The sequence below is a fragment of the Arthrobacter sp. R4 genome, assembly GCF_051365025.1.
Classification (GTDB): domain Bacteria; phylum Actinomycetota; class Actinomycetes; order Actinomycetales; family Micrococcaceae; genus Arthrobacter.
This window is the reverse complement of the sequence record NZ_JBLWIJ010000013.1, coordinates 1-223,899: the sequence shown is the minus strand read 5'-3', so window position 1 is coordinate 223,899 and position 223,899 is coordinate 1. Positions and strand designations below refer to the sequence as shown.

The window sequence follows — 223,899 nt, the reverse complement described above, 5'->3', positions numbered from 1 at the left end:
CTGGCCCCAGCAGCATCGCAAGATCCGTGCCGTCGCTGAGCCGGAAGAGCCCGACGGCGGTGGCGGCCGCCGTCGCGCCGGCCGCCACATAGCCCACGGCACCCGTGAAGGCCGTCCGGCACAGGAAGAAGATCGCGAATGAGCACCACGCAAAGCTCGGTGCGGCGATGACCAGGACTGCCCACACGCCCACCAGTACCAACATCCATACCGCCCACGGGCGTCTCTGCCGGGCCAGCACGGCTATGACGGCGTAGAGGGCGCAGACCGCGCCCGCGAGTCCGAGGACCAGGAGGTTGTCCTGCATGCTGTGCCGCATGGCATAGCGGACGGCGGACGCCACCAGGAGTACCGCGAAGCCGAGGTGGACGGCGGTGTCGATCCGTCCGAGCCGGCCAGGCTCCGCCCCAGGTCCGGCAGGCAGGCCGGGGCCGGTGGTCAAGGTTTCACGGGGAGCATCTGGGGAAGGCATGGGGTCCGGTTCAGGTCAGGAGGGAGTTCCGATCCCATGCTATTGCCCGCGCCGTTGCTGGTCTCTCAACCTTTTGGCTGATGCTGCTGGCCTTCCGGGGGACCGGGGACCAGCCAAAGGCCCGATGCTTGTTCCGGCGTGGCTGGACAGGATGGATATGAGGCAACGTGCCCGCGGCCCAAGCCAAGGTCCGGATCGAGCCACGCCAGCCGAGATTTCATCTAACCCAAGGAGAACACCGTGAAGAAGTCCACCACGTTTGCCGCCGCTGCGGCCGCAGGGGCCCTGCTGTTGACCGGAGGCCTGACTGCGGCAGCCAATGCCGGGACCAGCCAGGCGGCTGCGCCGGCTGCGGTGCCTGCCGTCGACATCCCGCAGGCACCGGAAACCGTGGTGGCGCAGAACCGCATCACGGTGGGAGCTTCTTCGAATGCCGTCAGCGCAGCCCTGGCCAAGTGCCAGGCGGACAAGCTGCCGTTCGTCACGGTGGCCCTGGTGGACAGGTTCGGAACCGTCCAGGCGCTCCTGCGCGGGGACAACGCAGCTGAGCACACCATCGAAGCGGCCAAGCAGAAGGCTTACACCGCCGCCGCCTTCGGTGCACCCACCAGTGAGTTGGCCAAGCGCATCAACGGCACCGGACCCAGCATCGCGGACCTCCCGGGCACGCTGTTCCTCCCCGGCGGTGTCCCCCTCAAGGTCAACGGTGTCTCAGTGGCAGGCATCGGTGTGGGCGGAGCTCCTGATGGCAACCTGGACGAAGCCTGCGCCACCGCCGGCGCCGAGGCCATCGCCGCAGCGGCGGCCGCCCCGGCCAAGTAGGCTCGGCTTCATGAGGCGGTTCAGGATGTTCATTCTGGCTGGTGCTGTGGCCGGATGCCTGACTGCGTGCCAGGCCGGCCCGGGTGAGCCGCAGCGAGTGGAGGCGCCGTCGTCGTCCGTCCTGGAAAGTCCTGCGCCACCGGTTGCGGCCACCTCCACGCCAGCCGCAGCCCCGTCCGTTCCCAGCACGCAGGCCACCCCGCCAGCCCTATCTGTCGAGGCCCAGGCCCGGCTTGATCAAGAACTGATTGCCGCCGCGAAGGCCAACAACGCGGCACTGGTGCGGGAGCTGATCGGCCGCGGCGGAAACGTGAACGCCAAGGACGCCATCCAGGATTCCGCCTTCCTCTACGCGGGGGCTGAGGGATTCAACGAGGTGCTCCAGCTGACCCTGGCAGCAGGCGCGGATGTTGGGAGCACCAACCGGTTTGGCGGGACTGCGCTGATCCCCGCCAGCGAACACGGCCATGTGGAAACGGTCCGAATCCTCTTGGCCGCCGGCGTGCCGGTGAACCACGTGAACAACCTGGGCTGGACCGCCATGCAGGAAGCCATCCTGCTCAATGACGGCGGACCCAGGCAACAGGAGGTGGTCCGCCTGCTGCTGGAGGCCGGCGGGGATCCGAGCATCCGGGATCCGGAGGGCCGGACCGCCCTGGACAACGCCGAACGGCTGGGTTTTGTGGAGATCGCCAACTTGATCCGCGGCGGCGGTTGAAACAGCCCAGTTTTGGCTGGGTCGCCCGCAATTTAGGGTGTCTTGGCGTGCACCAGGGCCTCAAAACTGGGCTGTTTCGACGTCTGGCCTTTCTTAGACGGCCTCGAGCACGCTCACGTAGTTGGCAATGCCCACTCCGCCCATGTTCTGTACGGCCGCCCGGCGCGGATTCGCCAGCTGCATGTCGCCGGCCGTGCCGGTGAGCTGCATAGCGGCGATCACATGCTGGGACACGCCCGTGGCGCCCACGGGGTGGCCCTTGGCCTTGAGTCCGCCTGAGACGTTGACCGGCAGCTTGCCGTCTTTGAACACCCAGCCTTCTTCAAGGGCACGGGCGCCCTGGCCGGTTTCGGTGAGCCCCATGGCCTCGTACATGAGCAGTTCGGCGATGGTGAAACAGTCGTGGACCTCTGCGAAATCCAGGTCCTCAAGCCCGACGCCGGCCATCGTCAGGGCGCGCTGCCAGGACACACGCGTGGCCTCGAAGGCCGTAGGATCCCGCCGTTCGGCCGGGAAGAAGCCGTTGGCGTGGCCGAACCCCGCAAGCCGCACCGGCACAGTAGCCCCGCCGGTTGGTGACGTTGAGAGCACGACGGCGGCGGCGCCGTCGGACACGGGGGAACAGTCGGTGCGGCGCAGGGGATCGGCCACCATGGGGTTCTTGTCCGAGACGGTCCGGCAGAAGTCCTCGCCAAGGTCCTTCCGGAGCTGGGCGTAGGGGTTGTCCACGCCGTTGCGGTGGTTCTTGGCGGCAATGCTGCCCAGGACGTCGCCCAGTTTTCCGTTTCCGCGTCCAAAGCGCTTGTCGTAGTGTTTCGCGACGTCGGCGAACAGGCCGGTGAAGCCGGTGGTGGAGGTCTGGCCGGCCATGTCGTAGTCCGCGCCAAGCAGCGCCGCACCCACCACGTCGGCGCCAGCATGGGTCATCTTCTCCGCGCCGATCACGAGGACCGTCTTTGCCGTGCCGGCGAGGAGGGCCTTGGTGCCCTGCTGGAACGCGGCCGAGCCGGACGCGCAGGCGTTCTCGACACGGGTGGCCGGGACGTTGGCCAGGTCCGGGGAGACCTGGAGCGCCAGGGATGACGGGAAGGCCAGCGGCATCATCCCGGAGTTGAACTGGCCGAGGTAGATCTCGTCTATCTGGCCCGCTTCAATGCCGGCGTTGGCGATGGCTTCGGTGGCCACCTGGACGATCAGGGACTCAAGGGTTTCGTCGGTGAGTTTGCCGAACCGGCTGTGGCCCCAGCCGGTGAGCAGGACATCCTTGCCGAACTGTTCCTTCAGGCTCATGCTGTGGCTCCTTCGTTTTCGAGCTGGACGTCGAATGCGGCCTCGGTCTTCTCACGGAGTTCCTCCACGCTGACCCCCGGCGCAAGGCGCGTGAGCGTGAGTTGCCGCCCGCCGTCGCCCGTTTCTCCTTCATTCTTCAGAAGGTCAAAGACGGCCAGGTCGCTGATGATCCGGTCCACGCAGCTGAGGCCCGTGAGCGGCAGCGTGCACTCCGTGACGATTTTGGCCGTACCGTCCTTGGCGTTGTGTTCGGTCAGGACCACTACCCGCGGGGTCCCGGCGACGAGATCCATGGCCCCGCCCATTCCTTTGACCATCTTGCCGGGGATGGTCCAGTTGGCGAGGTCGCCGTTGCCGGAGACCTGCATGGCCCCGAGGATGGCGACTTTCACGTGGCCGCCACGGATCATGCCGAAGGACGTGGCGGAATCGAAGATGCTGCCGCCCGGCAACACGGTGACGGTCTGCTTGCCGGCGTTGATGAGGTCCGCGTCCTCTTCGCCGTCGTAGGGGAATGGCCCCATGCCCAGCAGGCCGTTTTCACTCTGAAGGATCACGCGGACGCCGTGGGGCAGGTTGTTGGCCACCAGTGTGGGAATGCCGATCCCCAGGTTGACGTAGTCGCCGTCGTTCAGTTCCTCGGCCGCGATGGCAGCCATTTCATCCCTGGTCCAGGCCATGGGTTTCTCCTCGGGTTCAAAGTTTGGGGGCTTGAGTGTTCGTACGCGCCGGACTGCGCGGAGGGCTAACTAGGCGGGGACGGGCTCGGAGGTCCGGGAGCGGACGGTGCGCTGTTCGATGTCCTTGACGCGCACCGAAGCCTGGACCAGCCGCTGGACGTAGACGCCGGGAGTGACTACGTGGTTGGGATCCAGCGCCCCCGGCTCCACGATCACTTCCGCCTCCGCGATGGTGACCGCACCGGCTGTAGCCACAACCGGGTTGAAGTTCCGGGCGGTGAAGCGGTAAATCAGGTTCCCGTCCGTGTCCGCGGTGTGGGCATGGACCAGCGCGACGTCGGCGCGGATGGCGCGCTCCTGAACGTACGTTTCGCCGTCGAACTCTGCCAGCGGCTTGCCCTCGGCCACGAGGGTTCCCACTCCTGTCTTGGTGTAGAAAGCGGGGATGCCGGCGCCGCCGGCGCGGAGCCGTTCGGCCAGCGTGCCCTGCGGCGTGAACTCCACCTCAAGCAAGCCAGCGAGGTACTGCTCGGCGAACAGTTTGTTTTCGCCTACATAGGAGGCGATGACCTTGCGGACCTGGCCGGCTTCGATCAGGACCCCAAGGCCCTTGCCGTCCACCCCCATGTTGTTGGACACCACGGTCAGGTCCCGGACGCCCGAGTCGCGGACAGCCTCGATCAGGTCGGCCGGGATGCCACTGAGGCCGAAGCCACCCACGGCGAGGGTGATCCCGTCACGCAGGGCACCGTGCAGGGCGTCAGCGGCGCTTGAATTGAGTTTGGACATCTTTCTCCTCATTGAGAGTGAACCTGCCAGGAATCCACTTTATGGACAACGGCTTTGGCTTCGAAGCGTACGGGTGCGGATCTTCTACTGTCAAGGTACTTATTTGGCTGGTTTTGTAGCGGTTTTACAGTGTGGACGGTAGGCTAATTGGAGTCCACAATATGGATACATTGACGATAGCGAGGCCGAATTGAACCAAAATCCCGTGCAGGGCGCGCAGGTTGTCAGCCGTATCGCCGGGCTGCTGCGCATCGCCGGCCGCAAGCCCGAGGGCAGCACGCTGGTGGAGCTGGTGAAGGAGTCGGGCCTCACTCGGCCCACGGTCCACCGACTGCTGACCTCGCTTGCGGCTGAGGGACTGCTTGACCACGATGCCCGAACCGGAAACTGGATCCTCGGGCCGGAAATCCTGCTGATGGGGTCGGTGGCCAGCGCGCGCTTTCCGCTCGAGGAGATTGCCCGGCCAAGCCTGAGAAGGCTGGCGGAGGAAACCGGGGAGAGTGCCTTCTTTTCCGTCCGCCGGGCTGCGGAGACGGTTTGCCTGCTCCGGGAGGAGGGCAGCTTTCCCGTGCGCTCCTTTGTGCTGCACGAAGGAGTCCGGTTCCCGCTGGGCGTCGCCTCGGCCGGGACCGCGATCATGGCATTCCTGCCGGAGGCGGAGCAGGAACAGCTGTTGGAGAACTGGCCCGGCCATGCCGGCACGTTCGCCCAAGCCCACACAGCAGAGGTGGTCCGGGCCAGCCTGGCCAGGACCCGGCAGGCGGGCTATTCGGTGAATCCCGGACTGGTGCTGGAAGGCAGCTGGGGGATGGGCGCCGCCGTCTTCGACCAGGCCGGACGGCCGGCATGGGCTCTTTCCCTGACCGGCATCGAACCGCGATTCCGCGAAGACCGGCAGGAAGTACTGGGCCGGCTCCTGCTGGAGGAAGCACACCGGATCACCAGCAAGCTGGGGGCGCCGGGCAGGGAATTGTTGTGACAGCCGACAAGCGTGCCTACGCTAGCTATGGAGGCCGGACACCCTAGAGGAGCCAGGGATATGAGCACTAATGTCTACTTCGAACAGTACGGCGATCCACAGGTCCTGAAGGTAGGGCCGGAGGACCTGCGGGAACCCGCCGACGGGGAAGTGCGCGTCGAATTCCGCGCCATTGGCGTCAACCCGATGGACTGGCAGCTGGTGGCCGGACAGCTCAGCAACGCGGCCCCGCTGGAGCTCCCCGAAGTGCCCGGCAGTGAGGCCGCCGGAATTGTCACGGCGGTGGGGCCAGCCTTGGGACCGGCATCCGAAGGCTTTACCGTGGGCGACGAGGTCATCTGGAACGGCTTCACAGGCGGTTACCGGTTGGAAGCCGTCGTGCCCGCCGAACAGCTCACGCCCCTGCCCGCCGGCGTCGATTTTGAACAGGCTGCCTGCATCCCGGTGGCCGGCGGCACCGCGTATTCGGCCTTGAAGCAGCTGGGTGTGGGCGAGGGCGACACGGTGCTGATCCACGCGGCGGCCGGGGGAGTGGGTTCCGCGGCCGTCCAGATTGCACAGGCCTTTGGCGCGCGGGTGATAGGCACGGCGTCGGAAGCCCACCAGGACTACCTGCGGGAGCTGGGCGCGGAAGCGGTTCCTTACGGGCCCGGCCTGGCGGACCGCGTGAGGGCCGCAGCTGAAGAGGCCGGTGCAGTAACAGCCGTGCTGGATGCTGCGGGGACGGAAGAGTCCGTGGCGGCAACGGTCGAACTGCTGCAGGACCGGAGCCGTGCAGTAGTGACCGTGCCGAGCAAGTCTTCACAGGAGGCCGGGATCGCGGCGGTTCAGCAGGAGGAGGGCCGAATCATGGATGTGGCGACGCTCGCCGCGGAAGGCCTGATCACGTTCACCATTGCGCACCGGTTGCCGCTCGTTGAGGCGGCTGATGCGCTGGAACTCAGCCGCAGCGGGCACGGCCACGGCAAGATTGTCCTGCTGCCGTAAGGCTCGTGAGCGGGAAGCTCCTGCCGTAGGACACCGGGTGCCGCATCCCGGGGCGTTCAACGCGTTCCCGGTCCAACGTCATCGTGGGCTTCGACCAGCCACGCCTCGATGTCGGCGTCGAGTTGGTCAGCCGCCGTGAAAGTGAACCGGTGCGTACAGACCTTCCTGGTGGTGGGAAAGCTTTGCAGCAAGGCTGGATGCTCCACTTGCCGCAGGAGATCGATGGCTACTTCCAGTCGCCCGGAGGCGATGAATGCCGAGGCGAAGACGCGCCGGTCCGCCCACGCCACCTCCGTGCGGTGGACCCGCTCCTCGCACTCGCCGGCGGCAAGGACCATAGCCCGGAACCGGCGGAAAAGTTCGACGGCGCCCGGCGGCTTTCCCGCGAGGTAACGGTCGACGTCGTGGGTCATCGACGTCGTGCGCCAGGCCCGCCTAGAGGCCTACCCGGGGTTCCTCGGGGCCCTCGTGCTTCCACCAGGTGTCGAAGATCGTGACGGGGACGGTGCGCTTGTGGCGGGTGCGCAAGTACTTTTCTTCGATCTTTTCGGCTACCTCGTCCGTCACGTCCCGGCCCTCAAGGTAGTCGTCGATCTGGTCGTAGCTGAGGCCCAGTTCGTCCTCGTCGGTGCGCCCGGGCTTGCCGTCCAGCAGGTCCGCGGTGGGCACTTTCTCCCAGACGCGGGCGGGGGCTCCGAGCTCGGCCAGAAGTTCACGGTTCTGGCGCTTGTTCAGGCCGAAAAGGGGCAGGATGTCCGCGCCGCCGTCGCCATACTTGGTGAAGAAGCCGGTGACTGATTCGGCGCCGTGGTCGGTGCCGATGACCAGGTAATTGTGCTCGCCGGCCAGCGCGTACTGGGCAATCATGCGGGTGCGGGCCTTGGTGTTGCCCTTGTGGAAATCGGAAATCCCGTTGCCAACGGACTTCTCGAACTCGTCCTCGAAGCCGTCCACGGCAGCTGAGATGTTGAAGGTCCACTCGGTCTTGGCCTGGATGAAGTCCAGTGCCGCCTGGGCGTCGTCCTCATCGTGCTGCACGCCGTATGGAAGGCGGACCGCCACGAAGTTTGCCTCGACGCCCTCGGCTTCCAACTCCTCGACGGCCAGTTGGGCCAGGCGTCCGGCCAGCGACGAGTCCAGGCCCCCGGAGATACCCAGGACAAAGCCCTTGGTGTGGGTTGCCTTGAGGTAGTCCTTGAGGAAAGTCACGCGTTTGCGCACCTCCCCCACGGGATCGATCCGGGGCTGCACGCCCATTTCTTCAACGATTCTGGCCTGGAGTTCGCGCATGTGTCCCAGCCTAGCCAGCGGTGTCAATATGGCTCAACTGTGTCCGGCCGGAGCCGGCGCGCTTAGCATGACACCCATCCGCCACCAGCCGCGGCAACCGCTGGCCAAAAACTGCCCGGTTGGGCTGATTCCTCGTTAGGATGGGGCGGTGACTGAACCCAGGACGCCGGACGTTGCCGCAACACCAGGCCCGGTAAAGAAGCCCGCACGCAACGGCAAATCCAATGCCACCATCTACGACATTGCCAAAGTTACTGGCGTGAATCCGTCCACCGTTTCCCGTGCCCTCAGCAAGCCGGGAAGGGTCAGTGCCAAGACGCTGAAGCTCATTGAGGATGCGGCCGCCGAGCTGAACTACCAGGTCAACCCGTTCGCCCGGGCACTTCCCACGGGCCGGACCAGCACCTTCGGCCTGATTGTCGCCGACATTACGAACCCCACTTTCTTCGACATCATCCGGGGGGCCGAAGCCACCGGCAGTGTGCGTGACTACACCCTGGTGCTCGCCGAGTCGGCCGAATCTGCAAGCACGGAAGTGACGGCAGCGCGCCGGATGATGGCTACCGTGGATGGCCTGATCCTGGCCAGCCCGCGCATGGACGATGACGACATCCGCACGCTTGCCCGCGACAAGCCCGTGGTTGTTATCAACCGCGAGGTCGACGGCGTCCCCTGCGTGGTCCCGGACGTCAGCAAGGGCATTAGCGAGGCAGTCCGCAGCCTGGCCGCTAACGGCCACCGGAAGGTTGCCTTTGTTGCCGGGCCGCCGCAGTCCTGGATGACCGGCCGCCGCTGGAACGGCGTGCAGGCCGCCTGTGAGTGGTCCCGGATCGAGGCTGTGCGCCTGGAATCCACCAAGCCCACAGTCGACGGCGGCAGGCAAGTTGCGCGCGACGTCCTGGCCAGTGGCGCCACTGCCGTATTGACTTACAACGATCTCCTGGCCATCGGGTTGATGCAGGAACTGCAGGCCGCGGGCGTGGTGGTTCCGGACCAGATTAGCATCGTGGGGTTCGACGACATCTTCGGGGCGGACTTCACCACGCCGCCGCTCACTACAGTGCGCTCACCGCTCGGTGAGTGCGGTTCCAGCGCTGCCAGGCTGCTGCTTGATCTTCTGCAGGGCACCGGTGATTCCGCCGGCACCCTCCATGTGGAAACGGAGTTGGTGGTGCGGGGCTCAAGCGGGCGGCTGTTGAAATGATGCTGTTACCGGCGGTGGTGGAGCGTGGGGCCCGCCCAGACGTCACACTCCACCACGCTGCCTACTGAAGAACAGGATTCTCCACTACGGCGGGGACCTCAGCGCCAGAGTCGCCGGGCTTCGTAGGCTTGCGGTTGCCAATGGCGCTCCAGCGCGTGCGGAGGGCATGTGCTGCTGCCTTCGGCTGACGGGTCCGCGTGAAGACACCCTTTTTGTTCCCGTCCACACGGTGAATACCGTTGCTGGTCTGGAAGTCAGCGAAGTTCCATATCTGTTCACCGACAAACTGTGGGATTTCATCGAATACGCGGTGGTGCATCTCTAAAAGGGCCGCTTGGTATTCTTCCGTCCATGGCTGGTCCCACACCGAATGGACTCCCGGCTGAGTGTCAGCTCCATATTCGGTCATCATGATGGGTTTGTCGACGCGGTCAATCCATCCCTGGATGTCCATCCGCAGATAGGTTTCGGCTGACTCCAGGTCGCCGCTCATGACGTACCAGCCGTAGTACCTGTTCAGACCTACGACGTCGAACAGGTCAACAATCAGATCGTTGCGGAACGTAGCGAACATGACGACGGCGTAAGTCAGCGGACGGGTCGGATCGAGCTCCCGAACCAAGTTCACAAGAGGCTCGAAGTACTCGCGGGCACCCTCTTCGTTCGACGCGGGTTCGTTGGCTATACACCACATAACAACGCTGGGGTGATTTTTATCGCGGGCAATCAATTCACGAATGTGCTGGGCGTGCGCTTTCCTTGTCTGATCATTGAAGGTCTCGCTCGAGAACGACGGCGTGGTGGGCTTCCCCGAGAGGCCTCCCTGGACGCCGAGATTCAGGCCCACGGCGGCAGTTTCGTCGATCACGACAATGCCATGACGGTCTGCGAACTCCAGCACTTCTTCGGCATATGGGTAATGAGAAGTGCGGAACGAGTTCGCGCCGATCCAATCCAACAGCTGGAAGTCGTGGACGAGATAAGCGTTGTCGTGTCCCTTGCCGCGAATGGCTGTGTCCTCGTGTTTTCCGAAGCCAGTGAAATAGAAGGGTTCGCCGTTGATGAGAAACTCGGTGCCCTTTACTTCTACGGTCCGGACACCGAAAACCTCAGTATAGGAGTCGATAACTTTCCCGTCGTCAACGAGTTCCACGAGAAGTTCGTAAAGGTATGCCGCGCCCGGCTGCCAAAGATTGACCGATTCGATTTCCATCGTTCCGCTTTCCCCGGACCCGGATGCAACTTTTGTCTTCTCCTGATCCAGGATGGTCACCCTTACATCAGCGGTCCCCGTCTGCTGGGCGGTGTAAGAAACGATGCCCGCCATCCCCCGGACCTGCGTCGTGACGGTCACGTCCTGGAGATGAAGTCGAGGTGTGCTGTACAGCCAGACAGATCGGGCCAGTCCTGCGTAATTGTAGAAGTCGTGGAGATAGGTCTGGGTGCGTCGGCCACTTTGTGACATTGTGATCGTGCCAGGAGGGATTGTCGTGTTGGTTAGCTCATTGCTTACCGCGACAGTCAGCCGGAATTCCTCACCTGGCTGCACGAAGTCGGTGATGTCTGCGTCAAAGGGTGTGTACCCTCCAATGTGTTCGGCAACCTGGGTGTCGCCTACATACACGCGGCTTGCATGCGTTGCAGCATCGAAACGCAGCACGATGCGTTCCTCGGACCAGCCTCGCGGAACGCGCACCGTTCGCTGGTAATACACCCAGCCCACGTGGTTCCGGATCTCGGGGGAGACGAACTGGTCGTTGTAACTCGCCGGTACCGCTGCTTCAAGTTTTGTATCCAGGACCCGGGTCCATGGGCTTTCTCCTGCTTGGGTATCAAGCGCAAACAGCCAGAGACCGTCGAGGTTGTGAAGTTCGCGGGTAGGTGTAGAACGTGGCTTCAGCACGCGGTTCTCCTTCAGTATTGGGTGCGATGTGTCGACGCGGAACAGAACCGCGGAAGTACTGTCGGGTTGGAGTCGTCAGGCCTCTGATGCATCCCTTGCAAGGGCGTCCAGGACGACAAGACCGATCTCGGAATCCTGGTCAGGCGTACCTCCAGCGATACCGAGGCCGCCAAGATGGTTCTCCCCATGAACCAAGGGGAATCCACCTCGGATGTTCGTCAGCAGATTATCTGTGCCCATCGGGAGGGCAATTGCGAAGTCACCTTGCATCCACCCTGTCGGACGTCTCGATGAGGCGGCGGTGTTGGCCTTCCGACGGCTGGTCTCGACACTGTGGGGCATCGAACCGTCTGCGCGGCCGAAGGCGATAAGGCCCATTGCTGGGTCCACGACACTGACCGAAACCAGGACGCCGCGTTGTGCTCCGATCTCAATGGCCAGGGAAACAGCCCGGGCGGCAGTGGCATAGTTCACCGATAGTGTTTCAACGAAGTGCTGCATGGTGGCTCCTGGCAAGGTCATGAAGTGGGGCTTTCCGCGTAGATGGAGTTGAGTGTCTTTGCTTTCACTTCGCGCCGGCGCTGGTGCAGAAGGGGTTCTGTGTAGCCGTTCGGCTGCCTGTTTCCCTTAAGCACCAGATCGAGGGCGCACTGGTAGGCGATGCTCTCGGAGATGTTGGGTGCCATCGCACGATAGAGGGGATCGGCTGAATTTTGGGCGTCGACGACGGCCGCCATTTTCTGCATGCTCCCATGCACCTGTTGCTCCGTGATCACGCCATGGCGGAGCCAGTTCGCAATGTGTTGACTTGAGATGCGGAGGGTGGCCCTGTCCTCCATGAGTGCAACGTCGTGAATGTCCGGAACCTTGGAGCATCCAATTCCCTGGTCCACCCAGCGGACGACATATCCCAGCAAGGACTGCATATTGTTATCGAGCTCTTCCTGACGCTCTTCGGGCGACCAGTCCGGGTCAGTCTCAATAGGCACGGTAAGAATGCCTTCAAGCGTGCCCCGCCGTCCCTGGAGAGCTATCTCCCGCTGTCTCGCCGCGACGTCGACCCGATGATAATGAATGGCATGCAGTGTAGCCGCAGTGGGGGACGGTACCCAGGCAGTACTGGCACCTGCCATCGGGTGCCCAATCTTTTGCTCGAGCATTGCCGCCATGAGGTCAGGCATCGCCCACATGCCCTTGCCGATTTGGCCTCGGCCCGGCAAACCCATTTCAATTCCGATGTCGACGTTCTGATCCTCATACGACGAAATCCACTGCCGATTACGCAATTCGGCCTTGCGGGCGAAAGGTCCTGCCTCCATGGAGGTGTGGATCTCATCGCCGGAACGGTCAAGGAAGCCTGTATTGATGAAAACAAGGCGGTCCTCGGCCTCTGCTATGCAAGCCTTCAAGTTGACTGTAGTGCGGCGCTCCTCGTCCATCAGCCCGAGCTTAAGAGTGTTCGCTGGTAAGCCCAGCAACTCCTCTACACGGCCAAAAAGTTCCACCGTAAAAGCCACCTCGGCCGGGCCGTGCATCTTCGGCTTGACGATATAGATTGAGCCGGTTCGACTGTTGCGTCTTGAGTTCTGTGGGTCTATTCCGCCCAGGGCGGTCAGCGATGTGAGGACAGCATCCAGGATGCCTTCGCCTATCTCATTTCCGTCAGAATCAAGCACGGCGTCCGTGGTCATCAGATGGCCGACATTACGGACGAAAAGCACCGCCCGCCCGGCCAGAACTACCTCGCCTCCAGTGGGGGATGTGTAGCGCCGGTCATCCGCCAAACTGCGTACGACCTTGTCGCCGCCCTTTTCAAAGACGTCCTTCAGATCACCCCTGTTGAGGCCCAACCAGTTGCGGTAGCCAACGATCTTGTCCTCGGCATCGACGGCGGCAACCGAATCCTCAAAATCGACAATTGTGGTGATGGCGGCCTCTGCCAACACGTCAGCCACACCAGCGGAATCTGATGCTCCGACAACCGTGCTGCGATCGAAGACGACCTCGATGTGAAGGCCGTGGTGGCGGAAAACGATGGTTGACGGGGAATCGGCATGTCCTGTGTAGCCCACGAACTGCTCAGGACGTTGCAGACCGTTGCTTGAACCGTCGGAAAGGGTGACCGACAACATGCCGTTGTGTACCGCGTAACCGGTCGAGCCGGCATGGCTGCCTGCTGCCAGCGGGATGAATTCATTGAGTAGTCCACGAACATATGCGACGACCTCCTGGCCGCGTTGCGGATCATATCCAGGTGTAGCGCTCACCTCGCCCAGTGCATCTGTTCCGTATAGCGCGTCGTAAAGCGATCCCCACCGGGCATTAGCGGCATTGAGTGCGTAGCGAGCGTTGGTGACCGGCACAACCAGCTGGGGACCGGCAAGTTTCGCGATCTCATCATCCACGTTTGTGGTACGGACATGGGTGCCTTCCGGCGCCGGCATAAGGTATCCGATGTCCTCCAGAAACGTTTTGTACTGGATGGGGTCAAGCGGGAGCGCGTGCAGCTTATGCCACTCATCAATACGGTCCTGCAGCTCCTCACGTACTGCGAGCAGTTCCCTGTTTCGCGGTGTCAGATCCTTGACGATTCTTCCGAAGCCCTCCCAGAACTTTGCCGCGTCGATTCCGGTTCCAGGCAGTGCCTCGGATTCGACAAAGGCGTGGAGGGCTGGATCCAGCGCCAGGCCGCCGGCGTTGATGCGGTCATTGTGATGGCTCATGAGCGTGCCCCGTTGGTCATGCCGGGCGATGGTGTCGAGGCAAAAATAGTTCCGGGGTTCAGGATCCCGTCAGGATCCAGGGCCAGCTTCACACTGTGCGACATTTGGAGTAAGTCCTCACCAATCTGATTAACCAGCCACGGCCGCTTCAGACGCCCGACCCCATGCTCGCCCGTGATCGTCCCGTCCAATTCGATGGCAAGGTCCATGATTTCGCCATAGGCAAGGTAGGCGCGACTGCGCATATCTGCATCTTCCGGGTCAAATACAACGAGCGGATGGGTATTGCCGTCGCCGGCGTGGGCGATGAAGGCGATAACGACGTCGCGGTTCTTTGCTATTCGCTCAATACCGAGGACGAGTTCTCCCAGGCGGGGGATTGAAACTCCCACGTCCTCCAACAGCAGGGTGCCCAATCCTTCCACAGCGGGAATGGCAATACGCCGCGCGTGGGCGAAACGCTCGCCCTCCTCCTGGTCCGCAACCTCGAACGACTCAAAAGCGCCGTGGTTTTGAAAGGCGGCCAGCATCATTGCAGTCTCTGCCCCGCTGGGGCTCTGATCGTCTGAACGCGCAACAACCAGTGCTGCAGCGTGGCGGTGCAGCCCCATGGCCAGCACGTCCTCGACGGCGTTTATGGAAGTCCCGTCCATGTACTCAAGCATGGAGGGGCGGATGCTCGACGCGATGTCGAGGACTGCTTTTGCGGCCTGTTCGCTGCTGTAAAACCAGCCCACTACCGTACGTGCGGGTGGGGCGGCGGGCAAAAGCCGCAACGTGAGTTCAGTGATAATGCCAAGTGTCCCCTCGCTGCCCACGAAAAGCTTGAGCATGGATAGCCCCGCCACGTCCTTCAATCGTGGGCCCCCCAGCTTGACGGCCCTGCCGTCGGCGGTGACGACTTCCATGCCAAGGATGTAATCCGAGGTGACGCCGTACTTGACGCAGCAAAGGCCTCCGGCATTCGTGGCGGCATTGCCGCCGATCGTGCAAATCTCGTAGGAAGCAGGATCAGGCGGGTACCACAGCCCCTCTCGTGCAACTGCCGCTTTGACCTCCGCGTTGAAAAGGCCGGGTTGAACCACGGCGGTACGGGTAACGGCGTCGATATTAATGGACCGCATCCGTTCAGTGCTGAGCACAATGCCGTCCTCCACTGCGGTAGCTCCTCCAGACAGCCCCGTACCGGCACCTCGAGGTACTACCGGGATCCGATGCTTGGCCGCCCATCGCATAACTGACTGCACATGCGCAGTCGTCAAAGGAAGCACCACAGCCATGGGCACGGCAGCGTCGGGATCGAGTGCCCGGTCACGCCGGTAGGGCTCCATGGCTGCGCGATCAGTGATCAGTGCATCCGCCGGCAGTATCAGCGCCAGTTCGTCAAGGAGTGGACTGGGGGAAATCCGTTCTTTGTCGGCTGCTGCGGATACGTCACCAGCCACGGCCCTTACCGAAATTTTCGCTATGTCTGACATGTGGTGCCACTCCTGTGAGGTCAAAGTTTGGTCTACGGAGAACATCTCCGCCAGAAAGGCTCGGACTATGGCGTTTCCTGTACCGTCGTAGCTTTCAGTAAAACATGCATTGCTGTCACGGACAACCGGTTGCCGCACCTGACTGCCGCAAACCCTTCTTCCTAGCCAAGCCCCGCGCCGGCCCTTTCGGGAGCAGTGCTGACTCATAGCAGCGGTTGACGTCAGCCCTGGCAACCGGTTGACACTGCCGACGCTGCGCACCTACGCTAGCCCATAGAACCTTCCTAGCCAGGGCTCGGATGTCATCAGAGCGGGCACACAGAGTAGACCCCGAGCATAAGGAGCTCCCATGCCGAAATCTGCATTCCCCACCTCCAGGATTGGCGCCAAAGGCGCCGTATCTTCCCTGGCCTTGACTGGGTCAGGTGGCCAGGCATGACCGGAGCTTTCAACGTAGTCGTTGAGCGAAGGGCGGAGTCTGAACCATCGTTGGACACCATCGTCTTTGTGAATTCCCTCGCCACCGGAACGCAGATGTGGGATGCGGTGGTTGCCGAGCTGCCGCCGTCTTTCGACGTAGTCCGCTTCGATCAAAGGGACCGGGGTGGTCCACTCGGGCACCGGCCGTTCGATCTTGACGATCTGGTCGAGGATCTGTTTGATGTTTTGGACGGCGCGGGCATCAGCAAGGCTCATGTGGCCGGGGTGTCCCTTGGTGGAATGGTCGCCCTTGGTGCTGCTGCTTATAGGCCGGAGCGGATTCAGTCTGTTACCGCGATGTGCTGTGCAGCGCGCTTTCGACGCGATGTATGGATAGAGCGGGGCCGGTTGGTGCGGGCCCAAGGAGTCGTACCATTGGTGCCCCAAATCATCGACCGATGGTTCACCGCCGATTTCCAGCAAAAAAACCCAGACGTCGTCCGGCAGTACAGGCAGATGCTCGAGTCTACGGATCCTGTCGGGTATGCCAACGCATGCGATCTCCTGGCTGAAGCGGACGTGCGTGAGGATTTACCGACAATACAGGCTCCGGTCCTGGTCATAAGCGGGGAGAGCGACAGCGCCAATCCCATTGAAGATCAGAAACTGATCGCGCAAAGCGCGCCCAAAGCACGGCATGAAATCCTCAGCAGAACCGCGCATCTTGCACCTGTGGCGGAGCCGGCACACATTGCCCGGCTCGTCGCGGATCACGCCCAATACAGTAGCCAACGACGAAAACGATGACATCAATGCCCGAATCGGGACCACTGCAACAAAGCGAGGGCTCCCGGCCTCAAGGCGGAGCAGCCCCCTCGGGGACTGCAGCCAGATCGCCAAGGGGGACTACGTAGAAGTCAAAGTGGGCCCTGTTGTCCACCTGACGGGACATGTTGTAGACGTTCAACCGTCAATGGATCTCTTCTGGGTTATAACGTCCGATGGAACTCGGAAAATAGTGGAGCTCGCGGAGTTTGACGTCTATCTTACGGCCTGAAGTGACGCTGTGCTCTGCCTTGCGGAAGGAAGACATCGTGGCCTTCTTGACAGCCAGCACCTCTATTGGCGAATGGCTTACTCATCCCCTTGGGGGAGAGGTGGTCAGGAGTTTGCTGGCCCAAACAGGCACTTCAGAGTGTTCCCTGGAGCCACTCCAGGCATTGCCCCTACAGCAGCTGGTTGTTCTCAGCCGGGGCAAGATTCCCCCGTCTGTCATTGAGGACATCGTTGTAAACGTAAATGGCGGGCAGGCGCCGGAGCCTGGGCCGCATCCTGGCTGACAGGAACAGGTTCCGGCACAACGTTTCTTCGGAAATTTCGCCGTCGTCTCACATGGTGAGATCAGGGGGAGCCCGCCGCTGCCGCTAGAGAAGCCGGCCGCTGGACCCACGCACCACCAGCTCAGTATCGATGTAGCGAGTCGAAGGAGTCTCTCCGGGCTCTTTGAGTGTGCGCAGCAACACGGTGGCCGCTTCGATTCCACAGTTTTCCATCGGCGCGCGGACAGTGGTAAGCCCGGGTGTCGTGAAGTCCGCTCCGAAGATATCGTCGAATCCTATGATGCTGATTTGATCCGGGACTGCATAGGCCGCGGCCTGCAGTTCTTGCATGAGACCTATTGCCAGAAGGTCGTTATACGCAATCACGGCCGAGGCGCCGCTGCCGACAATGAGGCGGGCCGTGACCCGGCCTCCCTTGACAGTCGGACTGTCGGACTCGATTTTTACCGCTTCAATGCGTGACCACTCGCAAGCCTGTTGAATGCCGCTCCAGCGCTGGCTCGACATCCAGGAGGCCGTGGGGCCTGAAATGAAGACTATTTTTTTATGCCCATGGCCGGCGAGGTGACGGATGGCTTCACCAATGCCCTTGTTGACATCAGGGACGACGCAGGCGATGCCTTGTACGTCGCGGTTTACGACCACAACTGGTTTCTCCTTCGCAAGATCGCGGATGTGGTCATCGTCCATTCGCGGACTGGCCAGGATTAGACCGTCGACGCTTGCAAGCATCCGTTGGGCCGCAGCAAGTTCCTGTTCCGGCGATTCGGCTGATTCGGCAAGAATAAGGGAATAGTCACGGAATGCCGCTGTAGATTCTGCACCCCGTATGGTTCCGAAAAATGTTGGATTCGTAATGTCGGCAACAATCAAGCCCAACGTGTTTGTTCGTCCTGTCGGAAGGGCCCGGGCGAACGGGTTAACTTGATAGTTGAGTTCGGCGGCGGCTTCCTCAATAAGCTGCCTCGTCCCCGCACTGACCCGACCGGGCTTGCTGAGCGCCCTGGAAACGGTGGATGGGTTCACTCCTGCCAGCTTCGCAATATCGTAAATCGTGGCGTTGGTCCTGCCGGTCGCACGGGCCTCAACTTTGTACGGCGCAGCGCCGGCCACAACCTCAGCGTCGGAGGCTGGAAGATTAGTCATAGACCTCATGGTAACTGCCGGGTCGCAAAAAAACATCCATCCGGTTGCCAGAATCACACAAGATAGCCGCTCGTTGTCTGAGCGGGCGTTTCAAGGCCTTGGAGACATCCCGGACCGTGGTATCTCCAAAAACGGAAGGATGAATGTATCTAAATTGGCAACCGGTTGACATGGAGTGCCGAACACCGGACTATTGACCTATGTCATCGTCGCTTGCCGCCAACCCAGACAGGCTCCTGCCCGCGGATCCAGGAACGCGCAGCATCGCGCGGGACCTCCTCCAGCGCGTCCAGGACCTCCCCATCATTTCTCCGCACGGGCACGTTGATGCCGCGGTGATCGAGCAGAACACGCCCTTCCCTGACCCGGCCGCGCTGCTGGTCAGCCCGGACCACTACGTCACCCGGCTGATCCACGCCAGTGGCGTCCCGCTGGACCGGCTCATGGAATCCGATACTCACCGGCCGGAAAGCCGGTCGGTGTGGCGCGAATTCTGTAAGGCGTGGCCCTTGTTCGATGGCACAGCCTCCGGATATTGGCTCCGGACCCAGTTCCGCAGCGTCTTTGGCCTCGCGGGGGAGCTGAGCGCGGAAACATCCGATGCCAGCTATGATGCAATCTCGGCAAAGCTGCAGGAGCCAGGCTTCCGGCCCCGGGAGATGTTCAAGGACTTCAACATCGAGGTCCTGGCCACCACGGACGATCCCCTGGACGCTCTTGGGAGCCACAAGGCAATTGCCGAGGACCCGTCCTTCCATGGACGCGTCCTGCCTTCATTCCGGCCGGACGCCTATCTCAACATTGCCGACCCCGCGTGGTCGGAGAACGTGGACCGGCTCATTGCGGCAGCGGGCGACGGCGGCACGGGCTATGGTGCCTACCTCACCGCTTTGGAGAACCGGCGTCGTTATTTTGTAGAACATGGCGCAGTTTCCGCCGACCACGGAGTCATCACCCCGGCCACCCTGAAGCTCGATGCAGCAGACGCCGCGAGGCTGTTTGACCGCGCCCGCTCAGGCACGGCCACTGCCCAGGACCGCGACAACTTCGAAGCGCACATGATGTACCAGATGGCGCGGATGTCGGTGGAGGACGGCCTGGTGATGACCATCCACCCAGGCTCGTACCGCAACCACCACGAGCCCACGTTCAACAGCTTCGGCGCGGACACCGGGCACGACATTCCGTTCGCGATTAACTACACGGAGGCCATCCGCCCGGTCCTGCAGGACTTCGGCACCGCCAAGGACTTCCACCTGGTGCTGTTCACTCTGGACGAGACCGTCTTCTCCCGCGAACTCGCGCCCCTGGCCGGCTTCTACCCGTCCGTCTACCTGGGCGCGCCCTGGTGGTTCCTTGACGCACCGGATGCCATGCTGCGGTTCCGCTCTGCCGTCACGGAGACTGCCGGCTTCTCCCGTTCCTCCGGTTTTATCGACGACACCCGGGCCTTCTGCTCCATCCCGGCCCGGCACGACGCCTCCCGCCGGATCGAGGCCTCCTTCCTTGCCCGGCTGGTGGCTGAACACCGGGTCAGCGAGGACCGCGCACACGAACTGATTGTGGACATTGTGGATGGCGCACCCCGACGGGTCTTCAAGCTGTGAACACCGGTCTACACAAGCAAACACAGACCGCCGTCGAGCTTCCGCGGCTCAATCGGACGTTCTGGGCCGCCCCCAAGGCACCGGTGCGGATAATCCACCTGGGCCTGGGCGCCTTCCACCGTTCCCATCAGGCCTGGTACACCCAGCAGGCCAGCGACGCCGCGGGTTGGGGCATCGCCGCCTTCACCGGCCGCCGCCCGGATGCCGCACTTGCACTGGCAGAGCAGGACGGCCTGTTTACCTTGGTGGAACGCGCCGATTCCACTGACTCCTTCGCTGTCATCGGAAGCATCGTAGAAGCGGTGGACGGCGCGGACGTGGCCAGGCTCGCCGCGCTGCTGGCATCACCTGACATCGCCGTGGTCACCTTGACCATTACCGAAGCGGCCTATTTGGCTGACTCCCACCGCGGCTTCAACAGTAACGCTCCAGAAGTGGCCGCGGATCTGGCCATCCTTCGACGCGACGGCGATCCCACGACCCCGCTGGGCAGGCTGGTACTGGGCCTCTCCGCCCGACGGGCAGCCGGAGGCGGTCCGCTGGCCGTTGTCTGCTGTGACAACCTCTCCAACAACGGTGCCGTGGCCCGCAATGCCGTAGTGGGCATGGCCGAAGCCTGGGATCCGGGCCTGGCCGCGTGGATCAGCACCAACACGAGTTTTGTCAGTACATCAGTGGACCGCATTACGCCACGCACCACGGCTGCGGACGTCGCTGCGGTGGAAGCTTCCTGCGGTTACCGGGATACGTCCCCGGTGGTGGCCGAACCCTTCGCCAGCTGGGTCCTCAGCGGGGACTTTCCCGCGGGCCGGCCTCGGTGGGAGGACGCCGGAGCCTTGTTCGTGGCGGATATCGAACCGTTCGAAAATCGAAAGCTGTGGCTGTTGAACGGCGCCCATTCGCTCCTGGCCTATGCCGGCCAGCTGCGGGGGAATCGAACGGTGGCGCAGGCCCTGGCGGACCCTGCATGCCGCCACGCAGTGGAGGCCTTCTGGGACGAAGCCGAGGCCAACCTGCCCGCCAAGGACCTCGCGATTGGCGCTTATCGGGAGGCGCTGTTGGCCCGTTTCGGCAACGCACGCATTGCCCACAAGCTGTCGCAGATAGCAATGGATGGCACCACGAAGCTACGGATGCGGGCCGTTCCTTTGTTGCGTGCGGAGCGGGCCGCAGGCAGGCCCGGCAGTGGGGCCGCGGTCATGATCGCGGCATGGATGGACTGCACGTCCCGGTTGCCTCCCGCCCAGGACCCGCTGGCCGCGGAAGTGGCCGCAGCAAACACCTTGGCTGGGCCTTCGCGCATCCGTGCCCTGCTGGAACTGCTGGATGTCGGACTGGCCGCAGATGCCGCCGTCGTGGAGCTAATAGAAAGCCACACCGGCACCTTTGCAGAAGCACTCACAACTACTGAAACCCCTTAACTGCCCAACCCCGCCTGGAAGGACCCAGCTGTGAAAATCATTGCCGCGGAAGTGTTCGTGACAAGTCCCTCGCGAAACTTTGTGACCCTGCGCATCACCACCGAGGACGGTGTCACCGGTATCGGCGATGCCACCCTGAACGGCCGCGAGCTGGCCGTGGCCGCTTACCTGAAGGAACACGTCGCGCAGCTGCTGATCGGCAAGGACCCGCACCGGATCGAGGACACCTGGCAGTTCCTGTACCGCTCCTCGTACTGGCGCCGCGGCCCCGTGACCATGGCGGCGATCGCCGCCGTGGACATGGCACTTTGGGACATCAAAGGCAAAATGGCGGGCATGCCCGTCTACCAGCTGCTGGGCGGGGCGTCACGGAACGGGCTGCGCGCCTATGGCCACGCCTCGGGCGCGGACATCCCCTCCCTCTTCGACTCCGTCAGGGAGCACCTGGAACTCGGTTATAAGTCCATTCGGATCCAGACGGCCGTTCCGGGGATCAAAGCCGTGTACGGCGTGGCTGCCCAGGCCCAGGCTTCGGGGGAGCGGTACGACTACGAGCCCGCCGGCCGCGGCGCGTTCCCATTGGAGGAGGACTGGGACACCCGGGCATATCTCCGGCACTTGCCTTCTGTATTCGAGGCGGTCAGGAACGAGTTCGGCCCGGAGATCCCGCTGCTGCACGATGGCCACCACCGGATGACTCCGATCCAGGCGGCCAAGCTGGGCAAGGCGCTGGAACCGTATGACCTGTTCTGGCTCGAGGACTGCACTCCGGCCGAGAACCAGGAAGGCCTGCGCCTGGTCCGCCAGCACACCACCACGCCCTTGGCCATCGGTGAAATCTTCAACACCGTGTGGGACTACCAGACCCTCATCAAAGAACAGCTGATCGACTACGTCCGCGCCGCCTCCACACACTTCGGCGGCATCTCACCGCTGAAGAAGGTCATGGACTTCGCCGCCCAATACCAGATCAAGTCCGGCTTCCACGGCCCCACCGACATCTCCCCCGTGGGCTTCGCCGCGCAGCTGCACGTGGGCCTGGCCATCCACAACTACGGCATCCAGGAATACATGCAGCACTCGGACCGGACCAACGAGGTCTTCGAGCAGTCCATGACCTTCGTGGACGGTTACCTGCACCCCGGGGACAATCCCGGCATCGGCGTCGAATTCAACGAAGAAGCCGCAGCCGCCTACCCCTACCAGCAGGCCTACCTGCCCTACAACCGCCTCGTCGACGGCACCGTCCATGACTGGTAACCACGAATCCGCGGTGCCCGCCCATATCGTAGTGATGGGCGTGACCAGCTGCGGCAAAAGCACAGTGGGTGCCGCCATCGCTGCCCGCCTGGGAGCAGAGTTCGTCGACGGGGACTCGCTGCACCCCCAGTCCAACATTGACAAGATGGCCTCCGGAACTCCATTGGATGACGGCGATCGTGCGCCCTGGCTCGCCGAAATCGGCAGGCGCTTCTCGTCGTCGGAGACCGGGTTGGTGATCGCATGCAGCGCACTCAAACGCAGCTACCGCAATATCATCCGCAACGGCGACTCCACAGTGAGGTTCCTCCATCTGAACGGCTCACGGGACCTGCTCGCCAGCCGGATGGCTGCGCGGCCGGACCACTTTATGCCCCTGTCGCTTCTGGACTCGCAGCTGGAGACGCTGGAGGACCTCGAGGCCGATGAGGCGGGGGTGGTGGTGGACATCGACACGCCCGTCGAGCAGATCGTGGAATTCACTCTAGCCTCGCTCGTGGACGCCCGCGCACAACCGACGGCCATGCGCCGGACTTCATTGGACGACCCACATACTTCCATCAGCATTGGAGAACCATCATGAGCAACGTTGCAGTTATCGGACTCGGAATCATGGGCCTGCCCATGGCCATCAACCTGGCCAAGGCCGGGCACGCGGTCACGGGCTTCAACCGCAGCCAGGACAAGATCGACAAGCTTGTCTCGGAAGGCGGCAAGGGCGCCACGAGCATCGCGGACGCCGTGAAGGATGCCGACGTCGTCATCACCATGGTGCCGGACTCCCCGGATGTCGAGGGTGTGGTCAGCGGCCCGGACGGCGTCTTCGCCAACGCGAAGCAGGGCACGTTGTGGATTGACGCGTCCAGCATCCGCCCCGACGTCGCCAAGCGCCTCTCCGACGAAGCCCGCGAAGCCGGCCTCCGTCCCTTGGACGCCCCGGTGTCCGGCGGCGAACAGGGCGCCATCGACGCCGTCCTGTCCATCATGGTCGGCGGCGACAAAGACGACTTCGAGGCAGCCCAGGACGTCCTCAATGCCGTGGGCAAAACCATCGTCCACGTCGGCCCCTCCGGCTCAGGCCAGACCGTCAAGGCAGCCAACCAGCTGATCGTCGCCGTCAACATCCAGGTCCTCGGCGAGGCGATCGCCTTCCTCGAGGCCTACGGCGTGGACACCGACGCCGCCCTCAAGGTCCTCGGCGGCGGCCTGGCCGGCTCCAAGGTCCTGGACCAGAAGGGCCAGAAGATGCTGGACCGCAACTTCGACCCCGGCTTCCGCCTCGCCCTCCACCACAAGGACCTCGGCATCGTCACCTCGGCCGCCCGCGAAGCCAACGTCGCCGTCCCCCTCGGCGCCGTCGTCGCACAACTCGTCGCCGCCACCGTCAACCAGGGCGACGGCGGACTGGACCACTCAGGACTCTTCAAGCAGGTCCTCAAACTCAGCGGCCGCGAGTAACCAGCAAATGCTCACGTTAGATTGCCGTCGAGGTTGGGGATAAAGGGCTGGTCATGACAGCCAATGTGACAGCAGCTCTTGTGTACGAACTACTAGGCGTCCAACGTGCACTGCGCCGCATTGATACGGCCAGCTTGCGTGGAGAAGGACTTGGAGTAGCCCTGCATTTCGTGCTTCGGTCCATCAGTGACGGGGAATGCAGGGCTACGCAGCTTGCCGGCCGGCTCGGCGTCGGAGCGCCAGTCCTCAGCCGGCAGATCGCCGAGTTGGAGGTTCAAGGTTTTGTGGTCCGAAGGAAGGACCCAAATGACGGCCGTGCTCATCTTCTCGCACTGACGCCGGCGGGCAAGGACAAACTCCGGTATGAGCAAACACAGCGATCGGCGCTCTTCCAGGAGTGCCTCGGAGAATGGAGCGACAGCGACGCCGCCGATGCAGCGAAGGCACTCCGCCAGCTCACAGAATCCCTAATGAAATCGGCCTGATGAAACACCATGACTGAAAAAGCCCCTGTGGGCGTGCAGGCCGTCAGACGCGTCTTTGAACTGTTGGAACTGATTGAAGACGCCGGGGGAGCCGCCACGCTCAGCGAACTCTCCTCGGCCACAAGTGTCCCCCCACCAACGATCCACCGCCACCTGCGCACCTTGGTCACCCTTGGCTGTATCCGACAGCTCCCTGACCGTCGCTACGTATTGGGTCCCAGGCTGATCACATTCGGGGAGGGAGCAAGCAAACAACTGGGTGCGCTGGCCCTACCGCAACTCCATACCCTGGTGGATCAGCTGGGGGAGACGGCCAAGATGGCGGTGCTTGAGTCGGACATGGTGGTTTACGTGGCCCAGGTACCCTCTCTGCATTCCATGCGCACGTCTACGGAAGTGGGCCATCGCGCCCACACTCACACGACCGGAATAGGCAAAGCCATCCTGGCCCAACTGAGTGAAGATTCAGTCCGGCAAATACTGATGCGAACAGGCATGCCTGCCCAGACAACAAGAAGCATCAGCGAAGCCCGTGCACTCTTGGCGGACCTCAAGCTCATCCGGGAACGAGGGTTTTCGGTGGACGAGCAAGAGCAAGAGATCGGTGTCCGGTGCTTTGCGGTTGCGGTCCCTGACGCACCTACACCCACAGCCATTTCAGTCTCTGGGCCTGTTTCCCGGCTGGACGAGCACTTCGCCAGCAGAGCGGTGCCCATCCTTAACAGAGCTGCCCAAACCATCTCGGAGGAGCTTCAGGGGTAACCGTACGGGCTCCCGTCCACACCGCGCTGAGTACCTTCCACGTGCACCGATAGCACGTGGCACTTGTGACGTGTCGAATTTTCATCTAGGAGTTTCATTGAGTATCAAGAGCGTCGACGTTGAACAAGCAGGCGGAAAAGTTCGGAGACATGCGTCTTTGGTCGCAGTCCTTGCCTTCGCTGGCTTGGGCGGGTCGTTCATGCAGACCATCCTCATTCCGATCCAGTCGAAGTTGCCCGAAATGCTGGAGGCAGGCAGAGATGACACCGCTTGGGTCATCACCGTGACGCTCTTGGTGTCAGCCATTTGCACCCCTGTCTCGGGAAAGCTGGGGGATATGTATGGCAAGCGGCGCGTTTCCATCATTTTGCTCTCGCTCCTGGTGGTTGGGTCAGTCGTCTGTGCGTTCTCGCCGTCGGTTCTGCCCCTGATTGTTGGGCGGGCGCTGCAGGGGATGGGAACGGGTGTCATACCCCTGGGCATTGCCATTTTGAGAGATGAGCTTCCTCCAGAAAAACTTGGGGGAGCAATCGCCCTTGTAAGCGCCACCTTGGGCGTTGGCGGTGCCCTGGGTCTTCCAGTCAGTGCGCTGGTGACGGAGTACTTTGACTGGCATACGCTCTTCTGGGTCTCTGCTGGAATTGGCGCAGTCGCTGTGGCGTTGTATTTCCTCGTTGTTCCAGCCGGGGAATCCCGCAATCAGGGGCGGTTCGACTATTGGGGTGCCGTCGGACTCGCCATCGGGTTGGTGGGCTTGCTGCTTGCCCTTTCGCGGGGGAACACCTGGGGCTGGCTGAGCGCCCCAACTCTGGTGTCATCGTTGATCGGAATTCTCTCGCTGCTGGTTTGGGGATGGTACGAGCTCCGGAGACAGAACCCATTGCTTGACCTTCGTGTGAGCCGCAAAGGGCCTGTCCTGATGACAAACCTGGCGTCGGTCGCCATGGGATTTGCTCTGTTTTCATCCAGTATCGTGTTTCCGCAATTGCTGCAGTTGCCGGAATCTTCCGGCGGGCTCGGATTGAACATTGTGGATGCAAGCTTGATCCTCGTCCCGTCAGGCTTGGCGATGCTGGCCATGGCACCAATTGCGGGGCGCTTAGTCCGGCGCGTAGGCCCGAAGCTGCTCCTTGTCGCCGGGGCAACCATCATTGCACTCGCTTATCTCTCCGCTGTGCTCGTGCAGCCAAACATTTGGCTTGTGCTGGTCGTCAACATGATGATCGGAATTGGCATCGGTCTGGGCTACGCGGCAATGCCGACCCTGATCATGCTCGCTGTTCCAGTGGGAGAGACCGGGGCAGCAAATGGATTGAATACCCTGATGCGTGCATTGGGAACAAGCATTGCTGCTGCTGTGGTGGCAGCGGTTCTTGCTGGCTCCGCCGGGGCTGCAGGAGGCACTGGCGCACCGACTGGATCCGGCTTTTTTCTGGCACTTGTCCTCGGGCTGGCTGCAGCTGTGGTTTGCGGAGTCCTGGCCTCGTTCATTCCGAAACCGCGGGTAGTGTGACAGGAGGGGAAACAGACCCGCTCTTGGCCACGTTCCCAAGCCATGCTCGTCCATCGCCGCGGACAGGTGCGGCAGTGCCGTGCCTGTGTACCCGATGCGCCGTTCGTCGTCCGCCGTGGCGATGCCGTTTTCGGTGACAAGGATCGGCACCCCGCCGGCAACTTCCCAAGTATGGCGCACGGCAATGCGAAGCGCGTCGGGCCGGTAAGCAGTTCCAACAAACGTGTTGTCAGGATGAGGCGGGTGGGGCACGATGCCGTCGGCGGTGACGTTCTGGCTGCTGTGGGACTGGACGCCGATGAAATCGTCGCCGCGGGCGGCTTCAAGGTACAGGTCTTCCCGGACAAACTGCTGCCTGCCCAACGTGTCCTCGCAGCCCGGCAAAGCTACCGGCGCTGGTTCGCCACAGTCCATTCCAATGCGGCGCCGGTCCGCTCCCTCAAGAGACCGCGGACGGCGTGATGCGCCTCGACAAGCCGGTAACCGACCTCAGGGTCAGGGGCGGGCAGGACTGGGCGGGCATCATCGTCGACGGTGGGGCTGAGCCACTTCTTGTCGGTCTGCTGTTCAGCTGCACGGCTCATCGTCGTCATTAACGTTCCATGCGTCGGTAGTGGGCCAGTGCGGCGCTGGAGAAGGTGGCGGGGAGAGGGCTCGATGCGCGTCCACTCGGCCCCGAACCGGTAGGCGTTGAGGCCGGCGTCGAACAGCAGTTGCATGCCCTCCGCGTAGCGGTGATAGCCTCACCGGTCATCGACGACCTTGACGTGCCATGTGGCGTGCGCCGCGGAGGCCGAACACGACTGCGGGCCCAATAGTCGAGCCCGGGCCTGGATACGTCCGTCCCATGACGGAGGCGGAGTTGTTGCCGGCCGAGTAGAGGCCCGGGATGACCGTGCCGTCCTCGCGCAACGCCCGGGCCTCTGTGTCGGTGACGACGCCGCCCTTCGTCCCAAGGTCTCCGATCACCACTTTGAACGCGGTGAACGGACCCTTTTCCAGCGGACCGAGGCAGGCGTTGGGGTGGACCGTCGGGTCGCCGTAGTAACGGTCATAGGCCGAGTTGCCGCGGCCAAAGTCGCCGTCGACCCCTGCCCTTGCGAAGCCGTTGAACCGGTGGATGGACGCCTCCAGGCGGGCAGGATCCATCTCGAGCTTTGCGGCGAGCCCGGTGATTGTGTCCGACTTGACCATGATCCCCGCCTCCCTCATGGCCTTGCTGTTCTTCGGGTCGATCGCGAAGGTGCGCAGGTAGCGGCGGGCGTGCCGGGCGTCGCCCACCAGCCAATAGGGGCCGTCCTTGTCGTGTTCGAGCATGTGGTGGCCGAGGTCGACGTAGGACTCGGACTCGTTGGCGAACCGGTCACCCTTGGCATCGAGGATGACCGAGTAGGGCAGGGAACGCTCACCCACGATAAACGCGGGGCCGTGGCCAGGCGCTGCGGCGACCGATCCGCCCCACCAGGCGTCGTCCATGAGCTCAAGTGCGGCGCCGTTGTCCTGCGCAATTTCGATGGGGCGCCCCAGGTTGCCCGGAGCACCAGACGGGGCGCCATCGATTCCGTGGTGCTTCTGGCGGAGGTCCTTGTTATGGTCGAAGCCGCCGCCGGCCAGCATTACGCCACGCGCCGCGCCAATGGTCATTGGTTCGCCGTCGCGGATTATCCGCACCCCTGCGACACGGCTGTCCTCGACGATGAGTTCCTGCAGCGGGGCGTTCAGCCACAGGTCAGCACCCTGCTTCTGGACCACGACGTCGAGGAACGCAGCGGCGAATCCGGCGCCGATGCCGGCAAGCTTCTTGCCGGTGACTGCCCCGCCGAGGGCGCGGAAGACGAGCTGCGCCCCGCGAATGAACCCGGAGGGTGTTGACCAGGCCCGACCCAGAAGCCAAATGTCGTCGGTCTTTACCGGCAACGCGACGGGCGCCTGGCACGTCTTCCACCAACCGCCGATCTTCTTGATATCGAACGGCTTCACCTCCAGGCCGCGGCCGATCTTGCCGCCTGGGAGCTCGGGGTAGTAGTCGGGGTAGTCCGCCGCGCGCACGAATGTCACGCCGTACTTCTCGGCGGTGGTGACGAAGTCGCCGACGCCGTCAACGAAAGCCTCTTTCCGGGCCCGCGTTGTGGCCCGGCCCTCCTCGCCGACTGTCGCCTCGAGGTAGGTCAACGCCTCGCCGCGTGAGTCGCCGGCGCGGTCACGCTGCATCAGCGGGTTATTGGGCATCCACATGCCGCCCCCGGACATGGCGGTGTTGCCGCCCCACTTTTCGGTGCTCTCCAGCAGGAGGACCCGAAGGCCCTCATCGGCGGCGCCCATGGCTGTGGCGAGTCCCGCGGCACCTGTGCCGACGACGACGACGTCATAGCTATGGTCAAAAGGCTTTGACTCTGACATGGTTTGCTCCTTCAGTTCATGGGCGCCGGTTCCGCTTGTGGCCCGGGACAAGCTTTGGACACGGACGACGACGGAACCTCCCGCCGTCGTCCGCTTCGGTTCATTACAGGGCTGACCAGCCGCCGTCGGAGGCGAGGATGGCGCCGTTGACGTTGGTGCCGTCGTCGCTGAGCAGGAAGGTGATGGATGCAGCGAGCTGCGCGGCTGTTGCCGGGGTGGGGATGTTGGCCTGCATCAGCGGGCCAAGGCGTTCTGCGGCCATCTGGGATCCGAAGTTCGCAACGATGCCTGTGATGGTGGGGCCGGGAGCCACTGCGTTGAAGCGAAGCCCCTTGGGTCCGTAAATCACTGCTGAGTTCTTGGTGAGGCCGACGACGGCGTGCTTGGAGGCCGTGTAGGCGGCGCCGGCGGCCGAGCCGCGGATCCCGGCCTCGGAGGATACGTTGACCACCGAGCCTGTGCCGGCGTCGAGCATGAGGGGAACAACGGCGCGGGTGAGGCGCATGAGTGCGGTGACGTTGATCCGGAAGACACGGTCCCAGAGTTCGTCGTCCACCTCGTGGATGGGGGCGAAATTATCCATGATCCCGGCGACGTTGGCCAGGGCGTCGACGCGCCCTCCGGCGGCAGCAATGATTGCGGCGACGGTTTCTTCGGTGGAGATGTCGCCGGCCACAGGCACCAGGTCCAGGCCCGTGTTATCTTCCACCACGGCGTCGAGGCGTTCCTTGCTGATGTCAGCGGCGATGACCTTGCCACCCTCCTTCGCGATGCGCAGGGCAGTTGCCTGCCCAATACCGGACGCTGCTCCGGTGACGATGACGGTTTTCCCTGCAAAGCGGTTGTTCGTAATGGCTTCTTGCCATGTGACTTCGTTGCCCATGATGTCCTTCCAGACGGTGATATGGATTCGGCGATGGCCTGTGCCACTCACTTTATGACACTCTGTGTCATTATGAAAGGGTGAATACTAATGGGATGCCTTCGGATAACTTGGTCACCCCCACCCGCGCCCCGGGGCGGCCTGTGAGTATCGACCCTGAAGCCGTGGCGGCCATCGCGCTTAGCATTTTTGCTGAGCACGGGTATGAGCGAACCTCCATGGAAGACATCGCCCGCGAGGCGGGGGTCGGGCGCAAAACCCTATACCGCCATTTCGCCAACAAGGCGGACTTGGTCTGGGGCGGGATGGGACCGGCGATCCAGGCCTCCGTGCCTCTATTGGACGCGCCTCCAGCGCCTAATGCGAAACCCCAGGAGATCCTGGATGGACTTCGTGATGCGCTGATTGCCGGTGTTGACGCACTCCCGGACCTCGCGGTTACCCGCGGACGACTGCGGCTGATCGCGGAACATCCGGAACTCATGAGCCGAAGTTACGAATTCCTGGGGGCGCAGCGTGATCGGACGCGTTCCTATCTGACTGCACGCGGTGTCTCCGAGACAACAGCGCGATATTTTTGCGCTGCCCTTATTGGCGCATCCTTTGAAGCCTGGCTGCAGTGGGCCGTCGGCCAGGATCCGGCACCCACCGCCCATCTCCAGGCAGCACTGGCGGTCCTGCATCTGGATCGGGCCTGAGTTATCTTCTTTGACCTGACCTCATGAGGCAGGAGATTCTCGGGTGGCCCAAAAGGAACCCGAGAATACTCCGGCCCCATGTGGGCTAGATGGTCATACGGGTGTAATCGTCACGACTTGAAAGAGATTGAGCGTTGGAAGGTCGAACACCAAGTCATTTCCTTCGTTGCGCTGTGAAAGGGAAGCACCTCCAACCAGCGCATGGGCTGCGACCTTTGCCCCAGCTTGTCCGATCAGTCGCAGGTGGCCTCCGGAAATGGGAATGTGAGGACGATACGACCGGCGGCGAGCTCCGCTGTGGTTGATCAAGTGAACGACCGTGCTCTTCCCGCTTTGCCCCAATATCATCTCCACTGACTCGTGAATGTCTGTAGTAACGCTTGGCTGCCACATGGAGCGCACCAGGTTGATGATGTGGTCCCGTGATTCTGATTTAACGAATTCACGGTAGGACCGGCCAACTGTCCACGGAACATGCAGGACACTACCGCGGCCATAGGTGGCGCGAACGGCGCCAGGGTCACCGCTCATCACATGGCCATAACACAGTTCTGGAGGCCCAAATGGGGCCCGGGGAAGGACAGCCCCGACTTTGAGCGCCCCTGGTTTCCAGGCAAACCGCTGATAGCGCCCGAAAACAGGAATTAGTGGCCCGGCGTAGTGGTACTCATCGATCCGGGGCTGTGGGGACTCGGTGACAAACGTTGAGCGCAGATCGTTCCCCTCAAGTACCGGCACCAACGCCTGGAGGGCAGGGGCACTGGCCAACTCCACGGAGCCGGCGTGGCTTAGCCCTGAGGACCCGGTCATGAGGAGAGCGCCCCCTCCCTTCACGTACTCGTCGACAGCGCCGGAACCGTCTCGGAGTGTCCCAATGTCAGGCAAAACCACGAGGCGATACCTGGCGAGAGAACCATTTTCAGCAAGGGTGCTCACCCGATCGACCGGTACTATATCGAACGGAATATGCCCTTCCTGAAGTGCGAGATAAAAGCCCCGGAACTCTTCCAGTGCGCTCCAGTAGTACCCTCGGGGGGCGGAACCATGGTCCGGTCTTACCAGTGCTACATCGGCTGCTGGGCGGAGCCCAGCGTAGAGCTGCCGGTTTCGCGCCCGAAACTGCATCACATCGCGCCCGACGGAGATGGCTGGTTCCATGGGCAAACGCCCGGGAGCCCCGAAGAAGTAGGCTGAGGGATTCCCGCCTCGAGCGGTCGCCTGAACGAGATACTGTGCAAAATGCTCTGGCTCCTCATTGGCTAGCCGATAGGGGTTGTCGACAAAGGCGACGCAGTTCACCATCAATGCAGAACCAGGGCGCGATGAAACGTGGGCACTGACCGCCTCTGCAACGGCGTGGGGCCACAGTTCGTTGCCAGGCATTGCCTTGTAGTGATTGTTACCCTCGACGTATTCGATAGGGGCGCCTCGGCGGAGTATTACGCCCACGTCCTCGTTTCGATCAGCGACATAGTCGACGATCCTCGTCGTCAGCTGTGTCAGCGTGGCGGCGGTGTACTGCCGATACATGCCGAAGGTGGGGGACGACATGTCGCGGGGGTGTTCGCTGCCGTTGCTGAACTTGGCGAAGCCTTCCATGCATCCTTCGCAGTGGCATGGTCCGTACATGACCTCGTCATAGTCACGTTCGTTGAAATTGAACTGGTTAAAAAAGACGGCGTCCACGTCATAACGTCCCAGCACTTCGTCCAGGACATCAAAGGAACGGGACTGATAGTACTCACCGGAGGGGCAGGTACTGTACAGGTTGTTGTAGATCTGTGGCTCCCCGTCGGCTGACCGGTAAAGCCATTCCGGGTGTGCAGCTGCAATGCGTGGAGCGACCTTTGACATGTCGAACCGGGCGATGATCTTGATGCCGCGTTGTTTGGCTGCCGCCACCGCATCGCCGAGCAGGTCGCCCGACTCTCTTTGATCGAGCAGCGGGTTGCGTGTCTGAAACGATAGCTCGGTTGGGTAGAAGGAGGATATTCCGCCGGCATTGAGCAGCCATGTGTCGGCACCGTATTCAACGACCGCATCAATCGCTGCCTCAACATCCATTCCTGCATCTATCTCCTGGAGATTTGTTTGCAGGACGCCGAACGGCTCATGCCACCGGCTGTCGGGAGGTAGATCGCGCTCCGATGTGGTGGGATTTGTGGGCATGGGAAACCTAACTAGTCATGATCTGGTCGACGAAAGATGGGAGATGCTAACCGGCGACTGAGGGGGCGGCACCGCGCTCCAACAGTTCCTGTTGAGCGAGCAGGCGGCGTTCCTCACGGCGGCGGCGCTGTTCAATGGGGTCTGCCACGGGTGCTGCGAGGAGAAGGCGCTTTGTGTAGGGGTGCTCAGGATTGGAGGTGACGGTAGCCGCCGCCCCCGTCTCAACGAGGTCACCCTTATATATGACCGTCACCCGGTGACTGATGTGTCGGACGACCGCGAGATCGTGCGAGATGAACAGGAACGCTACTCCTGTCTCAGCCTGTATATCCATCAGCATTTTCAAAACAACTGCTTGTGTCGACAGGTCCAGTGCTGAGACGGGTTCGTCGCACACGATGAGTTGGGGCTCAGGCGCGAGCGCGCGAGCGATTGCGACTCGCTGCCGCTGGCCCCCACTAAATTCCCGTGGTAGACGATCCACAGCATCATGCGGTAGTTGTACGTGGTCAAGGAGCCCCTTGACGCGCTTGCGGGCGTCCTGCGGTGTCGCGCCTTGAACAATCAGCGGCTCACTGAGAATGTCTCCGACCGTGAGCGCCGGATTAAGGGATGAGTACGGATCCTGGAACACCACCTGGATGTTGCGCGCAAGTTCCCGGCGCCGGGCCTGGTGGGCGTGGGTGATATCCTCGCCCCTAAACCGGATCGCTCCACCACTTGGTTTGGCGAGTCCGAGAACGGCCCGGCCGATGGTGGTCTTGCCCGAGCCTGATTCCCCGACCAGACCCAGTACCTCGCCGTCGGCGATGGAGAGGGAGACGCCGTGGAGCACTTCATGGGTCTTCGCCCGGAACCCCTGCCCCTTGAACTCAACACGGAGGTCCTCAATTTCAAGCAATGTCTTGGGCATCAGTTCGATCCCTTCAATAGGTCGCCGGCGAGACCGGAGTGGTCCTCGCGAACAGTTGTCTCGTCGAGAATTGAAGCGAGGAGCTTGCGAGTGTACGGGTGCTGAGGATTGCGGAATACTTCCACCACATCGCCAGACTCCACTACAACACCGTCTTGCATAACGGCCATCCGGTCGCAGAGGTCCGCTACGACGCCAAAGTTGTGCGTGACCAATAGTATGGCCATTCCCATTTCCTTCTGCAGGTCCCTGAGAAGGTCCAGAATCTCGGCCTGAATGGTAACGTCCAGTGCAGTTGTCGGCTCGTCCGCAATCAGGACCCGGGGCCGACATGCCACGGCGGTGGCGATGAGCACCCTCTGAGCCATTCCTCCCGAGATTTGATGAGGATAGGAGCGCATCGTCCGCTCAGGGTCGGTGATTCCAACATGTCGAAGTAGTTCCAGAGCACGTTGCTTTGCCGCCGAATGGGAGAGCGAGGACGCCGCTCGGATGCTTTCGATCATCTGCGCACCAATAGTGAACGACGGGTCCAGATTCGACATCGGTTCCTGCGGAACATAAGCGATTTCCTTACCGCGCAATGAACGTAGTTGTCGCTCGGAAAGTCCTATGAGCTCGCGGCCGTCGAGTTTGATGGAACCCTTCGGAATGGTTGCTTCCACGGGCAGGACGCCTAAGGCTGCGAATGCGGTTTGCGTCTTGCCGGAGCCGGACTCGCCCACAAGTCCCATCGTTTCCCCCGCGCGCACGGACAGCGAAACGCCCTTCAGAACCGGCTTTGCGTTGCCGCCTGGATCCGGGTAATTAAGGTGCAGATTCCGAATGCTCAGCAGCGCGCCAGTGGCTGTGTCCGAAGGTCCGGTGTCCTCGGCGACGCTTGCGGAGAGAGCGGACGTGGTCACCTTTGAAGGCTTGGGACGCGCACCCTCGAGAGCATCCCGAAGCGAGTTCCCAAGTAGAACCAGGGAAGCGGTGGACAGGCCAAGCAGAAGGCCCGGCCAAACAAACTGCATGGGATCTACATACAGGTTAGTGAACCCATCGGAGATCATGGCGCCAAAGCTTGGGATTTCGGTGGAGCCTACGCCCAGGAATGCCAGGCCGGCCTGCACGCCGATCGCCGAACCCATGAGGAAAGCCAGCGAAATGATGACGGGACCTCGCACGACGGGCATCACATGGCGCCCGAGGATTCGAGGTGTTGAGAGACCTGCGACGCGCGCGGCGTCGACATACAGCTCATTCCTCACCCCCACCGTGATGTTGCGGACGAGCCTATAAATTCCGGGTGCCAGCAGTACACCGAAAATAAGCATGGTTATCCGGAAGTCACCCTTCGTCACGGGCATCAGGACGATCAGAAGCAGGAGACCTGGAAAGGTCATGATGAGGTTGAAGAGCCATTCCAGGGAGCCCCTGACGCGGCCGCCGAAGTAGCCGCCAATCAGCCCGAAGATCAAGCCGATCACTACACCAATGCCAGCGCCGATAAGGGCGGAAACAGCACTCGTATTGATGGAAAAGAGTAGACGGGCAAAGATGTCCCGCCCGTTCTGGTCTCCGCCCAGCGGATAACCCGGGGTGCCGACCGGCGCGTTCACTGCCGATAGCGAGGCGTCATTCGGTCCGTGGCTTGTGATCCATGGTGCAAGAATACCCAGAAGGACGACGAGCAGTAGGAGCGCCGTAGTTATGACGGCCTGGGGATCTTTTAGCAACTTCCGGACGACGGAGCGGCGGGGTGAGGCCGCTACGGAGTCGATGAGTGCAGATGGTTCTTGGATGCTCAATGGATTCTCGCCTTCGGGTTTAGCCATCCGTTGATGAGGTCGGTCAGAAGGTTCACACCTACAACGAGCAGTACGCTGAAAACCGTAATGCCCAAAATGCTCGGGATGTCACCTTGAATGGCGGAGTTGAATGCAAACACACCGAAACCTGGCAGGGCGAACACGTTCTCAATAATCAGTGTGCCCCCGAGCATGGAGAGGAACTCCAGCGACATGACCACGAGCGCAGGGGCTGAGGCGTTACGCAGAGCGTGCTTGTAGACGATGGACCAGGTGGGGACTCCCCGGGTACGGAGAGTGCGAACATAGTCCTTACGCAATTCGCCGATCATCGTCCCTCGAATTTGTGATGCCATGTTGGAGATGCCGTTAATGACAAGCACAATGACGGGAATGGTGATTGAGGCGGCCCAGCCTGAAGGACTCTCACTGAACGGGACAAAACCAGTTGCCGGCAATAGGCGCAGATTGATGGCAAGCACCACCACGAGAAAGATGGCAATGAGGAGGTTCGGCAAAAGGAGGCCGAGCAACGAAACCCCCTGCGCGAGCCGGTCGACAGCTCCGGCGCGGGAGGCGGCCAGGACACCGAGTGCAACACTGACGACGATGGTGAGCGCTAAGGCCACAAACACGATGGACAGGGTGACTCCCAGCCGGGCCATCACCGCTTCGGCGACAGGCTCGCTCGTGAAGTACGAGACTCCGAAGTCTCCCCGGAACATACCGAAGAACCAATCGAAATATTGAACGAGGAACGGCCTGTCCAGTCCCATCTGCCCCTTCAGGGCCACAACTGCTTCCGTTGACGCCGCAGGGCCGAGGATGTTTGACACTACGCCGTCGAAGGAAAAGCTCAGGAGCCAGAAGGTAATGAAGGTTACCAGCACGGCCAGAATGACGCCCGTCGCTACACGACGGAGGATATATGGAAACATCAGCAGCCTCCGCTCAGGCAGGTGCCTGCTCCGGTTTCCCGGAACGGCGTTCCCATCGGCTTGCATAAGAAGCGATAGAGCATCGCTAGACCCCTTTGTCAGGAATTCGCGGGATCTCGTCCGACGTGTTCGAACTACGGGGTTTCCCGTACCGCAATAGGACAAGTAAAACATGGTGCAGCTCACATGACAACCGGTTGCCTGAATGAAAGGCGAAATTTCGGATGGCGCGCCTGCACCTCGCGAGGACGAGGCCTAGGCTTGGCGCGGCACGTCAGTTCCGCGTCTCACCTTGAGCGCGGAGTATTGCGGGATGAGGGGTCCTCTACGCACAGGGAATGCTACTCCCCGTCAATCGGGCAACCGATTGGCACTCTGGGCGCATAGCCCCCGCCAGGAGGACCCTGGGGCATGCGATTGGTGCAGCCCGGCCCCTACTGGAGGGCGCGATGCTCATTAAATCCGACCGGAGCAACTTCTGGTCGGTATTGATTGCGAACGGTTGGGGGAGGGGGTGCTCATGGGTGGATGGTATGGCTTCCGCTCCGCAGGTGCTCTTGTTGTGCCGGGTCAAGGAGGCGAGCGATGATCGCCAACATAGCCAGCGCCCGCCTAGGGGGTTGACGCTGACAGCTTGCCGGTTGAAGCGGCACGAGGGTTCTGGCAACCGATTGGTAGGGGTCAACTGCGGGACACAGGAGAGGACGAAAGGTTCTGTGTGATTTTTATGGCAACCGGTTGACATGGCTTCCTTCCAGCCCTACGCTGGCTCAGAAGGGCCAAAGATTCTTCAGGTTCGGTCCATACAAAGGAGTTCATACCGATGCAAGACGAGCTTCAGCCACGCGAAATCCATATTGTTCTTTCAACTGTGCTGTACCAGCCGGATGAGGTTCAGCAGCTCCGGGAAGCTTTCGCTCCCGCTGAGTTCATCCATCTGCACCCCCGCGACGCCGCTGGCATCGAGGAGGCCTTGCAGCGAGCCGATGTTGCCATCCTGCCCATCGATATTGACGACCGCTTCCTGGCTGCACCTCATCTCCGCTGGGTCCATTGCGACCACTCTGGGCTCGCCCGATCGGCCCGCCCGGAAGTATTTGAGCGCGGACTCATCATTACGGGCTCGGCAGGCCGGTCAGCAGAGGCACTGGCTCAGCACGGCTTTTACTTCGCCCTGGGCCTGACCTTCGACGCTCATCGGCTTTTCCAGATGCAGGAAGCGCATATTTGGCGGGGAATTCCGGATTACCATCACCGTCTGGCGCTGTGGGGAAAGACTCTCGGCGTCGTCGGATTTGGCAACACCGGCGAGGCCATGGCCAAGCTCGGCAAGGCCTTCGGCATGCGCGTCATCGCCTCTCGCCGGCGCGCAGGCCAGTCACACCCTGCAGTTGACCTCATGCTTTCCACCGACGCGGGGGACTCTATGGATCAGCTCATCCAGGAGTCAGATGTAATTATGATTGCAGCACCTTTGACAGACGAAACGTACCGTCTCTTCTCATCCCAGCAGTTCGCTGCCATGAAAAGCGACGCATACATCGTGAACATGGCGCGCGGCCAGCTCATAGATCAAGACGCGTTGATCGATGCCCTCACGGAGGGCCAAATCGCCGGGGCTGGGCTCGACGTCACTGATCCCGAGCCGCTGCCAGAGGATTCACCCCTTTGGGACATGCCCAACGTCATGATCACCCCCCACATGACACCCGCGCTGCCGGACCGGACGCAACGGTCAATCAGCATGATCCTGGAGAACCGGGACCGGTACCTACGAGGCGAACCGCTTTTGAATGCAATTACCCCACGCGACGTTTTCAGTAAATCCCCAACCCAAGTACACCCCTAGGCACTTGACACACCTGAGTAAAGGAGCTCCCAATGTCAAATAAAACACCCCGCAGGCTCACATACGGCGCCGCAGTCGCCATATTAGGACTCGCCTTGACCGGATGCGGCGGCGCATCCGAAACCAAGACCAACAACGCCGAAGGCGCAAAAGCGACTGACGCCACGTTGACATTCGGCGTACAGGCACCGCCGAACTCGTTCGACCCGGCCCAGATTCACGACGGAACGCAACGCTACGTGTGGGGGTCGATCTACGACACCCTGATCTACAACGACAACGAAGGCAAACTCCAGCCAAGTGCGGCAGAGAGCTGGGAGTATTCGGATGATGCACGTACGCTGACACTGAAGCTGCGCGATGACATGAAGTTCAGCGACGGGGACCCCGTTACTTCCAAAGCCGTCAAGGTGACACTTGAACGCACCAAGAACACTGCAGGCCCGCAGCAGAGCAACCTCGGCGCCGTCGAATCCATCGACACGCCGGATGACCATACGGCAGTGCTTAACCTGAACCGCCCCGACCCGAATCTGCTGGTGGCGCTCTCCTTCGGTTCCGGTGTGATCGCCGACCCCGACACGATCAATGATGAGAAGTCAGCATTGGATCCCGTGGGATCGGGCCCCTACGTGCTGAACAAAACTCAGACCGTCAATGGGAACAAGTACGTACTTGACCGGCGAGACGATCACTGGAACGCCGAGGCCTACCCATTCAAAACCATAACGGTCCGCGCAATCCAGGACCGTACTGCGCTGTTCAACGCCCTCAAAACCGGTGAGCTCGACGCGGGCACCGTTGATGCGAACCAGGCAAAGCAGCTCGGCGGAGGGGCGCTCAAGACCACCGAGGTCAAAGGAAATACCGTTGGCCAGATAGTCCTCGCCGACCGAAACGGCGAGGTTGCACCACCACTGGCTGACGTAAGGGTGCGCCAGGCAATCAACCACGCCTTCGACCGGCAGAAAATCATTGACGCCCTTTACCAGGGCCAGGGATCGCCTACCACCCAGATCTTCAACCCTATGCAACCCGCTTACGACGAAGAGCTCAACAAAAAGTACGAGTTCAACGTCCAAGAGGCGAAGCGTCTGCTGAAAGAGGCGGGCTATCCGGACGGATTCTCGCTCACCATGCCGGCAAACCTGGCCGTCCAGCAGATCCAGCCGACCCTCACGCAGACACTCGCCGATATCGGTATCAAGGTGGAATGGGAGCCAGTGCCCGCGCAATCATCCGGCCAGACCACTCGATGGGGAATGTACTTCAACCAGGGCGCTGTGGCACCCCAGTCACGCACCACCGTCCTCTACTTCAGGGAGAACGGTTCCCACAACCCATTCAAGGTCAAGGACCCCGAACTGGACTCTCTCATGGAAAAGCTCGCCACGGAAACCGATCCTGAAGCCGCGAATAAGATTTACAGGGATATCAACAAATTCGCCATTGACAAGGCCTGGTTCGCTCCGATCTACTTGCAGACATCAGTTTGGGCAACCAAGAAGGAAGTGGACTTTGTTGGTACAGCCAGTTCACTGTTTGACGTCCGTACCTTCGCAGTAAGCGGCAACTAAAGAAGTCGCCGGCTGCGGAGTCAGGGCCCGGCGAAAGACCAGTGACACGCTGCTGACCACCTATCCGGACCTCAACCAGGGCATCGCAAAGGGGTCCAAGACCTTGAAGTAGAAAGTGTGTGATCCCACGCTGCTCCCCAGGAGCAGGACTGAGAATTTCAGTTCTGACTCACTGGGGAGCAGCTCCGTTTAACGGAAAAGTTCGCATCCCATCACCTCGTAACCTGCCACGCTGGCGAAATGCAGGTTCACCGTGCCCGATTGAGTAGCGATCGTATCCAGCGCGAAGTCCCCGGCGTAGCGTTGGGGCATGGAACAGACGGGGTGCGCTGTTGTAGGCGGAGGGCCTGCGGGCATGATGCTGGGTCTGCTGCTGGCTCGGGCCGGGGTGGAGGTCACCGTACTCGAAAAGCACGGCGACTTCCTGCGGGATTTCCGCGGCGACACCGTGCATGCGTCCACTATCAGGCTGATTGACGAACTCGGGCTGGGCGAGGCATTCCGCAGGCTCCCGCAAAGCCGGCTGAACAGCGTGGCTTTCCCCATCCCCGGCGCCGGCATGGTCACCATTGGCGATTTCGCATCACTGAAGCCCCCTTACAACTACATCGCCATGATGCCTCAGTGGGACTTCCTGAATTTCCTGGCCACCGAGGCGGCGCGCGAACCTTCGTTCACGCTCCTGATGGAGCATGAAGCAACGTCGCTAATGTTCGACGGCGGGCGCGTCGCCGGTGTCCGCTACCGGACACGGGCAGGGACAGAAGGGGAACTGCACGCGGACCTCGTTGTGGCTACGGACGGACGCCATTCGGTGCTGCGCCGGGCCGCCGGCCTGCAGCCCAAGGAATATCCGGTTCCTTTCGACACCTGGTGGTTTAAGCTCCCGCGCCACGCTTCGGAGAAAGGCGCAGTGGCGGGCATCGTTCCGGCCTTCCGGGACCGCGAAGCCATGATCGCGCTGTTCCGCGACGACTACTACCAAATGGGGTACCTCGCCCCCAAGGAAGACAGTGCCAGGATCCGCTCCGAGGGAGTGGACCGTTTCAGGGAACGCGTTGCCGCGTTGCGCCCGGACCTGGCGGATCGGGTCGACGCCATCCGTTCGCTCGATGACCTTCACTGGTTGGATGTGCGGCTGGACCGGCTGCGGCGCTGGTACGTGGACGGGCTGTTGTGCATTGGCGACGCCGCCCATGCGATGTCTCCGGTAGGTGGCGTGGGCATTAATCTGGCCATCCAGGATGCGGTGGCGGTGGCGGACCGGCTGGCTCCGGCACTCCTGGGCGGGCGCGTCACGACGGAGGATCTCGCTGGCGTTCAATGGCGGCGCCGGATGCCCACCGTGATTGTCCAGACAGTCCAGCGCATCATGCACCGGGTAGTGTTCGTCCCGTTGTTCGCCGGAAGAACGCCCGGGCCGCCGCCGGCGCTGCTGTTCGTTCTCCGGCACGTCCCGAGGATGCGGGGGCTCCTTCCGCGGCTCATAGCGTTCGGACCACGGCCTGAACACGCGCCCGGCTTTGCCCGCCGGCACCAGCCACGGGGCACGCGCGGAAGCCACTAAACTGGAGACCATGACTCCCCCTCTTGACGCCACTGCTGCACGCGCCCGCCTCCTTGAACTCATTAAGGAGCTCGCCGTCGTCCGCGGCAAGGTGATCCTTTCCAGCGGAGCGGAGGCCGACTACTACATCGACCTGCGCCGCATCACTTTGCACCACGAAGCCTCCAAGCTGGTGGGCCAGGTCATGCTGGCACTGGCGGACGACGCCGGCATCGACTTCGAGTGCGCCGGCGGACTGACCATGGGTGCTGACCCCGTGGGCACCGCCGTGATGCACGCCGCGGTTGACGCCGGCCGGACGGTTGACGCCTTTGTGGTCCGTAAGGCGCAGAAGTCCTACGGGATGGGCCGCCAGGTCGAGGGCCCGTCCGTCGACGGGCGGAAAGTGCTGGTACTGGAGGACACGTCCACCACCGGCGGCTCGGCGCTCACCGCAGTTGAGGGCGTCCGCAAGGCCGGCGGCAACGTTGTGGCTGTGGCTGTCATCGTGGACCGCGACACCGGGGCCAAGGAAAAAATCGAAGCCGAGACCGGCGTTCCGTACCTCTTTGCGTTCGGCAAGGACGAACTGGGTCTTTCCTAGTTCTAACCCGGCCGGCACCCGCGTAAACTGGTGCCGGCTGGACTGGCGCTGGGGGTCGTCCTAGTATTTGCTCAACCCTCTTCTGCAGCTATTGGAGAACGCGCCATGCTCCCACCGGAACTCCCTTTGAACACCACCGAGCAGGTCCAGAACCTCATCCTGGACAGCGCGGATTTTGAGCAGTTCCTCAACGAGCTGGCAAGGTTCTCAGCCCACCAGGTGGCAGGGGACGGCGACGACGCCCTGTGCGGCATCACCCTGCTGCGCGACCGCAAAGCCGCAACCATCGGCTGGAGCAGCGATTCCGCCCGTGAAGTGGATGAAATCCAGTACTCACTGTCGCAGGGCCCGTGCCTGACTGCCGCCGAAGAGGAACGCGAAGTGAACGTCCCTGACCTGTTCGAGGAGGACCGCTGGGGCCCGGACTACGCCAATGCCGTGGCATCCCACGGGCTGCGTTCCGTCCTCTCCCTGCCGTTCAACCTCCAGGGCGAAGCAAAGGCAGCACTGAACCTCTATTCGGACGTACCGCACAAGTTCGACGAACGCGCGGCGGCCAAAGCAAGGGGTTATACGAGGGAAATTTCGCAGGCCTTGCGCCTCGCCGTCAGGTTTTCACTGCACACCGACAGCGCCGCCAATCTGCGCGCAACCCTGGAATCCCGCACCATCATCGACATCGCCGTAGGGATCGTGATGGCCCAGAACCGCTGCAGCCAGGACGCGGCCGTCCACATCCTCACTGAGGCGTCCAGCAACAGCAACACCAAGCTGCGCGATATTGCCAAGTCCCTGGTGGATTCCGTCGGCGGGTCCGGCACGCGCACGCATTACCAGGAACCGGGACAAGCCCAGGCGGGCTAGGCCCGCATGGCTTGTGCCGGGGTGGCTGGAAGGATACGCTTGCCAAGGTTGAGCCGTCGGCCATAGACACCCTTATTTGGAGTACCTATGGACCGCAAATTACACGCCCTCGCTACGCGTGACGTTCTCACCGACACCGTCCGGATCGATATCCGGGGCAGCCTCAATGAGGAATCCCGCCCGGCACTTGTGCACATGATCCGACGCGTTCGGGATATGGGTATCCCTTCACATGTCCACGTTGACCTCTCCAGGGCCGCCTTCGTGGAATCATCAGCATTAGCTGGCCTCCGGAGCGACCTCAACGCCATCGACGGGGCCACGCTTCCGGGCCTGGCCAGTGGCGGTGTTTCGCTGGTTCTCACTCAGTCCGCCGACGAGGCCCCGTTGGAAGATGGCGTCAACGAGCTGTCGCTGGCCGTTACCGACGAGCTCACTGAGGGCTTCCCTGACGGCGGCCAAGGGGAGGCTCCCGCGCCCATCGACGCACTGTTCGGCCGCCCTTTAGCCGAGTATTCCGACGACGAACTCCTCGCCGCCAGTGATTCGATCTTTGCGCTTCTTGATGAGCCGGAAGCATTCGCCGGTTCGGACCTGCTGGCCCGCTACAACGAAATCGGTTGCGAGTTGTCGCGGCGGAACCCGTTTGGAGGCCTGTACGACCCAGCCAGGGAGGGTCAGGCCGCCAGCTGACACCGGAGGCCTTGCCGCGGGAGTTGCAGCAGCGGCTTCCGCTGTGCGTACGGTAGTGATGTGCCGTACAGGGGGGAAGCAGATCCGCAAGGACAGCTTGAACAGCCGGGAACTGACCATGCCCGGCTGCTGGCCGACGCCGCCAGGCTTAGGGAGTTCTCCCGGCGGGGATTCCTTTGGGGCGCAGGAGCGTCCGCCCTGCTGGCCGGGGATATGCTGCTCACCCGCCGGGTCCAGTTGGAGCGGCGGGTCAACCGGATCCTGGAGGTGCCGGACGACTTCGCCGACGCCTACTATCCGGATGCCAGCTGGTTCCTGTTCCCGGGCTATAAGACCAGCTGGGAAGAGGCACAGTGGATCCTCAACGCCCTCCGCGGAGCGCTGAACAAGCGCGGCAGGCTGGCCGCCGTCGGGTATTCAAACCAAGGGCTGGACATCGACGAACTGGTCATTGCAGTCATTGAGCACGTCCGGGCGAAAAAGCTCACCAAGCTGTTTTTTTACGGCCACAGCTTCGGCGGCATGGTGGCTACGCAGGTCGCTGCAAGGCTCCGTGAACTCCACGGTGTGGAAGTGGCGTTCATCCTGCTCGACTCCAGCCCGTACAGCAAGCACGACGTCCTGGACCAGAGCTGGTTCGACGGCGTGGTGTTCCTCTATGAGCGGGGTTTCCGCGTGCCCTCCGTGCTGCGCGGCGGTTACGAGCTGGGGGAGCGGGTGATCCACAAGGACGAACGGAGCTGGCGCCAGATCCTGGACCAGACGTGGGAACAGCTGTCCCCGATCGCCCCGTCCAGTGTGCTCATCCAGTCGGAGTCCGCCTATATCTACCACTTCGACGGACTCCGGTTCGTGGAGAAGCTGGGCGGGACGAAGATGGCCTATATTGGCAACCCCCGGGACCAGACTGTGCGTTACCAGACGGCACTGGAAGCCTGGCAAGCGGCCTTCCGTTCCAACATGGTCTCAACCAACCTCCAAACGGAGGGCGCCCGGCCGGCTCACGCCAGTCCGGGCTGGAACCCCGCCGTATACAGGGCCGTTGTGGAACAACTCATGAACGAGTTCTTCCCCCTGCCCGGCGGGGGATCCCGCGTGTCGGTCTTCTAGATCTGGTTCTTCAGCTCCGCCACGGAGGTCAGGACCTGGTTCGGCCTGAACGGGTAGGAGGCGATGTCTTCCCGCTGGGTGATTCCGGTCAGCACCAGGACCGTGTGCAGGCCCGCCTCCATGCCCGCGATGATGTCGGTGTCCATCCGGTCACCGATCATGGCAGTGGTCTCGGAATGGGCGTCGATCTGGTTCATCGCCGACCGGAACATCATGGGATTCGGCTTGCCCACGACGTACGGTTCCCGGCCGGTGGCCTTGGTAATGAGGGCGGCGATGGCACCTGTCGCGGGCATGGGGCCGTCCTTGGACGGGCCGGTGGCGTCAGGGTTGGTGGCGATAAAGCGTGCGCCGGCCAGGATCAGGCGGATGGCCATGGTGATGGCTTCGAATGAGTACGTCCGGGTTTCGCCGAGCACCACAAAGTCCGGGTCCTGGTCGGTGAGGATGAAGCCGGCCTCGTGCAGCGCCGTCGTCAGTCCAGCCTCGCCGATGGTGTAGGCCCGGTTTCCGGACCCGGAGCCGCGTACCTGGTCCTTCAGGAACTGCGCGGTGGCCAGCGCAGACGTCCAGATGTTCTCCTCCGGAACCTCCAGCCCGGACGCGCGGAGCCGTGCGGCAAGGTCGCGGGGAGTGAAGATGGAGTTGTTGGTGAGCACCAGGAACCGCCTGGAGGTGTCCACCCAGCGCTGGATCAGTTCAGCCGCGCCGGGCACAGCCTGGTTTTCATGGACCAGGACGCCGTCCATGTCCGTCAGCCAGCACTCGATCTCCTGCCCGCTTCGGTAAACCGCGGGTGATCCCTTGACCTCGTCTGTTTTAGCCATGCTTTTCCTCCAACGCCGATGTGCCTTGTCCGGGCTACAGTCTGTCATTCTTCAGGCCACGGAACACGTGAGGCCTGGGAAATGACGACGGCGCGCGAACGCTTTGGCCGTCCGGCCCATCGGCTAGGCTCGTAGAGGCGCCACGGTGCCCAACAGCTGCGGATCGGGGGATGTCCGCGGCAGTTGTTGTGCCGGCCTGCGCTGGCAGGTCCCCGACGTCGGAAATCACCGGGCACCGCGGGAACCGCAGGATGCCTGCCAGCACCTGAAAGGGACCGCCATGAGCAACAACTACAGCGCGCCACCACCACCGCCCAGGGACGCCGAGGACAACCCCCAGGCTCCGCAGCCCGGCCAGCAGCATTCGCACGGTCCGTACCCGGGCCAGCAGTACCCGGGCAACGAAGACACCCAGGCACGGTACCCGGGCCTGCAGTACCCGGGCCACTACGCGCAGCCGTCGGCTCCGCAGCCGCCCCACAGCAACAAAAAGGCGCTGTTCATCATTCTGGGAGCCGTTGCCGCGGTCCTGATCCTGGCCCTCGTGGCGGTGTTCGCCTGGGTGATCCCTACTTTCGCAAAGCCCCAGTCCCAGGACACCCCGCCTCCCGTGGCGACGTCCCAGGCCGCGGAGGAAAGCGCCGCGCCGGAGGAGTCCGCCACGCCGTCGGATGCCACCGCTGACGATGTTCCGGCCGGAGCCATTCCGCTGCCGCCAGGCTGGGCCGACCTGAAGGGGCCGGCGACTGTTCCGGCCGAGGGCGACGCGCTCTTCCGCCGCTTTGTCACGGGGGAATCATCCTTCCAGTACCCCACGTCGTGGACCCTCGATGACACTTTCGGGATCACTACGGACCCGACCACCGGCACGCCCATGCAGCAAAAAGCGCAGGGCACGGAGGAACGGGACGGGGACGGCATCGCCCTGGCCTACGCCTTCTTTGCGGAGGCCGAAGAGGGCAAGTACGGCAAGGAGCCCGAAAAGGTCCAGGGCGCCATCAAGGAGATCGAGGCGAAGTTCAAGGCCATGCCCGCGGCCGAATTGCCGCAGCACCTGGTGGGCCACCGTTGCACCAGCAATTTTGAAACCACAACGCCCGAAATCCGGGAGTTCCGCCGGACTGCCGCCGTCGTGATCGGCTTTACCTGCCTGAACGCCCGCGGAGAAACCATCGAGGCCGTCAACCTGTTTAGTGTCACCCCATGGGGCACGCCGCAGATGGTGGGCGTCAGCGGCCACTCGACGTACTGGGAAGCGAACCCTGACCAGCTGGAGCTGATCGCCAACTCCTACCGCGCCAACCGCTGGAAACTCGAGGGCTGACCCCCGCTAGAGTTGAAGAGTGACTGACCATCCCCAGAACCCGCCGCTGCCCGTTCCACCGCCTGAGGAGGAATCCGGGCAAAAGGCGGAGGTCGGCGTCGGGCCCTGGGAGGGCGAGGCGCCGGCGGGGGACCATTGGGATCCCGAACTGCTGGCTGACGGCGACCGGCGGAACGTCGTGGACCAGTACCGCTACTGGAAGCACGACGCCATCGTGGCGGACCTCGATTCCAAGCGGCACAACTTCCACATCGCGATCGAAAACTGGCAACACGACCTCAACATCGGCACCGTGGTGCGGACCGCAAACGCGTTCCTCGCCAAGGAAGTGCACATCATCGGACGACGCCGGTGGAACAGGCGTGGCGCCATGGTCACCGATCGCTACCAGCACGTCCGCCACCATCCCACCGTGGAGGACTTCGTGACGTGGGCGCAGGGGGAGGGGCTGGCCATCATCGGCATCGATATCTTCCCTGATTCCGTGCCGCTGGAGACCTACGAGCTTCCCAAGGACTGCGTGCTGGTCTTTGGACAGGAGGGCCCGGGGCTCACCCCGGAAGTCCACGATGCCGCGCTGGCAACCCTGTCCATCGAGCAGTTCGGCTCCACCCGCTCCATCAACGCGGCGTCCGCCGCAGCCATTGCGATGCACGCGTGGGTGCGCCGCCACGTGTTCAACCAGCACGTGTCCTAGCCCTCTGCCCCCCGGGGGAGTGTTACCGGTCCGCGAGACGAAACACGGCGCCACGGCAGAAATGGCTAGGATGGTTCCTAGCCGACGAGGTTCACTCCAGGGCCAACCAGCCCGTAGACGAAATTCACTTTAGGAGTCAGCATGCCCATTGCAACCCCAGAGATCTACTCCGAGATGATCGACCGCGCAAAGACGGGCGGCTTCGCATTCCCTGCCGTCAACGTCACCTCTTCGCAGACGCTGAACGCGGCCCTGCGCGGCTTCGCCGAGGCAGAGTCCGATGGCATTGTCCAGGTGTCCACCGGTGGCGCTGCCTACTGGTCCGGCGCCTCCACGAAGGACATGGTGGCCGGTTCGCTGGGCTTCGCCGCGTTCGCACGCGAAGTGGCCAAGAACTACAACGTCAACATCGCCCTGCACACGGACCACTGCCCCAAGGACAAGCTGGACGGCTTTGTCCTTCCGCTGCTGGCAGCTTCCGAGGCTGAGGTCAAGGCCGGCCGGAACCCGATCTTCAACTCCCACATGTGGGACGGTTCGCACGAGCCGCTCAACGAGAACCTGAGCACTGCCCGCGAACTGCTGGCGCGCACCGCTGCCGCGAAGATGATCCTGGAAGTTGAAATCGGCATCGTCGGCGGCGAGGAAGACGGCGTCGAAAACGCCATCAACGACAAGCTGTACACCACGGTCGAGGACGCCCTGGCCACCATCGAAGCCCTCGGCGCCGGGGAGAACGGCCGCTACATCACCGCCCTGACCTTCGGCAACGTCCACGGCGTGTACAAGCCGGGTGGCGTGAAGCTGCGCCCGGAGATCCTCAAAGACATCCAGGCCCAGGTCGGTGCCAAGATTGGCAAGGACAGCCCGTTCGACCTCGTGTTCCACGGTGGCTCCGGCTCCTCTGACCAGGAGATCGCCGACGCCGTTTCCTATGGCGTGATCAAGATGAACATCGACACCGACACGCAGTACGCCTACACGCGTCCGGTGGTGGACCACATGTTCAAGAACTACGACGGCGTGCTGAAGGTCGACGGCGAAGTTGGCAACAAGAAGCTCTACGATCCCCGCGTATGGGGCGCCTCCGCCGAAGCCGGCCTGGCTGCCCGCGTGGTCGAAGCAACCAAGCAGCTCGGCTCGGCCGGAAAGACGTTCTAGGAATGTCCGATGAGTTCCGCAAGAACCTGATGGGTCCTGAGCCCACGCTCCTGCCTGCCGAGACAGAGGTCTACGCACAGCTGGACGCGGGACAGGAAGCGCTGGACCTCGTGGCCAAGTACCCTACGTCGTCGCTGTTGTGGGCTGTACTGGCGGAGGAGGCGTGGGCCGAAGGGCGCACCATCGATTCGTACGCCTACTCACGCGTGGGCTACCACCGCGGGCTGGATTCGTTGCGCCGCAACGGCTGGCGCGGCGTGGGTCCGATCCCGTGGGAGCACGAGCCCAACCAGGGCTTCCTGCGTGCGCTCTACTCGCTGGGACGGGCGTCTTCGGCCATCGGCGAGGCGGACGAGCCGGACCGCATCGAGAAGTTCCTGAACGACTCGGATCCGGCGGCGAAGGCTGCCATCGAAGGCAAATAACAAGCAGTTAATGTTCGACGGCGGGCGGTCACCTTTCAGAAGAAGGTGGCCGCCCGCCGTCGTACAGCCGGTTGGGAGCAGGGTGTACCTAGGCTTTTGCCAGCCCCGTGCGTGCCATGGCGTCCGTGTAGGCCACGCGCATTTCCTCGAGGTACTGTTCCTGCCGTGCCGGCGTGCCGGCGAAGGCGCGGCCACTCAGGGAGCGGACCTTGTAGGTCTTGAGTCCACGGCGCCAGATCATGGGCACCTCGGTCTTGAGCAGCAGGTTGGCCAGGCGGTTGGCTTCGGTTCCGTGTGCCACGATGACCGAGGCGCGGGGGACCAGGGCAAGGAATTTGAGCAGCGGCTTGAGCCCGGCGGAAATCTGGTCAGGCGTGAACTTGCCGTTGACCTCGCCGGGAGTGTGCCACGGGTGGACGTTCCACGGCATCACGAACTCCGGACGCAGGCCCAGCTTCCACTGGATCCCCAGCATGCGGGTGGCGGCGTCGTCGTCGCCGGCGGTGATAAAGCCGGACTTGTCCGCTTCCCCGATGTTCGAGTACAGGCTGATGATGCGGCACTCGTCCACATCGTGCATCGGATCAACGTAAGGGACTTCGGTGTGGGGCTTAACGCTCTGCAGGGAATCGCACAGCTCGTTGACGGCGGCAACGTTGGGTTCGTAACGGCGGCTCAGAAGCTGCTCACGGAAAGATTCAGGTGCCAGGGCTGTCATGTAGTGCTATGTCTCCTGCGGGGCTCGGTGCTGCTGCCAATCCGGAAAATGGGCGCACTGGAGCACGCCGCAGATCCGGGATGGTTAGAAATGTGTGTGGACCGATTCCTGGTCGGTCTCTATCAGTCTAGCAAGCCCTGCGAAACGAAACGCCGGTGGGTCCTCCGGCAAATAGTGCTGGCGGACCCACCGGCGGGGTATAAGCGATCTGGTGGTGTGTCCCTTCATGCCGGCGGCGCGCGCTGACAGGGGATAATCGGGCCCCATCGGCTAAACTTGGGTGGTAAGAGCCCCGGAACTCTTGCATTGCCAGGCCGCACGTCGGAATGGCAAGGCTGGTCCATTCGGGGCATTCTCATGAACGGCGCCGCACCAGCCTGCCACTTCGGTGGACGGACCGGGCGGCCCGAACGAATGGGGGAGGATCCCATGCCAGCAATCGTGATCGTAGGAGCCCAATGGGGCGACGAAGGAAAAGGCAAGGCCACTGACCTTTTGGGCGGCCGGGTCGACTACGTCGTTAAGCCGAACGGCGGCAACAACGCCGGGCACACCGTCGTCGTAGGCGGTGAGAAGTATGAGCTCAAGCTCCTTCCTGCCGGCATCCTTAGCCCCAACGCGGTCCCGATCATCGGCAACGGCTGCGTGGTGAACCTTGAGGCCCTGTTCCAGGAAATCGACGGTCTCCAGGCCCGGGGCGCGGACACCTCCAAGCTCCGCGTTTCGGCCAACGCACACCTCGTCGCTCCCTACCACCAGGTGCTGGACAAGGTGACCGAGCGTTTCCTTGGCAGCCGCGCTATTGGCACCACCGGCCGCGGCATCGGCCCCGCCTACATGGACAAGGTGGCCCGCCTGGGCATCCGTGTCCAGGACGTTTTTGATGAATCGATCCTCCGCCAGAAGGTGGAAGGGTCCCTGCGCCAGAAGAACGATCTCCTGGTCAAGATCTACAACCGCCGCTCCGTTGTAGTGGAGGAGATCGTGGAGTATTTCCTGTCCTTCGCCGAGCGCCTCCGCCCGCTGGTGATCGACAGCACGCTGGTCCTTAACAACGCCCTGGATGAGGGCAAGGTGGTCCTGATGGAGGGCGGCCAGGCAACCTTCCTGGACGTTGACCACGGCACCTACCCGTTCGTCACCTCCTCGAACCCCACGGCTGGTGGTGCTTCGGTGGGCTCCGGTATCGGACCCACCCGCATCTCCCGCTCCATCGGCATCATCAAGGCCTACACCACCCGCGTCGGTGCCGGCCCGTTCCCCACCGAACTGTTCGATGAGATGGGTATGTACCTGCAGAAGACCGGTGGTGAGTTCGGCGTCAACACTGGCCGCCCCCGCCGCTGCGGCTGGTACGACGCCGTCCTGGCGCGCCACGCCTCGCGCGTCAACGGCTTCACGGACTACTTCGTCACCAAACTGGACGTCCTGACCGGCATCGAACAGATCCCGGTGTGCGTGGCTTATGACGTCGACGGCGTCCGCCACGACGAAATGCCCATGACGCAGACGGAATTCCACCACGCCGTGCCCATCTTCGAGTACTTCGAGGGCTGGACCGAGGACATCACCGGCGCACGTACCCTGGCGGACCTGCCGGAGAACGCCCGCAACTACGTACTGGCCCTGGAGAAGCTGTCCGGAACGCGGTTCTCGGCGATCGGTGTCGGCCCGGACCGGGACCAGACCATCGTGGTCAACGACCTCATCAACGACTAGCTTTTACTGAATTACGACGACGGCGGGTCACCCTTGGTTCCACATGGAACCTGGAGGGTGGCCCGCCGCTTTGTCTTGCGCAGCGGTCAGCCGCCTGCCGGGCTGTAAACCTCAGCGCTCTTCGGGGCGCCCACGGAACCGCGGCGAATCAGGCTCGCGGTCAGGGGCGGGCTCCCAGGGGAGGGTTTCCTGCCCTCAATTTGCCGGATCAACGCGGTTGCCGCAGCTTTCCCCATGTCGTACACAGGCTGGGCAATGACTGTGAGCGGGGGAGTGGTCAGACGGGTCCACGCAAAATCGTCATACATCAGCAGGGAAACATCCCCGGGGATGGAGAGGCCTGATTCCTGGATAGCCTCCACAACGCTCAAAGCGATGAGGCCGTCCGAGGCGATGATGGCCGTGGCTGCGTCGGGACCCGCAAGCAGGTCCTTGGTAATACTCCTGATGGATTCCGCATCACCTGCGTTGAGCCGGACCAGGTCCACGGGCTGGGTCAGGCCCTCTTCTTCGAATGCACGGCGGATGCCCTCCAGCCGGTCCGAGATTTGCGAGGAGTCCAACACCATTCCGGGCACGTAGGGCCCATCGGTCCTGACTGTCGAGACGAATGCGATGCGGCGGTGCCCTGCCTCGATGAGGTACTTCGTGGACTCGAAGGAGATAGCGGCCATGTCCACGGCAAAGGTTTCAGCGTCCAATCCCTCAGCAGCGCGATCCAGCAGAACCAGCGGGCGGCCGGAGTCCCGCACGCGCTGCAAATGCTGGCTCTCCACTGACGAGGCCGGCGCCACGATCAGGCCGTCCACGCGCTTGTCCAACAGTACTTGGACGGCCTCGACCTCCGCAGCCCTCTCCTCGTCGGTGTTGATCAGGATGACGTTGTAGCCGCCCTTCTTTGCGGCGTCGGTGATGCCCCTCGTAGCCAGGCCGAAGTGGGGGTTTTCGATATCACCCACCACCACCCCTATGGTGTTCGATTTCCCCGTATTCATGCTCCGGGCAAGCTCGTTGGGGCGATAGGACAATTCCTCCGCGGCGGCCAGGACCCGCTCGCGGACATCATCGCTGACTGCCCCGTAGTTACCGAGTGCGCGTGCGGCCTGGGCTTTGGATACGTTGGCCGCTTTGGCGACGTCGGCGACGGTGATGTCCCGACGCCTTGAACCAGTGGTGCTCATTGAGGCCTTTCGGAAGAGGGCTTGACGGCCCGTGTGGCTTGGGTTACATTTTTTACAACCCACTGTGAGTCCGGTCTCAATCGTAGCCGGTGAGACCGGACTCAGCAAGGGAATTACCCAAAGGCCTTAAGCCTCCTTCTGATTGGACAACTGCTGTGACTAAAGGACTGAACTACCGCCGCGGGGGGATCGTTGCCGCCGCCGTTGCGGCCCTCTTTGCATTCTCGGGCTGCGCCGGATCAACCCCGGCCTCCACAGGCCCGAGCGAAGAAAACCCCTACGGGCTGATTCAGCCCGGCACTATCCGGGTCGCCAGCCTGGGCGACTCGAAGCCGTACACCTTCGCCGACGCAAGCGGAAACTTCACCGGCTTCGACGTTGAACTCTTCAAGGATGTGGCTCACCGGGCAGGCGTTGACAATGTGGTCTTCACCGGTCAGGACTTCTCCGGCCTGCTTGCCGCGGTCGCCAACGGCCAGTTCGACGTTGGTGTGGCTGCTATTGGCATCACTGACAAGCGCAAGGAAACTGTCGATTTCTCTGACGGCTACCTCGCCGGTTACCTGACCGTCATCACCACCAAGGACTCCGGCATCAAAGATGCAGATGGCCTCGCTGGAAAGCGGCTCGGGGTAGTGCAGGGAACACTCCAGGAAGCCTACGCAGTGAAGAACTTCACCTCCGCCAGCCTGGTTCGCTTCCCGGACAACAACACCGCCATCGCCGCCGTGAACAGCGGAACGGTGGACGCCCACTTCCTGGACTACGAGGCCGCAAAGGCTTACCAGGAGCAGCACGGCCTGGTCAGCGCCGCGGACATCCCCTCCTTCGACGCTCCGGCCGGTTTTGCGATCGCGAAGGACAAGCCGGCCTTCAAGGAGGCACTGAACGAGGGACTCGCGGAAGCTATGGAGGACGGCACCTGGAAGAAGCTTTACCAGAAGTGGTTCCCGGGATCCCCGATGCCCGAGCAGTACCTGCCCAAAGCAGAACAGACTGCTACTCCTGCCCCGAGCAAGTAGCCACAACACGCTGGCCGGACTGCCGGACTCATGGTCCGGCCGCCACCCACCGGGCGGACCGTAGTTCGCGGTCCGCCCGGGACTCACAAGCTAACTACGTCTGAGAGCAACCATGGACTGGCTTAACACCATCATCCGCACGTTTTTCGACTTCGGCGCAATGGCCGAAGTCCTGCCCCAACTCCTCGGAGTGGGGCTACTCAACACGCTCATCATCTCCGTCGCTGCCACCGTCATCGGACTGGTCCTCGGAATGATCGTCGCAGTCATGGGCATCTCACCGTCCAAGTGGCTGCGGATCCCAGCCCGGATATATACGGATCTCTTCCGGGGCCTTCCAGCAATCCTCACAATCCTGCTGATCGGCCAGGGCTTCGCACGCTTCAGCCAGTCAATCTTTGGTCCTTCGCCGTACCCGCTGGGAATCATTGCCCTGAGCCTGATTGCCAGCGCGTACATCGGCGAAATCTTCCGCGCCGGGATCCAAAGCGTGGACAAGGGCCAAGGTGAGGCCTGCCGCGCGCTGGGCATGAGTTACGCAAAGTCCATGGCGTTGGTAGTAGTTCCGCAGGGCATCCGACGTGTCCTGCCCGCCCTCGTCAACCAGTTCATCGCCATCGTCAAGGATTCGTCCCTCGTCTACTTCCTGGGCCTACTTGTCAGCGAACGTGAGCTCTTCCGCGTGGGCCAGGACGCCGCCGTGCTGTCCGGAAACCTCTCCCCGCTGGTCCTGGCCGGCATCTTCTACCTTGTGATTACGGTCCCGCTGACACACCTGGTCAATTACTTCGACAACAGGTTCAGGACCGGCCGCCGCCGCCCGGCTGCCCCCAGCAGCGGCTTGAAAGAAGTCAAAGAACTCGACGCGGCCTCGCCGCTGATCACCGGGAGCAACACATGAGCCTCGCATCCAACACCGCGAACCCTGCCGCGTCTTCGAGCCACACCTTTCATGGCTCCAGCCTTGAACTGAAGAACCTCACAATGGCGTACGGGGACATCGAGGTGCTCCGCAACGTCAGCCTCACCGTGGCCCCCGGTACCACAACGTGCATCATCGGGCCGTCCGGCTCGGGCAAGTCGACACTGCTCCGCGGCGTCAACCGGCTCCACGAACCCAAGAGTGGCGACGTGCTTCTGGCCGGCGAAAGCGCCCTTAAGGTCAAACCGGACCTACTGCGAGCCCGCATTGGCATGGTGTTCCAGCATTTCAACCTCTTCCCGGACCACACTGCCCTCGAAAACGTGGCCTTGGCCCTTTGGAGTGTCAAGGGAATGTCCAAGGCCGAAGCGAGGGAGCGGGCCCGCCGCAGCCTCGCCGAAGTGGGTCTTGCTGAGCGGGCCGATCACCGCCCACGGGATCTCTCCGGCGGCCAGCAGCAGCGCGTCGCCATCGCGCGGGCGCTTGCCATGGAACCTGAAGTGATGCTGTTCGACGAAGCCACCAGTGCACTGGATCCTGAGCTGGTCAAGGGCGTGCTGAATCTCATGGCCGGGCTCGGAAAACGGGGCATGACCATGCTGGTGGTCACCCACGAGATGGGATTCGCGCGAAAGGTGGCCGACCAAGTGGTCTTCATGGACGAAGGTGAAGTGGTGGAGGTTGGCACGCCGGCCGAACTTTTCGACAACCCACGCAGCGAACGCCTGCAGCGATTCCTTTCGGAAGTCCTGTGATGGGCAAAGTAACCGCGGCCCCACTCCGGACCGCCGTCGTTGGTTTCGGCGTCTCAGGCAAGGTCTTCCACGCGCCGTTGATCGCCGCGGACCCGAACTACTCGCTGGACGTCATCGTGACGGCAGACCCGGTGCGTGCCGCCGAGGCCGCACGGCTCTACCCGCAGGCACGGATTGTGCCCTCCCCGGAGGCACTGTTCTCCCAGGCTTGGGACCTGGATCTGGTGGTGCTCGGCACGCCGCCGCTCACGCACCTGGAGCTGGGCGCCACGGCCATCGCCTGTGGACTCAACGTTGTTGTGGACAAGCCTTTCGTCATCACAGTCGCCCACGGTGAGGAGCTAATTGCCAGGGCGTCCGACGCCGGTGTGCAGCTGACGGTTTTCCAGAACCGCCGGTGGGACGCTGACTTCTTGACGCTCCGGAAGTTGCTGCAGGAAGGAGCACTCGGGGAGGTGCGCACCTTCGAGTCACGCTTTGAATGGTGGCGGCCGGAAGGCTTCGGTAACTGGCGTGATTCATCCACGCTGGCCCAGGGCGGCGGAATCCTCCATGACCTCGGTGCCCACCTGATCGACCAGGCCATCCAACTCTTCGGGCCGGTGGAGGTGAGCTACGGGGAGACGGCGAACAACGGCCGTTGTCCGCAAGCTGCCGATACCGAGGCCTTCGTGTCGCTACTGCATGAATCGGGCGTCAGGTCCCGTCTGTGGATGAACGGCCTCGCCGCCCAGTCAGGACCCCGGTTTCATCTCCTCGGTTCGAAGGCCGGTTACACGAAGTGGGGCCTGGACAGCCAGGAACCGGCGCTCGCAGCCGGCATGACGCCGTCGGATCCTGCCTATGGCGTGGATCCCCAGGAGTCTTGGGGGCTTCTGGGAGTGGATGGCACAGCCGTCCCCGTTCCGGCGGAAAAGGGTGATTATCCGCGCTTCTATACAGAACTCGCAGCTTCCCTTCGGGGCGAAGGGCAACCTCCCGTGAACCCCGCCGAAGTGCTGGAAACCCTCAAAATCATCGAAAGTATTCACGCCTTCGCGTAAGCAAAGTGCGTCGCAAGCATCAGGAAACTAAAGAAAGGGAGAACTATGTCCTCCACCGCTGCCAAGCAGGTCGCCATCATCGGAGGCGGCATCATGGGCGTCTCCACCGCCGTCCACCTTCTCCGCCAAGGCGCCTCCGTGACGCTGTTGACTGAGCAAGGTCTGGCCAGTGAAGCCACGGGCCGGTCACTTTCATGGCTCAACTCAGCCGGCGAACGGTCCACCCCCTATCATCAGCTGCGCGTTGCCGGCGTGGACAGGTACCGGACACTCTTCGCCGCCGACCCCCGCCGAGCCTGGCTCCAGTTCGGCGGAGGACTTATGTGGAACGCCGCCGGGCAGGTCGAGGTCACGGAAGCCCGCCACGCCTACGAGCAGTCAATTGGCTACGATTCCAAGCTGCTCGCGCCTGGGGAGATCGAGGCGGTCACGCCTGGCATCGACGCCAGCGCTGTTCCGGAGAAGGCAATCTTCAACCCCGGTGAGGGCTGGGTGAGCCTGCCGGACCTGGTGAACTTCCTGATGGAGGAATTCCACGCCCTTGGCGGCCAGCTAGTGCTCAATGCGGGCAAAGCCTCGGTGATGGTCGACGGCGGCCGGGCCACCGGCGTCCAGACTGCTGCCGGTGAGACGTACGGGGCAGACGCGGTCCTGGTTGCCTGCGGTGCCGCGACACCCGCCGTCGTGAAACCCCTCGGCGTAGAGATTCCCAACGGCTCCCCGGTCTCCATGCTCGTAATCACCAAGCCGGTGGAACACCAGGTAACAACGGTGATGAACACGCCGCGGGCGGCCGTGCGTCCCAACCCGGGCAACACCTTCGCCCTGGATCATGACTGGTACGAAGACCGCATCACCGAGCATGCCGACGGCTCCTTCAGCATCCCGGACGAAGTGGTCCAGGAGCTTGCTGACGAATCATCCAAACTGATCGCCGGCAATCCCGAGCTCAAGCCCGCGTCCTGGAAGATCGGTTACAAGCCCATCCCGGGCGACGGCGAACCCGTCTTCGGCGAGCTTGGCCAGGTGCCTGGCTGCTTCGTCGCCTTCACACACTCAGGTGCCACGCTGGGGCTGATCGCAGGCGAACTGCTCGCCTGGGAAATCATGACGGGAAACAAGCACCCGATGCTGGCCACGTTCCGTCCCGGCAGGTTCTCCCAGAACTGACGCATTCAGGGGTACGACGACGGCGGGTCACCCTTGGTTCCAATGGAACCTGGAGGCTGGCCCGCCGCTTTGTCCCGGAGTTGAACGCAATTTACAAAGGGTTAACCCGGCCGGTCTTGTGAGGTTGCCGACGCTGCCAAGAGACTTGATGTACAAGCTGAACAGATCAACAGATCGTTCGACCATACCCGTGGGAGCCCCTCGCAGCGATGCGTCCGGACGTTCGGTGGCGAAGACGTTGCCGGGCCGAACCCCACAAACCGGAAGGATTCACCATGGCCGGGAAGTTCGAAGTTTTCTTGGATTCAGAGTCACGATTCAGGTTCCGCCTCAAGGCCCCGGACGGTGCTGTGATGGCTGTGTCCGAAGCTTTTGAGGATAAGGCCGCAGTCGCCGCCGGGATTGCCGCCGTGCGCGAGTGCGCCGGAACCGGGTTGGTGACCGATCTCTGTTCGGCCACCAACGTTGTCCAGGCGGCCCCCGGGGTGGTCCCTGCCAAGGTCCAGCCGATCTGTGATGACCAGCGCGTGCCCGCAAACCGGGTGCACTCCTTCGTCAATGCCAAGGGATCGTACCGGCCGGCAACTTCGCCGCATTGGACCGGAGCAGCCTAGGGAACCGATGGCACGAAAGACACAAAAAAGTTTTGTGCCAGCGCGTAACCTTTGCAGGGCCTGCAGCGATTACCTTTATGAAGCGCCGGGCTGGAACCTGTCCCCCATCATGTTCCAGCCCGGCTCTTTTCTGCTTCGGCAGGTCGAACGGGTGGCAAGCTGGCGATACCGAGGATGGACACACAGTCTCGGCGGCCTGGGTTACTGCGGGGTAAAGTTAGTCGGGCAAGGGCATTCTGCGAAAGCGTCACACGCCCTAGACTGAGCAAGCAAAGTCCCTCCACCGAAAGCCTACGTCCGTGACCGATGCGCTGACTGACGACGTGTTGCGGGCTAATGCCGGCGATTCGGAATTCTTCAGCCTCGTGTACCGAACTTATGCGTCACAGGTCCTGGGCTATCTCACAGCCCGCGGTGTTGAAGATCCGGAGGCTGTTATGCAAGACGTCTTCCTCGCGGTCCTTCCCCGGCTGGAGACCGTCAGCGGCGGTGTGCAAGGCCTGCGCACGTTTATCTTCTCCGTAGCCCACGCCCGGATGGTGGACGACCACCGTCGGCAAAGCCGCGCCCCCGCCAAGCTGCCGTTCGATGCCGAACTGGACCTGCGCGAGGAATCATCTGCTGAGGCCGAAGCCCTCGAAAGGGTCTCGCCGTCGGAAGTTCTGGGCCTCCTTCAGGGCCTGCTTGATGAGCAGAAAGAGGTGCTTACGCTGCGCATCATTGGCGGCCTGACAGTCGACCAGGTCGCTGCTGTCATGGGGAAGAGCCCGGGGGCCGTTAAACAGCTCCAGCGAAGGGCCTTGAACAGGCTCCGCGAGGAAACCTCAGTGAAAGAATACGTGGCGCCATGACTTCTCAAGCCAGTCGTCTGCTGGACACCGTGGATGAAATGCTCCTCGACGCCGGCCAGGCGCAGGACACCAACCTGCGTGCCGCGCTGTTGTCCTTGGGAAGCCTCGCGTCCGTGCCGGCTCCTCCTCCCAACGCACAGCTTGCCGCCCTGTTGGGCTCCCGCCCGGATGAGCTGTCCTGGCGTCGCAGGCTGCGCCGGCACCGGACAACGATCGTCAGCCTGGCCGTTGTTGCCGGGATGGGACTCGGCGTCACGGGGGTGGCCGCCAGCGCGTCCGGCCCCGCGGAGAAGTCCAGCGTGTCCGTCCAGCACCTCCTGGAGAATTGGGCGCCCTCGTGGAGCCTGTCTGAACTGCCCTTGGCTGCCCCCGGCGCTGGGCTCCTCCCGAACGCGGAACCGGAACAGGCGGCGCCGGCAGGTCAGGACGCCGCGGCGGATTCCGGTGGGCCCGGCGGACACCAGGAGTCCCCGGCGAGCAAAGCTCCGGACCAGGCAACCCCTCCAGGCAAGTCTCCAGGGGTGCCCGGAAACACCGGCTCAGCCGACGGCGGCGCTGACGCCCACCATAGGCCTGCTACCGCAGCGGCAGGCACGGAGTCGGAAGGCACGGAGTCGGCAGGCACGGAGCCGGCAGCCACCGAGCCAAAGGTTCCGGGGCAACCCGGGACCCTGCCGGACACCACCGAAGCCGTGGCCACCAAGGAGGAAGCTGCCCGGCAGGCGCTGGAGAAATCAGCGAAGCTTATGTCCGGCGTCGTGCCCGAAAAGGCCGCGGCCGCAGAGCCGGGCGAGGAATCGGCGAAGAAGTCGGGGATCGCCACGAAAGCGGACCCCGGCGCTAAGTGGCTGAAGAAGTTCAGCCGCTAGCCCCCACGCCGCTTGGCCGAGTCCGTCATTCATTTCTTCGGAACAAGGCCTTTGCGTCTGCGGCGTAGGCTTGCCTCATGGGCCACACCAACGATCCTGCAGTTATTGAACGCCTAATGCGAAACAAAGGGCGGTGGGCCATTGTGGGCCTGACCACCAATGAGTGGCGGGCTGCCTACGATACGTCGCTGTTTATCCGGGACGGGCTCGGCATGGAGATCATCCCCGTGAACCTGCCCGGAGACGCTGTGCATGGCGAACCCGGCTACCGCACCCTGCGCGACATTCCGCCGGAAAAGCAACCTATCGACGTCGTTGATTGCTTTGTGAATTCACAGAAGGTCGGTGCCGTGGTGGACGAGGCGATTGCCGTTGGCGCCAAGGCGGTGTGGCTGCAGCTGGGTGTCATTGACGAAGCCGCGGCGGAACGCGCCAAGGCGGCCGGCCTGGACGTGGTCATGAACGTTTGCCCTGCCCAACAAGCATGGAAGTACAACCTCTGACCCTGCCCGGGGCGGTCAGTTCTTGATCAGGTCCGGATAGTGCCGCTTGGTAACGTCCGGATGGGCGCGCATCCTGCCTTTGAGCATGTTCATGCCGAACGATGCGAGCATCGGGTTGGACGGGTCATCCGAAATTCCGCGCGCCTGAGCCTTCAGCTCCGGCGGCAGGGGAACGGGATCGATCACGGCATCCAACCGAGGCGACCAGAAGAACGGCACTGAATAACGGTCGACGCCGGGCGGCGGGGCCTGCACCCGGTGGATCGTTGCTGCGAGATAGCCCTCCGTGGCTACTTCCAGCATTTCGCCGAGGTTCACCACAAGTGCGCCCGGGAGGGGGTGCACGGGTACCCACTCGGTTGCGCCGGGCGGCAGGACTTCCAGACCGCCCACGCTGTCCTGCAGGAGGAGGGTGACGAACCCGTAGTCAGCGTGCGAGCCCACTCCCTGGTCACCGGCCGCTTCCACCACACCGCCCACATAGTGCACCAGCTTCCCCATCCACGCTGGTGTGCCTGCGAACGGTTCGTCGAAGTAGTCTTCCGGCAAGCTGAGCGAAACGGCGATGGCGCGCAGCAGTTCCATGCCAACCTCGGACATCAGGGCGGCCCACGCCATCGCGGCCGGTTCCAGCTCCGGCAAGGCCTCTGTAGGCCACATGTTGTGTCCCTGGAGCAGCCAGTAGGGCTGGTCCGCCGGATAGTCCGGGACGGGTTCGCGGTCCGGGGAGTAGTCGATCTGTTCTCGGGCGTCGGCACGGCCCTGGGTGACCTCTGTGCCCATCCGGGTATAGCCACGGAAATGCGGTGAGAGCCGGTTATCCAGCTTCATCCGTTCCTCCAGGGGGAGAGCGAAAAAGCGTTGGATCAGCTGAAGCAACTCCTCCGCCTGGCCCGGCGAGGCGCCATAGCCGGTGAGCTGGAAGAAGCCGACGTTGTGAGTGGCGTTCCGCAGCTCTTCGATAAATTCCGGACTAAAGGGACCGTAGGGTTGGCGTGCGGCGCTCAGGTCCAGAACCGGGATGGTCGCCTGGTCATGTGACATGCTCGCAGACTAGCACCGGGGGCGGACGCTTTGTAGGCTCACTGGATGGACCAAGCTGAACTCCGTGAAATCTGCCTGTCATTCCCGGGTTCGTACGAGGACTTCCCGTTCGGACCCGAAACCTCGGTGTTTAAGGTCCGGGCGCACGTTTCCGGCGGTGCCAGGCACGAGGCCAAGATGTTTGCGGCGTCCGCGATGGACCCGGACGACTGGTCCGTAAGCCTCAAATGCGAGCCCGCCCTGGCACAGCAGCTGCGCGCCGCCCATCCGGAAATCACGGGCGCGTGGCACATGAACAAGAACCATTGGAACGGGGTGCGCCTGGACGGGGCCCTCCCGGACTCCATGGTCAGGGACATGGTGGAGGATTCCTACGATCTGGTGGTGGCGTCACTGAGCCGCAAGCAACAGGAGCAGCTGGGATGGGCGCGGTTGACCGGGTCCCAGGGTTCGTCCGTTGACTAAGAAGCGGCTGGCCGCAGGCAGGCTTGATTACCCCGGTGTCGGCGCCACAGAGAATGGCCGTCCACCGGCGGGGTACCACTGCTTGGTCTCCCAGGCCTACCTTGGCGACGGTCTGGAAGTCTACCGCCGGGTGGCGCAGGGAATCCTGACTTGGGAGCTCCAGCGCCGGTCAGGGCTGCGCGTCCGGGCCGAATCCGACGTCGTCAAGCCCGGCACACGCGTGGTGAGCGGGTTCGGCGTCGGGCCTCTCCGCATCAACGCCCCCTGCGAAGTGGTATGGGTCAGGCGGCCGGTGCCGGGCGACGGCCCGCAGTCTGCGGGCTTCGGTTACGGAACGCTGCCCGGACATCCGGCGCGCGGCGAAGAGGCCTTTGAGGTGGAGATTGACGACACAGGGCGGGTGTTCCTGAAGATCACCGCTTTTAGTACGCCTTCCAACTGGTTCTACCGCGCCGGTGGCCTGGTGACCCGGGCGGCGCAGAGGCACGTCACTTCCCGATACATTGAAGGGGCACGCCAACTCGCCGCAGGTGAAAGCTGATCAGGAGAAGGTACATGCTGGACCAAGAGACCCTTGACCGACTATGGAAAATTCAGGATCCCGGGCTGTCCGAGCAGCGCTTCAGGGACGCCCTTGCCGATCCCGCCTACGACGCCGACGAAAAGGCCGAACTCGCCACGCAGTTGGGGCGGGCCATCGGCCTGCAAGGACGCTACGAGGAGGCGGATGCGCTGCTGGACTCGGTGGACGGAGACGAGCCCACGGTGGGAGTGCGGATCCTGCTGGAGCGCGGACGCATCCTCAACGCCAGCGGTCACGCCGCCATGGCTGTGCCCCTGTTCGAGCAGGCAGCCGAGCTGGGCGACCACCTGGGCGAGGAGTACCTCGCTGTGGATGCCTTGCATATGCTCGCGATCGCAGACGCAGCGCATGCCGAGCTCTGGACCAAGAGCGCCCTCGAATACGCCTCCACTGCCCACGACCCCCGCACCCGACGCTGGATGGTGGCGCTGCACAACAACCTGGGCTGGGCCCTGCACGGCGCCGGCCGGTTCACTGAGGCGCTCGTGCAGTTCCAGCTGGCCGAACAATGGGCCGAACGGACCGGAACACCGGCACAGCAGCAGTCTGCGCGCCAAGGGATTGAAACCTGCGAGCTCGCACTGGCTGCAGGCTGAGCAGGCCCTTTTGACGCCTCAAAACGGCTAGTGGGGAGCAATCGATACGATTGGTTCATGTGGATCGGCTGGATTGAATTCGACATCCTCCTGGGCGACGTCCAGAGCCTGAAGGAAAAACGCTCCCTCATCAGGCCGCTGCTGGCCGAGCTCAAGCGGCGCTTCGAAGTGTCAGTTGCCGAGGTGGGGGACCACGAGCAGTACCGGCGCTCGCAGGTAGGTGTGGGCCTGGTGGCAGCAGACCGGGCGCACCTCGTGGAGGTGCTCACCGCCGTCGAACGCTTTGTGGCCTATCGTCCGGAACTTGAACTCCTCAGCGCCCGGCAGCGGGAACTCCACAGCGAGGACTAACCTGCCATCGATTGCTCCATAAGCGCCCTTTTAACCCCTCAAAACGGCGCCTACGGAGCAATCGATGGAGGTTGTGGATAACTTCTGCGGCGGACCGCAGCATTCTGGTCTGATGAATCCATGAAGACCCCGCGCCTGCTACCCGACGAACTCCAGGGACGTCCGTTCACAGTCGCCGACGCGGCGCGCGCCGGGGTCTCGGACAAGCGGCTGCGGCACCGAACTCTGCATCGTCTGGGCAAGGGGATCCTGTCGGAAAGCCCGACGGCGGACCTCCCCTTGAGCATCAGGGTGCGGCCTTTCATCGAGGTCAACGTCCGATGCGCCGCATCGCACCTCACTGCGGCGGAACTGCTCGTGCTGCCGCGCCGCCAGCAGAAGGGAAAGCCGGATATGTTTCATGTCATCAGGCCCGAGGGAGAGGCCCACCTGAATCGGCCGCACGTCATTGTGCACCGAATGAAGCTTTTTAGCGACGAGGTCACCACAGTCGACGGGATCCCGGTTACCACTCCGGAGCGGACCTGGCTGGACATGGCGGAAATGCTGACCGTCGACGAGCTTGTGGCCATGGGGGACAGCTGCGTCCGGATGCCACGGCCGGAGTTCGAGGACAGGGACATGCCGCTGTGCAGTCTGGCTGACCTGCAACGGATGATCGATCGGCATAAGGGAAAGCGCGGCCTCCGCAAGGCGAAGGAAGCGATCAAACTGATCCGTGTGGGTTCCGATTCGCCGCAGGAGACACTCCTTCGGCTGGCCATGGTCAGGGCCGGGCTGCCGGAACCGGAATTGAATGTGCCAATCATCGGCGACGACGGTCTGAGGCACCATGACCCGGACCTTTCGTACCGGAAGTACCGGATCGGAATCGAGTACGACGGTGAGCACCACGGCGAGGCGGGGCAGGTCGTCCGGGACATCGCGCGTTCTGAAAGCTACGGGGCGTTGGGCTGGACGGAGGTCCGCATTTCGAAACGGCACATGTTGAACGACGCCAAGCCTGCGGTCGCCAAGATCCGCACGGCGTTGGTCCAGGCCGGGTGGCGCAAGGGCCGTTAAGCAACGATTGCCCCGCAACCGCCGTTTTGAGGGTTCAAAAGGGCGGCTACGGAGCAATCGATGGAGGGGCCCCACACCGTGAGGGTGGCGGTGGGGACTAGCCGAAGTACTTCGGCAGGGTGGCCTCGTGCGCTTCGCGGAGGGCGTCAAGCGACATGGTGTCCACGCCGTTGATCTCCAGTGCGTTGCTGTCCGCGTCCACTACGCCGATCCGCACGTGGGCGAAACCGCGGGCGGTGCACATGTCGGTGAACCGGACTTCCTCGGAGCGGGGCACGCCAACGACCGCGCGGCCCTGGGTTTCTGAGAACAGTGCCGTGAAGAGGTCCACGCCGTCGCGGTCCAGGACGTCCTGCAGGGCGATCCGGGCGCCTACGCCGTAGCGCAGTGAGGACTCAACGAGGGCTGCCGCGAGGCCGCCTTCGGAGAGGTCGTGCGCGGAGTCCACCATGCCGTCGCGGGATGCGTTGATCAGGATCTCACCCAGCGCGCGCTCGGCGGCGAGGTCAACCTTGGGCGGCAGCCCGCCGAGGTGGCCACGCAGGTTTGCCCACTCGGAGCCATCCAGCTCCGCTGCAGTCGTACCCAGCAGGTAGATGGCCTGGCCGTCCTCGCGCCAGCCCGACGGCGTGCGGCGGGCGACGTCGTCGAGCTTGCCCAGCACTGCCACCACGGGGGAGGGGTGGATCGGGGTGGTCCCGGTCTGGTTGTACAGCGAGACGTTGCCGCCAGTGACTGGGATGCCCAGCACCATGCAGGCGTCGGACAGGCCGCGGATGGACTCCGCGAGCTGCCACATGACATCCGGGTCCTCGGGGGAGCCGAAGTTCAGGCAGTCGCTGACGGCCATGGGCACGGCGCCGGAGGTGGCCACGTTGCGGTAGGCCTCGGCCAGGGCAAGCTGTGCACCGTGGTACGGGTCCAGGAAGGTGTAGCGGCCGTTGGCGTCGGTAGCCAGGGCAACGCCAAGGCCGGTTTCCTCGTCCACCCGGACCACGCCTGCATCATCCGGGAACGCCATGGCGGTGTTGCCGCCGACGTAGCGGTCGTACTGGTTGGTGATCCAGTCCTTGCTGCACATGTTCGGCGATGCCACGAGCTCAGTGACTGCGGCGGCCAGTTCTGTTGGAGTGGTGGGGCGGCCAGCATCCTGGACCGACCCGGTGAAGGTGTCGGACTGGAGGGCATCCTGCCACTCGGGGCGGGCGAACGGGCGGTCGTAGACCGGACCGTCGTGGGCCACGGTGCGCGGGTCGACGTCGACGATGACCTCGCCGTCCCAGGTGATGATCAGGCGGCCGGTGTCAGTCACCTCGCCCAGCCAGGAGTACTCCACGGCCCACTTGTCCATGACCGCTTCGAAGGCGGCGATGTTCTCGGGGGTGACTACGGCCATCATGCGTTCCTGCGACTCGGACATCAGGATCTCGCCCGGAGTCAGCGTGGGGTCGCGCAACAGGACGGAGGTCAGTTCAACTTCCATGCCGCCGTCGCCGTTGGAGGCGAGTTCCGACGTGGCGCAGGAAATGCCCGCGGCGCCGAGGTCCTGGATGCCCTCAACGAGGGAACCCTTGAACAGCTCCAGGCAGCACTCGATCAGCACCTTCTCGGCGAACGGGTCACCCACCTGGACAGCGGGGCGCTTGGAGGGCTTGGTGTCGTCGAAAGACTCGGAGGCCAGCACGGAGGCACCGCCGATGCCGTCGCCGCCGGTGCGTGCACCGAACAGGACCACTTTGTTGCCCTTGCCGGAGGCGTTGGCGAGGCGGATGTCCTCATGGCGCATGACGCCGACTGCAAGTGCGTTGACCAGTGGGTTGCCCTGGTACACGGAGTCGAACACCATTTCGCCGCCGATGTTGGGCAGGCCCAGGGAGTTGCCGTAGCCGCCGATACCGGCGACTGCGCCATGCATGACGCGCGCGGTGTCCGGGTGGTCGATGGCGCCGAACCGCAGCGGGTCCATGACAGCCACCGGGCGGGCGCCCATGGAGATGATGTCGCGGACGATGCCGCCAATGCCGGTTGCGGCACCCTGGTAGGGCTCCACGAACGACGGCGAGTTGTGGGACTCGATCTTGAACGTCACGGCCCAGCCGTCGCCCAGGTTGGTGACGCCGGCGTTTTCGCCGATGCCCACCAGCATGTCCTTCTTCATTTCCTCGGTCACCTTGTCGCCGAACTGGCGCAGGTGGTTCTTGGAGGATTTGTAGGAGCAGTGCTCGCTCCACATGACGGAGTACATGGCCAGTTCGGCGCCGGTCGGGCGGCGGCCGAGGACCTTCACGACTTCGTCGAACTCGTTCTGCTTCAGGCCCAATTCCGCCCAGGGAAGCTCGGTGTCCGGCGTCTTGGCGGCGTTCTCGACGGTGTCGATATTGAACTTCTTGGTGGTTTCCGTGGTCACTTGGCGCCTCCCACAATCTTGTTCAGGACGGAGGTGAAGAAACCGAGGCCGTCGGTGTCCGAGCCGCCGATGCCATCCAGGGACTCGGGGCCGAAACCGATCTCGACGGCGTGCTCGGGGTGCGGCATGAGGCCCACCACGTTGCCGGCGGCGTTGGAAATGCCGGCGATGTCGCGGCGCGAGCCGTTCGGGTTGAAGCCCACGTAGCGGAACACCACGCGGCCTTCGGCTTCGAGGGCGTCCAGGACTTTCTCGTCCGCGATGTACTGGCCGTCCTGGTTCTTCAGGGGCACGGTGATTTCCTGACCGGCCTCGTAGTCCAGGGTCCAGGCGGTGTTGCTGTTTTCAACCCGCAGGACCTGGTCCCGGCACATGAACTTCAGGTGGTCGTTCTTGATCATGGAGCCGGGCAGCAGGTGCGACTCGGTCAGGATCTGGAAGCCGTTGCAGATGCCCAGTACGGGCAGTTTGGCATCGGAGTTGGCGGCGTCGATGATCTTGGACATCAGCGGCGCGAAGCGGGCAATGGCACCGGCCCGCAGGTAGTCTCCGTAGGAGAATCCGCCGGGAATCACGACGGCGTCAACGTCGGCCAGGGCGGTGTCGGCGTGCCACAGCGGCACTGCAGTGCCGCCTGCCAGCCGGACTGCACGGGCGGCGTCGCGGTCATCGAGGGTGCCGGGGAAGGTGACGACGCCGATCCGGGCACCCGCGAGCCGGGGCTCAGCGGCGACGGCGACTGCCTCGCCGATCAGGGGAAGTTCAGTCATCTCAGGCCTCGACGACCTCGACGTTGACGACGTCTTCGATCACGGGGTTGGACAGCAGGGTCTCGGCTGCTTCGCGGGCCTGGGCCAGGATTGCGTCGGTCACCTCGCCGTCGACGGTCAGTTCAAAGCGCTTGCCCTGGCGGACAGAGCTAAAGCTGGTGAAGCCCAGCCGGGGAAGTGCACCCACGATGGCCTTCCCCTGCGGGTCCAGAATCTCGGGCTTGGGCATGACGTCAACAACGATCCGGGGCATCCGGCAACTCCTGTGCGTGAGCATTGGGTAAGGGCGCAGCGGAGTGGTGCCGTCTCACGCCGTTCCGCTGTGTTGAGGGGACCGTGCTTTTGGGCATGGCCTTTGAACGGTGTGGACGGGCGCTCCGCGAGCTTGCTAGCCCATTCTACCGGGCAGAGGGCCGCACTCTGTATTCGGCGGAACGACGGCGGCTCTGGCACTGCGCGCGGACCGTCACTAGGATTGCGGAATGGCTGAGAAATCGAAATCCGTGCTGTTGCCCGTGGTTGCCGTTGCCGTTTTCGCCGGGCTGGGCCGCATGGTCCTGCAGAAGATCAAAGCGGACAGGGCCGCCAGGGAATCCCGGGTGGCGGGCCCCGTCGACGAAAAGACCCGGCAGTGGATCAGCGAGGTCGTCCGGACACCGCGCCAGTAGGCGGTTCCTTGTGTGACACCAGTTTGCCAGTGGGCGGCTCCTCAGGGGGCCGCCTTTCTTGTGCCCGCCCGAGGACACCGGCCATTGCCATGACAGCAAAATTGACAAGTCTAAAAAATGCATCTGTGGCTTATGTCATATTCGTCTCTCAGTCTGTACTGTTTGAATCGGCTGGTCTCCCCGGGTTACAAGATCTGTAATTACGGTTGTCGTCTTCCAGCTGCCTCGGGCCGGACGCGTGCCGGGCCGTGCCTCGTGAAAGGTGTAGTCGAAACGTGAAATTAACTGGAAAGAGCCCCATCCGGGGCGGGGGGTTCCGGAAAGCGACGGCGTTGGCTGTGGGTTTGCCGCTTCTCCTCTCTTCGATGGCGTTGAGCCCCGCTACCGCGGCGCCCGCCGAACCAAACACCGTAGTTAATCCGAAGACCATCAACCCCAACGACTACCCTGCGGGCCGCTACATCGTGGTGCTCGCCGGGAAACCTGCGGCCACCTACGACGGCGGGACTCCTGGGCTTGCGGCCACGAAACCGCAGAACGGCCGCAAGCTGGACGCTGAACGTCCCGAAGTCCAGCGCTACCAGGCCCATCTCGAAAACCAGCAAGAGTCCGTAGCCGGCGCGGAAAACATCCAGATCAAGCACAAGTACACGGCGGCCATCAATGGATTCTCGGCCGATCTCACCGCAGAGCAGGCCGTGAAGCTCGCCAAGGACCCCGCCGTGCTGATGGTTGCTCCGGACACAGAGAACGCCCCGGACTACTCCACCACGGACTTCCTCAAACTCAGCGGAGCGAGCGGCCTCTGGAACACCACCTTCGGCGGCCAGGAGAATGCCGGCAAGGGTGTTGTAGTGGGCGTCATCGACTCCGGATATACGCCATCCAACCCGTTCTTCGCCGGCGATGACGTCCAGCCGCTCAACGGCGAGCCCCAGGTAGGCGTCCCTTACCGCACTGCGGACGGGAAAATCGCCATGCTCAAGTCCGACGGCGACACGTTCGTTGGCGAGTGCCAGAAGGGCCAGGGATCGGGGGCAACTTTTGACGGCAGGGACTGCAACTCCAAGGTCCTGAGCGCCCGCTACTTTGCCGACGACTTCCTGAAGTACGTCGCGCCCCAGAACCGCGCGCCCGAAGAGCTGATTTCTCCAGTGGACGTCGGGAGCCACGGCACCCATACGGCAAGCACGGCGGCAGGCAACGCAAACGTCCACGCCAACCTGGGTGCCACCGACATGGGGATCACCAGCGGCGTGGCACCGGCGGCAAAGGTTTCCGTCTACAAAGTCTGCTGGGAGGATGACAACCCGGACACCGGAGGCTGCTACAGCTCGGCCTCCGTGGCTGCAATCAACCAGGCCATCCTCGATGGCGTGGACGTCCTGAACTACTCCATCTCCGGCAGCACCTCCACCACTACGGATCCGGTTGCGCTGGCCTTCCTCTCCGCAGCCTCGGCCGGAATCTTCGTGGCGGCATCTGCCGGGAACTCCGGACCCACCGCAAGCACCGTGAACCACGGCGCACCCTGGCTGACCACGGTGGCTGCAAGTTCCTTCTCCACGGAACTGCAGGGAACGGTCGAATTCGAGGACGGAAGCAAGTTCCGCGGCGCCAGCCTGATGGCAGCCCCCGTTCCCGCGAGCAATGTGGTCCTGGCCGCAAATGCTGCGGCCGCCGGGACATCCAGCCCTGAACTGTGTGCCCCAAACGCGCTGGACCCTGCCAAAGTGGCCGGCAAGATCGTGGTCTGCGACCGCGGAGTTGTTGACCGCGTTGCCAAAAGCGCCGAGGTGAAGCGTGCCGGCGGCATCGGGATGATCCTCGTGAACCTGTCCACGTCCTCGGAGGACCTGGACCGCCACTCAGTACCCACAGTGCATGTGAACCCGCCTGCCACACAGCAGATCAAGGACAAGATCACCGCCAATCCAGCCATCAAGGTGGCCCTCGTGAACAAGGACACCACGGGCCTGCCGGTGGCTCCACAGCCACAAATTGCAGGGTTCTCCTCGCGCGGCCCGCTGCTTGCCACCGGCTCGGACCTGCTCAAACCTGATGTGGCAGCGCCCGGTGTTGCCGTCCTGGCGGGTGTGTCACCGATCGGCTCGGGCGGCGACCAGTTCGGCATGATGTCCGGAACTTCCATGGCCGCGCCGCACGTCGCCGGCTTTGGAGCGCTGATCCTTGCCAGGAACCCCAACTGGTCTCCGGCCACCGTCAAGTCGGCCATGATGACCACGGCAGGCGAGGTCAAGAACGCCGACGGCAGCCGCAACGGCGACGTTTTCGCCACCGGCGCCGGCCAGGTGGACGTGGCCCGGGTCCTCGATCCCGGCCTGGTCTACGACAACGCCGAGGAGGACTACCTGAAGTTCATCCAGGGAACGGGACTTGACCTGGGCATTCCTGACCTCGGCAGCACTGCGCCCAGGGACATGAACGTCGCCTCGTTCGCGCTGGGCGCCCTCACGGGCAAGACGGAGGTCACCCGGACGGTTACGGCTTTGACGCCGGGTGTCTACCGCGCCAGGGCAGATGTTCCGGGTATTAAGGTGACCGTTACGCCGTCGATCCTTAGTTTCAGCGCCGCCGGCGAGAAGCGCACGTTCAAGGTGAAGTTTGAGAACACCAATGCGGCCCTGGGGCAGTTCGCCATGGGCAGCCTCGTCTGGCAGGGTGCGGGCAAGAATGTGGCATCCCCCATCGCGGTACGCCCCCAGGCCGTGGTGGCCCCGGCAAACCTCGCGTTCACCTCAGAGGGGGGTACGGGGCAGGGCGGAATCCCCGTTGTTTCCGGCACCAACGCACCCGTGAAGATCACGCTGGACGGCCTGTCCAAGGCTGACTCGTCCGCCATCGAACTGGTTCCCGGACCGCTGGCACTGGAAACCGACGAGTCGAACTTCGCCAAGGAGGTCACCGTCCCGGCCGGGTCGCCATTGGCCAAGTTCTCTGTTTACTCATCGGATGAATCGGCCGACTTCGACATGGTGGTCTTCAACCCGGCGGGACAGGTACTCCTGGCCCAGACGGCCTCCGCCAGCGAATCCATTTCCGTACCCAATCCGGCAGCCGGCGTGTACACGGTCTTCGTGAACCTCTATGCAAGCCCGAACGGGCAGCCCACCAAGGCTTCGGTGGATGCCGCTGTGCTGGGGGCCAACGTCGGAAACGCAACCGTGACGCCCAACCCGCTGCGGCTGGGCAACGGCCAATCCGGGATGGTGAACCTCCAGTGGAAGGACCTCGCTGAAGGCTCCTACATTGGCCGTGTTACCTTCGCTGGCTCCAGCATGCCCACCTTCGTTTCGGTGGCGGTCACCCCGGGTGGCACCGTGGTGGTCCCGGACGACGAATCATCCGACGAGCCCGCCGGCGCGGACAAGAAGGACAAAGTCAAGAAGGAAAAGAAGAAGCAGGAGGTGCCGGAGTTCTCCGGCAACCGCAACATGGATCTCTGATCCCCCTGTATCTGATCCACCTGTAAATAACACCAGGGCGCCGCCGGTTCCAATGGAGCCGGCGGCGCCCTGCTGCTAAGCGCGTTGCAGGCAGGCGTTATGTCTCACCGCGGGAACCCGGGGTCCCGCCGAGCAGCGGCGCCATGGCACGCCAGCGGGAAATTTCGCAGCCGTCGGTGCGCCGAAAGGTGACGTTGACCGGCCGGCCGTTGATGGAGCCGGTCACCACGGCAACCTGCGGCCCGCCGTATTGCTGTGTACACAGTTTGGGGGGACCCGGCCGGGGAAAGAAGATGTCCTCGCCGAAGGATTCAACGGCAGCCAGGGCGCCCGCCGGATCAGGCAGGGTACTGCCGCCTGCAACCCTGCCGTCCTGGGCAATCAGCCGGAACTCGTGCTCGGGGGCATTGGTGTCTTCCCGGAGCCTGATGGTGAGGTCAAGCCGGTTCATGCCGGACTCGCCAGGCTGAGCGGAGCAAGTTCCCGCGCAAGGCGTTCACGCAGCTCAGCGGCCTCTGCCGCGAAGGCCCGCTGGTGTTCAACGTACGCGGCCTTCCCATCCGGGGTTTCGATCGGGATCGCAGGGTAGCCCCACTCCGCGAGGTCGTAGGGTGAGGCCTGCATGTCCATGGCCCTGATCCGCCAGGACAGCTCGAAGCAGTCCATCACCAGTTCACTGGGCAGTGCGGGCAGCAGTTTGTAGGCCCACTTGTAGAGATCCATGTTGGCATGCAGGCAGCCAGGCTGTTCCATGTCCCGCTGGTTCTCCCGGCTGGGTACAAGCTCGTTGCGCGGGATGGCGTCCGGTGTGTAGAAACGGAACGCATCAAAATGCGAACAGCGGATCCGGTTCTCCTCCACCACCTTGTCCGTCCCCTCCGGTCCGAGCCTCAGCTGAAGGTACTCGTGGCGCAGGTCGAATTTGTCCTGGCGGTAGACCATGGCCCACTCGTGCAGCCCGAAACAGCCAAACTGGGCCGGACGGGCTGCTGTTCCTCGAAGAATGATCTCCGCGAAGGAGACGGCTTCACGGCGGTCGGCCAGGAAGGTGCTGCGGTCAAAGGTGACCGCAACGGTTCCCGCCGGCAGTCCGACGGCGGCGAGCTCGCCGTCGTCGAGCGTTCTGTAGTGCTTCCAGCCGCTGCGGTGGGCGGCCGCCTCACCGGCCAGCACGACGCCGGCTCCCGGATGCCAGCGCAGCAGCTGGCCTGGCTTCTGGGTGTAGTAGGTGAACAGGAAGTCCTCAACCGGGTGCTTCCGGCCAGCCGACCGGCGGGCAAGGTAGGGGTCGGAATAACGGCGGACGCGCTGGACGTGCGCGGCTTCGCGGGCCTCGCAGTCCCCGGCCGCCAGGAGGCTAAGCTGCTCCACCGCTGGAGCCCAGGACGGGCTGTGCTGCATTCCAGGCGCTGATTTCGCAGCCGTTGGTCCGGGTAAACGTGGCATCCACGGGGGTATCATCCACAATTCCGGTGACGGTTGCCGTTTGCGGTCCGCCGTACTGTTCAGTGCATGCCTGTGCTGTGTTCTTGGTACTTGGACTCAGGATCGACGGGTTCTCCTTGAGCGCACTGCAGGCCGCCTCAGCCCCGGGGTGCTTGCTCTCGGCCGACGGCACGCCGCCCTGGCACACCAGTGTGTAATTGAGGGCCGCTTCGGTATCCGAAGGCTTGACCATGATGGCCAGCTCCGCGTTTCCTGCCCCGGGTCCGGCCGGGGGCCCGGTCGGCGCCGGCGGTGCAGGCGCGGGAACGGACGTCTCGGTATCCGGGGCGGTTGTGTCCGACGGCGTGGCCGTGCCAGTTGACGTGGCGGACGGGGCTGACGACGTTGCGGACGGGGCTGACGACGTGGGCTGGCCCCCGCCTGCTCCCGCAGAACAGGCCGTCATCAGGCCTGCTGACACTGCCACGGTCACCATTTGGATCAGCAATTTACGCACGCGCCCGGCCTCCTCGGATTGCTCCCATTCTACTGCCGTGCCTTCTACTGCCGGGTCGCTGGCTTACCGCCGGTCGTCCCGGCGGTGGCTGCGATCAACCCCATCATGGCCGCGTGCAGCTTGGCGACCTGGTCCCGCGTCAGTCCCAGGCGCTCCATCATGGTGCCGGGGACCGCCAAAGCCTGCTGACGAAGCGCTGCACCGGCCGGAGTCAGTTCCACGGCAAGGGCCCGTTCGTTTCCGTCTACGCGTCGGCGGGTGAGCAGTCCCGCGACTTCGAGGCGCCGCAGTAGCGGGGATATGGTCGCGGGTTCTTGGGCGAGGGCCTCGCTGATGTTGCGCACGGTCCGGGGGCTCTCCTCCCAGAGGCACAGCATGACCAGGTATTGGGGGTGGGTCAGCCCCAGTTTCTCCAATACCGGTTTATAGGCGCCCACTACGCTTCTGGACGCCACTGTCAGGGCGAAACAGAGCTGGTGTTCCAGAAGCAGGTCGTCCTGCTCGGGTGAGCCCGTGGCCAAGGTGGTGGTCATTACTGCCTCCAATAGTTAGTGCACTAATTATTAGCGTACACTGGAACGACGAATACGGTTCTGTCGAAGGAGTCACGTCAGTGGTCAAGGACAATGCATCACAGCGGTTCATGCGGGCAACCGGCAAGCTTCGGGCCATCTTCGGGCCGGCCAACCGCAGCTCCCTGGTGCACGACATGACGGAGGAGAACCGGAAACTGCTGGCCCAGCGTGAAGCGGAGAGCCAGCAGTGGGAGACGCTGCACCGCCCCGACGGCAGCACCTACGTGGTTCCCAAGAACCCGGAGGATAAGTCTTTGCGCTGAGCGCAGGCTCCCGCCGTTCCGGGGCCTTTTTGGCCTGTCGGGCGTAAAATAAGGGCACTGGCCCCCTTGCGGGACCAGGGGACTTTCGCCCGGGACGTGGGAAGGGGGTGGAAAATATGGCGCATGCACTCACCCGCTTTATGAACGTGACCGACCGGTTACGGTTTGTCTTTGGACCTGCGACCCGCCTGGATCCGGACGCGCCGGTAGTTCACAAGCATGATGAGTTCGAGCAGGCCTCCGACGAGGATCTCTCCCACTTCGAAGTGGAAACCGATTCCGAAGGCCACCACTATGCGGTCCGGCGTGAAGACCTGAATAAGTGACCAACTCGGGCCCTTAACCTCAAGAGCCGCCCCGCACATGCTGCGCGGGGCGGCTCCTTTTTGAGCGTATGAGGCCTCTGAGGGCGCGCGCCTAGCGGCCCGTTCCGCCGTACACGGTGGCTTCGCTCTCACTGTCGAGGTCGAAGGCCTTGTGGATGGCGCGCACGGCATCGTCGAGCAGGTCAGCGTGCGTGACTACCGAGATACGGATCTCGGAGGTGGAGATCATATTGATGTTGATTCCGGCAGCGGACAGCGCTTTGAAGAAGGTGGCGGAAACACCCGGGTGTGAACGCATGCCCGCGCCGATCAGCGACAGCTTGCCGATCTGTTCGTTGTATTCGATGTTTTCGAAGCCGATTTCGGGCTGCGCCGCCTTCAGCGCCGCCAGCGCATCGGCGCCTTCAACGATGGGCAGCGTGAAGGAGATGTCAGTCCGGCCGGTGCCGTGCGTCGAGACGTTCTGGACGATCATGTCGATGTTGGAGTGGGCGTCGGCGATGACCTGGAAGATCGCGGCGGCCTTGCCGGGGATGTCCGGAACACCCACCACGGTGACTTTGGCTTCGGAACGGTCGTGCGCAACGCCGGAGATGATTGGCTGCTCCAAGGCAACTCCCTCTTGAGTGGTGATCTTGTCTTCGGCGCTGGGGATGACCCAGGTGCCTTCGTGCTGGCTGAATGAGGACCTGACGTGCAGGGGCACGCCGAACCTGCGGGCGTACTCGACGCAGCGCAGGTGCAGGATCTTGGCGCCCGAGGCGGCAAGCTCCAACATTTCCTCGCTGGAAATGGTGTCGATCTTCTGGGCGGCGGGAACCACACGGGGGTCTGCGGTGTAGATCCCGTCGACGTCGGTGTAGATCTCGCAGACGTCGGCTTCCAGTGCTGCGGCCAAGGCCACCGCAGTGGTGTCCGAGCCGCCGCGGCCCAAGGTGGTGATCTCGTTGGTGGTCCTGCTCATGCCCTGGAACCCGGCCACAATGGCGATGTGTCCCTTGTCCAGCGATGTGCGGATGCGGTGCGGGTCGACGTCGATGATCCGGGCCTTGCCATGGATGCCGTCGGTGATCATGCCAGCCTGGGATCCGGTGAAGGACTGGGCCGAAGCACCAAACTTGTTGATGGCCATCGCCAGCAGGGCCATGGAGATACGCTCGCCAGCGGACAGCAGCATGTCCATTTCGCGGGCGGGGGCGGAATCGGTGACCTGGCCGGCGAGGTCCAGCAGCTCGTCGGTGGTGTCGCCCATGGCGGACACAACGACCACCACTTCGTTGCCGGCCTGCTGGGCATCAACCACGCGCCGGGCTACCCGCTTGATGCCCTCGGCGTCCGCAACGGAGGAGCCGCCGAACTTCTGGACAATCAGCTGCTTGGTGACGGCACCGCCGTCGGACCGCTCCTGCGGCTGGGCTGCGGTGTGCACTTCGGTAGTGGGCGTACTCATGCGCGTACCTTCACTGAATCAATCGGAGTTCTGGCGGCCAGGCGCCCTGTCGGCGCAACGGCGTGACTTGTTCAGCCCAGTTTATCGCCGCCGCCGCCCGGCGTTGAATTGTGACCGAATCTCCGCCTTGGGGTGGACACCGGAAGCAACACTGCGGGCGTACGCTCAGATAGTCAGTATGCATGCAGAGACTTGGGGGACAGGTGCGCAGGAAATGGCAATAGACGAAGATTCGACCGGAGGCCCGGCGCTGCCGGAAGAGTTGCCCGCGGGCGGCATAACAGCCACCGCCGTCAGCCGGAAGTTCGGGCAGGTGCACGCCGTCGAGCACATGGACTTCCATGCTCCGGCGGGCAAGGTGACCGCGCTGATCGGTCCCAATGGGGCCGGCAAAACCACGCTGCTGCTGATGTTGGCATCCCTGCTGGCGCCGGACTCCGGCACCGTCAGCGTGGGCGGCCTCGACCCGCAGCGTGACCGGGCCGCGGTCCGCAGCAGGATCGGCTGGATGCCTGACACGCTTGGCGTGTGGGAGTCCCTGACGGCGCGCGAGATCCTGACCCAGATTGCCCGTTTCTACCGGCTTCCCGCCGCAGGAATTGGCGGGCGGGTCGGGGAGATGCTGGACCGTGTGCGGCTGGCCGACCTCGCCGACCAGCCGGCCCGCGTGCTCTCACGCGGCCAGCAGCAGCGGCTCAGCCTGGCACGCGCCCTGATCCACGACCCGTCGGTTCTTCTCCTCGACGAGCCGGCGTCCGGCCTTGATCCGGGGTCCCGCGTTGAACTGCGGATCATGCTGCGCCAGCTGGCGCAGGAAGGGAAGGCCGTGGTGGTCTCCTCCCACGTCCTGAGCGAACTGGACGAAATTGCCGACGGCGCCGTCTTTGTTAATAAGGGCCGCACCGTCAGGCAGCAAACCACGGAAGAGGCCCATGCCGCCGGGCGCAGGTACGCGATCTCAGCCACTGACGGCGGGGCGCTGGCAGCGAAACTCACAGAATTGGGGCTTGCCTTCCGGGTAGGGGATGGCCGCCGTCCGGCGGTGAGCCTGCTGCTCCTGAACGACGACGACGCCGCGCGGCTCCTGCGCGAGCTCGTGCTCGCCGGCGTCCCGGTCAGCTCTTTCGCGCCCGCTTCGGGTGCCCTGGAAGAGACCTACATGAATCTCGAGGGGGAGCGGCGATGAGCCAGGTGACCGACACACAACAGCAAACCGCCGTAACCGGCCGTGCAGCTGGCTACGCCGCCGGCATCAAGGACGTAGTAGTCCTGGAACTGAAACAGCGCCTCCGCTCCCGCGGTTGGTACATCATGCTGGCCATCTGGTTCCTCCTGACCGGCCTGGTGACGTGGCTGACGTGGGCCAGCTGGAACGCCACCCAGGCTGCGCAACGCTCGTATTCGGACTACGTGCCGGAGCAAACCGGCCCGGGGTCCATGATCTTTGAAGTGGTGCTGGCGTTTGTGCTGCTCTTCGCGCTTTTGGTGGCTCCGGCGCTGTCCGCGAATGCCGTCAACGGTGACCGCGCGGGAGGCACGCTGGCCATCCTGCAGGTGACGCTGCTGCGGCCCGGACAGATACTTTGGGGCAAGTTCTTCGCGGCGTGGTTCGCGGCGCTTGCCTTCCTCGTTGCCAGCACGCCGTTCCTGGTGATCGGGGTGGCGCTCGGCGGCATGACGCCCGGACACGTCGTTGTGGCGTTGCTGATGCTGGCTGTTGAGGTGGGAGTCGTCTGCGCCGTCGGCGTGGGGATTTCGGCGCTGGCAGGGCGGCCGTTGTTCTCCATCGTGGTGACGTACCTGGCGGTGGCTGGACTTGTGATCGGCACGCTGATCGCCTTCGGGCTGGGAATGGGCCTCACGCAGGGAACCATCATGGCCAACCAGCCGGAGTACCGCCAGTACCAGCCGCTCAGCAACGGGCCCGTGGAGCCGGAATACACCTGTGCCGGGCCGCTGCGCGAGCAGCCGGCCCCGCGTACCGAGCGTGTGGCCTGGTTCCTGGCAATGAACCCGTACGTGGTGGTGGCTGACGCCATTCCTTATCCCGTGCGGACGGGAGAGCAAGGCTTTACCTCCGTCGGAGCCATCGAGAACGTCAGCCAAGGAGCGCGGTACGCCATGGCGGGCCCGGAGGGAACCTACCCGTGCGCCAATGGCGAGGTGAAGTCACGCTATCTTGCCCAGCAAACGCCGCTGTGGCCGCTGGGGCTCGGCTTGCAACTGGTGCTGGCCGGCCTGCTGCTGTGGCTGGGCTGGCGTTCGCTGCGGACACCGGCCCACAGACTGGCGCGGGGAACCCGCATAGCCTGACTTCTCCTCTGGACAGGCCCTGCCCGGCGGATCAGGATGGGATCAGCCGGCGAACCCGCCGGCGTCCGCCGGGGCTGGGGCTGTCCATCGGATGTGGGGCTTCGAACTGTGGCTGAGGACGAACGGCAGCATGCGGAGCGAACCAGCGAGGAGCCTGTCTACGAGGCCATTGGTCCCGGCTGGAACTCCGGAACGCCCGGGAGCGAGGACGACGCCGACTGGGCACCTCAGCCCGCCGGCCTCGCACGGGTGGCGCTCAGCCTGGCAGTAGGGGACTTGCTGGCATCGTTCCGGGCCGTGCGGTTCTGGCTGGTGGCTGTGGCAGTGCCGCTTGCCACTTCCCTTTTCGCGCTGGCGCTCCATGGCGTGGCCGCCGCCCCTGCCGAAATGCAGCCGGAAGAGGCCCGGTGGTTTAGCCATTTGCTCGCTGCTGCCCTGATGCCGGCCTCCTCGGCCCTCCTTGCGGTGCATTGGGGACTACTGGGACGCCAGCGGCTGTCCGGGCCAAGGCAGCCAGGGGACCTGGATCCAGGGCCGCTGGCCCCTTTTCTTTCCGTCGCCGTGCGGGGGCTCGTTGTAGCAGCGATCGCACTGATCGTGCTGGTGCTGCATGCCGGCATTACAGGAGTCTCAGCTGCCGGCACGGCTGGCGCCTCCGCCGGCGTGGTCGCCTTGGAGTTCGCAGTCTTTGGAGCTATCGGTGCCGGCGTTTCGGCGTTGCTCCGCCGCCGACTGTTGGCGGCGCTAGCCGGCTGGACTGTGGCTGGAGCCCTTGTGGCGGGGAACGCTGTGGCTGTTTGGGCCTTGATGCCCGCCGTCCGCGCCGACGAACCCGTCACGGTTGCCATAAATGTGGTTTGGGGGTCCGACGGTACGCGGGATGCATATGAGTGCTCGACCGAACTCCTGGGCCTCGCCGAGGTTTTTCACACGGAACGGATTGTGTGGCTGGTGGCGGCCAACCCCGTGGTGATGTTTGCGATGCTGGCTTCTGGCGGCGAGACCGGAGAGGAAGGTCTGGGCTGGATGCCCGGTGCCCTCCAGGAAGCTGCGGACGGTACGACAGTCCCCTGTGTCAACGCCGAGCCGCGTACCAAGGACACTGCCCGGATGCCTTTGGAAGTGATCGGGCTGGGCACCCAGGGTGTCGTGGCCGGGGCCATCATGGCTGGCGGCCAGTTGGCTGCCCGGCGCAGGGGCGGTTCAGGCGATTGATTGCTGTAGATTGTCCAGACGAAAATTCAGCAGTGGGTAGCCCTTGCCGGCCGTTTCCCGGTCTGCCGGGGCTGCCGTGTCCTGCTGGAAGCCCAGGCTCTGGAGGAGCTTGATGGATGGAGTGTTTGGTTCATAGGCCCCCGCGACGATGGTGCTCATCCTCCGCTCCGAGAAGAGCCAGCCGACCAATGCCCCGGCAGCCTCGCGGCCGTACCCCTGACGGTGATAGTCGGGATGCAGGACGTAACCCAAAGCCGAGTGCCGGGCGGGAAGTTTTCCCTGGGAAAGCATCCCGGCGGAGGTCAGTTCGATGCTGTTCCAGGTCCGGGCGTCGCCAATAACGTCGCCGGACTCCCGCAGCGTGACGGCCCAGCCGTAGTTGAACCACTCGGCGGCGGATGCCTTGCGCAGCGCGAGCAGCTCCGCCAGCCTCTCGCCGTTTGCCGCCACGGTGAGGGGACCGTGGGACAGGTAGCGGGTGACGGACGGGTCGCTGCGGAAGCGGTGAATGGCAGCGGCATCCGATTCCTCAACCAAGCGCAGAATGAGCCGCTCGGTGACCAGCGGCACGATGTCTTCCGGGATCACGGCATCTGTCCAGTCATTAGCTGAGCGCGTTGCGTCGGCCCTCGAAGGCGCGGCCCAGGGTGACCTCGTCCGCGTACTCCAGGTCGCCGCCCACGGGCAGCCCGGATGCGAGGCGGGTGACCACAATGCCGATGGACTTCAGCATCCGGGCCAGGTAGGTGGCCGTTGCCTCACCTTCCAGGTTGGGGTCGGTGGCGATGATGACCTCCTGGATGGCGCCGTCGTTCAACCTGGTCAGCAGTTCCCGGATCCGGAGCTGTTCCGGGCCAACACCGGCAATCGGATTGATGGCTCCGCCCAGCACATGGTAGCGGCCGCGGAATGACCGGGTGCGCTCCACTGCCAGGACGTCCTTGGACTCCTCGACCACGCAAATCACCGAAGGATCGCGCCGGACGTCCCGGCAGATGTTGCAGAGCTCCTGCTCGGTCACGTTGCCGCAGACGGTGCAGAATTTCACGCGTTCCTTCACCGTGGTGATGGCGTCCACCAGGCGTTTCATGTCTTGAGGATCGGCTTCGAGGATGTGGAACGCCAGCCGCTGCGCGGACTTGGGCCCCACTCCGGGAAGGCGTCCAAGCTCATCAATCAGCTCCTGGACCGCACCTTCGTACACGTTTTCCTCTTTAGCTTGTCTTGGATGATGGGCGAATCAGTGGTGCACGCTACGTGGCGAGCCGTTGTGGGGCCGTCAGTAACGGGGAGGCAGCGGGCTGCCATCCAGGGAGCGCTCCTCGATGAGCTTCCCGCCCAGAATACGCTCGATGGCGGCGCGCCCGAAGACACCCGATTCCTCGATGGTTTCGTCATCCGCACTGGGGATATCCTGCACGTCCGGAACAGCGGCCGCGACGGCCCGCGACGGCGCCTTGGCCCGCCCGGCCTCCGCTTCGGGACTGTTGGACAGCCGCTGGTAGAGGCTCTGCCGGGCGGCGGCCGCAGCCGGGGTGGTTGCAGGAGAGGGTTGCGGAGGCGCGGCCTGCGGGGCCGAAGTGGCCATGGCGTATTCGCGCACCGGTTCCGCGGCGGGGATTCCGGGGGTGGAAGGCCCAAAACCACCTGGCCCGGGAGAGGAAGGGGCGGCTACGGATGCGGCCACTGGAAGTCCCCAGTCGTCCACTGTTTCGGGCGCTTGCGGGGCCGCTGCAGGCTCTGGGGCCACAGGCGGGGCAGCTGGAGCCGTCTGGGGAATCTGTGCCGCGGCGGGTTCGTAGTCAGGTGGAGGGCTGGTGGTGACAGCCGTGGTGTCCGCTCCGGCAGGAGCCTGGCTCTTGCCGAGGTTGGTTTCAGTGCCAACAACCCAGACACCCGGCGCCTGTTCCACGGCGCGGGTCCACGGATCAGGCGCGGCGGCTGCGGGAGCCGGACCTGAAGAGGCCTGGACGCCTGACGCCGTCGAACCGGCCTTTTTGGCGGTTTTGGGGGCGCGCTTGCCGCCGGGCAGGTCACTGCTGTCAGAAGCAGGGCCAGCTGGGGTACGCCGCGGTTCCATCGGCGCGGAGGGATCCCAGTCCATGGGAGGTTCCTCGTCCAAGGGCGGGGCATCTTCGTCGCGGGGCGGGCCCCAGTCGTCGTCGGAGTAGGCGTACGTGCCGGCGGCCTCGTCCTCCTGCACCGACGGCGGCGCGGGCACCGGGCCAGGCGCCGGCACCGATGCGTTCGCTGGCATGGCAGCCGCGGCGTGGATAGGTGCTCCCTGAGCTTCCGCCGGAGCAGCAAACTGTTCGGCGGATGAAGGGACCGGTTCCGTTGGGACCTTGGCGGCAGGAACCGTTGCTGCGGTAACCGCCGGCGGCTGAACCGTGGCCGGAGGAGCAGGAACCGCAGAGGCCGGAACGGTGGGCGCAGCGGCCGCGCTCGGCGGGGCATTGTCCGGTGCGGGCGCGGTGTTGTCCGGGGCGGCGGGAGCGCCTGCGGGGGCGAGCCCCCAGGCGACATCTGCGGACGTTGCCGGGGCTACCCGGCTAGCGGGCGCTTTTGGGTTTGGCTCAGAGCTCGCTGGGCTGTTGTTGCCGCCCGCGACGGCCGTGATCTGGCAGTCAATGCCCACGGTTTTGTGGATCGCCTGGCGCAGGTTTTCCGAATGGTCGGCACGGCCGAATGCTCCCGCCAGCCCGGACGTGGTGAAGGCGAGGGTGAGTCCCTGGCCGTCGAAGGCTGCCACCTGGGCGTTGGGTTCCACCAGCGCCCAGGTGCTGCGCTTGATTTTCGACAACGTCTGGAGGATTTCGGGCCACGCGCGGCGAAGCACTTCGACGTCGGCGCCGGGCCGTCCGGTGGCAGCGGGGGCTTCCGCTGGCCGGGCTTCCGCCACAGGGGCGGCGGCGGGGGATTGCTGCATGGGAGCCTGCTGCGCCCGCGGCTGCTGCGCTGGCGTTTCCTGGACGGGCGGTTGCTGCGCCGGCATTTCCTGGACGGGCGGTTGCTGCGCCGGTATTTCCTGCACCGGTGTGCGGGGGGCTTCTGCTGCGGGGCCTGTAGAGGTCCGGCCGCTGGAGGGCTCATCCACGGGCCAGTCGCCAGTGCTGACCCGGGGTGCCGTCAGGGGCTGGCGGGCTTCGGCTGCTTGCGGCCGCTGCACCTGCTGAGGGGGCATTTCCTGGGAAGCAGCGGCGGCCGGCATGCCCTCCCCTGAACGGGCGGACGCTGGTGCAGCGGGAGCAGTGGCTGTAGAAGCAGCTCCGGCCACCGGTTGGGCGGATCCTGCGGGGGCGGGAGCACCGACGTCGTTCCCGGCGTAGCTGAGGCGCCGCTCCACGCGGTCGATCCGGGCGGCAATGCCGCGTTCGGTCTGTTCTGAGCTGGGCAGCAGAATGCGCGCGCACAGCAGTTCGAGGTGGAGCCGCGGGGACGTGGCACCTGTCATCTCGGTCAGTGCGGTGTTGGTGACATCCGCGGCGCGTGAGAGTTCAGCTGCTCCCAGGTTGTGCGCCTGGTTCTGCAGCCGTGCGATCTGGTCCGCCGGCATGCCTCGCAGGATGGTCTGGGCGCTTTCGGGCATGGCCTGGACAATGATGAGGTCGCGGAAGCGTTCGAGCAGGTCCTCGACGAAGCGGCGGGGATCGTGGCCGGTCTGGATCACGCGGTCCACGGCGCGGAAGACCGTTGCGGCGTCGGCGGCAGCCACTGCCTCGACGACGTCATCCAGCAGCGAGGCATGGGTGTAGCCCAGGAGCGCGACGGCGAGCTCGTAGTCAAGGCCGTTCTGCCCGGCTCCGGCCATCAGCTGGTCCAGCACGGAGAGCGAGTCCCGGACCGAGCCTGCGCCGGCCCGGATCACCAAGGACAGGACCCCCGGAGCCACCGGGACGTTTTCCTGCCGGCACAGCAGTTCCAGGTAGGCCATGAGCGGCTCAGGGGGAACCAGCCGGAAAGGATAGTGGTGGGTGCGGGACCGGATAGTGCCGATGACTTTGTCAGGCTCGGTGGTGGCGAAGATGAACTTGATGTGCTCCGGAGGCTCTTCCACGATCTTGAGCAGGGCGTTGAACCCCGCCGAGGTGACCATGTGGGCCTCATCGATGATGAAGATTTTGTAGCGGTCCCGGACCGGGGCGTAGGTGGCCCGTTCGCGGAGGTCGCGGGCGTCATCGACGCCACCGTGGCTGGCGGCGTCGATCTCGATGACGTCAAGGGAGCCGGAGCCGCCGCGGGCCAGTTCAATACAGCTGGGGCAGACGCCGCACGGGGTGTCAGTGGGGCCCTGGGCACAGTTGAGGCAGCGGGCGAGGATGCGGGCGGACGTGGTTTTTCCGCAACCGCGGGGACCTGAGAAGAGGTAGGCGTGATTGACCCGGTTCTTCCGCAGGGCCGTCATCAGCGGCTCCGTGACGTGTTCCTGCCCGATAACGTCAGCAAAGGAATCCGGACGGTATCTGCGGTATAGGGCGGTTGTAACAGTCACAGAGAAAACCCTACCAATCCGGGCTGACAATCATGATCCTGGGCGGGCGGCCACCCAGCGGGGGAATAGTAAAGACCCCCCATGCACCCGCCAGAGCCCGTCTACCCTTGCTACCTTCCGGTCCTGGGGGAGTTCAACAGGATGACGCCACATGAGGGGCCGCAGATCAGTTTACCCGAACTTTTCGCGTGCCTCGAACCGGCCTTATTCCCTGGGCCACCCGTCCACCGGCCAGCTCATGAGGGCGGGCTCCTCATAGGGGTGGGCGGCGCGCAGGGCCAACACCACCGCGTCCAGCACGGCGGCCTCGACCACGCATTCGATCCTGTCCTCAGCGACCTCGGTGGGCCGGTCCAGGTCTCCAAGAAAGGGTGTGGCCCCTGCCCGCGGCGTGAAGCGCCCGGTCCCGGCCGTGACGAAAGAGCAGTGGGAGTAGTTTCCGATCCGGCCTGCCCCGGCGTCGCCGATCGCGGCCAGGACTGCGTGCGTATGGGTCCGGGGAACGTAGGCAACCAGGGTGTGGAGCTGTGTCATGGCTCCATCGTGCCAAAGGCGCCGAAGGTAATGGGAGGCATAATTCATTGCTTATCCGGCGGGCAGGCCCGAGTATGGGTATGTACACCGATTGGGGCAATCTCAAGATTGTGAGCTGCGGGGCCTGGCTGGAGGGCCGGACCCGGCAGCTCAACGGTGTTCCGGAGGAATGGGCGCATTGGGGGCGTCCATTTTGACGTTAACGGGCACCCACCTGAGGCCAATTGGGCGTTGCTGAAAAGTTCAGGTAGTCTAGTGTCTGCTTTTGATTCAGAAGCAGCTGGAGAATTCGCCTAGCGGCCTATGGCGCACGCCTGGAACGCGTGTTGGGTTAACGCCCTCGGGGGTTCAAATCCCCCATTCTCCGCCAGCCAAAAACCCGGTCCTGACCATGTCAGGGCCGGGTTTTTGCATTCCCGAGAACTGCAGTCACTTCGCCCCATGGTGTCGGGACTACCAGCCTTGCCCCGTCAGCCGGGGGTGTGGCCCAGCCTTCGGAGCCGCTGCCGGGCCGCCTGCTCGCTTGGTCCCGGCCCGCGCCCCAGGGCCAGATGCACGACGCCGAGAGTCGCCCCGGTTGCCAGCTTTACTGGGAGGGGGAACGGGCCCAGCCGCGCCTTCCGGAGCCCCAGCATCTGCCGGTACCTGGGGTCGAGGCTGTAGACGGCGCCGGCAAACACCACTTGATAGCCCGGGCGCAGGAGCGGGTGCAGGGGCGGGTGGCGAATGAATTCGACAGTCTCGGCGACCCTGCTGTCAGACAGCAACTCCCCGCTTGCATACCAACGGTCCAGCTGCCGGTGCATGTCGGCTTCCGTGAGCGGTGGATCCTCAACCCCCATCAGCCGCCCGGCCTGGGCCCACTCGCGGACGTAGGCATCAGGGCCGCCCGGGATTTCGCCGCCCCAGATCTTGTGGGCCGTGAGGAACGCATCGACGAAGGCCAGGTGGACCCAGCGGGCAGCCTCCGGATCATTCGCTGAGTAATGTCGCTCCGTACCGCGCCCGTCCATGTAGTCTCCGTGGACGGGCTCGTGCAGTTGGCGGACACGGGCGGTGGCTTCGTCTGCGGCGGCCCTTGAGCCGTAGGTGACGGTGAAAATCCACCGGATGGTGCGGGCCAGCCGGCGCAACGGATCTTCGCGGAAGTCGGAGTGCTCGAGGATTCCCGCCAACGCGGCCGGGTGCAGAGCCTGCATCAGGAGCGCGCGGATGCCGGCCACGATGGGTGTCATGGAGCCGTGCACCGCCCAGACAGCCGAGCCGGGCAGGTGATAGCCGGCGTCGTTTCCCTCCGCCAACCGCGGAACCCAGGCGGGCAGCACGTCAGGGCTGCCGGTGAACACGCGTTTGAGTTCCCCCTGCCATTCCCTGAGGAGATTGCGCATATCACCATTCTTACTCACAGCCCGTCGGGCAGCGGATGCACGCGCATATCCACAAAAAATCCGCAGTCTGCCGTGCCGGGGTTCACAGGCTCCGGGCTTTGTGGTCCCATGATGGGGTAAGCCCGTTCGGAGATCTGGGGTCTGACGGGCCAACCCGGGAGTCAACGAGTGGGCAATCATTGGGGATCCGGCCGCGACAAGGAGTCTGCGGGCCCCTGCGCTGTGGCGGTTCGCGCAATGGCCGCGAGTGTTGTTGTTGCCGTGTCCTTTTTTGCCTTGGGATTTCCTGGCGCCCCTCTCCAAGCGGGGAAGCCGGCGTCACCGGCCGGCAGTGTCAGCCTTCCCGGACTCGGAGGTGGTTTCCTCACGGACAGCAGGGCCCTGGTCCCGTTCAGCCGGACGATTATCACTACTGTCGCCAAGGATGGACGCGCCGAGCTGAACGTTGCCTCCGCCGGGCTCAAACGACCTCCGGAGGGGTCCCTGATGGCGCCCCTTGAAGTCCTCAGGCAGAGTTCGCCCTTTGGCTACCGGATCAGCCCCCTCTCTGGAGCGGCAGGGGACTTCCACCTCGGCCAGGACTATGCGGCAGGCTGCGGCACCAGGGTCTATGCGGCCGACGCCGGTGTTGTCCGCGCCGCCGGCTGGCATCCGTGGGGCGGCGGCAACCGGGTGGAGATCGACCACGGCAACGGGCTGATCACCACGTACAACCATTTGGAGGCGATCGCGGTCCGGGCAGGGGACTCCGTCCAGGTGGGCCAGGTCATTGCGCGGGTGGGTACTACCGGATGGTCCACGGGCTGCCACCTGCATTTCGAAACAATCCTTCGCGGCAAGCACACCAGCCCCCTGAACTGGACGCTGCTGCCCACCCGCCAAGTGGACGCGCTGGAGGACATCGCGATGGTCAGTTACGACGGCAAGGCATCGAGTGCTTCGGAGGGTCAGCGCTGGGCCATCCCGGTCGCCGCGGACCACTCCCACACCGTACTCAACGGTGAACAGGAACTGGCTGAGGCGCCGGAACCGGAACCCGCGGCAGGGTCCACTCCGGGAACTGCAAACACAGCCACTGCGGCGCCAACATCGACGCCGGCACCGTCGGGGTCGCCCACGGCGACACCGGCAAACACAACCACGGCTACGCCAACCACGACGGCGGCTCCCTCACCGTCCGTGCCAACCTCGCCGACGTCGTCCTCCCCGTCCGTGCCAACCTCGCCGACGTCGTCCTCCCCGTCCGGCACCGGCAGCGCCTCGCCCACGCCAACGACGACGGGCACCTCGTCGCCCGCTCCCACGGGGACATCACCGACGCCGGTGCCCACAGGGACCACCCCTGCGGCGACCGTTCCTTCGTCCCCGACGCCCACCTCCTCGATCCCGAGTCCGTCCTGGCCGACGCTGAAAGCCACGGCAACCCCGGCCGAGCCAACGGCGATCGAATCCTCGGCTGAGGCACCCGCCCCACCTGAGCCAACGTCGCCGAAGATAACGCCAACTGCGTCTACGGCCACGGCTCCAACGCCCACGGTGACGGAGCCTGCGCCGTAGAGACCCAGAGAACTCCCAGATTCCACCCGTACCCTTGATGGTTGGCAACGAATCACCCGCATGACCAACCCTTCAAGGACGGCGCTGTGACTTCCCTCCACACCATTCCCCTCACGCTCAACGACGGTACCGAGACCCGCTTCGGCCGGTTCAAGGGAAACGTAGTCCTGGTGGTGAACGTGGCGTCACATTGCGGTTTCACGCCCCAATACGCCGGACTTGAGACGGTTTACGAGAAGTTTCGGGACCGCGGCTTCGAGATCCTCGGAGTCCCGTGCAACCAGTTCGCCGGCCAGGAACCCGGCACCGACGGCGAGATCGCCGAGTTCTGCGAGCGGAACTTCGGTGTGACCTTCCCGCTCACGGCCAAGGCCAACGTCCGGGGCAAGGACCAGCATCCGCTGTACGCGGAACTGACAAAATTCAAGACCAGCGTGCTGCCCGGACTGGTGAAATGGAACTTCGAGAAGTTCCTGGTGAACCGCGACGGCGAGGTAGTGGCACGCTTCGCACCGACCGTCGAGCCGGACTCCGCAGAAATCATTGATGCCATTGAATCGGCATTGGTGGCCTCTAATGTTCAAGAAGACCCGAGCGGGCATTACGGAACGTAATTCTTTGATCTTTTTCCAAGATGGCCTCGGCAATTTACCCAAAATTTGCCGAATGTCTGGTTGGATAAAGATTACTGATGGGTAGAAGGGAAACGCCGTTTCCCACCGACCACAAAGGCAGCAATGGAGCACATCGAGGCCGAGCACCCCCGGCCACGCCACTTCCTACTCCACCTGAGCGACCCCCACCTGATGGGAGGTCCAGACCCCCTATATGGCGCTGTAGACAGCGAAGCCAAGCTCATCCAGCTTTTCGACGAGGTCCGGGCATCCGGGGCACGGCCGGAGGCCGTCATCTTCACAGGTGACCTCGCGGACAAGGGCGACCCTGACGCCTACGCAAAATTGCGTGCAATCGTTGATCCTGCGTGCGAAGACATGGGCGCCAAGGTCATTTGGGCCATGGGAAACCACGACAACCGTGCCAACTTCCGGGCGGGGCTGCTGGACCAGCCAGCGAACGACGCCCCCGTGGACCACAGCTACTTCATCAACGGCCTGCGCGTGATCACCATGGATACGTCCGTGCCGGGATACCACCACGGGGAGCTGAGCGAATCCCAGCTGGACTGGCTGGCCAGCCAGTTGGACACCCCCGCGCCGGACGGCACGATCCTGGCGCTCCACCACCCGCCGGTCCCGTCCGTCCTGGATCTCTCAGTGCTGGTGGAACTGCGCGACCAAGCGAGCCTGGAGGCAGTGGTCCGAAACTCCGACGTCCGCACCATCCTCGCCGGGCATTTGCATTACTCAACCACTGCAAGCTTCGCCGGAATTCCCGTCTCGGTGGCTTCGGCGACCTGCTATACCCAGGACCTTAACGTGGCGGCCGGCGGAACACGGGGCCGGGACGGCGGCCAGGCGTTCAACCTGGTCCACGTCTACGAGCACACCATTGTCCACTCGGTGGTCCCGCTGGGCAGCACGCCCACTGTGGGCGAGTACGTTGCGCCTGAAATGACCGCAGCGCGCCTGGCCGCCGCGGGAATCCGCATCCCCGAGAAAGCAAAGACCGCCGGAACCCTCAAGGTCGGACTCGGATCCAGGAGCTAGCAGGAGCCGCAGGCCCGGGCCACGGGCGGCCTCAGATCTCCCAGGGCGCCTTGATGGGGTAGTACTTCTCCAGGAAATCGGTCACCAGTTCCGCCCGCTCGTCGGCTGGGACTTCCGGGAAACTGCCGTCATTCAGGCAGAAGAAGTCCATATTGCGCTTGGCCAGCAGCTTGGGCAGGTAGTTCAACCCGGCCCGCATGGTGGTGTCCACGTAGCGCACCCTGGCTGCCGTCTGGGTGACCGCCCGGCCCGTGAGCAAGGCGTAGTAGTGGTAGAAGGAATTGGTCACCGAAATGTTGTCCGCGGCGCGGAACCTGCTGGCCGCCGTCTTGCGGAACTCCTCCGGGAACTCCCGCTCCATACGGGCCACCACGCTGCGACGCAGCGGGGCAGCCGTGTGCTCAAGGTGGCGAGTGGTGATCCGTCCGAAGCGGTTCCATAGCAGCTTCCGGTTTACGCGTGCGGCGTTTTCGAACCCGCTGCGTTCGGCGGCGTTCTCGCCGAGTCCGATCCGCGTTTCGGCTTCAATGAATTTGGTGATGCCGCCGGGAGTGAAGAACATGTCCGGACCGACCGGGCGGCCGAAGAACATGTCGTCATTGGAGTACAGGAAGTGCTCTGAGAGCCCGTCGATGTTGTGGAGTTGGCATTCCACGGCCTGTGAGTTGTGCGTAGGCAGGACCGAGGGATCGGAGAAGAACTCTTCGCTCCGGACAATGGTCACCGACGGGTGCTCGGCGAGCCACTCAGGCGCGGGGGAGTCGGTGGCGATGAAGATGCGGCGGATCCAAGGCGCGAACATGTAGACCGAGCGCAGGGCGTACTTGAGTTCGTTGATTTGCCGGAAGCGGGCCTCATGGTCATCGCCTTCGCCGAGAACAACGCCTTGCTGCTGGGCACGGCGTGCAGCGATGTATTCGGGGGAGCTGCCGTCCACCCAGGAGAACACCAGGTCAATGTCGAAGCTGATGTCGCTGGCGTGGTCAGCGAACATGTTCTCGATCGTCGGCCAGGTGTGCCCGTACCGTTCCACCGTTCCACGGACGGCGTCCTGGGTCAGCATGGTACGGCGTGTCAGGGAATTCTCGATGGGCAGGATCAGCTGGTCGCCCCCGAAGCTCCACAGCTCAATCTGGACCCCCGCGGAGGAACCGAACTCGAAGCCGCCATCCGGTTCGACACGGGGACGGTACAGGCGGAAGATCCGGGCCTGGCGGTTGGGGGAGAGCTCGCCGTCGGCCACCAGCACCGAGGATTTCTTTTTCGCGTCCACGGTCATGGAATAGACCGGTTCATTGCGGCAGGCCTCCACCAGGGCGGCCCGCAGCTTTTTCCTGTCCTTCCAATCCAGCGCAATGACTGGGCGGTCGCTGTTGCCACGGACCAGGAGGTAGTCCAGCCCGGCTCCGGCCAGTACATTGCGCAGGAACAGCAGGTCCTCCACCATCGCCTGGTATGGCGTCCGGTTGTGGTTGATGAGGGCATACCTGCCCTTGTGGCGGACGACGTCGGGACGGTGCTTGAGGCGCGCTTCAGCGGCAGGCGATGTCACCTCCGGATGGGCACCTGTTTCTACGGACGCCTGGCCGCCGTAGTAGATTTCATCCTGAACCGGTGTTTCTGTAATGGTTTTCTCCGCAGCTAAGTGGTAAGCGTTCTTACTTGCATAATAGCCCTGCCATTGAAACGGCAGGTTTCGGGCCGGACAAGTCCCGGCACCGGAAGCCCTATCAGTCCCGGCGCCTCAGTCCGCGAGCGCCTCGCGCCAACTGCGCAGGAAAGCTCCGCCGGCGTCGTCGTGGATGACGTCGTCCGTAAGGCCCAGGTCCGCTGCCGTCAGGACGGTGTAAGGCTTCTGGGGAACGCCGTCCGCGGGGCGGACGTCCACGTGCATGACCGCGTGATCGTTGTGGTGCAGCCAATCTGCCATGGCGTAATCGGTGCGGGAATCCCCCACCGTCCGCCAGGCCTGCGGCGTAATCCCTTGGGCTGCGAGGAGTTCCACCGCACGGCTGGCCCCCAGGTCCTTGCCCAGCCGCACCGATTCAATGTCCGTGGAGATGATGGTGGGGTCCACGCGGTAGTCCACCTCGTCGTCGGAATTCGGTGCGTGGTGGTCCAGCCGGACCACGCCCAGGCCGTGGCGGGACATCAGGCCCATGGCGTCGGCGTCAAAGAGCTTTTGTTCGGCGAGGTAATCAGCGCTGTCCACCTCGATGTGCTGCTCCACGGAGACCATGGCACGCTTGGTCTCGTCGAAGAACATATGCGCGGAATAGTCCTCGGCCACCAGCCGGCGGACGTCGTCGCCGTAGGCCCCGGGAACCGCCAGCTCATGGTCAACATGGATAGGGCCCGGGCCGGCGGCGGTGTAGCTGAACCAGACGGCGCCCTTCTCGCAAACGGCGTGGATGATGGTCCCGGAGGGTATTCCGGCGGCGATCATGGGTTCCATGACCTGCTCCCGGATGAAGGCGTCGGAGCGGCCGGTGTTGAAGATGACTGGAATTCCTGCGGCGGCCAGCGCAACGAGGTCGGCAATGATCCCGGGCTGCACGTTCCGGGTCACGGGGCTGGCTACCGGACCGTCGACGTCGAGCAGGAGGGCCAGGGGCGGCGCGGACGGCAGGCGTACGCCGGGCGTGGAGCCGGCAGGGAATTCTGTCGCAGTCATGCCTCCATTGTGTCAGGCGGGCCGGCCGGGCCCGCGACGGCCGCTGAAGTGTTCCGCATGTGACACATGGTTACTGTTTGGCTACAACCTTGGAATGGCGCGGGCAAGGCACTTCTCTTGGGCTGCCAAGGTGCCTAGGGTGGCATGGTGATATTCAAAGCTGTGGGCGAGGGACGCCCTTACCCCGACCATGGTTTCAACACGCCCAAGGAATGGGCCTCGCTCCCGCCACGCCCGGTGCGCCTCGACGAGCTGGTGACCACCAAGCGGACGCTGGACCTGGAGGCTCTCCTGGCCGAGGACTCCACGTTCTTCGGCGACCTTTTCCCCCACGTGGTGCAGTACAAGGGGACGTTGTACCTGGAGGATGGACTGCACCGCGCGGTCCGCACTGCCCTGCACCAGCGCACCGCAATCCACGCCCGCGTGCTGGTCATCGATGGCTAGGAAACCCAAGGACGCCAGCGTCCTGCACGGCCACCACGTAGTTACCGGCCCCGAGCTGCGGGCCACGTTCGAAGCGGCGGGCGAACCCGAGGACCCCGTCCGGTTGCGCCGCCGCGTAGTGCATGGGGTGGTGCTGGTCCTGCTGTTGGGGATGATCGTCGCCGCGATCATCATCGCCCTGGCCATCGTCAATGGGCAGATCAGGTTTCCGACGACGGAGGCCAGCGACGAACCGGCAACAGTCTGTCCCGCGGCTACCTTCGACTACACCCCCAACGACCAGATCAACCTCAACGTCTACAACTCCACCAGCCGGCCGGGCCTGGCCAGAACCGTCGCGGACGAATTCCTTGCCCGGAAGTTCGTCGTGGGCGCAGTGGCCAATACGGACGCCGGTTACCGCGGAGTGGCCGCAGTGGTGTCAGGGGCGGCCGGGCAGTCCGCTGCCTTCAGTGTCCAGCGCAACCTGCCGGGCTCGGACTACTTCCAGGACGGGCGGACGGACGCCAGCGTGGACGTGATCCTGGCCGGGGACTATGAGGCCCTCGCAGCGCCCGAGCTCGTAGACCAGACTCCTGGCCGGCTGAGCTGCCCGCGGGAAAGCAGGCGGATCGCGGACGACGACAAATGGCCAGTCATCCCGACGGCCGGCGCCACGCCCTGAGCGGTGCAGCGGCATTTTGTGGGGTCAGGCTCAGCTGGCCACCGCAGGAAGGGGCCTGACGCGCACCGGCCTGCCGCCGTCGTCGAACCTTGCCCCGGCGCCGAGCTGGATGAACCGCACCGTGCGGGCAATGCGCGCCTCAAGTTCCGCGGGCTCGTCACTTCCCCGTGCCGCGCTGGACGAGAGCGTTCCGTGGATCAGTTGCGCCTGCTGTGCGATGTCTGCGACCGGCAGGTAACCCTGCTCCATACCGTCACGCAGGATGCCCTGGAGCAGGACGCTGAGCTCGCCCACGTGGTCCGCCAGTTTGGCAAAGGACGACGGCGACAACACCGCAGCCATCGCCGGTCCCGGGGGGAGATGGCGGCGGCTGAGGTCCTCCACCTGTGCACGCACGTACAGTGCCAGCCGCTCCACCGGGTTGTCCAGCCTGTTTAGTGACTCCCTGAGTTCGGTAAGGAACCGTTCGGTCTCGTCCAGGGCGTAGGAGATGAGGAGTTCTTCGATGTCGGCGTAGTAGTTATAGACAGCCGTCCGGCCCACGCCGGCGTGCCGGGCAACGTCCGTCATGGTCAGGCCGGGGAGGCCGTGGGTAAACAGCAGCTCGCCGAATGCCGTGAGGACACGGCGCTGGGTCTCTGCGCGTTGCGCGGCATTGCTGGCCGCCGAAATCCTGGGCATGCAGACACTTTACCGCGATGTGTCAGTAAAACGCGCGTACGCCGTACTGACCCGCAGCTAGATCAGACCGCGCATATCAGACCGCGCAGCCGTCCGGTCCGCAGGCTTCGCCGTCGGCAGCATTGACGAGCACCAACGGGTGGGTCTCCTGCCAGGCCTGGTTCAATGCCGCGGTGAACGTTTCGGACGGCTGGGCGCCCGAGAGCCCGAACTTGCGGTCAATGACGAAGAACGGGACACCGGTGATGCCGAGGGCACGCGCTTCCTCGAAGTCGAAGCGGACATCGTCGGCGTACTTGTCGGTGGAAAACAGTTCAGCCACCTCGGTGGAGTCCAGTCCCAGGTCTTGGCCCAAGGCCATGAGGTATTCCTGGCTGCCAATGTCCTTGCCATGCTCGAAGTGGTCGCTGAGGAGCCGCTCCTTGGCCGCATCCTGTTTTCCGTGCGCAGCCGCAAGGTGGATCAGGCGGTGGGCCGTGAAGCTGTTGGCCACCACCACCTTGTCGAAGCGATAGTCCAGGCCTTCGCCTTTGGCCTGGGTGGCAACGTGTTCGAACATCTGGGAGACCTGCTGCGGGGCCAGGCCCTTGCGCGTGCTCAGGTAGTCCAGTTCCGTGCCGTCATAGTGTTCCGGAAGCGTGGGATCCAGCTGGTAGCTGCGCCACTTCACCTCCACGGCATCGCGGTGTGGGAAGTCGGCCAGGGCGGCCTCGAATCGGCGTTTGCCGATGTAACACCACGGGCACGCAACGTCTGACCAGATCTCAATCTTCATGCTTGCCACAACCCTGCCCGTCCCGCGGCCATTCCCCGCAGGCGCTGTCGGATTTATCACACCGAGGTCTTGAAATGTGCAGCCCTGCGGGGCGATAGTCGGAACAACAGGTTAAGCAGAAGCCTTTCGGAACATACCCAGTTGCCGGTGCGGGGGGACCTGGCCTGCCATCCTCGCGGAGGCCACAGCATGCGAATAGGACTTATTGCAGCACCTTGGATTCCCATTCCCCCCGTTGGCTACGGGGGCATAGAACGGGTTGTCGACTCCTTGGCCCGGGGATTCATCGCGGCGGGGCACGACGTCCTGCTGGCCGCGGCGGCAGACAGTACTTGTCCGGCGCCTTTGGTACCAGGCATGAGGCCTTCTGAGCGGGGTGGACTCGGCTCTACACTCTCCGAACTCAGCCATGTCATCCGGGCCTATGACGGCATGGACGGCGTGGACATCATCCATGACCACACCTTGGCAGGGCCGCTCGTAGGCCGTAGGCCCTCCGGGGTCCCCGTGGTGACCACCATTCACGGCCCGCTGATCCCGGCGTCGGCTGATTTGTACCGGGCCATGGCTCTGGATACGGCCATCATTGGAATCTCACGGGACCAGACCTCCCATGTCCCTGATGTACCGGTGACCCGGGTCATTCATCATGGAATGGACGTCGCTGGAGTCCCGGCCGGGTCGGGGAAAGGCGGCTACGTCTGCTTTGTCGGCAGGGTATGCCCGGACAAGGGCTTGCTTGAAGCAATCCACATCGCACGCAAGGCAGGCATCCCCCTTCGCATCGCAGCCAAGATGCATGAGCCTGACGAGATCGGGTATTTCCGTTCAGTCATCGAGCCGCTTTTGGACTCGAACGAAGAGTTCCTTGGCGAGCTCGGGGACGCTGAGAAGTATCGGCTTATGGGTGAAGCGATGGCATTCCTGAATCCCATCCAATGGTCCGAGCCCTTCGGGCTGGTGATGATCGAGTCCCTTTCGACCGGAACCCCCGTGGTGGGAACACAGATCGGATCCGCGCCTGAGATCGTGGACCACGGAAAGACCGGCTACCTGGGGCGGACCGAGGAATTGCACCGCTTCATTCCCCTCGCCGCATCGCTGGACAGGTCGCATTGCAGGGAGCGGGCGCTGCAGCTCTTTAGCACTGAAAGGATGGTGGCCAACCATCTGGACCTCTACGCAAAACTGCTCGAAGAGCCTCAGGCCGCGGGGGTTCCCGAAGGCACCCAAATGCACCAGAATCGAATACGGTCATCCATGATTCGGGCGCAGGAAACGAGCCCATTACCAACGCTGAGGCCTTGAGGGAGGAGTGCGTCCATGACTGCATGGAATGCGGACACGGAGGCAGACGTAGGTGGTGCCGACACCGTAACGGTGGTGGAGGGATCGTCCTTTTGCATTTCTTCCCATAGCGGCGATATCAGCCCCGACGGCGGAACAAACGGTGCGTTCTACCAGGACACCCGCGTGGTGTCCCGGTGGATCCTCCGCATCAACGGTGCGCTGCGGGAGCCTTTGGTGGCGCAGCGGCCCGATGCTTACGAAGCTACGTTCGTGGGCCGTGCCAAGTGGCCCGATGGCCGGTACGACAGTCCGCTCGTGGTGCGGCAGGAGCGGCACATCGGGCCCGGCCTCCAGGACGACATCACCCTTGAGAACTATTCCGCGGAACCGGTCGACTGCGACATCGAACTCCTGGTGGACGCAGACCAAGCGGATCTTTTCGACGTCAAAGGCGGACGGTCCACCAAGGACGCCACCATGACCCGGAACGTGAAGGGCAGTGAGCTGGTGATCGAGGCGGTCCGCAACGGACAGCGCCGCGGCACAGCGATCCGCGCCGCCGGGGCTGAGATCTCAGACGGCATGCTGCGGTTCCGGGCCACCATTCCCGCGCGCGGCAAGTGGTCCACGAGCGTCATCGTGGTACCGCTGATCAACGGTGTGGCTCCCAGCGAGCCCTTCACTGAAGGCGGCTTGCCCCGCCACCGCACGGGTGTCCAGCGGCACCTGGCGTGGGAGGAGAACGTACCGCGCATCGACGTGGCGGATGGCAACGTTGAGGAAACCCTGCGCCGCAGCCAAAGCGATCTGGGGTCGTTGCGCATTTTCGACGCCGAACACCCGGAACGTGCAGCAGTAGCGGCAGGTGCGCCGTGGTTCATGGCCCTGTTCGGGCGGGATTCGCTGCTGTCTTCATATATGTCCCTTCTGGTGGACCCCACTCTCGCGGCCGGAACCCTGCAGACCCTGGCAACCATCCAGGGAACCAAAGTGGATACCGATTCGGAGGAGCAGCCGGGCCGCATTCCGCACGAAGTGAGGTTGGGCGTCACTGCCGGCCTGTCACTGGGTGGAACCGCCTACTACGGCACCGCGGATGCCACACCTCTCTTTGTCAGCCTGCTGGGGGAGCTGAGCCGCTGGGGACTGTCGGATGACATCATCGATTCGCTGATTCCCCACGCCGACCGCGCACTCGAATGGATTGAACAGTACGGGGACCTCGACGGCGACGGCTTTGTGGAGTACTTGAGACCCAACACCCATGGCCTCGTCAACCAGGGCTGGAAGGACTCCTGGGACGGGATCAACTTCGCCGACGGACAAATGGCGGAGCCTCCGATTGCCTTGTGCGAGGTCCAGGCCTACGTCTATTCCGCGTATGTTGCCCGGTCCCTGCTGGCGCGTTCTGACGGGGACAGCGCCCTGGAGCAGCACTGGGCAGAGCGTGCAGCCGCTTTGAAGGAAGCGTTCAACGAGAAGTTCTGGCTGCCGGACAGGGGATATTTCGCCGTTGCGCTGGACAAGGACAAGAACCCGGTCGACGCCTGCACGTCGAACATGGGCCACTGCTTATGGGTGGGCATAGTGGATGAGGATAAAGCGCCATCGGTGGTGGACCATCTGATGTCGCCCCAAATGTTTACGGGTTGGGGGATTCGGACACTGGCTACCGACATGGGTGCCTACAACCCGGTGAGCTATCACAACGGCTCAGTCTGGCCCCATGACACGGCCCTCGTGGCCACTGGCCTGATGCGGTACGGCTTCGTTGACGAAGCCAAACGGATCGCCAGCGGGATCCTGGACGCGGCAGAACATTTCGACGGGCAACTGCCCGAACTGTTCTGCGGCTTCGACCGGTCCGAGTTCCACGGCCCGGTGCCGTATCCCACAGCCTGCTCCCCGCAGGCCTGGGCGGCGGCCACACCCATCCAACTGGCCCGGATACTGCTGCGCTTCGACCCGGACTTCACGCGCAACGTGGTCCATCTGGCACCGATCCTCCCGGAGGACATCGGAAACTTCCGGGCCGGGAACGTCCTGCTGGGACATTCCCGGGTGACCATCAGCGCGCACGGACGCGAGGGCAGCATAGAAGGCCTTCCAACAGGGCTGAAGCTGCTCAAGGAACCCCGTCCACCCCTCGATGATCGACTGGGCGGCCGGCCAGGGGACTAGGGGACGGCGCGTTCCAGCACAAAGTCGTGTTCCACCGTGGTCCCCAGCCGGAATGACTTGGAGCCGACCTTCCGGAAGCCCGACTTCTCGTAGAAACGGATTGCGCGTGCGTTCTGGCTGTTGACGCCAAGCCATACCCCTGCCCCGCCTGCCGCCGCAGCAGCCTGAAGGCTGGCATGCATCAGTTCCGCCGCGGCGCCGAGTCCGTGGTGCTCCGGATGGACGTAGCACTTGCTCAACTCCACCGACGGTGCCAGCGTCAAGGCTGCCACCACATCCGGATCCTGGGCCTGTCCGTTCACCAGCAGGCTGTAGCCGCGGAGGGACCCGTCGTCGTCGATCACCAGCACGGTGACGTCAGGGTCGGTGAGGTACGCCTGGAAGTGGCTTTCGCTCAGTGTGTTGGCCACGTGTGTGGCAATGTCCTCCGGGGACGACGACGGCGGGCACGCCAGCGGGAAGGTGACGGCCGCCAGCGCGGCGAGCCTGCCGGCGTCGTCCACTGTTGCTTTTCGAATGGTGGGGCTCATGCAGGGATTCTATTTGCCTACTGCTTGAAGGCCGCATCGAAGGAGGTGCTCGACGCCGGGAAGTCGAATTTCTTCAGCGCGGCGAGGGCTTCGGGGGCGCCGTGGAGGCGGTCCATGCCGGCGTCTTCCCATTCGACGGAGATCGGGCCGTCGTAGCCGATCGCGGTGAGGGCGCGGAAGGACGATTCCCAGGGGACGTCGCCGCGGCCGGCAGAGACGAAGTCCCAGCCCCGGCGCGGGTCGCCCCAGGCCAGGTGGGAGCCCATGACGGTGTTACGGCCCGTGGGGCGGAGCTTAGTGTCCTTGCAGTCCACGTGGTAGATCCGGTCCTTGAAGTCCCAGATGAACGAGACGGGGTCGATGCCCTGCCACATCATGTGGGAGGGGTCCCAGTTCAGGCCGAACGCGGGCCGGTGGCCGATCGCTTCGAGGGTGCGGACGGTGGTCCAGTAGTCGTAAGCGATTTCGGAAGGGTGGACTTCGTGCGCGAAACGGACGCCGCATTCGTCAAAGACGTCCAGGATGGGGTTCCAACGGTCCGCGAAGTCCTGGTAGCCGGCGTCGATGACCTTTTCCGGGACGGGCGGGAACATGGCCACGTACTGCCAGATGGATGAGCCGGTAAAGCCGACGACGGTGTCCACGCCCAGTGCCTTCGCGAGCCGGGCGGTGTGTTTCATTTCCTCGGCGGCGCGTTGGCGGACACCTTCGGGGTCGCCGTCGCCCCAGACCTTGGATCCCACGATGGCTTCGTGACGGAAGTCGATGGGGTCATCGCAGACGGCCTGGCCCTTGAGGTGGTTGGAGATGGCCCAGACCTTGAGGTTGTACTTTTCCAGGACGGCGAGTTTGGACTCGACGTAGCCGGGTTCGTCCCAGCGCCAGGCATCCAGGTGGTCCCCGGACACGGCGATCTCCAGGCCGTCGTAGCCCCAGCCGGAAGCCAGCTTGGCGACTTCCTCGAAGGGGAGGTCGGCCCACTGGCCGGTGAACAGGGTGTAGGGGCGGGGCATGTCAGGCTCCTTCAGGGACGGCGACGGGGGTGCTGGTGTCGAGGTAAATCGTGGTGCTTTTTGCGGCGGCGGATTCCTCGATGGCGTTCAGGATCCGCTGGACCTCCAAGCCGTCCTCGAACGACGGCGTGGGTGGGGTCCCGCCGTCCACCGCGAGGAGGAAGTCGCGGATCTCGTGCGTGAACGTGTGCTCCCAGCCGATGATGTGGCCCTGCGGCCACCACGCGTCCAGGTACGGGTGTTCGGGTTCGCTGACCAGGATCCGGCGGTAGCCCTGTTCCCGGGCGGGCGCGGTGGCGTCCAGGAAGCGGAGTTCGTTCAGGTTTTCCAGGTCGAAGAGGATGGAGCCCTGATCGCCGTAGATTTCCAGTTGCAGGGAGTTCTTCCGGCCGGTGGCCACCCGGGAGGCTTCCACTGAGGCGATCGCGCCGGAGGCGAGGGACAGGGTGGCCCAGGCGGCATCGTCGACCGTCACGTCCTCCAGTCCTGCCGCGCCGGGGCGGCGGGTGGTGAAGGTGTGGGTGCGGCCGGAGACCTCGGTGACCTTGTCCCCGAGGAGGAACAGGACCTGGTCGATCGCGTGTGAGGCGATGTCGCCCAGTGCCCCGGACCCGGCGGTTTCCTTGGTCAGGCGCCAGGTCATGGGCGCTGTTTCGTCCGCGAGCCAGTCCTGCAGATAGGCTGCGCGGACGTGCCGGACGGCCCCGACGCGGCCTTCGGCGATGAGTTCCCGGGCCAGGGCCAGGGCCGGGACACGGCGGTAGTTGAACCCCACCATCGACTGCACGCCCTTCGCCCTTGCCGCCTGGGCGGCCTGGGTCATGGCTTCGGCCTCGGCCAGGGTGTTGGCCAGCGGCTTTTCCAGGAGCACATGCTTGCCCGCTGCGAGGGCGGCGGTAGCGATTTCGGCGTGCATCCACCCCGGCGCGCAGATATCCACGATGTGGATGTCGTCGCGGTCCAGGACGGTTCGCCAGTCCGTGGCAGTCTCCGCCCAGCCGTACTTTGCGGCGGCTTCGCGGACGCCGGCGGCGTCCCGGCCCACCAGGAGCTTCTGCTCAAAGGCCGGCACATCGAAGAAGCTGGCCACATTCCGCCACGCATTTGAGTGGGCCTTGCCCATAAAGGCATAGCCAATCATGGCAACCCCGAGCGGGCGCTGGTTGTTCGTTGCTGGGGTCATGATCATGCGTCCTGGAGAGTGGCGGTTTCGGGGGCCCAGTCCTCGGGGAGGGCCGGGGAAGCGGGCGCGGAACTGGCGACGTCCACGAACGTGCCGGTTTCCATGGATTCGGAGATCGAGACCATGCTGTCCAGGACGTGGTAGGCCAGGTTTCCCGTGGCGCGGTGCGGCACGCCGGCCCGGATGGACCTGGCCATGTCCAGGACGCCCATGCCGCGGCCGTTGGCAGGCCCGGTGGCCGGAATGGTGGTCCAATCCTCGTCGCCGGCCCGCCAGAGCTTGAGGTCGCCGTCGAAATTGTTGGGGTCCGGCAGGCTCAGGGTGGCCTCGGTTCCGGTGATCTCCACGAAGCCCATCCGGGCGCGCGGCGATTCGAACGAGAAGACGCTGTGGGATGAGGCGCCTGACTCGAACTGGGCCATCGCGGACACGTGCGTAGGTACCTCGACGGTAAATTCCTCACCGGCCTTGGGTCCGGAGCCGATGACGCGGACGTCCTTGGCCTTGGACCCGACGGCGGCCACCTTCCGGATGGAGCCGAAGGTCTGGACCAGGGCGGTGAGGTAGTAGGGGCCCATGTCGAAGAGCGGGCCGGCGCCGTGCTGGAAGAGGAACGCCGGATTGGGGTGCCACGACTCCGGGCCAGGGGTCTGGAACGTGGTCATGGCGGTAAGCGGGACGCCGATGTCGCCCCGTTCGATGATCCGGCGGGCCGTCTGCAGGCCAGCGCCCAGGAACGTGTCCGGCGCGCAGCCCAGACGAATGCCGGCGGCGTCGGCGGTCTTAAGCAGGCCCAGCCCGGATTCGCGGTCCAGGGAGAAGGGCTTCTCGGTCCAGACGTGCTTGCCGGCGTTGACAGCCGCCGTGGCCACCTCCACGTGGGCCGCGGGGATGGTCAGGTTCACGATAATCTCGACGTCGGGATGGTTCAGGGCCGCGTCCACGCCGCCCCACTGGGCGATGCCGTATTCCTTGGCGCGGGCTTCGGCGGCCTCCTCGAAGAGGTCGGCGATGACGTGGACCTTGAGGTCCGGGAAGATCGTGAGGTTGTCCAGGTAGGCCTTGGAGATGTTGCCCGCGCCGATGACGGCAACGCCCACCGGACCCCGGCCCGTGGCTTCTGCGTCCGTGCCTGCTGCGCCGCTCATGCCTTGGCGCCTTCGGCGCTGTTGGATTCTGCTGCCTTAAGGTACGCGAGGCTTTCGGCGATACCTTCGAAGATGTCCCCGGAGTAGTCGTCGAACTCCACCACGCCGACTTCGAGGGACTTGGCGGCCGCGACGACGTCGAGGACAGCCACCTTGCCCTTTCCCGCAGGCAACTGGGCTTTGGTGTCGGTGTTCAGCGGGCCGTCCTTGATGTGGATGAGCTTTACCCGGTCACCGAGTTTGGTGAGGATGTCCACGGGGTCCTGTCCGCCAACGGCCACCCAGTAGGTGTCCACCTCGAGGACAACCTCGGGGTCCAGAAGATCTGCGAAGTACTCCAGGGCAGTGCGTCCCTCGATGGTGGACTCCAATTCCCAGGCATGATTGTGGTAGCCCACCCGGATCCCGTATTCGGCGCCCTTCTTGGCGGCGGCGTTGAGCCCGGCGGCCGTGGCCTGGATGTCCTCCGTGGATTGCCAGCGGTCGGCCGCGATGAACGGGTCGATCACGGTGGTGATGCCCAGTTCCCTGGCGGCGGCGAAGATCTGGTCCTGGTCCTGGCTGAGCAGCGGTGCGTGTCCGGACGGTGCGGTCAGGCCGTTTTCCGTCAGCGCAGCCCCGAGTTCCTTGGCGGTGGCAACAAAGTTGTAGGGTTCCACCTGGGTGAAGCCGATCTCCGCTACCTTGCGGATAGTGCCGGGCAGATCATCCTGCATCGCATTGCGCAGGGTGTAGAGCTGGATCGAATAGTTCATGGGTTCTCCTGACCTCAAGACGCTTTCCCCTAAAGCTAGAACTACTTTTGACGAGGGTCAAGCAAAAGTTGGATGTTAGGTGTCAATCTTTTCTCAGCGTGACACGCAGAAGAGGGTGTGTTATTCATGAACCATGAGTCTCATGCCCGGAACTGCGCCCGCCAGCCCTGATGGCGGCGGCAATCTGGCGCGCGCTGGTGACCTCTTTCAGCTCTTGCGGGACGGCAAGGCACGGACCCGGGCCGAGCTTGCCCTGACAACGGGCCTTGCCCGTTCCACCGTGGCTGCACGCATCGACGCCCTGATCGCGTCCGGCCTGGTGGGGGCAGCGGGGGAGGCGAACTCCAGTGGCGGCAGGCCGCCGTCGCGCTTTGCCTTCAACCCCGCAGCACGCGCCGTCCTGGCCGTCGACGTCGGGGCCACCCACGTGATTGTTGCCGTCACGGACCTCAGCGGACGAATCCTGGCGGAGCGGCGCCTCGCGCAGGACGTTGCCGAAGGGCCCGAAACCGTGCTCGGCAGGGTAGTACAGGAAGGACTGGCCCTGCTGCAGCAGGCCGGCCGGGACGTGGGCGATGTTGCCGGCGTGGGCATCGGACTCCCGGGTCCGGTGGAACATGCCACCGGAAGGCCCGTCAAGCCGCCCATCATGCCTGGCTGGGACGGGTTCGACGTCGTCCGTTACGTTCAGCGGTCGCTGCCCGTGCCGGTACTGGTGGACAACGACGTCAACATCATGGCCTTGGGCGAGCGGGCGGCGCACTGGCCCGATCACGAAAATTTTCTGTTCATCAAGGTAGCCACCGGCATCGGCTCCGGGATCATCAGCAGCGGCGAGCTGCAGCGTGGCGCGAACGGCACAGCGGGCGACCTGGGCCACGTCCGCGTCCCGCGCGGCGACGACGTTCTCTGCCGGTGCGGGAACTACGGTTGCCTGGAAGCGCTCGCCTCCGGGCCGGCCATCGCGGGGGAACTCACGCGCCAAGGAGTGCCTGCATCGAAAGGCAGCGACGTCCTGCGGCTCGTGGCCGGCGGAAATGTGCAGGCCGTCCAGGCCCTCCGCCAGGCCGGACGGGACGTGGGCGACGTGCTGGCCACCGTGGTGAACCTGCTCAACCCCTCCGTCATTGTGATCGGCGGCAGCCTGGGCCAGGCGGGCGAACACCTGATGGCAGGCGTCCGTGAAGTGGTGTACAGGCGGTCCCTGCCGCTGGCGACCTCGCACCTGCGGATCGCGCTCACGGTGGCCGGAGACCAGGCCGCCATCCTCGGTGCCAGCCAGCTGGTCACGCAGTTTGTGCTGTCCCCTGCAGCAATCGAAGCGACACTCCAGGCAACTGGCTAGCGAATTACTACGGGGTGAGCACCCGCACTGGTGAGCCGGCAAGCCACGCCCTTACGTCCTCGAAGGCGCCGCCATAGAACTGCCGGTAGCTTTCCGCTGTCACGTAGCCCAGGTGCGGGGAGAGCACCGTGTTGGGGGCCGACAGGAGGGGGTGGCCCGCGGGCAGGGGTTCTTCGTCGAAGACATCCAGGGCGGCGCCGCGGATCCAGCCCCCGGCCAGCGCGCGTACCAGCGCGTCCTGGTCCACTAGTGGCCCCCGGGCGGTGTTCACCAGGATGCCTTCAGGGCCGAGGAGCCGCAGTTCGGGTTCACCCACTATTCCCTCGGAACGGGGAGACAGCCGCAGGTGAAGCGTGGCGACGTCGGAATTTCGGAACAGGTCCTCCTTGCTGACGAGCTGGACACCAGCCTCGGAGGCACTTTCGGCGGTGAGGTTTTGGCTCCAGGCGAGCACTTCCATCTCAAAAGCCTGGCCATAGGTGGCGATCCTGCGGCCAATCTTGCCCAGCCCCACGATGCCGAGCGTCTTGCCGGCCAGCTCGAACCCCACAGTGGTTTGCCACGTGCCGGCGCGCAGCGAGTTTTCTTCGGCGGGGATGTGCCGGGCGGCCGCCAGCAGCAGGGCCCAGGTCATTTCCGGTGCAGCGGCGGGGGAGCCGGCGGTCCCGCACACGGTGATGCCCAATTCCGCCGCGGCACCGACGTCGATGGACGCGTTCGCCATGCCCGTGGTGACCAGTAGCTTGAGCGCGGGCAGCCTTTCAAGGACCGAACGGGGAAAGGGCGTCCGCTCCCGCATGGCGATGACGATCCCGACGTCCGCGAGGGCCGCCACCAGGGCATCTTCACTGGTGAAGGGTTCCCGAAAGACGGTGACGGACACCCCGTCCTGCTCAAGGGCAGCCCAGTCGGCGAAGCCGTGGGCAACACCCTGGTAGTCGTCGAGGATGGCAAGCCGGTGCTGCATGTCTGTTTCCTTCGTCACGTAGTCAGAGCTTGGTGCTCGAGGGCATGGGCTTATCGTAGCTTTGGCGCTTCCCGCCGCGGACGTCCGGGGGCCGCGCGGCGTGATAGCAATGGAAGTGATGAAATCATTTTTAATGCCAGTAGCTGCCCAGTGAACGGCCGGCTCCTGGCCCGTGTTCCGAACGGCTGGATCCTGCTTGCCTGCATCGGCCTCCTGGCGCTCAATCTGCGGGGTCCGTTTGTGGCGGTCGCCCCGGTTGTGGACGTCATGCAGGCAGAGCTGGGCTTTTCACCGGTGGTGCTGGGGCTCCTGACCAGCATCCCCGTACTCTGCTTCTCCCTGTTCGCGCCGGTGGCATCGCTGGCTGCGCGCAGGTTCGGGGCTGAGTTCGCTGTGACGCTCACCATCCTCGGCGTGCTTGCCGGCGTGGTGGTCCGCTCTGCAGGCGGCCCTGCCCTTGTTGTTGCCGGCACTGTGCTGATCGGTCTTGCCATCACGGTGGGAAATATTGCGGTTCCGCTGATTATCAGGCGGGACTTTTCGCCGCTGCGGCAAGGGACGGCAATGGGCGTGTACACGGCGGCGCTGAACATTGGCTCGTTCCTGACCTCCGTGGTCACGGCGCCGCTGGCCGAGCTGGCCGGGTGGCGGGCGGCGCTCGCTGCGGTAGGTATCCTGGCAGTGGCGGCGATCGCCTTCTGGACTGCCGCCGTCGGCGCCCGCAGCGCCTTTGTCCCCACAGGTGTTGAAGCGCCGGGCGGTCAGGCGCGGCCCGCCGTCAAGGGCTCCGGCTGGATCACCGCAGGACTGACCGCCGGGTTCGCGGGGCAGGCCTTCTCGTATTACGCCGTGACCGCCTGGCTCCCGAGCTACCTCAGCGATGAACTCGGCATGTCAGCCTCCGCGGCCGGCGCCGGATCGTCCATCTTCCAGATCCTCGCCATTGTGGGCGCCCTGGGCATACCGTTCGCGGCAAAATACTCCAGCACGACGACGGCGGCCCTCACCTTGGGCGTTCTGTGGACGGCCGTGCCGGCCGGGCTGCTGCTCGCGCCGGGGCTGTGGTGGCTCTGGTCCGTGTGCGGCGGGATTGCCCAAGGCGGCGGTATCACGCTGATTTTTATCGCCATCATCAAGCTGGCCCGCGATCAGGCGTCCGCGGGCCGGATGTCTGCCATCGTCCAGGGCGTGGGCTACTGCTTCGCGGCGGTGGCTCCGCCGCTCGTGGGGTTCGTGCACGACGCCGCGGATTCGTGGACCCCGGCACTGCTGGTGGTCCTGGCGTCCGTGCTGACGTTCTTCCTCTGCACCACCCTCGCCGTGCGGCTGGTGCCCAAGGGCCGCTGACGGGTCCCGCCGTCGTCGTTCTTCCCCTGCCCGGACTTTCGAAACGCTCTCAGATCCTGCAACAAATGCAGCAACGCTCTCTCACTTTCTTGAAAAAAGTGAGAGAGCGTCCGGGGGCACACGGTGTGGGCTGGCCGTGCGCGCTTACATATGGGGTGTTCCGTCGCCGGGCCGGCCCCCGGATCTCGGGGTGCCTGTTGCGAAGGGCATGCCAGCCCGGCGAACGGAAATCGGTCAGGCCGCGGCCAGCTCCTCAACCGTGGCCTTTTCACGGGCCTCCGTCAGGTACCTCGCGTAGGCGGGGAGCGTCAGGAAGGTCGGGAAGTCCTGGGCCAGGGTGACTTCTTCGAAGATGTCGCGGGCGTCTTCGAAGCGGTCGCCATCGAAACGCTCCAGGCGTGCGAACTCTTCGTCGAGGAGTTCCTCGATCCAGCGGTGGGTGATGATTTCGCCGTGATCGGTGATGGCGGACGCGTACATCCACTGCCACAGCTGGGAGCGGGAGATCTCGGCGGTGGCGGCGTCTTCCATCAGGTTGTGGATGGCGACGGCACCGTTCCCGCGCAGCCAGGATTCGATGTACCGGATCCCCACTTCGATGTTGTTCCGGATGCCCTGCTCGGTGATGGTGCCCTCAGTGGCGGCTACGTTGATCAGGGCGCGGTCATCGGGGATCACGTCCTCGCGGAGCTTCCCGAGCTGGTTGGGGCGCTCGCCGAGGATGCTGTCGAACACTTCGCGGCACACCGGCACCAGGTCCGGGTGGGCTACCCAGGAGCCGTCGAAGCCGTCGTTGGCCTCGCGGGTCTTGTCGGCCCGGACCTTTTCGAAGGCGTTGGTGTTGGCGGCTTCGTCCTTGCGGTTGGGAACGGCTGCCGCCATCCCGCCGATGGCCATGGCGCCGCGCTTGTGGCAGGCGCGGACCAGCTGTTCGGTGTAGGCGCGCATAAAGGGCTGGGTCATGGTCACCTGGGCGCGGTCCGGGAGGACGAACCGGGGTCCGCGGGTGCGGAAGTTCTTGATCAGGGAGAAGATGTAGTCCCACCGGCCTGCGTTCAGGCCGGCGGCGTGGTCCCGGAGTTCGTAGAGGATTTCCTCCATTTCGAAGGCTGCGGTGATGGTTTCGATCAGCACGGTGGCCCGGATGGTGCCCTGCGGGATGCCGAGGAGGTCCTGGGCGAGGATGAAGATGTCGTTCCAGAGCCGGGCTTCGAGGTGGTTCTCGATCTTGGGCAGGTAGAAGTATGGGCCTTTGCCCTGGGCCAGCAGGCGGCGGGCGTTGTGGAAGAAGAACAGGCCGAAGTCAACGATCCCGCCGGCCACCGGGGTGCCGTCGATGAGCATGTGCTTCTCCGGCAGGTGCCAGCCGCGGGGGCGGACCACGATGGTGGGCAGTTCCCCGGCCGGGCGCAGCTTGTATTCCTTGCCCTCTTCGGTGGTGAAGTCGATCCGGCGTTCCAGCGCATCGGTGAGGTTCAGCTGGCCTTTGATCACGTTCCGCCACGTGGGGGTGGAGGAGTCCTCCATGTCCGCGAGCCAGACCTTAGCGCCGGAGTTCAGGGCGTTGATGGTCATTTTCTTGTCCACGGGCCCGGTAATCTCCACGCGGCGGTCTTCCAGGCCAGGCGCCGGGGGAGCGACCCGCCACGACGGGTCATTGCGGATGTCCTCGGTCTCCCGCAGGAACCGCGGGTCCTGGCCGCCGGCGATGTCAGCCCGCCGGGTCCGGCGTGCCTGCAGAAGTTCCTGGCGCCGCGCCGCCGTCGCCCGGTGCAACTTGGCCACAAACTCCAGGGCGTCAGGAGTCAGAACCTCGTTCTGCCGGCAAATAGGCTGCGCGGTCAACGTAATGCCGTTGATGGTGAAGTTGTCAGTGAAGCTGTTCATGGGAGTGACTCCTTAAAAGTCCGCCGTTGCCCTATCACTTGTGGTCCCCAAAAGCGGCGAATGAGGACTCTAAGTGATAGGGCAACGAGGAAGGGGGGGGGAAGAATTTAGTGGAACTGGCCCTCTTCGGTCGATCCGACCAGTGCGAGGGTGGATGCGTTCGGGTTGAGCGCGGTAGCGATGTCGTCGAAGTAGCCGGTGCCGACTTCGCGCTGGTGCTTGGTCGCGGTGTAGCCGCGGGATTCGGAGGCGAATTCCTTCTCCTGGAGCTCGACGTAGGCGCTCATGCCTTCACGGGCGTAGCCGTGGGCGAGGTCGAACATCGAGTAGTTCAGGGCGTGGAAGCCGGCCAGGGTGATGAACTGGAAGGTGAAGCCCATGGCGCCGAGTTCACGCTGGAACTTCGCGATGGTGGCGTCGTCCAGGTGCTTGCGCCAGTTGAACGACGGCGAGCAGTTGTACGAGAGCATCTGGTCCGGGAAATCGGCCTTGACCGCTTCGGCGAACTTGCGGGCCAGCTCAAGGTCCGGGGTGCCCGTTTCCATCCAGATGAGGTCGGAGTAGGGGGCGTAGGCCTTGGCGCGGGCGATGCAGGGTTCGATGCCGTTGCGGACCTTGTAGAAGCCTTCCGGGGTGCGTTCGCCGGTGACGAATTCTTGGTCGCGGGGGTCGACGTCGGAGGTGATCAGGGTTGCTGCCTCGGCGTCGGTGCGGGCGATGACCACCGACGGGGTGCCGGCGACGTCGGCGGCCAGGCGGGCGGCATTCAGGGTGCGGACGTGCTGCTGGGTGGGGATAAGGACCTTGCCGCCGAGGTGGCCGCACTTCTTCTCGGAGGCGAGCTGGTCCTCCCAGTGAACGCCTGACGCGCCGGCCTGGATCATGGATTTCATGAGCTCGTAGGCGTTCAGCGGGCCACCGAAGCCGGCCTCGGCGTCGGCCACGATCGGAACCATCCAGTCCTCGACGGTCTGGATGCCCTCGGAGAATTCGATCTGGTCTGCCCGGAGGAGCGCGTTGTTGATGCGGCGCACCACCGTGGGGACCGAGTTGGCCGGGTAGAGCGACTGGTCCGGGTAGGTGTGGCCGGAGTTGTTGGCGTCCGCGGCAACCTGCCAGCCTGAAAGGTAGATGGCGCGCAGGCCGGCCTTGACCTGCTGCACGGCCTGGTTGCCGGTCAGGGCGCCCAGGGCGTTGGTGTAGCCGCCGGTCTTGTGCTCTTCGGTGAGCTGCTTCCACAGCTTTTCCGAACCGCGGCGGGCCAGTGTGTGTTCCTCGGAGACGCGGCCGCGGAGGCGGACGACGTCGGAAGCTGAGTAGTCACGGGTCACACCTTCCCAGCGGGGGTTGGCGGCCCACTCAAGCTCCAGGGCGGCGGCCTGCTGTTCGGGCGTCTGCTGGGTGGGCTCAAATGCTGCAGTCATCGTTGTCTCCTTGATTGAGCTCCGGGGTGGTGATCCGCCGGCCAGGGCTGCGTCCTTGCAGTCCCGGCCGGCTATCCCGGTGCGGTGTTTCTTTCCGTGATCACTACTTTTCAGCACTTCCCAACACTTCTCTAGGGGAAAATCATGGAAAGAAATGCACTTCTTCGCGTATCCTCAAGAAATGCCCCCTTCAAGCTGGAACCGCAAAGCCGCTGCACCGCCGTCGTCCACTGCCGCACCGGAACTGGACGTCATCAGCCTCGGCCGCCGCGTCCGCCACCTGCGCAAGGCGGCCGGCATGACGCTCGATGACCTGAGTGCCGCCGTCGGTACCGCCCCAAGCCAGCTGAGCCTGATTGAGAACGGCAAGCGGGAGCCCAAGCTGGGGCTGCTACAGCAGCTCGCAGCGGCGCTGAATGTGGGCATCGATCAACTGTTGGGAGCCGAGCCGCCCAACCGCAGGGCAGCCTTGGAAATCGAGCTGGAACGGTACCAGCGCAGCCCCATCTACGAGTCACTGAACCTGCCCAAAATCCGCATCAGCTCGCGGCTTCCGATGGACGTGCTCGAGTCGATGGTGGGCTTGCAGCACGAGCTGGAGCGCAAGCTCAATGAGCAGATCGCCACGCCGGAGGAGGCCCGGCGCGCCAACGGTGAGCTGCGTGCCATGATGCGTGAGCGGAACAACTACTTTCCCGAGTATGAGGCCGAAGCCCAGAAGGTGCTGGCGAGCGTCGGGCACACCACCGGTCCGCTGTCCCAGCACGTGATCGCGGACATTGCCGCGCACCTTGGATTCAGCCTCCATCATGTGGGTGACCTGCCGCATTCAACCCGATCCGTCACTGATCTCAAGAACCACAGAATTTATCTCACGCAGAACCAGCGCACGGACCACGATCCCCGCTCGGTGTTGCTGCAGGCTCTGGGCCACTACGTCCTGGGCCACCAAACGCCCAAAAACTATGGTGATTTCCTGATGCAGCGCGTGGCCACCAACTATTTCGCCGCGGCACTCATGCTGCCGGAGAAGGCCACCGTGGAGTTCCTGCAGCAAGCCAAACAGGCGAAGGAAATCGCCGTGGAGGACATCCGCGACGCCTTCGCAGTCTCCTACGAAACAGCCGCGCACCGCTTCACCAACCTCGCCACGGAGCACCTGGACATCCGCACGCACTTCCAGAAAACGCACCAGAGCGGGATCATCTACAAGGCCTACGAGAACGACGGCGTGACGTTCCCGCAGGACCACACCGGCGCCATTGAGGGCCAGCCGTCGTGCAAACAATGGACGTCCCGGGTGGTGTTCGACGTCGCCGACAAGTTCCGTGCCTACAACCAGTACACGGACACTCCCGCAGGGACGTACTGGTGCACCGCGCGGACCGAGCGCTCCGCAAACGGTGAGTTTTCGCTCTCCGTCGGCGTGCCGTATGCGCACGTGAAGTGGTTCCGCGGACGGGACACCACCGAACGGTCAAAGTCCACGTGCCCGGACGAAAGCTGTTGCAAACGCCCGCCGGCGGAACTGGCCTCGGAGTGGGCGGGCAACGCCTGGCCGTCCGCACGGGCCCATTCGCACCTGCTGGCGGCCATGCCGCCCGGGGCGTTTCCCGGCGTCGACGAGACCGAGGTGTACAGCTTCCTCCAGGCACACTCCGGTACCTGACCAGGACGTTCTCTCACTTTCTTGGCGAACGTGAACTGCTCCTGTTTGGGCGGTGGAGGATTCATGGGCAAGGAATGCGCCGACGCGTTCGGCAACGAGCTATCGGACCGGTCCCATCCCGCGAGCACCAGAATCGGGCCAATTGCTTGCAGCCTAGGTCCAAACGAGCCATCTATTCAGGCGCGAGCTGCTGTCCCTGTTGATCAGCGACTGTAAGGCCGGCAAGGATCGTTGTTGGCAGTCCTAAGGCAGTCAGCGAGGCACGGATTTGGTAACGGCCGGGCACCAGCCCATCAAGTTCGGGGTTGTTTAGCAGGGCAGGGAGGACGAGTTGCTGGCCCGGGGCTAAGGGGGGCAGTTGAGCTGCCTTGCCGTGGGCGTACCAGCCGCTTCCGATTCTGTTTCCTTTGTAGTCGAGGACGATTCCCTGGACATGGCTGTGGTCTTCTTCGCTCGGATTCCACGTGCTTGCGGCGTCGTTGATTAGGACGACGGCAATTTCCGGTGGTGATCCCTTTGTCATCATGAAGTTTGGTTGTGACCATTCCAGGCGCAACCCTTGCCTGCGGAGTTCCTGCACTGGAATGGGGAGATAGCTCGCGGGACCAGCAAATTGCCATCCGTTCTTGTCGTGATGCAACTGCACGAGAACCCATCGACCGGGGCTTGCTTGGTCGGGTGCGCCAAGCACAAGCACTTCTAGTGCCCAGGAAGGGTAGGAAGTCTGCAGGCGTCTCCAGCCAATAAGAGGGAAATCATCCGATGCCCGGGGCGGGAGCACGTTCTCCTCCGAGAACCAGCGCGAGACGATCTCATCCCAGCCCATTCCAACTTCGTGGAGGGTGGAGCGCTCAACCTCCCATGGTCCGAGCTGGGTTAGCTGCAATTCTGAAATCTTGTTCCCCATGGCTCTCATTCTGCCCCAGCCCACGTAGCTGCAGCTTCGGATCTACGAGTCCAACTTTCGGGGACCAGTTCAATGCGAGGAGCGTTCGGGTCAGCCGTGGAGTTCCCGGTACGCATCAGCAGCTGCCGGGTGCAGCGGCAGGCCGGCAGTGTTGATCAGCGACTCCGGACTCAGGAACTGGACCCCCAGGCTGGAGCGCGGGATGAGTTCTTCGGCGTTCCCCACCAGCAGTTCAACGGTCCTCCTGACGGTCCGGTCATCGAGGTCGTTGCGGCAGAGGAGCAAGTTCGCCACGCCAATGGTCCACACCGCCGGAATCCCGTCGTAGCTCCCGCCAGGGATCAGCACGCGGTCGTAGTACGGGCCGTACCGGGTCCGTATGGACGGCAGCAATGACGACAGGTCCAGGAGTTCCAGGGCGGCCTCCCGGTTGCTTCCAGCGATGGCTGCCGTAGGCACGCCACCGGACCAGAACAGCGCATCCACTGCTCCGGCCTGCAGCGCCGCGAGGCCATCGTTGAGCCCGAGGTTCTGCACGGTGACTAAGTTTTCGACGGCGGACGTTGGGCCCGTGCCGACCGTTGCGGTGGCCAGTCCCGCCGCTTCAATGAGACGGGGTGTGGTCAGCGATGTCCCCGAACCGGGCTCGCCGACGGCAACCGTCCTGCCGGCCAGGGCGGCGAGATCGTGGATGCCGCTGTCCTTGCGCACCACGCAGTGGACGTAATTTTCATAGACCCGACCGAGCGCCCTGATTCCGGCGGCCGACTTGCCATCTGCTCCAAACTGCTCGGCCGCGGCATCCGCCAGCGCGATCGCGAACGTGGCCTGCCCCGCCAGCAGTTTCCCCAGGTTGTCCAGGCTGCCGCCGGTTATCAGAGCCGAAGCTGTATCCGCCACCCCATGCTGCTGGAGGGACGCAGCCAGCAGCGTGGCGAACTCGAGGTAGAAGCCCCCCGGCTCACCCCCAGCGACCGTGACACTGCCCGGACGGTCTTGGCGCGTACAGCCGCTGAGGGCCGGGCCCAACAACCCAGCCAAGCCGGCAGCCAGTCCTGCTTTGAGGGCAGTGCGCCTCCGCGGCAGGCCGCAGTGGCCAGTGGCGGCGTAAGCCAGATCTGTCACGACGGGCCATCCTCACTCGGCCCGGCCACGGCACGCGGAAATTCAAGGCGCGCGATCAGGCCGTGCGGGGAAGCCCCGGCCAGCAGCAGCCGGCCACCGTTGGCACGCGCCAGCCTGTCCACAATGGTCATGCCCAAACCGTTGCCACGGATATTGCGGTGCTTTGGGGAGCGCCAGAAGCGGCTTGTGGCAGCAGCCCGGTCTTCGGCGGAAAGCCCGGGACCGTCGTCGGAAATTTCGACGGCGACTGCGTCCGGGAGGCTGCGGACGGCCACCGTAATGCGGGCACCGGCCGCGTACTTGATGGCGTTGTTGATCAGCTCGCCTACCATCTGGGCCAGTTCTGCGGCGTTGCAGGCTATGTGCACCGCGGGCTTGGGCGGACCGTCCAGCAGGATCGAGGCCCCGCTTTGCCGTGCCGCCGGGCCAGCACGTTCGGTTTCTTCCTGCAGGACCGCGTAAGGGTCCACAACGGCCGGGAGCACGTGCGAGGAGGCTCTTGGCGGGACTCCGGCCGAGTCTTCTGATGCCCGGTGTTCCGCTGCAGCGAGGCGCAGTACGCCGTCGAGGATGTCCTCCACACGCTCAAGCTCGGCGAGGACCCCGTCCGACGCCTTCTTTTCCCGGGCGGTCTGCAGTTCAAGCTGTAGCAAGTCGATCCTCAACCGCAGTGCACCCACCGGGTTTCGTAGCTGGTGGGACGTGTCGGCAATCAGTTGGCGCTGGGAGTCGATGCTCTCGCTGACCGTCCGCGCCATTCTGGTGAAGGAACGGCTCAATTCCCGCAGTTCCGGCGGTCCGGCCTCAGGTAGATTTCCGGTCCGGCCTGTTGCCTCAAGCTCCGTCACGGCCGCATTCAGGCGGTGCACAGGGCGCAGCACCCAGCCGGTTACGCGGGCGGCGCCGAGGAGGAGCACCGCAGCGAGGGCGGCTGCGGCCACTCCGACGAGGAGCCACCGCTCGCGCAGTTTCAGCCGCGCGGCATCCAGGTTGACCTTTAGTACGGCCTCGCCCAGAACCTGGCTGGCACTGCCGAACGAACGGGAGATCACCTCGGAGCCTGTTCCAAAGGGCTGAAGCGGCGACAGGGCGGTGTCGTTGAGGTTGAGGCTGGCCCGGGCCAGTGCATCGCGGACATCTGGGCTCTCCTCGCTCAGTCCGCCCGAGCGCAGGGTGCCTGCCTGGAGGCGGATCAGGACCCCCTCTCCGTACAGTTCCGAGTACCTGTCCATCTCGGTCTGCAGCTGTGTGGGGTCCCCTCCCTCGGTCGCGGCGTCGAAGGCCACCTGCGCGAGGCGGTTCAGGGCGGCTGCCCGGTTGATCTGTACTTCCTGGGTCAGCTCCCGGCTGGCCGACGTCAGGATCGCCGTTGAGGCGAAAATGACGATGAGGACGGACAGGATACTCAGGACTCCGAGGACGCGCAGCCTCACGCCGGATCCGCCTCGACCCGGTAGCCCACGCCCCGGACGTTGATGATGAAGCCGGGCAGTTGGAGCTTGGCGCGCAAGCCTGTCAGGTGCACGTCGAGGGATCGTGAGGAGGCAAGGAATGCGTCGCCCCATAGAGCATCCAGGATCTGCTCCCGGGTGACCACTGAACCGGCGTGGCCCGCCAGGAGCGCAAGCAGGTCGAATTCGGTGGCGGTCAGGGGCAGGACCCTGGGACCGATCGCCGCCACACGACGTTCGAGGTCCACCTCGAGTCCGCCCAGCACGATGGTCCGCTGCCTGCTGTCCCTCGCGCGGCCCGCCCGCCGGGTGACCGCTTCGATGCGGGCAAGGAGCTCAACGAGTTTCACCGGCTTGACAAGGTAGTCATCCGCTCCGGACCGCAGGCCAAGTACCACACTGCGTTCGTCGTCGCGGGCTGTCAAAATCAGGATCGGGACGGGTGTTACCTGGCGAAGCTTGCGCAGGACGTCGAGTCCGTCCATGTCCGGCAGGCCCAAATCGAGCAAGATGACTCCAAAGCGCCGGTGCTCCAGGAGCGCGTCAGCTCCGCGGGCAACCCGGGAGGCCGTGTGTCCGGCGGAAACCACGGCTGCGTCGAGCGCGGACGCCATGGCGTCGTCGTCCTCGACGATGAGCACATCCATTGCCTGATCCTGTTCCGTTTGAGCGGCCGTTTCTTCCCCAGTCCGCCTTTGGAGATTACCCCGTTCGCCGATATTCCGCCCTGCGCTGGGCGGGACCAGTTTTCAGCGCGAGGCATTGGGGCAAAACCTAAGGAAGTGTTAGGACTTCGGCTCCAGCGTTGGTTGTGCGGTGGATCACCCATAGCTTGGATGGGGTCCCTGGCCTTCGCCGGGACCATCAATGTCGAGGAGGAACCATGGGCAACGTTGCCGTGGACAGCAAGAAAGTAAAACGGGGACCTGTGGCGAAGCCGGCCAGGAAGGTCCAGCGATGAGCACCCAGCAAACCGGGATCCAGAGTGAGTCAGCCCAGACCCGGCGGGCAGTCAGCAACATCCTCAAAGGCTCAGCGGGCAACCTCGTGGAGTGGTACGACCTCTACGTCTACACAGTCTTCGCCGCCTACTTCCAGTCCCACTTCTTCAACTCCAAGGACGAGCTGCAAGCTGGCCTGGAGGCCATGGCCGTGTTCTCGACGTCGTTCCTGATGCGTCCCCTCGGCGCCTGGTTCTTCGGCCGCTATGCCGACCGCAAGGGCCGCAAGGCCGCGCTGACGTTGAGTGTCACGCTGATGTCCGCCGGCTCCTTCGCCATCGCGCTTTTGCCCACAACCGAACAGGTGGGAGTCTGGGCCTTGGTGCTGCTGATCCTCATCCGCCTGGTCCAGGGCTTCTCAGTGGGAGGCGAATACGGCACCAGCGCCACCTACATGTCCGAGGCTGCCACGTCCAAGCGCCGCGGTTTCTTCTCCAGCTTCCAGTACGTGACCCTGATCGGCGGCCAGATGATGGCCCTGCTGGTTCTGGTCATCCTCCAGAACGTCATGCCCAAGGACGACCTGACCGAGTGGGGCTGGCGTATCCCGTTCGCTATCGGCGGCGTGGCCGCGCTGGTTGTCCTCTGGCTGCGGCGCTCCATGGAGGAAACAGTCTCCGCGGAGCAGGTTGAAGCCGCGAAGGTACCCGCGGTGGCCGGCGTTGCGCAGCCCGGCACCATGAAGTTGCTGTTCACGCAGTACTGGAAGCCGCTGCTGATCTGCATCGGTGTCACCCTCGGCGGCACGGTGGCGTTCTACACCTATACCAACTTCATCCTGAAGTTCATGAACGATACGTCCGGCATCGCCAAGACCGATACCTCGGTTATCAACTTCTGGGCGCTGTTCATCTTCATGCTGCTCCAGCCCGTGTACGGCCTGATCTCGGACAAGGTGGGCCGCAAGCCGCTGCTGCTGTGGTTCGGCATCACCGGCGTCCTGTTCACCTGGCCGCTGCTCTCCACACTGTCCAACACCAAGGACCCGTTCACTGCGTTCCTGCTGATGATGGGCGGCCTGTTGATCGTTGGCGGCTACACCTCCATCAACGCCCTGGTGAAGGCTGAGCTGTTCCCCGCCTCCATCCGAGCCCTCGGCGTGGGCCTGGGTTACGCGATCGCCAACTCGCTGTTCGGCGGCACGGTCCCGCTGCTCGGTGCCGCGTTCCAGAAGGCCGAACGCGTGGATCTGTTCTTCACCTACGTCACCGTTGCCATCGCCATCTCCCTGGTGGTCTACATCTTCGCGCTGCGGAACAAGAAGGCCACGCACCTGGACCGGGAACAGGGCGATGCCTGGTCCGAAGCCCGCAAGGACGATGACAAGGACAAGGACCTCGTGGACGCCTAGCGCCTCAGCTTCAACACGCAGGAGGTTCGACGGCGGGTGGGCGGCACAGCGGTTCCTTCCGGGACTGTGCCGGCACCCGGCGTCGTCCCCCACCACCCAGGACGCTCTCTCGGTTCCTGCGTTAAGTGGGTGAGCGTCCCGGGAGAGGAGGGGCACGGTCCGGGCGGGGCTTGCGCTGCCGCCGTTTTCGCCCAGGCGGCCGGACTATATTGGGCCTTGTCGGCTGCTCAACCTGACAGCTGATCCAGCCGTTCGCGGGAGTGTGCACTCATGGCCAAGGAACTTGCAACCCAGCTCATCGAACAGCTCCAGGCTGCCGGTGTGCAGAGAATCTACGGAATTGTGGGGGATAGCCTCAACCCGATTGTTGATGCCGTCCGTCAAACGGGCGGCTCGCGGCAAGGCGGGATCGACTGGATCCACGTCAGGCATGAGGAGGCTGCTGCCTTCGCCGCGGCTGCCGAAGCCCAACTGACGGGGAAGCTCGCGGTCTGCGCCGGATCGTGCGGGCCTGGCAACCTTCACCTGATCAACGGACTCTACGACGCGAACCGGTCCGGCGCCCCCGTGCTGGCCATCGCTTCCCACATCCCCAGCAAGCAGATCGGTAGCGGGTTCTTCCAGGAAACCCACCCGGACAGGCTCTTCAACGAGTGCTCGGTTTACTCGGAGCTTGTCAGCACCACGGACCAGGCGCCGCGCGTGCTGCACAGCGCCATCCAGCATGCCGTGGGCCTCGGGGGAGTCGCCGTCGTCACCCTTCCCGGCGACATCGCGGGCCTGGAAGCTACCGCCACGACGCCGCTGCCCGCAACGTTCCGGCGCGCCACGCTAACCCCCGATCCTGCGAGTGTCCGGGACCTGGCGGACGCGATCAATGCGGCCGGGAAAGTGGCCATCTTCGCCGGCGCCGGCGTTGAAGGGGCACACAACGAAGTGGTGGCCCTGGCCGAACTGATCAAGGCACCGATTGGACACACCCTCCGCGGCAAGGACTTCGTGCACTACAACAACCCGTACGACATCGGCATGACCGGCCTGCTGGGGTACGGCGCCGCTGCGGAGGGGATCGAGGACGCCGACCTGTTGATCCTGTTGGGCACCGACTTCCCCTATGACCAGTTCCTGCCCGAAACGCGCACCGCACAGGTGGACCGTGCCGCCCACAAACTGGGCCGCCGGACAGACGTGGATATAGCGGTCCATGGCGACGTCCTGCCCACGTTGGCTGCCCTGATGCCGCTGCTGGCGCCGAAAAAGAACCGCCGCTTCCTTGAGAAGATGCTCAAGAAGCATGACCGGCTGATGAACAAGTCCGTGGGCGCCTACACGCGCAAGGTGGAGAAGAAACAGCCGATCCATCCGGAATATGCTGCCTCTCTGCTTGACCAGGTGGCTGCCGAGGATGCGGTTTTCACTGCGGACACGGGGATGTGCAACGTGTGGACAGCGCGGTACATCAACCCCTTGGGGACGAGGCGGCTGATCGGCTCGTTCCTGCACGGCTCCATGGCCAATGCCCTGCCCCACGCCATCGGCGCGCAACTCGCCTTCCCCGGCCGCCAAGTGGTGTCAGTCTCCGGCGACGGCGGACTGTCCATGCTGCTGGGCGAGCTCATCACCGTGGCGGCCCACAAACTGCCCGTCAACGTGGTGGTCTTCAATAATTCAACGCTGGGCATGGTCAAGCTGGAGATGCTCGTGGACGGCCTGCCCGATTTCGGCGTTGACGTACCCGATGCGAACTATGCCGCCGTCGCCCGGGCCCTGGGTTTCCACGCAGTCCGCGTCACCGACCCCGCCAGGATCGAGGCGGCGTACCGCGAGGCGTTCGCGCACCCGGGCCCTTCGCTGGTGGAACTGATCACCGATCCCCACGCGCTGTCCCTGCCGCCGAAGATCTCCGGATCCCAGGTCGTCGGCTTCGCCACGGCCATGTCCAAGGTGGTCCTGAACCGGGGCGCCGGCGAAGCCGTCAGCATGGCACGGAGCAACCTGCGGAACATTCCGCGCAGCTAGCGTTCACGGGCTGGCGCACCGTCCCGGGCTCGGCGAGACCATAATGAATGCAAAGCGTGACCCTACAGGCATCGCCTGCCGCCGCCGTCGCTGGTTCACTGGGAGCAGGCGGATTCCCGCCATGGTGTGCCGGGGGAGGCTACAGGGATGTTTCGATTTCAGCGGGCAATCGCGTTGGGTGCCGTGATGGGACTGGCGGCGTGTGCAGCACCGGCGCCGCCGGAGTTGCTTACGGCCGACGGCGTAGAACGGGCCTCGGTGGACCGTGAGGCCTTCCCGGAGGAATTGGCCACGTTCCGGGATTCCGCCTTGAGGCTGGGGGACGCCCTCCTGGCCAGCGGCGAAGGGAACGTCATCGCATCGCCGGGCAGCCTGCTGATTGCCCTTGCCATGTTGCGGGCCGGCGCGTCCGGGGAGGCAGCCGCAGAAATGGACGCCGTGCTGGGACTTCCGGTGGCGGACCGGGACCAGGCCATGAACGCGCTGCTCGCCTCCCTGGAAGAGTACGACGGCGACCCCGGCTCAGTGGACGAGGAGAACCCGCCTGCCAAACCACTGGTCCATACTGCCAACGGCCTGTTTGTGGATAAGAACGTTCCCACCGGCCGGGGTTATCTTGATGCCCTTGCGGAGCACTACGGGGCCGGCGTGCATCCCGTGGACTTCCGCGACGAGGCGGTCACCAAGCCGGCGATCGACGCGTGGGTGAACAAAAACACCGGCGGCCGGATCGAGAAAGCACCCGCTCCCTACGACCCCAACAACACCTTCAGCCTGCTCAACGCCGTCTACTTCGCGGCCGCCTGGGACATCCCGTTCGACGCTGAAGCTACTTCAGACCAACCGTTCACCACCGCAGCCGGGGGAACCATTGATGTCCCCATGATGCACAACATGCAGGAAATGGCCTATGCCGAGGGCCCCGGCTGGCAAGCAGTGGACTTGCCCTACGGTGAGGGTTTCGTGATGCGGCTGGTGCTTCCGGCCGAGGATTCCGACGGCGGTGCTGGCGCCCTCAAGGCGGACCGGCTGGCGGAAGTGGCACGTGCCCTCGATGCTGCGAACCCTGAGGACGTTGACCTTGCGCTTCCTGCCTGGGACCACAAGAGCCACTTTGACGTGCGGGCCATTCTGGAACAGTTGGGGCTGGAGAAGACCTTGAACACCACCCGCGACTTTGACGCGATCCAGCAGGGGTTGATGATCACCCAGGCCGCACAGGACGCCAACATCACCGTGGCAGAAAAGGGGACGGTGGCTGCGGCTGTGACGCAGATCAACGGCATGGCCACCAGTGTCCCGCCCGAGCCGGCACGGTCCATCAGCTTCGACAGGCCGTTCCACTACCAGATTGTGCATGTCGGGACCGGCCTGCCGCTGTTTATGGGAAAGGTGGCGGACCCACGGTAGCCGAGGTCCGGCCGAGCCTACTGACCGGCCTTGCGGTTATTGCGTCGGCGCATCACGGCGCCGTAGCCCGCGAAAAGCCGCGGCAGGACGAGGTACACGGCCGCTGGAACAACCACGAGCGTCAGGACCAGCGCGCGGAGCACCGGGTGCCAGCCCTCCGTCAGGGGTGCCACCGCCATCATGCCTAGGGCGACCAGCGGGAAGATGGCCAGCCAGGTGATGACGGCGCGGACGTGGATGGACGGGGCGGGCGGAACCAGAAGCGGAGCCGAGACGTGGGCTGGCTCAGTGGAGGGTTCAGCAGTTGCGGGCGTGAGATTGGCATTCATGGCTAACTCCAACTAGTTAGTTGCTTTTGATAAAAAAGAGACTAACCCCGTGTGGCCAGAAAGTGCAACTACTTAGTTGGAAACGGGTAGGATTGTGGCATGGCCTGGAACACTGACCGCACCAAAGCCCTGCTGCTGACTGCCGCCACCGAGGAGTTCAGCGAGAAGGGCCTCGCCGGCGCGCGGGTAGACAGCATCGCCGCAGCGGCTGGTGTGAACAAGGAGCGTATCTACCAGTATTTCGGCAAGAAGGACGAGCTGTTTGATGCCGTGCTGGCCGCTGAGCTGGTCCGGGTGATGACGGACGTGCCGATTCAGGGGCACGGCGCAGCGGCCGTCGGAGAATACGCTGGGAAACTTTTTGACCGTCACACGAAGGACGGCGCCCTGGCCCGTCTCCTGTTCTGGGAAGGCCTGGAACGCGGAAAAAACACCGTGGACCGGGCCACGCGCGCGGACCATTGCGCCGTAAAAGTGGGCCAGATGCTGGCAGTCCTGCCCGGGATCGACCGCACGGATGCAGCCGACCTCATCATCACCATCGTGACCCTGTGCGATGGCTGGACGGTCCTGCCCCAGATCGATGCACTGTTGGCTGGCTCCGCTCCGGACCGCCTGGACCGTCGTCGGGCTTTCATCGTGCGAACGGCCACGCTGTTAGCTGAGGCGCTGCTGGAAGAGGCTCGGGTGGACGAAGCTGCCAGCGGAATCCGGTAGCTAGCGCGGCCCGCCCTGCCAGAGGGCGTCGAACGGAGCCCCCGAGGCCACCCTGTTGCGGATCCCCGCGGTGACGAAGTCTTTGGCTGCCCGGGCAGCCTCAAGCGGCGTAGCGCCCTTGGCCAACTCCGCGGTTACGGCCGCGGCGAGCGAGCAGCCGGCGCCCGACACCGCCACCTCGCCCACTTTGGGAGCGCTCAGGACTTCGAGGGTCCCGCCGTCGTAGTAAACGTCGACGGCGTCCGGGCCTTCCAGCCGCACCCCGCCTTTGGCAAGGACCGCTGCGCCGCTGAGCTCATGGATGCGGATTGCGGCAGCCTTGAGCGATTCGACATCGGTGATCTCCAGGCCGGACAAGGACTCCGCCTCGAAGTGGTTGGGCGTGACGAAAGTGGCCAGCGGCAGGATCTGCGACTTCAGGGCCTGGTCGGTGTCCAGGGCGTGGCCCGGCTCCTGGCCCTTGCAGATGAGGACAGGGTCCAGCACGACGTTGCGGAAGTTGCCGTTTTTCAGGGCTGCGGCCACCGTGCCGATGGTTGCCGGGCTCCCCAGCATGCCGATCTTCACGGTGTCCAGGACGGGCCGGCCCGAGGGAGCCGTGACCTCATCCGCCGCGCCCAATACGGAACCATACGCCGCCGTCGTGGCTTCGAGCTGGTCCGCGATCACCTGCTGGTCAACCGGCACAAAGCGGTGGTTCCAGCTGTCGTTCGGGTCGAACGAGACGATGCACGTGAGGTTGGCGATGCCAAAGACGCCGAGTTCCTGGAACGTTTTCAGGTCGGCCTGGGCGCCGGCTCCGCCCGTGGCCTCGGAGCCCGCGATTGTCAGGACAACGGCGGGAGCGGCTGCTGGGGACTGGACATCGGCTGCAACGGGAGTCATGGCACTATCCTGCCATCCGGCGTCGTCCGTCCGCTTTGTGTGCCTGGACAGTGGAAGCAGCCGCGCAGAGGTCAGGCCCACAACCCGTGGGAGAATTTGCGGTGACAGTGCTAATACAGCCGGTCCCATGAACCTGTCCTTGAGGCAGCGGAGGCCGAGCGAACCACTACGAACGGACACCCCATGCCTTCCCCCTCAGGCCCTGACGCCCTGCCCCTGACCAATTCCGGCGCAGCGCCGAAATTCGCTTCCATCGGTTCGCCGTATTTCGGCATCATGCTGGCTTTTATGGCCGTGGTGCTGATCCTGTCCAACATCGGTGCCTCCAAGGGCGTGGCGATCGGCCCGATCATCACCGACGGCGGCTTCTTCCTGTTCCCGCTGGCGTACATCCTGGGCGACGTCATCAGCGAGGTATACGGCTTCAAAGTAGCGCGCAAGGCCATCTTCACGACCTTTGCGTTGTCCGTGTTCGCCTCGCTCTGCTACTGGGTGATCATTGCGCTGCCCGGCTTCGATGACGAGTTCGGCACGTCCAAGCAGGCAGCCCTGGAAGGCGCCCTTGGCCCCGTCCCGCAGATTGTCCTGGCCTCGCTGCTGGCGTTCCTGGCCGGACAGACCATCAACTCCTGGATCCTGGTCAAAATGAAGGCCCGGACGGGGGAGAAGTCCCTGTGGGCGCGAATCATGGGTTCCTCGGTAGCCGGCGAATTCGTGGACACGCTGATCTTCTGCAGTATCGCGGCGTCCGTCATTGGCATCACCGACTTCGGCACGTTCGTGAACTACGTGGTGGTGGGCTTTGTGTACAAGACCCTGGTGGAGTTCCTGTTCGTGCCCGTGACCACCCTGGTGATCGGCTGGATCAAGAAGCGGGAACCGAGTTACGGGGCGGCGTAGGCGGCCTGCTCCCGAGATAGCGGGAACGGTGCCGGTTCGCTGTAACGCAACAGCGATCCCGGGACTGGTCCCGCGAACTCAGCGGCGGTCAGTCGCCCAGGGCCTGCAGCAGGCGGTTCCTGAACTCCTGTTCCCGAAACAGGTCTTTCCATTCGATCCGGATGACAGTCCAACCGTCCTCCGTGAGGGCCTTCTCCCGTTGCCTTTCCTCGAAGAGCACCTGGTCCGTTGGCCGGTAGTCGAAGTACTTGTTCTTCCCGTCGAACTCGAGGGCCACCTTCCTTTGCTTCCAGGCAAAGTCCATCCGATAACGGCCGCGGCGCGTCATCACTTCAACCTGGGGCTCCGGAGCAGGGATTCTCAGCCGGGCGATGAGGTCCCTGGTTAGGGTTTCGCCGGGTGACTCAGAGCTCGGATCGGCGGCTGCGAGCACTCGCCGGAGGTTTCTGATGCCCCGGCGACCGTCCAACCCGGCTGCCGCAGCACCCAGAGTGGTCTTGTCCGCACCCAGCCGAAGCGCGTGGTCCACGAGGATCAGTGCCTGCCGGTATGGGAGGAGCAGACCGCAATCGACGGCGGTCCGTTCCAGGGTGGTGGTCGGCAGGCCGCTGACAATGGCCCGGTCAGCCTCGGCCACATCCGCCGTGTGGCAGACGACGTCCCGACCGTGGCAGTCCCCGGAGGGCCGCGTACGCTGCGTCAAGTGGATCCGGTTGTCAACGTTCCAGAGATAGAGTCCGCGGAGCCGTGCACCCGAGGTGTGGGTGTAGCGGGCGCCGCCACTCGACGTCGTGCGCGTTCCGTGCGCGTGGGCGTGGATTAACTGGAGGTTCCGGACGCGGGGCGACTGCTTCATCCAGACGCTGCCCCTGATGTAGCAGCCCTGGCGGAGCCGGATCAGGGTGCCAGCCGCCACCAGCGCGGCGATTGAGCGTTTCCCCACTCCGAGGTCCAGGAGTTCCTGCGTTCGCCAGAGACTGCCTTGAGCCGGCAGGGAGTGGGTGCGTATGGCTGCCATGCGAACAAGCATCGCTGCCGGTCGCGATCGGCTGAAGCGCCCGCCGTCGTTATGTGGAAAACCGTGGGTTCGCGGGAGGAAGACCCGGTTCGCTGGAGCGATACAGCGAATTGGGGCGGCTCCCTCGAACTCGGCGGGCGTCAGGAGTAGTACTGCGCCAAAGTCTCGGCCTTGAACTCGAAGAACCGGCCCGATTCGATGGCAAGCCTGGCGTCGTCCACCATCTTCACCACAAAGCGTTCGTTGTGGATGGAGATCAGTGTGGCGGACAGCATCTCCTTCGCCTTGAACAGGTGGTGGATGTAGGCGCGGGAGTAGTTGGCACAGGCGTAGCAGTCGCAACCGTCCTGCAGGGGCCCGAAATCGCGCTTGTACTTGGCGCCGGAGAGGTTGTACCGGCCGGTTGGCGTGTAGAACGCGGAGTTCCGGGCCACGCGGGTGGGAGAGACGCAGTCGAAGGTGTCCGCACCGTTCTCAATGGCGGTGAAGATGTCGTCCGGCTCGGAGATGCCCAGAAGATGCCGCGGCTTGTCCTCGGGCAACTCCTCGTTGCACCAGCGCACGATCGTGCCGAGGTTTTCCTTTTCGAGTGCCCCGCCGATTCCGTAACCGTCGAAGTCCATGGCGCCAAGGTCCCGGCAGGCCTTCCGGCGCAGGTCCTCGTATTGGGCTCCCTGGATCACGCCAAACAGTGCCTGGTACGGCTTTCCCACCCGCGCAGAGGTCAGCCGGACGTGCTCATCGATGCAGCGCAGCGCCCACAGCCGGGTCCGCTCCAGCGACTCCTCCTGGTAGCCGCGGGAGTTCTGCAGCGTGGTCAGCTCATCGAAGGCGAACATGATGTCCGCGCCGATCTGGTGCTGGACCTGCATGGAGATTTCCGGCGAGAAGCGGTGCCGGTCCCCGTTGAGATGCGATTTGAACCAGACGCCGTCGTCGTCAATGTGTGCCAGGCGCTCCTTGCCGGGAGCGACGGCATCATCGGGACCTGAGGTGTCCACCGACTTCATGTCGATGACCTTCTTGAACCCCGAGCCCAGGCTCATCACCTGGAACCCGCCTGAGTCCGTGAACGTCGGCCCGGACCAGTTCATGAACGCACCCAGCCCGCCGGCCTCGTCAAGGATGTCGGCGCCGGGCTGGAGGTACAGGTGGTAGGCGTTGGCCAGGAGGGCTTGGGCGCCGAGCTCCGCCATGGACTCGGGCAGCACCGACTTCACGGTGGCCTTGGTCCCGACGGCGATGAACGCCGGTGTCTGGATCTCACCGTGCGGGGTGGTGATGGTACCGGTCCGGCCGAGGAATTCGCCTCCGTTGGCGAGGATCTGGGCGGCAGCCGGCGGGCAGCTGTCGGCAAGGCGGGTGCCCACCGAGAAGGAGAACTGCGACTGGTCAGCGGGCATGGCTGAGGCGTGCGCCGCGGAAGCGGGCAGGACTGTTGGGGGAGTGGCGGAGGCGGGGTTGGCTGGCACGGTTCCAGTGTGCCAGCTGTCCGCCCCGTTGCCTTAGCGCAGGGCTTCTGATGTGGGGTAGTTCTCAGCCCGCCAGCCGTCCCATAGGGCCCGGATGGACTCCAGCTTGGACGCGCCGAGGTCGTACGTGGAGATGATCACCAGGGAACCGCCCTTGGGCCGGACGTCCTCGATAACCGGCTGGTCAGCCACAATCAGGAGCCCGTCACCGTGCTCCGCGTAGCCATGGACCGTGAGCCCCACCTGATGGTTGCTCCGGTACCAGACCTTGCCGGCGATCTCCTCACCCGTGCCGAGGGTCAGCTCGTAGTTCTCTCCGGGTTTGGGCACGTTGGACAGGCCCAGCTTCTCGATGGCGGAACCGGACTCACCGGGGACCTGGAAGAACGTCGTATGCCGTTTCCCATGGGGATGCCGTTCCAGCGCGAAGCGGAGCTGCTGCAGGAAGGTCAGCCAGCCCTGGGTGATGTCCTCGTCCCACGCTGCCCATTCGGAGTTGTGGTCCATCGCGGCCCGGGTGACGCTGACCAGGGTCCCCGTGGGCACGGGTTTGAGTTCAAAGACGTCCCCGCCGTCGGTGGTCAGGCTGGTGTGGTCCGGGGCCTCGGCCACGTTGTCGCCAAAGTAGATTTCGTTGATCTCCTTGGCCAGGTCATCGGCGTCCCAGCCGTGCCACTGGGCTACCTTGGACGGTTCGCGCAGCATGGTCCAGACCTGCGGCGCGTCGGCATTTATTACCACGCTCAGATTGTTCGTCATAGCCCGAATGTACAACTGACAGGCAGTGCCGGGTAGGGGGAATTTTCCCCTGTCCGCGGAGTGGCCGGCGTCAGGCGCGGACGGCCTCGAGCTCGTTGCTGATCCGGCGCTGCAGCTCGCTTGCGCCGATGGTTTCCGAGCCTCCATGGGCCCGCAGGAACAACAGCGATTCGAGCCGCAGCAGCCGCCATTCGCGTTCGGCCTCGTGGTTGGAGTTGTCGATCGAGCGGAAGATCTCTTTGTCGTAGAGGTTGGGCTCATTCAGGGACCGCTGCCGGACTTTGGCGTTCATCCGGGCCTTGAACGGGTCCGTCTCCTGCGCCTCCGGCGTACGGAGCAGCTTTTCGTACACTTTGGCGCGGTCCACCTGGCCGTCCTCGCGGCAGATGTAGCTGGACAGCGCCAGCGACGCCTCCACGGATCCCCACCGGCCAGGGTTGCCGTCATAGGGCAGGACGTTCAGCAGGTCCGCCACGGCCAGGGCGCCTTCAGGGTCCTTGAGCGTGATGAACAGTTCGTGGGCGAGGTCGCTGAGGTCCTTCAGGCAGCTTCCCGATTTGACGTTGATTCCCTTGGCCAGCCTGTCGGCCAGCAACATCACGCCCTCGGCGTCCGAGTGGGATTCGGCCGCGGCCTCCACCACGGCTTCCGGCGTTCCCTGCGGAGCGGGAATCAGCGCCAACTCCTCCTCTGAGGGGCCGGTCGCCGCTGGCGGGACGGCGGGCAGGGGAGGAACGACGACGGCGGGAGCCTCCACGGCTGCCTCCGCCTCCGCTGCGGGGTTCCCGGCTACGGGAAGCTGTGCGACGGCGTCGGGCACTGCGTCCAGCACCTGGACCGACGAACCGGCGGCGATGCGCACTGTTCCACCGCCGGATAGGTTGGCGAGGACGATTGCCGGGGTGCCGAAGTCGTCGGACTCGACCTCCACATGCTGGATCTCGGCGGTGCGTTCGCCGTCGGGCAGCAGGAGCTCATCACCGGTGGTCAGGGATCCAGCCTGCTGTTCGCTGTAGTGCCGGGCGGCTGGGGTTTCGGTCATGGGAGTCCTTAAGTTCTCTTGCGGTCCGCCCTACAGTCTACAAAGGCGGGCGCCGGAAGTCGGGGACGCCGGGTTATCCGCGAGGGTCAGAAGCCCACGCCGGCGAACGCGAGAGCCTGGCGGATCAGGGCGCCGCGGCCACCGCTGAATTCCAGCTGCACACCGGGGCTCAGCACTTCCTCGGGGGTCATCCAAGTCAGTTCCAGGGCGTCCTGCCGGGGCTCGCATTCGCCGGTCACAGGGATGACGTAGGCCAGCGACACGGCGTGTTGGCGGTCGTCGGTGAACCCGGTCTGGGACGGTGCCGGGAAGTATTCGGCCACGGTGAAAGGGACCGGGCTGATGGGCAGCTGCGGGAAGGCGAGCGGGCCGAGGTCCTTTTCCATGTGGCGCAGGAGTGCTGCGCGGATGGTTTCTCGGTAGATCACGCGGCCGGAGACAAGGGACCGGATCATGGTGCCGTCCTCGTCAGCCTGCAGCAGCGTGCCCACTTCGTTCACGAATCCGAGCGGATCCAGCCTGACCGGAACAGCCTCCACGTAAACCATGGGGAGCCTCCCGCGCGCTTCAAAGAGGTCCTCTTCGGAGAGCCAGCCGGGATTTGGGTCAGGTGTGCGAACGTTCATGGTTAAGTTCTACCCCATAGGACGGCTGCGGACCGTCGAGGAGTGAGCTGTCGGCGTAAAGCGTCGTCCATGGCGGCGAAACCCCACCCCTCGATTCAGCGCTTCGAGACCCAGAGCGTGGCTGGAACGTGCGGCGCCCCGACGGGACTGCCGGCTCCCGCTGACGCATCGGGCCCGGCGTCGGGGTTGGCCACGTGCAGCGTGCGCCCGAACGCCTCCTCCGTCAGGTGGACCTCGTGCCCGGCGTCGGCGAGGCGGCTGTGCAAGGCGGCAAGGTCGCCGTCGTATTCGAAGCCCAGGCCTGCCCGCGGCGCTCCCTCGGCGGGCCGCACCATCAGCACGCCGCCATTTTTGGCCGCGAAGTCAGCGGTTTCGTCGTCATCGGGGAAGGGGCGGAAGCGGGCGCCGATATCGCGCAGGGTCTGTGCCGCGGACCCCGGATCCTCCGTGAACCAGACCTCGACGACGGCGAGGCCCGGATCCGCCTCGGCAGAGGTCGTCCAGGTGCCATCGGCGGCCTTGGCGGCGGGATCGGCCAGGAAGCTGAACCCATCCGGACCGGTGATGCGGCAGGATTCGCCGTGGTCTGCCTGGACGAGCTCGGCGGGGGTGGTGCCGGCTTCTTCTCCAGCCAGGTTGGTGCGCCGGGCAAATTCGGCGAGGTTGCCTACCTCCACGCCGAAGGTGGTGGTCCCGTCCTCCGCAGAACCTGGCTCGGCCGCGTGGAGCGCCAGCCGTCCGGAACCGGCGTCAAACTCGCGCCAGGAGCCCTCATCCACGGTTTTGACAAGCCCCAATCCGGTGAGGAGCCGCTCCCATTCGTCAAGGCGGGACGTGAAGTGGACAGGGCGCGAACGCAGCATTTGATTCTCCTCGACGGCGGGGAACGGCGCAGATACGGCCATCATGCCATGACTTGCTTCAGGTGGCACCGGGGGCAGAATGGGTCCATGGCCATTGAACTGGAGGAACTGTTGGTGCCGGACGCTGCCGCTTGGCGGTCCTGGCTGGAAGCCAACCATGCGGACAGTCCAGGCGTCTGGCTGGTGCTGCACAAGAAGGGCGGCGGCGTTACCGAACTGGACTACGAGGCGGCCCTGCTCGAGGCGCTCTGCTTCGGCTGGATCGATGGCCAGGCAAGGAAGCGCGACGACGAAAGCTCCTTCCAGCGCATGACGCGCCGGGGCCCCAAGAGCCCCTGGTCGGAACGGAACGTTGCACGGATCGAGCGGCTCGAAGCCGCCGGGAAGATGACCGACGCCGGCCGGGCCGCCGTCGACAGTGCCAAAGCGGACGGCCGCTGGGAAGCCGCGTACGCCGGGCAGGCAACGGCTGAAATGCCGGCGGACCTTGCCACCGCAATCGCCGCCGTTCCGGAGGCCCAGGCCATGTTTGATGTCCTCACCTCGGTGAATCGCTACGCCCTGATCTACCGGACAAACTCGGCGAAACGGCCGGAAACCCGGACCAGGCGGATTGCCGGGTTCGTGGACATGCTGGCCCGCGGCGAAACGCCGTACCCGCAGAAAAAGCGCCCCGCAAACACTCCGTGAACGCGGCAGCCTGATGGTTCGTAGCACGCCTTGGATTTAGGGTGCCCCGTGCAACCCTGTAGAATTGATGGTTCCGTAGCGCTGGTGCCGTCTCCCGACATGGGGGACGGCACCTGTGCGTTTACCGACCGATTGGCTCAACATGGTCCGCATGTTCCCCAAGATCAGCCCCCGCCTCAACCTTCGCCATCCGCTTCCCTGGCTGGTCGCTGCCGCCGTGGCCGCCCTGGCCCTGGTGGTTTCGCTGGTGGTTGCCGGCAACACCAGGACAGGTTCCGCAGCCGCGGCTGACCGCGTCCTCGACGAGGTTTCGGCAGCCCAGGAGACAGCACACAAGGAACACGGCACGTACGCGTCCCTGTGGCTGAAGGGCAACGACCGGACGCTCGAACAGCAGGTTGGGGCCCTCCGGACTGGAGGCGCCGAGGACGTCCGGATCATCGAGTGCGGTGCCGGCTGGCTGGCCGGTGCCCGCGTGGACGGGAAGGTCTTCCTCCGCAGCAGCGAGGCAACCGACGCCGTCGAACAGGACCACGGAAAGGTGCGGCTGCCGGAGTGCATCAGCACTGAGGCCCGTGCTGGACTGCTCGCGGACCTGGGCGTGCCGCGGGCATGGGCACAACCGGACGACGCGCGGCTGGCGGCGCCCGCGGAGGATCCCGGGTACCGTCCCGCCTACCATCTGACCCCCGAGCAGCGCTGGATGAACGATCCCCAGCGGCCGTTTTTCCTCGACGGCGTCTGGCATTACTACTACCTCTACAACGCCGACTACCCGGAGGGGAACGGCACCGAGTGGTTCCACGCCACCAGCATCGACCTGGTGCACTGGAAAAACGAGGGCGTGGCTATTGAGAAGTTCCGCAACGGCCTCGGCGACATCGAAACCGGCACCGCCGTAGTGGACACCGAAGGCACGGCCGGTTTTGGCAAAGGGGCGGTCATCGCTGTCCTCACCCAACAGGACGACGGCGTCCAGCGGCAGTCCATGTTCTACTCCACGGACAAGGGACACACGTTCACCAGCTACAGCCAGAACCCGGTCATGGACAACCCGGGCCAGGAGCACTGGCGCGATCCCCGCATCCTGCGGGACGAGGCCCACAATCAGTGGGTCATGCTGCTCGCGGAGGGCCACAAGATCGGGTTCTACACCTCCACTGACCTCAAGGACTGGGCCTACGCCTCCAGCTTCGAACGGGACGGGCTGGGGGTCCTCGAATGCCCGGACTTCTTCCAGCTGGATGTCGACGGCGACCCCGACCAACGCACGTGGGTGCTGGCCGCGGGGGCCAACGGTTCCGCGGAGGGGCGGACCACCGGAACGGCCTACTGGACCGGGTCCTGGGACGGCAAAGCTTTCACCGCCTCGGATGACCAGCATCAGTGGCTCGACGGCGGCGCGGACTTCTACGCGGCAGTGACCTGGGACGATCCGAGGCTGACGGACGGGCAGCGCAAGGCCTCCCGGCAGGCCATCGGCTGGATGAACAACTGGGCCTACGCCCGCCAACTGCCCACCGAAGGCTGGCACGGCGCCGATTCGGTGGTGCGGGACATCCGCCTGCAGTCCGACGGCGGCCGGCCCACCCTGGTATCAACCCCGACGCCGGCCCTGGAATCCTTGGAAGGACCCCCTCAGCAGGTGCCCGCCCAAGAGTTGCGCGAGGGCGCCGGCACGCCGCTGCCGGTTCCCGGGAGCGGGGCCTTCAAAATCGACGTCGAGCTTGAGAACGGCGGAGCCGACGCCGAGGCACGGGTCCTGCTGCACAGCGGCCAGGAGACCTACGCCACCGTGGGCTACGATTTCCGGAATGGAACGGCCTTTGTGGTCCGGGACGGGGATGCTGCGTCCAAGGGGGAGCGTGCGAAACGGCCGGCGCGTCCGAATGCAGCCGCAGGCGTAAACGCCCAGGAACGGGTGGACGAAGCCTACCGGCAGGCCCGATCGGTGGCGAGTCCCGCCGTCGACGGGAAAGTCAGGCTGACCATCTACGTTGACCGGTCCTCGGTGGAGGTCTTCACCGGCGGCGGGCAGAGCCTGACCTCGCTCGTCTTTCCGCAAGAGGGTGCCTTTGGCGCCTCGGTTGCCGGCGACGGCGGAGCTGTTTCCCTGAACTCAGCGACCGTCACGCCGCTTGCCGCAACCCAATAGAAGCTGGCACACCCACGGCCTGGGCAGCGCCAGCTACCGCAGCCAGCTACCGCAGCCCGCCCAACGCCTGGGCCAGCACAACGGCTGACGCCGAGGACCACGCCTGTGGATGGCAGGACGCCGGGTAGGGCACAGCCAGGCTTGATTCGGCGGCGGTGACGCCCGCAAAAAGCTGCGGCAGCCTGTACCCGAAAGCGGCAGACGCATCGAGCAGGCCTTCGGCGAGGGCTTTGGCTTCAGAAGTGAAGCCTTCGGACAGCAGGCCGCGGACGGCAATGGCGGTGTCGTGGCTCCACACTGAACCGCAGTGGTAACTGAAGGGCCAGAAGCCCGGTGCCCGGTGCGAGAGGGTGTGGAGGCCGAATCCGGAAAACAATTCGGGGCTCAGCAGCCGGGCTGCAACGTGGCGGGCCTCGGCGGGGTCAAGGATGCCGGTGCCCAGCAGGTGGCCCATATTCGAGCCGGGCACATCCAAGGGCGCGCCGGTGCCATCCACTGCCATCGCCGGGAAGGGGCCTTGGGCGTCCTCCACCCAGAAGCGCTCGCGGAACCGTTGCGCCAAGGCAGAGGCGAAGTCCCTCAGCTCAGCGGCCCCCGGTTCGCCAAGCGCGTCCAGCAGTTCCGCCGTCGCAGTGGCCGCCTGGTGGGCGTAGCCTTGGGCTTCCGCGACCGCGACGGGACCCTCCGCCGGCCGCCCATCCCTGAATTGCAGGGCATCGGCGGAGTCCTTCCAGCCTTGGTGGCCCACCCCGTGCCCGCTGACATTCCCGTACCTCAGCAGGCCGTCACCGTCCGCCCGGCCGGTGGACGCCAGTAGCCACTGCGCTGCCCGCCGAGCTGCGGGCAGGAGGGCACGGACGGCATCGTCCGCCTTCCCGGATTGCCACAGCTCGCCCAGGAGGCACAGCCAGAGCGAGGTGGAGTCAGCGGCACCGAAATAGACCGGTGGCAGGTGCAGCCCGTCGTTTTCGAGGACCAGTTCCTTGGCCCGGAGCTCATGAAGCATCCGGCCAGGTTCTTCGTCCGAGTCCGGATCGGTATCGGAGCCCTGGAGCGTCGCCAGGGCGCGCAGGGTCCCGGTGGCGAGGCCAGGGTCCAGGGGCAACAGGAACCGCGCCGCCCACAGGGAGTCCCGGCCGAACAACGTGAAATACCAGGGAGCGCCGGCGGCCATAAACGGGGCATCCGGCAGTTGGCGGGTTGCCATACGGAGGCCATCGAGCTCGTCGAGCGAATTCTCCAGCAGCGTCCGCAGCGGCCCCGCCGGCAGGGCCATCGCAGGCACGGCAAGGGACGACGGGGCGGCCGCAACCACTGCGCTCTCTGTCTCGTCCAGCACGGCCTGCCATTCGGCGTCGAACGTCCGCCCGCGCCCGGCCGTGCCGTGCCACAGGAGCCGTGGGAGGTTGCTGCCCTCATGACCCGCGGAAGCATCTGCGGTCAAGCCCCCGGCAGCCACACCGCCACCGTTGGTGCCCGGCGCGGAAATGGAGAGCGTGCGGCCATCATTGTGCCAGCGCAGGGAGTGGTCATCGGCGGACTCCGGGGGCTGAGGCGTCGCAAACTGGCTCAGGCGGATCGCTGCCATGTCGGTGAAGTCGGCCGCCAGGGTCACTGCCAACTCGACGTCCAGGGAGGGCAGCGACGTGCCCACCTTCAGCGAGTGGCGGACCACCCCTGGCGTCACTGTCCAGGTCTGGAAGACCTCGACGGCGGGATCAAAGCTGTGCCCTTCGATGCCGCGGATAAGTCCCCGGACGCGGAGGACGCCGCCGGGAGCCGACTCCACGGTCACCTCCTCGGGAGCGAATCCGTTGACAGTCACCGTGGCCTGGCACAGCATCCGTGTGTCGCCATGGAGGAGGCCGCTGAAGCCATCCTGTGCCAGCCGGCCGTTGGCATCGAGCCAGAGCTGCGTGGGTGCGGCCACGGTGCAGTGCTGGCGATGGAGCCCGGGCTGAACACTCATGCGCCCCACCTTACGCCCGGGGCCCTCCCGCCTCGCGGAATCCTGCGGCCAGTCGCCCACGCCTGTTCGGGATCACGGCGTGCATGATTTACGTTGTGGATGCCCGCTCAACGGCTGCGGCGGCTTCGAGCACCATCCACGCCTGCAACTGGGTGGAGAGTTCGACGGCGGCACCTGGCGGATACGTGCTGGCCGCCGGTTTTTCCGGGAGGGCTGAAAAGAGCAGTTTGCCCCTGTGCCGGGCCAACGGCTCCGCGGGGGTGATCGGACGGCGGCCGTCCCAGAATGCATCCGCGGTGTCCAGGACCAGCCGGGCGGCAGTGTTCCGGACGGTCCAGGGGAGGCGGGCGTCGGCTGCCGCGAGCGCCAGGTAGCGGGACAGGATCCCGGTGAAGAGTCCGCCGTCGCCCGTTCCGTCACAGCGGAGGACCCGGGTGCCGGGCGTGTCCCCGCGCTCGCGGGTCAGGCTGCGGCCCACCGCCTCCACCACGGTGGCGGCCCTGGCCAGGTTTGCCGCGCCGCCAAGCTCCAGCAACGCGCCCAGGACCGGACCCTGGTTATAGGTGTAGATGGCGCTCTCCACCACGGCCTCTCCGGCGGCGTTGATCCGGATGCCGTCCAGATAAAGTCCCTGGTCCGGATCAAACAGCCGGGCGTCCAGCCAGTCCAGCAGGGCCTGGGCCTTGGCAAGGTTCCCGGTCCGGGCGTAGTACAGGGCCACGGGGGCGGTGGCGGGGGTGTTCTTGAAGTCCCGTTTCTTGCTCCAGAACGTGCCGCCGCCGAGGTCGTCCGTGGAAGCGGAATCGAACTGCAGCGTAAGGGTTTTCCGGATCCGGGCGTTTCGACGCCGGCCGGGCCTGCGCGACTCCTCGGCGAGTTTCTCCAGCCGCAGTGTGGACAGCGCCAGCCAGGCCATGTCGTCGTAGTAGTTGTTGACGAACGTCAGCAGGTTCCGCAGCCGGATGCCTGTCACGAGCCGTGAGGCCAGCCTGCCGGCGCTGGGGCGGTCCGGCCCGTTAAAGCGTGCAGCCGGCGTGGCACCGCTGCCCAGTTCGCGGAGTCCGGTGTCCACCAGGCAGTCAACATAGTGCGCCTGCCACCAGTAATGCCAGGGTCGGAAAAGGTTCTCCACGCGCTTTGAGGGCCGCTGGACGGCCGCGATGTGCGTGCCCGGGAGGAAAAACAGGCGTTGGCCAAAGACGGCGGTGACCGAGCGGGCAGCCTCAGTGGCCCGGGCGGCCCGGGCGATGGGCCCGTCTGCGGGCGGCGGTTCGGCTTCCTGCGGCGTCATGCGCTCCAGCCTAGCGGTGCGCCCTTCGCATCCCGGAAAGTCGCGGGCATGGTGCGCCAGGTCACAATTTCAGTTAACATTCACTAACTAATGTTCCGCGCTTGTGCGTCCAACGCCGGGCTCACATCAAGGAGGATGGATGGACATCAACGGTTCTGTCGCACTGGTCACGGGTGGGGCGTCCGGGTTGGGTGCGGCCACGGCGAGGCGGTTGTTCGGCGCCGGCGCTTCTGTGGTGCTGATCGACCTGCCGTCCTCCGCCGGCGAAGCGTTCGCCGCAGAGCTGAACAGCTCTACCCGGTCCGAGGCGACCGGGAACGGGCCCGCTGCTGCTGCGGGACCTGCTGGCCAAACCGCCGTCTTTGCGCCCGCAGACGTGACCAACGAAGCGGAGGTCCAGGCCGCCGTCGATACCGCCATCGCCCTGGGTCCCCTGCGGATCGTGGTGAACTGTGCCGGCATAGCCACGCCCGGCAAGGTGCTGGGGCGGGAGGGTGTCCTCCCGTTGGACGCGTTCAGCCGGGTCATCCAGGTGAACCTGATCGGGACGTTCAACGTGCTGCGGCTGGCTGCCGAAGCCATGGCCGCCACGGAACCCGCCAGCACCGAACTTGGCGGACCCGAGCGCGGCGTCATTATCAACACGGCGTCGGTTGCGGCCTTCGACGGGCAGATCGGCCAGCCCGCGTATGCCGCGTCCAAGGGAGCCGTCGCCGCCATGACCCTGCCCATCGCGCGGGAACTGGCGCGCTCGCTGGTGCGTGTGGTCACTATCGCCCCGGGCATCTTCGAAACCCCCATGATGGCCGGTCTGCCGCAGGATGCCCAGGATTCACTGGGCCGGCAGGTGCCGCATCCCTCCCGGCTGGGCAAACCGGCCGAATACGCGGCCCTCGTGGCCCACATCGTGGAAAATGCGATGCTCAACGGTGAAACGATCCGCCTGGACGGCGCCATCAGGATGGGCCCAAAATGAGTCCCGCTCCTGCCGCCGCGCAGCTGCCCGGGCCCGAATCCCTGCCCACGGCCGACTTTTTCCTGTTCGAATCCCTGCTGGTCCCGCACGAGCGGCGCAAACTGGCGGAGCTGCGGGAGTTCCTGGCCGCGGAAATCGCACCCCACGCAACCGACTGGTGGAACAACGCCGAATTCCCGGACCACATCCTCCCCAAACTGGCGGCCCTGGAACTGAGTACGCCGGCCCAGCGCGGCTACAGCCACCTGTTCGCAGGGCTGGTCATTGCCGAAATGACCCGGGTGGACACGTCAATCGCCACATTTTTCCTGGTCCACCACGACCTCTTTGTGGAGTCGCTGTATGCATTCGGTTCGCAGGCGCAGCGGGACAGGCTGCTCGCGGACGCGGCAAGCCTCCGCACCACGGGGGCGTTTGCACTCACCGAGCCCGCCCACGGCTCCGACGTCGCGGGCGGCATGGAAACCCGGGCGAGGCGCATTTCCGGTGCCACCGGAATGCCCGACGACGGCGGCGACACTTGGGTGCTCAACGGCGCCAAGCGCTGGATCGGCAACGGGACGTTCTGCGACTACATGCTGGTGTGGGCCCGCGACGAGGCCGACGGCAGCGTGCGGGGCTTCGTCGTGGACGCCTCACTGCCGGGCGTGAGCCGGAGCCGGATTGAGCACAAGATTGCCCTGCGGACCGTCCAGAATGCCGACATTGTCTTCGAGGATGTCCGCGTTTCCGAGGCTGACCGCTTTGCCGGAATCAAAAGCTTCGAGGACACCAACCAGCTCCTGAAAGGCTCACGGATCATGGTGGCCTGGCAAGCCGTGGGGCAGCAGTTGGCAGCCTTCGACGTTGCCCGGCAGTACGCCGTCGAACGCCAGCAGTTCGGCCGGCCACTGGCGAAGTTCCAGCTCATCCAGCAGCAGTTGGTCACCATGTTGGGCAACGCCGTGGCCAGCATGGGCATGATGGCACGGCTCGCCCAGCTCCAGGAGGACGGCGGCGCGGACATGGCCCAGGTGGCACTGGCGAAGTCTTACTGCAGTGCCCGGATGCGGGAGACCGTTGCGCTGGGCAGGTCCATCCTGGGCGGAAACGGCATTGTCACCGATTACCGGATGGCCAAGATCTTCGCGGACGCCGAAGCCATTTACACGTATGAGGGCTCGTTCGAAATCAACACCCTCATCGTGGGCCGGGTCATTACCGGGGTCTCCGCCATCGTCTGACGCCGCGCTCAGTCGGCGAGCATAGGATCCTTCTCGCCGGCCTCGATCCGGTAGTCCAGGCTGTTGTTCTTCACCGGCATGGGGCAGGTCCCGTAGGGGGTGAAGGCGCTGGGGTAGTTGATGGCCCGGTTGAAGTCCAGGACCACGGTGGGGTTTCCGGAGGGGTCGACGCGGGGCCGGGTGGTGGACACCTTCCGCCATTCGTCCGTGGAGTCTCCATTGGTTTCGTCATGGAACGTGACCGTGAGGGCGCCGAGCTTCTCTTCTTCGGCCTGCAGGTGGAACTCGTGATCCTTGCCGGGCAGGCGGAACACCAGTTCGCCCACCGACCGGTGCACGCCATCCACCAGCGGATTCGCGGTTCCGATGGGGACGTCCACCGGCTCCGGGTATGGCCGGAAGCTGGCCTCCACCACAAGGTCGGGCCGGTAATCAAAGGTGGGCACGCCGTCGAACTCCGTAAAGACCGGCGAGCCTGCATCCCGGGTGCGGATGGCATACTTCCCGGCACGCATGGCGAGCTCCACCACCACCTGCCTGCCGTCGTCACCCCCGAACTGCACCCACATCAGCGACTCTTCATCGACCAGCGCCGCCGTCACCGTTCCTTCAACAGGCTGCCCGGTCTCCACGAGCGTCAGTCCGTCTTCCGCGGAGGCGGTGAGTGCCGCCGTCGTACCGTCTGTTGACCACAGCCCGGGGACGAGGTCGACGGCGGCGGGCTGGTTATCGAGCCACTGGAACGAGGTGAGAGTCAGCCAGCCGTGGGGTGCCGCGAGTGCCTTGTTGCGGTTGGTGCGGAAACGCTGCCAGCGTTCCAGCTGGGCCGCAGGTGTGGTGTTCATGGTTCCTCCTGGACGTGGTGGCCCCGGCTACAACCCCGGCGGCGTACGGTTCATTCCACCACTGTTCGGTTGCCCTTGCCTTGAAGTTCCTGGGGAGTAACGTCGGAACCGGACTGTGGCACTGCACCTACGCTAAACGGAGGAACCATGAAGATTGCGGTCCTTGGGACGGGTACTGTTGGCCGGACCCTGGCCGGTGGACTGGCCGGGCTGGGGCATAGCGTGGTGCTCGGCACGCGCGATCCCCAGGAAACGTTCGCCCGCTCCGGCCCGGATGCCATGGGCGCCCCGCCGTTCAGCGAGTGGCACGCCGCCAACCAGGAGATTCCGCTGGAAACGTTCGCCGAGGCGGCCGCTGCCAGCGAGCTGGTGGTCAACGCCACCAACGGGGCGGGTGCCCTGAGCGCCTTGGGCTTTGCCGGCTCCGCCAACCTCTACCGCAAAGTGCTGGTGGACGTATCCAACGCGCTTGATTTTTCCCAGGGCATGCCGCCGGTCTTGAATCCGGTCAACACCGACAGCCTCGGCGAGAGGATCCAGCGCTCCTTCCCGGATGCCCGCGTGGTCAAGACCCTGAATACGATGAACGCGGGCCTGATGGTGGACCCCGGCCGGTTGGCCGGCGGGGACCATTCCGTGTTTGTCTCCGGCGACGACGCAGAAGCGAAGGAGACGGTCACAGGGCTGCTGCAGGAGCTGGGGCACCGGGACATCGTCGACCTCGGTGACATCACCACAGCCCGCGGAGCTGAAATGATGATGCCTGTGTGGCTGCGCCTCTACAGTGTGCTCGGCACCCTCGATTTCAATTTCAAGATCGTGCGCTGAAACATCGGAAAAGGCAGCGACACTATCTGAGACGGATTCCCCGGTGGCGGCCACCTGCGGGTAGCATCTTTAGCTAGTAACGTGGCTCACAGGTATCCAGCGCAGTGTACGAGCCAAGTCCGAACCCTCGAAAGATAGTTTCCATGGCTGACACTGCAATAAATTCCGAAACTGACCTTGCCGCAGAGCTGAGGGCTGATGTCCGGCGTGTTTCCACGCTGCTGGGTGAATCGCTGGTTCGCCAGCACGGACCCGAACTCCTGGACCTGGTGGAACAGGTACGCCTCCTGACCAAGGAATCCAAGGAAGCTGCCCGCGGCGGCGCGGATGCCACCGGCCCGTGGAGCGCCCACGACGTCGTCGCGCAGGTCCGTGAACTGCTCGGCTCCCTGCCCATCGAGCAGGCCACTGACCTGGTGCGCGCCTTCGCCTTCTACTTCCACCTCGCCAACGCCGCCGAACAGGTCCACCGCGTCCGTGGCCTGCGGACACGGGCGGAAAAGGACGGCTGGCTGGCCAAGGCCGTGTCCGACATCGCCGACCAAGCCGGCCCGGCCGTGCTCCAGGAAGTGGTCAATGGGCTGGATGTCCGGCCCATCTTCACAGCCCACCCCACCGAGGCCTCGCGCCGCTCGGTGCTGGACAAAATCCGCAAGCTCTCCGACGTGCTGGCCCAGCCCACCCACGAGGGCACCACGGCCCGGCGCCGGCAGGACCGCCAGCTGGCCGAAATCATTGACCAGATGTGGCAGACGGACGAACTCCGCCAGGTCCGGCCCACTCCGGTGGATGAGGCCCGCAATGCTATTTACTACCTCGGCGGCATCCTGACCGACGCCATGCCCGAGATGCTCACCGAACTCTCGGAACTGCTCGGCGAACACGGCGTCACCCTCGCCAACCAGAACGCGCCCATCCGCTTCGGGTCCTGGATCGGCGGCGACAGGGACGGCAACCCCAACGTCACGGCGTCCGTCACCCGCGAAATCCTCCAGATCCAGAACCAGCACGCAGTGCGCATCAGCATCGGCATGATCGATGAACTGATCTCCATCCTCTCCAACTCCACCGCCCTTGCCGGCGCGGACAAGGAGCTGCTGGAATCCATCGACGCAGACCTGAAAAAACTTCCGGGCCTGGACCGACGCGTGCTGGAGCTCAATGCCCAGGAGCCCTACCGGCTCAAGCTCACCTGCATCAAGGCCAAGCTGATCAACACGGGCAAGCGCGTGGCTACCGGCGCGGTGCACGAGCACGGCCGTGACTACAGCGCCACGGACGAGCTCCTGGCCGACCTCGAACTGCTGGAACTCTCGCTCCGGAACCACTCGGCGTCGCTCGCTGCCGACGGTGCGCTGGCACGCGTCCGCCGGGCCGTGGCGTCCTTCGGCCTGCACCTTGCCACCCTGGACATCCGTGAGCACGCCGACCACCACCATGACGCCGTCGGCCAGCTGATGGACCGGCTCGGTGGCCCGGGCCTGCGCTATGCGGAGCTCAGCCGGGAGGAGCGCTTCGAAGTGCTGGGATCGGAGCTGGCCTCGCGCCGCCCGCTCTCCGGGCACCCCATTAAGCTCGACGGCGTGGCCGATGGCACGTACGACGTCTTCCGTGAGATCCGCCGCGCCCTGCGCATCTACGGCCCGGACGTCATTGAGACGTACATCATTTCCATGACCCGCGGCGCTGACGATGTCCTTGCTGCAGCGGTCCTGGCCCGCGAAGCCGGCCTGGTGAACCTCTTCGGCGAAAACCCGCACGCCAAGATCGGGTTCGCACCGCTCCTGGAAACGGTGGAGGAACTCCGGGCCTCTGCGGAGATCGTGGACCAGTTGCTGTCCGATCCGTCCTACCGCGAACTGGTACGGCTCCGCGGCGACGTCCAGGAAATCATGCTCGGCTACTCGGACTCCAACAAGGAATCCGGTGTGATGACCAGCCAGTGGGAGATCCACAAGACGCAGCGGAAACTCCGCGACGTCGCCGCGAAGCACGGTGTCCGGGTGCGCCTGTTCCACGGCCGCGGAGGTTCCGTGGGCCGTGGCGGCGGGCCCACCTACGACGCCATCATGGCCCAGCCCAACGGAGTACTTGAAGGCGAGATCAAATTCACCGAACAAGGTGAGGTCATCTCGGACAAGTACTCGTTGCCTGAACTGGCCCGCGAAAACCTCGAACTTTCCTTGGCGGCGGTGCTCCAAGGCTCGGCGCTGCACCGCGATCCGCGGACGTCCGATGACCAGCGCGAGCGGTACGGGCACGTCATGGAAACCATCTCCGACGCCGCCTTCGACCGGTACCGGAAGCTGATCGACCATCCGGACCTCCCCGCGTACTTCATGGCTTCGACACCCGTGGAGCAGCTCGGCTCCCTGAACATCGGTTCGCGCCCGTCCAAGCGCCCGGACTCCGGCGCCGGCCTCGGCGGCCTGCGAGCCATCCCCTGGGTCTTCGGCTGGACCCAGTCCCGGCAGATCGTGCCGGGCTGGTTCGGCGTGGGCTCGGGCCTGAAGGCTGCCCGTGAGGCCGGGAGCTCCGCCCAGCTGGTGGAGATGATGGAGAACTGGCACTTCTTCCGCTCGGTTCTTTCGAACGTGGAAATGACGCTGGCCAAGACGGACCTGGACATCGCCGGTTACTACGTGGCCACCCTGGTCCCGGAAGACCTGCACCACCTCTTCCGGGCCATCCGCGAGGAGTACGACCTCACGGTCACCGAGATCCAGAACCTGACCGGCGAAAACGTGCTCCTGGATGCCCAGCCCACGCTCAAACGCTCACTCGAGATCCGCGACCAGTACCTTGACCCCATCAGCTACCTGCAGGTGGAACTGCTTCGCCGCGTGCGGGCCGGCCAGGGCGCCGAGGGTGAAAGCATCAGTGGGGCTGAGATCGACGAACGCCTCCAGCGGGCCATGCTGATCACGGTCAACGGTGTGGCAGCGGGCCTGCGCAACACCGGCTAACCACCACTTGCGCTATCACTTGTGGTCCTCATTCGGCCCCGATAAGGACCATAAGTGATAGGGCAACACGGGGTCTAGGTAAGGTTGACGGCATGCCTTCGTTCCAGACGCGCCTGAAAATCACCGGCTTGAAGCCCGGCAACCCGCCGGAAGCCGTGATGGCGGCCGCCGTAGAAGCGCTGGAGACCCGCCACCATGTGGAGTCCAACCAACTCGACATTGCCGGCGGCGTCCCGCAGTTGAACCTCCGCTTCTTGGTCGAAGCCACGGAATACAACGGTGAGAACCAGCAGGCGCGGGAGTCGGCTGCCATGATGCGCGACGCCGTCGAACGCGTTGCGCTGACAGGCTCGCTGATGGTGCTCCGCCGTAACCGCGGCCGCTGGGCGCCGATCTAGCTCAGCTGCCGAGGGGCCTTACGCTCCCGGGGCCTCAGCCGCAGGGGGCGGCTCGTCCACGGGGGAGCGGGTGCCGCGGCGCCGGGTCGCAATTATTCCGACGACGACGCCGATCACCAGGCCGAGGGCCACCCCGATCAGGGAGCTGGCCCAGAACGGCAGCTTCGTGGCGGAACCGGTGAAGTAGCCCAGGCCTACGAGCCAGCACGCCCAGAGGATTGCGCCGAGGCCCGCGCAGAGGCTGAACCCGCGGACCGAGACGTCGGCAATTCCGGCGGCAGCCGACGTCGCCAAGCGTCCACCCGGGATGAAACGCGCTCCGATGATGGTCCCGTAGGTGGAGGAGCGGCCGGCTTTGGCGATGGCCTCGTGGATGCCGTGGTGGACTTTCCTGCCCCAGCGCCAGCGATCAAGCACATGGCTCAGCCGGCGTTTGAAAAGCTGGAAAACCACCATGTCGCCAATCCAGGACGCCACAGCGGACAGAGCTCCCACCAGGAAGACGTTGGCCCGGCCGTCGGCCGAGAGCGCTCCGCCAGTGATGACCACCATCTCGGACGGGATGGGCGGGAAGATGGCATCGCCGAGGACCACGGGGATGATCCAGAAGTAGATCGCAGCCCCCCAGTTGTCCGCGTTGCCAAAGTCCATGGCCACAAAGTACCGCACTATCGGCCGGGGCGGTGTGGGCGCTTACGCCGAATGCCGGTGGCTAAGGTGCCGCCCAGCCAGGAAGTACCAGTATGGCCAGGCGGCCCACGCTGCGGCTCCCACCGCTATTCCGGCGCCTCCGATGCCCCAGCGGAACCATTTCGGTGCCCGCCCGACGACGGCGACCCCCGCCACCGGGAGTGCCGCCAGCAATGCCCCGCCGATGAACTGCCCCAGCCTCGCGAGGTCCCGGGGGTAGCCTCCTGCTTTGAGCAGTGCACGGTTGGCCAGCAGGAACCAGGCAGCCTGGACGGTCATGGCCCCGACGGAGATACCGGTGGACACCGTGAAATCGAGTTTCTTGAAAACGAGCAGGAAAGAGCTCGCGGCGCCGGCACCTGAGGCAATGATGACTACCCATTTGGCCGTCTCTGAACCCGGCGTTCGGCGAAGGCGCCGGTGAACCTGGACCACCACGGGGATGGCCACCAGGTTGAAGACGCCTCCGGTGGCGTCGTTGATGGTGCCGAAGATGAAGGGCCCGTTTTTGGGCACCTCGATGGCGTACATGGCACCAAGGGTTGCCACGCCCACCACACCGAGGCCTGCAGCGGCGTAGGCGAATGTGGCGGCCGTCCGGTCCCCGGGGATCTCACTGAGAATATCCATGGTTCTCCCACCTTTGCGCGAACCCTGCACACAGGATATTCCTGCTCCGGCCTGTCATCCAGAGGGTTCCGGTGGGACACTGGCCGCATGCGCATCCAGGTTCTCCAAGGCGACATCACCGCCCGCTCCGTGGACGCGATCGTGAACGCGGCGAATTCCTCGCTGCTGGGCGGCGGGGGAGTGGACGGGGCCATCCACCGGGCCGCGGGGCCCGAGTTACTGGCTGCCTGCCGGGCTCTGCGCGACACTGACCTGCCGCATGGACTGGCCGTGGGTGCCGCCGTCGCAACTCCGGGTTTCGGACTCGCGGCGCGCTGGGTCATCCACACCGTGGGGCCGAACCGCCATGCCGGACAGACCAACCGGGCGCTGCTGGTGTCGTGCTTCAGTGAAAGCCTGCGGGTCGCGGATTCAGTAGGTGCCGGCTCCGTCGCGTTCCCGGCCGTGGGCGGCGGGGTCTACGGCTGGCGGGGTAGCGACGTGGCCGCAGCCGCGTACGACGCCGTCAGCGGGTTTGGTGCCTCACATCCGGCCAGCGCGCTCGAGTTGGTGGAATTTGTGCTGTTCAGCTCCGAGATGGAGGAGGACTTCAAGGCCGTGTTCTGGCAACCTCGCTGAGCTCCAGCCGGCTGCGGTACTCCACTGGTTTTTGGCTGATGGGGTCCACGAACCTGATGCCGCGTGCCAGGAGCTGCAACGGCTTGGTGTAGTCGTCGGGGGCTTTGTCCAGCAGGTCGGGATAAAAGGCGTCGTTGACGATGCCCAGGCCCAGCGACGCCATATGTACCCGAAGCTGGTGGGTTTTGCCGGAGTGCGGCTCCAGCCGGTAGCGCGCCAGGCGCTGCGGACCGTTGCCAGTGGCGGGGGTGCCCGCGGCACCTCCGGGAGTGCCGCCGTCGAACGTTTCCAGGCGCTCGATCCGGGTCTCCGCGTTGGGTTCGCCGTCGATCACTTCGGCCAGCAGGTAGCTGCGGGACTTGGTCATCCGGTTCCGCACCACAACTGGGAAATCGACGGCGGGGTAACCCGGCCCTGGCTCAGCGGCGGAGACGCATTCGTACTCCTTTTGTACCTGGCGCTTCTCGAAGAGCACCTGGTACCTGCCGCGGGTTTCGGGATTGGTGGACAGCAGCAGCACGCCTGCGGTCATCCGGTCCAGGCGGTGCATGGGGATCAGGTCCGGAAGGTCCAGCTGGTTCCGGAGCCGGACCAGGGCCGACTCCTGGATGTAGGTGCCGCCGGGGGTGGTGGGCAGGAAATGCGGCTTGTCCACCACAAGAAGGTGTTCGTCCTGGTGCAGAATGTCCAGCTCCACCGGGATACGGGTCTCGGGCGGCAGCGTGCGGTAGTACCAAATGAAGGTGTGGTCCGCCAGCCTGGTGGCCCGGTCCAGGGGAATGCCGCCCTCACCAACGATCTCGCCGGCGTCGAACCTGTCCTCGATGCCCTGCGGATCGATGTGGCCCCAGCGGTGCATCATATAGTCCAGCGCGGTGTCCCACGGCCCCTCGTCCGGGAGGCGCAGGCGGGTGGCGTTGACGCCGTCGCGCACAGGGAGGGGGGATTGCATCACCGGTCCATTCTACTTTGCCGGCTCCTTGGTCCCCGCCCGTCGTGTTACCGACGGTAAAAAAGTTCTTGACAAGAAAAGTTGTCGGTAGCCATACTTTAAGCATGTTGGACATCGAAGTGATCGAGGACCCCGCTGCGGCGGAAGCGTCGCTGGACCCGATCCGGACGCGCATCCTCCGGGAGCTCTCTGAGCCGGGGTCGGCCACGCGGCTCGCCGCCAAAGTGGGACTGCCCCGGCAGAAGGTCAACTACCACCTCAAGGCCCTCGAACGGCACGGGCTGGTGGAGCTGGTGGAGGAGCGGCGCAAGGGGAACGTCACTGAGCGCGTCCTCCAGGCGACGGCGGCCTCCTACCTGATTTCGCCGGTGGCTCTAGCCTCGGTGGCCCCGGACCCGCACAGGTTCTCGGACCGCTTTTCGGCCTTCTGGCTGTTGGCGCTCGCGGGCCGCATGGTCCAGGAAATGGGCAAGCTGATCGCCGGTGCCGCCGCCGCACGGCAAAAGCTCGCGACGTTCGCGATCGACGGCGAGGTAACCTTCCGCACCGCAGCAGACCGCGCCGCCTTTGCCGAGGAGCTCGGCGTGGCGGTGACCCGCCTGGTGGACAAGTATCACGACGGCGGCAGCGGCACTCGCCCAAGCGGCACCCCGGCGGGCGGCGGGCGCAAGCATCGGCTCGTCGTCGCGCTTCACCCTGTACTTAAGACCCCCATCAAACCCTTTTCAGCGAAGGAGCAGGACAATGACTGAAAACCGTGAATTTGAAATCGTCTGCGACACCGAACTTCCAGGCACTCCCGAACGTGTCTGGGAAGCCGTGACCAAAGGCACTCCGGCATGGATGTTCCCCACGGATCAGTGGCCGGACGTCAAGACTGTCCAGGAGTACCCCACGCACCTCGTCTCCCGGATGGACGGCCCGGACGGCTGGTTCAACCAGTTGGAGCACGTCCTGGAACCGCTCGACGGCGGCCGCGCACAGCTGCATTATGTCCACAGCGGGATTTTCGCCGACAACTGGGATGAGCAGTACGACGGCGCGAGCAAGCACACGGAGTTCTACCTCCACACGCTGGGCCAGTACCTGAAGTACTTCGATGGCATGCCTGTGGTGTTCACGGACATCCAGGCTCCGGCGGCGTCGCAGTCCCCGGACGGTTTCGAACGGCTGAAGAAGGCGCTGGGCGTGGACACCGCCGCGCAGGGCGCCGCCGTTGAGCTTGAGGTCGACGGCGTGGGGCGGCTTTCCGGCGAAGTGGACTTTTCCAATGAGAACTTCCTGGGGCTGCGGACGGCGGATTCGCTGTATCGGTTCTTCGGCCGCAACGCCTTTGGCGCTCCGGTGGGCATGACTGTCCACGACTTCAGGGGCAGCGGGGACTCGGACGCCACCGCCAAGGCCTGGGGCTTGTTCCTGGAAAAGGTCTACGCATAGGGGGGGCTTTGCGCATCGCGGGCGGTTCAGCGCGGCGGGAACGTCCACGCGGGCGCTCGCGAAACCAGGGCGTCAGGCGGCCCAACCGCGGGCGATGGCGTCCAGGGCCGAGCTGTACACTGCGGCCCAGTCCGCGTCCGGCGGCCCCACCTGCGCCAGTTCCAGGCTCACCAGGCCATGGACCTGCCCCCAGATAGCGACGGCGACCATCTCCGCGGGTGCCGGCAGCAGGGTTCCGGCCGTCTGGGCTGTGGCGACGGCGTTGATCAGGGGCACCATGGCATCGGCGGCTACATCAGGACTGGGCTGGCAGTCGACGTACGCAGCCAAGGCGCCCCCGAACATCAGCCGGTAGAGGGCCTGGTGCTCCAGCGCCCAGGTCCGGTAGGCCACGCCAAGTCCCTGCAGTCCACCCGGGGAGGCTGCCACTTGTGAGTCATGGAATGAACGGAATCCGTCGTCCACGACGGCGGTCAGGAGTTGGGATTTTCCGCCGAACAGCGAATAGACGGCCGTGGTGGAGGTACGGGCAGCCGCTGCCACATCGCGCAGCGTCACCCGCGCAGGGCCGTCACGGTCCACCAGGTCGGCGGTGACGGCCAACAGCTCCTGCCGTAGGGAATCGGTGTGCACTACAGGTCTTGCCATGAGGTTCATTGTTTCATAACCTTGTTTTGTAACATTGTTATGAAACAAGGTTACGAAACCCTGAACCCAAGGAGTTCCATGGCGCAGAAAGTATTTCCGGGCCGCTACACCGCTGACCCGGAACGTGAATCCGTGACGGTCTTCTTGATCGGGATGAGGGCAAACCGATGGTGGAAGGTCGGAGCCGTCGGCAAGGTGGCTGCCGCCATGCCCAGGATGCTCCAGCACCTGGCCGCGGACCCGGCGGCAGGAATGCTGGGATATGAGCAATGGTTCGGCCGCACCACCATGCTGCTCAGTTACTGGGAGAGCCCGGAGCATCTGCGGAAGTTCGCCGCCGACCGAGAATCCCCGCACCTGGAGCCCTGGCGCAGATTTATGAAAGAACTCGCCGGTACCGGGGACGTGGGCGTCTGGCATGAGACATACCAGGTGCCTGCCGGCGGAATTGAGGTCGTTTACAACGGCATGCCGCTGTTTGGCCTCGCCAAGGCCACCGCGCATGTCCCGGTCGGGGCCGGAACAAACACCGCAAAGCAGCGGATGGGCCGGACCGCCGGCCGCGGCGCCAGCGCCACCTGACCCGGAAAGCGGCCCCTGACCAGGAGGGGCGCTGGGTCCTTCGAGAGCTGACCGTCAGGCGATCGCCACGGCCGGAGCGTTCTTGAGGGTCCGGCGAAGCTGCGGGGCCGCGTCGAGCCTTTCCTGGGCCGAACGCAGGGCCAGGACTGCGATCTCCAGTTGCTCCGGTGGCAAGGTAAACGGAACACGGAGGTACCGTTCGAAGGCGCCGCCAATTCCGAACCGGGGCCCTGCGGCCAGCCGGATGCCGAAGTCGGGGGCGATCACCGTCAGAGCGGTGCTGAACGATGCGGGGAGCCGGCACCAGACGGACAGTCCGCCGGCCGGGCGCCCCGTTTCCCATTCCGGGAGGTGCCCTGCGAGGAGTTCCAGGAGGGCTGCGCGGTTGTCCCGGAGGGCGGTCAGCCGTGAGGGGAGGGGTTCCTCGAGGGCACGGACCAGGTGGGCCGCCGCCAACTGTTCCATGACCGGTCCACCCAGATCCAGGGATGTCCTTGCCGCTGCAAAGCGTTGGATCATGGCTTCTGAGGCGCGGATCCAGCCCGTACGGAGTCCGCCCCAGTGGGACTTGCTGAGCGAGCCGATGGTGACCACCTCGGGGCTGAAGGCTGCCACGGGAGTGGTCTCCGCGCCGTCGAGGTTCAGTTCCCGGAGTGTTTCATCCACCACCAGCACCGTTCCCGCGGTTGCGGCTGCCCGGACCAGTTGGCGGCGCTGGAGATCGGGCATCAGCTGACCCGTGGGGTTGTGGAAGTCCGGCACCACGTACGCGATCTTCGGGCGCTGCTGCATCATGGTGGCCTGCAGCGCGTGCATGTCCCACACCAAGGCGGGTGGACCGCCGTCGGCCTTGTCAGTGTTGGCGCCGTGGGCCGTGGTGAAGGCCACTGGAACGGCCCGGCAGCCGGCCGCGCGGATAGCATCGAGGGCGTTCGGATAGCTGGGATGCTCCACCAGTACCCTGTCCTGCCGGCCCGCCAGCGCGCGGATGATGATGTTCAGGGCGTGCTGGGCGCCCGACGTCACCAAGATCTGTTCGGCGCTGGTCGGCGCGCCGGCAGCGGAGTAGCGGGCGGCCACGGCCTCGCGCAAAGGGAGCAGGCCCATGGCGTCATACCCGAATCCTGGCAGCAGCGCGGGAAGTTCCGTGAGTGCTGCCGCGAACGCGCGGTGCACCACCTCGCCGCTGGCGGGCAGCGATGCGTAGGCGAGGTCGATCAGGCCTTCCGGTGCCGCCAGCCCGGGGGCAGCGAGTCCGGCTGCCGCGAGCCCAGCTGTCGCAACTCGCGGAGAAGCAGTTCCGGCGCTCCGCCCTGTGCCTGTCACGCCCGGACTGAGCACCGTCGTGCCGAGCGGCGTCAGGCGGGGAATCCGGGTCCGGCCCCTGCTGCCTTGCCCGCTGCTGAGAAAACCCTGCTCGCGGAGGTGGGCATACGCCGCTGTCACAGTGGTCCGGCTGACGCCCAATGCCTCAGAGAGCCCGCGCTCGCTGGGCAGGGCGGTGTCGAGGGCCACCCTGCCGTCAAGGACCAGGAGGCGCACGACGTCGGCGAGTTCGCGGTAAGCAGGTGCGGCACCGAGGTTCCACTCGCCCAGGAGACGGGCCAACGCGGACGGGTTCAGTGAAGGGGACATAATGCCAGTATCTCAAACTGGCTATATGTTTCAATGCCAGTTAGCTGTCACAGTTGTCGTTATGTTGACCCGCAGACTCCTCCAGCTCTTTGTTGGCCTCGCCATGTACGGCATATCCCTGGCCATGTTCATCCGCGCCGGCCTTGGCCTGGACCCGTGGGATGTGTTCCATCAGGGCGTTGCCGGCAGGACCGGACTGAGCATCGGTGTAGTGGTCATCATTGTCAGTTTCCTGGTGCTGCTCCTCTGGATCCCGCTGCGGCAGTGGCCGGGCTTCGGCACGCTCTGCAACGCCGTGCTGGTGGGCGTTTTCGCGGACGTTGGCTTGGCCCTGATCCCAACGTTCTCGCATCTGGGTGGCCAGATCGGCCTGCTGGCAGGCGCCGTGCTGCTGAACGGCATCGCGTCCGCCTGCTACATCGGTGCCCGGTTCGGTCCAGGGGCCAGGGACGGCCTGATGACAGGCCTGGCACGGCGCACCGGCTGGTCGGTTCGGGTCTCGCGCACCCTGATTGAGGTTGTGGTGCTCGGCGTCGGCTGGCTACTGGGCGGTTCGGTGGGCGTGGGCACAGTGGTCTACGCCCTCGCCATCGGACCGCTGGTGCAGCTGCTGCTCCCGTGGTTTATGGTGCCTGCGGCTATTCCAAGGGCAGGTGTCCCCGAGCCCGACACCGGTGGGCAGCTCACCGGTGTGCCGGTCGACCCCGCTGGTGCTGAACCGCTGGCCCGGAACGCCTAGGACCCGCTAGCCAGCACCGGCTGGCACTGTGGACAGAAATAGATGTCCCGTTCCTCTTCGCCGTTGGGTTTGCCGAGCACGCCGCGCCGGATGGGGGTCCGGCACTTGAGGCACGGCTGGTGTTCGCGCCCGTAAACCCAGTAGCCTGGCCGGCCCGCCATCCGTCCCACTGGCATGCCGCGCGGATTCAGGATGGTTACCCGGCGGCCCGGACCCAGATTGGCTTCAAGCAGCTGTTTGGCGTCCGTCATCAGGGTCAGGAGGTCCGCCACGGCCGATACCGGCGACGCCGGGTGCACGCCGGACAGGAAGCACGCCTCGCAGCGGTAGATGTTGCCGATGCCTGCCAGGTTGCGCTGGTCCAGCAGGGCGACGCCGATGGGCACCTCGGGTGCCGCGCGGATCCGCCGTTCCGCCTCGGCTGGGTCCCAGTCCGGACCCAGCAGGTCCGGACCCAGATGGCCCACGATGGTGTCCTCCTCCGCAGTCTTGACCACCTCCACGATGCCCAGGGAAAATCCGACGGCGTCTGCCGCGGCCGTGCGGAGTACGCACCGGGCGGTGAAACCCGGCTTCCGCCAGCGTCCTCCCGGCGGATAGACCTGCCAGCTGCCTTCCATTTTCAGGTGCGAGTGGATGGTGAGTTTCCGATTCTCCGGCCCCACGACGCGCATCAGGAGATGCTTGCCTCGGGGGACCACCTCTTCCACGGTCCAGCCTGCGAGGTTGAGGGTGGCGAACCGGGGGACGCGGAAGTCCGACGCGGTGAGCGTCTGCCCGGCCAGGGCTTGGTGCAGCTGCTGGGCAGCCCGCCAGACGGAGTCGCCCTCAGGCACGGATCCTCAGCCCCTTGGGGGTGGAGTATGCCCCGGCCGCGGCCAGGGCTGCTGCCACCGGGGTGTCCAAAATGCCATGGCCGTTCACTTTTTCCATGATGAGCTTGTCCACGGCGCCGCGCGTGACCACACCCACCAGCGCCGAGCCGGCAGCGGACAGCACGGGTTCGTCGTCGCTGAAGGCCAGCAGTGTTTTGCCTCCCCGTTCAACGTAAAGGACCAGCGCGCCGTCAACGAGCACCACCAGTGCACCCGCCTTCCGTCCGGGCCGGTGGCCGGTTCCGGCCTCCTCGTTGAGGGCGGGCCAGGGCAGGGCAGCCCCATAAGGGTTGGCCGGATCGGTGGCCGCAAGCGCCAGGGCGATGGGCTCGGGCTTCACAATCTGGGTGTCCTCGGAATAGGAACGCAGCCGGTCCACCGTTGCCGGAACCGCGAACTGGGCAGCCCCGAGATGTTCGATGAAGTACCCGCGGCGGCAACGCCCAGCCTCTTCCAGCCGGGCCAGGACCTTGTACATCAGGCCGAAACCGCCCAGGATCTGCTCGGCCATAACCGAGCCTCGGGTGACAACGCCGTACCTGTCCAGCAGGAGCTTAGCGGTGGCCCGGGCATGGATGGTGGGGTCCAGTTCCGGTGAGGGCAGGGCGGACCAGCGTCCGGCTGCCATTGGCGGTGTGGCCGCGGCTCCGGACGCTGTGCCGTAGCGCCCGCCGCCCAAGCCAGAGGAGCCCAGGCCGGGGGAGCCTAAGAGGCCCGTGCCGTGGGAGCGGCCCAGCCGGCTCATTCTTGGAGCCCGCAGCCGTGGTGCCTTCGAAACCTGGCGGTGGGCCGTGTGGCCCCCGGCGATGAGGGCCCGGACCGGCGCGAAGGTGTCGCCGGTGATCCGCCCGGCCCACGCGAGGTCCCACAAAGCTGACACCACGTCCTGGTCGCTCAACACTGCGTCCATGCCCCCGGCAACCTCCGTCAACTGGCGGAAGAAGTAGCCGCCGCCGTTGTTCCGGAGGTAGTCCAGCAGCCGTTGTTGCGCGTCGCCGGGCTCATATTCGACGGCGGGGTTCAGCGTCAGTTCGGCCGAATCTGCCAGGTGCAAGCTGATCCAGCCGTCGTTCCCGGGAAGCCCGCCGGCGCCGGACCAGAGGACTTCCCCGGCGGCCATCAGCTCGTCCAGCATGGCGGGCTGGTAGTTGGAGACCCGGCTGGCCAGCACAAGCGGCTCCCAGGCCGATGCCGGGACCGGAACCCCGGACAGCTGGTCGATAGCGGTAATGATTCCGTCCAGCCCGCGCAGGGAAGGCTGTCCGCGGCCGGCGCCTGGCGTCCTGACGTGCTGCCACGCGGGCAGGAACCGCCCGTAGGCGGCGGCATCTACCGGCTCCACTTCTGCGCGCAGTGCCGCCAGCGACCGGCGCCGCAGCTTCCGGAGCACCTCGGCGTCGCACCATTCGCTGGTGGGCGGGGACACGTGCACTTGCGTGGATTCTGGCAGCGGTGTGGGGTTCTGCACCGCCGGGTCGGAGTGGCTGGCATCCGGGTCCACGAGGTCCGCGGAGGCTACGTCCAGGGGACCTTCAATGGCTGGGGTTTCTTGGCCCGGTGTGGCATGGGGCCGGAACTCGCCTTCCACCACACGGCCGTCCGCGGCGAGGCGCTTCAGTGCCGTGCTGACAACGGCGACGCCAAGGCCCAGCCGTGCCGCTGCCTCGGATGCCGTGAAGGGGCCGTGGGTCCGGGCATACCGGGATACAAGATCGCCGAGGGGATCCGCCACGGGCTCGATGAAGGCCAACGGCACGCCCATCGGCAGCGGGACACCGATCGCATCCCGCAGGCGTGCAGCGTCCTCGACGGCGGCGAACCGCTCCACTCCGCCGATATTGATTTTGATGGCACGGTTGGCCCGCTGCAGTGCGGCCAGGTGGGAAGTTGCAAGGGCGGCGTCGGCGTGCGGGGTTTCGGCGGGCTCAGCCGCAGTAGCGGGCTCAGCCGCAGTAGCGGGCTCAGCCGCGGGGGTGGAATCGGGCACTGTGGCCGGTTCCAGCCGCGCCGCGACCTCTTCGATGGCCAGCGGACCAAGGAGCCTTAGGAGGTCGGCAACGCCTTCCAGCCCGCGGGCACGGCGGTCCGGGGCCAGGCGCTGCAGTTCAAGCTCGGTGGCCTCGATGACTTTGGCATCGAGCAGCTCACGGAGTTCCACCCGGCCCAGCAGCTCGTTCAGGAGCGTCGAGTCCAGTGCCAGGGCGGCGGCACGGCGTTCGGCCAGCGGGGAGTCGCCCTCATACAGGAACTGCGCCACGTACCCGAAGAGCAGGGACTTCGCGAAGGGCGACGGCTGCTGGGTGGTGGTCTGCACAATCCGCAGTTCGCGTCGTTCGATGGACGCCGCAATGTCTTTCAGTGCAGGGAGGTCGTACACGTCCTGCAGGCACTCGCGGACCGTTTCCAGCACGATAGGGAACGTGGGGTACTTTCGGGCCACGTCCAGGAGTTGGGCGGACCGCTGGCGCTGCTGCCACAGGGGCTGCCGCTTGCCCGGAGTTTGGCGGGGGAGCAGCAAGGCGCGAGCGGCACACTCGCGGAAGCGCGAGGCAAACAGGGCGCTGCCGCCCACCTCGGCGGTGACAATCTGTTCCAGTTCCTCGGGGTCAAAAAGGAAAAGCTCAGCCCCGGGCGGCTCGTCCTCCATCATCGGGACGCGCAGCACAATGCCGTCATCGGCCGCCATTGCTGAGCCGTCCACGCCATACCGCTGGTGGAGGCGCTGCCCGACGGCGAGCGCCCAGGGAGCGTGCACTGGCATGCCGAACGGGCTGTGCAGGATCACACGCCAGTCACCGAGTTCATCATGGAACCGCTCCACTACCAAGGTGGTGTCGTTGGGAACCACGTCAGTGGCGAGCTTCTGCTCTGCCAGGTACTGGATCAGGTTGTTCGCGGCGAATTCATCCAGGCCGCTGGCCTGGCAGCGTTCGGTGGCAGGCCCGACGTCGGACGCGGACAGTTCCCGCACGAAGGCGCCCAGCGCGCGGCCCAGGTCCACGGGCCTGCCCAGCGAGTCACCCTTCCAGAAGGGAAGTTTGCCGGGCTGGCCGAAGGCTGGCGATACGAGGACGCGGTCGTGGGTGATGTCCTCGATCTTCCAGCTCGTGGCGCCGAGGGCAAAGATGTCGCCCACCCTGGATTCGTACACCATCTCCTCGTCGAGTTCGCCCACGCGGCGGCCGCCCTTGGCCGGGGAGGGTGTGGCCGCCTTGCCGTCACCTGAGGGGGAAGCCGAACCTTCAACCTCGGTGCCGATGATGTAGACGCCGAACAGGCCGCGGTCAGGGATGGTGCCGCCCGAGGTGACGGCTAGCCGTTGGGCGCCCGGCCTGCCTTCGATGGTGCCGGCGTTGCGGTCCCAGATGATCCGGGGGCGGAGCTCCGCGAATTCGTCGGACGGATAACGGCCGGCCAGGAGATCCAACGTGGCCTCAAAGGCGGAACGGGGGAGGGAGGCGAAGGGCGCGGACCGCCGGACCGTGGAGAACCACTCCTCCACATCGATGCTTCCCAAGGCAGTGGCTGCGACAGTCTGCTGCGCCAGGATGTCCAAGGGATTGGCCGGGACAAAGAGCCGCTCGATCTTTCCCCCGAGCATCCTCTCAACGGTGATGGCAGTGTGGACAAGGTCTGCCCGGTGCTTGGGGAAGAGCACGCCCTGGGAAATTTCGCCCACCTGGTGACCGGCCCGGCCCACCCTTTGCAGGCCGCTGGCCACGGAGGGCGGGGATTCCACCTGCACCACGAGGTCCACGGCTCCCATGTCGATGCCGAGCTCCAGGGACGAGGTGGCAACGACGCACCGCAGCCGGCCGGACTTGAGGTCGTCCTCGATCAGGGCACGCTGGTCCTTGGAGACGGAGCCGTGGTGGGCGCGGGCCAGCACAGGATCGGCGCCGGCGGTGCTGCCGGCCTGCGCCATCATGTGGGCGGGTGTTGCCGTGGACACCGGTACAGTCGCTACCGGAACAGCTGACGCCGTAACACCCGCAGGCCCGTCCGTCGCAGCCCCGGGCTCAACGTCCCCCCAACCGCCGCCGACGGCCACGAGTTGCCGCTCGGCGTAGATCTCGTTCAGTCGCGCTGTGAGGCGCTCGGCAAGGCGGCGGGAGTTGGCGAAGACGATGGTGGACTGGTTGGCCAGCACCAGGTCAACGATTTTTTCCTCCACATGTGGCCAGATGGAGGCCTGCGGCTGGAGCCCTGAAGCCGGGCCGGAGTCGAAGGCTCCGGCTGCGCCCTGGAGGTCGGACATGTCTTCCACCGGAACGGAAACAGTGAGGTCCCAGTTTTTGCGCGATGGCGGCGCCACGATCTCTACCGGTGCGGACCCGGCTAGGAACTGGGCCACCAGCTCGCGGGGCTCAACCGTGGCCGAAAGTCCGATGCGCTGGGCCGGTTTGGGCAGTAGGGCATCGAGCCGTTCCAGCGAAACGGCCAGGTGCGCCCCCCGCTTGGTGCCTGCGACGGCGTGGACCTCGTCAACGATGATGGTGTCCACTTCGGTCAACGTTTCGCGGGCCCTGGACGTCAGCATCAGGAACAGCGATTCGGGCGTGGTGATGAGGATGTCCGGCGGGTTGCTGAGCAGCGCGCGGCGGTCCGCGGTCGTGGTGTCCCCGGACCTGACCCCCACAGTGATCAGCGGGGCAGGCAGCTCCAGCCGCTTGGCCGTCTGCGTAATGCCGATCAGGGGTGAGCGGAGGTTCCGTTCGACGTCGACGCCCAGGGCTTTCAGGGGCGAGATATACAGGACCCGGGTTTTACGCTTGGGAGCCCGGGGGCGCCTACCCTTTCCTGGAGGCGCGTCGATGCCGGGCAGCTCCGGAGCAGGCGCCGGGGCGGAGGACAGCAGGCGGTCCAGGGCCCACAGGAAGGCCGCGAGGGTCTTGCCTGACCCGGTGGGCGCCACCACGAGGGCGTGCGAGCCGGAGGAGATGGCGTTCCAGGCGCCAATCTGGGCAGGAGTCGGCTCCGAAAAGGCGCCCAGGAACCAGTCCCGGGTGGGGCGGCTGAACCTGCCCATGGGGGCGTCTGAAACGGCGTGTGGACCGGTTTCAGGCGGCTGGTTCTCCTGCATGCCTCCATCATGCCCTACCCCACCGACAGGACGGCCGGCCCAGGCGGGCCGGTGAATTCCAGGGCCAGGATCGCTGGCTCCGGCCCCTCCCTCCGGCGCGGTCAACCCTTATCTGCCCGTGCGAGATCCTTTGTGGCCGGGCCCTCGAGGAGGTGTCCGTCGCTGCTGAACCGGGAGCCGTGCAGCGGGCAGTCCCAGGTCAGTTCGCTGTCATTCCAGGTGACTATTCCGCCGAGATGGGTGCAGACCGCAGAGAGCCTGCACGTGGTTCCGTCCACAGTGGATACAGCCACTGGACGGGCGCCGTCGCGGTAAACCTTCCCTTCGCCGTCGGCCGGGGTTGCAGCGGCAGCATGCCGTGGTGCCTTCCGTTCCCCAGCCGCCACCTTGCCCCATCCGGAAGCCAGCTTCACGGCCACTTGGGCGTTGAGCTTTACCGCCGTGAGCGCACCGGCCGGGGACGTGACCCGGTGGTGGATGGTGTCCGCCCAAGGGAGCTGGCCGCCCAGGATGTCGGCGGAAATGCCCAGGGCCGCGGCCACGGCATTGGTCATGCCCCACTTGTTGTAGCCCGTGCCGAAAAGGATCCGCCCCCGTCCCCGCGGCAGTGTCCCAAAGAAGGGCATGAGGTTGGTGGCCTGGTAATCCTGGGCTGACCAGGTGTGGGTGGCTGTGGCACCGGGGAAGTAGGTGCCCGCCCAATCCAGCAGCCCGTCCAGGTGCGCCTTCTCCGAAGCTGTCCGCCCCACGTGATGGCCATGTCCGCCTACCAGCAGGTACCTGCGTCCATCCGTTTCATAGTCGCGCAGCGAATGCGTCGGTTCCTCGGCCGAAAGGTACATTCCCGGTGGGAGCGCCAGTTCCGCGGGCAGTTCCAGGGCCGCGGCGTAGGAACGGAGCGGTTTGAGCTTGGTGAAGTAGAGGCCGCGGTCCAACACGGGGATTCCGGTAGCCAGCACCACATGGTTGGCTGTGACGTTGCCCCGGTCCGTCCGGACTGTCAGTGGGCCGTTCCCGGCGACATCCCGCAGCCGCACGCCGCCCACAATCGTTCCGCCACGGCTGCGGAGGTCCGCCATGAGGGCGTCCAGGGCGTCCATGGGATTGATCTGGGCTTGGCCTGCCAGCTTCAAGGCGCCCTGCACCGGGAAGGGAAGGCCGGCGTCGCCCGTGTAGTCAATGTCCAAGCCTGCGGTGGTCCCGGCGGTGAGTTCCTCGCGGAGCCGTTCCAGCCCGTCGCCCGTGGTGGCGTAGGTGTACGCGTCCCGGGTCTGGAAGGGCACGCCCTGCTCCTGAAGGTAACGCAACAGCCAGGCCTGCCCCTCCCGGTTGGCGTCCACATAGGCCTGGACCTGCTTTGCCGAATATTGGCGGGCCAGCCCGGACAACACTGTTCCCTGCAGGAGGCTGACCTTGGCCGTGGTATTGCCTGTGGTCACCGCGCCGGGGTAGCGGGCTTCCAGCACGAGGACCCGCTGGCCGGACCTTGCGAGCAATAACGCGGTGACGAGTCCCGTCAGCCCGGCCCCGGCGACCACGGTGTCGTATGCGCTGCCAGCCCGGAAGGGGTCAGGACTGAAGGATTCTTTGCGGTCCAACCAAATCGACGTCATCTGAGCCCACCCTTCCGCTGTGCTGGCCGCTCAACGCAGCCACTGACGGGATCCCGCAACAGGCAGGACCCCCAACATGATAAGTGTACTTATGATGCCGGGAGATGGGGTTCCTCAGGCAGCCTGGAAAGCCCCGATAGTCAGCAAGCCAACCGTGGCGTTGCTGCAGGCCTGCGTTGGCTGGGCCAGGAATAGGGACGCAGTGTCTTCCGGCGGGTAAATCCGGTATCCGGCGGCAGGCACCATGGTGCAGTCCGGGAAGTTGCCCGCCTGCGTGTAGCGCAAAACTGCCGCACCGCTTTGGCCGGGGGCAAGCAGGACGTCCACCGCAGGCGTGGTCTCGTCGCGTGTTGCGGGCGCCCCGATAGGGGCTCCGTTGGCGGCGGCCGTAAGGGAGACACCGGGGAAACCCTTGAGCAGGCACGATTCGGCGCCGGTGTTGGTCAGGGTGAGCGTCATGTAAACGCTGCCGGCCGCCCCGCCTCCCGTGGAATCGTTGGTGGCGGACAGGGTGGCAGCCTTGCACAGCGCGGGCCCTGCCGCCGTGGGGGTGGCGGACGACGGCGGCGATGCAGTTGTGCTGGGTGCGGCGGAGGACGTGGTGGGGCTGGCGGAGGAAGGGCCGGGTTCCGTGCTTGCCTGCGTCTGCGGCTGGCTTGGACCGCAGGCGGTGAGCAGCAGTGCCGCTGCGGCAGCCGCCGTCGTGATGACGAACCCCTGTGATAAAAGTTGAGACCTCATGGCACAACCATTGTGGCTGGTGTGACAGGAGTCAATGATGCGACGCGTGGCAGCGCCGATTTGATGCCCGGATCGTGATGATCCGGGCAGCAAATCGCCGGGTTTGGGAGGTGCCTGTGCGGTTACTGGCCGGGCGTCGCCGCTTCCTGCTTGCGCTTCGCGCCGCTGCGGGCGAGTGCAATACCGCCGAGCGCCAGTCCACCCACGCCCGCTGCCAGGCCGGCCCAGCTGCGTGCCTCGGCGCCGCTGTCCGTCACTGCTGAGGCCTGCTCGCTGGAGTGCGCCGCGGTTGCGGCAGCGCTGTGGTTATCAGTGCCGGCCGCTGCTGTGATGGTGATGGATGGCGCCGGAGCCTTCAGCGAGTGCGGGTCCTGGCCGTCCTTGGCGATTTGCGACCAGTCCGTCTGGCCCGTTTCGCAGGTCTGCAGGGTGGGGAAATAGAGCGTGGTGCCTGCCGCGTCCGGCAGTTTCATGGATAGCACCAGGGCGTCGCGCAGATCATGGGCGAGGGGCGCCTTGGCGGTGTAGACGATCTGGCTGGTGCGCTTGGTGATGGATGTGCCGTCGGCCAGTTTCCTGGGTTCCGCCAGCTGTTCGGTCACCTTTTCGACGGTCCAGTTGGGGTTCACCGTGGGCTGGGCGTCGTTGAGTTCTGCCGGCAGGGTGATGGCTACCTTGGTGGTGCCTGATTCTTCGCAGCCGTGCGGGATGCCGAACGTCAGGAGGGCGTACGAGTTTGCGGCTGTCTTGTCCGGGGTGACTCCGACGTGCGCCGACGCGCCGCCTGCGGCCGCCAGCAGGAGCGCCGCGGTGCCGGCAGCAGTGATGAGGGTACGGCGAATGGTGGAAGTGTTCATGGGGTTTGCCTTTCGGACGCACGCGACGGAATCGGGCGTGCGGAATTACGGGTTGAGGCCCGTCACCTGTGGTCCGGTGCGGGCAGAGTCAGGAAAGCACGACGGCGGAAGGCGGGCCGCGTCGGCAGTCTTGCCGGAGGTTCCGCCAGGGACGGGCCGGGGAAAACGGCGGCGGGCCGGGCACCGCCGGTGCCGCACCGGCGTCGGGCGTTATTGCCTCCGGAAGCCGGACCAGCGGCCTGAGCCACGCGGCTAAGCCCCACAGGGCGTCCTCGCCTTTAGCGAGGAGCAGGGCGCAGGCTGCCGTGGCCACCACGTGGGCAAGGAGCATCAGCGTTCCTTCGGCGGAATCCGTTCCATGAAGGTGGGTGGTGGATCCGACAAGGGGGGCAGCTGCGCCGGAAGCGTGATGAATGTCGGCCGCGCCCGGCCCGGTGGCAAGGGCGCCGTCGGAAAGTCCGGGGGCGCTGAAGGCTGTGAAGATTTCGTGGAGGGCGAGCTGTCCGGCACCAAGCAGCGCAATCATTGCGGCCCCATTGAGCTTGAACCGGGTGGCCGTGGTGGCCGCCAGCCCGGTCAGTGCCAGCACCGCCAGCAGGATTCCCGCTGCGGGGAGGTCCCCACCGCCCAGTATGTGGGCCCCGGCAGCGAGCGTCAGGATTCCCGCGGAGACGGCGGCGGCGCGGAGGAGATGGAAGGGAGTCCGGGCATGGTGCGTACGCACGGGCCTCCCTCAGTTTTTGGTGACATTTGGCTGCCGCTGCGCGTGTAGGCGTGGGCTTCTCCGATTCTACCGGTGGTTCGGGGCGCCCTCTGCGGAGACCTGACTGCCAGCGAGGAGCTCTGCCAGGACGTCCGCCGCAGTGTCGTGGCGGATCAGTGAGGCGGCTTGGCCCGCCCATAATGACATCAGCTCCGTGTTGCCCTGGGCCGCTGCTTGCGGCCGGAAGCGGCCGGTGAGCCAGTTCTGGACCGGGAAGGGGGCTATTGCGCCGGACGCGGAGAGGTCGGCGATGATGCGGTTCGGGATGCCGCGGGCCAACCGCCCGCTGAGGGCCCGGGTGAGGACGGTTTCGCCGGCGGCAGGGCTGTGCAACACGGCACGATACGCCGGCACGGCAGCCGATTCCCGAGTGGCCAGGAAGGCCGAGCCAACTTGGACGGCGTCGGCGCCGAGGGCAAGTGCGGCAGCATAGCCGCGGCGGTCAGCGATGCCGCCGGCGGCGATCACTGGGATTCCGACGACGTCCCTCACCTGGGGAACCAGGGCGAACGTGCCGATGAGGGACTCCTCTGCGGGCTTGAGGAAAGAAACCCGGTGGCCGCCGGACTCCATGCCGCTGGCCACTACGGCGTCCACCCCGCCAGCCTCCAGTGCAACGGCCTCAGCAACGGTCGTGGCCGTGCCTACTACCACGATTCCACGCCGGTGCGCCTCCTCGACAAGGTCTGGAGCGGGAACCCCAAACACAAAACTCACGACGGCGGGCGCCGCCTCCAGCGTGGCCTCCACCTGCTCGTCGTAGTCGGCGAGGTAGCGGTCCGGCATTGCCGGAACGGGCAGCCCTACTTCGTCGAAGTAAGGCCGGAGGGTTTCGACGTAATTGTTGAAGTCCTTTTGGGGGAGATCGGTGACTTCGTCGCCCGTGGGGACCCAGAGGTTTAGGGCAAATGGCTTAGGGGTAGCTTTCCTCAGCTCAGCGGCGGTGGTGCGGATGGCATCCGCGCCGTAGCCGTACAGGCCATAGGAACCCAGCCCGCCGCCGTCGCTCACGGCTGCCGTCAGCGCCACGGAAGAGACACCGCCGAAAGGGCCGAGGACCACCGGAACGTCCGTGCCGAACAGTTCCGTGATGCGGTGTGGCTGGGCGGGTGTGGCGTAGGCGGGCGTCATGGCGTGGCTCCTTGAGGTCGCGGGCGGCTTCAGGACCCAGTGTGGCAGTGCTGCGGACCGCGCCCCAACTTACGGGCCGCGGGAGTCAGTCCGTTTCCGGGCCGGAGCAGTAGGGGCAGTCGTCGGGGCAGGGGTCGGTCACGGCTGACGACCAGTGAGTTCGAAGCCGTCGCTGACATGGAAAAGCCTCCGGCCACCTACGGGCGTCTTGACCCAGACCGTTTCACCGTCCATTGTCTTGGTGTCGACCTCGCCGGAGTATTCGGTGTGGCCGTTCCGGGTGAGCACCACAGCGTCTCCTATCTGGACGTCCTCCCAAATTCCCGGGGCTTTGACGCGATTCGTCCTTGAAGTCACGGTTGTTCCTTTAGTCTTTGCGTGCCCGGCAAATTAGCGGGTCCAGTTCATACAACCCGAAGGGTCCTGCAGGCTCAATGGAGGAAGTAACCAGCCTCGCTACCGGTGTTTGTGCAGGCCTCCAGTTGGCTATATACCGCAACTTGGGGCAGGGCTAGACTGCTGGCGTAGATGTTGGAGCGACCTTGAGGAGAATGTGATGGACTACACCGGAAGCCAATCTGAGAAGGCAGTTCCCGCTGGTGAATTGGACCGGACCCACATCGGCCACACCGTCAGCTTTCAGTCAAACGAGTTCACGGTCGTCTTTGGCAAGATCGCAGGGATCGCCAGAACAGAGGCGATGGTTTACCTGTCCCTGGACGGAGTGGCAGGCGGAACGCACCTGAAGGACGAGTACGATCTTCCGCTCACCCACAACGTCTACCTCCAGTTGGATCCCATTTCCAGCGCCGAGACCACCATCAAGGACCTCTTCGGCAAGGTCCAGGAGAACCTGCGCAGTGGCAGCCATAAGGGTGAGGACAAGACGGACAAGCTCTAGCCCGCACGGCTATCGGGCCGAACCCGGTCAAGCACGAGGCCCCTACTTTCCTGCGTTCGCAGGGGAGTAGGGGCCTAGTCATGTGGCGGTGGCGGTTTGAACCCCTGTGGACGGGAAGGGAAAGCCGCACAAGGGCCGGGGCGTAGGGTGGAAGTGAGACGAAAGGAACACTTCATGAAGAAAATCCTCATGGTACTGACCAGCGTTTCCGAGATCGGCGATACCGGAGAGAAGACCGGCTACAACGTGGCCGAAGCTGCACATCCCTGGAAGGTCTTCAAGGATTCCGGGCATTTCGTCGACTTTGCGTCCATCAAGGGCGGCCAGCCCCCGCGCGACGAGGTGGACTCAAAAGATCCCATCCAGGTGGCCTTCACGGAGGATGAGACCACCCGCGCCGGTCTCTATAACACTGCCCGCGTTGACGTTGTAGATCCCGACCAATACGACGCCGTCTTCCTAGTGGGCGGCCACGGCACCATGTGGGACTTCCCGGACAGCGAAGGCTTGCAAAATCTGGTGGCCAGCGTCTACAACGCCGGCGGCTTGGTAGGAGCGGTCTGCCACGGACCGGCGGGCCTGCTGAATGTGGAATTGAAGAACGGGCTTCGCCTCGTCGAAGGCCGCAGGGTTGCTGCCTTCACCAACGACGAGGAGGTTGCCGCAGGTAAGGACAAGGTCATCCCGTTCTTCTTGGCCGACCGGCTTGAAGAGCAAGGCGCCACCCACGTCTTCGCTGACGTCTTTGAGGAGAAGGTCGTGGTTGACGAGCGGCTGGTGACGGGCCAGAACCCGGCCTCGGCCGCTGGCGTGGCCAAGGAGATGGAGAAGCTTTTCGCAGAGGTCATCCACCAGGAAAAGGCCGAGGAACAGCATGAGACCGAGGCTCTGCGCGCCGGGAAGGACGCCGAGAAGAACGCCAGGAAGGCTGCTGCGGCAGGCACCGAACACTAACGCCCGCAGGTGACCTTCGTCAGTGACGAAATCAGTCGGGCCGAGATCCGTTGTCCAGGTGTAAAAGCAAACCCCTGCTTCCCTTATCAAAAAAGGGAAGCAGGGGTTTTGCTACGTGGCGGTGACGGTGGGATTTGAACCCACGTTGGCTTTTACACCAAACAACATTTCGAGTGTTGCACCTTCGGCCGCTCGGACACGTCACCAACCTGAATAGGTTACCGGAGCCTGCCGTGCATCCCCAAAACGGCATAGGTTCCGGCCCGAGCAGGAGCGGACCAACCACGATTCCCGGCATGGTCACCATTGGCTGCCAAGGTATGCGTTGAGTTATCCACATAGGCGATGTGCTGGGCTGTTTTTGTTGGCGGGTCGCTGGATGATGGGGGTATGGGGATCCCGGGTGTTGACGAGGCGGTTGAGGCTTTCGAGGCTGCTGCTGCGGAGTTTGCTGCCTTTGTGCGCCGGGGGCTGGGTGGCAGGGGTTCCGGGGGTGGTGATCCTTTGCGGGGGCAGGCGGATGCGTGCTTGGACGGGCTGGGCGGTTCGGTCCGGGTGGACGCGATGGTGGCGGCGTTCAGGGTGCGCCTGGCCGCCGCGTATGCGGGGAAGGCTGCGGCCCTGGACGGCCCGGCCAGGAGCCCGGGCGAACACACGGCCCAGGAAATGGGTGTGGTGTCCGAGGTCGCGTGTGCCCTGACCGTGAGTGAACGCTCGGCTTCTGCGCTGCTGGCACAGGCCCATGAACTGACCACTGCCTTGCCGCTGACGCTGGCCGCGTTGCAGGAGGGGGATCTGTCGTGGCAGCACGCGAAGGTCATGGTCGACGAAACGACCGGCCTGGATGCGGCCGGCGCGGCGGCGTTGGAGGCCCGTTTCTTGGGCCCGGATGTGCCGGACCGGGCGCGGGAGTGCCCGGCCGGGGAGCTGGTCCCGTCCCGGTTCCGGGCCAAGGCCAGGGCGTGGCGGGAACGGCATCACCCGGTGAGTATTGAAAAGCGCCATGCCAGGAGTGTGTTGGACCGTCGGCTGGAGTACGTCCCGGACCGGGACGGCATGGCCTGGCTTTCGGCCTACCTGCCCGCGGACCGGGCGGCCGGGATCTGGAACGGCATCACCGCCACCGCCCGCACCCTCCAGGGCCCGGCCGAGACCCGCACCATGACCCAGCTCCGCGCCGACATCGCCGCCAAACTGCTCCTCAGCTCGGGCACCGCAGACGATACGTCAGTCGATGTATCAACGGCTGACGGCGGCCCCGCCGACGTCCTGCCGGGCAACGACTTGATGACGGGCCAAGTCCCGTCGCCGGCGGCGCAGGTCCTCGTGACCGTGCCGGTGTTCGCGCTGATGGGCCTCACCGACGAACCAGCCACTCTCGATGGTTACGGGCCGATCCCGGCATCGATGGCCCGGAGCCTGGTCGCCGACGGCGCCGGCTCGTTCCACCGCGTGTTGACCGACCCCCGCAACGGGGCACCACTGGAGATCGGCCGCCAAAGCTACCGGATCCCCGCCGCGATGCGCCAATGGCTGAGAATGCGGGACGGCAAATGCCCGTTCCCCGGCTGCAACAACCAATCCCTGGACAACGAAGCCGACCACCTCCTGGCATGGGCAGACGGCGGCACCACAGGCATCAGCAACCTCGGCCAGCCCTGCCCCAAACACCACCGGCTGAAACACACCACCGCCTGGACACCCACCGCAGCCAGCATCGACAAACCACCCGGCTGGACCTCACCCACCGGCCGCCACTACCAAAGCGAACACCAAGACTGGGAACCACCCTGGCTACCTGCGCAGATCCTTGCCCAGTTCCCGGACCAAGAACACAGCCCCACCGTGCCCAATTACGAGCCCGACGATCAGAAACGGGCGTCAACTGCCCCCGAAGGTATCCTGCCTGATGATTTTCCTGAAGATCCGCTGCCGGAGTGCGCCCTGTTTCAGGAGCCCAAGGGCCCCTTGGCGGCGGGTGGCTTTCGCCGCGCGCGTCCCGGGGACTAGATTCATAAGCAAGATGACTAATTCAGACAAAGCAGCGCAGGCAACCGCCTATTGGACCACGGGACCGCAGCACGGCGAGCTCCGGTGCGAGGACTTGCCCGCGCCGCGGCCAGGCGAGGCGCTGGTCCGCACCCTTTACTCCGGCATCAGCAAGGGCACCGAAATTGTCGTGCATAAAGGTTCGGTTCCACCGCGAGTGGCCCAGGAGATGCGCGCCCCACATCAAGAGGGCTCGTTTCCTTCTCCCGTGAAGTTCGGCTACCTCTCCGTCGGCATTGTTGAACAGGGGCCCGAAGACTGGCTGGGCCAGATGGTCTTCTGCCTCAACCCCCACCAGGACCGCTACGTGAGTGCCATTGCCGATCTCACAAGAATCCCCGACGGCGTTCCCGCCCGCCGTGCGGTGCTCACCGGAACCGTGGAAACCGCCATTAATGCCCTCTGGGAGGCCGGCCCGCGGCTGGGGGACCGCATCGCAGTAGTAGGTTCCGGCCTAGTGGGCGGCATGGTGGCCACCCTGCTACGAAGCTTCCCGCTGGCTCGCCTTCAGTTGGTGGACCTGGATCCGGAGCGCAGGAAACTCGCAGACTGGCTCGGAGTGGAATACGCCCACCCTGACGATGCCAAACCAGACTGCGACATCGTGTTCCACTGCTCCGCCTCCCAAGAGGGCCTGGAGCGCAGCCTGCAGCTAACGGGCGACGAGGGGGACGTCATCGAAATGTCGTGGTACGCCAACCGCGAGGTCACCTTGCCACTCGGCGAGGACTTCCACGCCCGTCGGCTCTCCATCCGTGCCAGCCAAGTGGGCGTTGTGGCCAGGGCCCGCAGGCACCGGCGCACCAACGCAGACCGGCTGGACCTCGCCGTATCTCTCCTCAAGGATCCGGTCTTTGACGTGTTCCTCACCGGCGCCTCTCCGTTCACGGACCTTCCGGCGGTGGTCCAAGACCTGGCCGACGGGACCCTCGAAGCCCTGTGCCACGTGATCGAATACCCCAACTCCGTCAGCCCTGACCCCGCATCAACTAGCCCTGCAGCAACCAGCCCTGCCAAAACCAGCCCCAAAGACTAGAGGTAGCCAGTGTTCAGCCTGACCGTCCGCCGCCACTTTATGATCGCCCACAGCCTTCCCCGTGAGGCCTTCGGGCCTGCCCAGGCACTTCACGGCGCAACCTTCGTGGCCGAGGTGGCGTTCCGCCGTCGTGCACTGAACCAGGACGCAATTGTCCTGGACATCGGTGCTGCCGGCGGCATGATCGAGGACGTGCTGGCTGGCCTCAACTATCGCAACCTGGACGAGCACCCGGACTTCGAGGGCAAACTCACCACCACCGAAGCACTCGCCGAATACATCGCCCAGGCCACCGCCAGGAAGCTTAAGGACAACGACGACGGCCGTGAACTCACGGGAATCGACGTCACCTTGCGTGAAAACCCGGATGCCTGGGCCACGTACTCGCTGGACCTGACCGACTGACTTCCGTGAACGTCCGGTTCCTTGTCCCCGCCAATATCCACCACAATTCGGGCGGCAATGTCTACAACGCGAAGCTCGCCGATGCCATGAGGACCCAAGGCGTCGACGTCGAAATCCTGGCCGTGGACGGTTCCTGGCCGGACTCCACCGCCAAGGAACGGCGCCGGCTGGGCAGCCTTGTGGGCGCTTGGGAGCCAAAAACGGAAATCGAGGCGGCCACGATCAGCATTGTGGACGGCCTCGTCGCCTGCGGCGTGCCCGATGAAATCGAATACGCCGCCGCGGCCGGCCAGCGCGTTTTCGTCCTGCTGCATATGCCCTCGATCAGCCATGCGGACGGCGAACAGCGGGCTCTGCGCGCGGCTGCCGGCGTCATCTGCACCAGTTCGTGGGCGGCGGACGCCATCAAAGACAGATACGGGATCGTCTCCAGCCGGGTGGCCCTCCCGGGGACCGACGCCGCCCCAGTGGCAGCTGGTTCCGACCCGCCCCACATCGTTGCGGTGGCGGCGCTTCTCCCCAATAAGGACCAGTTGTTGACCGTGGCCGCACTCGCCGGGCTCCAAGACCTCGCCTGGACGGCCTCCCTGGTAGGAGCGGACGACGCCGACCCCGGCTATGCAGCGCTGGTCAGGACCGCCATTGCCTCCCAAGGAATGGAAGGGCGGGTGCGGTTAACCGGCCAGCTCGCCGGACAGACACTGGAAAACGAATGGAATCGGGCAGACCTCAGCCTGCTGGTGTCGCGAGCTGAAACGTTTGGGCTCGTGGTCACTGAATCACTGGCGCATGGGATTCCGGTTATCGTGCGGGAGGGGACCGGCGCTGTCGAGGCGCTGGGCCTGGCCTCCAAACGGAACGGGAAACCCGGAAATGAAGCTCGCGCCCTGCCTGGAACAGCCGTCGAGCTTCCCGGTCCAGACACCAGCCATCCGGCCATGCTCTCGGCCGTGATCCGGCGTTGGCTGGCGGAACCTGGGCTCCGCAGCAGGTGGCGCGCCGAGGCCCTTGCCGCCCGGGACAGGTTGCCCCAATGGGACGCCACCGCCCGCATCGTGATTGAGTACCTCGAGCGGATCCGCTGACAAAACGCCTATCGCAGCTGGTACCAGCGGTGCACAATGAGGCATGACCACGCACGTGTCCTCCGCCGCCAGCCTCAGCCCGCAAGCCCCGGCACCGGAACTGCTCACTCCTGAATTGTTGCGCGCCTGGGCCTGGCACAAACAAGGCCTCGATGGCACACTCCTGGGCGCGGAAGCCGCCGATGTGTTAGCCACGGCAGGCTGGGCGCGCTCCGTGGGCGGTGCCAACCCCTACCTCACTCTCTTTGCCCGCGCCGGAACCAGCCGCGAACAGGCTGACGCCGACGTCCTCTCCCTGAAGATCCACGAGCTGCCAGCCGCCCGCGGCTGCACCTATGTCCTGGGCCACGAGGACTTCGCCTGGGGTCTCCAGATCGGCAGGGACGCCGCGGTTGCACCCTTTCGCGTGCTCGCCAGGATGGGCGTTGAGCGCGGCGAGATCACACTCCTGGAGGAGCAGATCCTTCACGCGCTGGCCGAGGCAGGAGGCCCTTTGGATCCCAAACAGCTCAAGGATCTGCTGGGCGATTCGGTCAGGAACCTTGGTGAAGAAGGCAAAAAGAAGGGCGCCGCAACCACCCTTCCCACGGCTCTGGGCCTCCTGCAGGCGGACGGCCGGATCCGGCGCGTGCCGGTCAACGGACGCCTCGATCAGCAAAGGTACGCCTACACGCTGTGGGGCTTACCGCCCACCTCCATGAACGACGACGAAGCCCGCGCCCTCCTCCTGGAGCGCTATCTCGGATGGACCGGCGGCGCCACCTTCAAACAGTCGCAATGGTTCACGGGGTTCACGATGGCGCACACGAAGGCAGGGCTCGCAGCCGTCGGAGCTGTGGAGGTTCCGGCGGCGGACGGCGAGGTGCTGTGGATGCTGCCCGACGACGTCGAACGCCTCGCCGCTTTCGACGCACCGGCAGAAGAACAGATCCAATTGCTCGCTGGCACAGACTCCCTCGTGCTGCTTCGGCGGAATTCCGCGGACATGATTGCCGAACAGGATAAGGACAAGAAACTACTCGGCTCCACCCTGGCGCTTCAGGCGGACCTTCCCGACCACCCCATCCTTGACCGCGGCCGGATCATCGGATTGTGGCAATACGATCCCGGCAAGGCGCGGATCGCGTACTGGCTCTTTGACGGCCCCACACCGGCGGCAACCCAGCGCATTGCCGAAGTTGAAGCCTGGATCCGGGATGAACTGGGCGATTTCCGCTCCTTCAGCCTCGACTCGCCTGCCTCCCGCCAGGACCGGATCGACGCCCTGGACGCCGCAGGCCAGGACGCCTAAAGCAGGGACGCCTCAGGCCAGGACGCCTAGGCGCGGCTCCGGTGCGCGGCGAAGAAATCCCGGAGCAGTACGCCGCATTCCTCTTCCCTGACACCGCCGTACACCTCCACCCAATGGTTGAGGCGGCGCTCGCGGAGAACGTCAAAGACTGAGCCTGCCGCGCCGGCCTTCTCATCCCAAGCGCCAAATACCACCCGTGGAATCCTTGCCAGCACCACGGCGCCGGCGCACATGGCGCACGGCTCCAGCGTGACCACCAGCGTGCAGTCCTCCAGCCTCCAGCCGTCCCCAGTGCCCCCGCCCAGCTTTGAGCGTGCACGCAACCGTTCGGCAGCTTCCCGGATGGCCACCACCTCGGCGTGGGCAGTAGGGTCTCCCAGTTCCTCCCGCTGGTTTCGGCCGGCCCCGAGCACCGCGCCGTCGGGCCCTATCACTACGGCACCGATGGGCACATCCTCAGTAGCAAGCGCGCGCCGGGCTTCGTCCAAGGCAAGACCCATCCACTCGTGGTGGGTTTTTTCTGCGGCGACCATGGCTCAATGATAGTTTCGAGGGATATCCAGCCTTGAAAAGCATCGACGCCGGGGAGGCACCGTGGACATGGACACCCTGAGGGAACGCCTGGGCCAATGGTTCAAGCCGTATGCCGCGCTGTGGATCACGCTGCTGGTGGGCGGCGCGTTGGTCGTCATCATGGCACTGCTGGGTGCCGAGGTGTACGACGACGTCGTGGACGACCAAGGCCTGGCATCCCTGGACCTGCCCGCGCTGGAACTGGCACAGAACCTCCGTACTCCGGAACTCGACGCCGGGGTAACGGCCTTCACCAATATCGGCGGCGGTATCGGCATGCCCATCCTGGCCAGCATCCTCACAGCCTGGCTTACATTCCTGAGCAGGACCTGGCGCCCCATTATCCTGGTGGGCGGAGCCGCGGCCGTTTCCACGTTCGCAACCACTGTCGGCAAACGGCTGGTGGGACGCACGCGCCCGGACCACGCCGAAGCCGTCCCGCCGTATGAGACCTCGCCGTCATTCCCCAGCGGCCATACCCTCAACACCACCGTGGTGATCGGCGTCCTGGTGTACATCATGTGCCTGCAATTCGATATCCTCTGGGCGCGGATCACAGCCATCACTGCCGGGGCGGTTTTTATCATCGCGATGGGCCTGAGCCGGGTGTTCCTGGGCCATCACTGGCTGACGGACGTGATGGCCGGGTGGTTCCTGGGCCTGGCCTGGGTGGGCATGGTGATCCTGGCCCACCGGCTGTTCCATCTGACCCGCAAACACGAGCATGTGGGCCCGGCGCCCACGTTCGAGCACCCCGTCCTCCGGGACGATCATACGAGCTGATTCCCGGCCCGGGGGCGCCATGCCCGGATGGTAGTTTTGACGCATGCGCACTCTCGTTGTGGACCACCCGCTGGTCGCCCATAAGCTCACTGTCCTGAGGGACAAGAACACCCCGTCCCCGGTCTTCCGGCAGTTGACGGAAGAGCTGGTGACGCTCCTGGCTTACGAGGCCACCCGCGATGTCCGCACCCAGCCGGTGACCATCGAGACACCCGTGAGCACCACGGTGGGCACGGCCTTCACCAAGCCCACGCCCTTGGTGGTTCCCATCCTGCGCGCCGGCCTGGGGATGCTCGAAGGCATGACCAAGCTGGTCCCCACCGCTGAGGTGGGTTTCCTGGGCATGGCCCGGGACGAGGAAACCCTGGACATCATCACGTACGCCGAACGCCTCCCCGAGAACCTCACCGACCGGCAGATCTTCGTCCTGGACCCCATGCTTGCCACCGGCGGCACCCTCCGCGAAGCCATTAAGTTCCTGTTCAAGCGCGGTGCCTCCGACGTCACCTGCATCTGCCTGCTGGCCGCTCCTGAAGGGCTGGCCAAGCTGGAGGAGGAACTGTCCGACGCCAACGTGACCATCGTCCTGGCGTCCATCGACGAAAAGCTCAACGAGAAGTCCTACATCGTCCCCGGACTGGGCGACGCCGGCGACCGCCTTTACGGGATCGCTGGATAGCCAGGGCGGGGCGAGGGCGCCGCAGCGGCCGGACGGCTCTGGCCAGGGGTTACGGGGTTCCGGATTCAGCATCGGCCCGTTAGCCTGTGCGGATGGACTGGAAACTTGAACTCGTTTTTGTACCCGTCTCCGACGTCGACCGCGCCAAGGACTTCTATGTCAACAAAGTGGGGTTCAACGCGGATTTCGATGAGCGGCCCAGCGATTCCATCCGCTTCGTCCAGCTGACGCCGCCCGGCTCGGCCTGCTCGATCAGCATCGGCGAAGGGCTCACCGATGCCCCTCCGGGCAGCGCACCCAACCTGCAGATCGTCGTCGATGACATCCAGGCCGCCCATGACCACCTCAAGGGCAACGGCGTGGACGTGAGTGATATCGACATCCAGGACTGGGGACATTTCGTGTACTTTGCGGACCCGGACGGGAACAAGTGGGCCGTGCAGTACATCCCCGGGCGCGGCGCCTCAAGCAATACGTAGGGCAAAATGGGGTTCATGACCCTCCCCATTCCTGCCGCCACACGAACATTGACCTGCCGCGCCGTCCTCTTTGACATGGACGGCACGCTGGTGGACTCCACAGCGGTCGTGGAACAGGTGTGGGGCGAGTTCGCCGCCCGCTACGGCCTGGACATCGCCGAGATCCTGCGCACCTCCCACGGCGTCCAGGCCGGCGATACCGTGCGCCGGTTCGCGCCTGCCGGTGCCGACGTCGTTGCGCTCACTGCAGAACTTGGTGCCATGGAACGGGTGCGGACTGCCGGCATCGTTGCGCTGCCCGGTGCCTCCGAACTGCTCCGGAGCCTGCCCGCGGATGCCGTGGCCCTGGTGACGTCGGCGGACAGGATCCTGGCTGACATCCGCATGGATGCCGCTGGACTGGCCATGCCTGCCGCTGCCGTGACGGCTGACCTCGTGACGCGCGGCAAGCCGCATCCGGAAGGCTACCTGACCGCTGCCGGTTTGCTGGGCGTGGAGCCGGAGGATGCCGTGGTCTTTGAGGATGCCCCGGCTGGAATCGCGGCCGGAGTGGCTGCGGGCATCCGGACCGTGGCGGTGGGCCCAAACACGGGCGAATTACCGGCGGGAGTGCTCCATATCCCGGATTACACCGCGGTCACGGCCTCGGTGGAAACGGACTCCGCAGGACGGCGGATTATTTCTTTCCGGCTTTGAGGTCGGCTACGACCTTCGCGATCCGCCTCGCCCTGGTTTCCTCCGTTTTGGCATCCCCGAGCGGCTCCACATAACGGCGCTGTGCGCTGTAGTTCAGGGTGGCATAGAACGCCTGGGCATCCGGTTCGGCGGCCATGGCTGCGGCCAGGTCATCCGGGACTTCAATGATCCGGGGCTGCGTGTCGAGTTCCAGATCCACTTCAACAGTGTCGCCAGCCTCTACGCCGGTGAATTCCCGGTTGGCGGTGCTCACCCCAACCAGGCTCTGCCCGCCCATCACCGCGATGCTGCTCCGGTAGCTCTTGCCGTTGATGGTTACCACTACCGGCGGGCGCTTGCCTGCGCCCAGGGCAGTCACAACCTCCTCCGGAACCTCAATACCAGCCTTGTTGCCGCTGCCCAGGATAGTCGTGGTGAATTTCATGGCCCCAGTATGGCCCGGTGCCGCAGGTCAGGGAAGTCCGGCCCCGCGAACATACAACGCCAAAAGCAGCAGGCCCTGAATCGGGGGATTCAGGGCCTGCTGCTTCGGATGCGGAAGCCGCAATTACGGGCTTAGTACCAGTTGTTCGACAAGTGGAAATTCAGCGCGCCGCACGGCGACTGGTAGCGCTCCTGGATGTAGTTCAGGCCCCAGTTGATCTGCGTGCGGTAGTTGGTGAGGTAGTCCGCGCCGGCGCTCGCCATCTTCTCGGCGGGCAGCGACTGGACAATGCCGTACGCGCCGCTGCTCGCGTTGGTGGCCGTGGTGGTCCAATCGGATTCCTTGGTCCACAGCGTCTGCAGGCACTGCATCTGGTCGGCTGACCAGCCATAGCTGCCAAGCTGGCTCGCCGCATAGGCCTGGGCCCCGGCCGGATCGTTGACGGCGACGACGGGGGCCGGTGCGGGCTCAGGGGCGGGGGCCGGTGCGGGTGCCGGTGCTGGTGCGGGTGCCGGTGCTGGTGCCGGTTCGGCGGCCTGCGGGGCAACGCTGATCTCGGCCGGAGCTGGTTCAGGGGCCGGGTTGGCCCGCATCTCGGCCTTTTCCAGCCTCAAGTTGGACTCTAGCTCTGCCGCCGAGGACTGGGTCCCGCTGACCGCCACCGGAGTCCTGGATTCGGAAGCCTGGCCTGCTGCGCCGACCCCGATGAGGAGGGCGCAGGCCGCACCGAAAACGGCTGCACGCTTGCCCAGGGACGAAGCTTTTGTGTGTTGCGCCGCGGTCTTGCCACGGCCGTTGTCTTTATGTGCACCGCGCTCTGGGCGCGCTTGTACCTTGAATTCAGACATGATGGATCGCCTCTCACACCTGCGGAGTTAGCTGTCGGGTTCGGATGAGGGCATCCGGCCACACGGAAAGATCACGTGCTGGCTTCACCCCAAGGGCAGTTCAGTGCCCGGGACTCTGGGTCCCCCGCCTCTGCCTGGTCAAGCGGAATCCGGGAAGCGGCAGAGCTTGGCGTCATCCGGATATGCGGCTCAAAGGGAACCGCACCCCATCGACGCTACAGGAGCGCGACGCTTAAGTCACATTTTGGTAACAGAGATCACGATGCCGGTGCGTTGCCTTGCTATGAGCCGTTGATCGCCGGTAGGCGCAACGTGAACTGGGTCCGACCCGGCCGGGAGTTCACTTCCACGTTGCCGCCGTGGGCCTCCACAATGGACTGCACAATGGACAGCCCAAGCCCGCTGGACCCTTCCGAGGCCGCCGCGCCGGAGGAACGTGAAGATCCAGTCCGCGCCGCGTCTGCGCGGGCAAACCGGGCAAAAACGTGGTCCACGAATTCCGGCGGGATGCCAGCGCCGTCGTCCGTTACTGTCACCACGGCACTGCCGTCGTCGGACCTCATCACGGCCGTGGTGACCGTTGTGCCCGGAGCGGTGTGTTTGCGGGCGTTGGACAGCAGGTTCACCAACGCCTGGCGCAGCTGCGACGCATCGGCATTGACCGCAAGCGGCTCGTCCGGAAGCTCAAGATGCCAGCTGTGGCCGGGTGCGATGATTTTTTCGTCGCTGACGGTTTCGATCACCAGCTGCGTCAGATCCACCTCGCTGAGTTTCAACGGCTGGCCCTCGTCCAGCCTGGCGAGCAGGAGCAGGTCTTCCACCAGCGTGGTCATGCGCTCGGACTGGCTCTGTACCCGGGCCAGCGATTTCCGGCCATCCGGAGTGAAGTTCTCGGTCATCCGCATTAGCTCCGTGTAACCGCGGATGGCGGTGAGTGGAGTGCGCAGTTCGTGGGACGCGTCGGCAACGAATTGCCGTACCTTGGTCTCGCTTTGCTGCCGGGCCTGCAGCGCGTTGGCCACGTTGTCGAGCATGAGGTTCAGCGCATGCCCCACGCTGCCCACCTCGGTTCCGGGGTTGGAGTTCGACGGCGGGACGCGCACCGCGAGTGCCACCTCGCCGGCGTCCAGCGGGAGCCGCGAAACGCGTGTGGCCACCTCCGAAAGCTGCTCCAGCGGCTGCATGGTGCGCCGGATGAGGATAGTCCCGGCCAGGCCAATCAAGACCAGCCCTCCAAGGGAAACAAAAACGAAGGTCCACACCAGGGAGGTGAGGGTGCTTTCCTTGCCGGCGAGCGGGAGCCCGGTCACCAGGACATCACCGTAGTTCGTTGCCACTGCAATCAGCCGGTACTCGCCATTGGAGAGCGTCCGGTCCACAGGGCGGGAATCCTTCTGGAGGGCCAGCAGGATCTCCTTGTCCTCAGCGGACAGGGGAGAACGCGTGGTATCGGAGGCCAGGAATCCGGCGCTGTTGACCTGCCCATTCAGGATCCGGGCGTTGAGCGTACCCACGCTTTGCCCACGGGAGTCCAGCGGGTCCGGCCTGCCGTTGAAGCCGCCCAGCGGCGGCCGGCCGGGGTCGTTGGACCGGGAAGCAGCCTGGCTGAGCTGTTCGTCGAGCTGGCGTGTAAGGAACGAGTCCATGGAGGCGTAGCTGAAGAGGCCAACGGCGCCACAGATGGCCACCAGCAGGGCCATGGCAACCAGTACAAGGCGTGTACGCAGGTGCCAGGTGGAGGGCTTCAGCCAGCTCCGGCCATACGTGGGGGCCACTGCAGGCAGTGAGGGCACGGCCTAGTCCGCCGGCTTGATGACGTATCCGGCGCCGCGCACCGTGTGGATCATGGGCGGATGCACGGCATCGACCTTCTTGCGCAAGTACGAGATGTAGAGCTCCACGATGTTGGCCTGCCCGCCAAAGTCGTAGTTCCAAACGCGGTCCAGGATTTGCGCCTTGCTGATGACACGCTTGGGGTTCTCCATGAGGTACCGGAGCAGCTCGAACTGCGTGGCAGTCAGCTGCAGTTCATCGCCGGCCCTGGTCACCTCGCGGGTATCGATGTTGAGGACAAGGTCACCTACTACCAGCTCGGCGGTGTCCATCGCTGCCACGCCGGAGCGCTGCACCAGCCGGTGAAGCCGGAGGAGGACCTCCTCCATGCTGAACGGCTTGGTCACGTAGTCGTCACCGCCGGCAGCCAGGCCCACAATCCGGTCCTGGACGGCATCCTTGGCAGTCAGGAAGAGCGCCGGCACTTCAGGCGCGAAGGCGCGGATCCTGGTCAGCAGCTCGACGCCGTCGAACCCGGGAAGCATCACGTCGAGAACAAGGACGTCCGGGCGGAACTCCTTGGCGAGCTTTACAGCCTCGGGGCCGTCAGCGGCGACGGCAACCGACCATCCGGCCATGCGCAGGCCCATGCTCATCAATTCGGAGAGGCTGGGTTCGTCGTCGACCACCAAGGCACGGATGGGGGAGCCGTCCGGGTGGGTAAGTTGGGGAAGGTTGTGGGTCATGGAGTGCGAAGTGGCCATGGGACAACTCTCCGATCCCTCGTTGGGCCCCCGCTATGGGCTTCCTGTGCGGTGGCTGTGAATCCCAGCCTAGCGAGCTGAAAGCTGCCCAGTGGCAGATTCCCCTGATGATCCGCCGGGACCTTCCCTGGCTCTGGTGGCGTCCAGCAGGGCCACCTTCGACGCTCTTGGCGGTTCCGGGGCGGATGGGGATGGAAATTTTTTTGTCCGGATGGCGGCGGAGCTGGACACAACGGCAAATCAAGGAGTGTATTTCAGCAATTCAATCGCTGGTGAATTGTGGTGGCCTTTTTGATGGTGCTGGCGAATAATATTCGGGAAAGATGGTTTTCCAACCAATCGTTCTGGAAAACATCTGTTATTTTATCGCTCTGCCAGAATCGTGATCTGAGCCACATTCTCGGAATTTGTCTCACTATGCGGAACGATCCGTCCATTGTTACTTGCAAGTTCGCATTGTTACGTTGCACACTTCAATTGTGAACAAGAACTCAACAGCACCTGCAGCCGCAGAATATTGGCCCAGCACACCCGCTGCTGCCGACATGCGCTGTTGTCGAATGCACGCCTGACCTTCACACCCCGCGAAGTTCCTAGGCATTCGCCCCCCAGCCCAGCGTCGGGCGCCCTCCCCAGATCTCATTGCGGGGAAACCAAGCATTCGAGCCGCGATGACGGCCATTCACATTGAGGTAACTAATCCATGTCAGTTGCATCCGGATACGTCCACATCTCTGTCCGAAACGCCACCAAGGCAGCCCAGCCCTCCGGCCTGCGCCAGGGTTTCGGTGCCCGCCCGGCGTTCGCTCCCGCCGCGCCCGGTACCAGCTTCCCCGCTCCCGGTTACGCACCGCAGGGCTACAACCCCAACTCTTATGGCCAACTCCGCGCCGTGCAGCCCGCCGACGCGGCCCCGGTCACCGCGCCCACGCCGGTTGTGGCGGGACCCAACACTGTCCGCCCGGTAGCAAACGACAACGTCGCCCGCGGCTTCGTGCTCTACATGGGCATCGACGAGGAAACTGCAGCTGCTGCCGGAACCTCCATCGCCAAGCTTGCCCAGGAAATCCGCGCCTACGCCCAGTCACTGGTGTCGGGGGCCGAAAGCTACGCGGCAGTGGCCGTCGCGCCGGCCAGCACCCCCGGTTCCGCGCTCGACGTCGTCCGTTCCACCTTTGGCGACCCCACGGTGAACGCTCGCCAGCGCACTGAAACCGCACGCCAGCAGCAAGCCCAGGACCCGCGTCCCTCCGGCGTGCTGATCGACCTCGCCCGCCGCGAGGTCCACCTGGACGGCGAATCCCTGAACCTCACGTTCAAGGAGTTTGAGCTCCTCAACTACCTCGTGGAGAACGGCACCCGCACCGTGGGCCGCGACGAATTGCTCGAAGGCCTGTGGCGCAACGCCGAGGAAGTCCCCAACGAGCGGACCATCGACGTCCATATCCGCCGCCTCCGCTCCAAGCTGGGACGCCTCGCCAACACCGTGCGAACGGTCCGCGGCCAGGGCTACCGCTTCTACGAGCACCCGGAAGTTGTTGTCTGGGCCGCTCCGGAATACTCGATCTAGCCCTACAGAAACGCGCAAAAGCGCCTGTCCCGCTGGGGCAGGCGCTTTCGCTTTCGCGGCACGATCCCTCTGCGCCTGCGCTCGTCCCTCGCGCAACAACGGCGCTGTCGGGATGTCCCGCTTCGCTGCAGCGCCCTCCCTTTTTCGTGTGTCCCTTTTCCGCGTTCAGGGCTCGTGAGTATTGGCCTCCGCGGCTGCTGGTTAGCGGCCGCCCCGACTGAAGTGAGCTGGCGCTAGGCTTGGGGACATGAGTGACCACCACATCAAGCGCCTGGTGATTATGCGGCATGCCAAGGCAGACTGGCCCGGTGGGGTTGCCGACCACGAGCGGCCGCTGGAGGAACGCGGGCACCGCGAGGCGCCCCTGGCGGGCAGGTGGCTGCTCAAGCATGGCATTGTCCCCGACTTCATCCTGTGCTCCAGTGCGCTCAGGACGCGGCAGACCTGCACTTGGGTGTGCTCGGAGCTCGGAGATAAGGCGCCGACGCCGAAGCTTGAGGACGGCCTGTACGCCGCCTCTGCGCTGCGCATGTTGACCGTGGTCAACCATGTCCCCGATACCGTCACTACGCTGATGCTCATCTCGCACATGCCTGGCGTACAGGACCTCGCCATGCACCTGGCTTCCCGCGACTCCGACCACGACGCCTACATGGACGCCGCCACCCGGTACCCCACCAGCGCGCTCACAGTCCTGGAAACCGATAAATCCTGGGCGGAACTGGATGGCCAGGACGCCCGGATCACCAAGTTCAAGGTTCCGCGCGCCCACTGATCTGACGAAGCAGTCCCGAGACGTGCTGGATGGCCGGGCTCGCCGTCATGGTCCGGCGGTAAACCATTCCCACCTGCCTGACCTGGACGGGATTGACCAATGGCACGGGGACGACGTCAGGTGGCAGTGCCGGCCTGCCGAGGCGGGGAACCAGTGCTACGACGGCTCCCTGCTCCACCAGGGAAATATGGGTTGCGAAGTCAGGATCGTAGACCTTGATGTTCGGCACCCGGCCGAGATCGGCGAAAATCCTCAACAGGGCCTCGTTGCAGATGGCGCCGTGCGGTGTGCTGATCCACTGCTCATCAACAAGGTCGGCCGGCTCCACGTGGCCGCGTCCTGCCAGCGGATGGCTGCCGTGGACCAGCAGGTCAGCAATGTCCTCGCATAACCACTCAAGCGTCATATGCTCCGGGATCACCAGCGGTACGGAGTTCCAATTGTGCACCACACCCAGGTCGGCCTCCCCATTGGCCACCCGTGCCACGGCTTCGCGCGGGTCCTCGGCCAGCACGCTCACGTCCAAGTCCGCGCCGGAAGAGGCAAGCCTTCCCAGCAGCGGTCCGACCAGGCCGCGGCAAGCCGTGGAGAAGGCCACCACCTTCAAGTGCCCGCTGGGTCTGGCCGGGTCCGAAAGCAAGGTTGATTCCAGTTCCTCAAGCTCAGACAGGATGCGTCGGCCATAGGCTGCCAGCGTGAGCCCGCGTTCGGTGAGCAGCACCCCGCGGCCGCGGCGCTCGAGGACAGCGAAACCAGTCTGCTTTTCCAGCTTCTTGATCTGCTGGGAGACGGCGGACGGGCTGAAGCCCATAATCTCGGACGCTGCTATGACAGACCCATGCTGCTCAATCGCCGCCAGGGCACGAAGTGAGCCGATTTCAATCATGAAGCAAACGTACATGATCTCGCGTCGAATTCAATGCTGGTGCTTCATCGGGAGTTCTGTAAGAGTGGGACCGTGAACCTCCGCCACTCCCTCCTTGCCGCCCTGGTCGCCGTGCTTTGGGGCCTGAACTTCGTTGCCATCGACTTCGGCTTGCATGCCAACGGCCGTGAGGTACCCCCGCTGTTGTTCGTGGCGATGCGGTTCGTCCTGGTGGTCTTCCCCTGGATCTTCTTCATCAGGAAACCCGACGTCAGCTGGAAGGCGATCATCGGCGTCGGACTCTTTATGAGCGCAGGCCAGTTCGGCCTCCTCTACTTGGCAATGGCCCTTGGCATGCCAGCGGGTCTGGCTTCCCTGGTCCTGCAGGCGCAGGTGCTGCTGACGGTCCTCCTGGCGGCCGGGTTCCTGGGGGAGCGGCCCAGCCGCCGTCAGTTGGCCGGCGTCGTCCTTGGCGTCGCCGGCCTGGCTGTTGTGGCCGTGGGCCGCAGTGCCGTAGCACCGCTGCTGCCGCTCATCATTGTCCTGGGTGCCGCATTGTCCTGGGCCGCCGGAAACGTCGTCGCCCGCCAGGCCAAGGCCGCCTCAGGGCTGGGTCTGGTGGTCTGGTCCGGCGCTGTGGTGCCGCTGCCCCTTGCCGGGCTTTCGTTGCTGGTGGACGGACCGGAGGATGTGCTGGGCACGCTGGCCGACCTGCAGCCTGCCACGATCATCAGCGCACTGTATACGGCAATTTTCGCCTCGCTGGTGGGCTACGGAATCTGGAACAGGCTTCTGGCCAGCTACCCGTCGTCGGCCGTTGTTCCCTTCACCTTGCTGGTGCCAGTGGTGGGGATGAGCGCTGCGTGGCTTGCGCTGGGCGAAGTGCCCACCCCTGCCGAGCTGGCAGGCGGGCTTCTTCTGCTGGGAGGGGTGGCGACGGCGGTCCTCACCGGAGGCGCAACGACGCGTCAGCGTCGGGGAGCGCTCCTGGCCCCGCCCGGCTTGGGTGCAGGCTTGGGTGCCGGCTTGCGGGCAGCGGAAGCGGACGACGACGGCCGCTTGGCTGCCGCGGCCGGTCGGGTGGGCGTGCGGGAACCGGACGCGCCCTGAGCGGATTTGCCCTGAGCTGATTGGGCCTGGGTGGAAGTTCGTTGGACGGAAGTTCGCTGGGTGGTGGCGCGTTGCGCGGGCCTGCGTTGTGTTCCACCCTTGGCAGCTTGCCGGCGGACAGCGGATGCGGGCCTGCGGTTCGCCGGCGAAGGTTTGCCCCGCACCCCCAGCTGCCTGCCTGCAGGCCAGGCCGCTGCAAGAAACAGGACAAACAGCGTGGATACGGCGGAGGCAGCGGCCCAATAGAAGTAGTTGTCCGGATCCCCGGTGGGCAGCGGTGTCCCCAGGAACGAAGACTGGTTGGCAAACGCCAGCTCCCACGTGCTGAGGAAAGCCAAGGAGAAGGCAACTGTGAGGCTGGTTCCCGCCCCGGTGGCAAGCAGGGCCAGGCGGCGTCCCCGCGCCAGGACCTCTGCGACGGCAGAAACGTAAGCCAGGGCAACAAGCCCCAGGAACGTGACCATCACGGCCTCTTCAAGGGTGATGGCGGTCAGCACCAGCATGCCCAGAGCGGCGACGGCCGCTATCAAGGCAAATTTGCCGCTGTTACCCATGTGGCGCATGGGATCAATCATCCCCGAGGCGGCCGCTACTTCACCACGTAGCCGCGCATGATTGCCATGATTGCTGCAACACTTTGGTCACGGGTGCGCTCAGGGTTGTACGTCTGGCGGTCCAGCCCCACTACGAAGCAGGCACCAAAAATAGCGGTTTCGAGACTGCCCCGGGAGATGGACCGGTCCACCGGATAGGCCGCCGCCACGGACTCGATGGCACCGCCGATCACGGCCAGCAACTCGGCCCTCAGCACCGCGAAGGTGTCCCGCCACTCGCTGGGGGTGCGCCAGTTTTCGCTGACCCACAGCCGGGCAAAAGAGGGGTAGTCGGCCATGAAGTCCATGGCCTGCCCGATCATTTCCTCCATCGTCAGGAGCGGATCAGCGGCCGGCAGATCTCCGGCTCCGGCATGAACGGCCCCAGCACTCCCGACGCTCATCAGGCGGGCCTTCAGGATATCGACGCCGTGGCGCAGCAGCTGCGCAATCAGGTCCGACTTGCTTCCGAAGTTGTAATACACCGTGCCTTTGGAGACACCCGCTGCCGCTGCGATCTCATCCACGGTCACCCCGGCCGCGCCGCGCTCGCCGATCAGCTCCATGGAGGCATCAAAGAGCTTCTGCCGGGTGGCGTTGGTCCGCGCCGGGCGGAGTTTCTTTTCCGCGGGACCGTTGGCACGCGGCCGCAGGACCGGATCTGGCGCCGGATCCAAGGCCGGACCATGCGCCGGACCCTGCGCGGGATCCGGCCCAGGACCCTGCAAGGACGGGCTCATACCGCGATCTCGGGTTTGAGGGTCTTGAGCGTCCAGTACTTCCGTTTCCGGACAGCGAGCGTTGACATCGCGGCGCCCAGGATGGTGTAGCCCAGCAGGCCCAGGACGGTGGGCATGATCATGGAGAGGTCCGCGCCATAGATGAGGTGCCGCATTCCCGAAACCACATAGCCCATGGGCAGGATCTCGTGCACCACGTGGAGGGGCTGCGGAGTGGTCTGCCAGGGGAATGTGCCGCCCGAGGAGACGAGCTGCAGGACGAGCAGTATGAGCACCACGAGCTTCCCAGGGGATCCCAGCAGGGCAACTACGCCTTGGATGATGGCGCTGAAGGCCATCGCGGCGGCCAGCATAAACAGCCACATCAAAACAGGATGCGCCGGATTCAGCCCCAAGCCCAGGTCCACCACCAATGTCAGCAGGGTTGCCTGCACCACCGATACCGCCAGGAAGGGCAGCCACCCTCCGATCGCGATCTTCCACGCCGGGGCGTTTGATGCCAGCGCCCGCTGGGTGATGGGGCGCATGGCCTGGATCAGCATAAAGATGCCGATCCACAGGGCCAGGGTCAGGAAGAAGGGAGCCAACCCGGCCCCGTACGAGTCAGCTTTCGCTTGGGAGACGTTGCTCACGGCCACAGGATCCGCAATGACTTCCGAAAGGCTGTTCTTTTGCTGGTCGTCGGGATTGGGCACTTGGCCTGCGCCTTTCGCGATCTCCTCCGCCAGGGTACGGGAGCCGTCCGCCGCGGTACCGGCACCTGCCTCCAGTTGGCCCGCGCCGGCGTCGAGCGTTTGCGCGCCCTCGGAGAGCCTGCCCGCCCCGTCCAAGGCCGCCTGCTGGCCTGTGGCCAGCGTGGCCGCCCCGGTGTGGAGCTGGTCGGCGCCGGTGGAGGCCTGGGCCACAGCGTTCTTCAGCGCAGGGGTGCCTGCAGCCAGTTGCGCAGCGCCCACGCTGACGGCCTCGGAGCCATCTGCCAGTTGCTGGATCTGCGCGGCGTCGGTTTGGATCCTGGCCTTGGCGGTGGCCACCGGGCTGGAGGCCGCCACGGAGTCAAAATCGGCCAAAATACTGTCAGCCTGCGCCTGGGTCAACACACCCGAAGCGATCAGGCGTGTGTTGGATTCGATGACCCGAGTCCGGAGTCCCTGGTCTGCGGCGTCGAGCTGGGCAACCATGTCCTGGACCCGGGTGTTGAGCTGGGCGTTTCCGGCAGCTACTTGGGCGGCGCCGTTCGCCAGGGTCTGCGAGTCCGTGGGAAGGGTGGTTGTCCTGTCCTTCAGCAGCGACAACCCGCTACTTAGCTGGCCGGCTCCGTCGGTGAGCTGGTTGGCGCCGTCGCGCAGCTTCAGCTGCCCCGCGTACAGTTCACCGGCCCCGTTACTCAAGTCCGTGCTTCCTTCATGGAGGGTGGCGGTCCCGTCCTGCAGTGTGGCGACGCCGCCTGCCAGCTGCCCGGCGCCGTCGGCTGCCTTGACCATCTGCGAATGGATCGTGCCAAAGCCGGTCAGCAGTTGGTTTGCTGTCTCCTCGCCCACTTCCTTGGCAACGGTGGTGTGGACCGAGGTTGTCAGCTTGTCCACGATCGTGCTCAACAGGTAGTTGTTGGCATCGTTGGTGGTGACGTTCAACATTGCCTGGCTGGCTGAATCAAAGCTGCCCGGAGACACCAGGTTGGCGGAGAAGTCCTTGGGAATCTTGAGCGCGAAAGCATACTTGCCGTCGCTGACACCCTGGTCGGCCTCCTCCGCGGTGGGGACCGACTGCCAGTTGAAGACGTTTCCTTCCACCAGGCTGTCAGCCACCTTGGTTCCGGCCTGCAACACGGAGCCGTCGCTGGAGGCGGCACCGTTGTCCTCGACAACCAGGGCAGCGTCGATCCGGTTCAGGTTGCCGTACGGGTCCCAGTTGGCATAGAGGTACACGGCGCCATAGAGCAGCGGGACCATGACCAGGGCCAGGATGGTCAGCTTGGGCAGCAGCCCGCCGGTCATCCGCTTGAGTTCGGAGCGGGCCAGCCGCAGCACAGTCACTTGGCGTCCTCGGTTTCGAGTAGGAGGTCTTCTTCTATTTCCGCAGCAGCTACCTCTTGGGCCTGCGCGTCCGCGGGCAGCTGAACGGCGTTCCCCACAGCCGCCGTTGGCCCCGTCCACCCATCCGGGATGGCAGCCACGGTGGCGACGACGGCGAGGGGCCGGCCGGCGTCGGACGCCAACTGCTCAAGGCGAGGCAGCCACTCGGACGAGCTGGCAGTATGCCGGTCCGGGGAATCGACCACCAGGAGGTCGGTGTGCGGGTTTGCGAGGGCCAGGGCGGTCAGCAGTTCAACGCGCCGTTCCGGCGCCAGCTGTTCTGTCCACAGGTCTGCGATGTCCTCGAAACTGTTGACTTTGAGCCAGGGCTTGCTCACCAGGGCACCCCGGTAGCGGCGCGGGATCAGGGCCAGATCCTCGGTGACAAGGTCGCGCACGCTCAGGTGTTGCTCGGGTTCGTTGACGCCGGGGGAGTCAACCAGTGCGCTGGCCAGGCGGCGGCGCTTGATCCCGGTTTCGCCGTCCCAACTGATGCGCCCCTCCGTGGGTTTCATCCGGCCACTCAATGTGAGTGCCAGGGCTGTCCGGTGGTCCTGGCGGTCCGCCGAGACGAGGAGCAGCTCACCCCTTCCGGTCTGCAGGGAGGTGGGCGGGAGCAGATCGTCCCGCCGTCCTTTCGCATGGAGGTGCTGTACGGAGAGCAAAGAGGGCCTTTCGCAGGGAAATGGTCTCCTGCCAGTCTAACTAAACTGACTGGTCAGTTCAAATAAGGCCCCTGCCCGGGCGTGTGAACCTTTGGAGGTGGGCTTAGAGGCCGTACTTTTCCAGCAGCCGCAGCCAGACTTCGCTGACGGTGGGGTAGGAGGGGACCGCGTGCCACAACCGGTCCAGCGGTACTTCACCCACTACTGCGATGGTGGCGGCGTGGAGCAACTCAGCCACATCGGGTCCCGCAAACGTGGCCCCCAGGAGAACCTCGCGGTCCTCGTCGACCACCAGCTGCGCCCAGCCCTCGTAGTGCTCCGAATGCAGGGAAGACCCGGATACGTTGATGGGCAATTCCACCGAGGTGGCGTTGTATCCGTCTTTCGTGGCCTGGTCAAGGGTTCGACCCACTGAGGCCAGCTCAGGATCCGTAAACACCACGTTGGGGACGGCATGTTGGTTGGCTGTCTGCGCATAGCGGCTCCACGGTGCCGGCTCGCCATTCAGCTCACCCTTGGCACGTGCGGCTATCGCATCCCCTGTTGCGCGGGCTTCGTACTTGCCCTGGTGGGTGAGGAGGTTCTTCCCGGCGGCGTCGCCTACGGCGTAAAGCCAAGGGTCGCCGTCGGGCAGGCCGTTAACCTGCCCGGTGGAATCCGTGGTCAGCTTCAGGGGGCTGCCGTCCGGTGCGCCAAGGCCGACGCTTTCCAGCCCAAGGCCTTCCAGGGCCGGGTGGCGGCCCGTGGACACCAGGACCTTGTCGACGGAGACAGAAATGCCGTCGCCGAGGCTGACCGTGAAGGTGCCGTCTTCGTTTTCGCTGACGCTTTTGGTGGTGGTGTGGAGCCGGACTTCAACGCCGTCCGCGCGCAGGCCCGCCAGTACCAGTTGGGCCGCTTCCTCGGGGAAAGTGCCCAGCAGCCGGCTCCGGGCCACGAGGGTGACCTTGGAGCCGAGCCTGGCGAACGCCTGCGCCAGCTCAACCCCTGCGACGCCGCCGCCGACGACTGCCAGGCGTTCCGGGATTTCCTTGGCCGATGTCGCTTCACGGGTGCCCCAGAGGCGAAGGTCAGCCAGTCCCTCGATCGGAGGCCTGTTGGGCGTGGAACCAGTCGCGAGGACGACGGCGTGCCGCGCCGTCAGGAGGTGGGTGCTGCCATCAAGTCCGGCTACTTCCACTGTGCGCGGGGCGGTGATCCACCCGTGGCCGCGGATGAGCTCGATCCCCGAGTCCTCCACCCACTTCACCTGGCTGTCATCCTGCCAATTCGCGGTGAAGTAGTCGCGCCGTTTGAGGACTGCGGCGGCATCGAGCGTGCGGGTGACTGCTTCTTCTGCTCCTGGCACCGTCTGCGCCCCGTGGAGGGCCGTGCCGGGCCGGAGCAGCGCCTTGGACGGCATGCAGGCCCAGTATGAACACTCGCCGCCCACCAGTTCCGCCTCCACCAGGACCGCGGTCAGCCCGCCCTGGACGGCCCGGTCCGCCACGTTTTCGCCAGCGGCGCCGGCGCCGATCACGATGACATCGAATTCGCGTTCCAAGGGCTCTGGCGTCATTGCTTTAGCCTACGCCGGGGATGGGCTCCCTGCCGGGCCTGTTGGGGGCGTGCCTAGCGGGCGAAGGGTCCGGTGGGACCCGGCGGGGGCGGACACTTAACGCAAAAGGTCCGCACCGGCGAACCGGTGCGGACCTTCATCTGTGCGCCCAAAGGGATTCGAACCCCTGACCTTCTGTTCCGTAGACAGACGCTCTATCCAGCTGAGCTATGGGCGCATCTTGTTTCTTGAAGAACATCTCTGCTCTCCCCGAACCTCGAATAACTTTACGCGAGGGTGGGCCGTAGTACCAAATCGAAACGTGTGTAATCTGGGTGACTAGACCGGTCTAGGTGACCTTCGTCACTTAATTGCCCTGTTGTGGCGCCATCTTTGTTGAATTTACGCGGTTTCCACTCGAAACGCTCACTATCGAGCAGTCCGGGCCCAAAAACTCGAGCCCTCCCGGCCCATAGCATTTAGCTCACACCGATGAACCCGAGGAAGGGAACCGCAATGGGCGATCTGGCACAACAGCCGCTGCTTGAGAAAGCACCCACCACGCATGCTGCACTGCTGGCATGGGTCGAAGAGGTTGCTGAGCTAACGCAGCCGGACCGGATCCACTGGGTTGACGGGTCCGAACAGGAAAACACCAGGCTCACGGATGAACTCGTGGCCGCCGGCACCCTGACCCGGCTCAACCAGGAGATCTTCCCGAACTCCTTCGCTGCATTCTCCGACCCCGCGGACGTAGCCCGCGTGGAAGAGCAGACGTTCATCTGCTCCGAGAAGGAACACGACGCCGGCTTCACCAACAACTGGATGGCCCCGGCCGAGATGAAGCAGAAGCTGCGCGGACTGTTCGCCGGCTCCATGCGTGGCCGCACCATGTACGTCATTCCGTTCGTCATGGGCCACCTTGATGCCGAGGATCCCAAGTTTGGCGTCGAAATTACCGACAGCGCCTACGTTGTTGCCTCGATGCGCATCATGGCCCGCATCGGCACCGACGTCCTGAACCGCATGACCGAGACCAACGCGTTCTTCGTACCGGCCCTGCACTCCCTGGGTGCGCCGCTCGAAGCCGGCCAGGCTGATGTGCCGTGGCCGTGCAACCCGGACAAGTGGATTGTCCACTTCCCCGAAGAGCGTTCCATCTGGTCCTTCGGCTCCGGCTACGGCGGCAACGCCCTGCTGGGCAAGAAGTGCTACGCCCTCCGCATCGCGTCCGTGATGGCCCGCGACGAAGGCTGGCTCGCCGAGCACATGCTCATCCTGAAGCTGACTTCACCCGAGCAGAAGACCTACTACGTTTCGGCAGCCTTCCCTTCCGCGTGCGGCAAGACCAACCTCGCGCTGCTTGATCCCACGATTGAGGGCTGGAAGGTGGAGACCCTGGGTGACGACATCACCTGGATGCGCTTCGGCAAGGAAGGCGAACTCCGCGCCGTCAACCCCGAAGCCGGTCTCTTCGGCGTGGCACCGGGCACCGGCTGGGGCACCAACCCCAATGCGATGCGTGCCATTGCAAAGGGCAACAGCATCTTCACCAACGTCGCCCTCACTGACGACGGCGGCGTGTGGTGGGAAGGCATGACCGAAGAAGTGCCTGCCCACCTCACCGACTGGCAGGGTAACTCCTGGACTCCTGATTCGGACAAGCCTGCGGCCCACCCGAACTCGCGCTTCTGCACGCCGATCGACCAGATCGACATGCTGGCCGAGGAATACCACAGCCCGAACGGCGTGGAGCTTTCCGCGATCCTCTTCGGCGGCCGCCGCAAGACCACCATTCCGCTGGTCACCGAGGCACGCAGCTGGTCCAACGGCATCTTCATGGGTTCCACGCTGTCCTCCGAAACCACAGCCGCAGCAGCCGGAGCTGTCGGCGTGGTCCGCCGCGACCCCATGGCCATGCTGCCGTTCATCGGCTACGACGCCGGCGACTACCTGAACCACTGGGTCAACCTGTCCGCCAAGGCCAACCCGGAGCGGCTGCCCAAGATCTTCCTGGTCAACTGGTTCCGCCGCAACGCCCAGGGTGGCTTCGCGTGGCCCGGCTTCGGCGACAACGCCCGTGTCCTGAAGTGGGCCATCGAACGGCTCGAGGGCAAGGCGGACGCCGTTGAAACGCCTATCGGTTTTGTTCCGACCGGCGACTCCATCGACCTCAAGGGCCTGGACATGACCCCTGCGCAGGTTGAGGAAGCGGTCCGCGTGGATCCGGCTGAGTGGAAAACCGAGCTTGCGTCCATCGAGGAATGGTTCGCCAACTTCGGCGGCTCACTCCCGGACGCTCTTCAGGCCGAGCTCGCCGCCCTGAAGTCACGCCTGGGCTGACAGTTCAAAAAAGTACGACGGCGACCCCGCACCTTTGCTGAAAAGGTGCGGGGTCGCCGTCGTTCTTTCGTCCATTGGTCCCCACCGGCGGCCCTTTTGAGCTGTCGGGAGGGCCGCCGGTGGGGACCAATGGACGAAAGAACGACGGCGACCCCGCACCTTTGCTGAAAAGGTGCGGGGTCGCCGTCGTTCTTTCGTCCATTGGTCCCCACCGGCGGCCCTTTTGAGCTGTCAGAAGGGCCGCCGGTGGGGACAGTCGATGAATTTAGGAAGCCAGCCAGATGTCGGGGCCGAAAACCTCGTAGTGGATCCTCGTAGCCGGGATGCCCGCATTGATGGCCTCGTTGCGGATGTGCTTCATAAACGGCAGCGGCCCGCAGAGGTACAGGGACGCATTGGCCGGCAGGTCCACTTCACGCAGCGACATAAAGCCCTCCCTCGTTCCCGGCTCGGGCTGCTCAAGCCACAGCTGGAGGTCGGCACCCGCGAGGCGTTCGACGTCGTCCGTCATTTGGCCGCGCAGTGCCCAGCTCTCCATGGTGCTTTCCGCGTGGAGGACAAGCACCTGCCGCTCCGAAGCCGACTCTGCGAGGGAGCGGAGGATGGACGCCGTGGGTGTGCAGCCGATTCCCGCCGAGGCCAGGACCACCGGACCGTCGCCATCCTTCAATGTGATCTCGCCATACGGGTTGGAGATCTCCAGGATGTCGCCCACCTCAACGGCGTTATGCAGCACGGGGGAGACCTCGCCGCCGTCGTCCAGCTTTGTAGTGAAGGTCCGGCTGGTGCCCGCATTGCCGGAGAGGGAGTACTGCCGGACCTGGCGGAGGCCGTCCGGGACCTGGACCTTGACGCTGATGTACTGGCCGGGCAAGGCGGGCGTCACCGGGGTGTCGTCGGCGGGTTCCAGGGTAAAAGTGAGGGAACCAGCGCCGGCAGCGGACTTGGTGGACACCTTCCAGGGAGTCCACATTTTGCCGTTGGCCTGGGCCGCGTAGAGGCCCTTTTCGAGCTTGATCAGTGCGTCGGCCATGAGCCAGTAGACCTCGGTCCAGGCCTCCGCGATCTCCGGTGTAATGACTTCGGCGAGGTCTTCCGCGATGGCCGCGAACAGGTGCTCGTAGACCACCTGGTACTGAGGTTCGGTGATGCCCAGCGACGCGTGCCGGTGGGCGATGCGGGAAAGCACGGTTTCGGGCAGGGTGCCTGGGTTGTTGACCAGGTGGGTGGCGAAAGCGGCGATGCTGCCCGCCAGGGCCTGCTGCTGGTTTCCGGAGCGCTGGTTGGAACGGCTGAACAGGCCGTCCAGGAGTTCGGGGTGGGCGGCGAACAGCCGGGAGTAGAACTTGGGAGTGATGGCGCCGATCCGCGAACCGACCAGCGGCAGGGTGGCCTCAATGACAGGGAAGGATTTGTCCGAGAGCATGTGTACTCCTGAGATAGGGTGGCCGGGGCGTTCGTCCGGCCGGGATAAATACTCATCTTTGGAATGCGAGTATTTATATCCCAGTTCTACACCCTGTAGAAATAAGATCCAAATAAGGCCCGGCTCACAGGCCGGGGCGAAGCCCGATCAGCGCGAAGACGGGAGCCATCTGGGAGGAGCTTGGAAGTTCTGCCACCACTACCGAATCGAGCTCACGGTAGAAAGCCTCGCGGGCGCGCGCGAGTGCCGCACGCAACTTACACTCGTTGATCAGCGGGCAGGCGCCGCTAGGGGCCACGCAATCGGCGGCATCCGAGCGCGTGTCGAGTTGTCGCAGGATATGGCCGACGGTTGCCCGGCTGCCGGCCGCGCTTAGCCTGGATCCTCCGGTACGGCCGCGCTCCACATCGATCAGGCCGAGGCCGCGCAGCTTCGCCATCGCCTTGCTGACGTGGTTATAGGGGGTGCCCACGGCGTCGGCAATGTTCTGTGTGGTGAGGAGGTTGCCGTCCGGGGCCGCGGCGAGCACCATGAGGGCCCGGAGGCTGACGTCTGCAAACGCATTGATCTTCATCGCTGGCGCGCCGGTCTAGTCCACCCAGATGGAGGGTTCGTTGGTGTCAGCGGCGAGCTGGCCGAATTCCCACGAGGTCGTTGACGCGTTGGCGGAATAGGGGAGGACCGCGGCGAACACCGAACCATCCCGGTGTTCCGCCGCGACGTGGATGGCATCCGAGCCCTCCTCCACCAGGAGAATGTCGCAGACGATGGCGGTGGCCCGGAATTCAGTACGGTTCTGCCGGAGAGCGTCCGTGAGGTCGCTGATCATGGCGTCCGCGTCGAAGTCGGCGTCGGAGCCGTCCTCGGCATCGGCTGGCGTCACGGCCACCAGCCGCACCTCGCCGTCGTTCTCCACTACCAGGGCGAACGGCAGGAAGCCGCCGTTGCGCTGGAGCTGTTCCTGGGCTGCACCCACCCCGGTCCCGAGCAGGTTCTCCAGGTCCGTGGCCGTGGCCTCGGGGACCGAGTCCCGCCATGAACCTGCTGTGTCGCCCGTGGCAGCCTGGGAGTTGTCAGCCACTGTGAACTTAGCCCCTGACTAGTGACAGAACGCGGTCGCGCACACGTTCCATCGTCGGCCGGTCAGTGGCTTCGGCGTTCAAGCGAAGGAACGGCTCGGTGTTGGACGGGCGCAGGTTGAACCAGTAGCTGCCGTCGTTGGCCGTGAAGGTGCTGCCATCCATGGTGTCGATGGTGACGTCTTCGCCGCTGAAGTCAGCGCGGACGCGTTCGACGGCTCCGGCCTTGTCCTCGATTTCGGAGTTGATCTCGCCGGAGGAAACGTAGGGCTCGTACTCGCGGCCGAGCTCCGAGAGGGGGCCGTCCTGCTCGCCGAGGGCGGCCAGGACGTGCATGGCGGCGAGCATCCCGGTGTCAGCGTTCCAGAAGTCGCGGAAATAGAAGTGGGCAGAGTGTTCGCCGCCGAAGACGGCGCCTTCCTCGGCCATGACTGCCTTGATGAACGAGTGGCCCACGCGCGTCCGGACGGCGCGTCCGCCGTCGTGCTCCACCAGTTCCGGCACCGCACGCGATGTCAGCAGGTTGTGGATGATGGTGGGCGTGGCCTCGCCCTGTGCCTGGGCGCGGGCGATTTCCCGGCGTGCCACCATGCCGGTAATGGCCGACGGCGAGACAGGCTCACCCTTTTCGTCGATGACGAAGCAGCGGTCGGCGTCGCCGTCGAATGCCAGGCCGATGTCGGCGCCATGCTCGATCACGGCAGCTTGCAGGTCGCGGAGGTTTTCCGGTTCCAGCGGGTTGGCCGGGTGGTTGGGGAACGAGCCGTCCAGCTCGAAGTACAGGGGGACGATCTCAAACGGAAGCTTCGGCAGCAGCGCGTCGCCCAGGACAGCGGGGGTAGTGAGACCGGCCATGCCATTGCCGGCGTCCACGACGACTTTCAGGGGGCGCGAACCGGAAAGGTCAACGAGCTGGCGGAGGTACTCGGCATAGTCCTTGAGGACATCGTGGACGCCGATCAGGCCGCGGGTGGGGGCCGCCGGAATGGAGCCGGCGTTGAGGTACTGCTCGGCAAGTGCCTGGATCTCTTTGAGTCCTGACTCGGACGAGATGGGCTGAGCGCCGGCCTTGGACATCTTTATGCCGTTGTATTCGGCAGGATTGTGGCTTGCGGTGAAGGTGGCGCCAGCCGCGTTGAGGGACCCGCACGCGAAGTAGAGTTCGTCGGTGGAAATCAGGTCCAGGAGCTGGACGTTGGCTCCGCGCGTGGCGGCACCATCTGCGAACGCCTTGCTGAATTCGGGGGATGAGGGGCGCATGTCGCCGCCAACCAGGACCGTCTGGCCCTCCAACTGCAGGACATCAACGAACGCGGCTCCCACAGCTTCGACGATTTCGGCCGTGATGGAATCGCCCACGATGCCCCGGACGTCGTAAGCCTTAAAGGATGCCGAGAGGTCAAAAGTCTTTGTCTGTTCGCTAGTCACGGGTCTTATCTTACGTTGACGCAGGGGATGCCTGTGGAGGGATAGTCGAGGCTCCCCCTTGTGTGACGGCCGGCGGCTCCGGACTGTCCACATAGGCACCCTCCGGCTTTCTGGCTGTCAGTGGTGGCTGGGATACTGAATCAATGGTCGATAACCAGCACGCCACAGTTCTTGCCGATTCAGCCCCTTCCGCTTCAGTCGCTTCCGCTTCAGCCACGCATGCCCAGGCCCTGGAGGTTCTCCGGGAACTGGTGGGGCACCCGGCAGCAGACTTCCACGACGGACAGTACGAAGCCATCGAGGCCTTGGTCGACGGCGGGCGGCGGGCCTTGGTGGTCCAGCGCACCGGTTGGGGAAAATCGGCGGTCTACTTCGTGGCGTCCCTGTTGCTGAGGCGGCGTGGCGCCGGACCTACGCTGATCGTTTCGCCGCTCCTGGCCCTGATGCGGGACCAGGTGGCCGCTGCGGCCCGGGCGGGGGTCCGGGCTGTAGCCATCAACTCGGCAAACCAGCTGGAGTGGGACACTGTGCGTGAACAGCTCGCCGCAGACGAAGTGGACGTGTTGTTGGTCTCCCCTGAACGGCTTACCAATCCCTCTTTCCGGGAAAACCAGCTTCCGGAGCTGATCCGGCGGACGGGCCTGCTTGTTATTGACGAAGCACATTGCATCTCGGACTGGGGCCATGACTTCCGGCCGGATTACCGCCGCATCGCGGACCTCATCACCGAGTTGCCGGACACTGTCCCGGTGCTTGCCACCACGGCGACGGCCAACTCGCGGGTGGTCCATGACATCGAGGAACAGCTCGGCGCCGGTGTGCTGACCATCCGCGGGGCACTGGGCCGGGACTCCCTGCGCCTGGGCGTCCTGTCGCTTCCAGACTCCCGGCAGCGACTGGGCTGGCTCCTGACGCACCTGGCTGACCTTCCCGGCAGCGGCATTATTTACACCCTGACCGTGTCAGCCGCAGAGGACACCGCCCGGCTCCTGGCTGAGGCCGGGCACAAAGTGCTGGCCTACACCGGGAGGACTGATCCTGCTGACCGCGAACGGGCCGAGCAGCTGCTGAAGGACAATGAGGTCAAAGCGCTCGTGGCCACCTCGGCGCTTGGAATGGGTTTTGACAAACCGGACCTGGGTTTTGTGGTGCACCTCGGAGCGCCGTCCTCGCCGGTTGCCTACTACCAACAGGTGGGCCGTGCCGGACGCGGTGCGGCCAACGCCGACGTGCTCCTGCTGCCCGGTTCGGAGGACCGTGACATCTGGCAGTACTTCGCCACCGCCTCCATGCCTTCGGAAGACAAGGCCAATGGCGTCCTCACTGCCTTGGCCGAAGCCGGTGCCGCGATCTCAACCGTAGCCCTTGAGGCCAGGGTAGACCTCCGTCGCACCCCATTGGAGCTGCTGCTCAAGGTCCTGGCCGTGGACGGCGCCGTGGAACGGGTAGGTGGCGGATGGCGGTCCACCGGCCAGCCGTGGATCTATGACGCCGAGCGCTACCGCCGTATCGCCGAAGCCCGGGTGGATGAGCAGGATTCCATGGTGATCTACCAGGACACTGCCGGCTGCCGAATGGAATACATCACTTCGGTCCTCGATGACGAAACCGCCCATGCCTGCGGCCGCTGTGACAACTGCGCAGGCCAGTGGTTCCGGGCCGACATCGCCGCCGAGGCCACCGCGGCGGCCGGCCAGACCCTGAGCAGGGCAGGCGGGGTCCTGGAAGCCCGCCTTCAGTGGCCCAGCGGCATGGACCGCCTGGGAGTTCCGGTTAAGGGCAAGATCAAACCGGCCGAGGGACTGGCGGATGGCCGGATCCTCGCCAGGCTCACGGACCTCGGCTGGGGCGGGGCGCTGCGTGAACTGTTTGCTGCCGGCGCGGCGGACCGGGCGATCGACCCCGGCATGCTGCAGGCCTGCGTTCAGGTGCTACGCGAATGGGCCACCGGGGACGGACGCACGCCGGCCTGGAGCGGTGTGGGCCGTCCGGCGGCCATTGTGAACATTCCTTCTCGGAGCAGGCCCGAGCTGGTCCAGTCCCTCGCCCGGGGGATTTCTGAGATTGGCCGCATCCCTTACCTCGGCCAGTTGGAGCTGGGCCATGGCGGTCCTACCGGCGGCCGGGGTGGCAACAGTGCCTACCGGCTGGCCGGAGTCTGGGACCGGCTGGTGGTGGGGCCGGAACTGGAGGCATCCTTGGCGCCACTGCAAGGCCAGGGCATCATGCTGATCGACGACCTCGTAGACAGCCGCTGGACAGTCACCGTCGCCGGGCGGGCCCTCCGGCAGGCGGGTGCGGGGGCTGTGCTTCCACTGGTGCTTGGCCAGGCCGGCTGACTTCCGAGCCGGCATGCCGGTGCAGGGACAGGCTGTCAGCGGTGCTGAACAGCATCAGGACGGCCATGGCCAGGAATGCGCCACGAAACGGTCCCGCCGGGTCCTGCGGGAACACTTCCATGCCGTCGAAAACGCGGATCAGGAGCGCTCCCACCGCGATCCCGGCACCGGTGGCCAGCTGGACCAGCGTGGCTGACACGGCGTTCGCCGAGGTGAGCTGCGCCGGGGCGATATCCGCGTACTGCACCGAGGCATAGGCGGAAAAGCCGATCGAGCGGAAGGCCCCGCTGCACACCAGCAGGGCGAACGTGATGGCCTGCGGGGTGTCGGGGGTCAGCACGGCGCACAATGCGAAGGTCAGTGCCGATGCGAGGGACGCGAAGACCAGCATCGGCTTGAACCCGAACCGCCTGATTAAGGGTGTGGTTGCCGGTTTGATGCCGATGTTGCCGATGAAGACGGCCGCCACCATGATGCCGGCGTGCAAAGGTGTCCACCCGAATCCGGCCTGGAACATCAGGGGCAGGAGGAATGGCACCGAACTGATGGTCAGGCGGTAGACAAATCCGCCTGTTGCCATCGCCCGGAAGGTGCGCGTAGCAAAGACGCTGAGATCAAACAGTGGATTCCGGGCCCGTAGCATCCACACTGCAGCCCCGGCCAGGGCGGCAATGCCTGCCGCTGCGCTCACGCCACCCCATGGCCCGTCGGGGTGGGCCGTGGAAAGTTCCAGGCCAACAACAAGTGCGCCCACGCCCACCGTGGTCAGGGACAGGCCCAGCCAGTCCAGCCTGCGTTGACGGTCCCCTGCCCCGGCGGGAACCAGTCGCAAAGCAGCCATGAAGGCCGCGAGGCCCAGCGGCAGGTTAATCAGGAAGATCCAGTGCCACGAGAGATACGTGGTCAGTGCGCCACCAACCAACGGCGCCAGCACAGGAGCCAGCAGTCCCGGCCACACCAGGAACGCCGTGGCGCGCAACAGCTCGGATTTCGGCGTCCCGCGGAGCACCACCAGGGTTCCGACCGGAACCATCATCGCCCCTCCGGCCCCCTGCGCGATGCGGGCCAGAGTCAGCATGGTGAGGTCCTGGCTCAACGCACAGGCCAGCGACGCGGCAGTGAACACGGCAATGGCCAGGCAGAAGACGCGGCGTGCCCCGACCCGTTCGGCCAGCCAGCCGCTGAAGGGGATGCCCATGGCCACCGTCATCAGATACGCAGTCATGGTGATGTTCACGTCGGCCGCGGGCACGCGGAAGTCCCCGGCGATACTGGGAATGGCGGTAGTGAGGACAGTGCCGTCCAAAAACTCCATAAAGAACGTGGCAGCCACCAGCAACGCCAAGCGCGGGTTCCATGCCTGCCCGCTGCCTGGATCCGCGCTCATCTGGTTGTTTTGTGCCATCTGATAATCCTGCCACCGGTGGGGGCGGCGGGCCCGCGGTGTCCGCACCGCGGATACGCCCCGGCCCAAGTAGGTAGCAGTTGATGTCGTTATGGGCGTCCAAAACGACATCAGCTGCTACTCAGTTGGGTCATGGGAACGCAAAAGGCCCCGGTCCAGGGACCGGGGCCAAACGCGGAGACGGGGGGATTTGAACCCCCGGTGGAGTTGTGCCCCACACTTCATTAGCAGTGAAGCCCATTCGGCCGCTCTGGCACGTCTCCAATTGCTATTCCTAGCCCACCAAGGATACGCAGAAGCGGGCATGCAGCGCAAAACGGCTTGTCACCGCACCGGTCGGGCCGCCAGCAGTGCGGTTACGAAGCGTCGCCGGCCAAGGTCCGCCACAGGAAATGCTGGCTGCGGGCCTGCAGCGCTGCTGCCTGCCGGTTGTCAGAGGCTCCGGCGTGACCGCCTTCCAGAGCTTCGTGAAACCAGACATTGGGGATGCCCATGGCCTCCATCCGGGCGGCCATCTTGCGGGCCTGCACGGGGCCCACCCTGTCATCGGAGGTGGCAGTCCAGATAAACGTTTCTGGGTACTCCACCCCGTCCTTGAGCAGGTGGTATGGCGAAAACGTCCTGATGAACTCCCACTGTTCCGGGACATCGGGGTCGCCGTACTCCGCAATCCACGAGTGTCCGGCGGACAGCTTCGTAAAGCGGCGCATGTCCAGCAGCGGTACACCGCAGGAGATGGCTCCGAAAAGTTCCGGATAGCTGGTCAGCATGTTGCCCACCAACAGGCCGCCGTTGGAGCCGCCCACGCACCCGAGGCGTTCCTTGGACGTCACCCCGCGGGAGATAAGGTGCCGGGCTACGGCCGCAAAATCCTCAAAGGCGCGGTGTCGGTTCTCCTGAAGTGCAGCCCGGTGCCAGCCGGGGCCGTATTCTCCGCCACCACGGATGTTCGCCACCACATAGACGCCGCCCCGGGAATACGCCTCGGTCCCCGCTCCGCCGGAGGTTGCGTCGCCGGCTCCGCGCGTACGCCGCTCCAGCCAGGCCCTGCCCACGGTTCCGCTGTAAGCGGGGGTTCGGGACACTTCGAACCCTCCATACCCGGAGAGCTGCGTGGGGTTCTGGCCGTCCAGCACCAGGTCCCGGGACGCAACCTGGAAGTAGGGGACCCGCGTGCCGTCAGCGGACACCGCGAAGTGTTGCTGGACCTCGTATTGGGAATCGTCAAAGAACGACGGCGACGCTTTGACTACCGCATGGCTGCTCACCACGCCTGCCGTCCCGGCAGCGGTACTCCGCTCCAGCGTCCCCCGCATCAGCGTGGTTGGGGTGGTGAAGCCGGTGGCGACCAGCCAGAAATCGTCCCCCGCGCCGCCGTCGGACGGGCCCTCGTCCTCGTCGTCCACCGCATACGCGTTGACGTCGTGCAGCGGTGGGCAGGCGTCCAGCTGGGAAGACCCCCAGGCGCCGGACCCGCCGCCGGCCGACGGCACTGATGGGTCGAGCACACGGATCTCGGACGAGACATTACGCAGCAGGTTCAGCAACAGGAAGTTCCTGGTCCAGCTCCAGGACTGCAGGGACGTGCGGGCGTCAGGCGTAAACAGCACCGACAGGTCACGGGACCCGGCCAGGTAGTCGTCAAACCGTGCGGCCAGCAGGGCCCCGGACGGGAAAGTGGTTCCGTCCACGGTCCAGTCCTGGCGGGGACGGAACAGCAGCCACTCGCGGTGCGCGCTGATGTTCACATCCGTGGGTACGTCGATCTCCACCCAGGCCCCGCCCACCAGGACGGAGGTGCGCTGGTTGAAGAAATCGATGTAGTCCACGGCAAACGTGCGCTCAAAGCCAGGAGTGGAATCGTGCGCCACTACCGCCAGCATGTGGTTCTCGGGAACCTCGAACAGGAGGGGCGCGGTGGCGAGCGGTTTACCCCGGCGCAGGGTCACGGCCGTGCGGGCATAGGAGGATGCCGTCCGCGGCAGCCCCTCCGCGGTGGAGGCCACCAGCAGCGTGTCCTGGTCCAGCCACGAGACGTTGCCCTTCGCCGTCGGCAGGTCAAAGCCGCGTCAGCCGGCGCCACAAAGCCGCGTGCCTCGACGTCGTACTCCCGGTACCGGTTAGCGTCGCCGCCGTCGGGTGAGAGGGCCAGCAGTGCGAGGCGGTGCGGCTCGCCGTCCGCAGGCCGAAGGAAGGTGGCTCCGTGGAACACCCACTCCACTCCTTCAGTGGCGGCGAGGGCATCGACGTCCAGAAGCACATCCCACTCAGGGGCGTCAGTGCGGTAGCTTTCCCAGGTGGTGCGGCGCCACAGCCCCTTTGGGTTCGTCTGGTCTTTCCAGAAGTTGTAGTACCAGTCTCCGCGCTTGCCCACCATGGCGATCCTGTCGGTGGAATCCAAGACTTCCAGGATGCTGCCTTCGAGGGAAGCGTAGTCGGCGTCTTCCAGCAAGTCCTCGGTGCGGGCGTTCTGCTCCCGGACCCAGGCCAGTTGCTCCTCACCGTAGATCTCCTCGAGCCAGATGTTCTCGTCGACGGGCTCGGGGGAGAGGGCTGGAGGGGTGGAACCGGGCGCTGAGTCAGCTGCAGTGGTGGTCATGCGCCCCATCCAAACAACATCTGCACGCCCCTAGCAAGTCAAGGGCCCGCCGTACAAGCCGATACTCTGGATGCCGTGGGTACAACGCAGCAGATCCGGACCGCCATTATCGGCGCCGGCCCTCGGGGTACCAGCGTCCTGGAACGCCTCTTGGCGCACGCGGCTTCACGGCCCGGGCAGGCCACGCTGCATATCGATGTGATCGATCCCTACCCGGCCGGCTCCGGCCACGTGTGGCAGCCCGGCCAGTCCCGGCTGTACCTGATGAACACCCAGTCGTTTTACCCCACCCTCATTCCCGAGGACCCGGCTATGGCGGCTCCTGTTGCCGGCACCACCTTCAACGGCTGGCGGGCCCGGCAGCGGCACGATCCGGAGCCGTCGCTCACGATGGAGGAACGCTCCGAGCTCGCCGTACTGGGATCGGGCGACTTTCCCAGCCGCGCACTGTACGGCCGCTACCTGCGCTGCACCCTTAGGGATCTGCTGGATCGGCTGCCCGACGGCGTGACCGTCCAGTTCCACGAAACGTCAGCGGAATCGGTGGTTCCGTCCGGAGACGGAGCGTTCGACGTCGGCCTGGCCGGGGGCGGTTCCCTGCGGACAGATTCGGTGGTGCTGGCCCTGGGCCACATCCCCTCACGGCTGAATGCTGAACAGCGGGAGTTGCAGTCATCGGCCGCACGGATGGGCCTGCGCTACCTGCCGCCGGCAGTGCCCACCGATGTGGACTGGGACTCGATCCCGGCAGGTGAACCCGTCCTGGTCCGGGGCATGGGCCTGAACTTCTTTGACGTCATGGGCCAACTCACCGAGGGGCGAGGCGGAAAGTTTATCGACGCCGGCCCCCGGCTGGACTACCTCCCTTCCGGCCAGGAACCCCTGATCATCGCCGCCTCACGCCGTGGCACCCCTTACCGCACTAAGGCGGCGCTGGCGGGGTATTACGCAGCATCCGTCCGGCTGCGGTACCTGACCGGTGCCGCGCTGGAACGGTTTGCCGCCGCCGGGATCCGCCCCGGCTTCGACCACGACCTCTGGCCCCTGCTCCACAGGGACACGCTCTGGGCCTACTACTCAACCTTGGTGCGCTCGCAGCCAGGGGCCGTGGCGGAGCCGGCCGCATTCCTTGAAGCCCTGGACCTCGCGCTGCACCCGCACACCCACAGCGCGGCCAACTGGGAGGACGCCATGGCCAGTGTCCTCGCCATCCATGTCCCTCCGCGCCACCGCCTGGACCTCCCGGGACTCGCCGCACCGCTTGCGGGCAGGTCGTTCGCCTCGCGCTCTGAGCTGGACGCCGCCGTCGTCGATTACCTGATGGATGACGCCCGCCGCTCCGCCCTGGGTGAGGACGACCCCATCAAGATGGCAATCGGCGCCCTCCACCACGGGCGGGCCGTCCTGAAAACCGCGGTGGCCGACGGCGGCATCACCGACGAATCGTGGGTCGCCGGGCTCCGTGGCTGGTTCGAGTCCTTTGTGGAAGGGCTGGCCAGCGGCCCGCCGGCGCTGCGTGCCGAACAGCTGGCGGCACTGGCCCGTGCCGGCGTGGTCAGCTTTGTTGGTCCCGACCCCAAATTCGGGCTGGACCGCCGTGCCGGGATGTTTACGGCTGCCTCACCCTGGGTGCAGGGCCCGCCGGCAGCGGCAAAGACCATGGTGGAGGCGCTCGCCCCGGCCAACCGGGTTTCTGCCAGTGACTCTCCGCTGCTCAAACAGCTCCTGTCGGACGGGCTGGTTCGGCCGCGCCTCATGATGACGGCGGAGGGCGCACCCGTGCAGGCCACAGGCTTGGATGTCAGCCCGCATCCCTACCGGCCTGTGGCAGCCAACGGGTCTGTGTCCGCCGGGCTCTATGTGCTGGGGCTGCAGCTCTCGGCAACCCAATGGGGTACCGCCATCGCTGCGGAGGCAGTCCAGCCAGGCGGCCCAACCTATCCCAGCGGGCAGCGCACCCTCCGCGACGCCGACGAGATCGCGCAGGCTATCCTGGGGCGCTGAAACCCCCACCCCGGAAGCTCCCTCACTTCCGGCGGGTTTTTCCGGGGGAAGGGCCCGTTCAGCTTGGAGCCCTGAGGCTAATGGTTTCAGGCCTCCGGGGACTGCACAGCATTGGCGTCGAGCACGTTGTCCGCGACGATCTTGAACATGGCGCCGGTGGGGCCAGCCAGCGTGGCGAACCGGCCGAAGGGCGAATCATCCGGACCGTCGATGACGGCCGCTCCGAGGGATACAGCTTTTTCGATCGTTGCGTCGGCGTCCTCCACCGCGAAGTAAATCTGCCAGTTGGACGGGACATCTGCCGGGAGATGACCGGAGGCATCCATGAGGCCGGCCTTGGCTGCGTCCCCGGCGCCGGGGGTGTACCGGAGCCCGGAAACGACGGAACCCCGGTTCGCCAGAAAACTGGTGAACCGGGGTTCCATTCGCGGAAGGTAAGAGATTCGAACTCTTGGTACGGGGTTACCGCACACTAGTTTTCAAGACTAGCTCCTTCGGCCGCTCGGACAACCTTCCCTAACGAGTAGTGTTTCATAGGCAGTTGGCTGCAACAAAACAGAGTCTGGCGTGCGTCCGGTGCACACTGGTTTTGGGGCACGAATCAGCAAGAAACGGGAGTTCTCCATGAAAGCCGTCTACATTTCAGAACCTGGTGGTCCGGAGGTGCTGGAAGTCCGCGACGTGGACGCTCCGATTCCGGGGCAGGGCGAGGTATTGATCGACGTCGTCGCTGCCGGCCTTAACCGCGCAGATGTGCAGCAGCGAAGGGGGTTCTACCCTCCGCCCCCGGGTGCTTCCGATATCCCGGGCCTGGAAGTCTCCGGCAGGATCGCCGGCTTCGGCCCCGGCGTCAGTAAACCGTTCTCGGTCGGTGACAAAGTAGTGGCGCTGCTGGCAGGCGGCGGCTACGCGCAGCAGGTGGCCGTTCCGGCAGAACAGGTCCTGCGGATTCCCGACGGCGTCGACGTGGTCACGGCGGCATCCCTGCCTGAGGTCGCTGCCACGGTTTATTCGAATCTGGTCATGACGGCGCAGTTGCAGGCCGGCGAGACAGTGCTCATCCACGGGGCGACTGGCGGTATCGGCACCATGGCCATCCAACTTGCCAAAGCCCTGGGGGCACGGGTTGCCACTACGGCCGGCAATGACGAAAAAGTAGGCACGGCAAAGGCGTTCCTGGGAGCGGACATAGCCATCAACTACGCCGAGGAGGACTTTCCGGAGAGCCTGAGGCGCCAGAACGGCGGCAAGGGCGCGGACGTGATCCTGGATGTGGTGGGGGCGAAGTATCTTCCCCAGAATGTTGACGCACTGGCGGACTACGGACGACTGATCGTGATCGGCCTGCAGGGCGGGGCGAAGGGCGAACTGGACCTCGGCCAACTGCTGAGGAAGCGCGCGGCGGTGGTGGCCACCGCGCTGCGGCCGCGCCCCGTGGCGGAAAAGGGTGCCATCATGAACGCAGTCAGGGAGTCCGTGTGGCCTCTGATCACGAACGGCCAGATCAGGCCGCTTGTGGCCAAGACCTTCCCTTTGGACCAGGTACGGGCGGCGCACAAGTACTTCGACGGCGGCGAACACGTGGGCAAGGTCCTTCTGGTCATGTAGTCCGGCCCGTCCGTGCTGCGGGCGGCTCCGAAACGGCCGGTGAATACTCAGTATTGCGTTGACGCCGAATCTGGACTAGTGTCACTCCATACGCGGTATGCACGGGTCTTGGGGGTCCGTGCATACCGACGCTGACGCCACCGCTAGGAGCATCATGTCAATCCGCCACAGCCTCCTCGCCCTGCTGCAGGACCAGCCGCGTTACGGCTACCAGCTCAGGGTTGAGTTCGAGAACCGGACCGGAACCACCTGGCCCCTCAACATCGGGCAGGTGTACACCACGCTGGACCGGCTGGAACGTGATGGCCTGGTCAGCAATGACGGCGGCGACGGCGAAGGCCACGTGGTCTACAGCATCACCCCGGCCGGGAAAGCGGAGGTGCAGGGCTGGTTCGCAGCGCCAGTGGAGCGCACTAACCCGCCGCGGAACGAACTGGCCATCAAGCTGGCGCTGGCAGTCACGCTCCCGGGCGTGGACGTCCAGGCCATCATCCAGGCCCAGCGCGTGGCGTCAATCCGGGCGCTGCAGGACTACACCAAGGCGCGGCGGGATACTGCGGCAAGCCAGCGGTCGGCAGACACCGCCTGGCTGCTGGTGCTGGATTCACTGATCTTCCAGACGGAAGCGGAGGTCCGCTGGCTGGATCTCTGCGAAGCGCGGATGGTGCAGCAGGCACAGTCCGCCGGCCAGGGAGCAGTACGTAAGTCGTCCAACGGGGTCACTTCGGAAGAGGCTGCCCCGCTCATCGCGGATAGCCGCCGGTGAGCGTCAAAGGGCCGCAACAGGTCCTGGAACTTGCAAAGGTCAGCAGGACCTTTGGTGAAGGAGCGACGGCGGTCGCTGCCTTGCGGGAGGTTGACCTCACCGTCAGCGCCGGCGAGTTCGTCGCCGTCATGGGACCGTCAGGTTCGGGGAAATCATCACTGCTGGCGCTGGCAGGCGGACTGGACCGGCCGACGTCGGGCGGTGTTTTTGTGGAGTCCACGCCGCTGGGTGGATTGGGGCTGAATGAACTGGCGCGGCTGCGCCGCCGGGCGGTGGGCTACGTCTTCCAGGACTTCAACCTCGTCCCCACGCTGACCGCAGCCGAAAACGTGGCACTGCCACTGGAACTGGACGGGACGGCCGTGAAGAAGGCGCAGCGGCAGGCACTGGACGCCTTGCGGCAAGTGGGCATCCCGGAGCTCGCCGAGCGTTTCATGGACGAAATGTCGGGTGGGCAGCAGCAGCGCGTGGCCATTGCCCGTGCCATCGTGGGCGACCGCCGGCTGATTTTGGCCGACGAACCAACAGGGGCGCTGGATTCCACCACTGGCCAAGGCGTGATGGAGGTGCTCCGCTCCCGCGCGGACGCCGGGGCGGCCGTGATGCTGGTAACCCATGAGGCCCGGCACGCCGCCTGGGCTGATCGTGTGGTTTTCCTCCGGGACGGCAGGATCGTGGACCAGGCCGCTGCCATGCACGACCCCGCCATGCTTTTGGCGCAGGCCGGATACTGACGTGGCGCTTGACCTGAAGCCGGCCCCGGGAGGGCGCCGGCAGGCTTTCCATGTGGCGATGCGCATGGCCAGGCGCGATCTCCGCCGCCATCAGGGACGTTCCCTCCTGATTATCCTGCTGATCATGCTGCCTGTGGCAGCCATGACCGGTGCAGTGACGCTCCTCCAGAGCACGCAGGAGACTGCAGCGGAGCGCGTGCAGTATCAACTGGGCGGCACCCAGGCCCGCTTCCGGCCCATGGCGATGACAAACGGCCAGATGGTCCAGGACCCCGTGGACGAAACCCGGATAGCCTCCGGCAACTGGGACCAGGACCCGGATTTCACACCGAAGGATCCGCAGGAGCTGGTGCCCGACGGCTATTCCGTGCTGCCCGAGACTACCCTTGACCTGACCGCTGAGTCGGGCGCCGCAGAGGTGCCGTTGGTGGGACGGGCGGTGGACGCGCTGGCGCCGGCTTTCCACGGCAAGTACACCCTGCTCCAGGGCCGGGCGCCCGGAACCGACGCCGAAATGCTGGTCTCACCTGGCCTGCTGGACCGGTTCGGGCTGGCCCTGGGGGAGGAACTCGCCACCTCGGCCGGAACGTTCGTTGTAGTGGGGACCCTACGGGATGCCGGGTACTCGGACAGCAATTCCATCGTGTACCTCAAGCCGGGTCAAGGCGGCCTGGAAGACCTGGCTCCAGCGGATTCCGCCCCGGGCGAGGCATCGGCGGTGGTGGTCAAGTCCACCCTGTACTACGTGGAGGGACCGGAACCTGTTACCTGGAACCAGGTCCGGGAGGCTAACGCCGCGGGCGTGGCGGTGCTGTCCCGGTCCGTTGCGCTGAATCCGCCGCCGGAGGACCAGCTGGGAACGGACGGCACATCAGCGCAGTTCAACAACTCCACGCCGTTCGCCGCGTACGTGACGGGTGCATTCCTGGGTGCATTGGCGCTGCTCGAGGTGGGGCTGCTCGCGGGGGCGGCGTTTGCGGTCGGTGCCAAAGGCCAGGTTCGCGAACTGGCTCTGCTGGCGGCTTCGGGAGCAGAAACTCCCACCATCCGCTCGGTGGTGATGGCCGCTTCACTGTGGCTGGGCGGCATTGCCGTTACGACCGGTGCGGCCACGGGACTTGTGGCGTCCGCCGTCGTCGTTTTTGCGGCGCGCGCGAATGGATCGGTCCGTTTCCCGGGCTTCCATCCGGACACGCTCCTGACTGTCGCGGCGATGGTCATGGGCTTCGCCGCTTGCCTGCTGGCAGCTGTGGCTCCCGCGCGGCAGGTGGCACGCCAAGCCGTTCTCGGCGCTCTCAAATCGGGACGGGCACCTCTCCCTGCCGGCAAGCGGCCTGCGGTCCTGGGCGTTGTCCTGCTCGGAGTGGCGGCCGCCGCACTGGCCGCGGGCAGCTGGCTTGCCCTTTCCAGTGAAGATCCGGACGTGTTTATCTCCAGGACACCGGTCATTGCCTGGTTCCTGCTGGGAGGTGCCGTCCTGGGTGTTGTCTCCCTGGTCCTCCTGACCGGGATCGTGGTCGCTTTCCTCGCCCGGCGATCGGGGCAGCTGCCGCTTGCTGCCCGTATGGCGGCCCGGGATTCGTCGCGAAACCGCAGCAGGACGGTGCCCGCGGTCGCCGCCGTCCTCGCAGCCGCCACGCTGGCCAGCGCCGCGATGGTCCTGGCGTCCAGCCAACAGGCGAATGAACAGGAAAACCACTACTGGTCGGCGCTGAAGAACCAGGCCGTGGTGCCCCTGCTCGCCGGACAGCCCATGCTGGCTGATGGAACTATGCCGGAACCGAAAAAGATGGACCCTGCCGCAGTTGCAACGGCACTGAGCGGAGCCCTGGATACGGTCGAATGGACCCGGGTTCTTCGCACACCCAGTATCCGGAACTGCGAGATGCGTCCCGAACTGGTGGGGTCCACGCCTGCCCAGACCCCTACGTCCAGCTGCCTCCAGTACTCGCTTGCGGTGCCGGAAGGCAACGAGTGTCCGATGACGGCCGGTCAGCGCGTCCTCGATCCCGATGACTGGCGCTGCCAGGGCGCCATGCGTCCCTATGCAAGCCAGGGAAGCGTCGGCTCGATCGTGGTGGGGACAGTGGATGACGTGGAGAAACTCTTGGGAAAGGCGCCAACGGCCGAAGCGCGGGATGTACTTGCCGCCGGCGGGATGGTGGTGACTAATCCCGTGTTCGTCCGCAATGGCCAGGTGGCACTGGTGGCGCAGGATGTGCGAAAACCCTCGCAGGGCGTTGCCAATGCCCAGGCCTTCCAGGGATACCAAGAGGAAGGCAGGACCATGGTGGCAGCGGCCGTGCTGGAGCCGGACGTCAAAGTTCCCTACTACGGAATCGTGGCCCCCGAAACTGCAGCCGCGGCGGGCATGCACGCGGAAGATGGCGCCATGCTGGTCCAACTCAGTGCCTTTCCCGACGCCGTCCGGACGGATAAGGCGTCCTCCGCCCTTGCCGTTGTCTATGGGAACCAGTACACAACCCTGATCGTGGAGCGCGGAGCAGAACGGGATTCCTCGCTCATACTCTGGTCCATTGTGGGACTGGGTGCGCTGATCACCCTCAGCGCGGCAGGCATCACCACCGGCCTTTCCATGGCGGATTCGCGGAAAGACCACGTGACGCTTGCGGGTGTGGGAGCGGCGCCCGGGTTGAGGAAGGCGCTCGCAGGTTCGCAGGCGCTGATGACCGCAGGGCTTGGAACCGTACTCGGAAGCGTTGCCGGGATAGTGCCCGCGGTACTGCTCGTGACTGCCACCGGGCTGGCGCGTACCGCCGTCGTTCCCTGGCTCCAGCTTGCGGCCCTGCTGGTGGCCGTGCCGCTGACTGGTGCAGCGCTGGCCTGGCTGTTTACCCGCGCGAAGCTGCCGATGTCCCGGAGAGAGGTTGGGACCTGAGGTGCCTTACAACTGCGGGCCCCGGCATTAAGCGGAATTACGTCACATAGTTGGGTCTTTTTGATTGGGGCGAACGGGCCTACCGTGGGGGGCAGGACGCTGTCCAACCCGGGCAGCCGGATACGGAGGAACCTCTTATGACAACTCATGTTGCCGATTGCAGTGTTACCCGTTGCTCTTTCAATGACCACGAAGGCTGCACAGCCCATGCCATCACGGTTGCTGGGAGTACTGACCACGCCAGCTGCGCCACCTTCATCGATACCGGCACGCACGGCGGACTGCCCAAGGTCCTGGCAGATGTTGGAGCGTGCCAGCGGTCCGAGTGTGTCCACAATGACCATCTGATGTGCAATGCCCCTGAAGTCCATGTGGGCCCCGGCGTTGACAACGCGGATTGCCTCACGTACTCGCACGCGTAAGACCAGAACGCTGAAGGCCTCCGTCCGGGGAACCCCGGACGGAGGCCTTCCGTGCGCTCAGCATGGAACGGCGCCAGCTACCACCCTGCGGGTCCACCGCTTCCCGCTTCGTGCCCGCCGTTCATCGCAAGAACACGCGACCCGGCCGCAGTGCCGGCCTTCCGTGGGCGCGCCGTTGGTAGGGTGCCAAGGAGCAAATCACTGACGAAGGAAATCTCAAGGAGGAGACATGGCCGGAACGCCAGATGAACTGAGTGACCCGCGGTCGGGGGGCGGCCGACTGGCCACTGACCCGAAGCTACCGGCAACTGCCGTTGACGAAACCATCCGGGAGGCCGAGGAAAAGAAATGGACCCCCGCCAAGATTGCGCTCTGGGCAGCCATCGCCCTGCTTGGCGGCGTTGCCTGGTTCATGGTGGCCATCATTCGGGGCGAGACGGTCAACGCGATCTGGTTCGTGTTCGCTTCGGTCTGCACGTACCTCATCGGATACCGCTTCTATTCGAAGGTCATCGAACGCTACATCACCAGGCCTGACGACCGGCGTGCGACTCCCGCCGAATACAAGGCCGACGGCAGGGATTACGTCCGGACCGACCGCAACGTCCTGTTCGGCCACCACTTTGCTGCTATCGCCGGTGCCGGACCACTGGTTGGCCCGGTCATCGCCGCCCAGATGGGTTACCTCCCGGGCACCATCTGGATCGTCGTCGGCGTCGTCCTCGCCGGAGCCGTTCAGGACTACCTGGTGATGTTCTTCTCCATGCGCCGGGGCGGGCGCTCCCTGGGCCAGATGGCACGCGAGGAACTGGGCGTCATCGGCGGTACCGCTGCGCTCATCGCCACCCTGCTCATCATGGTGATCATCGTTGCCATCCTCGCGCTCGTCGTCGTCAATGCCCTGGGCGAAAGCCCGTGGGGCGTCTTCTCCGTAGGCATGACTATTCCCATCGCACTGTTTATGGGCGTCTACCTTCGGTTCCTCAGGCCCGGCAAGGTCATGGAAGTCTCACTCATCGGCTTTGTGCTGCTGATGGCCGCCATCATCGGCGGCGGCATTGTTGCCGAGACGGAATGGGGCGCTGCCTTCTTCACCCTGGACAAGGTGACCATCGCCTGGGGCCTCATTATCTACGGCTTCATTGCCGCCATCCTTCCGGTATGGCTCCTGCTGGCACCGCGTGACTACCTCTCCACCTTCATGAAGATCGGCGTGATCGTGATGCTCGCGCTGGCCATCATCGTGGTCCGGCCCGAAATCACGGTTCCGGCCTTCAGCGAGTTTGCCAGCCGGGAGAACGGGCCAGTCTTCCCCGGTGCTTTGTTCCCGTTCCTCTTCGTCACCATCGCCTGCGGCGCGTTGTCAGGCTTCCACGCGCTGATCTCTTCCGGCACCACGCCCAAGCTTGTGGAGAAGGAGCGGCAGACACGCTTTATTGGCTACGGCGGGATGCTGATGGAGTCTTTTGTGGCAATCATGGCCCTCGTCGCGGCAATCTCCATCGACCGTGGCCTCTACTTCGCCATGAACGCCCCCGCAGCCCTGACCGGCGGAACAGTGGAAACGGCCGCCACCTGGGTTAACAGCCTGGGCCTGGCGGGTGTGAACATCAGCCCGGACCTTTTGACGGAGACGGCCCGGAACGTCGGCGAAGAAAGCATTGTCTCGCGGACCGGCGGTGCTCCCACCCTCGCAGTGGGCTTGGCCCACATCATGCAGCAGTTCATCGGCGGCACGGCCATGATGGCCTTCTGGTACCACTTCGCCATCATGTTCGAGGCGCTGTTCATCCTCACTGCTGTTGACGCCGGCACGCGCGTTGCCCGCTTTATGCTGCAGGATTCGATCGGAAACTTTGCCCCGAAGTTCAAGGAGCACTCCTGGCGCCCCGGCGCATGGCTGTGCACCGCCATCATGGTAGGCGCCTGGGGTGCCGTACTCCTGATGGGTGTGACGGATCCCCTCGGCGGCATCAACACGCTGTTCCCGCTGTTCGGCATCGCCAACCAGTTGCTGGCTGCCATTGCCTTGTCGGTGTGCCTGGCCATCGTCGCCAAACGCGGAACCTTTAAGTACCTGTGGATTGTGGCCCTGCCGTTGGCCTTCGCCGCGGTGGTCACGATTACCGCCAGTTTCCAGAAGATCTTCTCCCCGGTCCCCGCCGTTGGCTACTTCGCGAACAACGCAGCCTTCTCCAAGGCCCTGGCTGACGGCAAGACCGAATTTGGTACCGCCAAGACCGTGGCGGCTATGGAAGCGGTGGTCCGTAACACTGCGATCCAGGGCTGGTTGTCCGTCATTTTTGTGGTCCTCAGCATTATCGTGATTGCCACAGCGCTCCTGGCTACTGCCAAGGCCTTCCGAAACCACCAAGCCGGAATTGCGAACAGGGACCACGAGGACCAGGCCCGCCCGTCCAGGGTTTTCGCGCCAGCAGGGATCATCCCCACGCCAGCGGAAAAGGAACTCGTGGCTGAATGGAACAAACTGCCGGCGGACCTCCGGTTCGAAAAGGCACGGCACCACTGATGAACCCCGGTCTGACCGCCATCGTCACGGGATTCCGGGGAATTTCACGTTACCTTGGCGGCGTACTGGGCGCCGACGCGTACTCCAAGTACGTGGAGTACCACCGTGCGGCGGGACACCATGAGCCACAACTGACTGAACGTGAGTTCTGGCGGGAACGCACGGACCGCCAGGACACCAACCCGCAGGGCCGGTGCTGCTGAAGTGACGGGACTGCCTGCCGGCGTGGCGATCCGCAGGCTCGGTCCAGAGGACGTGGAGCTTTTCAATACGCTCTCAGAGGCTGACAACCTGTTTGACGAGGATCCCTCCGTGGCGCCGTCGGGGGCATTAACGCCCGACGGCGCCCGGGACTTCCTTGCCGATCCGTCAGTGCTGTTCTGGGTCGCCGAGTACGGTTCCCTGACTGTGGGCTTCCTGCACTGCATTGTCCAGCGCAGGCGCACCGCCGGCCCCTGGGCCGAGATCTTGCTGATGGAGATGGGTGTCCACCTCGATTGGCGACGCCAGGGAATCGGGTCCGCCCTCGTGTCGGCGATGGAGTTCTGGATGGCTGGCAGCGATGTGTTGGAGGTCTGGGTTCCGGCGAACACGTATGCGGTGGGTTTCTACCTCAAATCAGGCTTCATCGCGGACGAGGGCTCCATTCTGGTCAAGCAGCTTCATTGACTGGCTTTGGGGCCGCCGGCTCGTGAGAGTATGAACGCATGAGCGATCCGAAAGACACTCAGCCATCAGAAGCCCTCCCTGTGGAGGGCACAACTCTCGAGTCCGCAGGGCTTCCTGTGCAGGGTAGTGCCGAGGCAGGCGCCGGTGCGAAGTCGAAGACGAGCCTTCAGGACCTCGTGGACGAACCCGCGAAAGTCATGCGGATCGGCACGATGATCCGCCAGTTGCTGGAGGAAGTCAAAGCTGCGCCGCTGGACGATGCCGCCCGGGGACGCCTGGCCGAGATCCACGAACGCTCCATCAAGGAGCTGGAAGACGGGCTGGCGCCCGAGCTGATCGAGGAACTGGAACGGATCAGCCTGCCCTTTCCGGACAATGGCACGCCCTCCGACGCCGAGCTCCGCATCGCCCAGGCCCAGCTGGTGGGCTGGCTGGAAGGCCTTTTCCACGGAATCCAGGCGGCCATCGCGGCCCAGCATGCCGCGAGGGAGCACGCTGCAGCCCAGCTCCAGCTCAGGCAGCTTCCGCCGGGAACGGTGATTGCTCCGGGCGTCGTCATTGGCGAAAATGGTGAGCCGCAGCGTGCTTCTGCCGCAGCTCAGGGCCACGGACCTGGAAAGCCGGGACAGCCGGGACAGCCGCAGGAACCGGACCACGGTCCCGGCCAGTACCTGTAGGTTCTTGTTGGGATTCTTTACCGGCGCCCGCCAGGGGCGCAAAGACGACGCCGAACTTGGCAAGGGCCTGTGGCGTCGGGCCCACGACAGGTTCCATCGTGGCCTTGACCGGTACCACCAGGTGTTGGAGGGCGTCGAGGACGACCAGTTGTACGCCGAACTGGTTGAGATCGCCAACGAACTGGCAGGACTCCTTGACCGGGTCCGCCTGATCTGCGTGGAGGCCCAGCGCCGTTCGCCGAGCGACGGCCTGGACATTCCGGGGCCGCTCGCGGGCGTCCACCGCTCCCTTTCCAAAGCCGGAAATTCGCTGGCCACTACTGCAGAGGCGGCTGCGATGCTGCGCCTGGCCGTGGGCCCGGTTCCTGTGGGAGCCGCGTCCGTCCGGAGGCGCGCTGAATCAGTGTTCGAACAGGTGGCCGACGCCGAACGCCGCCTTGCCGAGGACGCCGCTGGTCCATAGCCCGAGAGTATTCCCGTTTACGCGTGTGGCTTAGCGGCCGCTGTTTGGCTGCGGACGGGGCCGGACATTTGGCACGATGGCTGAATGACTTCTTCTACCCCCACACTTACTTTTAACGACGGACACACTATTCCCCAGCTCGGATACGGTGTGTGGCAGGTTGAGGACGGTGTCGCCGAGAAGGTTGTACGCCAGGCGTTCGAGGCTGGCTTCCGCCATATTGACACCGCCAAGATCTACGGCAACGAGGCAGGCGTTGGCCGCGCGATCGCGTCCTCCGGCCTTTCCGCCGAGGAAATCTTCATCACCACCAAGCTGTGGAACTCGGACCAGGGCTACGAGGCCACGCTGGCGGCCTTCGAGGAATCAATGGACCGGCTGGGCCTCGAGACACTGGATCTGTACCTGATCCACTGGATGCAGCCTAAACAGGACAAGTACGTGGACACCTGGAAGGCATTGATTGAACTCCAGAAGCGCGGCCGTGTCCGCTCCATTGGTGTCTCGAACTTCACTATTGAGGGCCTGCAGCGCCTCATCGACGAAACCGGCGTGGCTCCGGCGATCCACCAGATAGAACTGCACCCGTACTTCAGCCAGCGGGAACTGCGTGAGTTCGGTGCGTCCGCGGGGATCCTCACCCAGGCGTGGTCTCCGCTCGGCCAGGGTGGCGAGCTCCTGGAAGATGAAATAGTGGCGGCCATTGCTGCCAAGCACCAGGCCAGCCCGGCGCAGGTGGTCATTGCCTGGCACTTGGCCGTAGGCAACGTGGTCATCCCGAAGTCGGTCACGGAATCCCGCATCCGGGAAAACTTTGCGGCGTTGGAGGTCACCCTCGACAGCGGCGACATTGAAGCCATTAACGGACTGGACCGGAGCGCACGCGGCGAGGGCCGCATCGGCCCGGACCCTGCAGTCTCCGACTTCGCCTAAAGCTCCAAAACAGGCGTGGCGCTCCCTGATGGAGTGCCGGCAGCCCTGCCCTCCCGGCTTGTCCGGGCTGGGCAGGGCTTTCTGCTTTATGCGGCGATCCGGGCCTGCTCGATTGCGACGGAGTCGATCACGGCCCAGGAGTCCTCAGCGGTGCAGGAGCGGTCCGCGAAGCGTTCGGCTTCTTCACGGGTGTCAAAGCTCTCTGACCGGATCCGGCCGCAATCGGCGTCGAAGTACGTGACGTGAAATTCCTGAACGAGTTGGTTTTCCATAAATCCAGTGTGCAACCGGGGTCTGACAATAACGGCGCATCAGCTCCGCGTGTTGCCCAGCCGGAGGACACGTTCACGCGCCAGCACTGCAGAGCGCTGCGCTTTGTCCGCCGCGCGGGCGGCCTGTTTGGCCTCCGCGGCAGCAGTCTCCCGTAGCTTCCGCGTGCGTTCCAGCGCCTCCTCAGTGGCCTTGAGTCGGGAACGGAGTTCCTGTGCCTCGTGGGTGAGGCGCGCAAAGTCGGCTTCCGCCGCCGCCAGCTCGTCGCGCCGTTCCTGTGCCTGCCGTGCTGCCTCGTCGGCTGCTGCAGATGCCGTTCGCTCCGCGTCCTGGGCTTTTTCAAGGGCCGACGGCGACGCTGGCCGCGGTGCCTGCCGCACGGCCTGGAGGCGCGGCTTATCCGACTTAGCGGCAGACGGGACATCCGCCGTCGTATCCGGCTTCTTCCTTTTGACGGGGATGCGTCCGGCCGCCTGTGGAGCTGCCACCGCCCCCGGGACGGCCACGGCGCCGTCGAGGTCAACGGTGTCCACGCCGTCGGCGGACAGGACCTGCAGGAGCCGCCCGCTCTGGACGGCGGCGGCCGCCCCCTCGTCGGCTGTTACCGCCCGGAGCGTTTCTTCGACGGCGGTTGCCACGGTTCCGCTGATCCGTCGCCCATGCTGTTCCGCGACGGAGCAGGCGGCATCCACCGCTGAGGCCAGCAGCGTGCGGCGCTCCCGTCCCAGCTCCCTCATCTCCGCCGCGTCAAGGGAGGACTGGGCGGCGCGCATGCGTCCGCCCAACTCGTTGAGCTGAGCCAGGATGTCCGGCTGGTGCGCAGCGAGCATATTAACCGCCCAGGCAGCCACGGAAGGCTTGGGTAAGGCGCGCACGGCGGCGGGAAGTCCTTCTGCGGCTCCGGCTGCCTCCTTCGCTGCAGCCGTGCGGGCGGCTATGAACTCCTCGAGCGGCAGCGCGTAGAGTGCATTGGCAATTTCGGCCAGCTCGTGGTCATCCATGACGCCATCATAGGTTGGCTTCAGTGGGTGGGTCTGGACGCGCCAGCAATAGCAGGGCGGGGCCGGCACAAAAGGGTTATCTCCGGATGCCGAGGCTGGCGATGAGGTCCTCGTGCAGCTCGAACAAAATGCGGTGGAAGGAGTCACGGTCGGTGGCAATGAGCCAGGCCGGGTCCATGGCCGCGTTTTCCATGGCTGTCGTAAGGCGCTGCGCATAGCCGGTGAACCGAGGCAGCACGGCGGCCAATCGGACCTCGAGCTCATTGAGGGAAGCCAGGGCCTGGGTGAAGGTTCGAAGTGTTGGCTGATCGATCCCAATGGTTGGCCGTTGTCCGGCGGAGAGCCGGTCGAGTTGAAGCTTGCTGCACGCGGCGACCACATGTTCGTTGGGCCCTTCAAAATCTGCCAGTACCCCAGCCACCGCCTCGTGGGCGCCCGCGCCGTCCAGCTCCTGGGCAAGGAGCCGCTCGTTTTCGGTCCTCCCCGCCACGGTCAGGGACCAGCCCCTGGTATTTCCGAATGACCAGCTCACCACCCATCCCTGAGCGCCGGCGTCGATCAGGAGACGTTCGACGTCGTTTGGGTCGTGTCCGAACCGATGGGCAGCTGATTCGGTGTCGGCGAAGCCGAGGAGCCTCACGGCGTGGAGGGTGAGGAGCATCGAGGGCTTACCGCCCATCACGGAGCCGCCCCGGGAGGTGCGGGCTGTCTGCGGACCGTTCCGTTGCTGCCGTCCACCACGAGCGTGGTGCCCGTCCTGATCTTGGTAAGGGCGTCGGCTATGCCCAGCACGGCCGGAATGCCGAACTCCCGGGCCACGATGGCCGCATGCGAAAGCATCCCGCCAGTTTCCGTGATCACCGCGGCGGCAACGCCAAAGAGCGGCGTCCACGCTGGATCGGTAGTGCGGCAGACGAGGATGTCGCCAGGCCTCACGGCGGAGAACTCATCGATGCTCCGAACCGTCCGTGCCGTCCCGCAGACGGAACCGGGGCTCGCGCCTATTCCTGTGAACACGTCCTCGGCCGGACCCGCGGGTTTCGAGCCGACCGGTGGTAGTGACGCTGGTTCCATGTCAGTCCGCCCTTCCCGCCGACGGCCTGCCGGCGAGACGGTCAAGCCGCTGTTGAGCCGCCTGTGCGGAGCGCAGGCCGAGGCTTTGGGAAATTTGGGGCCACGTCAGCCCCTCTGCCCGCGCCAGGAACAGGAGCGCCGTTTCCAGCCCATCGGTCTCCGCCCGCGCTGCTGAAATGAGGGCCAGGCCGGCACGCAAGTCCACCGCATCTACTGGCGCTCCGCGCCCTTTGCCGTTGGCCCGCCACAAGATGTGGTGAAGGAGATCGCTCGCGGAAGGCGGTTGCTGCTCATGCTGCCAGGGCCGGCGCGGAAGTTCGGAAGCACCCCGGTCCATCAACAACCGCGTGGCCTGCGCCTGTTGTGTCGCTGCGGCCGCATCAAACGAACTGCCAGCTGCCTCGTCATGGTTCATCTGTACTCCGATTTTCAAGGCGCCCTTCGCCTTCATCGCCCAGCATGTGGCATCAACATTTTGTTGTCAACAGGGTGTTGATGCCATTGGCAGTCGTTTGATTTCCGGGACAACTCCCTCAGAAGTCGAAGATCGCTCCCAAGGTGTCCATGATTTTGCTGACCCGGGTGAGATTCGTGTCCAGCCAGTCCAGGGTGCTTGCGGTCTCGTCCCAGACGGATTTGGGTTTGGCCTGTTCAGGGGCGTGTGGCCCGCTGGCCAGCGAGTGCTGCAGGACGAGGAGCTCGGCGATGACTGTCGCAGCCATGTGGAATGTGCGGTGAACCAGGAACCTGGTGTGGGCCGTTGCTCCGAGCGGTGCCCGCTGGCCGTCCTGCCAGAGGAGCATGAAGGCCAATTCTGGGCCGTTGCGGTATTGACGGAGCGAGCATGTGCCCATTCCGGCGTCGTCAAAAGAGCCTTCAGTCAGCAACGGTGCAAGGCAGCCTGAACCCTGCATCGACTGCCTAACGGTCGGGGAGGCCATGAGGGCTTGGCGTTGCGACCATGCCGCGTTCAACATTCCGCCCATGTTGGCGAACGCGTTCACGCCGTAGTGGTTTTTGTCGGCGGTCAGGTAGGCCACAATCGTCAGGCTGTGGCCTGCGATTTCCCTGGTTGCTTCGATTTCCAAGCTGTCGGCCCTGCCGGGGCGCACCCTCCAGTCACCCCACGGTGTGTACGGCGTGGTTGTCGGCGCAGACTGTAGGAACAGCCGGTACTCGGGAGCAGCGGCTGCGCTGGCGGTCACGGCTGGCATCACAGTTGCCGGGGCGGGACCGCGCTGCCCTCGGTGAGGCGGAGCGGGGGTCGCACCTGCCGGAGCTTGGGATGCGGGAGGAAAGTGAAGGACCCTGTAAATCAACCCGACCTCGTCAAGTAGACGCACCTCACTGCCGTTGTCCACACTGGCGGACGAGATGTACTCCATGGCGCCGTCATACGTAGTGGCGTGCGTGGTCCCGTCCGGGAGCGTGAGCGTCCAAGTCTTGTTTTTGAGCTGCAACTTATACCTGGTCGGCTCATGAGAAGGCCGTGCATCCGACTGTGCAGGCAACGGCGTTGGGCTGCCGGGTGCCAGGGGCCGCATGAGCTCATCGTGCATTCTGCGAAAATCATCGGGCGTGAGGTCCCTCATAACGCACCACCGTTCCGTGAAAGGTGGGCAGCCTGGGTGCTCGGCCTTGCAGACGCCCGCCGGGAAGCTCGATGCCCACCATATTCCGCGCGGGTGGAAGGTATGTCAACGGGGCTGCGGGCAGCTCGCGCCGGGCCGGGGTGGCATCGGCGCCGACGGGGAAGGGTCCGGCTTAACCAGCGAAAAACCCCGCGTCATCGTCGAAATCAACGACAACACGGGGTTTATCCCGAGCTTCCTATCAGAATCGAACTGATGACCTTTTCATTACGAGTGAAACGCTCTACCGACTGAGCTAAGGAAGCACCGCATGACGTGACCGGAAGAAACCGGCTGCTTCATGCAAGAGTCAACTGTAATAGAGTCCCTGCGCCCGGGTCAAAATGGACGCCACGGCCTGCTCAGCAGACAGTGTTGTCGGCGGGAACCTTGCCTTCCACGAGGTAGCTGTCCACGGCGTCCCCAATGCAGTCGTTGGACCGGCCGTAGGCCGTGTGTCCCTCACCCTGCCAGGTCAGCAGGGACGCATTCCCCAGTTGCTTCCGCAAGGACGCTGCCCATTCCACTGGCGTGGCGGGGTCGCCCGTGGTCCCAATCACCACGATGGGGGCCTCACCGCTGTATTCCACGGGGGCAGGGGTCCGCACGCTCGAGAACGGCCAGTCCACGCAGTTCGTGCCGCCGTAGGCGAAGAAGTATCCCAAAGTGGGGGAGTCCTTCATCAGTCGCTGCTGCTCGGCCCGCATGCCTGCGGTGTCCGAGACCATCGGGTAGTCCAGACAGTTGATGGCGTTGAACGCGAAGGTTGAGTTGGACGAGTACGTACCGTTCGAAGTGCGGTCCGCGCCGAGGTCGGCGAGCCGGAGCATCAGGCTCACGTCGCCCGTCATGGCGGCATCAAGGGCCTGGGTCAGGGCAGGCCAGCTTGCGTCGTTGTAGAGCGGCGTGATGAGTCCGCTGACGAACATGTTGGCATTCACCAGGCGTCCGTCCTTGGCCGTACGCGGCGTCTGCTGGACTGCGCCGATGAGGTCGCGGATCTGCTGGACGCCGTCGTCCACGGTACCGTTCAGGGGGCAGCCGTCCTCCTGGAGGCAGTCGGCAACATAGGCCCGGATGGCCTTTTCAAAGGCACGGGCCTGCCCGCTGGTGAGTTCCTCATTGCTGATGGACGGATCCAGGGCGCCGTCCAGGACCATACGGCCCACGTTGTCAGGGAACAGCGAAGCATAAGTGGAGCCCAGGAACGTGCCATAGGAGTAACCCAGGTAGTTCAGCTTGTTGTCGTTGACCACGGCGCGCAGGATGTCCAGGTCCTTGGCCGAGCTGACGGTGTCGATGAGCCCCAGGGCCGGACCTGTCTGCTCGGCGCACTGAGCAGCGATGGCCTTGTTATCCGCCAAGGCGGCGGCCAGCCCGGCGTCGGTGTCTAGGGCGTAGATTTTGGCGCGGGCGGCGTCGCGTTCGGCATCGGTCATGCAGGTAACAGGGGACGACCGCTTCACGCCCCGGGGATCGAATCCCACCAGGTCATAGCTGTCGCGCACGGGCTTGGAAAAATGCGTGCCTGCAGCATCCTTGACGAAGTCGTAGCCGGATGCGCCCGGCCCTCCCGGGTTGACCAGCAGGGTCGCGGTCTTTTTGCCCGTACTCGCAGCCTTCAGGGCAGCAATCTGGATCGTCTCGCCGTCGGGCTTTTTGTAATCCATGGGCACGGTGATCTTGGCACATTGGAAGCCGCTTTCACAGGGCTCCCACACGACCTCCTGCGAGTAGAAGGAATCGAGTCCTTCCGGCGCCGCAGCGACGATCGACGGATCTGCCTTGGCTGTCGCGCTGCCCTGCTCCTGCTCCCCACCGTCAAAAAGGGTGCACGAAGCCAGCACCACGGCCAGAACCAGGGCGCCGGCGGCCCGCACTCCAATCCCCAGGGACCGGGGGCGTACGGGCAGGGGGCGAGCAGTCATCGAGAGTGTCTCCTTGTAAGGGGGCTAGATCAGGCTGGCTGCCATGGACTCAATAGTCAACAGCGGAGCAACGTTGGTAGTAGTGATGCGTTCCCGGGCTTTGTTGATGGCATCCATGCGGGCGAGGGTGACCTCCGGGGTGGACCGGGAGGCGAATTCCTCCAGTTCACCCCTTAGCTCAACGTTCACCAGCTCCACAGCATTCCCGAGCTGGATGATGAGTACGTCCCGGTAGAAGGAAAGCAGGTCCGTCAGGGTCCGGTCGAGGGAATCGGTGATGGAACGTTTGGCCCGCCGCTTCTGGTCGTCCTCGAGCTGTTTGACCTGGCTGCGCATTGCCTGCGGCAGCGTCCCCGATTCGGGCGCACCCAGCGTGGCAAGGAGTGCAGCCTTCTCGGCGGCGTCGCGCTCTTCGTTGGAGCTGTTCGCTTCTGCCGTGGCGATCTTCACCAGCTTCTCGGCCATCATCACGGCGGCGGTAACGCCGCGCAGCCCCAGCGGGAACTTCACGGTTTCCAGCCGGCGCTCCCGGGCCTCGGGGTCCCGGGCCAGTCGGCGGGCTATCCCCACATGGCTTTGGGCCGCCCGGGCGGCCTGTTCGGCGAGTGCCGGATCAACGCCGTCGCGTTTGACCAGCAGGGCGGCCACGTCCGCCGCAGGCGGCAGCCTGAGTGCCACGGCGCGGCAGCGGGAGCGGATGGTCACCAGCACGTCCGCGGGCGAGGGTGCACACAGCATCCAGATGGTCCGCGGCGTGGGCTCTTCGATGGCTTTGAGCAGCACGTTAGTGGTGCGTTCGGTCATCCGGTCAGCATCCTCCACCACGATGATCCGCCACCGGCCGGAGGACGGCCTGTTCCCCGCCTTTGACACCAATTCCCGGGCTTCAAGAATGGTGATGGTGACTTTTTCGGTACGGACGAACGTCACATCGGAGTGGGTCTCACCCAGGATGGTCAGGCAGGCGGGGCAGGTTCCACAGCCACGGCGGGTCACGTCGTCCTGGTCGCAGTTCAGCGCCGCTGCGAACGCCTTGGCAGCGTTGGAACGCCCCGAGCCGGGTGGCCCTGTGAACAGCCAGGCATGGGTCAGCCCCTCGCCGAGGGAAGCCTGCCGGAGCTGTTCGACGACGGCGGGCTGGCCTTGGAGATCGTCCCAGACGCTCATGCCGCACCGCGGCCGGAGGAGGCCAGGAGCGCATCCACGCGGGCCAGGATCCGTGCCCCCAGTTCTGTCACGTCGAGGTGTGCGGGCAGCACCAAGTAGGCCTCAGGGCGGGACGCCGCGAGCTGGAGGAACGCTTCCCGGATTTGGGCATGGAATTCATCGGCCTCGGATTCCAGGCGGTCCTCGGCTGCGTCCCCTGCGGTGCGGCGGCGGCGGCCGTCTGCCGGGTCCACGTCCAGCAGGACTGTCAGATCGGGCCGAAGGCCTTCGGTGGCCCATTCGTTGAGTAACCGGACCGCCTCGGTGCCAAGGTTACGGCCGGCACCCTGGTAGGCAACTGAGGAATCGATGTAGCGGTCCGTGAGGACGATGTCTCCCCGCTCCAGCGCGGGACGTATGACCTGGCCTGCATGTGCAGCGCGGGACGCCGCGAAAATAAGCGCCTCGGTGTGGGCATCGATGTGGCCGTGGCCGTGATCCAGTACCAGGGAACGTAGCTTCTCGCCGATGGGCGTGCCCCCAGGCTCCCGGGTCCGCAGCACTTTCAGGCCGCGGGATTCCAGGGCTTCGGCCAGCCGGGCCGCCTGCGTGGACTTGCCGGCGCCGTCGCCGCCTTCAAACGCGATAAAAAGCCCGGGGCTCTGGATAGTCACCTAACAAGCCTACCGACCCCACTGACATTCACCGACTGGGCCCTGGCCTGCTGCCGTCCCCGGGCGCACAGGTAACGGCTTTCTAGGGAGGCAGCGGTCCGAAGTACGCTAGCCCCATGAGTCTCACCCAACACCAGGCCGCGTCCCTTTCAGCCGACACCGTGGTTGTCGCCGCCGGCCGGCCGGCACGTGAGCGGGACGAACCGGTGAACCCGCCTATCGTGCTCTCTTCAACCTATTTCGGCACTGGACCGCTGGCCGACGGCGACCGCGGCTACGGCAGGTACGCCAACCCCACGTGGGACCCCTTTGAAGAGGCCCTGGGCCAGCTGGAAGGGTCCGCTCTGCCGGGCCTGTTGTACGCGTCGGGACTTGCGGCGGTCAGTTCAGCGCTGTCCTTGGTGCCCGCCGGCGGCGTCCTGGTCATGCCGTCCCACAGCTACTCGGGTTCGCTGGTGATGGCCGCAGAGCTTGCCCAGAAGGGCTTCATTGAGCTCCGCACAGTGGATATCGCCGACACAGAAGCGGTCAAGGAGCAGATCACCCCGAAGGGTCCGGACGCCCGAACGGCCAGCATGTTGTGGCTGGAAAGCCCCACCAATCCCTTGCTGGGCATCGCCGATATTCCTGCCCTCACGGAGGCCGCGCACCGGGCCGGGGCGATCGTTGTCACGGACAACACGTTCTCCACCCCGTTGGTGCAGCAGCCTCTGGCCTTGGGATCAGACGTTGTCCTCCATTCGGTCACCAAGTACCTCGCCGGGCACTCCGACGTCGTCCTGGGTGCTTTGGTCACGCCAAACCCGGACATCCGCGCGGCGCTGCTGCACCACCGGACCATCCACGGTGCAATCGCGGGGCCTTTCGAAGCCTGGCTGGCGCTGCGCGGCCTGCGGACGCTTGCCCTGCGGATCGAACGCTCGCAGGAATCGGCGGCGGTCCTCGCCGAGCGGCTGGGCGCCCACTCGCGGGTCGAAAGCATCCACTTCCCTGGGCTTGCCGATGATCCTGGCCACGAACGGGCGAAGGCCCAGATGAAGGGCTTCGGATCGATCGTGTGCATCCAGATCGCGCCGGTCGGGGATCTCAGTGGCGCCGACGCCGCGGACACGCTTGTCCGTGCCCTGCAACTGTGGCTGCCCGCGACATCCCTGGGCGGCGTGGAGTCCCTGATCGAACGGCGCCGCCGCCACACTGCCGAACCGCTGAGCGTTCCGGAGAACCTGGTGCGCCTCAGCGTCGGAATCGAAAACGTTGAGGACCTCTGGGCCGATTTGAAGCAGGCGCTCGACTCGCTGGAAGGCTAGGCTGGGATGGTGGACGGTCAAGTGATGATTTTTTATGTGGAGCGGGCAGTTTTCTTTGTCCTTGCCGTGGTGGCCCTGGGGCTTGAACTCTGGGCGCTGGTTGATTGCGCACGGCACAGGTCGAACGCTTTTGAAGCCACCGGCAAGCGGACCAAGACCTTCTGGCTCGCCCTCACCGGCGGTGCCACCCTTGTGGGCGTCTTCTCGCTACTCGGCAGCGGCGGGGGCCTGTTCGGCACCCTGGGCCTTTTTGGCCTGGCCGCCGTGGTGGCCGCCTCGGTCTACCTCGCCGACGTCCGTCCTGCAGTGAAGGACGCCGGTCGCGGAGGCAGCCGCAACACCGGGCCCTACGGGCCGTGGTGACCTAGACACCCGGCGCTACAGCTTCCCAGCCCACTGTAAGTTCACCCAGGCGCCACCGCGAGGGTCCGTCCTGAACGGGCCAGCCGCCGTCGAGCAGTGTTTTGCACATCGCGTGCCAGCGCTGACGGTTTCCGAACGACGCCAGCGGCGCCGATTCCAGCCATGCCCGGTCCATCGCCGCCATGAGGCCGTGGATACGTTCACCGGGGATATTCCTGTGGATCAGCGCTTTCGGCAGCCGTTCCGCCACCTCCGAGGGCAGCACAAAACTTCCGAACCGCACCGACATGCTCAAGGACAGCGGCCGCTCGCTGTCGAGGGCAATCCACGTCACCCGCCGGCCGATCTCGTCGCACGTGCCGTCAATGAACAGTCCTCCGGGAGCGAGCCTGCCCTGAACCAGCCGCCAGATCCTTTCCACATCCGCTTCCTCATATTGGCGCAGCACGTTGAAGGCTCGGACCAGCACCGGTCGGCCGGGCACGGGCAGTTCGAAACCGCCCACCAGGAAGCTCAGCCCGGGCTCTTCCAACTCCTTCGCGGCGCGGACACGCTCCGGTTCGATCTCGATGCCGCACACGCGGACGTCCGGCCGGATGGTGCGAAGGCGTTCAAAAAGTTCGACGGCGGTGGCGGGCGTTGCGCCATAGCCCAGGTCGACCACCAGGGGATCCTCTGCCATGCGCAGGCGCCTGGCCTGGGGACCGGTGAGCCAGCGGTCCACCCGACGCATGCGGTTGGGGTTGGTAGTGCCGCGGGTAATGTTCCCCACCGGTTTGGCGGTCCTGTTCGTGCCGGCCATCTTGGGGGCGGCCACCCGTTCAGCTTTTTGAACCACCGCCCAACCCTATCCAACGTGACGGATCCGCGTGACCCTGCGCTGTAACGCTGGGCGGGCGGCAGCGGCGCTCAGCTAGGATGAAAATCATGACTTACAAGCTGATTCTGCTGCGCCACGGCCACAGCGAATGGAACGCCAAGAACCTGTTCACCGGCTGGGTGGATGTTGACCTGAACGACCAAGGCCGCGAGGAGGCAGCACGCGGCGGCGAGCTTCTGGTCGAGCACGATGTGCTCCCGGACATCCTTTACACATCGCTCCTGAAGCGGGCCATCAACACGGCCAACATCGCCCTGGACAAGGCTGACCGTGGTTGGATTCCCGTCAAGCGCGACTGGCGCCTGAACGAGCGCCACTACGGTGCGCTGCAGGGCAAGGACAAGGCACAGACCTTGGCTGAATACGGCGAGGACCAGTTCATGGAATGGCGCCGGTCCTACGACACCCCGCCGCCGCCCTTGGACGACAACAGCGAGTTCTCCCAGGCGCACGATCCCCGCTACGCCGACCTCGGCGCGGCCCTCCCGCGCACCGAGTGCCTGAAGGATGTCCTGGTCCGCCTCCTGCCGTACTGGGAATCGGACATCAAGGAAGACCTGAAGACCGGCAAGACTGTCCTGGTCACGGCCCACGGCAACTCGCTGCGCGCCTTGGTCAAGCACCTTGACGGCATCAGCGACGAAGCGATCGCCAGCCTGAACATCCCCACCGGCATCCCGCTGGTTTACGACCTGGACGAGGACTTCCAGCCGATCAAGCGGGG

At 64.9% G+C, this 223,899-nt stretch carries 207 protein-coding genes, 6 tRNA genes, 1 other RNA gene, 2 pseudogenes and 1 riboswitch (1 of these 217 only partly in view); of the genes and pseudogenes, 108 read left to right on the top strand and 108 right to left on the bottom strand.

Features of this window, described 5'->3' with window-relative positions:
- Positions 1 to 472, bottom strand: the beginning of a protein-coding gene (locus tag ACLKOZ_RS09530; RefSeq protein ID WP_337351818.1) for a sensor histidine kinase. It extends 758 nt beyond the left edge of the window; only the first 472 of its 1,230 coding nucleotides appear in the window; its start codon is at positions 470 to 472; its stop codon lies beyond the left edge, outside the window.
- Positions 473 to 712: 240 nt separating this feature from the next.
- On the opposite strand from ACLKOZ_RS09530, the gene ACLKOZ_RS09525 reads away from it, so the two are divergent.
- Positions 713 to 1,294 carry a GlcG/HbpS family heme-binding protein gene (locus ACLKOZ_RS09525; protein ID WP_376044677.1) on the top strand — a complete coding sequence of 194 codons (582 nt, stop codon included), beginning with the start codon at positions 713 to 715 and terminating at the stop codon, positions 1,292 to 1,294.
- Positions 1,295 to 1,304: 10 nt separating this feature from the next.
- Positions 1,305 to 2,012: an ankyrin repeat domain-containing protein gene (locus tag ACLKOZ_RS09520; protein WP_436474623.1), complete on the top strand. Its 708-nt coding sequence runs from the start codon at positions 1,305 to 1,307 to the stop codon at positions 2,010 to 2,012.
- A 93-nt stretch (positions 2,013 to 2,105) separates the two neighbouring features.
- On the opposite strand, the gene ACLKOZ_RS09515 is transcribed toward ACLKOZ_RS09520, so the two are convergent.
- The 3 genes from ACLKOZ_RS09515 to ACLKOZ_RS09505 all read right to left on the bottom strand — a co-directional run bounded on the left by ACLKOZ_RS09515 (position 2,106) and on the right by ACLKOZ_RS09505 (position 4,771).
- Positions 2,106 to 3,302, bottom strand: a complete 1,197-nt coding sequence (locus ACLKOZ_RS09515) for an acetyl-CoA acetyltransferase (RefSeq protein WP_436474621.1) — start codon at positions 3,300 to 3,302, stop codon at positions 2,106 to 2,108.
- On the bottom strand, positions 3,299 to 3,982 hold the full coding sequence (locus ACLKOZ_RS09510) for a CoA transferase subunit B (RefSeq protein ID WP_436474619.1): 684 nt from the start codon (positions 3,980 to 3,982) through the stop codon (positions 3,299 to 3,301). The genes ACLKOZ_RS09515 and ACLKOZ_RS09510 overlap by 4 nt, the downstream gene beginning before the upstream one ends.
- 69 nt (positions 3,983 to 4,051) lie before the next feature.
- Positions 4,052 to 4,771, bottom strand: coding sequence for a CoA transferase subunit A (locus ACLKOZ_RS09505; protein WP_436474617.1), 720 nt, complete (start codon positions 4,769 to 4,771; stop codon positions 4,052 to 4,054).
- A 190-nt stretch (positions 4,772 to 4,961) separates the two neighbouring features.
- Between ACLKOZ_RS09505 and ACLKOZ_RS09500 the strand changes: the two genes are divergently transcribed.
- Both ACLKOZ_RS09500 and ACLKOZ_RS09495 read left to right on the top strand, forming a co-directional pair.
- Positions 4,962 to 5,750, top strand: coding sequence for an IclR family transcriptional regulator (locus tag ACLKOZ_RS09500; protein WP_436474615.1), 789 nt, complete (start codon positions 4,962 to 4,964; stop codon positions 5,748 to 5,750).
- Between the two features lie 60 nt (positions 5,751 to 5,810).
- Positions 5,811 to 6,737: an NADP-dependent oxidoreductase gene (locus ACLKOZ_RS09495; RefSeq protein WP_436474613.1), complete on the top strand. Its 927-nt coding sequence runs from the start codon at positions 5,811 to 5,813 to the stop codon at positions 6,735 to 6,737.
- 56 nt (positions 6,738 to 6,793) lie between these two features.
- On the opposite strand, the gene ACLKOZ_RS09490 is transcribed toward ACLKOZ_RS09495, so the two are convergent.
- Together ACLKOZ_RS09490 and nadE are read right to left on the bottom strand one after the other, a co-directional pair.
- Positions 6,794 to 7,150: a DUF5655 domain-containing protein gene (locus tag ACLKOZ_RS09490; RefSeq protein WP_436474611.1), complete on the bottom strand. Its 357-nt coding sequence runs from the start codon at positions 7,148 to 7,150 to the stop codon at positions 6,794 to 6,796.
- Between the two features lie 22 nt (positions 7,151 to 7,172).
- The gene (nadE, locus tag ACLKOZ_RS09485) at positions 7,173 to 8,027 is read right to left on the bottom strand and encodes an ammonia-dependent NAD(+) synthetase (RefSeq protein ID WP_436474609.1); all 855 of its coding nucleotides are present in this window, start codon (positions 8,025 to 8,027) and stop codon (positions 7,173 to 7,175) included.
- A 148-nt stretch (positions 8,028 to 8,175) separates the two neighbouring features.
- Here nadE and ACLKOZ_RS09480 point away from each other — a divergent pair, with 148 nt between their 5' ends.
- Positions 8,176 to 9,231 carry a LacI family DNA-binding transcriptional regulator gene (locus tag ACLKOZ_RS09480; RefSeq protein WP_436474607.1) on the top strand — a complete coding sequence of 352 codons (1,056 nt, stop codon included), beginning with the start codon at positions 8,176 to 8,178 and terminating at the stop codon, positions 9,229 to 9,231.
- A 61-nt stretch (positions 9,232 to 9,292) separates the two neighbouring features.
- Here the strand turns inward: ACLKOZ_RS09480 and uidA are convergent, their stop codons facing one another.
- From uidA to ACLKOZ_RS09460, 4 genes are all read right to left on the bottom strand, one after another.
- Complete coding sequence (gene uidA / locus ACLKOZ_RS09475) at positions 9,293 to 11,134, bottom strand: beta-glucuronidase (protein ID WP_436474605.1); 1,842 nt, start codon at positions 11,132 to 11,134, stop codon at positions 9,293 to 9,295.
- Positions 11,135 to 11,209: 75 nt separating this feature from the next.
- Positions 11,210 to 11,635, bottom strand: a complete 426-nt coding sequence (locus ACLKOZ_RS09470) for a GlcG/HbpS family heme-binding protein (RefSeq protein WP_436474603.1) — start codon at positions 11,633 to 11,635, stop codon at positions 11,210 to 11,212.
- A gap of 17 nt (positions 11,636 to 11,652) precedes the next feature.
- Positions 11,653 to 13,857 carry a malate synthase G gene (locus ACLKOZ_RS09465; RefSeq protein WP_436474601.1) on the bottom strand — a complete coding sequence of 735 codons (2,205 nt, stop codon included), beginning with the start codon at positions 13,855 to 13,857 and terminating at the stop codon, positions 11,653 to 11,655.
- A complete protein-coding gene (locus ACLKOZ_RS09460) occupies positions 13,854 to 15,188 on the bottom strand; it encodes an FAD-binding oxidoreductase (RefSeq protein ID WP_436474762.1) in 1,335 nt (444 codons plus the stop codon). Before ACLKOZ_RS09460 ends, ACLKOZ_RS09465 begins: the two co-directional genes overlap by 4 nt.
- Positions 15,189 to 15,770: 582 nt before the next feature.
- Here ACLKOZ_RS09460 and ACLKOZ_RS09455 point away from each other — a divergent pair.
- On the top strand, positions 15,771 to 16,562 hold the full coding sequence (locus ACLKOZ_RS09455) for an alpha/beta fold hydrolase (protein WP_436474599.1): 792 nt from the start codon (positions 15,771 to 15,773) through the stop codon (positions 16,560 to 16,562).
- A gap of 617 nt (positions 16,563 to 17,179) precedes the next feature.
- On the opposite strand, the gene ACLKOZ_RS09450 is transcribed toward ACLKOZ_RS09455, so the two are convergent.
- Positions 17,180 to 18,241, bottom strand: a complete 1,062-nt coding sequence (locus tag ACLKOZ_RS09450) for a LacI family DNA-binding transcriptional regulator (protein ID WP_436474597.1) — start codon at positions 18,239 to 18,241, stop codon at positions 17,180 to 17,182.
- A gap of 200 nt (positions 18,242 to 18,441) precedes the next feature.
- On the opposite strand from ACLKOZ_RS09450, the gene uxaC reads away from it, so the two are divergent.
- The 9 genes from uxaC (at position 18,442) to ACLKOZ_RS09405 (ending at position 27,209) form a co-directional block, all read left to right on the top strand.
- Positions 18,442 to 19,848: a glucuronate isomerase gene (gene uxaC, locus ACLKOZ_RS09445; RefSeq protein WP_436474595.1), complete on the top strand. Its 1,407-nt coding sequence runs from the start codon at positions 18,442 to 18,444 to the stop codon at positions 19,846 to 19,848.
- Positions 19,845 to 21,269, top strand: coding sequence for a mannitol dehydrogenase family protein (locus tag ACLKOZ_RS09440; protein WP_436474594.1), 1,425 nt, complete (start codon positions 19,845 to 19,847; stop codon positions 21,267 to 21,269). Before uxaC ends, ACLKOZ_RS09440 begins: the two co-directional genes overlap by 4 nt.
- Positions 21,270 to 21,299: 30 nt before the next feature.
- Positions 21,300 to 22,529, top strand: a complete 1,230-nt coding sequence (gene manD / locus ACLKOZ_RS09435; protein ID WP_436474592.1) for a D-mannonate dehydratase ManD — start codon at positions 21,300 to 21,302, stop codon at positions 22,527 to 22,529.
- Complete coding sequence (locus tag ACLKOZ_RS09430) at positions 22,519 to 23,112, top strand: gluconokinase (RefSeq protein WP_436474591.1); 594 nt, start codon at positions 22,519 to 22,521, stop codon at positions 23,110 to 23,112. The genes manD and ACLKOZ_RS09430 overlap by 11 nt, the downstream gene beginning before the upstream one ends.
- Positions 23,109 to 23,987, top strand: coding sequence for a 2-hydroxy-3-oxopropionate reductase (locus ACLKOZ_RS09425; protein WP_436474590.1), 879 nt, complete (start codon positions 23,109 to 23,111; stop codon positions 23,985 to 23,987). The genes ACLKOZ_RS09430 and ACLKOZ_RS09425 overlap by 4 nt, the downstream gene beginning before the upstream one ends.
- Before the next feature lie 53 nt (positions 23,988 to 24,040).
- Positions 24,041 to 24,472 (top strand): MarR family winged helix-turn-helix transcriptional regulator, encoded by a 432-nt coding sequence (locus ACLKOZ_RS09420; protein WP_436474588.1) that lies wholly within the window; start codon positions 24,041 to 24,043, stop codon positions 24,470 to 24,472.
- 9 nt (positions 24,473 to 24,481) lie between these two features.
- The gene (locus ACLKOZ_RS09415) at positions 24,482 to 25,234 is read left to right on the top strand and encodes an IclR family transcriptional regulator (RefSeq protein WP_436474586.1); all 753 of its coding nucleotides are present in this window, start codon (positions 24,482 to 24,484) and stop codon (positions 25,232 to 25,234) included.
- A gap of 157 nt (positions 25,235 to 25,391) precedes the next feature.
- On the top strand, positions 25,392 to 26,747 hold the full coding sequence (locus ACLKOZ_RS09410; RefSeq protein ID WP_436474760.1) for an MFS transporter: 1,356 nt from the start codon (positions 25,392 to 25,394) through the stop codon (positions 26,745 to 26,747).
- Between the two features lie 243 nt (positions 26,748 to 26,990).
- Positions 26,991 to 27,209, top strand: coding sequence for a hypothetical protein (locus ACLKOZ_RS09405; protein WP_436474584.1), 219 nt, complete (start codon positions 26,991 to 26,993; stop codon positions 27,207 to 27,209).
- Between the two features lie 288 nt (positions 27,210 to 27,497).
- On the opposite strand, the gene ACLKOZ_RS09400 is transcribed toward ACLKOZ_RS09405, so the two are convergent.
- Positions 27,498 to 29,147 carry an FAD-dependent oxidoreductase gene (locus ACLKOZ_RS09400; protein ID WP_436474582.1) on the bottom strand — a complete coding sequence of 550 codons (1,650 nt, stop codon included), beginning with the start codon at positions 29,145 to 29,147 and terminating at the stop codon, positions 27,498 to 27,500.
- 103 nt (positions 29,148 to 29,250) lie between these two features.
- Entirely contained in the window at positions 29,251 to 30,030 is a 780-nt protein-coding gene (locus ACLKOZ_RS09395) for an SDR family NAD(P)-dependent oxidoreductase (RefSeq protein ID WP_436474758.1), read from the bottom strand.
- Between the two features lie 95 nt (positions 30,031 to 30,125).
- Between ACLKOZ_RS09395 and ACLKOZ_RS09390 the strand changes: the two genes are divergently transcribed.
- Positions 30,126 to 30,728: a TetR/AcrR family transcriptional regulator gene (locus tag ACLKOZ_RS09390; protein ID WP_436474581.1), complete on the top strand. Its 603-nt coding sequence runs from the start codon at positions 30,126 to 30,128 to the stop codon at positions 30,726 to 30,728.
- 93 nt (positions 30,729 to 30,821) lie between these two features.
- Here the strand turns inward: ACLKOZ_RS09390 and ACLKOZ_RS09385 are convergent, their stop codons facing one another.
- Genes ACLKOZ_RS09385 through ACLKOZ_RS09370 form a run of 4 tightly spaced genes read right to left on the bottom strand, consistent with a single transcriptional unit; the run spans position 30,822 to position 36,541 of the window.
- Complete coding sequence (locus tag ACLKOZ_RS09385) at positions 30,822 to 32,897, bottom strand: alpha-amylase family protein (RefSeq protein ID WP_436474579.1); 2,076 nt, start codon at positions 32,895 to 32,897, stop codon at positions 30,822 to 30,824.
- Positions 32,898 to 32,943: 46 nt separating this feature from the next.
- Positions 32,944 to 33,810 (bottom strand): ATP-binding cassette domain-containing protein, encoded by an 867-nt coding sequence (locus tag ACLKOZ_RS09380; protein ID WP_436474577.1) that lies wholly within the window; start codon positions 33,808 to 33,810, stop codon positions 32,944 to 32,946.
- Positions 33,810 to 35,603 carry an ATP-binding cassette domain-containing protein gene (locus ACLKOZ_RS09375; protein ID WP_436474575.1) on the bottom strand — a complete coding sequence of 598 codons (1,794 nt, stop codon included), beginning with the start codon at positions 35,601 to 35,603 and terminating at the stop codon, positions 33,810 to 33,812. The genes ACLKOZ_RS09380 and ACLKOZ_RS09375 overlap by 1 nt, the downstream gene beginning before the upstream one ends.
- A complete protein-coding gene (locus ACLKOZ_RS09370; RefSeq protein WP_436474573.1) occupies positions 35,600 to 36,541 on the bottom strand; it encodes an ABC transporter permease in 942 nt (313 codons plus the stop codon). Before ACLKOZ_RS09370 ends, ACLKOZ_RS09375 begins: the two co-directional genes overlap by 4 nt.
- 823 nt (positions 36,542 to 37,364) lie before the next feature.
- Here ACLKOZ_RS09370 and ACLKOZ_RS09365 point away from each other — a divergent pair.
- From ACLKOZ_RS09365 to ACLKOZ_RS09335, 7 genes are all read left to right on the top strand, one after another.
- The gene (locus tag ACLKOZ_RS09365; protein ID WP_436474571.1) at positions 37,365 to 38,390 is read left to right on the top strand and encodes a D-2-hydroxyacid dehydrogenase; all 1,026 of its coding nucleotides are present in this window, start codon (positions 37,365 to 37,367) and stop codon (positions 38,388 to 38,390) included.
- Between the two features lie 32 nt (positions 38,391 to 38,422).
- Positions 38,423 to 39,967: an ABC transporter substrate-binding protein gene (locus tag ACLKOZ_RS09360; RefSeq protein ID WP_436474569.1), complete on the top strand. Its 1,545-nt coding sequence runs from the start codon at positions 38,423 to 38,425 to the stop codon at positions 39,965 to 39,967.
- Positions 39,968 to 40,277: 310 nt separating this feature from the next.
- The gene (locus tag ACLKOZ_RS09355; protein ID WP_436474567.1) at positions 40,278 to 41,534 is read left to right on the top strand and encodes an FAD-dependent oxidoreductase; all 1,257 of its coding nucleotides are present in this window, start codon (positions 40,278 to 40,280) and stop codon (positions 41,532 to 41,534) included.
- A 10-nt stretch (positions 41,535 to 41,544) separates the two neighbouring features.
- Complete coding sequence (gene pyrE, locus ACLKOZ_RS09350) at positions 41,545 to 42,117, top strand: orotate phosphoribosyltransferase (RefSeq protein WP_337347000.1); 573 nt, start codon at positions 41,545 to 41,547, stop codon at positions 42,115 to 42,117.
- 105 nt (positions 42,118 to 42,222) lie between these two features.
- Positions 42,223 to 42,981, top strand: a complete 759-nt coding sequence (locus ACLKOZ_RS09345) for a GAF and ANTAR domain-containing protein (RefSeq protein WP_337346999.1) — start codon at positions 42,223 to 42,225, stop codon at positions 42,979 to 42,981.
- 87 nt (positions 42,982 to 43,068) lie between these two features.
- On the top strand, positions 43,069 to 43,674 hold the full coding sequence (locus ACLKOZ_RS09340; RefSeq protein ID WP_436474564.1) for a hypothetical protein: 606 nt from the start codon (positions 43,069 to 43,071) through the stop codon (positions 43,672 to 43,674).
- 60 nt (positions 43,675 to 43,734) lie between these two features.
- Complete coding sequence (locus tag ACLKOZ_RS09335) at positions 43,735 to 44,784, top strand: thioesterase domain-containing protein (protein ID WP_436474562.1); 1,050 nt, start codon at positions 43,735 to 43,737, stop codon at positions 44,782 to 44,784.
- Here ACLKOZ_RS09335 and ACLKOZ_RS09330 read toward each other — a convergent pair.
- Positions 44,781 to 45,611 carry an HAD-IIA family hydrolase gene (locus tag ACLKOZ_RS09330; RefSeq protein WP_436474560.1) on the bottom strand — a complete coding sequence of 277 codons (831 nt, stop codon included), beginning with the start codon at positions 45,609 to 45,611 and terminating at the stop codon, positions 44,781 to 44,783. The two genes, ACLKOZ_RS09335 and ACLKOZ_RS09330, sit on opposite strands and share 4 nt — an antisense overlap.
- Before the next feature lie 280 nt (positions 45,612 to 45,891).
- Between ACLKOZ_RS09330 and ACLKOZ_RS09325 the strand changes: the two genes are divergently transcribed.
- From ACLKOZ_RS09325 to ACLKOZ_RS09310, 4 genes are all read left to right on the top strand, one after another.
- Positions 45,892 to 46,935 carry a hypothetical protein gene (locus tag ACLKOZ_RS09325; RefSeq protein WP_436474558.1) on the top strand — a complete coding sequence of 348 codons (1,044 nt, stop codon included), beginning with the start codon at positions 45,892 to 45,894 and terminating at the stop codon, positions 46,933 to 46,935.
- Between the two features lie 19 nt (positions 46,936 to 46,954).
- Positions 46,955 to 47,632: a TrmH family RNA methyltransferase gene (locus ACLKOZ_RS09320; RefSeq protein WP_436474556.1), complete on the top strand. Its 678-nt coding sequence runs from the start codon at positions 46,955 to 46,957 to the stop codon at positions 47,630 to 47,632.
- A 141-nt stretch (positions 47,633 to 47,773) separates the two neighbouring features.
- Entirely contained in the window at positions 47,774 to 48,793 is a 1,020-nt protein-coding gene (gene fbaA / locus ACLKOZ_RS09315) for a class II fructose-bisphosphate aldolase (protein WP_337346994.1), read from the top strand.
- 2 nt (positions 48,794 to 48,795) lie between these two features.
- Complete coding sequence (locus tag ACLKOZ_RS09310) at positions 48,796 to 49,218, top strand: DUF3151 domain-containing protein (RefSeq protein ID WP_436474554.1); 423 nt, start codon at positions 48,796 to 48,798, stop codon at positions 49,216 to 49,218.
- A gap of 88 nt (positions 49,219 to 49,306) precedes the next feature.
- Here ACLKOZ_RS09310 and ACLKOZ_RS09305 read toward each other — a convergent pair whose 3' ends face one another.
- A complete protein-coding gene (locus ACLKOZ_RS09305; protein ID WP_337346992.1) occupies positions 49,307 to 49,936 on the bottom strand; it encodes a uracil-DNA glycosylase in 630 nt (209 codons plus the stop codon).
- Positions 49,937 to 50,365: 429 nt separating this feature from the next.
- On the opposite strand from ACLKOZ_RS09305, the gene ACLKOZ_RS09300 reads away from it, so the two are divergent.
- The gene (locus tag ACLKOZ_RS09300) at positions 50,366 to 51,655 is read left to right on the top strand and encodes an adenylosuccinate synthase (RefSeq protein ID WP_337346991.1); all 1,290 of its coding nucleotides are present in this window, start codon (positions 50,366 to 50,368) and stop codon (positions 51,653 to 51,655) included.
- Between the two features lie 86 nt (positions 51,656 to 51,741).
- Here ACLKOZ_RS09300 and ACLKOZ_RS09295 read toward each other — a convergent pair whose 3' ends face one another.
- Complete coding sequence (locus ACLKOZ_RS09295) at positions 51,742 to 52,836, bottom strand: LacI family DNA-binding transcriptional regulator (protein ID WP_436474551.1); 1,095 nt, start codon at positions 52,834 to 52,836, stop codon at positions 51,742 to 51,744.
- 155 nt (positions 52,837 to 52,991) lie between these two features.
- Here ACLKOZ_RS09295 and ACLKOZ_RS09290 point away from each other — a divergent pair, with 155 nt between their 5' ends.
- The 9 genes from ACLKOZ_RS09290 to ACLKOZ_RS09250 all read left to right on the top strand — a co-directional run bounded on the left by ACLKOZ_RS09290 (position 52,992) and on the right by ACLKOZ_RS09250 (position 60,585).
- On the top strand, positions 52,992 to 53,858 hold the full coding sequence (locus tag ACLKOZ_RS09290; protein ID WP_337346989.1) for an ABC transporter substrate-binding protein: 867 nt from the start codon (positions 52,992 to 52,994) through the stop codon (positions 53,856 to 53,858).
- 112 nt (positions 53,859 to 53,970) lie between these two features.
- Positions 53,971 to 54,759: an amino acid ABC transporter permease gene (locus ACLKOZ_RS09285; RefSeq protein ID WP_436474549.1), complete on the top strand. Its 789-nt coding sequence runs from the start codon at positions 53,971 to 53,973 to the stop codon at positions 54,757 to 54,759.
- Positions 54,756 to 55,535 (top strand): amino acid ABC transporter ATP-binding protein, encoded by a 780-nt coding sequence (locus tag ACLKOZ_RS09280; protein ID WP_436474547.1) that lies wholly within the window; start codon positions 54,756 to 54,758, stop codon positions 55,533 to 55,535. The genes ACLKOZ_RS09285 and ACLKOZ_RS09280 overlap by 4 nt, the downstream gene beginning before the upstream one ends.
- The gene (locus tag ACLKOZ_RS09275; RefSeq protein ID WP_436474545.1) at positions 55,535 to 56,578 is read left to right on the top strand and encodes a Gfo/Idh/MocA family protein; all 1,044 of its coding nucleotides are present in this window, start codon (positions 55,535 to 55,537) and stop codon (positions 56,576 to 56,578) included. Before ACLKOZ_RS09280 ends, ACLKOZ_RS09275 begins: the two co-directional genes overlap by 1 nt.
- A 45-nt stretch (positions 56,579 to 56,623) precedes the next feature.
- Complete coding sequence (locus tag ACLKOZ_RS09270; protein ID WP_436474543.1) at positions 56,624 to 57,748, top strand: NAD(P)/FAD-dependent oxidoreductase; 1,125 nt, start codon at positions 56,624 to 56,626, stop codon at positions 57,746 to 57,748.
- A gap of 275 nt (positions 57,749 to 58,023) precedes the next feature.
- Complete coding sequence (locus tag ACLKOZ_RS09265) at positions 58,024 to 58,362, top strand: YegP family protein (RefSeq protein ID WP_436474541.1); 339 nt, start codon at positions 58,024 to 58,026, stop codon at positions 58,360 to 58,362.
- 299 nt (positions 58,363 to 58,661) lie between these two features.
- Entirely contained in the window at positions 58,662 to 59,213 is a 552-nt protein-coding gene (locus ACLKOZ_RS09260; protein ID WP_436474539.1) for an RNA polymerase sigma factor, read from the top strand.
- Complete coding sequence (locus ACLKOZ_RS09255; RefSeq protein WP_436474537.1) at positions 59,210 to 60,082, top strand: hypothetical protein; 873 nt, start codon at positions 59,210 to 59,212, stop codon at positions 60,080 to 60,082. Before ACLKOZ_RS09260 ends, ACLKOZ_RS09255 begins: the two co-directional genes overlap by 4 nt.
- A 77-nt stretch (positions 60,083 to 60,159) precedes the next feature.
- The gene (locus ACLKOZ_RS09250; RefSeq protein WP_337346981.1) at positions 60,160 to 60,585 is read left to right on the top strand and encodes a CoA-binding protein; all 426 of its coding nucleotides are present in this window, start codon (positions 60,160 to 60,162) and stop codon (positions 60,583 to 60,585) included.
- A 15-nt stretch (positions 60,586 to 60,600) separates the two neighbouring features.
- On the opposite strand, the gene ACLKOZ_RS09245 is transcribed toward ACLKOZ_RS09250, so the two are convergent.
- Positions 60,601 to 61,629: an isopenicillin N synthase family dioxygenase gene (locus tag ACLKOZ_RS09245; RefSeq protein ID WP_436474535.1), complete on the bottom strand. Its 1,029-nt coding sequence runs from the start codon at positions 61,627 to 61,629 to the stop codon at positions 60,601 to 60,603.
- Between the two features lie 45 nt (positions 61,630 to 61,674).
- On the opposite strand from ACLKOZ_RS09245, the gene ACLKOZ_RS09240 reads away from it, so the two are divergent.
- The 5 genes from ACLKOZ_RS09240 (at position 61,675) to ACLKOZ_RS09220 (ending at position 64,686) form a co-directional block, all read left to right on the top strand.
- A complete protein-coding gene (locus ACLKOZ_RS09240) occupies positions 61,675 to 62,094 on the top strand; it encodes an MmcQ/YjbR family DNA-binding protein (protein WP_436474533.1) in 420 nt (139 codons plus the stop codon).
- A complete protein-coding gene (locus ACLKOZ_RS09235; protein WP_436474531.1) occupies positions 62,087 to 62,635 on the top strand; it encodes a DUF1990 family protein in 549 nt (182 codons plus the stop codon). The genes ACLKOZ_RS09240 and ACLKOZ_RS09235 overlap by 8 nt, the downstream gene beginning before the upstream one ends.
- Before the next feature lie 14 nt (positions 62,636 to 62,649).
- Entirely contained in the window at positions 62,650 to 63,273 is a 624-nt protein-coding gene (locus ACLKOZ_RS09230) for a hypothetical protein (RefSeq protein ID WP_436474529.1), read from the top strand.
- 57 nt (positions 63,274 to 63,330) lie between these two features.
- A complete protein-coding gene (locus tag ACLKOZ_RS09225) occupies positions 63,331 to 63,624 on the top strand; it encodes a DUF503 domain-containing protein (protein ID WP_337346976.1) in 294 nt (97 codons plus the stop codon).
- Positions 63,625 to 63,744: 120 nt separating this feature from the next.
- A complete protein-coding gene (locus ACLKOZ_RS09220) occupies positions 63,745 to 64,686 on the top strand; it encodes a hypothetical protein (RefSeq protein WP_436474527.1) in 942 nt (313 codons plus the stop codon).
- Positions 64,687 to 64,783: 97 nt separating this feature from the next.
- On the opposite strand, the gene purL is transcribed toward ACLKOZ_RS09220, so the two are convergent.
- Genes purL through purS form a run of 3 tightly spaced genes read right to left on the bottom strand, consistent with a single transcriptional unit; the run spans position 64,784 to position 68,116 of the window.
- On the bottom strand, positions 64,784 to 67,093 hold the full coding sequence (gene purL / locus ACLKOZ_RS09215) for a phosphoribosylformylglycinamidine synthase subunit PurL (protein WP_436474525.1): 2,310 nt from the start codon (positions 67,091 to 67,093) through the stop codon (positions 64,784 to 64,786).
- Complete coding sequence (gene purQ / locus ACLKOZ_RS09210; protein WP_436474523.1) at positions 67,090 to 67,863, bottom strand: phosphoribosylformylglycinamidine synthase subunit PurQ; 774 nt, start codon at positions 67,861 to 67,863, stop codon at positions 67,090 to 67,092. The genes purL and purQ overlap by 4 nt, the downstream gene beginning before the upstream one ends.
- A gap of 1 nt (position 67,864) precedes the next feature.
- Complete coding sequence (purS, locus tag ACLKOZ_RS09205; RefSeq protein ID WP_056631212.1) at positions 67,865 to 68,116, bottom strand: phosphoribosylformylglycinamidine synthase subunit PurS; 252 nt, start codon at positions 68,114 to 68,116, stop codon at positions 67,865 to 67,867.
- 229 nt (positions 68,117 to 68,345) lie between these two features.
- On the opposite strand from purS, the gene ACLKOZ_RS09200 reads away from it, so the two are divergent.
- Positions 68,346 to 68,531 carry a hypothetical protein gene (locus ACLKOZ_RS09200; RefSeq protein ID WP_066287203.1) on the top strand — a complete coding sequence of 62 codons (186 nt, stop codon included), beginning with the start codon at positions 68,346 to 68,348 and terminating at the stop codon, positions 68,529 to 68,531.
- A 299-nt stretch (positions 68,532 to 68,830) separates the two neighbouring features.
- A complete protein-coding gene (locus ACLKOZ_RS09195; RefSeq protein WP_436474756.1) occupies positions 68,831 to 71,998 on the top strand; it encodes a S8 family serine peptidase in 3,168 nt (1,055 codons plus the stop codon).
- A 97-nt stretch (positions 71,999 to 72,095) separates the two neighbouring features.
- Here ACLKOZ_RS09195 and ACLKOZ_RS09190 read toward each other — a convergent pair whose 3' ends face one another.
- Genes ACLKOZ_RS09190 through ACLKOZ_RS09175 form a run of 4 tightly spaced genes read right to left on the bottom strand, consistent with a single transcriptional unit; the run spans position 72,096 to position 74,473 of the window.
- Positions 72,096 to 72,449: a serine protease inhibitor gene (locus ACLKOZ_RS09190; RefSeq protein ID WP_436474520.1), complete on the bottom strand. Its 354-nt coding sequence runs from the start codon at positions 72,447 to 72,449 to the stop codon at positions 72,096 to 72,098.
- Complete coding sequence (locus ACLKOZ_RS09185) at positions 72,446 to 73,399, bottom strand: 3-methyladenine DNA glycosylase (RefSeq protein WP_436474518.1); 954 nt, start codon at positions 73,397 to 73,399, stop codon at positions 72,446 to 72,448. The genes ACLKOZ_RS09190 and ACLKOZ_RS09185 overlap by 4 nt, the downstream gene beginning before the upstream one ends.
- On the bottom strand, positions 73,356 to 73,940 hold the full coding sequence (locus ACLKOZ_RS09180; protein WP_436474516.1) for a serine protease inhibitor: 585 nt from the start codon (positions 73,938 to 73,940) through the stop codon (positions 73,356 to 73,358). Before ACLKOZ_RS09180 ends, ACLKOZ_RS09185 begins: the two co-directional genes overlap by 44 nt.
- A gap of 44 nt (positions 73,941 to 73,984) precedes the next feature.
- Positions 73,985 to 74,473 carry a MarR family winged helix-turn-helix transcriptional regulator gene (locus tag ACLKOZ_RS09175; RefSeq protein ID WP_436474514.1) on the bottom strand — a complete coding sequence of 163 codons (489 nt, stop codon included), beginning with the start codon at positions 74,471 to 74,473 and terminating at the stop codon, positions 73,985 to 73,987.
- Between the two features lie 110 nt (positions 74,474 to 74,583).
- Between ACLKOZ_RS09175 and ACLKOZ_RS09170 the strand changes: the two genes are divergently transcribed.
- Positions 74,584 to 74,778 carry a hypothetical protein gene (locus tag ACLKOZ_RS09170; protein WP_376044731.1) on the top strand — a complete coding sequence of 65 codons (195 nt, stop codon included), beginning with the start codon at positions 74,584 to 74,586 and terminating at the stop codon, positions 74,776 to 74,778.
- 116 nt (positions 74,779 to 74,894) lie between these two features.
- The gene (locus ACLKOZ_RS09165; protein WP_337346967.1) at positions 74,895 to 75,104 is read left to right on the top strand and encodes a hypothetical protein; all 210 of its coding nucleotides are present in this window, start codon (positions 74,895 to 74,897) and stop codon (positions 75,102 to 75,104) included.
- A 91-nt stretch (positions 75,105 to 75,195) separates the two neighbouring features.
- Here ACLKOZ_RS09165 and ACLKOZ_RS09160 read toward each other — a convergent pair whose 3' ends face one another.
- Positions 75,196 to 76,554 carry an aspartate kinase gene (locus tag ACLKOZ_RS09160; protein WP_436474512.1) on the bottom strand — a complete coding sequence of 453 codons (1,359 nt, stop codon included), beginning with the start codon at positions 76,552 to 76,554 and terminating at the stop codon, positions 75,196 to 75,198.
- Positions 76,555 to 76,768: 214 nt separating this feature from the next.
- On the opposite strand from ACLKOZ_RS09160, the gene ACLKOZ_RS09155 reads away from it, so the two are divergent.
- From ACLKOZ_RS09155 to ACLKOZ_RS09145, 3 genes are all read left to right on the top strand, one after another.
- On the top strand, positions 76,769 to 77,740 hold the full coding sequence (locus tag ACLKOZ_RS09155; RefSeq protein WP_436474510.1) for an ABC transporter ATP-binding protein: 972 nt from the start codon (positions 76,769 to 76,771) through the stop codon (positions 77,738 to 77,740).
- On the top strand, positions 77,737 to 78,867 hold the full coding sequence (locus tag ACLKOZ_RS09150; protein WP_337351849.1) for an ABC transporter permease: 1,131 nt from the start codon (positions 77,737 to 77,739) through the stop codon (positions 78,865 to 78,867). Before ACLKOZ_RS09155 ends, ACLKOZ_RS09150 begins: the two co-directional genes overlap by 4 nt.
- Positions 78,868 to 78,960: 93 nt before the next feature.
- Positions 78,961 to 80,082, top strand: coding sequence for a hypothetical protein (locus ACLKOZ_RS09145; protein ID WP_436474508.1), 1,122 nt, complete (start codon positions 78,961 to 78,963; stop codon positions 80,080 to 80,082).
- Here ACLKOZ_RS09145 and ACLKOZ_RS09140 read toward each other — a convergent pair.
- The 5 genes from ACLKOZ_RS09140 to ACLKOZ_RS09120 all read right to left on the bottom strand — a co-directional run bounded on the left by ACLKOZ_RS09140 (position 80,071) and on the right by ACLKOZ_RS09120 (position 85,108).
- Complete coding sequence (locus ACLKOZ_RS09140; protein WP_436474506.1) at positions 80,071 to 80,670, bottom strand: GNAT family N-acetyltransferase; 600 nt, start codon at positions 80,668 to 80,670, stop codon at positions 80,071 to 80,073. The genes ACLKOZ_RS09145 and ACLKOZ_RS09140 overlap by 12 nt on opposite strands.
- Before the next feature lie 16 nt (positions 80,671 to 80,686).
- Positions 80,687 to 81,286, bottom strand: coding sequence for a recombination mediator RecR (gene recR / locus ACLKOZ_RS09135; RefSeq protein WP_337351852.1), 600 nt, complete (start codon positions 81,284 to 81,286; stop codon positions 80,687 to 80,689).
- 75 nt (positions 81,287 to 81,361) lie between these two features.
- Positions 81,362 to 84,574, bottom strand: a complete 3,213-nt coding sequence (locus ACLKOZ_RS09130) for a DNA polymerase III subunit gamma and tau (protein ID WP_436474504.1) — start codon at positions 84,572 to 84,574, stop codon at positions 81,362 to 81,364.
- A gap of 67 nt (positions 84,575 to 84,641) precedes the next feature.
- Positions 84,642 to 84,738: signal recognition particle sRNA small type (gene ffs, locus ACLKOZ_RS09125), an RNA gene on the bottom strand.
- Between the two features lie 40 nt (positions 84,739 to 84,778).
- The gene (locus ACLKOZ_RS09120; protein WP_436474502.1) at positions 84,779 to 85,108 is read right to left on the bottom strand and encodes a hypothetical protein; all 330 of its coding nucleotides are present in this window, start codon (positions 85,106 to 85,108) and stop codon (positions 84,779 to 84,781) included.
- A 282-nt stretch (positions 85,109 to 85,390) separates the two neighbouring features.
- Between ACLKOZ_RS09120 and ACLKOZ_RS09115 the strand changes: the two genes are divergently transcribed.
- A tRNA-Ser gene (locus ACLKOZ_RS09115) sits at positions 85,391 to 85,478 on the top strand.
- A gap of 100 nt (positions 85,479 to 85,578) precedes the next feature.
- Here the strand turns inward: ACLKOZ_RS09115 and ACLKOZ_RS09110 are convergent.
- Positions 85,579 to 86,496: an oxygenase MpaB family protein gene (locus tag ACLKOZ_RS09110; protein WP_436474500.1), complete on the bottom strand. Its 918-nt coding sequence runs from the start codon at positions 86,494 to 86,496 to the stop codon at positions 85,579 to 85,581.
- 237 nt (positions 86,497 to 86,733) lie between these two features.
- Here ACLKOZ_RS09110 and ACLKOZ_RS09105 point away from each other — a divergent pair.
- Positions 86,734 to 87,336, top strand: a pseudogene (locus ACLKOZ_RS09105) (M23 family metallopeptidase); the annotation flags it as partial.
- A 107-nt stretch (positions 87,337 to 87,443) separates the two neighbouring features.
- Here the strand turns inward: ACLKOZ_RS09105 and ACLKOZ_RS09100 are convergent.
- Positions 87,444 to 88,079, bottom strand: coding sequence for a hypothetical protein (locus ACLKOZ_RS09100; protein WP_436474773.1), 636 nt, complete (start codon positions 88,077 to 88,079; stop codon positions 87,444 to 87,446).
- Positions 88,080 to 88,139: 60 nt separating this feature from the next.
- On the opposite strand from ACLKOZ_RS09100, the gene ACLKOZ_RS09095 reads away from it, so the two are divergent.
- Entirely contained in the window at positions 88,140 to 88,667 is a 528-nt protein-coding gene (locus ACLKOZ_RS09095) for a glutathione peroxidase (protein ID WP_436474498.1), read from the top strand.
- A gap of 123 nt (positions 88,668 to 88,790) precedes the next feature.
- The gene (locus ACLKOZ_RS09090; protein WP_436474496.1) at positions 88,791 to 89,720 is read left to right on the top strand and encodes a phosphodiesterase; all 930 of its coding nucleotides are present in this window, start codon (positions 88,791 to 88,793) and stop codon (positions 89,718 to 89,720) included.
- Positions 89,721 to 89,751: 31 nt separating this feature from the next.
- Here the strand turns inward: ACLKOZ_RS09090 and ACLKOZ_RS09085 are convergent, their stop codons facing one another.
- Positions 89,752 to 91,167 (bottom strand): stealth family protein, encoded by a 1,416-nt coding sequence (locus ACLKOZ_RS09085; protein WP_376044730.1) that lies wholly within the window; start codon positions 91,165 to 91,167, stop codon positions 89,752 to 89,754.
- A gap of 297 nt (positions 91,168 to 91,464) precedes the next feature.
- Complete coding sequence (locus ACLKOZ_RS09080; protein ID WP_436474494.1) at positions 91,465 to 92,394, bottom strand: hypothetical protein; 930 nt, start codon at positions 92,392 to 92,394, stop codon at positions 91,465 to 91,467.
- A gap of 147 nt (positions 92,395 to 92,541) precedes the next feature.
- Between ACLKOZ_RS09080 and ACLKOZ_RS09075 the strand changes: the two genes are divergently transcribed.
- Complete coding sequence (locus tag ACLKOZ_RS09075) at positions 92,542 to 92,841, top strand: type II toxin-antitoxin system VapB family antitoxin (protein ID WP_337347119.1); 300 nt, start codon at positions 92,542 to 92,544, stop codon at positions 92,839 to 92,841.
- Entirely contained in the window at positions 92,834 to 93,505 is a 672-nt protein-coding gene (locus ACLKOZ_RS09070; protein ID WP_436474492.1) for a LytR C-terminal domain-containing protein, read from the top strand. The genes ACLKOZ_RS09075 and ACLKOZ_RS09070 overlap by 8 nt, the downstream gene beginning before the upstream one ends.
- A gap of 30 nt (positions 93,506 to 93,535) precedes the next feature.
- Here the strand turns inward: ACLKOZ_RS09070 and ACLKOZ_RS09065 are convergent, their stop codons facing one another.
- Positions 93,536 to 94,186 (bottom strand): TetR/AcrR family transcriptional regulator, encoded by a 651-nt coding sequence (locus tag ACLKOZ_RS09065; protein WP_337351862.1) that lies wholly within the window; start codon positions 94,184 to 94,186, stop codon positions 93,536 to 93,538.
- A gap of 76 nt (positions 94,187 to 94,262) precedes the next feature.
- The gene (locus tag ACLKOZ_RS09060; RefSeq protein ID WP_436474490.1) at positions 94,263 to 94,961 is read right to left on the bottom strand and encodes a DsbA family oxidoreductase; all 699 of its coding nucleotides are present in this window, start codon (positions 94,959 to 94,961) and stop codon (positions 94,263 to 94,265) included.
- Between the two features lie 189 nt (positions 94,962 to 95,150).
- Between ACLKOZ_RS09060 and ACLKOZ_RS09055 the strand changes: the two genes are divergently transcribed.
- Both ACLKOZ_RS09055 and ACLKOZ_RS09050 read left to right on the top strand, forming a co-directional pair.
- Positions 95,151 to 96,269, top strand: coding sequence for a glycosyltransferase family 4 protein (locus ACLKOZ_RS09055; protein ID WP_436474488.1), 1,119 nt, complete (start codon positions 95,151 to 95,153; stop codon positions 96,267 to 96,269).
- Positions 96,270 to 96,284: 15 nt separating this feature from the next.
- Positions 96,285 to 98,432 (top strand): amylo-alpha-1,6-glucosidase, encoded by a 2,148-nt coding sequence (locus tag ACLKOZ_RS09050; protein WP_436474486.1) that lies wholly within the window; start codon positions 96,285 to 96,287, stop codon positions 98,430 to 98,432.
- Here ACLKOZ_RS09050 and ACLKOZ_RS09045 read toward each other — a convergent pair.
- From ACLKOZ_RS09045 to ACLKOZ_RS09025, 5 genes are read right to left on the bottom strand one after another with little or no spacing between them, the layout of a single operon-like run.
- Positions 98,429 to 98,962: an N-acetyltransferase family protein gene (locus ACLKOZ_RS09045; protein ID WP_436474484.1), complete on the bottom strand. Its 534-nt coding sequence runs from the start codon at positions 98,960 to 98,962 to the stop codon at positions 98,429 to 98,431. The two genes, ACLKOZ_RS09050 and ACLKOZ_RS09045, sit on opposite strands and share 4 nt — an antisense overlap.
- A 17-nt stretch (positions 98,963 to 98,979) precedes the next feature.
- Positions 98,980 to 99,975, bottom strand: coding sequence for a sugar phosphate isomerase/epimerase family protein (locus tag ACLKOZ_RS09040; RefSeq protein WP_436474482.1), 996 nt, complete (start codon positions 99,973 to 99,975; stop codon positions 98,980 to 98,982).
- A gap of 1 nt (position 99,976) precedes the next feature.
- Complete coding sequence (locus ACLKOZ_RS09035) at positions 99,977 to 101,164, bottom strand: Gfo/Idh/MocA family protein (protein WP_436474480.1); 1,188 nt, start codon at positions 101,162 to 101,164, stop codon at positions 99,977 to 99,979.
- A complete protein-coding gene (locus ACLKOZ_RS09030) occupies positions 101,161 to 102,306 on the bottom strand; it encodes a Gfo/Idh/MocA family protein (RefSeq protein WP_376044630.1) in 1,146 nt (381 codons plus the stop codon). Before ACLKOZ_RS09030 ends, ACLKOZ_RS09035 begins: the two co-directional genes overlap by 4 nt.
- On the bottom strand, positions 102,303 to 103,061 hold the full coding sequence (locus ACLKOZ_RS09025) for a sugar phosphate isomerase/epimerase family protein (protein ID WP_436474478.1): 759 nt from the start codon (positions 103,059 to 103,061) through the stop codon (positions 102,303 to 102,305). The genes ACLKOZ_RS09030 and ACLKOZ_RS09025 overlap by 4 nt, the downstream gene beginning before the upstream one ends.
- Positions 103,062 to 103,194: 133 nt before the next feature.
- Here ACLKOZ_RS09025 and ACLKOZ_RS09020 point away from each other — a divergent pair, with 133 nt between their 5' ends.
- Entirely contained in the window at positions 103,195 to 104,406 is a 1,212-nt protein-coding gene (locus ACLKOZ_RS09020; protein ID WP_436474476.1) for an ROK family transcriptional regulator, read from the top strand.
- Between the two features lie 7 nt (positions 104,407 to 104,413).
- On the opposite strand, the gene ACLKOZ_RS09015 is transcribed toward ACLKOZ_RS09020, so the two are convergent.
- Positions 104,414 to 105,373 (bottom strand): D-2-hydroxyacid dehydrogenase family protein, encoded by a 960-nt coding sequence (locus ACLKOZ_RS09015; RefSeq protein WP_436474474.1) that lies wholly within the window; start codon positions 105,371 to 105,373, stop codon positions 104,414 to 104,416.
- Positions 105,374 to 105,523: 150 nt separating this feature from the next.
- On the opposite strand from ACLKOZ_RS09015, the gene ACLKOZ_RS09010 reads away from it, so the two are divergent.
- Positions 105,524 to 106,720: an MFS transporter gene (locus tag ACLKOZ_RS09010; RefSeq protein ID WP_436474472.1), complete on the top strand. Its 1,197-nt coding sequence runs from the start codon at positions 105,524 to 105,526 to the stop codon at positions 106,718 to 106,720.
- Positions 106,721 to 106,954: 234 nt separating this feature from the next.
- Here the strand turns inward: ACLKOZ_RS09010 and aceB are convergent, their stop codons facing one another.
- The gene (aceB, locus tag ACLKOZ_RS09005; protein WP_436474470.1) at positions 106,955 to 108,607 is read right to left on the bottom strand and encodes a malate synthase A; all 1,653 of its coding nucleotides are present in this window, start codon (positions 108,605 to 108,607) and stop codon (positions 106,955 to 106,957) included.
- Between the two features lie 107 nt (positions 108,608 to 108,714).
- Complete coding sequence (aceA, locus tag ACLKOZ_RS09000) at positions 108,715 to 110,031, bottom strand: isocitrate lyase (RefSeq protein ID WP_337347999.1); 1,317 nt, start codon at positions 110,029 to 110,031, stop codon at positions 108,715 to 108,717.
- Between the two features lie 154 nt (positions 110,032 to 110,185).
- On the opposite strand from aceA, the gene ACLKOZ_RS08995 reads away from it, so the two are divergent.
- Positions 110,186 to 111,700, top strand: a complete 1,515-nt coding sequence (locus tag ACLKOZ_RS08995; RefSeq protein WP_337348000.1) for a helix-turn-helix domain-containing protein — start codon at positions 110,186 to 110,188, stop codon at positions 111,698 to 111,700.
- Between the two features lie 172 nt (positions 111,701 to 111,872).
- On the opposite strand, the gene ACLKOZ_RS08990 is transcribed toward ACLKOZ_RS08995, so the two are convergent.
- The 4 genes from ACLKOZ_RS08990 to ACLKOZ_RS08975 all read right to left on the bottom strand — a co-directional run bounded on the left by ACLKOZ_RS08990 (position 111,873) and on the right by ACLKOZ_RS08975 (position 115,830).
- Complete coding sequence (locus ACLKOZ_RS08990) at positions 111,873 to 112,607, bottom strand: hypothetical protein (RefSeq protein ID WP_436474467.1); 735 nt, start codon at positions 112,605 to 112,607, stop codon at positions 111,873 to 111,875.
- 90 nt (positions 112,608 to 112,697) lie between these two features.
- Complete coding sequence (locus ACLKOZ_RS08985; protein ID WP_436474465.1) at positions 112,698 to 113,732, bottom strand: TAXI family TRAP transporter solute-binding subunit; 1,035 nt, start codon at positions 113,730 to 113,732, stop codon at positions 112,698 to 112,700.
- Positions 113,729 to 115,165, bottom strand: coding sequence for a sensor histidine kinase (locus ACLKOZ_RS08980; RefSeq protein ID WP_436474463.1), 1,437 nt, complete (start codon positions 115,163 to 115,165; stop codon positions 113,729 to 113,731). Before ACLKOZ_RS08980 ends, ACLKOZ_RS08985 begins: the two co-directional genes overlap by 4 nt.
- The gene (locus tag ACLKOZ_RS08975) at positions 115,162 to 115,830 is read right to left on the bottom strand and encodes a response regulator transcription factor (RefSeq protein ID WP_337348004.1); all 669 of its coding nucleotides are present in this window, start codon (positions 115,828 to 115,830) and stop codon (positions 115,162 to 115,164) included. The genes ACLKOZ_RS08980 and ACLKOZ_RS08975 overlap by 4 nt, the downstream gene beginning before the upstream one ends.
- 310 nt (positions 115,831 to 116,140) lie before the next feature.
- Between ACLKOZ_RS08975 and ACLKOZ_RS08970 the strand changes: the two genes are divergently transcribed.
- The 3 genes from ACLKOZ_RS08970 (at position 116,141) to ACLKOZ_RS08960 (ending at position 120,964) form a co-directional block, all read left to right on the top strand.
- Complete coding sequence (locus tag ACLKOZ_RS08970; protein WP_436474461.1) at positions 116,141 to 117,535, top strand: MFS transporter; 1,395 nt, start codon at positions 116,141 to 116,143, stop codon at positions 117,533 to 117,535.
- A gap of 270 nt (positions 117,536 to 117,805) precedes the next feature.
- Positions 117,806 to 119,554 (top strand): pyruvate dehydrogenase, encoded by a 1,749-nt coding sequence (locus tag ACLKOZ_RS08965; RefSeq protein ID WP_436474459.1) that lies wholly within the window; start codon positions 117,806 to 117,808, stop codon positions 119,552 to 119,554.
- A gap of 147 nt (positions 119,555 to 119,701) precedes the next feature.
- On the top strand, positions 119,702 to 120,964 hold the full coding sequence (locus ACLKOZ_RS08960; RefSeq protein ID WP_436474457.1) for a serpin family protein: 1,263 nt from the start codon (positions 119,702 to 119,704) through the stop codon (positions 120,962 to 120,964).
- Between the two features lie 17 nt (positions 120,965 to 120,981).
- Here the strand turns inward: ACLKOZ_RS08960 and ACLKOZ_RS08955 are convergent, their stop codons facing one another.
- Positions 120,982 to 121,293, bottom strand: coding sequence for a hypothetical protein (locus tag ACLKOZ_RS08955; protein ID WP_436474455.1), 312 nt, complete (start codon positions 121,291 to 121,293; stop codon positions 120,982 to 120,984).
- Positions 121,294 to 121,392: 99 nt separating this feature from the next.
- Between ACLKOZ_RS08955 and ACLKOZ_RS08950 the strand changes: the two genes are divergently transcribed.
- The gene (locus tag ACLKOZ_RS08950) at positions 121,393 to 122,010 is read left to right on the top strand and encodes a TetR/AcrR family transcriptional regulator (RefSeq protein ID WP_436474453.1); all 618 of its coding nucleotides are present in this window, start codon (positions 121,393 to 121,395) and stop codon (positions 122,008 to 122,010) included.
- On the opposite strand, the gene ACLKOZ_RS08945 is transcribed toward ACLKOZ_RS08950, so the two are convergent.
- A complete protein-coding gene (locus ACLKOZ_RS08945; RefSeq protein ID WP_337351885.1) occupies positions 122,011 to 122,895 on the bottom strand; it encodes a hydroxymethylpyrimidine/phosphomethylpyrimidine kinase in 885 nt (294 codons plus the stop codon). It lies immediately after the preceding gene.
- A gap of 183 nt (positions 122,896 to 123,078) precedes the next feature.
- Here ACLKOZ_RS08945 and ACLKOZ_RS08940 point away from each other — a divergent pair, with 183 nt between their 5' ends.
- Positions 123,079 to 123,795, top strand: a complete 717-nt coding sequence (locus tag ACLKOZ_RS08940) for a queuosine precursor transporter (RefSeq protein ID WP_436474451.1) — start codon at positions 123,079 to 123,081, stop codon at positions 123,793 to 123,795.
- An 88-nt stretch (positions 123,796 to 123,883) separates the two neighbouring features.
- On the opposite strand, the gene ACLKOZ_RS08935 is transcribed toward ACLKOZ_RS08940, so the two are convergent.
- From ACLKOZ_RS08935 to ACLKOZ_RS08910, 6 genes are all read right to left on the bottom strand, one after another.
- The gene (locus tag ACLKOZ_RS08935; protein ID WP_436474449.1) at positions 123,884 to 124,813 is read right to left on the bottom strand and encodes a type IV toxin-antitoxin system AbiEi family antitoxin domain-containing protein; all 930 of its coding nucleotides are present in this window, start codon (positions 124,811 to 124,813) and stop codon (positions 123,884 to 123,886) included.
- A 140-nt stretch (positions 124,814 to 124,953) separates the two neighbouring features.
- Positions 124,954 to 126,285, bottom strand: coding sequence for a tRNA guanosine(34) transglycosylase Tgt (gene tgt / locus ACLKOZ_RS08930; RefSeq protein ID WP_436474447.1), 1,332 nt, complete (start codon positions 126,283 to 126,285; stop codon positions 124,954 to 124,956).
- A 33-nt stretch (positions 126,286 to 126,318) separates the two neighbouring features.
- Positions 126,319 to 127,044, bottom strand: a complete 726-nt coding sequence (locus ACLKOZ_RS08925) for an SRPBCC domain-containing protein (protein ID WP_337351887.1) — start codon at positions 127,042 to 127,044, stop codon at positions 126,319 to 126,321.
- Positions 127,045 to 127,114: 70 nt separating this feature from the next.
- The gene (locus ACLKOZ_RS08920; protein ID WP_436474445.1) at positions 127,115 to 128,086 is read right to left on the bottom strand and encodes a DUF6707 family protein; all 972 of its coding nucleotides are present in this window, start codon (positions 128,084 to 128,086) and stop codon (positions 127,115 to 127,117) included.
- Positions 128,087 to 128,172: 86 nt separating this feature from the next.
- Entirely contained in the window at positions 128,173 to 128,712 is a 540-nt protein-coding gene (locus tag ACLKOZ_RS08915) for an NUDIX hydrolase family protein (protein ID WP_131133519.1), read from the bottom strand.
- 95 nt (positions 128,713 to 128,807) lie between these two features.
- A complete protein-coding gene (locus ACLKOZ_RS08910; RefSeq protein ID WP_436474754.1) occupies positions 128,808 to 129,575 on the bottom strand; it encodes a VOC family protein in 768 nt (255 codons plus the stop codon).
- Between the two features lie 87 nt (positions 129,576 to 129,662).
- On the opposite strand from ACLKOZ_RS08910, the gene ACLKOZ_RS08905 reads away from it, so the two are divergent.
- Positions 129,663 to 130,265: a YdeI/OmpD-associated family protein gene (locus ACLKOZ_RS08905; RefSeq protein ID WP_436474443.1), complete on the top strand. Its 603-nt coding sequence runs from the start codon at positions 129,663 to 129,665 to the stop codon at positions 130,263 to 130,265.
- A gap of 151 nt (positions 130,266 to 130,416) precedes the next feature.
- Positions 130,417 to 132,420 (top strand): glycoside hydrolase family 32 protein, encoded by a 2,004-nt coding sequence (locus ACLKOZ_RS08900; RefSeq protein ID WP_436474752.1) that lies wholly within the window; start codon positions 130,417 to 130,419, stop codon positions 132,418 to 132,420.
- A gap of 46 nt (positions 132,421 to 132,466) precedes the next feature.
- Here the strand turns inward: ACLKOZ_RS08900 and ACLKOZ_RS08895 are convergent, their stop codons facing one another.
- Positions 132,467 to 134,389, bottom strand: a complete 1,923-nt coding sequence (locus ACLKOZ_RS08895; protein ID WP_436474441.1) for a glycogen debranching N-terminal domain-containing protein — start codon at positions 134,387 to 134,389, stop codon at positions 132,467 to 132,469.
- 88 nt (positions 134,390 to 134,477) lie between these two features.
- Entirely contained in the window at positions 134,478 to 135,680 is a 1,203-nt protein-coding gene (locus ACLKOZ_RS08890) for a glycoside hydrolase family 76 protein (protein ID WP_436474439.1), read from the bottom strand.
- A 139-nt stretch (positions 135,681 to 135,819) separates the two neighbouring features.
- Between ACLKOZ_RS08890 and ACLKOZ_RS08885 the strand changes: the two genes are divergently transcribed.
- Positions 135,820 to 136,656: a 3-hydroxyacyl-CoA dehydrogenase gene (locus ACLKOZ_RS08885; RefSeq protein WP_436474437.1), complete on the top strand. Its 837-nt coding sequence runs from the start codon at positions 135,820 to 135,822 to the stop codon at positions 136,654 to 136,656.
- On the top strand, positions 136,653 to 137,879 hold the full coding sequence (locus ACLKOZ_RS08880) for an acyl-CoA dehydrogenase family protein (RefSeq protein ID WP_436474435.1): 1,227 nt from the start codon (positions 136,653 to 136,655) through the stop codon (positions 137,877 to 137,879). Before ACLKOZ_RS08885 ends, ACLKOZ_RS08880 begins: the two co-directional genes overlap by 4 nt.
- A gap of 8 nt (positions 137,880 to 137,887) precedes the next feature.
- Here the strand turns inward: ACLKOZ_RS08880 and ACLKOZ_RS08875 are convergent, their stop codons facing one another.
- Positions 137,888 to 138,724 (bottom strand): DUF1684 domain-containing protein, encoded by an 837-nt coding sequence (locus ACLKOZ_RS08875; RefSeq protein WP_436474433.1) that lies wholly within the window; start codon positions 138,722 to 138,724, stop codon positions 137,888 to 137,890.
- Positions 138,725 to 138,871: 147 nt separating this feature from the next.
- Here ACLKOZ_RS08875 and ACLKOZ_RS08870 point away from each other — a divergent pair, with 147 nt between their 5' ends.
- The 3 genes from ACLKOZ_RS08870 to ACLKOZ_RS08860 all read left to right on the top strand — a co-directional run bounded on the left by ACLKOZ_RS08870 (position 138,872) and on the right by ACLKOZ_RS08860 (position 142,916).
- The gene (locus ACLKOZ_RS08870) at positions 138,872 to 139,552 is read left to right on the top strand and encodes an NADPH-dependent F420 reductase (protein WP_337351896.1); all 681 of its coding nucleotides are present in this window, start codon (positions 138,872 to 138,874) and stop codon (positions 139,550 to 139,552) included.
- A 143-nt stretch (positions 139,553 to 139,695) separates the two neighbouring features.
- Positions 139,696 to 142,518 carry a phosphoenolpyruvate carboxylase gene (ppc, locus tag ACLKOZ_RS08865; protein ID WP_337348024.1) on the top strand — a complete coding sequence of 941 codons (2,823 nt, stop codon included), beginning with the start codon at positions 139,696 to 139,698 and terminating at the stop codon, positions 142,516 to 142,518.
- A gap of 92 nt (positions 142,519 to 142,610) precedes the next feature.
- Complete coding sequence (locus ACLKOZ_RS08860) at positions 142,611 to 142,916, top strand: hypothetical protein (RefSeq protein WP_337348025.1); 306 nt, start codon at positions 142,611 to 142,613, stop codon at positions 142,914 to 142,916.
- 18 nt (positions 142,917 to 142,934) lie between these two features.
- On the opposite strand, the gene ACLKOZ_RS08855 is transcribed toward ACLKOZ_RS08860, so the two are convergent.
- Entirely contained in the window at positions 142,935 to 143,567 is a 633-nt protein-coding gene (locus ACLKOZ_RS08855) for a DedA family protein (protein WP_337351897.1), read from the bottom strand.
- Between the two features lie 42 nt (positions 143,568 to 143,609).
- Complete coding sequence (locus tag ACLKOZ_RS08850; RefSeq protein WP_436474430.1) at positions 143,610 to 144,236, bottom strand: hypothetical protein; 627 nt, start codon at positions 144,234 to 144,236, stop codon at positions 143,610 to 143,612.
- A gap of 87 nt (positions 144,237 to 144,323) precedes the next feature.
- On the opposite strand from ACLKOZ_RS08850, the gene ACLKOZ_RS08845 reads away from it, so the two are divergent.
- On the top strand, positions 144,324 to 144,854 hold the full coding sequence (locus ACLKOZ_RS08845; RefSeq protein WP_436474428.1) for an O-acetyl-ADP-ribose deacetylase: 531 nt from the start codon (positions 144,324 to 144,326) through the stop codon (positions 144,852 to 144,854).
- Here the strand turns inward: ACLKOZ_RS08845 and ACLKOZ_RS08840 are convergent.
- Positions 144,826 to 145,806: an RluA family pseudouridine synthase gene (locus tag ACLKOZ_RS08840; protein ID WP_436474426.1), complete on the bottom strand. Its 981-nt coding sequence runs from the start codon at positions 145,804 to 145,806 to the stop codon at positions 144,826 to 144,828. The two genes, ACLKOZ_RS08845 and ACLKOZ_RS08840, sit on opposite strands and share 29 nt — an antisense overlap.
- Positions 145,807 to 145,910: 104 nt before the next feature.
- Between ACLKOZ_RS08840 and ACLKOZ_RS08835 the strand changes: the two genes are divergently transcribed.
- Together ACLKOZ_RS08835 and ACLKOZ_RS08830 are read left to right on the top strand one after the other, a co-directional pair.
- Positions 145,911 to 146,558 carry an ArsR/SmtB family transcription factor gene (locus ACLKOZ_RS08835; protein ID WP_436474424.1) on the top strand — a complete coding sequence of 216 codons (648 nt, stop codon included), beginning with the start codon at positions 145,911 to 145,913 and terminating at the stop codon, positions 146,556 to 146,558.
- Positions 146,551 to 147,243: an SRPBCC domain-containing protein gene (locus ACLKOZ_RS08830; RefSeq protein WP_436474422.1), complete on the top strand. Its 693-nt coding sequence runs from the start codon at positions 146,551 to 146,553 to the stop codon at positions 147,241 to 147,243. The genes ACLKOZ_RS08835 and ACLKOZ_RS08830 overlap by 8 nt, the downstream gene beginning before the upstream one ends.
- A gap of 72 nt (positions 147,244 to 147,315) precedes the next feature.
- On the opposite strand, the gene ACLKOZ_RS08825 is transcribed toward ACLKOZ_RS08830, so the two are convergent.
- Positions 147,316 to 147,891 carry a TetR-like C-terminal domain-containing protein gene (locus ACLKOZ_RS08825; RefSeq protein WP_436474420.1) on the bottom strand — a complete coding sequence of 192 codons (576 nt, stop codon included), beginning with the start codon at positions 147,889 to 147,891 and terminating at the stop codon, positions 147,316 to 147,318.
- Positions 147,892 to 147,969: 78 nt separating this feature from the next.
- On the opposite strand from ACLKOZ_RS08825, the gene ACLKOZ_RS08820 reads away from it, so the two are divergent.
- Entirely contained in the window at positions 147,970 to 148,473 is a 504-nt protein-coding gene (locus tag ACLKOZ_RS08820; protein WP_436474418.1) for a DUF4188 domain-containing protein, read from the top strand.
- A 54-nt stretch (positions 148,474 to 148,527) separates the two neighbouring features.
- On the opposite strand, the gene ACLKOZ_RS08815 is transcribed toward ACLKOZ_RS08820, so the two are convergent.
- A complete protein-coding gene (locus ACLKOZ_RS08815; RefSeq protein WP_436474416.1) occupies positions 148,528 to 150,108 on the bottom strand; it encodes a PLP-dependent aminotransferase family protein in 1,581 nt (526 codons plus the stop codon).
- A gap of 61 nt (positions 150,109 to 150,169) precedes the next feature.
- Here ACLKOZ_RS08815 and ACLKOZ_RS08810 point away from each other — a divergent pair, with 61 nt between their 5' ends.
- Positions 150,170 to 150,847: a YczE/YyaS/YitT family protein gene (locus ACLKOZ_RS08810; protein WP_436474414.1), complete on the top strand. Its 678-nt coding sequence runs from the start codon at positions 150,170 to 150,172 to the stop codon at positions 150,845 to 150,847.
- On the opposite strand, the gene ACLKOZ_RS08805 is transcribed toward ACLKOZ_RS08810, so the two are convergent.
- The 8 genes from ACLKOZ_RS08805 to ACLKOZ_RS08770 all read right to left on the bottom strand — a co-directional run bounded on the left by ACLKOZ_RS08805 (position 150,844) and on the right by ACLKOZ_RS08770 (position 162,267).
- On the bottom strand, positions 150,844 to 151,683 hold the full coding sequence (locus tag ACLKOZ_RS08805; RefSeq protein ID WP_436474412.1) for an Fpg/Nei family DNA glycosylase: 840 nt from the start codon (positions 151,681 to 151,683) through the stop codon (positions 150,844 to 150,846). The two genes, ACLKOZ_RS08810 and ACLKOZ_RS08805, sit on opposite strands and share 4 nt — an antisense overlap.
- On the bottom strand, positions 151,676 to 156,805 hold the full coding sequence (locus ACLKOZ_RS08800) for a DNA glycosylase AlkZ-like family protein (protein ID WP_436474410.1): 5,130 nt from the start codon (positions 156,803 to 156,805) through the stop codon (positions 151,676 to 151,678). Before ACLKOZ_RS08800 ends, ACLKOZ_RS08805 begins: the two co-directional genes overlap by 8 nt.
- A 101-nt stretch (positions 156,806 to 156,906) precedes the next feature.
- Complete coding sequence (locus ACLKOZ_RS08795; protein ID WP_436474408.1) at positions 156,907 to 158,418, bottom strand: FAD-dependent oxidoreductase; 1,512 nt, start codon at positions 158,416 to 158,418, stop codon at positions 156,907 to 156,909.
- A 114-nt stretch (positions 158,419 to 158,532) separates the two neighbouring features.
- On the bottom strand, positions 158,533 to 159,159 hold the full coding sequence (locus ACLKOZ_RS08790; RefSeq protein WP_436474406.1) for a DUF4232 domain-containing protein: 627 nt from the start codon (positions 159,157 to 159,159) through the stop codon (positions 158,533 to 158,535).
- Positions 159,160 to 159,281: 122 nt separating this feature from the next.
- A complete protein-coding gene (locus ACLKOZ_RS08785; protein ID WP_436474404.1) occupies positions 159,282 to 160,016 on the bottom strand; it encodes a YcnI family copper-binding membrane protein in 735 nt (244 codons plus the stop codon).
- Positions 160,017 to 160,104: 88 nt separating this feature from the next.
- On the bottom strand, positions 160,105 to 160,740 hold the full coding sequence (locus ACLKOZ_RS08780; protein WP_436474402.1) for a hypothetical protein: 636 nt from the start codon (positions 160,738 to 160,740) through the stop codon (positions 160,105 to 160,107).
- A 66-nt stretch (positions 160,741 to 160,806) separates the two neighbouring features.
- Positions 160,807 to 161,910, bottom strand: a complete 1,104-nt coding sequence (locus ACLKOZ_RS08775; RefSeq protein WP_436474400.1) for an NAD(P)H-dependent flavin oxidoreductase — start codon at positions 161,908 to 161,910, stop codon at positions 160,807 to 160,809.
- 138 nt (positions 161,911 to 162,048) lie between these two features.
- Positions 162,049 to 162,267 (bottom strand): hypothetical protein, encoded by a 219-nt coding sequence (locus ACLKOZ_RS08770; protein WP_436474398.1) that lies wholly within the window; start codon positions 162,265 to 162,267, stop codon positions 162,049 to 162,051.
- Between the two features lie 199 nt (positions 162,268 to 162,466).
- Between ACLKOZ_RS08770 and ACLKOZ_RS08765 the strand changes: the two genes are divergently transcribed.
- Both ACLKOZ_RS08765 and ACLKOZ_RS08760 read left to right on the top strand, forming a co-directional pair.
- A complete protein-coding gene (locus tag ACLKOZ_RS08765) occupies positions 162,467 to 162,811 on the top strand; it encodes a hypothetical protein (protein ID WP_337348043.1) in 345 nt (114 codons plus the stop codon).
- 174 nt (positions 162,812 to 162,985) lie between these two features.
- Positions 162,986 to 163,765 carry a type 1 glutamine amidotransferase domain-containing protein gene (locus ACLKOZ_RS08760; protein ID WP_436474396.1) on the top strand — a complete coding sequence of 260 codons (780 nt, stop codon included), beginning with the start codon at positions 162,986 to 162,988 and terminating at the stop codon, positions 163,763 to 163,765.
- 116 nt (positions 163,766 to 163,881) lie between these two features.
- Here the strand turns inward: ACLKOZ_RS08760 and ACLKOZ_RS08755 are convergent.
- Positions 163,882 to 163,971 (bottom strand) — tRNA-Ser (locus tag ACLKOZ_RS08755).
- A gap of 184 nt (positions 163,972 to 164,155) precedes the next feature.
- Here ACLKOZ_RS08755 and ACLKOZ_RS08750 point away from each other — a divergent pair.
- From ACLKOZ_RS08750 to ACLKOZ_RS08730, 5 genes are read left to right on the top strand one after another with little or no spacing between them, the layout of a single operon-like run.
- Positions 164,156 to 165,775: a DUF222 domain-containing protein gene (locus tag ACLKOZ_RS08750; RefSeq protein WP_436474394.1), complete on the top strand. Its 1,620-nt coding sequence runs from the start codon at positions 164,156 to 164,158 to the stop codon at positions 165,773 to 165,775.
- 13 nt (positions 165,776 to 165,788) lie between these two features.
- Positions 165,789 to 166,850 (top strand): zinc-dependent alcohol dehydrogenase, encoded by a 1,062-nt coding sequence (locus tag ACLKOZ_RS08745; protein ID WP_436474392.1) that lies wholly within the window; start codon positions 165,789 to 165,791, stop codon positions 166,848 to 166,850.
- A gap of 9 nt (positions 166,851 to 166,859) precedes the next feature.
- The gene (locus ACLKOZ_RS08740; protein WP_436474390.1) at positions 166,860 to 167,255 is read left to right on the top strand and encodes a 6-pyruvoyl trahydropterin synthase family protein; all 396 of its coding nucleotides are present in this window, start codon (positions 166,860 to 166,862) and stop codon (positions 167,253 to 167,255) included.
- A 5-nt stretch (positions 167,256 to 167,260) separates the two neighbouring features.
- On the top strand, positions 167,261 to 168,340 hold the full coding sequence (locus ACLKOZ_RS08735) for a glycosyltransferase family 4 protein (RefSeq protein WP_436474388.1): 1,080 nt from the start codon (positions 167,261 to 167,263) through the stop codon (positions 168,338 to 168,340).
- Positions 168,341 to 168,383: 43 nt separating this feature from the next.
- Positions 168,384 to 169,631 (top strand): DNA glycosylase AlkZ-like family protein, encoded by a 1,248-nt coding sequence (locus ACLKOZ_RS08730; RefSeq protein WP_436474386.1) that lies wholly within the window; start codon positions 168,384 to 168,386, stop codon positions 169,629 to 169,631.
- 26 nt (positions 169,632 to 169,657) lie between these two features.
- Here the strand turns inward: ACLKOZ_RS08730 and ACLKOZ_RS08725 are convergent, their stop codons facing one another.
- Positions 169,658 to 170,164: a nucleoside deaminase gene (locus ACLKOZ_RS08725; RefSeq protein ID WP_337348050.1), complete on the bottom strand. Its 507-nt coding sequence runs from the start codon at positions 170,162 to 170,164 to the stop codon at positions 169,658 to 169,660.
- 67 nt (positions 170,165 to 170,231) lie between these two features.
- On the opposite strand from ACLKOZ_RS08725, the gene ACLKOZ_RS08720 reads away from it, so the two are divergent.
- The 4 genes from ACLKOZ_RS08720 (at position 170,232) to ACLKOZ_RS08705 (ending at position 172,841) form a co-directional block, all read left to right on the top strand.
- Positions 170,232 to 170,987, top strand: a complete 756-nt coding sequence (locus ACLKOZ_RS08720; protein ID WP_436474749.1) for a phosphatase PAP2 family protein — start codon at positions 170,232 to 170,234, stop codon at positions 170,985 to 170,987.
- Positions 170,988 to 171,030: 43 nt separating this feature from the next.
- Positions 171,031 to 171,666 (top strand): uracil phosphoribosyltransferase, encoded by a 636-nt coding sequence (gene upp, locus ACLKOZ_RS08715; RefSeq protein WP_078029912.1) that lies wholly within the window; start codon positions 171,031 to 171,033, stop codon positions 171,664 to 171,666.
- A gap of 92 nt (positions 171,667 to 171,758) precedes the next feature.
- Positions 171,759 to 172,145, top strand: a complete 387-nt coding sequence (locus ACLKOZ_RS08710) for a glyoxalase superfamily protein (protein WP_337348052.1) — start codon at positions 171,759 to 171,761, stop codon at positions 172,143 to 172,145.
- A 6-nt stretch (positions 172,146 to 172,151) separates the two neighbouring features.
- Complete coding sequence (locus tag ACLKOZ_RS08705; protein WP_436474383.1) at positions 172,152 to 172,841, top strand: HAD-IA family hydrolase; 690 nt, start codon at positions 172,152 to 172,154, stop codon at positions 172,839 to 172,841.
- On the opposite strand, the gene ACLKOZ_RS08700 is transcribed toward ACLKOZ_RS08705, so the two are convergent.
- The 4 genes from ACLKOZ_RS08700 to ACLKOZ_RS08685 all read right to left on the bottom strand — a co-directional run bounded on the left by ACLKOZ_RS08700 (position 172,822) and on the right by ACLKOZ_RS08685 (position 176,650).
- Positions 172,822 to 173,265, bottom strand: coding sequence for a YdeI/OmpD-associated family protein (locus ACLKOZ_RS08700; RefSeq protein ID WP_337348054.1), 444 nt, complete (start codon positions 173,263 to 173,265; stop codon positions 172,822 to 172,824). The two genes, ACLKOZ_RS08705 and ACLKOZ_RS08700, sit on opposite strands and share 20 nt — an antisense overlap.
- A 131-nt stretch (positions 173,266 to 173,396) precedes the next feature.
- Entirely contained in the window at positions 173,397 to 174,113 is a 717-nt protein-coding gene (locus ACLKOZ_RS08695; protein ID WP_436474381.1) for a hypothetical protein, read from the bottom strand.
- A 5-nt stretch (positions 174,114 to 174,118) separates the two neighbouring features.
- Positions 174,119 to 174,278, bottom strand: a riboswitch (cyclic di-AMP (ydaO/yuaA leader).
- 116 nt (positions 174,279 to 174,394) lie between these two features.
- Positions 174,395 to 175,906: a sensor histidine kinase gene (locus ACLKOZ_RS08690; protein ID WP_436474379.1), complete on the bottom strand. Its 1,512-nt coding sequence runs from the start codon at positions 175,904 to 175,906 to the stop codon at positions 174,395 to 174,397.
- A 3-nt stretch (positions 175,907 to 175,909) separates the two neighbouring features.
- Complete coding sequence (locus tag ACLKOZ_RS08685) at positions 175,910 to 176,650, bottom strand: response regulator transcription factor (RefSeq protein ID WP_436474377.1); 741 nt, start codon at positions 176,648 to 176,650, stop codon at positions 175,910 to 175,912.
- Positions 176,651 to 177,353: 703 nt separating this feature from the next.
- Here ACLKOZ_RS08685 and ACLKOZ_RS08680 point away from each other — a divergent pair.
- Together ACLKOZ_RS08680 and ACLKOZ_RS08675 are read left to right on the top strand one after the other, a co-directional pair.
- Positions 177,354 to 178,220, top strand: a complete 867-nt coding sequence (locus ACLKOZ_RS08680) for a winged helix-turn-helix domain-containing protein (protein ID WP_337348058.1) — start codon at positions 177,354 to 177,356, stop codon at positions 178,218 to 178,220.
- Between the two features lie 247 nt (positions 178,221 to 178,467).
- Entirely contained in the window at positions 178,468 to 178,995 is a 528-nt protein-coding gene (locus tag ACLKOZ_RS08675) for a SixA phosphatase family protein (protein WP_337348059.1), read from the top strand.
- Here the strand turns inward: ACLKOZ_RS08675 and ACLKOZ_RS08670 are convergent.
- Positions 178,973 to 179,881, bottom strand: a complete 909-nt coding sequence (locus ACLKOZ_RS08670) for a LysR family transcriptional regulator (protein WP_436474374.1) — start codon at positions 179,879 to 179,881, stop codon at positions 178,973 to 178,975. The genes ACLKOZ_RS08675 and ACLKOZ_RS08670 overlap by 23 nt on opposite strands.
- A 72-nt stretch (positions 179,882 to 179,953) precedes the next feature.
- Here ACLKOZ_RS08670 and ACLKOZ_RS08665 point away from each other — a divergent pair, with 72 nt between their 5' ends.
- Positions 179,954 to 180,970 (top strand): EamA family transporter, encoded by a 1,017-nt coding sequence (locus ACLKOZ_RS08665; protein ID WP_436474372.1) that lies wholly within the window; start codon positions 179,954 to 179,956, stop codon positions 180,968 to 180,970.
- 589 nt (positions 180,971 to 181,559) lie between these two features.
- On the opposite strand, the gene ACLKOZ_RS08660 is transcribed toward ACLKOZ_RS08665, so the two are convergent.
- The 5 genes from ACLKOZ_RS08660 to ACLKOZ_RS08640 all read right to left on the bottom strand — a co-directional run bounded on the left by ACLKOZ_RS08660 (position 181,560) and on the right by ACLKOZ_RS08640 (position 186,815).
- Positions 181,560 to 182,240 (bottom strand): TetR/AcrR family transcriptional regulator, encoded by a 681-nt coding sequence (locus tag ACLKOZ_RS08660; RefSeq protein WP_436474370.1) that lies wholly within the window; start codon positions 182,238 to 182,240, stop codon positions 181,560 to 181,562.
- Positions 182,241 to 182,299: 59 nt separating this feature from the next.
- On the bottom strand, positions 182,300 to 184,336 hold the full coding sequence (locus ACLKOZ_RS08655; protein ID WP_436474368.1) for a YhgE/Pip family protein: 2,037 nt from the start codon (positions 184,334 to 184,336) through the stop codon (positions 182,300 to 182,302).
- The gene (locus ACLKOZ_RS08650) at positions 184,333 to 185,040 is read right to left on the bottom strand and encodes an ABC transporter ATP-binding protein (RefSeq protein ID WP_436474366.1); all 708 of its coding nucleotides are present in this window, start codon (positions 185,038 to 185,040) and stop codon (positions 184,333 to 184,335) included. The genes ACLKOZ_RS08655 and ACLKOZ_RS08650 overlap by 4 nt, the downstream gene beginning before the upstream one ends.
- Before the next feature lie 103 nt (positions 185,041 to 185,143).
- Positions 185,144 to 186,598 carry a dihydrolipoyl dehydrogenase family protein gene (locus ACLKOZ_RS08645; RefSeq protein ID WP_436474364.1) on the bottom strand — a complete coding sequence of 485 codons (1,455 nt, stop codon included), beginning with the start codon at positions 186,596 to 186,598 and terminating at the stop codon, positions 185,144 to 185,146.
- A gap of 143 nt (positions 186,599 to 186,741) precedes the next feature.
- A tRNA-Arg gene (locus ACLKOZ_RS08640) sits at positions 186,742 to 186,815 on the bottom strand.
- Positions 186,816 to 187,093: 278 nt separating this feature from the next.
- On the opposite strand from ACLKOZ_RS08640, the gene ACLKOZ_RS08635 reads away from it, so the two are divergent.
- Complete coding sequence (locus ACLKOZ_RS08635; RefSeq protein ID WP_436474362.1) at positions 187,094 to 188,920, top strand: phosphoenolpyruvate carboxykinase (GTP); 1,827 nt, start codon at positions 187,094 to 187,096, stop codon at positions 188,918 to 188,920.
- A gap of 265 nt (positions 188,921 to 189,185) precedes the next feature.
- Here ACLKOZ_RS08635 and ACLKOZ_RS08630 read toward each other — a convergent pair whose 3' ends face one another.
- The 4 genes from ACLKOZ_RS08630 to ACLKOZ_RS08615 form a co-directional block, all read right to left on the bottom strand.
- A complete protein-coding gene (locus ACLKOZ_RS08630; protein ID WP_436474360.1) occupies positions 189,186 to 190,346 on the bottom strand; it encodes a globin domain-containing protein in 1,161 nt (386 codons plus the stop codon).
- Positions 190,347 to 190,470: 124 nt separating this feature from the next.
- Positions 190,471 to 190,920 carry an RrF2 family transcriptional regulator gene (locus ACLKOZ_RS08625; RefSeq protein ID WP_436474358.1) on the bottom strand — a complete coding sequence of 150 codons (450 nt, stop codon included), beginning with the start codon at positions 190,918 to 190,920 and terminating at the stop codon, positions 190,471 to 190,473.
- A 15-nt stretch (positions 190,921 to 190,935) separates the two neighbouring features.
- Entirely contained in the window at positions 190,936 to 191,427 is a 492-nt protein-coding gene (locus ACLKOZ_RS08620) for a hypothetical protein (protein ID WP_436474356.1), read from the bottom strand.
- 7 nt (positions 191,428 to 191,434) lie between these two features.
- Entirely contained in the window at positions 191,435 to 192,853 is a 1,419-nt protein-coding gene (locus tag ACLKOZ_RS08615; protein ID WP_337348070.1) for a phosphomannomutase/phosphoglucomutase, read from the bottom strand.
- Positions 192,854 to 192,996: 143 nt separating this feature from the next.
- Between ACLKOZ_RS08615 and ACLKOZ_RS08610 the strand changes: the two genes are divergently transcribed.
- Entirely contained in the window at positions 192,997 to 195,192 is a 2,196-nt protein-coding gene (locus ACLKOZ_RS08610) for a RecQ family ATP-dependent DNA helicase (protein WP_436474354.1), read from the top strand.
- On the opposite strand, the gene ACLKOZ_RS08605 is transcribed toward ACLKOZ_RS08610, so the two are convergent.
- The 3 genes and pseudogenes from ACLKOZ_RS08605 to ACLKOZ_RS08595 all read right to left on the bottom strand — a co-directional run bounded on the left by ACLKOZ_RS08605 (position 195,116) and on the right by ACLKOZ_RS08595 (position 199,196).
- Entirely contained in the window at positions 195,116 to 196,597 is a 1,482-nt protein-coding gene (locus ACLKOZ_RS08605; RefSeq protein ID WP_436474352.1) for an MFS transporter, read from the bottom strand. The genes ACLKOZ_RS08610 and ACLKOZ_RS08605 overlap by 77 nt on opposite strands.
- A gap of 175 nt (positions 196,598 to 196,772) precedes the next feature.
- A tRNA-Ser gene (locus ACLKOZ_RS08600) sits at positions 196,773 to 196,860 on the bottom strand.
- Between the two features lie 93 nt (positions 196,861 to 196,953).
- Positions 196,954 to 199,196, bottom strand: a pseudogene (locus ACLKOZ_RS08595) (prolyl oligopeptidase family serine peptidase).
- Between the two features lie 75 nt (positions 199,197 to 199,271).
- Between ACLKOZ_RS08595 and ACLKOZ_RS08590 the strand changes: the two are divergent.
- On the top strand, positions 199,272 to 201,200 hold the full coding sequence (locus ACLKOZ_RS08590; RefSeq protein WP_436474350.1) for an FAD/NAD(P)-binding protein: 1,929 nt from the start codon (positions 199,272 to 199,274) through the stop codon (positions 201,198 to 201,200).
- A gap of 86 nt (positions 201,201 to 201,286) precedes the next feature.
- On the opposite strand, the gene ACLKOZ_RS08585 is transcribed toward ACLKOZ_RS08590, so the two are convergent.
- Positions 201,287 to 201,625: a VOC family protein gene (locus ACLKOZ_RS08585; RefSeq protein WP_436474348.1), complete on the bottom strand. Its 339-nt coding sequence runs from the start codon at positions 201,623 to 201,625 to the stop codon at positions 201,287 to 201,289.
- Positions 201,626 to 201,628: 3 nt separating this feature from the next.
- Positions 201,629 to 201,716, bottom strand: a tRNA-Ser gene (locus ACLKOZ_RS08580).
- A 108-nt stretch (positions 201,717 to 201,824) separates the two neighbouring features.
- On the opposite strand from ACLKOZ_RS08580, the gene ACLKOZ_RS08575 reads away from it, so the two are divergent.
- The 11 genes from ACLKOZ_RS08575 (at position 201,825) to ACLKOZ_RS08525 (ending at position 212,901) form a co-directional block, all read left to right on the top strand.
- Positions 201,825 to 202,808, top strand: a complete 984-nt coding sequence (locus ACLKOZ_RS08575; protein ID WP_436474347.1) for an NAD(P)H-quinone oxidoreductase — start codon at positions 201,825 to 201,827, stop codon at positions 202,806 to 202,808.
- A 154-nt stretch (positions 202,809 to 202,962) separates the two neighbouring features.
- On the top strand, positions 202,963 to 203,574 hold the full coding sequence (locus tag ACLKOZ_RS08570) for a PadR family transcriptional regulator (protein ID WP_337348077.1): 612 nt from the start codon (positions 202,963 to 202,965) through the stop codon (positions 203,572 to 203,574).
- Entirely contained in the window at positions 203,571 to 204,308 is a 738-nt protein-coding gene (locus tag ACLKOZ_RS08565; protein WP_337348078.1) for an ABC transporter ATP-binding protein, read from the top strand. Before ACLKOZ_RS08570 ends, ACLKOZ_RS08565 begins: the two co-directional genes overlap by 4 nt.
- A 1-nt stretch (position 204,309) precedes the next feature.
- Positions 204,310 to 207,207: an FtsX-like permease family protein gene (locus ACLKOZ_RS08560; RefSeq protein ID WP_436474344.1), complete on the top strand. Its 2,898-nt coding sequence runs from the start codon at positions 204,310 to 204,312 to the stop codon at positions 207,205 to 207,207.
- Positions 207,208 to 207,344: 137 nt separating this feature from the next.
- Positions 207,345 to 207,629 carry a DUF1540 domain-containing protein gene (locus ACLKOZ_RS08555; protein WP_337348080.1) on the top strand — a complete coding sequence of 95 codons (285 nt, stop codon included), beginning with the start codon at positions 207,345 to 207,347 and terminating at the stop codon, positions 207,627 to 207,629.
- A 229-nt stretch (positions 207,630 to 207,858) separates the two neighbouring features.
- Positions 207,859 to 210,159: a carbon starvation CstA family protein gene (locus tag ACLKOZ_RS08550; protein ID WP_436474342.1), complete on the top strand. Its 2,301-nt coding sequence runs from the start codon at positions 207,859 to 207,861 to the stop codon at positions 210,157 to 210,159.
- Complete coding sequence (locus ACLKOZ_RS08545; protein ID WP_436474340.1) at positions 210,159 to 210,362, top strand: YbdD/YjiX family protein; 204 nt, start codon at positions 210,159 to 210,161, stop codon at positions 210,360 to 210,362. Before ACLKOZ_RS08550 ends, ACLKOZ_RS08545 begins: the two co-directional genes overlap by 1 nt.
- 1 nt (position 210,363) lies before the next feature.
- Complete coding sequence (locus ACLKOZ_RS08540) at positions 210,364 to 210,828, top strand: GNAT family N-acetyltransferase (protein WP_436474338.1); 465 nt, start codon at positions 210,364 to 210,366, stop codon at positions 210,826 to 210,828.
- 38 nt (positions 210,829 to 210,866) lie between these two features.
- The gene (locus ACLKOZ_RS08535; protein ID WP_337348084.1) at positions 210,867 to 211,505 is read left to right on the top strand and encodes a bacterial proteasome activator family protein; all 639 of its coding nucleotides are present in this window, start codon (positions 210,867 to 210,869) and stop codon (positions 211,503 to 211,505) included.
- Between the two features lie 7 nt (positions 211,506 to 211,512).
- The gene (locus ACLKOZ_RS08530; RefSeq protein WP_436474336.1) at positions 211,513 to 211,968 is read left to right on the top strand and encodes a hypothetical protein; all 456 of its coding nucleotides are present in this window, start codon (positions 211,513 to 211,515) and stop codon (positions 211,966 to 211,968) included.
- A gap of 84 nt (positions 211,969 to 212,052) precedes the next feature.
- A complete protein-coding gene (locus ACLKOZ_RS08525) occupies positions 212,053 to 212,901 on the top strand; it encodes an aldo/keto reductase (RefSeq protein WP_376044560.1) in 849 nt (282 codons plus the stop codon).
- Positions 212,902 to 212,987: 86 nt separating this feature from the next.
- Here the strand turns inward: ACLKOZ_RS08525 and ACLKOZ_RS08520 are convergent, their stop codons facing one another.
- From ACLKOZ_RS08520 to tmk, 10 genes are all read right to left on the bottom strand, one after another.
- Positions 212,988 to 213,173 carry a hypothetical protein gene (locus tag ACLKOZ_RS08520; RefSeq protein WP_337348087.1) on the bottom strand — a complete coding sequence of 62 codons (186 nt, stop codon included), beginning with the start codon at positions 213,171 to 213,173 and terminating at the stop codon, positions 212,988 to 212,990.
- A gap of 39 nt (positions 213,174 to 213,212) precedes the next feature.
- Positions 213,213 to 214,172 (bottom strand): hypothetical protein, encoded by a 960-nt coding sequence (locus ACLKOZ_RS08515; RefSeq protein WP_436474333.1) that lies wholly within the window; start codon positions 214,170 to 214,172, stop codon positions 213,213 to 213,215.
- A gap of 76 nt (positions 214,173 to 214,248) precedes the next feature.
- Positions 214,249 to 214,851, bottom strand: coding sequence for a hypothetical protein (locus ACLKOZ_RS08510; RefSeq protein WP_436474331.1), 603 nt, complete (start codon positions 214,849 to 214,851; stop codon positions 214,249 to 214,251).
- Positions 214,851 to 215,246, bottom strand: coding sequence for a PEP-utilizing enzyme (locus tag ACLKOZ_RS08505; protein ID WP_436474329.1), 396 nt, complete (start codon positions 215,244 to 215,246; stop codon positions 214,851 to 214,853). The genes ACLKOZ_RS08510 and ACLKOZ_RS08505 overlap by 1 nt, the downstream gene beginning before the upstream one ends.
- A 1-nt stretch (position 215,247) precedes the next feature.
- On the bottom strand, positions 215,248 to 215,679 hold the full coding sequence (locus ACLKOZ_RS08500) for a hypothetical protein (RefSeq protein WP_436474327.1): 432 nt from the start codon (positions 215,677 to 215,679) through the stop codon (positions 215,248 to 215,250).
- A 100-nt stretch (positions 215,680 to 215,779) separates the two neighbouring features.
- Positions 215,780 to 216,451 (bottom strand): hypothetical protein, encoded by a 672-nt coding sequence (locus ACLKOZ_RS08495; protein WP_436474325.1) that lies wholly within the window; start codon positions 216,449 to 216,451, stop codon positions 215,780 to 215,782.
- A 619-nt stretch (positions 216,452 to 217,070) separates the two neighbouring features.
- Positions 217,071 to 217,143: transfer RNA gene (locus ACLKOZ_RS08490), tRNA-Thr, on the bottom strand.
- Between the two features lie 96 nt (positions 217,144 to 217,239).
- A complete protein-coding gene (locus ACLKOZ_RS08485) occupies positions 217,240 to 218,805 on the bottom strand; it encodes an alpha/beta hydrolase (RefSeq protein ID WP_436474323.1) in 1,566 nt (521 codons plus the stop codon).
- Between the two features lie 24 nt (positions 218,806 to 218,829).
- Positions 218,830 to 219,972, bottom strand: a complete 1,143-nt coding sequence (locus tag ACLKOZ_RS08480; RefSeq protein ID WP_436474321.1) for a DNA polymerase III subunit delta' — start codon at positions 219,970 to 219,972, stop codon at positions 218,830 to 218,832.
- Complete coding sequence (gene tmk / locus ACLKOZ_RS08475; protein ID WP_436474319.1) at positions 219,969 to 220,625, bottom strand: dTMP kinase; 657 nt, start codon at positions 220,623 to 220,625, stop codon at positions 219,969 to 219,971. The genes ACLKOZ_RS08480 and tmk overlap by 4 nt, the downstream gene beginning before the upstream one ends.
- Before the next feature lie 116 nt (positions 220,626 to 220,741).
- On the opposite strand from tmk, the gene ACLKOZ_RS08470 reads away from it, so the two are divergent.
- Positions 220,742 to 221,932, top strand: a complete 1,191-nt coding sequence (locus ACLKOZ_RS08470) for a trans-sulfuration enzyme family protein (protein WP_436474317.1) — start codon at positions 220,742 to 220,744, stop codon at positions 221,930 to 221,932.
- Positions 221,933 to 221,938: 6 nt separating this feature from the next.
- On the top strand, positions 221,939 to 222,295 hold the full coding sequence (locus ACLKOZ_RS08465) for a DUF2516 family protein (protein WP_376044557.1): 357 nt from the start codon (positions 221,939 to 221,941) through the stop codon (positions 222,293 to 222,295).
- Between the two features lies 1 nt (position 222,296).
- On the opposite strand, the gene ACLKOZ_RS08460 is transcribed toward ACLKOZ_RS08465, so the two are convergent.
- Positions 222,297 to 223,133 (bottom strand): class I SAM-dependent methyltransferase, encoded by an 837-nt coding sequence (locus ACLKOZ_RS08460; protein WP_436474315.1) that lies wholly within the window; start codon positions 223,131 to 223,133, stop codon positions 222,297 to 222,299.
- An 89-nt stretch (positions 223,134 to 223,222) separates the two neighbouring features.
- On the opposite strand from ACLKOZ_RS08460, the gene ACLKOZ_RS08455 reads away from it, so the two are divergent.
- Positions 223,223 to 223,899 (top strand): phosphoglyceromutase (locus ACLKOZ_RS08455; RefSeq protein WP_436474313.1); only part of this gene is annotated, 677 nt, incomplete at its 3' end.

Bases quoted from the DNA above. Each gene is read 5' to 3' on its own strand.
- ACLKOZ_RS09520 (WP_436474623.1), top strand. From the start codon at position 1,305: ATGAGGCGGTTCAGGATGTTCATTCTGGCTGGTGCTGTGGCCGGATGC.
- ACLKOZ_RS09515 (WP_436474621.1), bottom strand. From the start codon at position 3,302: ATGAGCCTGAAGGAACAGTTCGGCAAGGATGTCCTGCTCACCGGCTGG.
- ACLKOZ_RS09510 (WP_436474619.1), bottom strand. From the start codon at position 3,982: ATGGCCTGGACCAGGGATGAAATGGCTGCCATCGCGGCCGAGGAACTG.
- ACLKOZ_RS09505 (WP_436474617.1), bottom strand. From the start codon at position 4,771: ATGTCCAAACTCAATTCAAGCGCCGCTGACGCCCTGCACGGTGCCCTG.
- ACLKOZ_RS09495 (WP_436474613.1), top strand. From the start codon at position 5,811: ATGAGCACTAATGTCTACTTCGAACAGTACGGCGATCCACAGGTCCTG.
- ACLKOZ_RS09490 (WP_436474611.1), bottom strand. From the start codon at position 7,150: ATGACCCACGACGTCGACCGTTACCTCGCGGGAAAGCCGCCGGGCGCC.
- nadE (WP_436474609.1), bottom strand. From the start codon at position 8,027: ATGCGCGAACTCCAGGCCAGAATCGTTGAAGAAATGGGCGTGCAGCCC.
- ACLKOZ_RS09470 (WP_436474603.1), bottom strand. From the start codon at position 11,635: ATGCAGCACTTCGTTGAAACACTATCGGTGAACTATGCCACTGCCGCC.
- ACLKOZ_RS09465 (WP_436474601.1), bottom strand. From the start codon at position 13,857: ATGAGCCATCACAATGACCGCATCAACGCCGGCGGCCTGGCGCTGGAT.
- ACLKOZ_RS09460 (WP_436474762.1), bottom strand. From the start codon at position 15,188: ATGGAGCCCTACCGGCGTGACCGGGCACTCGATCCCGACGCTGCCGTG.
- ACLKOZ_RS09455 (WP_436474599.1), top strand. From the start codon at position 15,771: ATGACCGGAGCTTTCAACGTAGTCGTTGAGCGAAGGGCGGAGTCTGAA.
- ACLKOZ_RS09450 (WP_436474597.1), bottom strand. From the start codon at position 18,241: ATGACTAATCTTCCAGCCTCCGACGCTGAGGTTGTGGCCGGCGCTGCG.
- uxaC (WP_436474595.1), top strand. From the start codon at position 18,442: ATGTCATCGTCGCTTGCCGCCAACCCAGACAGGCTCCTGCCCGCGGAT.
- ACLKOZ_RS09430 (WP_436474591.1), top strand. From the start codon at position 22,519: ATGACTGGTAACCACGAATCCGCGGTGCCCGCCCATATCGTAGTGATG.
- ACLKOZ_RS09425 (WP_436474590.1), top strand. From the start codon at position 23,109: ATGAGCAACGTTGCAGTTATCGGACTCGGAATCATGGGCCTGCCCATG.
- ACLKOZ_RS09420 (WP_436474588.1), top strand. From the start codon at position 24,041: ATGACAGCCAATGTGACAGCAGCTCTTGTGTACGAACTACTAGGCGTC.
- ACLKOZ_RS09415 (WP_436474586.1), top strand. From the start codon at position 24,482: ATGACTGAAAAAGCCCCTGTGGGCGTGCAGGCCGTCAGACGCGTCTTT.
- ACLKOZ_RS09400 (WP_436474582.1), bottom strand. From the start codon at position 29,147: ATGTCAGAGTCAAAGCCTTTTGACCATAGCTATGACGTCGTCGTCGTC.
- ACLKOZ_RS09395 (WP_436474758.1), bottom strand. From the start codon at position 30,030: ATGGGCAACGAAGTCACATGGCAAGAAGCCATTACGAACAACCGCTTT.
- ACLKOZ_RS09390 (WP_436474581.1), top strand. From the start codon at position 30,126: ATGCCTTCGGATAACTTGGTCACCCCCACCCGCGCCCCGGGGCGGCCT.
- ACLKOZ_RS09385 (WP_436474579.1), bottom strand. From the start codon at position 32,897: ATGCCCACAAATCCCACCACATCGGAGCGCGATCTACCTCCCGACAGC.
- ACLKOZ_RS09380 (WP_436474577.1), bottom strand. From the start codon at position 33,810: ATGCCCAAGACATTGCTTGAAATTGAGGACCTCCGTGTTGAGTTCAAG.
- ACLKOZ_RS09370 (WP_436474573.1), bottom strand. From the start codon at position 36,541: ATGTTTCCATATATCCTCCGTCGTGTAGCGACGGGCGTCATTCTGGCC.
- ACLKOZ_RS09365 (WP_436474571.1), top strand. From the start codon at position 37,365: ATGCAAGACGAGCTTCAGCCACGCGAAATCCATATTGTTCTTTCAACT.
- ACLKOZ_RS09360 (WP_436474569.1), top strand. From the start codon at position 38,423: ATGTCAAATAAAACACCCCGCAGGCTCACATACGGCGCCGCAGTCGCC.
- ACLKOZ_RS09355 (WP_436474567.1), top strand. From the start codon at position 40,278: ATGGAACAGACGGGGTGCGCTGTTGTAGGCGGAGGGCCTGCGGGCATG.
- pyrE (WP_337347000.1), top strand. From the start codon at position 41,545: ATGACTCCCCCTCTTGACGCCACTGCTGCACGCGCCCGCCTCCTTGAA.
- ACLKOZ_RS09345 (WP_337346999.1), top strand. From the start codon at position 42,223: ATGCTCCCACCGGAACTCCCTTTGAACACCACCGAGCAGGTCCAGAAC.
- ACLKOZ_RS09340 (WP_436474564.1), top strand. From the start codon at position 43,069: ATGGACCGCAAATTACACGCCCTCGCTACGCGTGACGTTCTCACCGAC.
- ACLKOZ_RS09330 (WP_436474560.1), bottom strand. From the start codon at position 45,611: ATGGCTAAAACAGACGAGGTCAAGGGATCACCCGCGGTTTACCGAAGC.
- ACLKOZ_RS09325 (WP_436474558.1), top strand. From the start codon at position 45,892: ATGAGCAACAACTACAGCGCGCCACCACCACCGCCCAGGGACGCCGAG.
- fbaA (WP_337346994.1), top strand. From the start codon at position 47,774: ATGCCCATTGCAACCCCAGAGATCTACTCCGAGATGATCGACCGCGCA.
- ACLKOZ_RS09310 (WP_436474554.1), top strand. From the start codon at position 48,796: ATGTCCGATGAGTTCCGCAAGAACCTGATGGGTCCTGAGCCCACGCTC.
- ACLKOZ_RS09305 (WP_337346992.1), bottom strand. From the start codon at position 49,936: ATGACAGCCCTGGCACCTGAATCTTTCCGTGAGCAGCTTCTGAGCCGC.
- ACLKOZ_RS09300 (WP_337346991.1), top strand. From the start codon at position 50,366: ATGCCAGCAATCGTGATCGTAGGAGCCCAATGGGGCGACGAAGGAAAA.
- ACLKOZ_RS09295 (WP_436474551.1), bottom strand. From the start codon at position 52,836: ATGAGCACCACTGGTTCAAGGCGTCGGGACATCACCGTCGCCGACGTC.
- ACLKOZ_RS09285 (WP_436474549.1), top strand. From the start codon at position 53,971: ATGGACTGGCTTAACACCATCATCCGCACGTTTTTCGACTTCGGCGCA.
- ACLKOZ_RS09280 (WP_436474547.1), top strand. From the start codon at position 54,756: ATGAGCCTCGCATCCAACACCGCGAACCCTGCCGCGTCTTCGAGCCAC.
- ACLKOZ_RS09275 (WP_436474545.1), top strand. From the start codon at position 55,535: ATGGGCAAAGTAACCGCGGCCCCACTCCGGACCGCCGTCGTTGGTTTC.
- ACLKOZ_RS09270 (WP_436474543.1), top strand. From the start codon at position 56,624: ATGTCCTCCACCGCTGCCAAGCAGGTCGCCATCATCGGAGGCGGCATC.
- ACLKOZ_RS09265 (WP_436474541.1), top strand. From the start codon at position 58,024: ATGGCCGGGAAGTTCGAAGTTTTCTTGGATTCAGAGTCACGATTCAGG.
- ACLKOZ_RS09255 (WP_436474537.1), top strand. From the start codon at position 59,210: ATGACTTCTCAAGCCAGTCGTCTGCTGGACACCGTGGATGAAATGCTC.
- ACLKOZ_RS09250 (WP_337346981.1), top strand. From the start codon at position 60,160: ATGGGCCACACCAACGATCCTGCAGTTATTGAACGCCTAATGCGAAAC.
- ACLKOZ_RS09245 (WP_436474535.1), bottom strand. From the start codon at position 61,629: ATGTCACATGACCAGGCGACCATCCCGGTTCTGGACCTGAGCGCCGCA.
- ACLKOZ_RS09240 (WP_436474533.1), top strand. From the start codon at position 61,675: ATGGACCAAGCTGAACTCCGTGAAATCTGCCTGTCATTCCCGGGTTCG.
- ACLKOZ_RS09230 (WP_436474529.1), top strand. From the start codon at position 62,650: ATGCTGGACCAAGAGACCCTTGACCGACTATGGAAAATTCAGGATCCC.
- ACLKOZ_RS09225 (WP_337346976.1), top strand. From the start codon at position 63,331: ATGTGGATCGGCTGGATTGAATTCGACATCCTCCTGGGCGACGTCCAG.
- ACLKOZ_RS09220 (WP_436474527.1), top strand. From the start codon at position 63,745: ATGAAGACCCCGCGCCTGCTACCCGACGAACTCCAGGGACGTCCGTTC.
- purQ (WP_436474523.1), bottom strand. From the start codon at position 67,863: ATGACTGAACTTCCCCTGATCGGCGAGGCAGTCGCCGTCGCCGCTGAG.
- purS (WP_056631212.1), bottom strand. From the start codon at position 68,116: ATGCCCCGGATCGTTGTTGACGTCATGCCCAAGCCCGAGATTCTGGAC.
- ACLKOZ_RS09200 (WP_066287203.1), top strand. From the start codon at position 68,346: ATGGCTGAGAAATCGAAATCCGTGCTGTTGCCCGTGGTTGCCGTTGCC.
- ACLKOZ_RS09190 (WP_436474520.1), bottom strand. From the start codon at position 72,449: ATGAACCGGCTTGACCTCACCATCAGGCTCCGGGAAGACACCAATGCC.
- ACLKOZ_RS09185 (WP_436474518.1), bottom strand. From the start codon at position 73,399: ATGCAGCACAGCCCGTCCTGGGCTCCAGCGGTGGAGCAGCTTAGCCTC.
- ACLKOZ_RS09175 (WP_436474514.1), bottom strand. From the start codon at position 74,473: ATGACCACCACCTTGGCCACGGGCTCACCCGAGCAGGACGACCTGCTT.
- ACLKOZ_RS09170 (WP_376044731.1), top strand. From the start codon at position 74,584: ATGCGGGCAACCGGCAAGCTTCGGGCCATCTTCGGGCCGGCCAACCGC.
- ACLKOZ_RS09165 (WP_337346967.1), top strand. From the start codon at position 74,895: ATGGCGCATGCACTCACCCGCTTTATGAACGTGACCGACCGGTTACGG.
- ACLKOZ_RS09160 (WP_436474512.1), bottom strand. From the start codon at position 76,554: ATGAGTACGCCCACTACCGAAGTGCACACCGCAGCCCAGCCGCAGGAG.
- ACLKOZ_RS09155 (WP_436474510.1), top strand. From the start codon at position 76,769: ATGGCAATAGACGAAGATTCGACCGGAGGCCCGGCGCTGCCGGAAGAG.
- ACLKOZ_RS09150 (WP_337351849.1), top strand. From the start codon at position 77,737: ATGAGCCAGGTGACCGACACACAACAGCAAACCGCCGTAACCGGCCGT.
- ACLKOZ_RS09120 (WP_436474502.1), bottom strand. From the start codon at position 85,108: ATGACACAGCTCCACACCCTGGTTGCCTACGTTCCCCGGACCCATACG.
- ACLKOZ_RS09110 (WP_436474500.1), bottom strand. From the start codon at position 86,496: ATGCGCAATCTCCTCAGGGAATGGCAGGGGGAACTCAAACGCGTGTTC.
- ACLKOZ_RS09090 (WP_436474496.1), top strand. From the start codon at position 88,791: ATGGAGCACATCGAGGCCGAGCACCCCCGGCCACGCCACTTCCTACTC.
- ACLKOZ_RS09085 (WP_376044730.1), bottom strand. From the start codon at position 91,167: ATGGTGGAGGACCTGCTGTTCCTGCGCAATGTACTGGCCGGAGCCGGG.
- ACLKOZ_RS09080 (WP_436474494.1), bottom strand. From the start codon at position 92,394: ATGACTGCGACAGAATTCCCTGCCGGCTCCACGCCCGGCGTACGCCTG.
- ACLKOZ_RS09070 (WP_436474492.1), top strand. From the start codon at position 92,834: ATGGCTAGGAAACCCAAGGACGCCAGCGTCCTGCACGGCCACCACGTA.
- ACLKOZ_RS09065 (WP_337351862.1), bottom strand. From the start codon at position 94,186: ATGCCCAGGATTTCGGCGGCCAGCAATGCCGCGCAACGCGCAGAGACC.
- ACLKOZ_RS09060 (WP_436474490.1), bottom strand. From the start codon at position 94,961: ATGAAGATTGAGATCTGGTCAGACGTTGCGTGCCCGTGGTGTTACATC.
- ACLKOZ_RS09055 (WP_436474488.1), top strand. From the start codon at position 95,151: ATGCGAATAGGACTTATTGCAGCACCTTGGATTCCCATTCCCCCCGTT.
- ACLKOZ_RS09050 (WP_436474486.1), top strand. From the start codon at position 96,285: ATGACTGCATGGAATGCGGACACGGAGGCAGACGTAGGTGGTGCCGAC.
- ACLKOZ_RS09045 (WP_436474484.1), bottom strand. From the start codon at position 98,962: ATGAGCCCCACCATTCGAAAAGCAACAGTGGACGACGCCGGCAGGCTC.
- ACLKOZ_RS09040 (WP_436474482.1), bottom strand. From the start codon at position 99,975: ATGCCCCGCCCCTACACCCTGTTCACCGGCCAGTGGGCCGACCTCCCC.
- ACLKOZ_RS09035 (WP_436474480.1), bottom strand. From the start codon at position 101,164: ATGATCATGACCCCAGCAACGAACAACCAGCGCCCGCTCGGGGTTGCC.
- ACLKOZ_RS09030 (WP_376044630.1), bottom strand. From the start codon at position 102,306: ATGAGCGGCGCAGCAGGCACGGACGCAGAAGCCACGGGCCGGGGTCCG.
- ACLKOZ_RS09025 (WP_436474478.1), bottom strand. From the start codon at position 103,061: ATGAACTATTCGATCCAGCTCTACACCCTGCGCAATGCGATGCAGGAT.
- ACLKOZ_RS09020 (WP_436474476.1), top strand. From the start codon at position 103,195: ATGAGTCTCATGCCCGGAACTGCGCCCGCCAGCCCTGATGGCGGCGGC.
- ACLKOZ_RS09015 (WP_436474474.1), bottom strand. From the start codon at position 105,373: ATGCAGCACCGGCTTGCCATCCTCGACGACTACCAGGGTGTTGCCCAC.
- aceB (WP_436474470.1), bottom strand. From the start codon at position 108,607: ATGAACAGCTTCACTGACAACTTCACCATCAACGGCATTACGTTGACC.
- aceA (WP_337347999.1), bottom strand. From the start codon at position 110,031: ATGACTGCAGCATTTGAGCCCACCCAGCAGACGCCCGAACAGCAGGCC.
- ACLKOZ_RS08995 (WP_337348000.1), top strand. From the start codon at position 110,186: ATGCACTTCTTCGCGTATCCTCAAGAAATGCCCCCTTCAAGCTGGAAC.
- ACLKOZ_RS08990 (WP_436474467.1), bottom strand. From the start codon at position 112,607: ATGGGGAACAAGATTTCAGAATTGCAGCTAACCCAGCTCGGACCATGG.
- ACLKOZ_RS08975 (WP_337348004.1), bottom strand. From the start codon at position 115,830: ATGGATGTGCTCATCGTCGAGGACGACGACGCCATGGCGTCCGCGCTC.
- ACLKOZ_RS08970 (WP_436474461.1), top strand. From the start codon at position 116,141: ATGAGCACCCAGCAAACCGGGATCCAGAGTGAGTCAGCCCAGACCCGG.
- ACLKOZ_RS08965 (WP_436474459.1), top strand. From the start codon at position 117,806: ATGGCCAAGGAACTTGCAACCCAGCTCATCGAACAGCTCCAGGCTGCC.
- ACLKOZ_RS08960 (WP_436474457.1), top strand. From the start codon at position 119,702: ATGTTTCGATTTCAGCGGGCAATCGCGTTGGGTGCCGTGATGGGACTG.
- ACLKOZ_RS08955 (WP_436474455.1), bottom strand. From the start codon at position 121,293: ATGAATGCCAATCTCACGCCCGCAACTGCTGAACCCTCCACTGAGCCA.
- ACLKOZ_RS08950 (WP_436474453.1), top strand. From the start codon at position 121,393: ATGGCCTGGAACACTGACCGCACCAAAGCCCTGCTGCTGACTGCCGCC.
- ACLKOZ_RS08945 (WP_337351885.1), bottom strand. From the start codon at position 122,895: ATGACTCCCGTTGCAGCCGATGTCCAGTCCCCAGCAGCCGCTCCCGCC.
- ACLKOZ_RS08940 (WP_436474451.1), top strand. From the start codon at position 123,079: ATGCCTTCCCCCTCAGGCCCTGACGCCCTGCCCCTGACCAATTCCGGC.
- ACLKOZ_RS08935 (WP_436474449.1), bottom strand. From the start codon at position 124,813: ATGGCAGCCATACGCACCCACTCCCTGCCGGCTCAAGGCAGTCTCTGG.
- ACLKOZ_RS08925 (WP_337351887.1), bottom strand. From the start codon at position 127,044: ATGACGAACAATCTGAGCGTGGTAATAAATGCCGACGCGCCGCAGGTC.
- ACLKOZ_RS08920 (WP_436474445.1), bottom strand. From the start codon at position 128,086: ATGACCGAAACCCCAGCCGCCCGGCACTACAGCGAACAGCAGGCTGGA.
- ACLKOZ_RS08915 (WP_131133519.1), bottom strand. From the start codon at position 128,712: ATGAACGTTCGCACACCTGACCCAAATCCCGGCTGGCTCTCCGAAGAG.
- ACLKOZ_RS08910 (WP_436474754.1), bottom strand. From the start codon at position 129,575: ATGCTGCGTTCGCGCCCTGTCCACTTCACGTCCCGCCTTGACGAATGG.
- ACLKOZ_RS08905 (WP_436474443.1), top strand. From the start codon at position 129,663: ATGGCCATTGAACTGGAGGAACTGTTGGTGCCGGACGCTGCCGCTTGG.
- ACLKOZ_RS08900 (WP_436474752.1), top strand. From the start codon at position 130,417: ATGTTCCCCAAGATCAGCCCCCGCCTCAACCTTCGCCATCCGCTTCCC.
- ACLKOZ_RS08895 (WP_436474441.1), bottom strand. From the start codon at position 134,389: ATGAGTGTTCAGCCCGGGCTCCATCGCCAGCACTGCACCGTGGCCGCA.
- ACLKOZ_RS08890 (WP_436474439.1), bottom strand. From the start codon at position 135,680: ATGACGCCGCAGGAAGCCGAACCGCCGCCCGCAGACGGGCCCATCGCC.
- ACLKOZ_RS08885 (WP_436474437.1), top strand. From the start codon at position 135,820: ATGGACATCAACGGTTCTGTCGCACTGGTCACGGGTGGGGCGTCCGGG.
- ACLKOZ_RS08880 (WP_436474435.1), top strand. From the start codon at position 136,653: ATGAGTCCCGCTCCTGCCGCCGCGCAGCTGCCCGGGCCCGAATCCCTG.
- ACLKOZ_RS08875 (WP_436474433.1), bottom strand. From the start codon at position 138,724: ATGAACACCACACCTGCGGCCCAGCTGGAACGCTGGCAGCGTTTCCGC.
- ACLKOZ_RS08870 (WP_337351896.1), top strand. From the start codon at position 138,872: ATGAAGATTGCGGTCCTTGGGACGGGTACTGTTGGCCGGACCCTGGCC.
- ppc (WP_337348024.1), top strand. From the start codon at position 139,696: ATGGCTGACACTGCAATAAATTCCGAAACTGACCTTGCCGCAGAGCTG.
- ACLKOZ_RS08860 (WP_337348025.1), top strand. From the start codon at position 142,611: ATGCCTTCGTTCCAGACGCGCCTGAAAATCACCGGCTTGAAGCCCGGC.
- ACLKOZ_RS08855 (WP_337351897.1), bottom strand. From the start codon at position 143,567: ATGGACTTTGGCAACGCGGACAACTGGGGGGCTGCGATCTACTTCTGG.
- ACLKOZ_RS08850 (WP_436474430.1), bottom strand. From the start codon at position 144,236: ATGGATATTCTCAGTGAGATCCCCGGGGACCGGACGGCCGCCACATTC.
- ACLKOZ_RS08845 (WP_436474428.1), top strand. From the start codon at position 144,324: ATGCGCATCCAGGTTCTCCAAGGCGACATCACCGCCCGCTCCGTGGAC.
- ACLKOZ_RS08840 (WP_436474426.1), bottom strand. From the start codon at position 145,806: ATGCAATCCCCCCTCCCTGTGCGCGACGGCGTCAACGCCACCCGCCTG.
- ACLKOZ_RS08835 (WP_436474424.1), top strand. From the start codon at position 145,911: ATGTTGGACATCGAAGTGATCGAGGACCCCGCTGCGGCGGAAGCGTCG.
- ACLKOZ_RS08830 (WP_436474422.1), top strand. From the start codon at position 146,551: ATGACTGAAAACCGTGAATTTGAAATCGTCTGCGACACCGAACTTCCA.
- ACLKOZ_RS08825 (WP_436474420.1), bottom strand. From the start codon at position 147,891: ATGGCAAGACCTGTAGTGCACACCGATTCCCTACGGCAGGAGCTGTTG.
- ACLKOZ_RS08820 (WP_436474418.1), top strand. From the start codon at position 147,970: ATGGCGCAGAAAGTATTTCCGGGCCGCTACACCGCTGACCCGGAACGT.
- ACLKOZ_RS08815 (WP_436474416.1), bottom strand. From the start codon at position 150,108: ATGTCCCCTTCACTGAACCCGTCCGCGTTGGCCCGTCTCCTGGGCGAG.
- ACLKOZ_RS08810 (WP_436474414.1), top strand. From the start codon at position 150,170: ATGTTGACCCGCAGACTCCTCCAGCTCTTTGTTGGCCTCGCCATGTAC.
- ACLKOZ_RS08800 (WP_436474410.1), bottom strand. From the start codon at position 156,805: ATGCAGGAGAACCAGCCGCCTGAAACCGGTCCACACGCCGTTTCAGAC.
- ACLKOZ_RS08795 (WP_436474408.1), bottom strand. From the start codon at position 158,418: ATGACGTCGATTTGGTTGGACCGCAAAGAATCCTTCAGTCCTGACCCC.
- ACLKOZ_RS08790 (WP_436474406.1), bottom strand. From the start codon at position 159,159: ATGAGGTCTCAACTTTTATCACAGGGGTTCGTCATCACGACGGCGGCT.
- ACLKOZ_RS08785 (WP_436474404.1), bottom strand. From the start codon at position 160,016: ATGAACACTTCCACCATTCGCCGTACCCTCATCACTGCTGCCGGCACC.
- ACLKOZ_RS08775 (WP_436474400.1), bottom strand. From the start codon at position 161,910: ATGACGCCCGCCTACGCCACACCCGCCCAGCCACACCGCATCACGGAA.
- ACLKOZ_RS08765 (WP_337348043.1), top strand. From the start codon at position 162,467: ATGGACTACACCGGAAGCCAATCTGAGAAGGCAGTTCCCGCTGGTGAA.
- ACLKOZ_RS08760 (WP_436474396.1), top strand. From the start codon at position 162,986: ATGAAGAAAATCCTCATGGTACTGACCAGCGTTTCCGAGATCGGCGAT.
- ACLKOZ_RS08750 (WP_436474394.1), top strand. From the start codon at position 164,156: ATGGGGATCCCGGGTGTTGACGAGGCGGTTGAGGCTTTCGAGGCTGCT.
- ACLKOZ_RS08745 (WP_436474392.1), top strand. From the start codon at position 165,789: ATGACTAATTCAGACAAAGCAGCGCAGGCAACCGCCTATTGGACCACG.
- ACLKOZ_RS08730 (WP_436474386.1), top strand. From the start codon at position 168,384: ATGACCACGCACGTGTCCTCCGCCGCCAGCCTCAGCCCGCAAGCCCCG.
- ACLKOZ_RS08725 (WP_337348050.1), bottom strand. From the start codon at position 170,164: ATGGTCGCCGCAGAAAAAACCCACCACGAGTGGATGGGTCTTGCCTTG.
- ACLKOZ_RS08720 (WP_436474749.1), top strand. From the start codon at position 170,232: ATGGACACCCTGAGGGAACGCCTGGGCCAATGGTTCAAGCCGTATGCC.
- upp (WP_078029912.1), top strand. From the start codon at position 171,031: ATGCGCACTCTCGTTGTGGACCACCCGCTGGTCGCCCATAAGCTCACT.
- ACLKOZ_RS08710 (WP_337348052.1), top strand. From the start codon at position 171,759: ATGGACTGGAAACTTGAACTCGTTTTTGTACCCGTCTCCGACGTCGAC.
- ACLKOZ_RS08705 (WP_436474383.1), top strand. From the start codon at position 172,152: ATGGGGTTCATGACCCTCCCCATTCCTGCCGCCACACGAACATTGACC.
- ACLKOZ_RS08700 (WP_337348054.1), bottom strand. From the start codon at position 173,265: ATGAAATTCACCACGACTATCCTGGGCAGCGGCAACAAGGCTGGTATT.
- ACLKOZ_RS08695 (WP_436474381.1), bottom strand. From the start codon at position 174,113: ATGTCTGAATTCAAGGTACAAGCGCGCCCAGAGCGCGGTGCACATAAA.
- ACLKOZ_RS08685 (WP_436474377.1), bottom strand. From the start codon at position 176,650: ATGGCCACTTCGCACTCCATGACCCACAACCTTCCCCAACTTACCCAC.
- ACLKOZ_RS08680 (WP_337348058.1), top strand. From the start codon at position 177,354: ATGTCAGTTGCATCCGGATACGTCCACATCTCTGTCCGAAACGCCACC.
- ACLKOZ_RS08675 (WP_337348059.1), top strand. From the start codon at position 178,468: ATGAGTGACCACCACATCAAGCGCCTGGTGATTATGCGGCATGCCAAG.
- ACLKOZ_RS08670 (WP_436474374.1), bottom strand. From the start codon at position 179,881: ATGATTGAAATCGGCTCACTTCGTGCCCTGGCGGCGATTGAGCAGCAT.
- ACLKOZ_RS08645 (WP_436474364.1), bottom strand. From the start codon at position 186,598: ATGACGCCAGAGCCCTTGGAACGCGAATTCGATGTCATCGTGATCGGC.
- ACLKOZ_RS08635 (WP_436474362.1), top strand. From the start codon at position 187,094: ATGGGCGATCTGGCACAACAGCCGCTGCTTGAGAAAGCACCCACCACG.
- ACLKOZ_RS08630 (WP_436474360.1), bottom strand. From the start codon at position 190,346: ATGCTCTCGGACAAATCCTTCCCTGTCATTGAGGCCACCCTGCCGCTG.
- ACLKOZ_RS08625 (WP_436474358.1), bottom strand. From the start codon at position 190,920: ATGAAGATCAATGCGTTTGCAGACGTCAGCCTCCGGGCCCTCATGGTG.
- ACLKOZ_RS08610 (WP_436474354.1), top strand. From the start codon at position 192,997: ATGGTCGATAACCAGCACGCCACAGTTCTTGCCGATTCAGCCCCTTCC.
- ACLKOZ_RS08605 (WP_436474352.1), bottom strand. From the start codon at position 196,597: ATGGCACAAAACAACCAGATGAGCGCGGATCCAGGCAGCGGGCAGGCA.
- ACLKOZ_RS08585 (WP_436474348.1), bottom strand. From the start codon at position 201,625: ATGGAACCCCGGTTCACCAGTTTTCTGGCGAACCGGGGTTCCGTCGTT.
- ACLKOZ_RS08575 (WP_436474347.1), top strand. From the start codon at position 201,825: ATGAAAGCCGTCTACATTTCAGAACCTGGTGGTCCGGAGGTGCTGGAA.
- ACLKOZ_RS08570 (WP_337348077.1), top strand. From the start codon at position 202,963: ATGTCAATCCGCCACAGCCTCCTCGCCCTGCTGCAGGACCAGCCGCGT.
- ACLKOZ_RS08555 (WP_337348080.1), top strand. From the start codon at position 207,345: ATGACAACTCATGTTGCCGATTGCAGTGTTACCCGTTGCTCTTTCAAT.
- ACLKOZ_RS08550 (WP_436474342.1), top strand. From the start codon at position 207,859: ATGGCCGGAACGCCAGATGAACTGAGTGACCCGCGGTCGGGGGGCGGC.
- ACLKOZ_RS08545 (WP_436474340.1), top strand. From the start codon at position 210,159: ATGAACCCCGGTCTGACCGCCATCGTCACGGGATTCCGGGGAATTTCA.
- ACLKOZ_RS08535 (WP_337348084.1), top strand. From the start codon at position 210,867: ATGAGCGATCCGAAAGACACTCAGCCATCAGAAGCCCTCCCTGTGGAG.
- ACLKOZ_RS08525 (WP_376044560.1), top strand. From the start codon at position 212,053: ATGACTTCTTCTACCCCCACACTTACTTTTAACGACGGACACACTATT.
- ACLKOZ_RS08520 (WP_337348087.1), bottom strand. From the start codon at position 213,173: ATGGAAAACCAACTCGTTCAGGAATTTCACGTCACGTACTTCGACGCC.
- ACLKOZ_RS08515 (WP_436474333.1), bottom strand. From the start codon at position 214,172: ATGGATGACCACGAGCTGGCCGAAATTGCCAATGCACTCTACGCGCTG.
- ACLKOZ_RS08510 (WP_436474331.1), bottom strand. From the start codon at position 214,851: ATGGGCGGTAAGCCCTCGATGCTCCTCACCCTCCACGCCGTGAGGCTC.
- ACLKOZ_RS08505 (WP_436474329.1), bottom strand. From the start codon at position 215,246: ATGGAACCAGCGTCACTACCACCGGTCGGCTCGAAACCCGCGGGTCCG.
- ACLKOZ_RS08485 (WP_436474323.1), bottom strand. From the start codon at position 218,805: ATGACTGCTCGCCCCCTGCCCGTACGCCCCCGGTCCCTGGGGATTGGA.
- ACLKOZ_RS08480 (WP_436474321.1), bottom strand. From the start codon at position 219,972: ATGAGCGTCTGGGACGATCTCCAAGGCCAGCCCGCCGTCGTCGAACAG.
- ACLKOZ_RS08470 (WP_436474317.1), top strand. From the start codon at position 220,742: ATGAGTCTCACCCAACACCAGGCCGCGTCCCTTTCAGCCGACACCGTG.
- ACLKOZ_RS08465 (WP_376044557.1), top strand. From the start codon at position 221,939: ATGGTGGACGGTCAAGTGATGATTTTTTATGTGGAGCGGGCAGTTTTC.